The organism is Streptomyces aculeolatus (assembly GCF_020400605.1).
In the GTDB taxonomy this organism is placed as follows: domain Bacteria; phylum Actinomycetota; class Actinomycetes; order Streptomycetales; family Streptomycetaceae; genus Streptomyces; species Streptomyces aculeolatus.
On the sequence record NZ_JAINRD010000024.1, the window covers coordinates 1 to 163,130 of the forward strand.

The window sequence follows — 163,130 nt, forward strand, 5'->3', positions numbered from 1 at the left end:
ATCGAAGGACATCGCCGACGCCTTCGGCGTCCCTCAGGGCACAGCCCTCGTCGAACGCACCTACCGCACGCGCTACGCAGCGGAGCGAGCGCCGTTCGCGCTGGTCACCTCATACCTCGTCCGCGACATGGTCGCGGAGAACCCGGACCTCCTGGACGAGACGAAGGAGCCGTGGCCGGGCGGCACGATGAACCAGCTCCACACGGTCGGCATCGAGCTGGCCCGGATAGAAGAACGCTTCACCACCCGGCCGCCGACGCCGGAGGAGGCGGAAGAGCTGGAGTTGCCGCCGGGGATGCCCGTCCTCCTGGCGCGCAAGATCTCGTACGACACGAACGACCGGCCGGTGGAGATCTCGGACATCACGCTGCCGGGGGACCGCACCCACGTGCACGTCGTCACGCACCTGGACCGGTGGTGACCACGATGGCCCGCCGGATCTCGATCGTGACCGCCGTCCACGCACCATCCGCCGCGTACCTTCAGGATGCGTACAAGTCCCTGGAGATGCAGGAGCTTCCGGCCGGCTGGGAATGGCACTGGTCCATCCGAGAGGACGGCACGGGCGAGGAAGTGGCTCCCCACGTGCCGAACGACGTCCGCGTAACGTTCCGCCAGGGCCGCGGCGGCGGCCCTGGGGTGACACGGACGATGGCGCTGGCAGAGGCACACGGCGATTTCGTGAAGGTGCTCGACGCAGACGACCAGCTCACCCCTGGCGCACTGGCCCGGGACATCGCCGTCCTAGACGCCAACCCGGATGTCGGCTGGACGACTTCGCGCGTCCTCGACCTCCTACCGGACGGCTCAACGGTCGGCTTCGACCAGGACCCGGACGACGGTCCGGTGGAGCGCGGAGCAGTGCTGGAACACTGGGAGGCGAACAACTTCCGCGCCCAGGTCCACCCGGCAACCCTCTGCGTACGCCGTGACCTGCTACTCGCCCTCGGCGGCTGGATGGCCCTGCCGGCCTCGGAGGACACGGGACTACTCCTCGCCCTCAACGCGGTCAGCCGCGGCTGGTTCATCCGCGAGTCGGGCTTGCTCTACCGCAAGTGGCCAGGCCAGATGACCAGCCAGGCATCCCACAGCAACACGGCGGAGCTAGAGGCACGCATGTCCGTCATCGCGGCCAGGGCCCACACCCTGACGGAGTTCGACTGGACCACCCCGATCAACGGCTGACGTCGGGGAGACGGTTGTGCCCCTCGGAGCAGCCGGTACGAGCGATATCGAGAATATTTGCGCCCCTCCCGGTGATGCCTTGCCGCGTGGCGACTTTGATGATCAAGCGCTTCGCTCACCCCAGGGAACGCCAACCGTGGAGAAACATCCCATTCAATCAACTACTCTCCTATAGTCAGGGTAAGGGCGTGTGTGCCTGTCGGGGAGAGTCATGACCGAAGTCGTCTTTGTTTCCGATACCAAGGTTTACGGGCAGCTGGGGATACCACAAGTCGCGATCCAACGCGACATAGGGGGGTCCATTAACTTCCCTCCAAGTGCTCCGATAGTGCAGGCGTCTGTATCCCGTTCACGCAGCGATGCGTCAAGCGGTCGCGCCACGCTAGACGAGTTGGCGCAGGCGATCAAGAAGGTTGAGAAGCTCCATGACCCTGCCGAGATCACGGACTTCGCCCTGCAAACAAACCGTTGGGTGCGCTTTGACTTGCGGTTGGCCCAGCAGCCCGTCTTCGAAGATAGCGGGCGACCGCCGGCGGACGTAGTGATTTTCGCTGGCGATATTCCGGCTGGCGAAGCGGGGCAACCTAGGGACATGGGCGTCCTTCTGTGCGGTTCGATCCAGCACTTGCGCACTCGCAACCTTCCGCCAGGAAGGATGGGATCCGATACCACATGGCTGCATGAACTAGTAATCGAAATTGGTCGGCGAGAGGAGCGGGGGATCTACGCCATCCCCGAATACCTCACGGAAATAGTGCCGAGCCGAAGGCCGAATATTCTACGGGAAGACGCTGCTCTCGGAGTGCACGGCTGGGTGTCACGTGATAATCCAGTCGAGGGGCGGCCGCGCATGCGTGGGCATGCGATTGTCCTCATGGACATTGATCACACCCGCCAGAGTAAACGCCTAGTCGTAGCTTCCCCGTTGTATGTGGAAGTGCCACCGCAGCGGGACAGCCGCCGACGGCGGTTCACGCTTCTCCGTCGCCGTCAGATCTCAACCACTGAACCTACACCAGCGGCGCAGACAGATCCGCCCTCATCTGATCCCGCACCTCGTTGACCACGGAGATCAACTGGCCATGGGCCTCCCACATCTCCAGATCGAAGGGGGCGTGTTCGCCCTCGGCATCGACGGTTCGCTGCAACGCGTGCCTAGATTTCTGGACGAAGTCCACGTATGGGCCGAGGAATTTGCGCAGCAGTTCTCGGACCTCGCCACTCCAGTACATTTCCGAGGGGGCCAGCGCTGCCGGCGGGGCTACGGCTTCCCAGGGCGGCCGGTCCATGAGCGCCTTTGCCTTCCCCCTGGCGATCCCCTCATGTGGCGCTTGAGCACCCGAGCGAATTTCATCGAAGGTTCGCTCTAGCTCGTGGAGCCACCGGGCGAGACCTGTGTAGCCCTGCTTCAACTCTTCGCGGACTCGTTGACGGTGCTCCGTTTCACGGTCCATCTCGTGCCGATGCCTCGACATCGCCAGCTCATTTTCGAGACGTCGTTCGATCAGATGGACGTCTCGCGCCATCCCTCGGCTAGCAACTACGAAGCCAACTCGAGTCCCAATCGTCACCGCCAGCACCACCACTAGCAGATTGAGGAGTTGGATGATCGTCTCATCGGCCATCGATACAGGATGCTCTGCCTCGCCCAGCATCTCAAGTTAGCCAGCGTGGCGATCAAATCGAGGAAGCCTGCCCCAGGTACCAGACTCCAGATTGCTCCGTCACGGGCCCGTTGGGCCTGCAGGCCAGCTCCAAGCAGACACAGGCAAAGCGTGCCTCGGAAGCGCCTCGCCGGCTCCCGCCAGGGCACCCAGCCTCCACCGGCCTGCCCGCCCACCCCACAAGCGGAACCGCGTGGGGTGGGCGGGCCTTGACTTCCCATCGCAACTCCTTAAGATAACTTAAGGAGTTGCGATGGCTGCTCCTCCCCGGACATCCATGAGGGAGGAACCTCCTCATGCCCACCAGCCGAACCGCCCCCTGTACGCGCGCTCTGCGCCGCGGCAAGGCGTCGTCCCGCTTCACCGCTGTTGCCACACGAACCGATTGGAGGTGACCACACGCATGGCGACCCAATACTGGGACGTCGCTGAGCAGTTGAGAGCACTGATCAGTCGGGGGAGCTACCCGAACGGCACGCGGCTTCCTGCTGAGGACAAGCTTGCAGTTCAGTACGGCGTCAGCCGCCCTACTCTCAGGCTCGCGCTCGAACAACTGCAGAACGAAGGCTTGCTGGACAAGCGCCATGGCAGCGGCAATTTCGTGCGCTGGCCCGCAGACCGGCTGGTCTACCCCGGCACCGTACTCATGACGGACGGGCACGACCTCAACACCTACGTCAGCACCACGGAGACGATCGCAGACGCCTCTGTCGCTGCCCTCCTTGAGATACCGGAAGGCGACAAGGTGATCGCGTACACGTATCTCGCCCGCCGGGGCACCCGCCCCCGGAGCCTGACCCAGAGTTACGTACCAGCGCGGCTGGCTGCGCTGATCTCGCCGAACCGGTCCTTGCACCCCTGGGGGCACGACATCCGTCTGCAGTTGGCGGAGTCAGGCGTACGACTGGGATCCAGCACGGAGCGGCTTGTTGCGCGAATGCCGACGTCTTCCGAGGCTCGCACCCTGCAGATCAGCCCGAGGGGGACGGTGCTGGTGGTCGGTCGGACCTACAACGATGTCTCCGGCCGCGTGGTCGAAGCATCGGTGGTTGTCCTACCGGGCCAGTGCGCGGAGGCGATCTTTACCACTCACTTCCGACTCGGCAGCGAAGAGAGCGAATCCCCAGCGCGGACAGTCGCAGCACGAAGCGAACCAGCTCGTCCACGGTCCCAACCCGACAGGGAAACGCAAGGAGGTATCACGTGATTGACGACTGGAGGAACGACATCGCGGACGAGCACTGCGACGAATGCCTGAATCTGGACCAGCAGTTGCGTGCCGCGCGACGTAGGCACGACTGGAGCGGAGTCACGGACGCCCGCGTTCTGAGGAAGCGACACGTCGAGAGCGCTCACGCAGAGGCAGAGGTGCCGACGTGAGCCGGCAGGGACCCGAGCTGCGGCTCTTGCCCTGGGTTAACGACCAAGGGCGCCCCTGCTACGTACGAGAGGGCGGCTGGCTCTCGGAGTACGCCAACCTGCTGGAGAACCAGCAACTCGACACCGGCGAGGACGTCCTGCGTCTGTCCGAGGACTTACTCAACGACAAGCCGAACAAGACCGAACTGCGATTCGTGACGCAGCGGCTGAGCGAGGCACTGTGCGATGCCCTACGAGTCGCCAAGTCTCGGGGCACCCGGCTGGACGCCATTGGCGGTCACGAAGACGCGGCCAAGCGGCCTCTCACCGAGTGGTACCGGGCGTGGTGGCGCAAGGCCAGCAGAGCGCTCAAGGCTGGACGTCCGTAGCGGAGAAGCGCTACAGCAGGGCCGGCTCCCGAGACGTCAGCGTCGGGGACCGGCCCTCGCTCGTCAGCTCACGGCAGTTCGTCCGCGTCGACCCGCGAAAAAATCAGGTCGCTCTCGCCGTTGACCCGCCCTCGAAGTCGCGTCGGAACGGCCGCCGGTTGCCGAAGCGCTTGCGGATAGCTCGCCGGCGCGTAGTCGTTGGCCAGGCGGTAGGCATGAAAGCCGGCCCGCGCCATGGTCTCCATCAGCTCGTCGACGGAGTCGCCCAGTTGAGCCATCCGCTCCGGAGTCACTTCGATCGTGATCTCCGCGTCAGGGCGGAGCTGATCCAACAACGGAGTCAGCCCTCGGGCCACCTTCCCCTCCGCACCCTCGACGTCCACTTTGATGACGCGTGCCTGTGCGACCTCGGCCGTCTCCAACAGGTCCGGCAGCGGGCGTGCCTCAGCCTCGAAGGAAGACTCAACCGGCCCGTCATACGGGACGATGCTGTTCGCCCCCGTGTTGATCGAACTGGCCAGGATGAACGTCAGAGTCTCCCGGCAATCTGACACCGCGGCGTTGACCGCCCGTACATTGCCCACGCCATTGAGGTCGGCATGCTCCCGGAGCCTGCCGTAGAACTTCGGAGACGCCTCGATAGCCACCACGTGGCCGGCATCCCCCACCAGCCGAGATGCAAGCATGCTGAAGTACCCGACGTGGGCGCCGACGTCCACGAACGTGTCCCCGGGCCGAAGCCTTCCCTGCAGCCAGCCCGTCATGTTCGGCTCCCAGATGCCGAACAGGTACACGTACCGCAGGATGAGGTCCCGTGTGTCGACGGCGAACCGCGCCCCGAAGCGGGCCTCCGTGACCCGCTGCCTGGGGTGATCGCGAAGATGCGGGTTGAGGAAGCCCGTGGCAAGCGCCGCCTTCCCAACGGACACCGGGGCGTCGCGCACGTACCGCCGGCCAAGGGTGACCAGCGTCTCTGCGATCGTGCTCCGCATTGCGTATGCCTCTCCGCCGAAGTCACCCCGAACGATAACGCCGCTGCCGAGGAGCCCAAGGACGGGCTCAGAATGCCTGTTCCCCAGACACCGACCCGCTCCCTAGAATCCTCAAGACGTCTTGACGAGTCTGGCCGGGGAGGGCGGAACGACGTGGAGCTGGGTCAGCAACTCCTGACGATCTCGGCCGTGCTCGTCGGAGCAGCGATGACCTACGTGACCAACACCCTCTCCGAACGCCGACGCCTCCGACACGAGTTGCACACCCGGTGGGATGACAGGAAGCTAGATGCCTACGGGGACTACATCGATCAGGTCCGCGCCTGCGTCTTCCTCGCTTCCTCGCTCTACCAGCATCGGGAGGGCCTATATGAGGCCGAGCGGAGTGAACAGGACCTGACGACGGAGCTGGCCGAAGCCACCCGCTTACGCGGACGAGCCTTCGAGCGCATCATGCTCCTCGGCAGCGACCCAGTCGTAGAAGCCGGTCACGAGGTCAACTCCGTAGCCCAGGAGATCGACTGGCAAGCCACGGGCCGCACCACGGGCACACTCGCCGAGTGGCGTCAACGACACCGCACAGTGTTCCAGCGCATCAACGCCTTCCACGACTGCGCCCGCGAAGACCTAGGAGTCTTCGGCCGCGTCACCGGCCAACAACACCCCCCTCGTGACCTCCTACTTCCTCCGGCTCGACAGCAACAGAACAACGGCGGTACCACCTGAGTGGTGGACCCGAGCGGGCGGAGCTTCAACACTGCGGGAGTCACAGCCGTCACAGTGTCACAGGCCTGCGCCGCTGAGCCGCTCTAAGCAAAGGTGAGGGGGATGAGCTCTTCAGGCTACCTGTTGCTCCCATCTTTCCGAAGCCATTCAGATTCATCCAATCCCACTCGACTGATCAGGTGTCCCATCTTATGAGACACCCGAAGTGCATGCTCGGGACGAAGCTCACCTATCCACATAAATGTATCACCGGTGTCACTGGTGAAGCACGGGTAGCCGCCCCTCTTAAATGCCCTCACTACCCTCTCGCCGCCATTTGGACTGAAGCGAGGCATCCGCATGTCATATAGTTTCGCATTGCTAGCGAGGATACGACGCTCCTCATGATGGTCGAGAGCAAGGAAATGGAATTCTCTTCCTAAATCCACTTCAGACAGTGGAATCATGGGAAATGCACGAGGCTCATCCAGCCTTTCGGAATCACAGAGAGGCTGCAGGCAAAGCCAGAACTCGTGCTTGGAGTCCACGTGCTCCAAACCCTCGGTTACCGATTCCGCAGCAGACGTTTCATCCGCCCGAACCAGAATGGTCCCCAGTTGGAGGGTCGGCTCCGACTCCCGACTATAGCCACTGTGCAGGTCCCTAGCGAAACAGGAGAGCCTACCCAGTTCCTCTTCAGAGGAATTCGCATGCTCAGGAGTCGTGAAGAGCGACGCCACGGTCGCCGTGCTCTTCATTTTCAATTGACCCCCATCGGCATCGATAAGGGAAGAAATGTCTGGAGAATCTTGTGCCAGAAGTTCGAGAACACTTGCAGCATCTATGTCCTTATAGGCAGCCTTCTTTTGCACCTTCGGCACGAAAGATGAAGCAGAAAGCCGCATCTTCGCCCATGACTCAATCCGTTCACGTGAAATCATGTCGGAAGCGCCAGTCGACTCCAGCAGCGACTGAATCTCGCGAGCTATCAGTTGTATGGCAAATCGCTTACCCTCGCCGGCCAGCAGATCGTGACTGACGAAAGCAGGGTCAAGATCGCCGTGGAATCGTTGGAGTAGCGTGGGCGCGTTGTCACGCAGCAGGCTAAGACTCTTCAACGCAAAGCCAGGCAGGATTCCGTGAGAGGCTAGCGCGAACTCTCTCACGATCCTGTCGGGAAGTTCTGCCTCCGAAACCACTGCTGCCGCAGGGAGAGGGGCTCGACTCACCCCCGCTTTACCAAGGACAGAGACCCGAAAGTCTCGCGCAATAAGCCCCAGCCCTTCACTGTCCTCAGACTCATCGAGCTTGTGACCGACCTCCCGCAGGGATCGGCCGAGGGCGTCTCGAATTCCGTAAAGATCAGGATCGTTCGTGTAGATGCAAATCAACCGAAGTCGCCCGAGCTTTCCCTCCTCTGACTCAACAAGTCGTAAGACGAGCCGAGTTGTCGTCTGTCCGGTGTCACCATTCAACGACCAGTCGAGGACGAGAACGTCCGATCGAATAAACAGACGGTCGAACGTTCCTTGGATGAGCTCTTCCCGCTGATCGGATGTTGTGGGCCGAACGTACCCACAGACGAGGCCGTAGCGAGCGAAAGCCTCCGAAAGCGCAGCCCCATCCAACCCTGCCGGTTCCCCACTCTTAGGCTGCATAGGAATCGGTGTGGGCGCCGGATGGGCTGCCAACGCCGCATCTCCCTCGGCCGGTACGGAAAGTTCATCAACGTCGTTCAGGACCTCATCATCTGCAGGAGCATTCGCACTTTCGTGGGCGTCAATTGCTACTTGGTCGTCGACGACGACGACCGTCTGAAGGTAGTCCTTAGCAGCCTCGACTGACCAGTGTTCAAGCTGTGCTGTCACTCCACTTCCCCCAACCCGTTCTCAACCTCGGTCGGGGCGTTGATTGAAAAGCATGCGCCAACTCCCCGCCCCCCAGACCACGGCAGGGATGCCGCAGCCTCCGGCCATGGCAAACCGCCATCAGGTACAACCTTTAGTGACCACCCACTCCTTTGCAGCACATCCCTGCTGATTTTCAAACCCAATCCCCTACCGCCTGGCTTCCGTGAGAAACCGTGCTCAAAGATTGCCTCACAATCCCTGAGCGAGATGCCTGGACCATTGTCTTCCACCAGCAACGATCCGTTCCGCTGACTTAGCTGCACTATCCGAGGGGCAGGCCTATCTGATAGCCAGAAGATCGCATTATCCACCAAGTTCACAAAAACTGGATAGAAAGTCGACGGGTAGCCAACAAACGAGAACCTCTCGAATGATGGCGCCACACGCAGATCAACATCATGACGCCGGAACCTCTCCCCAAAAAGGTCCTGAACGAATCGCGCCACTTGGGCACCTGTGATGGTGGCAGGCTTTCTATACAATCTTCTCTGTAGAGGCGTGAACAGAGTCAGATAATTGTCCAGATGCTCGAAAGCAGTAGCAAGCTCACGTTCAATGTTGCCAAGCTTAGCGTTCTTTTGCCCCCAAGGCCGAAGGGCACGCAAATTCGACCTGACCGTTTTGATACTCGATGAGAATTCGTGATTAATTAACTCAACTGCCCTGCCCAGCTGGGTAAGTTCGAGATCCGTGTCAACCTGGGTTCTGAGGGCAATCACTTCCTCTTCCACGGCTTCAAGTTGATCCTCGAACCCAAGACCCCGAGAAACTCCGTCAAAGCTCCACAAGAATCGTCGGATAGGCTCCAGCGACTCCTTCTGATGTTGAAGTTCCAATTCTAGATCCTCCAGAAGTTTCCGCCGCATTTCGAAGAGATCTGCTTCCGAAGCGGCAGGGGAAACTTCTGTCATGCGACGGGCAAGCGTCCGAGCAAAATCTGATGCCTCTTGGATTGCAGCGTGAATTCGCCTCGAGACACCGGCGTGGATTTCTGCCGATTTCGTCCCTACTCCATGGACGCTTTGGACCCAGTTCTCAAGGTCCTTTTCCAAAGATTGCTCAAAGGCCTCCCGAATGCGAAGTTGCAGGTGGCTGGCTGGCGCCAACCTCCCAGCCTTCTGCGCTGTAATCTCACTGATTCGGACGCCAGCTTCCGGAACGACAGATGTTACCAATTCTTCTCGGAGCCGCTGGTACAACGACCAATCTCTATTAGTTTCTCGATCGAGGCCCACTCCTGCCGGCTTCGCCAGGGTGTATCGTTGAACGAGATCTTCAAGGTCACGACGAGCCGATTCCTCCGCGTCAAGAACGATTTCGAGAGCGTCGGGCGTAACGTCATCGATGTCGGTTAGCTCGCGTTCGACGCGCATTACTGTGTTCTGCACCAACGCAAGCGGGCGCGACTCGGTGAATTCACCAATCAGCCGTTGGAGGTGCCCCTGGAACTGGCTGCGTTCTACGTCCGCTTTTCGAGCTCGCACCCGACGAATCTTCTCTGTCCGTTCAAGCTCTTCCCGCCTTGCACGGTAATCTTGTCCTTGCGCATTATTGGCCCTAAAAAAGTCGGCCGCCAGCTGAATAATGAAGTTGGTGAGGATGCTCTTCATCTGCCGGTAGGCGATATTCTCTCGAAAGCCCTCTCGGCCAGCCTTCTCTTGCAGAGCGGGATTCAGGGACGAAGAAAGCTCGATGGCGCCGAACATTCTTCGGTAGGAAAAGAAGTAGTACCCCTGATTTTTGCTTCTCCGTTCCTCGATCTGAAGATAGTCCACGTCGCTTTGACCATACGGCAGGATCCTGATCCCGTCTTTATAGACGTAAAGCCCCGCTATCCTCTGCAGCTTTCGGCTAATTTCACCGTGCTCCTGCGGATCAAGGCTGGACTGTCTAAGATCACCTTGCACGTATCCGAAGCGAATCTTAAATGGCCCACACTGGGTAGGGGCGCCTCGTCCCGCTGTCCACGGAACGACGTGCTCTGCCGGTTCTGAGCGGTAGACTGACACCTGTCCGCGAAATGTGCCGAACTCATCAAACGTTCCCGAAAATTCGTGATCAACTTTTTGGAAGTCTTCATCGTCGAAGAACTCATCGCCGTCCAGAAGGTCTGTCGCCACCCCGTCAGCGGTGCGCACCACGAAAGATGTGTCCATCTCAGGCTCTCGCGGCCCACCGGACATGGGATTTGAAAAACCGGCAAGGAGCTTGACGAGTGGAGATGCCTGACCCTTGACAGCGCCATCGCCCTCGACCTCGGCTGGCAGCGAGTCATCTACAGGTGTGACGATGAAAGCAGTGCCGTGACCGCTGACGCCTGTGAGTCGCGGACCCGGAAGCCTATCGAGCATACGAGCGTCAACCTGCTCAAGTCTCGAAAGGTGATCGCGGATTGTAGATAGTGTCTGACTGTCCAGCCGATCTGAAAGCTGACGCAGGTTCGCATGCACTGGACTCGTCAGCGACTCGATCACGGACCGGTCGAAAGTTCCATCAACGGAAATAACGGGGATGTCGATATCTTCCAGTGTTACTCCAGGGGCGCTGAACAGCAGCCATGGTAGTAGTGCAGCGATCACCGGCGCGCGATTTTCGTCGAATGCGGCTCGGGGTCGTTGTCTCGTCAGAACTAGAGTCTGGGGGCCGAGAGCAGCAATAGCTAGCCGACCGATTCCCTTCTCGCCCATGACGGGGCGTTTCGCGAAACCATATGGAACTGGTGGGGGCTCCAGTCTCCCGCCGGTGGCTTTACTGTCGGTGCCGATCGTTAGCCACCGGTCCAAAAAATCCTTCCGGCTCATCCCCACACCGTCGTCTCGCAGGATCAATACGTTGCGATCCCTCAGCCAGTCGACAACTACGGATTGTGCGTACGCATCGTAGGCATTTTTGAAGAGCTCATTGATTGCCGTAGGGATGCCTGCGATCTGTTGCCGGCCCAGCATGTCAACGGTCCGGGCCGAGGTACGGAAATTGGCCACGGTAGCGAACTCCTGACGACGATCAAGGCCCGGGACATCCTCAGGCTCAATCATGCTAGCCGCGGACAAGCTGCACGTGGAGACATTTGGCACCAGTCGCGTCACGCTCAGCGTTGCGTCGTAGTGAAGCGCGTCCCTCTGGCTGCAACAGTCGAATGTGTGTCGATGTTACAAGTCCATGGATGTGCACCGGGCAACGCGGCAGGTCAGAACGCTGTTACGCTGCCAGCAGCGGGCGCCTCCAAGCGCTCCCTTCGCCCACGACATGCAGTCAGCTTCCTCGGCCTGGCCGCCGATCGGGTGACGTCCAGGCATGTAACAGGCGAGGCTCTCGGGCGGTTGATCGAGAGCTGACGTCTCAACCGGCCAGCCTGGGGAGCCTCGTTGGTCATCTATCTGCCGCACTCGAAGCTCCTGAGACCGCTGCGGGAGCGGTGTGGGAGTGGATCTTCGTATTCTCTGCCGGAGTAACCGCGTGAGACCAACCGATCCCGAGGCTGTGACCTGCGGCGCGGCCTTCCTGGTGCGGTAGCGGGTCACATGGGACCTGGTTGTGGTCCAGGTGGCCGCGGGTTCAAGTCCCGTCACTCACCCTCAGTGAAGCGCAGGTCAGGCCCGGTACTCCGACGCGGAGTACCGGGCCTGACTGCTGCCCGGGGGACCTGCGCTGCTGGGACGTCCTCGCCCGCGAGCTGTCAGGAGGGCATGTTGAGCAGGCCTTCGAGGGCGTCGTACTCGTCGCCGTCGAAACTCGTGTACAGAGAGTCCCAGGTGGCGGCGGAAGTGAGTTGGTACAGCTCAGCCTGGTCGTACGCCTTGGCCGTCTCCATGACGCGGAGGATCGCCAGCTCGTCGTCGTCGACGGTGAAACCACTCAGCAGGGCGTTCACCAGCTTCAGCTTGATCCCGAACGACGTGTGCGCGAGTGAGCCCTGTGAGTGGAGTTCACTGATGAGGGTTCTTGCCCGGTCGTCGTCCCCGCTGCCGAGCAGGTCGGGAAGCGTAATGGCTCCCGCCAGCGCGTCGGGAAGGTTCTGGATGGTCGTCTGGAGGTCGGCCAGTGTTGAGGCGACCGACCCGAGAGCAGCGGCGATCGCACCCACCGCCGTGGGTGCTGGAACCGTGGCGGGGAAGTTGTCGAGCGCCGCCTTGAGGGCGGTCGTGAACCGGTTGACGGTGGACTTCGCCTGATTGCTGCCCACGGAGTCGACACATCTCCTGGCCGCAGCGAACTCCAGAGACAGGCGGAGGCACGTGTCTCTGGCGGCGATGCGTTGCCGATTGCTCAGACCGGGGTCCACCATGTCTGTGATGACTCCGTACAGCGGCTGGTAGTTGAGCACAGCCAGTTCCGTGCAGATTCGTGTGGTGTAGTTCACCTCGAACATCAGCGAAACGAGTTCATTGGACCGGTGGGGCGCTACCGTAAGGTACTGGTTGATCACGGTCGGGTGAATTCTTGCCGCGTTCACCATGTTCGTGCGCTCGCGCATTGTTGCGCTGGTGACTGTCTTCAGCAGGCCTGCCTTTTCGGCGAGCAGTGCGTCGATCTCGGGCGCCTGGAACGTGGCGGGTAGCTGCAGAATCCGCGTGAAACAGTCGCCCAGAGTGGGGCTCGCCGCGTAGTCGAGCAGCGCGAAGTAGCGCCGGATCTTCTGATGGACGACATAGTCGCGCTGGTCGAGGACTTGGGCAAGGTTTCGGGAGATCTGATCCAGATGGCCTTCCGGGAGTTCGTCGTCCAAGCCTGACCAGCCGTCGATGGTCCCGAAGAAGCGGACGACCTCGTAGCTGTTCTCAGAGAGCGACATGATGTCGCGGATCTCGTCCTCTTCCGCGTCGTTTGTGGCTCCGCTTGCGAGATCGTAGACTCGTTTGGACTTTGCCTTCTTGATGTTCTGCCGAAGGCTCTTGCTCGGTGGGTCGTAGTCGACATTGGCGGAGGAAAAGAACCCCCGGAGAGTGCTGTTTCCACTGGCTGCTACGTGATTCCGAGTATTTTCCACGACGACGGTCTCCGAACTTCCGTACTCACTGCAGGGTGATCAGGATGGGGATCAGCCCGAGGCCACTGGCGAGAGGGGCCATCGCCTTACCGAGTACGGCGCCGAAGGCGCGCATCGGGTCGTTTGCTGCGATCGCATGGCCGGGCGTCGAGGAGCTGGTGAGGAGGCTGCCCACCGTGATCGGAGAATCCTGGGCGTCCACTTTGCAGTAGGTGGTGCCGACGAGCGCGATCGGTTGGCGGGGACGAGTCCTGTCGTGACGCCTCCCCATGACGATCCCGGACTTCAGCGGACCGGCGCCGGCGACGACGCCGACGACGCGCTTGTCGTAAGGAGTTTCGCACGGCTCCAGCTCACCGCTGTCGATGAGGGTCATCACCGTGCCGGGTTCCGCGCGTGACGTCTCCTTGACGATGAACTCCTCGGCACAGTCCGCACCCGGGAAGGAAACGTCACCGGTAACGATGACGTTTCCGCGGAAGAACCCCGCGGTCAGACCTGCGACGTGCTCGGCGTAGATACCCGCCCCCGCACTGGCGGGGTTCATCTGGACACCCGAGATCGCGTGACCGCTGCCCAGGCATTCAGCTGATACTCCCGCCGCGTTGCCGCTGGTGTTGACCTGCCTTCCCCAGACGGCGGCGCCGTTCCCCTGCGCTTCCGCGTAGACACCGGGCCCGTTGCCGTCGGGGTTGGTCTGGAGTCCGGCAACGGCGGCACCGCCACCCCGCGCTTCCCCGTAGACGCCGGCGCCACTACTGGTGTCAGTCGTGTCCAGCTGGAACCCCGCGACAGCAGCCACGGAGGAGGAAGTCGACTCGGCATGCAGGGCTTCGCCGCCGGAGGAGGCGAGGACGGCGGGATCGGTACCGGATGTTTTTGCGGTGATCGTGGGCATTGCCTGGACCCTTCATGAAGAAGACGTGTGGACGGCCGGGCGCAGAAGATGAAGGAACTGGGAAAGTCAGCCCTGCGTAAGCACGGGTTTGTCCTGGGGAGGTTCCGGAACCGGCCATTCACAGGTGGCCACACCGTCGAATTGGACGCGTGCCCAGATTGCCCGCTCCTCGTCGTTCGACGACTTCACGCAGAGCCAGAGGCTGACCAGTCCCTGGGGCGTGGGATCGTGCTCGTCCGGTTGCAGTGGAGAGAGGACGACGAAGTCGCCCACCTTGCCTTCACAAGGGAGTTCCTGCTGCCCGAAGGCCGGTCCGAGATTGAATTGATCGAAGCCAGCCACGGGTCACCTCTGCGCTCATCGAGTGAGGGATACGGGATGCGAGTCCGGGCGTTATTCAAGCAGCAGTTCTCTGTTTTCGTGCGCTGACGCGGGTTCGCGTGCTTCCGCACTCACTCATTGGGGTCAAGCGAAGTATTCGGCTTCGCGTCCGGGGAACCCCGCGGTCAGCCGGTGGCGGCGGCTCGGCGGGCGGCGTAGGTGCGGGCCTTGGCTCTGTTGCCGCAGCCCTGCATCGAGCACCAGCGTTTGCTGCGGTTCTTCGAGGTGTCCCAGAACGCCTCGTGGCAGGTGTGCTCCGCGCAGCGCTTCAGCCGGGCCGCGTCCCCGGTGATCGTCAGCGTGCTCCAGGCGAGGGCCAGCTCCGCGATTCCCCTCTCGGTGTCCGCCAGGCCGGGGGCGGGGGCGGGGGTGCCGTTCGCCGTGATGTGCACCGGGAAGCGGGTCAGGGCCTCGTCGGCTGCTGCTGCCGCTTCGGGGTCCGGGGGGTCGCCCACGTGGGTGCCGAGGTGTGCGCGGATGCCGGCTCGCAGGGCGACCGCGGCCTCGTGAAGGGCGGGGGACGGGGTGTCGGCTGTCGGCAGGTCGTGCGTTCTCAGCCAGGCCGCCAGCTCGTCCGGGGTGCTCAGCGTGTCCGTACCGGCGTGGATGTCGAGGGTGTTGGCGAAGTCGGCCACCAGCTCGGCGGCCCGGGGCGGTGCACGCATGCGGGCCACTTTACCGGCTATCGCGTTTGGTGGTAACTTCCTCTCACCGGTAAACGGCTTTGATGGTTAGAGGGGGCGCGTGATGGGTGCAGCCGGAGTGCTGGAGAGCGATCGGCTACGGCCCGGGCGGGACGCCGGGCGCCGCAACACCGCCGTCCTCGTCGCGTTCACCGCCGTGACGAACCTCGCCGACGGCGTCGTGAAGATGGCCCTGCCGCTGCTCGCCGTACGCGCCGGCGGCTCGCCCGCGCAGGTCACCGGGGTGGCGCTGGCCATCTCGCTGCCCTGGCTCCTCGTCGCTCTGCACGCGGGCGTGCTCGTCGACCGCGTCGACCGCCGCCGGCTGCTGTGGATCACCAACGTGCTGCGGCTGCTCGCGATGGTGCCGCTGCTCGCCGCCGCCGCGAGCGGCGATCTGTCCATCGCCCTGCTGGCCGCGGCCGGCGCCGCCATCGGCATCGCCGACGTCGTCGCCTCCACGGCCGCCACCGCCCTCGTTCCCGCCGCCGTGCCGCCCGCCGGGCGGGATAAGGCGAACGCGTGGATGGCCGGGGCGGAGACGGTGTTCAGCGAGTTCGCCGGGCCGTTCGTCGGCGGGCTGCTCATCGCGCTGGGCGCCGGGTACGCGCTGGGGGCGACCTGGGTCGCGTACGCCGCGGCGGCGCTCGTGCTGCTGCTGCTCGTGGGGCGGTTCCGGGCGGGTGCGTCGGGTGCGTCGGGCGCCGGCGGAGCTGACGGCGCCGGCGGAGCTGGCGGGGCTGGCGGGGCCGGCGGGGCCGGGGGCGCTGCCGCGTACGCGGGCGGCGGCCCGGCGGCTGCGCCCGCCACCACCGTCAACGGGCAGATCGCCGAAGGGCTGCGCTACCTCTGGCAGCACCGCCTGCTGCGCTCCCTCTCCCTCATCCTCACCGTGCTCTCCGGCACCTGGGGCGCCTGGCTCGCGCTCATCCCCCTCTACGCCACCCGCGACATGGGCCTGACCCCCGGCGAGTACGGCGTCCTGCTCAGTGCCCTCGGCATCGGCGGGCTCCTCGGCGCCGTCACCGTCACCCGGCTCAACCGTCTCCTGGGCCGCCGCCGCGTGATGCTCGCCGACCTCTTCGGCACCGCCGCGATGGCCGCCGTCCCGGCGCTGACGGCGGACGCGCGCGCCGTCGCCGTGGCGGCGTTCCTCGGCGGGCTCGGCGGCACGCTGTGGACGGTCAACAGCCGCACGGTCATCCAGCGGGCGGTCCCGGACGCGATGCTCGGCCGGTTCAGCTCCGCGAACCGGATGTTCGCCTGGGGCGCGATGCCGCTGGGCGCCGGGTTGGTGGGGCTGCTCGCCGAGCTGGCCGGGCCGCGGGCGGCGTTCGGCTTCTTCGCGGTGGCGTCGGCGCTGACGGTGCCGTTCTTCCTGCGGGCGGCGGCCCGGGGTGCGGACGCGCTGCGCTGAGGGCGTGGGGCGTACGGCAGCCCGCTCAGGAGTTTTTTCCCGCCGGATGTCGAGAACCGGCGCGCGGCTCCGTCCCAGGGATGAACGCGGCCCACAATGGGCCGTACCCCGGCAAGGAGAAGATCATGGCCAAGTACCTGCTGCTCAAGCACTACCGCGGCGCGCCGGCGGCGGTCAACGACGTACCGATGGACCAGTGGAAGCCCGAGGAGGTCACAGCCCACATCCAGTACATGCGCGACTTCGCCGCCCGGCTGGAGACCACCGGCGAGTACGTCGGCGAGCAGGCGCTCTCCCCGGAGGGCACCTTCGTCCGCTACGACGGCGAGGGCCGGCCCCCGGTCACCGACGGGCCGTTCGCGGAGACCAAGGACCTGATCGCCGGCTGGATGGTGATCGACGTCGAGACCTACGACCGCGCGCTGGAACTGGCCGCCGAGCTGTCCGCCGCGCCCGGCGCGGGCGGCAAGCCGATCCACGAGTGGCTGGAGATCCGCCCGGCGTACGGCGAGCAGGCCACGGCCACCGAGTGAACGAGTCACTGCTGCGGGAGCTGGTGCCCGAGGTCATCGGGGTTCTCGTCCGCCGCGGAGCCGACTTCGCGGCGGCCGAGGACGCCGTACAGGACGCCCTGGTCGAGGCCGTATGCGGCGGATCCGACGGCGACGCGCCGCGGGACCCCAAGGCGTGGCTGATCACGGTGGCGTGGCGCAAGTTCCTCGACGCAGTACGGGCCGACACCTCCCGGCGGCGGCGCGAGGAACAGGTCGACGCGGAGCCCGTACCGGAAGGCGGCGGGTCGGTCGACGACACGCTCCAGCTCTACTTCCTGTGCGCGCACCCGTCCCTGACGCCTGCCTCGGCCGTCGCGCTGACGCTGCGCGCGGTCGGCGGCCTGACGACGCGGCAGATCGCGCGGGCGTACCTGGTGCCCGAGGCGACCATGGCCCAGCGGATCAGCAGAGCCAAGCGGACGGTCTCCGGGGTGCGCTTCGACCAGCCCGGGGACCTCGCGACGGTGCTGCGAGTGCTTTACCTGGTCTTCAACGAGGGCTACTCCGGCGACGTCGACCTGTCCGGCGAGGCGATCCGGTTGACGCGGCAACTGGCGGCCGTGACGGGTGGGATGAGCGGGGCCGGGGCCTTGAGCGGTGGTGGCGGGGGCGGGGGTGCGGGCGGTGCCGAGGAGGTCGTGGGGCTGCTGGCGCTCATGCTGCTCCACCACGCGCGGCGGCCGGCGCGTACCGGCCCGGACGGCAGGCTGGTGCCGCTCGCCGAGCAGGACCGCGGGCTGTGGGACACCGGGCTGATCGCCGAGGGCATCGGGATGCTCCAGGCCGCGCTGGCGCGCGACCGCCTGGGCGAGTTCCAGGCGCAGGCGGCGATCGCCGCCCTCCACGCCGACGCCCCGACGGCGGGGGAGACGGACTGGGTACAGATCGTCGAGTGGTACGACGAGCTGGTACGCCTCACCGACAGCCCGGTGGCCCGGCTCAACCGGGCGGTCGCGGTGGGCGAGGCCGACGGCGCGCGGGCGGGGCTGGCGGCGCTGGCGCGGCTCGACCCCTCGCTGCCGCGGTACGCGGCGGTGTCGGCGTACCTGCACGAGCGGGACGGCGACGCCGCGACCGCGGCCCGGCTGTACGCCGAGGCGGCCCGCTCGGCACCGAACATCCCGGAACGCGACCACCTGACCCGCCAGGCGGCGCGGCTCAACGCGCTGCTGCGGGGGTGAAGGACGGCCGGGGCGGGCCGTGGCGCGCCGTTGTCGGTGGGGCGGCCTACCCTTGGGCGGGTGCGAGGGGGGCATGCCATGCGGGGCGGATGCGGCGGGTGGGTACCTGTCGGTCGGGCGTGTCCCGTGCCTACCTCTCCGCGTACGGTGCCAGCGGGTTGCGCAGCGTGCCCACCAACTGCAGTGCCGCCGACGGGTCCGTCAGGTCGACCATCTGCCTGTTGTCCCGCAGCTGCAGCCTGTTGAGGCACGACAGCGCGAACTCCGGCGCGAACAGGTCGTGCCGCTCGAACCGGTCCGCCAGGTCCGGCACCGACGCCCGGTAGTCCCGCGCGCACTCCGCGACCGTGCGCCAGAAGTCCTCCTCGCCCAGCACCCCCGCCTCGTCCAGCAGCGGTGCCAGGAAGCGGAAGAAGCAGTCGAAGACGTCCGTGAAGACCGACAGAAGCTGCATGTCGTCGGGGACCTCCGCGCGGATGCGCTCCGCCGCCGGCGGCAGCGGCAGGTCCGGATCCATGACCACGACCTCCTCCGCGATGTCCTTGAAGACCGCGCGCTGCACCGCCCCCGCCTCGTCGAGGACGAGGATGACGTTCTCGCCGTGCGGCATGAACGCCAGCCCGTACGCGTAGAAGGCGTGCAGCAGCGGCGTCAGGTACGCGTCCAGGTACCGCCGCAGCCACACCTCCGGCGCCAGCCCCGAGCCCTCGATCAGCGCCGCCGCCAGCGGCCGGCCGGCGCGGTCGGTGTGCAGCAGTGCCGCCATCGTCGCCAGCCGCTCGCCCTCGGCGAGCCGCGGCACCGGGCTCTCCCGCCACAGCGCGGCCAGCATCTTGCGGTACGGGGAGCCGGGGGCGGTGGCGGCCTCGTACGCCTCGTGGCGGTAGCCGACCGCGGCCAGTTCGCGCAGGATCACCAGGCCCGTGCCGCGCAGCACCTCGTCCTGGTCGACCAGCCCGGCCACCCAGTCGTTGATCGCCGGCGTGGCCTCCATGTACGCGGCGGAGAGGCCCCGCATGAAGCCCATGTTGAGTACGGACAGCGCGGTCTTGACGTAGTGCCGGCCGGGCGCGGAGGTGTTGAAGAAGGTGCGTATGGACTGCTGCGGCTGGTACGTGTCCGCGCTCTCGCCGAGGTGCACCAGCCGGCGCGAGGCGACCTCGCCCGCGAACGTGACCGACAGCTTGTGCTCCCACTGCCAGGGGTGCGCGGGCATCAGCAGGTAGTCGTCCGGGTCCAGGCCCAGGGCCCTCAGGCGGGCGTCGAAGCCGGTGAGCACGGCGGGGTCCAGCTCCGCGCGCAGCAGCGTGCCGTAGTCGAGGTCTGCGGCGCAGGTGAACGTCGCCCGGTCGCGGTGGGCGGCGAGCCAGACGAGGCGGGTTCGGGCGCCGGTCTCGGGGGCGTACGCGCGGTAGTCGGCGGCGCCCAGGCCCAGGCGGCCGTTGTTGGCGACGAAGCAGGGGTGGCCCTCCGTCATCCCCGCCTCGATCCGCTGGAAGTCCGCGGTCGCGAGGTCCGCGTCCTCGGGGCCGGCGAGCTTGTACGCGGTGCTCGCCAGCGTCGAGGTGATCTCCTCCAGGTACACCGGCAGCACCTCGGCGCTCAGCCCCAGCGGCTCGCGGAGTTCGGCGAAGAACCGCAGCGCGTCGGGCGCCGAGCCGGCGGGCGGGTCGCCGGGGGCGTGGCGGGTGACGGTGCGCGGGTCGACGCGCCAGTGGTCCAGCGCGTAGCGCCGGGCCTCGAAGCGGTACTCGGTGTCCCCGGCCCGTAGCGCGTACGAGCCGACCCCGCGCGGCTCGGGCGTCAGCAGCCGCTCGTGGGTGAACTCCCCGATGGCCTTGGCCAGCAGCCGGCGGGTCGCCTCCGCCCAGCGGTCGGGGGTGAGGTGCTCGGTGGCGGCGGAGGGCGCCGCGGCCCGCGCGGCCGCGAACTGCTCGCGGGTGCAGAAGCTCAGCAGGGCGTCCTTCTCCGGGGGCCCCGGCATCCGCACCCGGCGCGCCACCCGGAAGCCCACGGCCTCGTTCAGCGCGTGCACCGCCGTGTTGCGCGCGTCGGGTTCGACCACGACCCGGCGCACCGCCGGGTCGGCGAACAGCCACTCCATCACCGCCGTGATCACCGCCCGGGTGAAGCCGTGCACGGGGGTGTCGGCGGGGGCGGTGAGGAAGTGCATCCCGATGTCGCCGGCCTCGGCGCCGTAGACGCCGGTCAGCTCGCGGTGCGCCGGGTCGTAGCGCTCGGCGAGGAAGGCGGGGGTGCCGTCGGCGAGGCCGACGCAGGCTTCGTGGTGCGGGTCGGCGGCGATCCGCGCGTACTCCTTCTCGACCTCCTCCGGCGTGCAGTCCTGCATCAGCCAGAACGCGGCCTTCGGATGGGTGACCCAGGTGTGCAGCAGCGGCGCGTCCAGGACCGGGTCCAGGGGGCGCAGGGTGAGTTTCATCAGGCCGGCGCTCCGAACTCCTGGAAAGCGATGGACTTCTCGACCGGGTAGACCTCGCGGCCGGCCATCTCCCGGATGATGCACGAGTTGCGGTACGCGGCCATGCCGAGGTCGGGCGCGGCGAAGCCGTGGGTGTGCAGCTCGGCGTTCTGGACGAAGACCTCGCGGCCCCCGTGGTCGACGGAGTAGTTGCGGGCGACCGCGAAGCGCCCCTGCTCGTCGCGCGCGAGGCGGTCGGCGATGCCGGCCAGGAAGGGCGGTTCCGCGTAGCGGTAGCCGGTGGCGAGCACCAGGCCCTGGGTGGCCAGGTCGAAGTCCCGGCCCTGCTCCTCGTGGCGCAGCCCCAGGGTGTACGTGCCGTCCGCGTACCCGGCGGAGACCAGTGCGGTGTTGGTGAGCAGCCGCGTCGGCACCGGGCCGCGGCGGGACTTGACGTACAGCAGGTCGAAGATGGCGTCGATCAGCTCGGTGTTGATGCCCTTGTAGAGGCCCTTCTGCGCGGGGCCCAGCCGGTCGCGGACGGGGGCGGGCAGCGCGTGGAAGTAGTCGACGTACTCGGGCGAGGTCATCTCCAGCGTCAGCTTGGTGTACTCCAGCGGGAAGAACCTGGGCGAGCGGGTCACCCAGGTGAGCTGGTAGCCGTCGGGCGCCAGGTCCTGGAGCAGGTCGTAGTAGACCTCGGCGGCGCTCTGCCCGCTGCCGACGACCGTCACCGACTCCTTGGCGCGCAGCCGCTCGCGGTGCTCCAGGTACCGGCTGTTGTGGAGGACGTCGCCGCCGAGGCCCCGGCAGGGCTCGGGCACGTACGGCGGCGTGCCGGTGCCCAGCACGAGCCGGCGCCCGCGGTACGTGCCGCGCGGGGTGCGGACGGCGTACGTGCCGTCCACCGGGTCCCGTTCGACGGCCGTGACCTCCTCGCCGAAGCGGACGGACGGGAGTTGGGCGGCGGCCCAGCGGCAGTAGTCGTTGAACTCCTCGCGCAGCGGATAGAAGCTCTCGCGGATGTAGAAGGAGTACAGCCGCCCGGTCTCCTTCAGGTAGTTGAGGAAGGAGTACGGGGACGTGGGGTCGGCCAGCGTGACCAGGTCCGACATGAACGGCGTCTGGAGCGTGCTGCCTTCGATGAACATCCCGGAGTGCCAGTCGAAGTCGGGCTTGCGCTCCAGGAAGACCCCGTCGAGGCCGTCGACCGGCTCGGTCAGGCAGGCCAGGCCCAGGTTGAACGGGCCGAGGCCGACGGCGACGAAGTCGTGGACGCGGCCTTCAGCGGACCGGGACTGCCGGGGCTGCCGGGGCTGCCGGGGCTGGGGAGGATGCGGAGGCTGCGGGGACGTCGGGGACAAGGGATTCTCCGGTGTGGTCGGCGGCGTGCGCGGCTATGAGGTCGAGGACGGCGGCCAGGTCCTCGGTCGTGGTCTCGGGGTTGAGCAGCGTGAACTTCAGGTAGTGCCGGCCGTCGACCTTGGTGCCCGCGACCATCGCGGCGCCGGAGGCGGCCAGCCGTTCGCGGGCGTGCAGGTTGGCGGCGTCGACGAGGGCGGGGTCGACCGGGCCGGGGGCGGCGGTGCCGGCCGGGGCGGCGGGGACGTAGCGGAAGACCAGCGTCGAGAGCTGCGGCCGGACGACGACCTCGAAGCGGGGGTCCTCGTCCAGCAGCCGCCACCCGGCCCCGGCGAGGTCGCAGACCTCGTCGAAGAGCGAGCCGACGCCGTCGGCGCCCATGACGCGCAGCGTCAGCCACAGCTTGAGCGCGTCGAACCTGCGGGTGGTCTGGAGTGACTTGTCGACCTGGTTGGGGATCTGCTCGGCGGCCATGCGCTCGGGGTTGAGGTAGTCGGCGTGGTACGTCGCGTGCCGCAGGGTCGCCCGGTCCCGTACCAGCACGGCCGAGGAACTGACCGGCTGGAAGAAGGACTTGTGGAAGTCGACGGTCACCGAGTCGGCGCGCTCGATGCCGGCGAGCAGGTGCCGGCGGCGGCCCGAGACCAGCAGCCCGCAGCCGTACGCCGCGTCCACGTGCAGCCACACGCCGTACCCGGCGCACAGCCCGGCGACCTGCGCCAGCGGGTCGACGCTGCCGAAGTCGGTGGTGCCGGCGGTGGCGACGACGGCCATGGGGACGAGGCCGTCGCGCTGGAGCTCCGCGAGCGCCGCGGCCAGCGCCGCGGGGCGCATCCGGCGCTCCGCGTCGCACGGCACCTCGACGACGGCCTCCTCGCCGAGGCCGAGCAGCGAGGCGGCCTTCCGGACGCTGAAGTGGCCGTGCGCGGAGGCGAGGACGCGCAGCCGGGGCAGGATCTCGGCGGTGCGCAGATCCGCGCCGTGCTGCTTGCGCACGCCGTCGCACGCCTCCTCGCGGGCGAGCAGCAGGGCGTGCAGGTTGGACTGGGTGCCGCCGGAGGTGAACACCCCGTCCGCGGCCGGGCCGAGGCCGATGCGGGCGGCGGTCCAGTCGACGAGGCGGCGCTCGATGAGGGTGGCGCCGGCGGACTGGTCCCAGGTGTCCAGGGACGAGTTGATCGCGGAGAGCACCGCCTCGCCGAGCACCGCGGGGATGACGACGGGGCAGTTGAGGTGGGCGAGGTAGCGCGGGTGGTGGAAGTAGACGGCGTCGCGCAGGTAGAGCCGGTCCAGTTCGGCCAGGGCGGCATCGGCGTCGCCGAGGGGGAGGTCGAGGTCGACGGCGTCGACGACCGGGGCGAGGGCGGGGGGTGCGATGCCCGTGAACGGGCGGTCTGCATGGGCCAGTCGGGCCGCGATGTGCTCGACGCCTGCGGTGACCGTACGGCGGTAGCTGCCGGCGGTGCGGTCGTTGAGCAGGTGGGACCTCATGGATGCTGTCCTCACGACGGGGGCCAAAAACTTAGGGAAGCCTAACCTAAGTAATTGGTCCTGGGTTTCCCGCCCCCGTCGTTTCGGCCACGTGCCGCCGGCTCACCCCGCCGCGGCCGCGTCGTCGTCGGCCCCCGCCTCGGGCTCGTAGCGGAACTGGTCCTCGGAGGCGCCGCGGCGCCAGTAGCCGGTGAAGGCGACCGCCCGGCGGTCGAACTCCCGCTCCCGTACGAGCTGGCGGCGCAGCTCCCGCACCATCCCCGCCTCGCCCGCGAGCCAGGCGTACGGCGTCCCCGCGGGCAGCTCCGCGGCGCGCAGCGCGTCGACCACGCCGGCGGTGGGGCCGGTGAGCCAGGTGACCTCGGCGTCCGCGGCGGTGTGCAGCTTGATCGCGTCGTCGGCGTGCGGCACCCGGATCCACGCCTTCACCGGCAGCCCGGCGGGCAGCGACTCCAGGATCGCCGCGGCGGCCGGCAGCGCGGTCTCGTCGGCGGCCACGATGACGTGATCCGTGCCCTCGGGCAGCCGGAAGCGCACGGCGGTGTTGTCCGGCACGGCCGGGCCCAGCGCGATGATCCAGTCGCCGGGCTCTGCCCCGCTCGCCCACTGCGCGGCGGGGCCCGCCGGGTCGGTGTGCAGCACGAAGTCGATGTCGACCTCGCCGGGGCGCTGCGCGCGCACCGTGTACGACCGCAGCACGGCCCGTACGCCGGGGTCGAGCGCGCGGTACTCCTCGAACCAGTCCGGGCCCGTGGGCATCACCGGCTCCGCCTGGCCGGGGTGCGGCAGGAACAGCGACAGGCTCTGGTCGCGGCCGCCGGAGGCGAAGCCGTCGAGGCCCCCGGGGCCGCCGGCGCCGTCGTCGCCGAAGGTGATGCGCAGGAGGGTGGGGCTGAGCCGCTCGGTGCGGGCGACGTCGAGGCGGAAGAAGCGGAACGGCTCGGCGGCGGCCGGCTCCTCCGTCTGCGTGGTCGGTTCCGTGGTCACGTCTGCTCACCTTCCTGGCGGGTGCGGGGCCGCGGCCGCGTCCCTGCGTGCGGAAGGGCCGGCGATGCAGATTAGGCTAACCTAACCTAACTCCCGCGCGCAGCCGCCGGATCAGGCCATGCCCCCGTCCCGCCGGACAGCACGCGCCGGCGTCTCTGCCCGGTAAGTGACCATCGCGGCCGGGTGCGTTCCCCTAGCCTGGTGCTCCGTCAGCGTCGACGGGGACGAGGAGCTGCCGCATGGGCCAGGGGTGGGAGGGGCGCTCCCGGCGCGACCGGGTCGTCACGGAGTACGTGGGCACCGCGCTGCGGCGGCGCTTCCGGCCCGCGTTCCTGCGGCTGACGTACCCCGCGCCCGTCGACGAGCAGCAGCCGGTGACCCTCGTGCTCGGGCCGCGCGGCAGCGGCAAGAGCACCCTGCTGCGGCACTTACGGACCGCCTGGGACGACGTCCCCGCGTCCCTCCAGGACGTCGCCGTGCACCGGCAGCGCGGCGCCACCTGCTTCGACGTCCTCGCCGAGGTGGTCTTCGACCTGCACGCCCGCAAGCGCGGCTGGCCCCGGCTCACGTTCCCCTCCTTCGGCGTCCAGGCCGTCGCCGTACGCGCCGACGTGCCGCTGGACAGCCGCAAGGCCGCCGCCCGCGCCATGGTCCGGGCCCTCGCGCCGGCCCCGGCGGACGGCGGCGACGGCGCGTTCCTGGGCCGGCTCGTGGAGGCCGCCGGCATGCTGGGCGTACCGGCGCCGCTGCGGGCGCCCCTGCTGCTCGTGCCGGGCGGCCGGCGGGCCCTGGCGCTCGGCCTCGCGCGGCTGCGCCTCGGCCGGGCGCTGCGCGACTCGCGCCACCGCAGCTACCTGGACTACCTGGTCGACCTGAAGAAGCGGTTCCACGACCCCGCGACCCGGCGCAGCGCGGAACAGGACCTCGCCCGCGCGTTTTTGGACGACCTCTGCCGCGCGTACGGGCGCGGGCACGCCGCCCGCGTCCACGACACCCGCTGCCTCGTGCTCCTCGACAACGCGGAACACCAGCTCGGCGGCGACCTGCTGGAGCTGCTGCTCGACGCGCGCCAGGCCCGGGAGGAGGGCCCGGACGGGCAGCCGCCGCGGCCGGGCGAGCCCGCCGGGCGCACGGACCCGCTCGTCGTCCTCGCCGCCGCGGCCGCCTACCCCAAGGCGCTGAAGAAGCCCGCCCTCGGCTACAAGCCGGAACCCGGCCGGTATCCGGGGTGGTGGGACCCCGAGGACCCCGGCTTCCGGCCCAAGCGGCTCGCCCCCGGGCTCTGCGTCGGCCAGCTGCGCGACCTGCGGCGCGACGAGGTCGAGGCGCAGGCGCTCGAAGTGCTGCGGGCCGACGGTGCGGCCGCCGACAGCACGGCGGCGGACGGCACGGGCGCTGCCGGCGGGGCCGGCCGGCCCGGGGCCGACGACGCCAGCGAACTCCTGCCCGACGCGGGCGTGAAGTGGCTGGGCTGGGCCGCGTACGAGGTGACCCGCGGCCACCCCCTCGCCACCCGCCAGCTCTTCGACGAACTCCTCGCCACCGACGACCGCCAGTCGTGGGAGACCCGCATCCAGCGCGCGCTCGCCCCCGACTCGCCCCTCGTCACCGCCCTGCTGGAGCGCCTGCTGCCCCGCGACGCCCGCGAGACCGGCCTGTGGGACGCCCTGCCGCGCTGCGCCGCCGCCACCGACCTCGCCCGCGCCGTCGCCGCCGGACCGCTGTGGGAGGAGGGCGAGACCGCCCTGCGCAACGCGGTCGGCGCGTTCTCCGGCGACGTCCTGCAGACCATGCACGTACGCACCCGCGACAGCGCAGCCGACGGCCCGTTGCAGACCCTCCACCCGCTGCTGCGGCTGCTCCTCCTGCGCCGCCTGGAGGCCACCGGCGGCTGGCGGCACGCCCACGAGGCGCTGCGCCGCGACGCCGACGAGCGCGGGCTGCCGGAGATCGAGGCGTACCACCGGCTCGCGCTGGAGGACCTGCACGCCGCCGCCCGCTTCCTCAACGACCGCTTCGGCGGCGCGGACGCCACCCGCTGGTGCCGCCTCCTCGTCCGGCTGCGCCGCGCGCCCGTACGCGCCCGCAGCCGCGCGCACGCCCCGCAGGCCGACTCGCCGCAGCAGCGGTACGAGGGACTGCTCGGCTTCCTCAGCACCGACGAGGTCGAGAGCAGGGAGCGCACCGTGACCCGGCTGCTGGTGGCGAGCTGGATGGCCCCGGAGCCCGCCGAGTCGCCCGAGACCGATCACGTCGGCGACCCGTACCGCAACCCGCTCGAAGACCTCTACGGCCAGCTCTACGGCGAGATCAACGCCCGCTTCATGACGCTGGCGTACGGACCCTTCGGCGGCGGCACTCCCGCGCTGCTGGACCAGGCGCGGCAGTACGAGGAGAAGCCCGGTGAGTGAGCGGCGGCTGGGGCGCGGCGGTACGACGCCCTGGGGAGCGGTGGTGCTCGTGGCGCTGGTCGCGGCCGGCGCGCTGGCCTGGTTCCTGCCGCGGACGTTCGGCGGCGACGAGGCGTGCGCCGCCGGGGTCGTGCGGCTCGGCGGCGAGTGCGTGGGCGTCACCGACGGGGCGTACTCCTTCGACGGGGAACTGGACGAGGTCACCCGGCGGATCCGCGAGGAGAACGAGCGCGTCGAGCGCTCCGGCGCGGCGTCGGTGAGCATCGCGTACGTCGAGTCCATGACCCGGGGCGCGGACGGCGCGAGCGCCGGCGGCCGGGCCGACGACCGCGACCCGACCGTCGTCCGCCAGGCGCTGGAGGGCGCGTACCTCGCGCAGCGCGCGCACAACCGGCTCGATGCCGACGACCCGCGGGCGGACGAGGGCCCCTCGCCGAAGGTGCGGCTGCTGCTCGCCAACACCGGGGCGGGCGGGGCGCACTACGAGCGGGTCGTGCGCGACCTGGAGGGCAGGGCGCGCGGCGACGACCACCTGGTCGCCGTCACCGGCCTCGGCCAGAGCGTCGAGTCCACCGTCGCCACGGTGCGGCGGCTGCGCCGCGCCGGGATACCGATGGTCGGGGCGACGGTCGCCGCCGACGAACTGGCCCGCAAGGACCCCGACTTTTTCCGCGTCTCCCAGCCCACCGCCCAGCAGGCCGCCATCGCCGCCCGCGAGCTGGCCGGGCGGCAGCGCGAGGACCCCGGCTACCGCGTCGACCTCGTCAAGGACATCAAGGCGGGGGACACGTACAACAAGGCGCTGCGCGACGGCTTCGAGGCGGCGGCGGCCGAGCGCGGGGTGCGGCTCGCCACCGACGACGGCTACTCCTTCGAGTCCGGCAGCAGCTCGACGGCCAACGCGCTGACGTACATCGCCGACCAGGTCTGCCGCGCCCGCCAGGAGCTGGACGCCGTCTACTTCGCCGCCCGCGGGCGCGCCCTGCGGCAGTTCGTCCAGGCCCTCGCGGACCAGCCCGGGTGCGACCTGGCCGTGGTGTCGGGATCCAGCGCGCTCGGCCTGTACTTCGACTCGCCCGACCTGGAGCGCTGGGGCGCCCAGGGCCTGCGCATACGGTATACGGCCTACGCCCACCCGAGGGCCGGCGACCCCGCCGCCCTCGCGGACTTCGCCGAGCGCTACTGCGCCGACTTCCGCCCCGGGACCCGCCGCGACGCCTGCGCGGCGGGCGACGGGCCGCTGCAGAGCGGGCAGGCGATCATGGGGCACGACGCGATGCTGGCGCTGGTCAGGGCAGTGGAGTTCGCCACGGGGCCGGACGGCGACGACCCCGTGGACGCGGGCGCGGTGCGGCAGATGCTGCTCCAGCTCGGCACCACGAAGGAGGTCCGGGGCCTCAGCGGGCCTATCGGGTTCGACGCGTACGGGAACCCGAAGGACAAGCCGATGGCGTACGTCGAGCTGCAGTGGCGGTCGGGCTTCCGGTACGTCCACAAGGCGGAACTCTGGCCCTGAGCCCCGCCCTTGCCCGGGGCCGCCCGGCCGCCCGGCGCGGCCGGTCGTCCGGGCGGGCGGCTGCCCGTGCGGCTGCGCGGACGTCAGGCCGTGGGCGGCAGGCCCAGCTCGCGGGCGATCAGCATGCGCTGCACCTCGCTGGTCCCCTCGCCGATCTCCAGGATCTTCGAGTCCCGCCACATCCGCGCCACCGGGTACTCGTTCATGAACCCGTACCCGCCGTGGATCTGCGTCGCCTCCCGCGCGTTGTCCACCGCCACCGTCGAGGTGTGCAGCTTCGCCAGCGCCGCCTCCTTCTTGAACGGCTCGCCGTGCACCAGCCTGGATGCCGCGTCCCGCCACGAGAGGCGGGCGGTGTGGGCGCGCAGCTCCATGTCGGCCAGCTTGAACTGGATGGCCTGGTTGCTGCCGATGGGCCGGCCGAAGGCGTGGCGCTGCCCGGCGTACGCCAGCGACTCGTCGACGCAGCCCTGGGCCAGGCCGGTGGCGAGCGCGGCGATGGCGATGCGGCCCTCGTCCAGGATCCGCAGGAACTGGGCGTAGCCGCGGCCGCGTTCGCCCAGCAGGTTCGCGGCCGGGACGCGGACGTCGGAGAAGGACAGCTCGCGGGTGTCGGAGGCGTTCCAGCCGACCTTGGAGTAGGGGGCGGCGACCGTGAAGCCCGGGGTGCCGGACGGGACGATGATCGAGGAGATCTCCGGCTTGCCGGACTCGCTCCTGCCGGTGACGGCGGTGACGGTGACCAGGCCGGTGATGTCCGTGCCGGAGTTGGTGATGAAGCACTTCGTCCCGTTGATCACCCACTCGCCGGTCGCCTCGTCGAGACGCGCGGTGGTGCGCGTACCGCCCGCGTCGGAGCCGCACTCCGGCTCCGTCAGGCCGAACGCGCCCAGCATCTCGCCGGAGCACAGCTTCGGCAGCCAGGTGCGCTTCTGCTCCTCCGTACCGAAGTGGTGGATCGGCATCGCGCCCAGCGAGCAGGCCGCCTCCAGCGTGATCGCCACCGAGGAGTCGACGCGCGCCAGCTCCTCCAGCGCGATGCCGAGCGCCAGGTAGTCGCCGCCCATGCCGCCGTACTCCTCCGGGAACGGCAGCCCGAACAGGCCCATGCCGCCCATCTCGCGCACGATGTCGTACGGGAACTCGTGCCGCTCGTAGTAGTCGCCGATCTTCGGCGCCACCACGTCGTGCGCGAACTCCTCGACCGTGCGGCGGAGCTGCTCCAGCTCGGGGGACAGGCGGTGGTCGAGACTCGGCGTCATCGGGGTCACTCCTTGTGGGAGAGGGCGGTCACGGTGCGGGACGGGCTCGGGCGGCCGAGGCGGTCGGCCATCCAGACGCTGGCGGCGACGAGCGCGTCGAGGTCGACGCCGGTCTCGACGCCGAGGCCCTGCAGCATCCACACGAGGTCTTCGGTGGCGAGGTTGCCGGTCGCGCTCTTGGCGAACGGGCAGCCGCCGAGGCCGCCGGCGGCGGCGTCGACGGTGGTGACGCCGTGCTGCAGCGCGGCGAGGGTGTTGGCCAGGGCCTGGCCGTACGTGTCGTGGAAGTGGACACCGAGCCGGTCGACGCCGAGGCCGGCCGCGGCGAGGGCGTCCAGCAGGGCGCCGACGTGGCCGGGGGTGGCGACGCCGATGGTGTCGCCGAGGCTCAGCTCGTCGCAGCCCATGTCGGCGAGCGCACGGGCGGTGCGCACCACCTGGTCCAGGGGGACCGGGCCCTCCCAGGGGTCGCCGAAGCACATCGAGAGGTAGCCGCGGACGTGCAGCCCCTCCCGCTTGGCCCGCGCGACGACCGGGTCGAACATCGCGAGCGACTCGTCGACGGTCCGGTTGAGGTTGCGCCGGGCGAAGGTCTCGGTGGCGCTGGCGAGGACGGCGACGCGGTCGGCACCGTGGGCGGTGGCGCGCTCCAGGCCGCGGATGTTGGGTACGAGGACGGGGACGTGGACGCCGCCGGGCAGGTCGGTGAGGCGGAGCAGGACCTCCCCGGCGTCGGCGAGCTGGGGGACCCACTTGGGGTGCACGAAGCCGGTCGCCTCGACGGTGGTGAGCCCGGCGGCGGCGAGGCGGTGCACGAAGTCGGCCTTGACGTCGGTGGGGACGATGGCCTTCTCGTTCTGCAGTCCGTCGCGGGGCCCGACCTCGTGGATACGGACCCGGGCGGGCAGCCCGGCGGCGGGCACGCGCATGGGGAGGGAGGAGTGGGTCATCGCGGTTCTTCCTGTCGTTCGCCCTGCGGCTCGTCTTCTGCGCCGCCCTGTGCGTCGTCCGGTACGACGATGGCGAGCACCTGGTCCATGGCCACGGTCCCGCCGGCGACGGCGTCCAGCTCGGCGACGGTGCCGGCGTGCGGGGCGGCGATGACGTGCTCCATCTTCATCGCCTCGACGACGAGCAGGCTCTGCCCGGCGGCGACCCGGTCGCCCACCGCGGCCTTGACGACCGTCACGGTGCCGGGCATGGGCGCGGTCAGCGCGTCCGCCCCGGCGGCGAGGGCCCCGCCGCGCAGGGCGGCGTCGACGGGGTCGTGGGCGACGAGGTGCCAGACGTCGCCGTCGCGCCCGAGCCAGATGCCGTCGGGTGCGGCGGCGCAGGCGAAGCGGTGGGTGACGCCGCCGAGTTCGAGGGTGACGGAGCCGTCGCCGCCGGTGCGGAGGCCGGCCCGTACCGGCTCGCTGCCGTCCCCGGTCCGCACCTCGGCGGCCGGCGTCAGCCCCCGGACCCGTACCTCCACCGGATCCCGCCCGGCCGCGCGGAACCACCGCACCGTCCACGCCGGCGGCCCGCCCGGGCGCCAGCCCGAGGGCTCCGCGAACGGGTCCGTCCAGCCCGCCGGGCCCGCCGGCCGCCGGGCCGCCGACTCCAGCGCCGACTGCGCCAGCAGCGCCGCCGCCGCGTACGCCTCCGGCGGCACCGGGGCCGCCGCCAGGCCCGCCGCGTCGCGGTCCACCAGGCCGGTGTCCAGGTCGCCCGCGGCCACCGCCGGGTGCGCCAGCAGCCGGCGCAGGAAGCCCGTGTTCGTGTCCAGGCCCAGCACGACCGTGTCCGCCAGCGCCGCCCGCAGCCGCCGCAGCGCCGCGGGGCGGTCCGGGCCCCAGGCGACGACCTTCGCCAGCATCGGGTCGTACGCCGTGCCGACCTCGGTGCCCTCGGAGAGCCCCGAGTCGACCCGCACCCCCGGACCCGCCGGCTCGCGCAGCAGCCGCACCCGGCCGGCCGACGGCAGGAAGTCGACCCGCTCGCCGCCGTCGGCGACCCGCGCCGTCTCGGCGTAGATCCGGGCCTCCACGGCGTGCCCCTTCAGCGGCACCTCCCCGGAGGCGAACGGGAGTTGCCCGCCCGCGGCGACCCGGAGCTGCCACTCGACCAGGTCGAGCCCCGTGACCAGCTCCGTGACCGGGTGCTCCACCTGGAGCCGGGTGTTCATCTCCATGAAGTAGTACGCGACCGGGCCCTCGCCGCCGCCGGGCACGATGAACTCCACCGTCCCCGCGCCCTCGTACCCGCAGGAGCGCGCCGCCTCCACGGCCGCCGCGCCCATCGCCGCCCGCGTCGCCTCGTCCAGCAGCGGCGACGGCGCCTCCTCGACGATCTTCTGGTGCCGCCGCTGGAGCGAGCACTCCCGCTCCGCGAGGTGCACCACGTTCCCGTGGCCGTCCGCCAGCACCTGGATCTCGATGTGCCGCGGCCGGTCGATCCACCGCTCCACCAGCAGCGTGTCGTCGCCGAAGGAGCCCCGCGCCTCGCGTCTGGCCCCGGCGATTTCGTCCGCCAGCGCACCCTCGTCCCGGACCAGCCGCATGCCCTTGCCGCCGCCGCCCGCCGAGGGCTTCAGCAGCACCGGCATGCCGATCTCCCGTGCTGCCGCGGCCAGTTCCGCGTCCGTGAGCCCGCTGCCCGTCGAGCCCGGCACCACCGGCACACCCGCCGCCCGTACCGTCTCCTTCGCGCGGATCTTGTCGCCCATCAGCTCGATCGCCGCGGCGGGCGGGCCGACGAAGACCAGCCCGGCGTCCGTGCAGGCGCGCGCGAACTCCGCGTTCTCGGCGAGGAACCCGTACCCCGGGTGCACCGCCTCGGCGCCCGTCTCGCGCGCCGCGCGCAGCAGTTCGGCGACCGACAGGTAACTCTCGATCCGCACGGCGGTGTCGGCCTCGCGCACGTGCCGCGCGTCCGCGTCCGGGTCGGTGAACACCGCCGCGGAGCGGATGCCGAGCGCACGCAGCGTACGGATGACCCGTACGGCGATCTCACCCCTGTTGGCCAGCAGAACGGTCTCGAACATCGCCATCCTCCTCCCCCTCACATCCGGAAGACGCCGAAGCCCTGCGCCGCACTGTCCCTGGCGGGCAGCGGCGCGTGGGCGCAGGCGGTCAGCGCGAGCCCGAGCACCCGGCGGGTGTCCAGCGGGTCGATGACGCCGTCGTCCCACAGGCGGGCGGTCGCGTAGTAGGCGTTGCCCTGCGTCTCGTACTGCTCGCGGACGGGCGCCTTGAACTCCGCCTCCGCCTCGGCCGGCCACTCCTCGCCGCGCGCCTCCAGCTGGTCCCGCTTAACGGTCGCGAGGACCGACGCGGCCTGCTCGCCGCCCATGACGGAGATCTTCGCGTTGGGCCACATCCACAGGAAGCGGGGGGAGTAGGCCCGGCCGCACATCGAGTAGTTGCCGGCGCCGTACGAGCCGCCGATGACGACGGTGAGCTTCGGCACCCGGGTGCAGGCCACCGCGGTCACCATCTTCGCGCCGTGCTTGGCGATGCCGCCGGCCTCGTAGCTGCGGCCGACCATGAAGCCCGAGATGTTCTGGAGGAACAGCAGCGGGATGCCGCGCTGGTCGCACAGCTCGATGAAGTGGGCGCCCTTCTGCGCGGACTCGGAGAACAGGATGCCGTTGTTGGCGACGATGCCGACGGCGTGGCCGTGGATGCGGGCGAAGCCGGTGACGAGCGTCGTGCCGTACTCGGCCTTGAACTCCTGGAAGCGTGAGCCGTCGACGACCCGGGCGATGACCTCGCGCACGTCGTACGGCGTCCGCGAGTCGGCGGGCACGACGCCGTACAGGCCGGCGGGGTCGTGCTTCGGCTCCTGTGCGGCGCGTACGGACCAGGGTGGCGGGCCGGGTTCTGGGAGGGTGTCGACGATGCCGCGGACGATGCGCAGCGCGTGCGGGTCGTCCTCGGCGAGGTGGTCGGTGACGCCGGAGGTGCGGGAGTGGACCTCGCCGCCGCCCAGTTCCTCGGCGGTGACGACCTCGCCGGTGGCGGCCTTCACCAGGGGCGGGCCGCCGAGGAAGATCGTGCCCTGGTCGCGGACGATGACGGCCTCGTCGCTCATCGCCGGGACGTACGCGCCGCCGGCGGTGCAGGAGCCGAGGACGGCGGCGATCTGGGGGATGCCCGCGCCGGACATGCGGGCCTGGTTGTAGAAGATCCGGCCGAAGTGCTCGCGGTCGGGGAAGACCTCGTCCTGCATGGGCAGGAAGGCGCCGCCGGAGTCCACGAGGTAGACGCAGGGCAGCCGGTTCTCCAGGGCGATCTCCTGGGCGCGCAGGTGCTTCTTGACCGTCATCGGGTAGTACGTGCCGCCCTTGACGGTGGCGTCGTTGGCGATGACGACGCAGGCCCTGCCGCTGACCCGGCCGATGCCGGCGATGACGCCGGCGGCCGGCGCGTCGTCGCCGTCGCGGCCGTACATGCCGTCGGCGGCGAGCGGGGCCAGCTCCAGGAACGGCGAACCGGGGTCGAGCAGGCCGTCGACGCGGTCGCGGGGGAGGAGCTTGCCGCGGGCGGTGTGCCGGGCGCGGGCCTTCTCGCCGCCGCCGGCGCGGGCGGCGGCCAGCTTGTCGTACAGTTCGCCGGCGAGCGCGCGGTGGGCCGCCTCGTTCGTCCGCCAGGCGGCGCCGGCGGGGTCGGCGGCGGTCGTCAGCACGGGTGCGTGGTCCACGGGGGCGCGCCCTTCCTCGATGAGCCGTTCGGCCGTACCGGCCGACAAGCAGGTTAGCTGTCGTTAACGCCGTATGCCCAAGGTTAACGCTCACTAACCGGGCTGTCTACAATGGTCCGTATGAGCACCGAGGCCCCCGCGCCCACCAGACGCGAGCAGATCCTGAAGGAGGCCGCGCGCCTCTTCGCGGACCGCGGCTTCCACGGGGTCGGCGTGGACGAGATAGGCGCCGCGGTCGGCATCAGCGGCCCCGGCCTGTACCGGCACTTCGCCGGCAAGGACGCCATGCTCGCGGAGCTGCTGGTCGGCATCAGCGAGCGGCTGCTGGCGGCGGGCCGGGCGCGGGCGGCGGTCCGCGGGGCCGGCCCGGACGCCCCGCTGGACGCGCTGATCAGCGGCCACATCGACTTCGCGCTGGACGACCGGCCGCTGATCATCCTGCACGACCGGGAGCTGGACCGGCTGCGCGACCGGGACCGCAAGCGGGTGCGCCAGTTGCAGCGGCAGTACGCCGAGCTGTGGGTCGACGTCGTACGGGAGGTCTACCCGGCGCTGACGGAGGGCGCGGCCCGTACCGCCGTCCACGCGGTCTTCGGCCTCCTCAACTCCACCCCCCACCTCGGCGCCCGCGGCACCCTCCCCGACCGCGCCGCCACCGCCGCCCTCCTCCACCGGCTCGCCCGCGGCGCCTTCGCGGCGGCACCGCGGCCGAAGCTGTGACGTCCGCCGCGCGGACGCGGCCTGGACAGCCGTGGTGACCCGCAGGTAACTTCAGGGGCACGACGCTGAGCAAGCGCTTAGTCGGAGTTTGCCCCGGGAGGCGAGGACCATGCGGCGGACGGTGTTCAACGAGGACCACGAGGCGTTCCGCGAGACCATCCGGGACTTCATCGCCGCCGAGGTCGTGCCGTACTACCACGACTGGATGGAAGCCGGCGCCGTCCCCCGCGAGCTGTACAAGAAGCTCGGCGAGCTGGGCGTCTTCGGCATCGAGGTGCCCGAGGAGTACGGCGGCGCCGGCGAGCACAGCTTCAAGTTCAACGCCGTCATCAGCGAGGAGTGCGCCCGCGCCGGCGTCTCCTTCGGCGGCTCCTCCGTGCACACCGCCCTCTGCCTGCCCTACCTGCTCAAGTACGGCAGCGAGGAGCAGAAGCACCGCTGGCTGCCCGCCTTCGTCTCCGGCGACATGATGACCGCCATCGCCATGACCGAGCCCGGCACCGGCTCCGACCTCGCCGGCATGAAGACCACCGCGAAGCTCTCCGAGGACGGCACGCACTACGTCCTCAACGGCGCCAAGACCTTCATCACCGGCGGCGTCCAGGCCGACCGCGTCCTGGTCTGCGCCCGCACCGCCCCGCCGACCCCCGAGGACCGCCGCGGCGGCATCTCCATCCTCGTCGTCGACACCGCCTCCGAGGGCTACGCCGTCGGGCGCAAGCTCGACAAGCTGGGGCTGAAGTCCTCCGACACCGCGGAGCTGAGCTTCACCGACGTCAAGGTGCCCGTCGCCGACCTGCTCGGCGAGGAGGGCAAGGCGTTCACGTACCTCACCCACAACCTCCCGCAGGAGCGCCTCGGCATCGCCGTCGGCGCGTACGCCCAGGCCGCCGCCGCCGTGCGGTTCGCGCTGGAGTACGTCAGGGAGCGCACCGTCTTCGGCCGGACCGTGGCGGAGTTCCAGAACACCAAGTTCGTCCTCGCCGACTGCAAGGCCGAGGTCGACGCCATGGAGGCGTACGTCGACCGCGCCCTGGACGCGCACGACGCGGGTGAGCTGGGCGTCGCCGACGCCGCCGCCGTCAAGCTCTTCTGCACCGAGCGCGCCGCCGTCGTCATCGACAAGTGCCTCCAACTGCACGGCGGCTACGGCTACATGAACGAGTACCCCATCTCCCGCCTCTACGCCGACACCCGCGTCACCCGCATCTACGGCGGGACCAGCGAGGTCATGCGCTCCATCGTCGCCAAGTCGATGGGCCTGTAGGGCCGCCGGCTCTGCGAGACTCGCCCCATGGACGACGCCGCACTCACCGAACTGGTCGACCTGCTGGACCTGGAGCAGATCGAACAGGACATCTACCGCGGCCACTCCCGCACCGCCGTCGTCCCGCGGGTCTTCGGCGGGCAGGTCGCCGCGCAGGCGCTCGTCGCCGCCGGCCGCACCGTGCCCGCCGACCGGCCGCCGCACTCGCTGCACGCCTACTTCCTGCGCCCCGGCGACCCCGGCGCCCCCCTCGTCTACACCGTCGACCGCATCCGCGACGGCCGCTCCTTCACCACCCGCCGCGTCGTCGCCGTCCAGCACGGCCAGCCGGTCTTCAACCTCTCCGCCTCCTTCCAGGTCCACGAGGAGGGCCTGGAGCACCAGGTGCCCATGCCGCCGGCGCCGGACCCGGAGAAGCTGCCGACCGCAGAGGAGGCGATGCCGCGCTACGCCGTCAACTTCCTCGACCCCGCCCTCGCCCGCCGGATGCTGGAGGCGCGCGCCGCGGTCGACCTGCGCTACGCCGCGCCGCCGCCGTGGGGCGGCGAGGCAGGGGTGCCGCGGGAGCCGCGCTCGCAGGTGTGGTTCCGCACGAACGGCCGGCTCACCGGCGCCATCGACACCCCGCTGCTGCACGTCTGCCTCATGACGTACGTCTCGGACATGACCCTGCTCGACTCCGTGCTGCTCGCGCACGGCCGCGGCGGCTGGGCCGTCGGCGACGTCGTCGGCGCCAGCCTGGACCACGCGATGTGGTTCCACCGGCCGTTCCGGGCGGACGAGTGGCTGCTGTACGACCAGGAGTCGCCGACGTCGCAGGGCGGGCGGGGGCTGAGCACCGGCCGGATCTTCACCCGCGACGGGCGGCTGGCGGCGTCGGTGATCCAGGAGGGCGTGATCCGGGTCCCGCGCGCCTGACCGGCGTACGGCACCGGGCCCCGTCCGCTACGGCAGCTCCAGCCCCGCCGCGGCCAGCAGGTACGCCGTCATCAGGGGGTACGCCCCCGGGTCCGCCACGTGGTCGTCCAGCGGCACCGCCACCGCGAGCGTGCCCTCGGCCTCGCCGAGGAACAGCGCCGGGTCGTTGCAGTCCGCGTACCCCACGGCGTGCACGCCGCGCTGCGCCGCGCCGCCCGCCCAGCCGTGGTCGGCGACCACCAGGTCCGGCAGCGGCTCGCCGGCCCGCTCCAGCGCGTCGAGGATCAGCCGCACCGGCTGCGGCGCGTGGGTGTGCCACAGCGTCGCGCCCCGCTCCAGCACGGCCACGTCGCAGAACTGCTGCACGTTGCCGTACGAGCCGTCGTCGCCCTCGCCCGTCCGCAGGCCCGGCGGCACCGTGACGATGTCGCAGCCCGCCGCGCGCAGCGCCGCCGCCGTCCTGCTGTGCACCTCCAGCAGCCCGCCGGGGTGGCCGGTCGCCACCAGCACCCGGTGCCGGCCCTCGGCGGCCTTGCGCAGCTCGGCCGCCATCCGGTCCAGGCCGTCCACGGTCAGCTCCGGGTCGATGGTGTCCTGGCCGTGGGTGTGCGCGGGGTCGGCGACGACCCCGACGCGCTCGGCCATGACGGCCAGCACGTCGCGCTCGTCGGTCCAGCGGTCGCCGAGGTCGAGGCCGAGCCAGAAGCGCAGGTTGCCCTGGCTCAGCTCGCGGTAGTGGCGCAGGTTTCCCTCGCGGGGCGTGGCGACGTCGCCCGCGATCCGGGTGCGTACGAGGTGGTCGACGAGGGCGGGGCGGCTGGGTGCGTCAGGCAGGGACATGAGGGCCATGGTGTCATTGTCACCCGGACACATGTGCGGGGGCGCAGGTGTCCATTCTGTACAGCGCCCCCCGCGCTGCGCTGCGCTTATCGTCGAGGGCATGAGCAGCACCGGCACCCCTCGCGGCCCCGTCGACTCCTCCCGCGTCCCGCGCTACGCGGGCCCCGCCACGTTCGCCCGCCTGCCCCGCCTGGACGAGGTGGGGCGCACGGACGTCGCCGTCGTCGGCGTCCCCTTCGACAGCGGCGTCTCCTACCGCCCCGGCGCCCGCTTCGGCGGCAACGCGATCCGCGAGGCGTCCCGGCTCCTGCGCCCCTACAACCCGGCGCAGGACGCCGCGCCCTTCGCGCTGGCCCAGGTCGCGGACGCGGGCGACATCGCGGTCAACCCGTTCGACATCGGCGAGGCGGTGGCCACCGTCGAGGGCGCGGCCGACGAACTGCTGGCGACCGGCGCCCGGCTGATGACCCTCGGCGGCGACCACACCATCGCGCTGCCGCTGCTGCGCGCGGTCGCCCGGCGGCACGGGCCGGTCGCCCTGCTGCACTTCGACGCGCACCTGGACACCTGGGACACCTACTTCGGTGCCGCGTACACCCACGGCACGCCGTTCCGGCGCGCGGTGGAGGAGGGCGTGGTGGACACCTCGGCGCTCTCGCACGTCGGCATCCGCGGTCCGCTCTACGGGCGCAAGGACCTGGACGACGACGAGAAGATGGGCTTCGGCATCGTCACCTCGGCGGACGTGATGCGCCGCGGCGTCGACGAGGTCGCCGACCAGCTGCGGCAGCGGATCGGGGACCGGCCGCTGTACGTGTCCGTCGACATCGACGTCCTGGACCCGGCGCACGCCCCGGGCACCGGCACCCCGGAGGCCGGCGGGCTCACCTCGCGCGAGCTGCTGGAGATCCTGCGCGGGCTGGCGGGCTGCCGGCTGGTCTCGGCGGACCTGGTGGAGGTGGCGCCGGCGTACGACCACGCGGAGATCACGTCGGTGGCGGCGTCGCACACGGCGTACGAGCTGACGACGCTGATGGCGCGGCAGCTCGCCGACGAGGCACAGCTTGCTGACGGGGCAGCCAGCGGGAGCGCGCCGGAGTAGCCGCGGAGCGGGGGGACGGGGGAGGGGCACGACGGATCAGGCGCCGCCACGCCTGATCCTCTGATGCTGTGTGCGCCGGGGAGTCCGTCAGAACTCGTCGGCCAGCCGCTCCAGTATCCGCATGCTGCCCGCGTGGGTCTCGGCCGTGGCGCAGAGCCGGTCCATGACCAGCTTGTAGTTCTCCACCTCGTCCGGCTTGTCCAGGTAGAGCGCGCTGGTGAGCTGCTCCAGGTAGACGACGTCGGGCAGGTCGGGCTCGGTGAAGCGCATGATGTGTATCGGCCCGCCGGCCGCCGCGAGGCCGCCGATGTCGAAGGGGGCGATCTGGATCGTGATGTTCTTCCGGCTGCCCATCTCCAGCAGGTGCCTGACCTGGCCCCGCATCACGTCCGGCCCGCCGAGCGGGCGGCGCAGCGCGGCCTCGTCCACGACGACCCACAGCTTCGGCGCGTCCGGCCGGTCCAGCACCTGCTGGCGCCGCAGCCGCACGTCGACCTTGCGCTGGATCTCCTGCTCGGGCGCGCCCGCGTTGGCCAGCAGCGTGACGGCGCGGGCGTAGTCCGCGGTCTGCAGCAGGCCGGGGACGAACTGGACCTGGTAGTTACGGATCAGCCCCGCGGCCTCCTCGAGGCCGAGCAGCGTCTCGAACCAGCCCGGCAGCACGTCGCCGTACTTCTGCCACCAGCCCGGGGAGCTGGCGCGGCGGGCGAGGGCCAGGAACTCGGAGCGCTCCTGCTCGTCCGTGACGCCGTAGAGGGTGAGGAGGTCGGAGACGTCGCGCTCCTTGTACCCCACCCGGCCGAGCTCCAGGCGGCTGATCTTGGCGTGCGACGCCCGGATCGCATCACCGGCTGCCTCACGGGAGACGCCGGCGGCCTCCCGGAGCCGACGCAGGTGAGTGCCCAGCAGAATGCGAAGAACCGTGGGCCCTCCATGCTGCTGAGAGAGTGCCCTGCGTACCGATGACGTCTGCTCCGGTGACGCTGACATCTGGCCTGCCCCTGTCCCGCGGTGTGTGAATCGACCGCTCAGTCTCTCACTGTGGAGGGTTCGGTGTACAGCTACTACGGAGTTCAACCAGGGCCTCTAGCCGCGCCGTTGACGATCAGATCGTCGAACTGGCCGTCCTTCGCGCCGAGCAGGAAGGCGGTGATCTCCGCCTGCGTGTAGATGAGTGCCGGTCCGCCCGGATCGCGTGAGTTGCGCATGGCGATGTCCCCGCCGGGGAGTCCGGCGACCTCCACGCACTCGCCGTTCGGATTGCTGAAGCGGCTCTTCCGCCAGGTGATTCCGGCGAGTTGATCCGCCGGTACACCGTTCGTGACCTGCTGCATCCTGTCTCCTTCTGTGATCGCGACACCAATGTACGTGCACCTGTTCTTGCGAATGAAATTGCATCCGTACTTGCAGCGGCAAGTGCACATCGATCACTATGGCATCGCAACCTGTTTCATCAACGTGCACGTGAGACTGGGGAGTTGGAGATGACCGCACCGGCTGATGGGTGGGTGACTGCCTCCGAGTTCGCAGCGTGCACGCTCGAAGACGACCCCAGGTCCATAGCCATAGCCCGCAACGTCGCCCGGGCGACGCTGCGCGGGTGGCTGCTGGACGACCTCGTCGACGACGTCGCCGCCGTCGCCTCCGAGCTCGTGGCCAACGCGCTGCGGCACGGCGTCTGCGAACCGTCCTGGAGCCAGGCCCCCCACCCCGTCGTCCTCAGCCTGCTGCGCCGCGGCCCGGAGGTCGTGTGCGCGGTCTTCGACCCCGGGACCGGTGTCCCGCGGGTGTGCGTCGCCGACCCGTTCGCGGAGTCCGGCCGCGGGATGCGGATCGTGGAGTGCCTCAGCGACAGCTGGGGCTGGAGCGAGCCGGGCCCGTACGGCAAGGCCGTCTGGGCCCGCTTCTCCGAGGGCGGCAGAGCCGCGGCACCGGCGGAGGAACACGGCGTCGAACAGCCCCTCACCCGGTTACTGGTACTGATCGAGGTGCTCACCGGCAGCAGCCCGCCCCAGTTGCAGGCGGTCGCCTGACCTGCGCCCGCGCGCCCGCGGCCGGCCGCGGGCAACATTCCGTACGCACCCGAGAAACAAAACCCGGCCCCCGTAGGTTGTCGATCCTGGACCAGGACCATCGACACTGAGGCGGAGGCGGCCGGTGGCGGAACCATCGGGGAAGATCCCTGCGGCACGGACCCCAGCGGACGAGACCCCACCGGAGCGGACGCCTACGGGGAACGGACCCGACGGCTGGGCACGGCGGCTCGTCCGGCACTGTCTGCGCTACCGCCGCAACGTCCTGCTCTCCCTGGGCGCCTCGCTCGGCGGGATGGGCATCATGGCCCTCGTTCCGCTCATCCCCAAGCTGATCATCGACGACGTGATCGTCTCCGGCGACCGGCCGCTCGCGCCCTGGGCCGCCCTCATGGTCCTCGCCGCCCTCGCCGTCTACGGCCTCACCTACGTCCGGCGCTACTACGGCGGCCGGCTCGCCCTCGACGTGCAGCACGACCTGCGCACCGAGATGTACGACGCGATCGTCCGGCTCGACGGCCGCCGCCAGGACGAGCTGTCCACCGGCCAGGTCGTCGGCCGCGGCACCACCGACCTCCAGCTCGTCCAGGGCCTGCTCTTCATGATCCCGATGATGATCGGGAACGTGCTGCTCTTCGCGGTCTCCCTGGTCGTCATGCTCGTGCTGTCGCCCACGCTCACCCTCGTCGCCCTCGGCGTCGCCCCCGCCCTCTGGTTCATCGCGAACCGCAGCCGCACCCGCCTGTTCCCCGCCACCTGGTACGCCCAGCAGCAGGCCGGCACCGTCGCCTCCGTCGTGGACGGCGCCGTCGGCGGCGTCCGCGTCGTCAAGGGCTTCGGCCAGGAGGGGCAGGAGACCGGCAAGCTCCGCGCCATCAGCCGCAAGCTCTACGCGGCCCGGCTGCGCACCGTCCGGATGAACGCCCGCTACACCCCCGCCCTCCAGGCCGTCCCCTCGCTCGGCCAGGTCGGCATGCTCGCGCTCGGCGGCTGGATGGCCACCCGGGGGCAGATCACCCTGGGCACCTTCGTCGCCTTCTCCACCTACCTCGCGCAGCTCGTCGGCCCGGTCCGGATGCTCGCGATGATGCTCACCGTCGGCCAGCAGGCCCGCGCGGGCGTGGAGCGGGTCTACGAGCTGATCGACACGGAGCCGGAGCTGTCCGACCGGCCCGGCGCCCACGAGCTGCCCGCCGACGCCCCCGCCGACGTCGAGTTCGACGGCGTCACCTTCGGCTACGACCCCGACCACCCGGTGCTGGACCGGCTGACGCTGCGCGTCGAGCCCGGCGAGACGATGGCCGTCGTCGGCGCCTCCGGCAGCGGCAAGTCGACGCTGTCGATGCTGATACCGCGCTACTACGACGTCGCGCCCGGCGGCGGCGCCGTCCGCATCGGCGGCCACGACGTACGCGACCTGACCCTGCCCTCGCTGCGCGCGGCCATCGGGCTCGTACCCGAGAACAGCTTCCTGTTCTCCGAGTCCGTCCGGGACAACATCGCCTACGGCAACCCCGACGCCACCGACGAGGAGATCCGCGCCGCCGCCCGCGCCGCGCAGGCCGACGGCTTCATCACCGCGCTGGGCAACGGCACCGGCCCCGACGGCGGTGCCGGCGGCACGGGCGCGGGACTGCCCGAGGGCTACGACACCGTCGTCGGCGAGCAGGGCATGACCCTCTCCGGCGGCCAGCGCCAGCGCATCGCGCTGGCCCGCGCCATCCTCACCGACCCCCGGCTGCTGCTCCTGGACGACGCCACCTCCGCGGTCGACGCCCGCGTCGAGCACGAGATCCACGAGGCGCTCAAGAGCGTCATGGCCGGCCGCACCACGCTGCTCATCGCCCACCGCCAGTCCACGCTGGCGCTCGCCGACCGCATCGCCGTCCTCGACGGCGGCCGGCTCGTCGACGTCGGCACGCACGAGGAGCTGCAGGCCCGCTGCGCCCTCTACCGCCGGCTGCTGACCGACCCGGACGAGCTGGCGGACCGCGAGCGCGACCCGGCAGGACAGGTCGCCGCGGACACCCACGCGAGCGTCGACGGGATCACCCCCGGCCTGTGGGTGCGTACGGAAGCGGGCGAGAAGAGCGCCGAGGGCGGCGGCAACACCACGGCCTCCGCCGGCGACCCCTCCGGCTTCGCCGGCATGCTCGCCGGCTCGCCCGGCAGCCCCGAGCTGCTGGCCAAGGTCGCCGCGCTGCCGCCCGCCACCGACACCCCCGACGTGGACGAGGACCGCGCCGAGGCGCCGGAGGCGACGTACGGCCTGCGCCGCCTGCTGCGCGGCTTCGGCGCACCGCTCGCCGTGGCGCTGCTCTTCGTCGCCGGCGACGCGATCGCCGGGCTGCTGCTGCCCGTCCTCATCCGGCACGGCATCGACGACGGGGTGCAGCGGCTCTCCCTCGGCGCCGTGTGGACCGCCGCGGGCCTCGCGCTGGCCGTGGTGCTCGGCCAGTGGGCCGCCCAGGTCGGCGCCACCCGGCTCACCGGCCGCACCGGCGAGCGCGTGCTCTACGCGCTGCGCGTCAAGATCTTCGCCCAGCTCCAGCGGCTCGGCCTCGACTACTACGAGCGCCACCTCACCGGCAAGATCATGACCCGGATGACCACGGACGTGGACGCCCTGTCCACCTTCCTGCAGACCGGCCTGGTCACCGCCGTCGTCTCGCTGCTCACCTTCTTCGGCATCCTGGTCGCGCTGCTGGTCATCGACCTCCAGCTGGCCCTGATCGTCTTCGCCACCCTGCCGCCGCTGATCGCCGGCACGTTCTTCTTCCGCCGGCAGAGCGTCAAGGCGTACGAGCTGGCGCGCGAGCGCGTCAGCGTCGTCAACGGCGACCTCCAGGAGTCCGTCGCCGGCCTGCGCATCGTGCAGGCGTTCCGCCGCGAGGACGGCGGCGCCGCCCGGTTCGCCGAGCGCAGCGACGGCTACCGCAGGGCCCGGGTGCGCGGGCAGTGGCTCATCTCGGTGTACTTCCCGTTCGTGCAGCTCCTCGCCTCCTTCGCGACCGTCGGCGTGCTGTGGGTCGGCTCGGACCGGGTGGCCGCCGGCACGCTCACCGCCGGCGCGCTCGTGGCGTACCTGCTCTACATCGACCTGTTCTTCGCGCCCGTGCAGCAGCTCTCCCAGGTCTTCGACGGCTACCAGCAGGCGGCCGTCGCGCTCGGCCGCATCCGGGAGCTCCTGCACGAGAAGCCCTCCACCCCGCCGGCCGCCGAGCCGCGGCCGGTCGGGAAGCTGAGCGGCGAGATCGCCTTCGACGACGTGCACTTCGCGTACGACGGGCAGGCCGCCGGCGCCGCCGAGGCCGCGCTGACCGGGCTGGACCTGACGATCCCCGCCGGGCAGACCGTGGCGTTCGTCGGCGAGACCGGCGCCGGGAAGTCGACGCTGGTCAAGCTCGCCGCCCGGTTCTACGACCCGACCCGCGGCGCCGTCCGCGTCGACGGCACGGACCTGCGCGAGCTGGACCTCACCGGCTACCGCCACCGCCTCGGCGTCGTCCCCCAGGAGTCGTTCCTCTTCTCCGGCACCGTGCGCGACGCCATCGCCTACGGCCGCCCCGACGCCTCCGACGCCCGGGTCGAGGCCGCCGCGCGGGCCGTCGGCGCGCACGACATGATCGCGTCGCTGTCCGGCGGCTACCTCCACGAGGTCGCCGAGCGGGGCCGCAACCTCTCCGCCGGCCAGCGCCAGCTCATCGCCCTGGCCCGGGCCGAGCTGGTCGACCCCGACATCCTGCTCCTCGACGAGGCCACCGCCGCGCTGGACCTGGCCACCGAGGCCGCGGTCAACAGCGCCACGGACCGGCTCGCGGGCCGCCGGACGACCCTCGTCGTCGCCCACCGCCTGACGACGGCCGCCCGCGCCGACCGCGTCGTGGTCCTCGACCACGGCCGCGTCGCGGAGGACGGGACGCACGAGGAGCTGCTCGCCCGCGGCGGCCGGTACGCGGAGCTGTGGCGTACCTACGCGGGCTCGGTGGCACCCGCGGCGGCGTAGCGCGCGACCCGGCGGGCTCCCGCGACCCCGCGACTCCGTGACCGGGGCGCGGAGCGCGGGGCCGCGGGGGTCGCGCGGGCACCGGCGTTCGGGCGGGTCGTGCCGCCGCACCGTCGACGGTCTGGTCGTACGCGGTCGTGAGGCGTTAGGTTCCCCAGGTCATCGTGAACTTGGGGAGGGAAGATGCGCAGGACGCTCGGATGGCTGCTGAGTCTGGCGGTGCTCACCGGCACGGTGGGGCTGGGCAGTTCACCGGTCGGTGCCGCCACCGCGGACGAGGCCGACATCAAGGACCGGCTCCTCTCGATCAAGGGCATGAGCCTGATCGAGGAGAAGCCGGTCGACGGCTACCGCTACTTCGTACTGAACTACACCCAGCCGGTCGACCACCGGAAGCCGAACGGCCGGACCTTCCAGCAGCGGCTCACCGTGCTGCACAAGGACACCGACCGGCCCACGGTCTTCTCCACCGGCGGCTACAACGTCTCCACCACGCCGTCGCGCAGCGAGCCCACGTTGATCGTGGACGGCAACCAGGTGTCCATGGAGTACCGCTTCTTCACCCCCTCCCGGCCCGATCCCGCGGACTGGAAGAAGCTCGACATCTGGCAGGCCGCCAGCGACCAGCACCGCATCTTCCGGGCGCTCGACGACATCTACGACGAGAACTGGCTGGCCACCGGCGGCAGCAAGGGCGGCATGACCGCCACGTACTACGAGCGCTTCTACCCGCGCGACATGGACGGCGTCGTCGCCTACGTGGCGCCGAACGACGTCGTGAACAAGGAGGACGCGGCGTACGACCGGTTCTTCGAGCGGGTCGGGACGAAGGAGTGCCGCGACGCGCTCAACGCCGTGCAGCGCGAGGCGCTGGTGCGGCGGGAGGCGCTGTCGGAGAAGTACGCGGCGTGGGCCGCCGAGTCGGGCGCGACCTTCACCACGATCGGCAGCCTGGACAAGGCGTACGAGGCGACCGTGCTCGACCTCGTCTGGGGCTTCTGGCAGTACAGCTCGGCCGCCGACTGCGCCGACGTGCCGGACGCCGCCACCGTCTCCGACCAGGAGCTGTACGACTACGTCGACGCCATCGCCGGCTGGTCCTTCTACTCCGACCAGGGGCTCGAGCCGTACACGCCGTACTACTACCAGGCGGGCACCGAGCTGGGTGCGCCCACCATCCAGCTGCCGCACCTGAAGGACCTGAGCCGCTACGGCTACCAGCCGCCGCGGAACTTCGTGCCGCGCGACATCGACATGCGCTTCAAGCCCTCGGTGATGAACGACGTCGACAGGTGGGTGCGCAAGAACGCCGACGGGATGCTCTTCGTCTACGGCCAGAACGACCCGTGGGGCGCCGAGCCGTTCCGCCTCGGCAAGGGCGCGCGCGACTCGTACGTCTACACCGCGCCCGGCGCGAACCACGGTGCGCGGGTCAGCCAGCTGCCGGAGGCCGAGCGCGCCAACGCCACCGAGCGGATCCTCGACTGGGCCGGTGTCGGGGCCGAGGCCGGCTCGACGAAGGCCAGGCCGCTGGCGGCGTACGACAGCGGGCTGGACAAGGTGACGAAGCAGGAGCTGCGGGAGCAGTCGCTCCGGCCGTGAGCCGGAACCGCTGAGCCGCACGGGGCCGCGCCCGCGGGTGTCACCCCCCGCGGGCGCGGCCGTGCGTGCCTCCGGGGGCGTGGGCGTACGGGACGGGCGGCGTGCGGTTCAGCCGCCGACCCGCTCCTTCCACTCACGCTGCAGGAGCCGCACCGCCTCCCGGATCGCCGGCCGCCGCGCGGCGCCCGTACGCCACAGCGCGTACACCTGCCGCACCGGCACCGGCTCCAGCCGCACCGCGACCACCCCCGCCGGCAGCGGGCCGCGGCCCAGCCGCGGCACCAGCGCGATGCCCAGGCCGGCCGCGACCAGCGCGAGCTGCGAGGCGTACTCGGCGACCTGGTAGGCGAGATCCGGCTCGTGGCCCGTGGTGCGCAGGGTGCGCACGAGCCAGTCGTGACACGTCGAGCCCGGCGGCTGGCAGATCCAGCGCTCGCCCACGAGATCCGCGCGGACGATCTCGTTCCGCCGGGCGAAGGGGTGGTCGGCCGGGACGCAGATGTCGCACAGGTCGTCGCCGATGGGCGCCAGCTCCATGCCCTCCGGGGTGGGCAGCGGCGCGATGTCCCAGTCGTGGGCGACGGCGAGGTCGGCCACGCCTCGGGTGACCAGGCCGGCGGAGAGGTGCGGGTCGGACTCCAGCATGCGGGTGTCGAGCGCGGGGTGCTCCGCGGCGAGCGCGGCCAGCGCCGCGGGCAGCAGGCCCCGGGCCGCGGTCGCGAAGCAGGCCACCGTCAGCCGTCCCGTGGGCCGGCCGCGGCGCTCCTCCAGCGTGGTCTCGGCCTCCTCGACGAGGGCGAGCAACTGCTCCGCCGTGGCGGCGAGGTGCTGGGCGGCGTCGGTCAGCGCCACCCCCCGGCCGCGGCGCTCCAGCAGCGGCGTGCGGGTCTCGCGCTCCAGCTTGGCGATCTGCTGGGAGACGGCGGACGGGGTGTAGCCGAGGGCCGCCGCGGCGGAGCCGACCGAGCCGTGGACGGCGACGGCGTGCAGCGCGCGGAGCCGGGACAGATCGAGCATGGCCACTCCCTGGTTTCAGCGTTCCTACATCCAATCATGAAGCAATACGTGCTGGTGCTTCATGGTTGGCCGGGCGGATCCTGGGGGCATGCGCCCGCTGCACATCGCACTCGCCGTCCTCGTCGCCTTCCTCTGGGGCGCGAACTTCGTCGTCATCGACGTGGGCCTCGACCACTTCCCGCCGCTGCTGTTCACCGCGCTGCGCTTCCTGGTGGCGGCGCTGCCCGCGGTGTTCTTCGTCGGCCGGCCGCAGGTGGCGTTCACATGGATCCTGGCGGTCGGGCTCGCGCTGGGGGTGGCGAAGTTCGGGCTGCTCTTCATCGGCATGGAGCGGGGGATGCCGGCGGGGCTGTCGTCGCTGGTGTTGCAGATCCAGGCGGTGTTCACCGCGGGCATCGCCGCGGTGGTGCTGGGGGAGCGGCCGGGTCGGGTCCGGCTGGCCGGAATGGGGGTGGCGCTGGGCGGGGTGGCGCTGGCGGCCGTGGACGAGGGGGGCTCGGGGCCCCTGGGGGCGTTCGCGATCGTGCTCGCGGCCGCCTTCAGCTGGGGTGTCGCGAACGTCGCCATGCGCAAGGCCGCGCCGCCGGACGCGCTGCGCTTCATGGTGTGGGTCTCCTGCGTACCCGTGCTGCCGCTGCTCGCGCTGTCGCTGCTCTTCGAGGGGGCGGAGCGGGACCTGGACGCGCTGCGGTCCCTGGACTGGGCGGGCGTCGGCGCGGTCGTCTTCATCGCCTGGGTCGCCACGATCCTCGGCTTCGGGGTGTGGGGGTACCTGCTGCGCACGTACGACGCCTCGACGGTGGCGCCGTTCTCGCTGCTGGTGCCGGTCGCCGGGATGTCCTCGGCGGCGGTGTTCCTGGGCGAGGAGATATCGGGGCTGCGCTGGGTGGCGGCACTGCTGCTGGTCGGCGGGGTGGCCGTGACGTCGCTGGGCGGCGGGCGGCGCGGCGGCAGGTCCGCCGGTGGGCGGAAAGCCGGCCGGCGGGGCGGCACCGTTCCGAGGTCCCCCGCCGTACCGGCAGCACTGGGCGGAGCTAGCGCACCACCGTCTGGATCTCCTTGACGGTCACCGGGATCTCGGTGGTCGACTGGCCGTCGGGGAAGTCCTCGTGCACGGGCGTCCCGTCCGGGCTCTCGGTCGGGTTCCAGGCGACGCTCCAGGTGAGCGAGGCCTCCAGCTCGTACGTGTCCTCACCGGAGGACTTCCGGTACGTGATGTTGCACCCGGCGTCCTCGGTGTCCACGGCGAAGCCGCCGCCCTTGCGCACCAGGTCGTACTCGCAGACGTTCGGTTCCGCGAACTCCGTGCCGGCCTCCAGCCGCAGCCGCTGCGGGGTCGCGACGGTGGTGGCGGCGATCCGGCCCGTGCCGGGCGGGTCGATGTACGCGGTGACCCAGACCCGCTGCAACTGGGCCGGGTCGAGCACCGCGTGCGTCTCCAGGTTCACGACCTGCCGGTCGGGGTTGGGCTTCAGGTCCACCGGCGGGGCGGGCAGCTTCGTCTCGTTGTACGCGAGCGCGGCCAGGGTCTCCGGGTCGATCACGTCGGTGTTCGGCTCCGCGGGCTCCTCGGGGCCGACGAACATAAAGGACTTCGTCGCCGGGCAGGCCTCGGCCGTCACGCCGTCGTTCTGGTAGACCAGCTCCCACCAGAGCCCTTCCTTGTCCTTGCGGAGGTCGAAGGTGCTGTCGTCGGTGACGAGTTCGGAGATGGCGGAAGTCGCGTTGTGCTCGGCGTTGTAGGTCTCGTGGACGTAGTCGTCCATCTGGTCCGGCGTGTAGCGCGGCTCGTACCAGCACACCGGGGGCGACCAGCTGCCGCCGATCGGCGTCATGGGCGAGGTCTCGCCGGAGCCCGGGCTGCTGGCGCTGAACTCCACCCGGGAGCCGATCTGGTCGGAGCCGCCCTGGCCCGTCCCGTCGCCCGCCGCCGCCGGCCCCGCCGCCGCGAGGGCCAGGGCCGCGCCGGCTATGGACACCGCCGCCGTACGCCGTGTGCTCAGGAGGTTCGGCACTGCGCTGCTCCCTGTTCGTCGGACTCGTGCACCATCTGCCAGCGGCCGTCCGCCGTCTTGCGCATGGTCGAGACGTGCCGGATGAAGTCGTCGGGGCCCGGCTCGGTCTTCAACACCTTGCCGGAGTCGGCGATCTTCGCGTACGAGTTCGTCTGGTCCTCGCAGTACTCGACGGTCGCGACGCCGCCCTTCTGCGAGGTGACTTCGCGGTCGTAGTAGCGCACGGTGCCGGTCACCGTCCTGCCGTCCGCGACGAACTCCTCGATGCCCGCGCGCCAGCCCTGGAGGGCGTTGCCGCCGAGGTACTTCTCCAGGAGGTCCAGGCGCGGGTCCTGCTTCGCGTAGCCGAGGCGTATCGACTGCACGGCATAGCCGTGGTCGCGCAGGATCACGTCCTCGGTGCCGTCGCCCGTCGGCTCGCTCTCCACCTCGACCTCGACGTCCTCGGGGAAGTCGAACTTCGGCGCGTCGGCGTCGCCGTCCGCGGCCGGGGACGGCGAGGCGGACGGGGAGTCCTCCGACTCCGCGGTCGAGTCCTTCGCGCCCGTGATCCGGTCCGGCCCGTCGTCCGACGACCCGCACCCCGTCAGCAGCGTCACCGCCACGGTCAGTGCCACGGCGCTTGCCGGTGCGCAGAGCTTCATGGCGGATCGAACCCCCGTTTCCCCGTGTGCATGTGCAAGTCGCGCTTCAGCGTAGGCAGGAGCGCAAGGATTAGGCCAGTCGGCCCCTTGGATTCACAACCGACCTGTGACAGAAGGCGTTCGGCGCCGCGGCCCCGAAACCGTTGCGGAGGTGCGGAGTTGGGCGGTCACCCGCTGTCGCGGGTCGGCCCGCTACGCCGGCCGCGGGCAGCGGGGCACCGCGGGTTCAGGCCACGTCGGCCAGCAGCCGCAGCAGGTGCTCGCGGCCCGCGGCCAGCATCGGCGCCAACTCCCTGGCGTCGGGGAACCAGCGCTTCTCGTACTCCCAGCACAGCCAGCCGTCCCAGCCGGCCTCCGTCAGCACCGCCATGCACTCCGCCAGCGGCACGGTCCCCTCGCCCAGCGCCAGCGGCGCCAGGTCCTCCCGCGACGCCGCGTCCTTGACCTGTACGTAGCCCAGGTAGGGGGAGAGCGCCGCGAACGACTCCTGCGGCTCCTCGCCGCCGAGCCAGGTGAGCATCACGTCCCACAGCGCGCCGGTGCTCTTGTGCTCGACGCGGTCCAGGACGCGGGCTACGTCCGCGCCGGTGCGGTGCGAGTCGTGCGTCTCCAGCAGCACCCGCACGCCGAGGTCCGCGGCGTACGGCGCCACGGCGGCGAGCCGCCGGGCGGCGGTGGGGTCCGCCTCGACGGGCGGCTGGTCGCCGCCGCGCGGGAACACCCGGACGTGGGCGGCCCCCAGGTCCCGGGCGAGCGCCAGCAACTCGCGCATCTCGGTGACCACCGGCTCGTCGTCCCCGGCCGCGGCGACGCCCGCGTAGCTCGCCAGGGTGAGGATCTCCACCCCGGCCGCGGCGAACTCCTCGACCACGTCGGCCCGCTCCCCGATCCCGAGCCCGGTGTGCACGGGCTCCTCGGGGTGGCACCTCAGCTCCACGCCCTGGTACCCGCCGTCACGGGCGAGCCGGGCGACCTCGGCGACGGGGAGCTGGGGCAGGCCGAGGGTGGAGAAGGCGAAGCGCATGCCGTGAGTCGATCAGACCCCACCGCACCTGGCAACCCCGCGACCGCCCCACCCCGAAGCCCCCCGCGGTGCCCGGGCAGCACCCCGGCCGCCACACCGAGCCGCGCCCGGCCGCGCGCCGAGCCGCACCCGTCAGCAACCGGGCTGCGCAGCCCCGCTTCGGAGCGTTCGCCCACCCGGCGGAAGCCCCCGCACCACACCCCGACGAAGCCGGAGCCCTACCCGCCCCGACCACCGACCCGGCGGCCCCCGCCGCGCCGGCGTCAGCCGCGGCACCCGCCGCGGCCATCCGGCCGAATCAGTCAGAGCGTCAGCCTCCAGTCCTGGCCCACCAGATCCGCCCCGTAGCTGTGGTGCGGCTTCTCGGCGATCAGCTCGAACCCCGCCCGCTCATAGAGGCGGCGGGCGGACTCCAGCACCGAGTTCGTCCACAGCACCAGCTCGCGGTATCCCGCCTCGCGGGCGAAGCGCACGCACTCGTCGACCAGCCGCGCCCCCAGCCGGTGCCCCCGCACCTCCGGGTCCACCAGCAGCAGCCGCAGCCGTGCCGTCTCCGGGGCGTCGTCCCGTACGCACATGACCGTGCCGACCGGCCTGCCGCCCAGGTCCGCTATCCACGTGCGCTCGCACGCCGGGTCCCGCTGCGCGGCGTGGTCCGCGACGATCCGGGCCACCAGCGCCTCGAAGTCCGTGTTCCACCCGTACTCCTGCGCGTACAGCTCGCCGTGGCGCTTGACGATCCAGCCCAGCTCGCCGGGCCCGGGCTCGCGCAGCTCGGCCTCCCCGACCGGATTCGGCACGGCCGAGTCCGACAGCAGCTCCCGCACCGTGCTCATCGCGGCGGCCAGCCGCGCGCGCCGCTCCAGCGGCACCTGCGCCAGCAGCGTCCCCACCTGCTCCCGCGAGCGCTCCTCCAGCAGATGGGCCGCCTCCCGGCCGCGCGGGGTCAGCGCCACCCGCTGCCGCCGCGCGTCGGCGGCCGACGGACCGCGCGTGATCAGGCCGTCCTTCTCGAACTTGCCGAGCAGCCTGCTGAGATACCCCGCGTCCAGCGTCAGCGCACCGCGCAGGTCGGCGGCGTCGGCCTGCGGGGCGGAACTCAGCTCGTAGAGCACGCGGGCCTCGGTGAGCGTGTACGGCGTGTGGAGCTGGCGGCTGTAGTCGAGGGCGCCGATCAGATTCGTATAGAAGCGGTTGAACGAACGGATGTCCTCGATGGTCACGGAACCCCACCTCCTGGCACGCGTTTTTCTTTGACTGAGTCAAAGATACCCGGATGCGTCGACCCCGTGCAGAGTTATCCACAGACCGTCCCGTCCGGTCGGACTATCTCCCCGGACCCCCGGACCCCCGGACCCCCGGACCCCCGGACCCCCGACCCCGGCTACGCCCGCGGCGCCGCCGTCGACGCCCGCGTCACCAGCTCCGCCGGCACCATGTAGCGCCCGTCCGCCGGCGACTCCTCCCGCCCCAGCGCCAGCCGCGCCGCCCGCGCCGCCGCCTCCTGCAGCGGCAGCCGCACCGTCGTCAGCGCCGGGGTCGCGTCCGCGCTGAACGGCAGGTCGTCGAAGCCCGCCACGGACACCTCGCCGGGGACGTCGACGCCCTTCTCGCGCAACGCCGCGCAGATGCCCAGGGCCACCGCGTCGTTGGAACCGACGACGGCCGTCAGCCCCGGCTCGCGGTCCAGCAGTTCGAGCGCCCCGTCGTAGCCGGACTTCCGGGTGTACGGGCCGTGCACCGTCAGCCGGCCCAGCTCGCCGGCGTCGCCGCCGAGGCCGTGGGCGGCGAGCGCGGCGCGGTGGCCTTCGAGGCGGTGCCGGGTGGTGGTGCGGTCGGCGGGGCCCGCGACGTAGCCGATGCGGCGGTGGCCGAGGGAGATCAGGTGCTCGGTGAGCCGGCGCCCGCCCTCGCGGTTGCCGAACTCGACGGCGAAGACGGACCCCTCCGGGGCGGCGCTCGCCGGCCGGCCGAGGAGGACGACCTGCGTGCCGTTCGCCGCGAGCCGCCCCACCTTCGCCGCGCTGGCCGCCGCGTACTCGGGCGTCTCGACGGCGCTGCCGGTGATCACGACGGCGGCGGCGCGCTGGCGCAGCAGGAGCGTGAGGTAGGTCAGCTCGCGCTCCGGGGAGCCGCCCGTATTGCAGACGACCGCCAGCTTCTCGCTGCCCAGCTCGGACTGGACGGCGCTGGCCATGATGCCGAAGAAGGGGTCGGCGACGTCGTTGACGAGGACGCCGACGAGGTCGGAGGTGGCGGCGGCGAGCGCGCTCGCCGGGCCGTTGATGACGTAGTCCAGCTCGTCCACCGCGGCGAGCACGCGGGCGCGGGTCGCCTCGGCCACCGGGTAGTTGCCGCTGAGCACCCGGGAGACGGTCGCGGCGGAGACGCGGGCGCGTGCCGCGACGTCCGCGAGGGTGACTGCCATCGCTCTGCCTCCCGTTCGGGTACGACGTTCCGGCCCCCGTGGCCGGAATCCCCCGGGGCCGCGCGGGCCCCGCCCGGCGTGGTTCGCCGGTCAGAACTGTGAGCGGAAGTCTTGCACGTCGCGCCGCCCGCGTCGCGAGGGTGGCAGGAGTGTGCAGGCCTTTGTCAGTACCCGGTCGGGCTCTTGCGCTGCAGGCCGGGCGGGGATAGCTTTCTCCCGGGGCAGAAAGCGCTTACTATGGGAGACCAGATGCCACGTAGGACGCTGCGTATCGCCATGAACGGCGTCACCGGGCGGATGGGGTATCGACAGCACCTCGTCCGTTCGATTCTTGCCATTCGCGAGGAAGGCGGGCTGGATCTCGGCGGCGGCGACGTGCTGTGGCCCGAGCCGGTTCTGGTGGGCCGCAGGGAACACGCGCTCAGGGACATCGCCCGCCGGCACGACCTGCCGGAGTACACCACCGACCTCGACGCCGTGCTCGCGGACGACTCCGTCGAGCTGTACTTCGACGCCCAGGTCACCTCCGCCCGCGAGGAGGCGGTGAAGAAGGCCGTCGCCGCGGGCAAGCACATCTACGTGGAGAAGCCGACCGCCACCTCCGCCTCCGCTGCCCTCGAACTCGCCCGGATGGCGCAGGGCGCCGGCATCAAGCACGGCGTGGTGCAGGACAAGCTCTTCCTGCCGGGGCTGCTGAAACTCAAGCGCCTCATCGACGGCGGCTTCTTCGGCCGCATCCTCTCGGTCCGCGGCGAGTTCGGCTACTGGGTCTTCGAGGGCGACTGGCAGCCCGCCCAGCGGCCCTCCTGGAACTACCGCGCGCAGGACGGCGGCGGGATGGTGCTCGACATGTTCCCGCACTGGGAGTACATCCTGCACGAGCTGTTCGGCCCGGTGCGCAGCGTGCAGGCGCACGTCACCACGCACGTGCCGCGCCGCTGGGACGAGCACGGCGAGGAGTACGAGGCGACCGCGGACGACGCGGCGTACGGCATCTTCGAGCTGGCCGCCCCCGGCGGCCCCGTCGTGGCGCAGATCAACTCCTCATGGACGGTTCGCGTCCACCGCGACGAGCTGGTCGAGTTCCAGGTCGACGGCACCGACGGCTCCGCCGTCGCGGGCCTGCGCGGCTGCCGCGTACAGCACCGGGCGGCGACGCCGAAGCCCGTGTGGAACCCGGATCTGCCGGTCTCGGAGTCCTTCCGCGACCAGTGGCAGGACGTGCCCGACAACGCGGGTCCCGCCGGGTTCCCCAACGGCTTCCGGGCCCAGTGGGAGCTGTTCCTGCGGCACCTGCTGCTCGACGAGCCGTACCACTGGGACCTGCTCGCCGGCGCGCGCGGGGTGCAGCTCGCCGAGCTGGGCCTCAAGGCCGCCGCGGAGGGGCGGCGCGTCGAGGTGCCGGAGCTGGCCCGATGACCACGATCCGGCTGCCCAGGCCGGGGGGCGTGCTGCAGGCGTACGAACCGCGCACGGAGCCCGCACCGGCGCTCGCGGCCGGCGGTCCGCGCCCCTCCTGCCGCACGGTCTTCGCCGCCGCGCACGTCGTCGCCGACCCGTACGCCGACGCCGGCCCCGGCGACCCGGACAGCCCCGCCGCGGTCGACTGGGACGCCACCCTCGCCTTCCGCCGGCACCTGTGGTCCCACGGCCTCGCCGTCGCCGAGGCCATGGACACCGCGCAGCGCGGCGCGGGCCTGGACTGGCCCCGCGCCGCCGAGCTGATCCGCCGCTCCGCCGCCGAGGCCAGGGCCCACGGCGGCCGTGTCGCCTGCGGCGCCGGCACCGACCAGCTCGCGCCCGGGGGCGCCACCCTCGCCGGCGTGCGTGCCGCGTACGAGGAGCAGCTCGCCCTCGTCGAGGACGCCGGGGCGCAGGCGGTGCTCATGGCCTCCCGTGCGCTGGCGGCGTGCGCCCGCGGGCCCGAGGACTACGTGGAGACGTACGGCGCGCTGCTGCGCCAGGCGCGCGAGCCGGTGATCCTGCACTGGCTGGGCGACATGTTCGACCCGGCGCTCGCCGGCTACTGGGGCAGCGCCGACCTCGACGCCGCCACCGGCACCTTCCTCGACGTCATCGCCCAGCACCCGGACAAGGTCGACGGCGTCAAGGTCTCCCTCCTCGACGCGTCCCGCGAGGTGGACCTGCGCCGCCGGCTGCCCCGCGGGGTGCGCTGCTACACCGGAGACGACTTCCACTACCCCGAGCTGATCGAGGGCGACGAGCACGGTTTCAGCCATGCCCTCCTCGGCGTCTTCGACCCGCTCGCGCCGCTGGCCGCCGAGGCGGTACGGACCCTCGACACCGGCGACGCGGCCGGCTACCGCAAGGTCCTGGACCCGACCGTGCCGCTGGCCCGCCACCTCTTCCAGGCCCCGACGCGCTTCTACAAGACGGGCGTCGTCTTCCTGGCCTGGCTCGGCGGGCACCAGAGCCACTTCACGATGGTCGGCGGGCAGCAGTCGGCCCGCTCCCTGCCGCACCTCGCGCGCGCGTACGAACTGGCCGACGCGCTCGGCCTGTTCCCCGACCCGCAGCTCGCGGCGCGGCGCATGACCTCCTTCCTCGCCCTCCACGGAGTCGCCCTGTGAGCACCGGACAGCCGGCCGGCGGGCCGGCCCGCCTCAGCCTCAACCAGGAGACCATCAGGCAGTGGTCGCTCCCCGAACTCGCGGACGGCTGCACCGCGGCCGGGGTGCGCGGCGTGGGCCTGTGGCGCGCGCCCGTCCAGGAGTTCGGGGTGGACGCCGCCGCCAAGCTCTTCCGCGACGCCGGGCTGACGGTGACGAGCCTGTGCCGCGGCGGCTTCTTCACCACCGGCGACCCGGGGGAGCGCGCCGCCGCGCTGGACGACAACCGCCGCGCCATCGACGAGGCCGCCACCCTGGGCACCGACACCCTCGTCCTGGTCTCCGGCGGTCTGCCGGCGGGCAGTCGCGATCTGCACGGCGCACGGGAGCGCATCGCGGACGCGCTGGGCGTCCTCGCGCCGTACGCGGCGGAACGCGCCGTGCGGCTGGCGATCGAGCCGCTGCACCCGATGTACGCCGCCGACAGGTGCGTGGTCTCCACGCTGGCCCAGTCGCTGGACCTGGCCGAGCGCTTCCCGGCGGACCGGGTGGGCGTGGTGGTGGACACGTACCACCTGTGGTGGGACGACACCGTCGCGGCCCAGATCAGGCGCGCGGGGGAGTCCGGCAGGATCGCGGCCTTCCAGCTGGCGGACTGGGTGACTCCGCTGCCGGAGGGGGTGCTGCTCGGGCGGGGCCAACTGGGCGACGGGAGCGTCGACCTGCGCTGGTTCCGGGAGCGGGTGGACGAAGCGGGGTACACGGGCTTCGTCGAGGTCGAGATCTTCAACCCGGGGCTGTGGGCGCGCGACGGGGCGGAGGTGCTGGCGGAGATCGCCGAACGCTACGAGCGGCTGGTCGTGCGCTGAGCGACGGGCCGGCGTGCCCGGGGGGTCCGGGCGGCGGCGGGCGGCGGTGGTCCGTCGCGTACGGGCCGCGTCCCTGCCGCGCCTCAGGCGCGGTGGCGCCCGCCGCCGTAGGACTGCCCGGCGCCGAAGAGCCGCGCCAGTGCACCGAGTGCCCCGCCCGGCCTGCGGGTGGCCTGCTGCTCCTCCGTGAGCATCTCGGCGAGGCCGTCCGCCCGGATGTCGCGGTTCCGTGCCGCCCGGGAGACGGCGGCCATCGCGACGGGCGTGAGGATCTTCAGCGCCCGGGACACCTGCGCCATCGGGATGCCGGTGCGCTGCGAGACCGCGCGGGCCACGGGCATGCTCGTCCTGCCGACGATCGTCGCCAGCATCCCGCAGCCGAGCGCACCTCCGGCGAACGGTGCGGCGCCGACGAGGCCGGACGAGCCCTTCACCGGGCGCGCGCCCGCGGCGGCGCCCGCGGGCGCCGCCCCCTGCACCTCGTCGAGCGCTTGCTCGACCTCGTGCGCCCCGTGCGGGGAGGAGGCCTCCTCGGCGAGCGAGCCGGTGAGGGCGGCGACCGTCTCGCCGACGACCCGCTTCGCACCCCGGCTGCCGGTGCCCAGCGCGTCGGCGACCTGGTGCAACTGCTCCGGACCGAGGTCGTCCAGGACAGCTTTGTGTACCGGTTTGTCCCTCATGCCTGAAACGCTACGGCGGATCGGCCGTGTCGGCACGTCGGATTACAGATCGATAAAGTGCCGAAGCCGTGCAACCCTTCGCCGTCGATCGGGGTCGTATAGGGCATCAGGCTTCCCGGGGGGAGTACCAGGGGGGTAGGGGGAGCCTTTGGAGGGGAACGCGAGGGGGCCCGGCCCGCAACGGCCGGGCCCCCTCGCTGCGCCCGTACACGGCGGCGCGGGCCGTCCACAGGCGCGGGCCGTCCACAGGCCGCCCCGCGATGTCGGGGCCCGGCGATAGCGTCTTTCCCATGACGCAACTGGCGGTGGTGGACGGAGTCCTGGAACGGATCACGTACGCCAATGAGGACAACGGGTACACGGTCGCCCGCGTCGACACCGGCCGCGGCGGCGGCGACCTGCTCACCGTCGTCGGCGCCCTGCTCGGCGCGCAGCCGGGCGAGTCGCTGCGCATGGAGGGCCGCTGGGGCTCCCACCCGCAGTACGGCAAGCAGTTCACCGTGGAGAACTACACGACGGTCCTCCCCGCCACCGTCCAGGGCATCCGCCGCTATCTCGGCTCCGGCCTCATCAAGGGCATCGGCCCGCGCATCGCCGAGCGCATCGTCGACCACTTCGGCGTCGACACCCTCGACGTCATCGAGCAGGACCCCGCCCGGCTCGTCGAGGTTCCGGGCCTCGGCCCCAAGCGGACCAAGCTGATCGGCGCCGCCTGGGAGGAGCAGAAGGCGATCAAGGAGGTCATGCTCTTCCTCCAGGGCGTCGGCGTCTCCACGTCCATCGCCGTGCGGATCTACAAGTCGTACGGGGACGCCTCCATCTCGGTGGTGAAGAACGAGCCGTACCGGCTGGCGGCCGATGTCTGGGGCATCGGCTTCCTCACCGCCGACCGCATCGCCCGCTCCGTCGGCATCCCGCACGACAGCCCGGAGCGGGTCAAGGCCGGCCTGCAGTACGCCCTGTCGCAGTCCTCCGACCAGGGCAACTGCTTCCTGCCCGAGCAGCAGCTCATCACCGAGGCGGTCAAGCTGCTGCAGGTCGACACCGGCCTGGTCATCGAGTGCCTGGACGAGCTGGTGAAGGAGGAGGGCGTCGTCCGGGAGACGGTGCCCGGGCCCGGCGGCGAGGAGGACGTGCAGGGGGTCTACCTGGTGCCGTTCCACCGCGCGGAGGTCTCGCTGGCCGCCCAGCTGCTGCGCCTGCTGCGCACCGAGCGGGACCGGATGCCCGCCTTCCAGGACGTCGACTGGGGCCGGGCGCTGAGCTGGCTCGGCGAGCGCACGGGCGCCGAACTCGCGCCCGAGCAGGAGCAGGCGGTCCGGCTGGCGCTGACCGAGAAGGTGGCCGTGCTGACCGGCGGCCCGGGCTGCGGCAAGTCCTTCACCGTCCGCTCGATCGTGGAGCTGGCCCGGGCCAAGCGGGCGAAGGTGGTGATGGCGGCACCCACGGGCCGCGCCGCCAAGCGGCTGGCGGAGCTGACCGGGGCCGAGGCGTCCACGGTCCACCGGCTGCTGGAGCTGAAGCCGGGCGGCGACGCCGCGTACGACCGGGACCGGCCGCTCGACGCCGACCTGGTCGTCGTCGACGAAGCCTCGATGCTCGACCTGCTGCTGGCGAACAAGCTGGCCAAGGCCGTGCCGCCCGGGGCGCACCTGCTGCTCGTCGGCGACGTCGACCAACTGCCGTCGGTCGGCGCCGGGGAGGTGCTGCGCGACCTGCTGGCCGAGGGCGGCCCGGTGCCCGCGGTCCGGCTGACCCGGATCTTCCGCCAGGCCCGGCAGTCCGGCGTGGTGACGAACGCGCACCGCATCAACTCCGGGGTCCAGCCCCTCACCCAGGGCCTCGCCGACTTCTTCCTCTTCGCCGAGGACGACACGGAGGCCGCCGGCCGGCTCACGGTGGACGTGGCGGCCCGTCGCATTCCGGCCAAATTCGGCCTCGACGCGCGCCGCGACGTGCAGGTCCTCGCACCCATGCACCGCGGCCCCGCGGGCGCCGGCGCGCTCAACGGGCTGCTCCAGGAGGCCGTCACCCCCGGCCGTCCCGGGCTCGCCGAGAAGCGGTTCGGCGGCCGGACGTTCCGCGTCGGCGACAAGGTCACGCAGATACGGAACAACTACGAAAAGGGCCGCAACGGGGTCTTCAACGGCACGGTCGGGGTCGTCACCGCCCTCGACGTGGTCGAGCAGCGGCTGACGGTGCTCACGGACGAGGACGAGGAGGTGCCGTACGACTTCGACGAGCTGGACGAGCTGACGCACGCGTACGCCGTCACCATCCACCGTTCGCAGGGCAGCGAGTACCCGGCGGTGGTGATCCCCGTCACCACGGGCGCCTGGATGATGCTCCAGCGGAACCTCTTGTACACGGCCGTCACCCGGGCCAAGAAGCTGGTCGTGCTGGTCGGCTCACGCAAGGCCCTGGGTCAGGCGGTGCGCACGGTTTCCGCAGGCCGGCGCTGTACGGCCCTGGATCACCGGCTGCATGGCCGAGTGGGTCTCCCCTAACGCGCTCCGACAGGGCACGATGGTCCGTATGTGGCACCCAGTGCCGTATGTTGATCCGGCAGCCGACCCCGAGTGCACGGAAGAGCTCCGCATGGGGGAAGCTGGAGGGTAGTCAGGGCACCTCAAGCACACCTCAAAGAAGAGGCACGATACGTCGGGTGAGGACAGAGTGAGCGACAAATCTGCAGTACTTCGGTACGGCGACGGCGAGTACACCTTCCCGATCGTCGACAGCACCGTCGGTGACACCGGCGTCGACATCGGAAAGCTGCGCTCCCAGACCGGGCTGGTGACCCTGGACAGCGGCTACGGCAACACTGCGGCGTACAAGTCGGCCATCACCTATCTGGACGGCGAGCAGGGGATTCTGCGCTACCGCGGCTATCCCATCGAACAGCTCGCCGAGCGCAGCACGTTCCTGGAAGTCGCCTACCTGCTGATCAACGGTGAGCTGCCCAGCGTCGACGAGCTGTCGGTGTTCAAGGGCGAGGTCACCCGCCACACCCTCCTGCACGAGGACGTCAAGCGCTTCTACGACGGCTTCCCGCGGGACGCACACCCGATGGCGATGCTGTCCTCCGTGGTCAGCGCGCTGTCGACCTTCTATCAGGACAGCCACAACCCGTTCGACGAGCAGCAGCGGCACCTGTCGACGATCCGGCTGCTGGCCAAGCTGCCGACGATCGCGGCGTACGCGTACAAGAAGTCCGTCGGCCATCCGGTGGTCTACCCGCGCAACGACCTCGGGTACGTCGAGAACTTCCTGCGCATGACCTTCTCGGTGCCCGCCGCCGAGTACGACCTGGACCCGGTCGTGGTCAGCGCGCTCGACAAGCTGCTGATCCTGCACGCGGACCACGAGCAGAACTGTTCGACCTCCACCGTGCGGCTGGTCGGCTCCTCGCAGGCCAACCTGTTCGCCTCCATCTCGGCGGGCATCAGCGCGCTGTGGGGGCCCCTGCACGGCGGCGCCAACCAGAGCGTGCTGGAGATGCTGGAGGGCATCCAGGCCACTGGCGGCGACGTCGACACCTTCATCCGCAAGGTGAAGAACAAGGAAGACGGCGTGAAGCTCATGGGCTTCGGGCACCGCGTCTACAAGAACTTCGACCCCCGGGCGAAGATCATCAAGGCGGCGGCGCACGACGTCCTCTCCGCGCTGGGCAAGTCCGACGAGCTGCTGGACATCGCCCTGAAGCTGGAGGAGCACGCGCTCGCCGACGACTACTTCGTCGAGCGCAAGCTGTACCCGAACGTCGACTTCTACACCGGCCTGATCTACCGCGCGATGGGCTTCCCGACCGAGATGTTCACGGTGCTCTTCGCGCTCGGGCGGCTGCCGGGCTGGATCGCCCAGTGGCACGAGATGATCAAGGAGCCGGGCTCCCGCATCGGCCGTCCCCGGCAGATCTACACCGGTGAGGTGCTCCGGGACTTCGTCCCGGTCGAGGAGCGCTGAGCCTGCCGGCAACCCGCACGCCGGCAACCACGCGCAGGAACGCGAAGGCGCCCCGTCTGCGATCCCCCCACGGATCAGTCGACGGGGCGCTTCGCTCTCCCGGCCCCGGTAGGGGCCGGGCGCCTTCGTGCCGCCGGGACACCGCCGCGGGAGGGGCCGCTCAATGCTCCTCGCACGTGCCGTCCCGGCCTCGTGCACGCCGACTCCGCCGGGTGTCGACGTCACCCGAATAGACACGCGACCTATGCCGATGGTTACCCCCTGATCGGTGTGATCTGAGTCACTCGCGGCAGGGTGTGCAACCGGTGCGCCCGGCGGCGCCGCCCGCGCGCGGCGTGCGCGGGGGCGGCGTCCTTCGTGGGCGGTGCCCTTCGCGGGCCGTACGGGTCAGGCCGGGCCGACCAGTTCGTAGCCGGCCTCGTCGACCGCGGCGCGCACCTTCTCCTCGTCGAGCGGGGCGGCGGAGGTGACGGTCACCTCGCCGGTGGCGGCGACCGCCTTGGCCGAGGAGACGCCGTCGAGCCCGGAGATCTCGGCGCTCACGGCACCCTCGCAGTGGCCGCAGGTCATGCCGGAGACCTTGTAGACGGTGGTGACGGGGGTCTGAGCGCTCATGGGAGCCTCCCTTGTCGCGACGGTGGGCGCAGCCGTGTCCTGCTCCCTGCACTCCAGAGTATACCCCCTAGGGGTATTTTGCATCCGCGTCGCCCGTGCGGTCAGTCCGCCGGGGGTATGGCGTCGGTGCCGACGACCGGGGCGAGGTAGCCGAACAGGGCCCGCTTGATCTCCGTGCGGTATGCGTCCCGTTCGGTGTCCTTGGCGGTCATGAACAGCTCCAGGCCCGCCTTGAAGATGCTGAACGACATGGTCGTGGTGCGGGCGATCTCGGCGGGCGACAGTCCGGGGGCGCGGAGGGCGAGCATGCCCTCGACGGCGCCCACGATCGTCGTGTGCACCGCCTCGTGCTCCTCCGCGACCAGGCCGGGGGCGTCCGTGCTCTGCAGCAGCACCTCGAAGCCGGGGTTGGCGGCGCTGAAGTCGATCACCGGATCGAGGGCGGCGTCGAGCATCGCGCCGAGCGGGAGGGCGGCGTTGGCGGGGGTGAACGCCTCGCTGTTCGTCTCGTGGAGCGCGTGGTTGTAGCGGCGGCCCAACTCGACGGCCAGCGCCTCCTTGTTCGGGAAGAACTGGTACAGCGTGCCGGGGGAGACGCCGGCCTCGCGGGCGATGGCGTTCGTGGAGGCGGCGGCGTATCCGCTGCGGGCGAACACGACGGCCGCGGCGTCGAGCAGCTGCTGCGCGCGCCGCTCGCCGCGCGCCTGCCTGCGGCGGGGCGGCCGGTCGGCGGGGGGCTGCCCGCCGGTGGCCGGTGCTGGATTCGACACGGCTATCCATAGCCTCCGGGTAGGAGTTGACAAACGCGAGTGGTCGCTCGCATTCTGTGGGAACGCGAGCGCGGACTCGTATTTCGGCTCGTGTCTCATTCTATTGCGCTGTGCAACGAGAGGGCGGAACCGATGGCCGAGGGCACAAGCGGGGGGCCGGCCGGGGTGGGCCGCTGGACGCGGTTCGTCACAGCGCGGCCGAGGCTGTCGCTGCTGCTCGCGCTGGTCTTCACGGCTCTGGCCGTGGTGGCGGGGAGCGGCGCTGCGGACCGTATGAGCGGCGGAGGTTGGCAGGACCCGGCGTCCGAGTCGGTGTACGCGGCGGAGGCGCTGGACGAGCAGTTCCCCGGCGCCCGGCCGAACCTGCTGCTGCTCGTGGACAGCGGTCGGCCGGACGGGGTGGACGATCCCGCGGTCGCCGCCGAGGCCGAGCGGCTGTCCGAGCGGCTGGCGGCGGTGGACTCGGTCGAAGGGGTGACGTCCTACTGGGCGGCGGCCCAGGCGGCTCAGTCCGCGGGGCAGCAGGAACCCGGCCGGGCGGAGGGCGCGGACGGCGCGGGGGAGGCGCAGCGTGCGGCGGCCCAGGCCGCCGGGCTGCGGTCCGAGGACGGCAGCGAAGCACTCGTCGCCGCGCGGATCACCGGGGACGAGACGCACGCCAGGGAGGTCTTCGACGGCCTCGCCCCCGACCTGCGCGGCGAGCACGGCCCGGTCGAGGTGCGCCTCGGCGGCCAGGTCGCGGTCTACGACGACTTGCAGACCACCATCCAGGAGGACCTGCTGCGGGCCGAGATCATCGCCCTGCCGGTGACGCTGCTGCTGCTCATCGTGGTCTTCGGCAGCGCGGTGGCCGCGCTGCTGCCGCTGGCGGTGGGCATCGTCGCCATCCTGGGGACGAACGCGGTGCTCCGCGGCCTCACCGAGTTCGCTGAGGTGTCGGTCTTCGCGCAGAACCTGACCACGGCTCTCGGCCTCGGACTCGCCATCGACTACGCGCTGTTCATCGTCCGGCGCTACCGCGAAGAGCTGGCCGCCGGCGCGGATCCGCTGGGCGCGGTGGGCACCACGCTGCGTACCGCCGGCCGCACGGTGCTGTTCTCGGCGCTGACCGTCGCGGTGTCGCTCTCGGCGATGCTGATGTTCCCGCAGTACTTCCTGCGCTCGTTCGCGTACGCCGGGATAGCGGTGGTGCTGCTGGCCGCGGTGGCGGCGCTGACCGTGCTGCCCGCCGCGCTGGTGCTGCTCGGCCCGCGGGTCAACTCCTGGCGCATCCTGCCCAGGCGCGGCGGCGGGATGCCCGGCGGTGCCGAGAGCGGGCGCGGCTGGGCGCGGCTGGCGAAGCTCGTGATGCGCCGGGCGCCGGTCTTCGCGGTGCTCACCACCGCCGGGCTGGTGCTGCTCGGACTGCCGTTCCTGCGGGTGGAGTTCGGCGCGGCCGACGACCGGCAGCTTCCCGGGTCGGCCCAGTCGCACCAGGTGCAGGAGCTCCTCAGGGAGGACTTCCCGGGCACCCCCGGCGGGACGATCGAGGTCTACGTCGAGGGCGATCCGGCCGCCGGTGAGCTGGCCGGGTACCGGGAGCGGATCGCCGCGCTGGACGGCGTCGAGCAGGTCGACGGACCCGTGATGGAGGCCGGCACCGGATATCTGACGGTGGTCGGCGAGAGCGAGGCGGTGGACGCCGCCAGCCAGGACCTGGTGCGCGACATCCGCGGCCTCGGGCCGCCCTTCGAGGCGTCCGTCACGGGCGAGGCCGCCGACCTGGTGGACGCCAAGGACTCCATCGCGTCGGTCCTGCCCTGGGCCGCGCTGATGATCGTGCTGGCGACGCTGATCCTGCTGTTCCTGCTCACCGGAAGCGTGCTCATACCCTTCGTGGCCGTCGTCCTCAACGCCCTGAGCCTCACCGCGATGTTCGGCGCCATCGTCTGGATCTTCCAGGACGGCAACCTGTCCGGCGTCCTGAACTTCACCGCGACCGGCGCCATCGAGACGACGCTGCCGGTGCTGATGTTCTGCGTCGCCTTCGGCCTGTCCATGGACTACGGCGTCTTCCTGCTCTCCCGCATCAAGGAGGAGTACGACCGCACGGGGGACCAGGACCGGGCCGTCGTCTTCGGGTTGCGGCGGACCGGCGGTCTCATCACCGCGGCCGCGGTGATCCTCGCGGTGGTGATGTTCGCGATAGGCACCTCACGGGTCACCAACACCAAGATGCTGGGCATCGGCCTCGCGCTCGCGGTGCTGATGGACGCGATGGTGGTGCGCGGGCTGCTGGTGCCCGCGGTGCTCAAGCTGACCGGGGCCGCCACGTGGTGGGCGCCCGGTCCGCTGCGCCGCTTCCACGAGCGCGTGGAGCGCAGCGGATTCGGCGAAGGCGGCCCCGGGACACCCGGTCAGGAGCAGCCTCCCGCGGACAGGTCCGACGACCTCGCGACCGTCGGGGAGCGGTGACGCCGCAGCGGCGGGGGAGTGGCCGGCGCGGCCGCGGGGGCGACCGTCACCCGCGGCCGCGCCGGCCGCGGCTGCTGGGCCGCTGGGCGACCCAGGCGCGCACCGTGTCGGGGTACCAGTAGGGCTTGCCGTGCTCGACGACGTCGGGCGCCGGCAGCATCCCGTGCTTCCGGTACGACCGCACGGTCTCGGTCTGCACGCCGATGTGGGCCGCGATCTCCTTGTACGACCACAGGCTGTCCGTCATCTCTGTACCTCCCGGCGGGGCGCCGGGGCAGCGCCCCTGGTGATCAGTGACCCTGTGCCCGCCACAACCCCCCGCCGACCACCGCCGGGGGGTTGTGGAGCAGATGTGGTGGGGAACCGACGCAACCGTGACATTGGTGACGGGACACGCACGCGGCATGATCGACGCATGATTGACAGGGCTCGGCGGCGGCGGTTAGACCGAGACCGTTGCTGGACGAAGGGATTGCCCATGAAGACCATCGGCCACTGGATCGGCGGCAAGGCAGTCGAGGGCGCCTCGGGACGGTCGGGACCGGTCTACGACCCCGCCACCGGAGCGCAGGCCGCGGAGGTCGCGTTCGCCTCCGCCGCCGAGGTGGACGCCGCCGTCGCCGCCGCCCGCGAGGCGTTCGCGGAGTGGAGCGTGTCGTCGCTCGCGCGGCGAGCCGCCGTGCTGTTCCGCTTCCGCGAACTGCTGGCCGCCCGGCGCGAGGACGTCGCCCGGCTGATCACCGCCGAGCACGGCAAGGTGCACTCCGACGCCCTCGGGGAGGTGGCCCGCGGGCTGGAGATCGTCGAGGTCGCCTGCGGCATCCCGCAACTGCTCAAGGGCGAGCTGTCCACGCAGGTCTCCACCCGTATCGACGTCGCCTCGATCCGGCAGCCCGTCGGCGTGGTCGCGGGCATCACGCCGTTCAACTTCCCCGCCATGGTGCCGATGTGGATGTTCCCGCTGGCCATCGCCTGCGGCAACACCTTCGTGCTGAAGCCGAGCGAGAAGGACCCGTCGGCGGCCGGGCTGCTCGCGGAGCTGCTGGCCGAGGCGGGGCTGCCGGAGGGCGTGTTCAACGTCGTCCACGGCGACAAGGAGGCCGTCGGCCGGCTGCTGGAGCACCCCGACGTCGCCGCGCTCAGCTTCGTCGGCTCCACCCCGATCGCCCGGTACGTCTTCACCACCGGCACCTCCCACGGCAAGCGCGTCCAGGCGCTCGGCGGGGCGAAGAACCACATGCTGGTGCTGCCCGACGCCGATCTGGACGCGGCCGCGGACGCCGCGGTCTCGGCGGCGTACGGCTCGGCGGGGGAGCGCTGCATGGCGGTCTCCGCGGTGGTCGCCGTCGGCGGCACCGGCGACGAACTGGTGGCGAAGATCGCCGAGCGGGCGCGCAAGGTCCGGATCGGCCCCGGCGACGACCCCGACTCGGAGATGGGCCCGCTCATCACCCGTGAGCACCGCGACAAGGTCGCCGGCTACGTGCGGGGGGCGGCGGCGCAGGGCGCCGAGGTGGTCGTGGACGGCACGGGCTACACCGTCCCCGGCCGCGAGGACGGCCACTGGATCGGGGTGAGCCTGCTGGACCGGGTGCCGGTGGAGTCCGACGCGTACCGGGACGAGATCTTCGGGCCGGTGCTGTGCGTGGTGCGGGCGGAGACGTACGAGGAGGGCGTGCGGCTGGTCAACGGCTCGCCGTGGGGCAACGGCACCGCCATCTTCACCCGCGACGGCGGGGCAGCGCGGCGCTTCCAGCTGGAGGCCACGGCCGGCATGGTCGGCGTGAACGTGCCGATCCCCGTGCCCGTGGGCTACCACTCCTTCGGCGGCTGGAAGGACTCCCTCTTCGGCGACCACCACATCTACGGCGAGGACGGCGTCCGCTTCTACACCCGGGCGAAGGTCGTCACGACCCGCTGGCCCGACCCGGCGGACGGCGGCGTCGACCTCGGCTTCCCGACGTCCGACTGAGACCGGTCCCGCCGTTGGGGAGGCAGATCGTGCGGTCGGGGGGTACTTTGCGAGTAACGGTGCGACTTGTCTGCGGCACCGGGATCCGGACGGTTCCGGTGTTCCGCACCGCCTCCACCATCAACCGTCGTGTGTGCGAGGAGCTGATGCCGTGTCACTGATGCCGCGGGCCGGAATCCAGGAGTCGACGGAGTAACGGCACCGAATCGCCCCCTCCTTCGTCACAGTCCCGATGAGGACGGCACGAGGGAGGGGCGCGATGAGACGCGTGGTGCTCACAGGACTGGCAGGACTGGTGACGGTGCCGCTGCTGCTGACGGGCTGCAGCGGGGGCGGGAACGACAGGGGGAAGGAGCGGCTCTCCCAGGAGGGAGGCAGCGCGGGGGACGTGCCCGCGCCGGCCCAGGGGGCGCCCGCCCCGGCGGCCCCGGACAGCGCGTACGACGCCGCCCCGGAGGCCGCGGGCAAACAGCGGGCGGACTCGTTCGCACCCGAGCCCGACATGGTCTCCACCTTCGCGCTCGATGTGGACACCGCCTCGTACAGCTACGCCCGCCGCACCATCGACGCCGGCTCGCTGCCGCAGCCGGACACCGTGCGGCACGAGGAGTTCGTCAACAGCTTCCGCCAGGACTACCCCGCGCCCGAGGACGACGGCTTCTCCGTCACCGCCGACGGCGCCCGCGCAGCGGACGACGGCTGGTCGCTGATGCGCGTGGGGCTTGCGACCCGCCCCGAGAGCAACGAGTACGGCACGAAGGCACGCCGGCCGGCCGCGCTGACCTTCGTCGTGGACGTCTCCGGCTCGATGGCGGAGCCCGGCCGGCTGAGCCTCGTACGGGAGTCCCTGCACTCCGCGGTCGACGAGCTGCGCGACGACGACGCGCTGGCGCTCGTCGCGTTCAGCGACGAGGCCCGCACGGTGCTGCCCATGACGGCGGTCGGCGGGGCGCAGGACCGCATGCACGACGCGGTCGAGAAGCTGCAGCCCGCCGAGAGCACCAACGTCGAGGCCGGCATGGCCCGCGGCTACGACGAGGCGGTCGACGGCCACCGCAAGGGCGCCACGAACCGCGTCGTCCTGCTCTCCGACGCGCTCGCCAACACCGGCGCGACCGACGCCGACGCGATCCTCGACCGCATCGCCGCGGCCCGGGAGGACTACGGCATCACCCTGTTCGGCATCGGCGTCGGCAGCGAGTACGGCGACGCGCTGATGGAGCGGCTGACCAACCAGGGCGACGGCCACACCACCTACGTCTCCGAGACCGACCAGGCCCGCAAGGTCTTCGTCGAGGACCTGCCGCGCAACGTCGACCTGCGTGCCCGCGACGCCAAGGCGCAGGTCGTCTTCGACCCGGACGCCGTCTCCGACTACCGGCTGATCGGCTACGAGAACCGCCAGGTCGCCGACGAGGACTTCCGCAACGACGCCGTCGACGGCGGCGAGGTCGGGCCCGGCCACACCGTCACCGCGCTGTACGCCGTCCGGCTCGCGGAGGGCGCCTCCGGCAGCGTCGCGACGGCCACCGTGCGCTGGCTCGACCCCGACACCCGCGCCCCGCAGGAGGAGTCCAGCACCGTCGACGCGGGCACCCTGACCGGCGACCTGTGGGGTGCGGCCCCGCCGCGCCTGCAGCTCACCGCGCTGGCCGCCTACTTCGCCGACGCCCTGCGCGGCGGCTCCGGCGCCGGCGCCGCCGCCACCCCCGAGCCGTACACCGACGGCAAGGAGGACAGCGGCACCACCGGCGGTGCCGGGTACACGCCGCTGCCCGGGGCGCCCACGGTCGACGAACTCGCCGACCACGCCGAGGACCTGGCCGCCGAGACCGAGGACCCGGCGGTGAGCGACCTGGCCGAGACCGTCCGGCAGGCGGTCGAGCTGACGGGCTGACGGACCGGCACGGGGGCGGGGGCGGCGGGTGACCGCCGCCCCCGCCCTCGTACGGCCGCGCTTTTCCGCCCGATCCCCGTGCCGTACCCTGGGCGCCACATTTCCGGGACCCGGCAGCGACCGCGGTGTCCCGGTCTCCAGGATCCGGCAACCGGGAGCGGTGGTGGCGCAAACGCGCATAGCGGGGGGACCCCCCGACGTCCTCGACGGCTATGCGGAGCTGCTGGCCGACGTGTCCGCCACCGGCCGGCTGCTGCGCCGCCCCGAACTCGACGCGCTGCGCGAGCTGGGCGAGCAGGCCGCCGAGTCCGGCCGCAGCCTGCGCGAGCTGATCGCCGGCCACCTCTCCGAGACCCGCCGCAGCTGGGCCGCCCTGCCCGGCGTGGCCAGGTCCGCGAGCGCCGTCGAGCGCGCCCGCAGCAGCGACGCCGTGCTGGCCGCCGTCGAGGCGGCCGTCAGCGCGCTCGGCGAGGGCCATGAGCGCGCCCAGCGGCTCGCGGTCCGGCAGGAGGAGGCCGAGCGCCGCGAGTTCGTCGACGACCTCCTCTACGGCCGCAGCGACCTCGGCCGCCTCGCCGAGCGCGCGGAGCGCTTCGGGCTCCGCCTGGCCCGCGCCCACGCCGTCGCGGTCGCCGCAGGTGACGAGCCCTTCGCCGACGTGCACCCCCTGGTGCGGCGCATCGAGCGGGAACTGCTGGGCCGGTTCGGCGAGCGCGACGTGCTGCTGACCACCAAGGAGGGCCAGCTCGTCTGCGTCGCCGGCAGCAGCGAGCGCTCGCTGCTCGACGCCTTCGCGAAGGTCGCCCTGGAGCCGGGCAGCGGCTACGCCGGCGCCACCCGCGTCGCCATGGGCCGCGAGCACACGGGCCCCGGCGGGGTCGTACGCAGCTACGAGGAGGCGCTCGGCGCGCTCGACATGGCCGCCGCGCTCGGCCTCACGCAGCCGGTGCTGCATGCCGCCGAGCTGCTGGTCTTCCCGGTGCTGCTGCGCGACCGGGCGGCGATGGCCGACCTGGTACGCACCGTCCTCGGCCCGCTGACGCAGGCCCGCGGCGGCGCCGAGCCACTGCTCGCGACGCTGCAGACCTGCGCCGCCGCCGGGTACGTCAACGCCGAGGCGGCCCGTCGGCTGGGCGTGAGCGTGCGGACCCTGTCGTACCGGCTGGACCGGATACGTACCCTCACCGGCTACGACGTGGCGGACTCCCTGCACCGCTACACCCTGGAGACCGCCGCCATGGGCGCCCGCCTCCTGGGCTGGCCGGAGCGCCAGGTCTAGGGTCCGCCTCCTGGACGCGCCCGCCTTCCGGACGCGCCCCGCCCGCCCGGCCGCGCTCGGCGCGTGCCGCGTCCGGAACCGGACGCACCCGGCTTGCGTTCTCCCCCGTAGGTGGCCCACTCTTCTCCCTGCCGCCTGTCCCAGATGTCTGGAGTCCCGCACACATGAACACGCTCGCGCTCGGACCGGGATGGCTGGATCCCGACTTCCTGATCGACAAGTTCGGTGTGCTCGGCGTGCTCGTGATCGTCTTCGCCGAGTCCGGGCTCCTCATCGGGTTCTTCCTGCCGGGCGACTCGCTCCTGTTCACCACGGGCCTGCTGATCACCTCGGACGTGCTCGACTTCCCGCTGTGGCTGATGTGCGTGCTCATCGCCGTCGCGGCCATCGTCGGCGACCAGGTCGGCTACCTCTTCGGCCGCAAGGTCGGCCCGAGCCTCTTCAACCGCCCGGACTCCAAGCTGTTCAAACAGGAGAACGTGCAGAAGGCGCACGAGTTCTTCGAAAAGCACGGCCCGAAGTCGCTGGTGCTGGCCCGCTTCGTGCCCATCGTGCGCACCTTCACCCCGATCATCGCCGGCGTCAGCCGGATGAACTACCGCCAGTTCGTCGTCTTCAACGTCATCGGCGGCATCCTCTGGGGCGTCGGCGTCACCCTTCTGGGCGCCGCCCTGGGGCAGATCGACTTCGTGCACACGAACATCGAGGCGATCCTCATCGGCATCGTGCTGCTGTCGGTGCTGCCGATCGTCATCGAGTACCTGCGCGCCCGCAGCCGCGCCAAGAACGCGCCCCCGGCGGCCCCTTCGGCGGACCGGCCGGCCGGCCCCCCGGCCGACCCGGCGCCCCCCGCCGCCGACGGCGGCGACGGCGGTCCGCAGCGCGGCAGGCACGCCCGGCGTTAGGGTCGCGTCAAAACCTCGGCGTCGTCCTGGACAAAGCGCACTTCGCTGCCCAGAGCGGTATTTCGGATCACTTACGATCGCCCCGTGCCCAAGCTGACCGAACTGCCGAAGCGCATACTGATCGGCCGCGCGCTTCGCAGCGACCGGTTGGGTGAGACGCTGCTCCCCAAGCGCGTCGCGCTCCCGGTTTTCGCCTCCGACCCGCTGTCCTCGGTCGCGTACGCCCCGGGCGAGGTGCTGATCGTCCTGTCGATCGCCGGCGTCGGTGCGTACACGTACAGCCCGTGGATCACCGCGGCCATCGTCGTGCTGATGGTCGTCGTCGTCGCCTCGTACCGCAGGACGGTGCATGCCTACCCCAGCGGCGGCGGCGACTACGAGGTCGCCACCACGAACCTCGGCCGCCGCGCCGGCCAGGTGGTGGCCAGCGCGCTGCTCGTCGATTACGTGCTGACCGTCGCGGTGTCGGTCTCCGCGGGCGTGGAGAACCTGGGTTCCGCCTGGGGGTTCGTCGCGGAGCACAAGGTGCTGTGCGCGCTGATCGTCATCGGCCTGCTGACCACCATGAACCTGCGCGGCGTGAAGGAGTCGGGGACCCTCTTCGCCATCCCCACCTACGTCTTCGTCGGCAGCGTCCTGATCATGATCGCCTGGGGCGCCTTCCGCGGCCTCGTGCTCGGCGACACGATGCGCGCTCCCACCTCCGACCTGGAGATCCGGACCGAGCACGCGGGCGGCATCGCCGGCTTCGCCCTGGTCTTCCTGCTGCTACGGGCCTTCTCCTCCGGCTGCGCCGCACTGACCGGCGTCGAGGCGATCAGCAACGGCGTGCCCGCCTTCCGCAAGCCCAAGAGCCGCAACGCCGCGACGACGCTGTCGATGATGGGCCTGCTGGCGATCGTCATGTTCGTCGGCATCATCGTCCTCGCGATCCAGACCGACGTGCGGATGGCCGAGCGGCCCGCCGAGGAGCTGCTGCGGCAGGGGGAGGCGGTCGGCTCGGGCTTCGTCCAGAACCCGGTGATCGCACAGGTCGGCGCGGCCGTCTTCGGCGACGGCTCGCTGCCGTTCGTCATCCTGGCGGCGGCCACGGCGCTGGTGCTGTTCCTGGCCGCCAACACCGCGTACAACGGCTTCCCCGTGCTCGGCTCGATCCTCGCCCACGACCGCTTCCTGCCGCGCCAGTTGCACACCCGCGGCGACCGGCTGGCGTTCAGCAACGGCATCCTCTTCGTCGCCCTGCTCGCCGGCGGCCTCGTCTACGCCTTCGAGGCCGACTCCACCCGGCTGATCCAGCTCTACATCGTCGGCGTCTTCGTCTCCTTCACCTTCAGCCAGACCGGCATGGTCCGGCACTGGAACCGCATACTGGCCACCGAGCACCGGACCGACGAGCGCCGCCGCGTGCTGCGGTCGCGCGCGATGAACGGGTTCGGCGCGGTGTTCTGCGCGCTGGTGCTGGTGGTCGTGCTGGTCACCAAGTTCAGCCACGGCGCGTGGATCGCGCTGGCCGGCATGCTGTTCTTCTACGTGGTGATGGCGGCCATCCGCCGCCACTACGACCGCGTCGCGCAGGAGGTCGCCGTCGCCGAGGGCGAGGCCGACGACGCGATGCCGCGCCCCGGGCACGTGCACTCGATCGTGCTCGTCTCCCAGCTGCACCGCCCCACGATGCGCGCGCTGGCGTACGCGAAGCTCGTACGCTCCGACAAGCTGGAGGCGCTCACCATCGGGGTCGACGCCGAGGAGACCCGGAGGCTGCAGCAGCAGTGGGTGGACAGCGAGCTGGACGTGCCGCTGACCGTCATCGAGTCGCCTTACCGCGAGATCACCAGGCCACTGATCGAGTACGTCAAGCGGCTGCGCCAGGAGAAGCCGGACACGGTGATCAGCGTCTACATCCCCGAGTACGTCGTCGGGCACTGGTACGAGCACCTGCTGCACAACCAGAGCGCGCTGCGGCTGAAGGCGCGGCTGCTGTTCACGCCGGGCGTGATGGTGACGTCGGTGCCGTACCAGCTGGGCTCCAGCGAGCGCGCCAAGCGGCGGGCGCGGCGCAGCGCCGAGTGGCAGGCGCCGGGTGCGGTGCGGGGCCCGGCCCCGGTGGGCGCGCGGAAGCGGCGGGAGACGACGGGGAAGTAGCGGGGCCCGGCCGCCGCCGTCAGGGCACGGCTCGGCCGGCCTGCCGCCCGCTTCGGGTACGGGCCGCGCCGCCGTGCTCAGAAGCCCCCGAAGCCGCCGTCCCCGAAGCCCCCGCCGCCGCCGAAGTCGCCCCCGCCGAAGCCCCCGTCGAAGTCGCCGGGGTCGAAGTCGGCGCCGGTGTGGTCCCCGCCCTCGTAGCCGCCCTCGCCTGTGCCGTCCGCCGCCGCCCAGCCGCCCGGGGCGTACATCACCTGTCCCAGCATCGTGCCCACGAGCAGGCCCGGGAGGAGGCCGCCGCCGAAGTAGCCGCCGGCCCACGGGGCGTACGCGGGTCCGGCGTTCCAGTACGGCTGCGGACCGCGGGCGGTGTCGACGGTGCGGGTCATCGGCTCCTCGCCGGCGGCCAGCAGGTTCGCGTCCGCCGTGCACGCCGGCACCGTGCGCGGCGCGGCGCCCGGCGGGGTCCACTCGACGTCGGCGGTCGACGGGCCGTGGCGGGGGTCGAAGAAGCACGGCGGGCGGCGCTCCGGCAGCGCCGCGCCGGTGCGGCGCGCCTCCAGCGTCGTCAGCGCGAACCGCCCCTCCTCCAGCGCCTCCGTCACCCCGCGCACGTCGCCGGGGGCACCGGCCGCGTCCATCCGGGACTTGGCCTTCTCGTACGCGTCGAGCGCCTTCTGGTAGTCCTCGCGCATCGCGTCGTCCGCGGCCGGGCCGGCGGGGTCGAAGGCGATACGGGTCATCTCCTCGCCGTACGCGGTGATGTCCTCGTCGACGACGGTACGCAGCCGCGCCAGCTCCAGCCCGGCCCGCTCCGCGTCCCGCAGCCTGCGGCGCTGCCGGATGAACAGGACGGCGCCGACGATCAGCAGGAGTACGACGCCGACCGTGACGGCACCGAAACCGCCGATGCCGGTGCTGTCGCGCCAGCCGGAGGGCGCGCTGCCGTCGGCTTGCTCTGCGGCGTCGTCGGCGAAGGTGACGAGCTGGTCGGTGGCGTCGCCGGGGTGGGCGCCGATGGCGGCGCGGCGGAGGTTGTCGACGGCCCGGCCGGACAGCACGCGGGAGTCGGCGGCGGCGCCGAAGCCGTCGCCGAGGCGTACGGCGTAGACGCCGGCGATGCCGGTACGGGAGCGGAGGTTCGGCAGTACGTCGCGGGCGGCGGTGCCGGGGCCCGAGGGGAGCACGGCGACGAAGACGGGGCGGCCCTCGTCCTTGATCCGGGCGGCGAGCGCGTTGGCCCGGCTGACGGACATCTGGCCCCGGACGTCGGGGTGGACGTAGACGGGGCGCTCACGCAGCGCCTCGGCGGCGTCGCCGACGGGGTCCTGGGCGTGCGCGGGGGGCGCCGTTGCCGTGAGGAGCGCGGCGAGGAGGGCGAGAAGCGGGGCCAGGAACCGGTGCATACCTGACATTCTTCTCGCGGGGTGGACGGGCGCCACCCGGGCGCCACCCGGGCGCCACCGGGTTCCGGCCGTTGCCGCGGGGGTAGTCCGATACGGGCGGACCGGCGGGTGCGGGGCGGTGCGGCGGCGCGGCGGGCGGTGGCGTTGGGGCGGCGGTGGTGTCAGAGGGGGTGCCTACCCTTGGGCGGGTGCGAGGGGGGTGTGGGGTGTTGCTCGCCGGCGGCTGCGCCCTTCCCGTTACGCGCCGACCGTGACCGCGCCGTCCAGGTCGCACGCCTGCAGCCGGCCGCACATGCCGAACCGCGACTCCGCCCCGGTCCGCTGCACCGACGCCGCCCGCAGGTGGGCGCCGTCCGTGCGCAGTGCGTCCAGGTGTGCGTCTGTCGCCGCCGCGGCGGCGGCCGGGCCCCGTTCCCACCGTCCGCGCCAGTCGTCCAGGTGCGGCCGGACCAGCTCCACCGCCCTGGTGTGGAACGCCGTCAGCGGTCCTGTGTCGCCCGCCCGTGCAGCGCGGGCCAGTTCGGCGAAGCCGGCCAGCGCCAGGTCGCGGCGGGCCTGCGCGGACTTCTCCGGCTCCGCCGGGTCGAGGCGGGCGGCGCGGGCGTAGGCGGCGTCGTCGTGCAGGACGTCGGGCGGGAAGGGGAAGGCGGCGTCGCCGGCCTCGGGCAGTCCGGCGTTCTGCATGAGGACGAGGATGTCGAGTCGGCCGTCGGCGTTGACGAGCCGGTGGATGGTGCCGGGTGTGAACCAGACGACGGCGTCCTCGACCAGCTCGGTCTCGGCGTACCCGGAGGCGGTCAGGGTCTGCACGGCGCCGTGGCCGCCGAGGACGACGTACGCCTCGGTGCAGGCGAGGTGCAGGTGCGGGGTGCCGCCGCGGAGGCCGTCGGGGGCCTGCCAGTCGTAGACGCGGAGCCGGGAGACGCTGACGCCGCCGGGGAGGGGCGGGAGTGCGGGATCGGCCATGGACACCAGCATGACGCAAGCGCTTTCTACGGACCACCCCCCGAACCACCCGATCTCCGCCCCGGCCGGCGGTGCGAGGGGGATGCAGGGTGCGTCTGAGGGGCGGGGTGCTTCTGAGGGGCCCGCGGGCGGCCGGCCGGCGCCCGTCCGCGTACGTCGGCGGGATCGTCTGTCGGCGGGGCGGCCTACCCTTGGGCGGGTGTGCGGGGGAGGTGTGCCGGGGAGGTGTGCGGGGCCGGGGGCAGGGCTAGGCCGGCTGGGTCAGGGTGTAGCCCTCGTCCAGTAGTCGCGGCAGGTAGTACTCCAGCGCCCGCACCGTCGCCCACCTGTCGCCCCCGCCGTCGTGTGCCAGCACGATCGCGCCCGGGTGCGCCCCCCGGACCACCGCCGCCTCGATGAACCGCTGGTCGCGGTTGTCCCAGTCGAGGGTGTCGATGTCCCACTGGAAGGGCTCCATCTGCAACTGCGCGCAGATCTCCAGGCTCGGCCCGTGCCACATCCCGTACGGCGCCCGCGCCAGCCGCGGCGGCGCGCCCAGCTCCTTCGCCACCAGCTCGCAGGTCCGCTCCAGTTCCTCGCGCACCCGCGGGGTGCTGATCAGATCGAGCTGCGGGTGGGTGTAGGAGTGGTTGCCGACGACGTGGCCCTCGGCGGCGATCCGGCGCAGCACGTCGCGGTTCCACGGGATGTTCTCGCCGATGACGAAGAAGGTCGCGCGTGCCCCGTGCCGCCGCAGGATCCGCAGGATCTCCGGCGTCTGCGTCGCGTGCGGGCCGTCGTCGAAGGTGAGCGCGATCTTCTTGCCGGTCTCGCGGAGCGTGCGGTGCGGTGCAGCGCGCAGCGCGACCGGCCGGGTCGGTCCGGCGATACGGGCCATGCCGCCGGACGTCGTCATCGGCGCCGCGCCGGTGCGGCCCGCGGCCGGACGCAGCCCGTTCGGCGCGGGGCCGAGGGGCTTGCCGTCCGCCGCCCCCGTCGCCCGCGCGGCCGTCCCCGACCTGGGGGCGTGCGCGGAGGGCGCGATGGCGAGCTGGTACGCGCCGAGCAGGCCCAGGCCGAGCACGCCGCGCCGGGGCAGCCCCCGTGCGGGGCATTTGTCATATTTCATGACCAACTCGTCTCACGGGGCAGAGCCCGGGCGGGTCAGCGACACGGGAGGCCGGGGCGAAGCACCGGATCGGGCCCCGGAGAGTGGCGGGCCGGGCGGGAACGGGTTAGTCGCGGGGGCGTTTTGGGCTATCCGTCCGCCCGGGGGAGCACGGTACGGGGGCACCGTTCGCCGGGGCGGGCCGGTGCGCGCGCCCGGGCCCTGGTCGGGCGGCCGGCGCCCGGCCGCCCGACGAAGGCCCGGCCGCCGGCTACGCCGAATGGCCCAGGCGGCGCCCCTCCGGCAGCGTGCCCGACCCCGGACCGGGCTTCACTGGAAGCGTCGAGGGCGGAGCAGGTGGAGAAGGCGGAGCCGGAGTGCCTGAAGCGCGGCCGGGCCGCGGTCCGCCGGTCCGTACCGGGCCGGATGCGAGCGGAGGTGTGACGCTGTGCGGGCGACGTTCACGCTGGGGCGCATCGCCGGGGTCCGGGTCGGGGTCCACTGGAGCGTGGTCCTGATCTTCGCCGTCATCGCCATCGGCCTCGCGCAGGGCCGGCTCCCGGACGCCGATCCGGGCCGCGCCCGGGTGCTGTACTGGGTGGCGGGGCTGGCCGCCGCCGTGGTCTTCTTCGTCTCCCTCCTCGCCCACGAGCTGGCGCACGCCGTGGTGGCGCGGCGCAACGGCGTTTCCGTCGACGACATCGTGCTGTGGTTGCTGGGCGGCGTGGCCCGGCTGAAGTCGGAGGCGTCGAACCCGGGGGCCGAACTGCGGATCGCGGGTGTCGGCCCCCTGGTCAGCCTGGTGCTGGGCGGAATCTTCGCGCTGGGCGCCTGGCTGCTCCACGGGGCCGCGGCGCCCGAGCTGCTCGTCCAGGTCATGGGGTGGCTGGCGGGTATCAACCTGCTGCTCGCCGTCTTCAACGCCCTGCCGGCCGCACCGCTGGACGGCGGCAGGCTGCTGCGCGCGCTGCTGTGGTGGCGTACGGGCGACAGGCTGCGCGCGACCGCCGGGGCCACCGCGGCCGGGCGGGCCCTGGGCTGGCTGCTCATCGCGCTCGGGTTCGTGCTGTTCGTGCGCGGCGGCGGGTTCGGCGGGCTCTGGCTCGCCCTGATCGGCTGGTTCCTCATCGGTGCCGCCACCGCGGAGGGGCGGCAGGCGCAGGTGCGCGGGGTGCTCGCAGGCGTCCCCGTACGGAACGCCATGACGCGGGATCCGGTCGTGGTGCCCGAGACGCTGGACGTCGCGCAGCTGCTGGACAACCCGCTGTACCGGCACTCGGCGTTCCCCGTGACCGGCGGGAGCGGCGAGCCGCTGGGCCTGGTGACGGTGCGCGGCGCCAGGCACGCGCGGCCGGAGGAGGACGGGGGGACGGTGACCGCGGGCGAGGCGATGGTGCCGGTGTCCCAGCTCGTCGTCGTCGGCCCGGACGACTCGCTGGCCGACCTGCTGCCCCGCATGGAGCCCGGCCCCGAGCACCGCGTGCTGGTGACGGAGGAGGGCAGGCTCGTCGGGATCCTGTCGCTGTCGGACGTCAGCCGGACCGTGACGTACCTGGCGGAGACCACCCCCCGCGCGCGACGCCGCCCCTGAGCGCGTGAAACCCCGCCGGGCCGGGGGCTTTCCGGGGCGGTGGCGTCGCTCACAGTTCGGCGTCCGCGGGGCAGGTGGGGTGCGGCGGCGCGGTTACCCTGACGTCGCTCCCGTACCCCTGACCGCAGGCGAGGCCGCACGTGTTCCGGACGATGCTCAAGTCCAAGATCCACCGCGCCACCGTGACGCAGGCCGACCTGCACTACGTCGGGTCCGTCACCATCGACGAGGCGCTCATGGAGGCCGCGGACCTGCTGGCCGGCGAGCAGGTCGACGTCGTCGACATCGACAACGGCGCCCGGCTCACCACCTACGTCATCCCCGGCCCGCGGGGCAGCGGCGTGATCGGCATCAACGGCGCGGCGGCCCGCCTGGTCAGCCCCGGCGATCTGGTGATCGTCATCAGCTACGCGACGGTGGCCGACGCGGATGCGAAGGCGCTGCTGCCGCGGATCGTCTTCGTGGACGGCGACAACCGCCCCGTGCGGCACGGCTCGGACCCGGCCGAGGCGCTGCCCGGCACGGGAACGGTGCGGGGCGACGCCCTCGCCGGTGACTGAGCGGACGTCACCGGCGGGGGTCGCCCCGCACCGTGTTCTGCGCGGCGGGCGGCCCGGTGGCCGCCCGCCGTCGTGCGCGAGGCTTCAGGAACGGCCCGCCTCGATGTCCAGCGTGATCTTGATCTTGTCGCTGACCGCGGCGCCGGCCGCGCCACCGGTCACGCCGTAGTCGGTGCGGCTGATCTCGGTGCTCGCGGAGAACCCGACGACCGTGGTGCCCTCCTGCGGGCCCGGCGCGAAGCCGCCGATCTCGGTCTCCAGGGTCACGGGGCGGGTGACGCCGCGCAGCGACAGGTCGCCGTCGATCAGGTAGACGCCGTCCTTCTCGCGGATGCCGGTGGACTTGAACGTCATCTCGGGGTACGACTCGACGTCCAGGAAGTCCGCGGTGCGTACGTGGTTGTCGCGGGCGTCGTTGCGCGTGTTCACCGAAGTGGTCTTGATCACCGCGTTGACCTCGGACTGCAGCGGGTCCTCGTGGGTCACGATGGTGCCCTCGACGTGGTCGAAGGTCCCGCGGACCTTGGTGACGCCCAGGTGCCGGACGACGAAGGAGACGTCCGAGTGCACCGGGTCGATCGTCCAGGTGCCGGTCTGGTACGCGGGGATCTGTTCGGCGTGAGTAGTCATGGGGAATATGCCTCTTCCGTAGCGGTGCCACCACAGGGCAAGTGGTTGAACTTTCATTCAAACCGTAACACGCTCTGGTTGAGGACTCAACTATAGGTATGCTGGACACATGACCGACGTGCGCTGGCTCAGCGATGACGAACAGCGGATATGGCGTCTCTTCATGGATGCCGTCCGCGACTTCAACGCGCATCTGGACCGGCAGTTGCGGCGCGACTCCGGGATGCCCGTGGCGTACTACGAGATCCTCGTGCACCTCTCCGAGGCCCCCGGGCGCAGCCTGCGCATGAGCCAGCTCGCCGAGCTGGCCCGCTCCTCGCGCAGCCGGCTGTCGCACGCGGTGGCGGCACTGGAGAAGGCGGGGTACGTCTCCCGCTGCGCCACCGACGCCGACCGCCGGGGGTCCGTGGCGCAGCTCACGGACGCCGGGTTCGGCGTGCTGGAGGCGGCGGCGCCGGGGCATGTGACGGAGGTGCGCAAGCACCTCTTCGACGTGCTCACGCCCGAGCAGCAGCAGAAGCTCGGCGAGATCAGCGGTGCGGTGCAGGAAGGGCTGCGGCCGATCTGCGCGCAGGCGCGGGCCGAGGACGCGGAGGACGCGGGGGACGCCGGAGCCGCCGGGGGTGCGGAAGATGCGGGGGACGCCGCGGGGGACGCCGGGGGCAGGGCGGGGAAGGCCGCGGGCGGCGCCGCCGCCCGGGAAGCCGTCACGGACGCCTGACGCCGGCCACGACGGCCCGGCCCTGCGGACCCCGTACCGCGCCGACGCCGTCGCGCGGGTGCCCGCCCCGCCGCCGGGGAGCGTGTCCGCCGGAGCGGAGCGGGCAGGGTGCGTACGGGCTACTCCGACAGCGTCCACACCGCGTGCGCGAGCGCGTCGCTGTTGCGGTCGAGCGCGGTGTCGTTCACGTTCGACGTGGTGTCGCACGAGCTGTGGTAGCACCGGTCGAAGGGCAGGCCGGCCGTGCCGCCCCACTTCGCCGCCTGCGCCGACGACTTCGTCCGGCTCGCGCCGGTGAACAGCCCGCCGACGGGCACGCCTGCGCTCTTGAACGCCGCGTGGTCCGACCGGCCGTCGCCCTCGGTCTCGATCTCGGTGGCCACGCCGAGGCCGGCGTAGAAGTCCTTGAAGACCTTCTCGATCTGCGGGTCGTCGTCGTAGACGAAGTACCCGGGGTTGGGCGAGCCGATCATGTCGAAGTTCAGGTAGCCGGTGAGCTTGGCGCGCTCCGCGGACGGCAGGTTGGAGACGTAGTACCGCGAGCCGACCAGGCCCAGTTCCTCGGCGCCCCACCAGGAGAAGCGCAGGTGTTCGCGCGGCTGGTAGCCGGACCGGGCGACGGCGAGCGCGGTCTCCAGGACGGCGGCGGAGCCGGTGCCGTTGTCGTTGATGCCCGGCCCCGAGGAGACGGAGTCGAGGTGCGCGCCGGCCATGAGGACCTGGTTCGGGTCGCCGCCCGGCCAGTCGGCGATGAGGTTGTAGCCGGTGCCGCCGCTCGCGCTGAACTGCTGGATGCTGGTGGTGAATCCGGCCGCGTCCAGCTTGCCCTTCACGTAGTCGAGCGAGGCCCGGTAGCCGGGGCGGCCGTGGGCGCGGTTGCCGCCGTTGGCGGCGGCGATGGACTGGAACTGCGACAGGTGCGCCTTGACGTTCGCGACGGGTATGTCCGGCGCCTGTTCGGGTGCGACGCGCGCCTCGGGCGCGGCGGCCGGCGCCGCGGGTTCCGCGGCGACCGCGACCGGCACGTGCAGCGCGGTCAGCAGCCCGCCGGCGAGGAGTGCGGCGGCCGGCCGCGACCTGAGGCGTGTACGACGGAGGGGCATGGGTGCTCCCAACGGTGGGGGATTGTCGTGCACATGAGGCTGGCGGAGCAGATGAGGCCGCGTCAAGAACCTATCCGGTCGCGGGAAACCGGTTATCGGACAGGTGATGTACGCGCTCCCGGACGGCCGAACGCGGCCCCGGGCCGTGCGACCCCGCCGGTACCCGTCCTGACCGGCCACGGGCCCTCGCCGCCGTATCGTCTGTGGCTATGGACATCATGGGAGTCGACATCGGCGGCTCGGGCATCAAAGGGGCCCCGGCCGACCTGGACACGGGCACTCTCGCCGAAGAGCGGCACAAGGTGCTCACCCCGCACCCCTCGGCCCCCGACGCCGTCGCCGAGGGCGTCGCCGCGGTCGTCGAGCACTTCGCCGGGCACGACGGGCCGGTCGGCGTCACCTTCCCCGGAGTCGTCACCGACGGCGTCGTACGCACCGCCGCCAACGTCGACAAGAGCTGGGTCGACGTCGACGCCGCCGCCCTCCTCCGCGACCGCCTGGGCCGTCCCGTCCACGTCGTCAACGACGCCGACGCCGCCGGCATCGCCGAATTGACCTTCGGCGCCGCCCGCGGCCGCACCGGCACCGTCATCGTGCTGACCTTCGGCACCGGCATCGGCAGCGCCGTCTTCACCGGCGGCCGGCTCGTCCCCAACACCGAGCTGGGCCACCTGGAGCTGCACGGCCACGAGGCGGAGAAGCGCGCCTCCGCCAAGGAGCGCGAGGACAAGGACCTCAGCTGGAAGCACTGGGCCCACCGGGTGCAGCGCTACCTCGCCCACCTGGAGATGCTCTTCACGCCCGAGCTGTTCGTCATCGGCGGCGGCGTCAGCCGCAAGGCGGACAAGTTCCTCGACGACATCACCGGCATCCGCGCCGCCGTCGTCCCCGCCGAGCTGCAGAACAACGCGGGCATCGTCGGTGCCGCGATGGCCGCCGCCGCAGCCGCGCGCTGACACCGGCGGTCCCCGGCGCTCCCGTCCCTCTCGCCTATGGTGAGTGGGTTCTGCACACGGAGCGTAGGGAGAAGGTGACCGCACGTGCTCGACGAACGGGTGGAGACGCCCGCGGAAGGCGGCGGTGCCCCGGGGCACGAGCCGCGTACCGACGCGGTGGTCTTCGGCGTCGCCGCCGCGCTGACGCTGGCGTTCGTGATCTGGGGCGCGGTGGCGACGGACTCCCTGAAGGACGTCTCCACGTCCCTGCTCAACGACACGATGCACTACGGCGGCTGGGCCTTCGTGCTCGCCGCCTCCGGCTTCGTCATCTTCGCGCTCTGGCTGGCCTTCAGCCGCTACGGCCGCATCACCCTCGGCAAGGAGGGCGAGCCGCCGGAGTTCCGGACCGTGTCGTGGGTGGCGATGATGTTCAGCGCCGGCATGGGCATCGGCCTGATGTTCTACGGCGTGAACGAGCCCCTCGCGCACTTCACCAACCCGCCGCCGGACACCGTCTCCGCCAGCGCCGGTGCCGCCTCGCGGATGGAGGTGGCGATGGCGACCACCCTCTTCCACTGGACGCTCCACCCCTGGGCCATCTACGCCTCCGTCGGCCTCGCCATGGCGTACAGCGTCTTCCGCCGCAACCGCCGGCAGACCATCAGCGCCGTCTTCACCCCGCTCATCGGCCCCCGGCACGCCAACGGCGGCGTCGGCAAGGTCATCGACATCCTCGCCATCTTCGCCACCCTCTTCGGCTCCGCCGCCTCGCTCGGGCTCGGCGCGCTGCAGATCGGCAGCGGCATCAAGGAGGTCGGCTGGACGTCGCAGGAGGTCGGCGAGGGGCTGCTGATCCTCGTCATCGGCGTGCTCACCGCCGCGTTCGTCGCCTCCGCGGTCTCCGGCATCGAGCGGGGCATCCAGTGGTTGTCGAACATCAACATGGTGCTCGCCGCCGCGCTCGCCGTGTTCGTCTTCGTCGCGGGACCGACGGTCCTGATCCTCGACCTGGTGCCGACCTCGGTCGGCTCGTTCTTCGCCGACCTGCCGCAGATGATGGCGCGTACGGAGGCCAGCGGCGGCTCGGACGTCGCCGGCTGGCTGTCGGGCTGGACGGTCTTCTACTGGGCGTGGTGGATCTCGTGGACGCCGTTCGTCGGCATGTTCATCGCGCGCATCAGCCGGGGGCGCACCATCCGGCAGTTCGTCGGCGGCGTGATCCTCGTGCCCAGCGTCGTCAGCCTCCTGTGGTTCTGCATCCTCGGCGGCACGGCGATGCACCAGCAGGCCCAGGGGGCGGCCATCACGGAGGAGTCGACGCAGGAGGGGCAGCTGTTCGCGGTGCTGAACGCCTACCCGATTGCCGGCGTCACGACCCTGCTGGTGATGGTCCTGGTCGGCATCTTCTTCGTCTCCGGCGCGGACGCCGCGTCGATCGTGATGGGTGCGCTGTCGCAGAAGGGGACGCTGGAGCCGACGCGCATGGTGGTCGTGGTCTGGGGTGTGCTGACGGGCGCGGTCGCCGCCGTCATGCTGCTGGTCGGCGGCGGCGGGGACGCGGCGCTGACGGGCCTGAAGAACCTGACGATCCTCGTCGCGGTGCCGTTCACGCTGGTGATGATCGGCCTGTGCGTGGCGCTGATGCGCGACCTGCGGCACGACGAGCTGATCCTCATCGGCGAGCAGGGCGAGCAGGCGGTCGAGACGGCGGTACGGGCCGGACACCAGCACTACGACGGGGAGTTCGAGCTGCAGATCCGGGGTCTCGCCCAGCGGCTGCGGGGCGGCCGGGGCGCGGGCCGCGACCGCACCGAGGGCAAGGGCCCCGGTCCTCAGGAGCCCGGCCCGCCCGCGGACTGAGGCACCCCGGGCCGGGCCCGCGGCCCGGGGCGTACGGGCCGGAAGGCCGTGCCGTACGCATCGGAGGGCCGGCCGGGTCCACCGACCGGTGGACCCCCGGTTCCACCGGTCGCCGCTGTCGGGGACAGGGCCGCGCTCGCGAGCATTTCGGGCATGAGAAACCTCCCCGTACGCACGGCCCGCTGGAGCGCCCGGCACCCGTGGCGCGCCATCGCCGGCTGGTTCGTCTTCGTGGCCCTCTGCCTCGGCACCGGCATATCCGTCGGCGGCAACCCCGCCACCACCGAGGACTTCTGGGTCGGCGAGGCCGGTCGCGCCGAGCAACTCGCCACCGAGGGCGGCCTGGAGCGCAAGCCCACGGAACACGTCCTCATCCGCGCCGAGCCCGGCCGCCCCCTCGACGACGCCGCCGCCCGCGCGGCCGCCCGGGACGTCGCCGAGCGGATGGAGCGGCTGCCCGAAGTGGCGTCCGTCGCCGCGCCCGTACGCTCCGCGGACGGCGACGCGCTGCGGGTGCCGGTGGTGCTGAAGGGCGCAGAACTGGACGGAAAGAAGAACGTCGGGCCGCTGCTTGAGCAGACCGCGCAGGCAGCCGCGGCCCACCCCGGAGTCGTGGTCGAGGAGACCGGCTCGCCCGCGATCAGCAAGGGCGTCAACGACCAGCGCGGCGAGGACCTGGCGCTCTCCGAGCGCATCTCGCTGCCCGTCACGCTCGTCACGCTGCTCGTCGTCTTCGGGTCGGTCGTCATGGCCGGCGTGCCGCTGCTGCTGGCACTGACGTCGATCGCCGCGGCGCTCGGCCTGTCGATGCTCGCCTCGCACCTGCTGCCCGACCCCGGCGTGGGCACCAACCTGATCCTGCTCATCGGCCTCGCGGTCGGCGTCGACTACACGCTCTTCTACCTCAAGCGCGAACGCGAGGAGCGCGCCCGCGCCGCGGGCACACTCTCGTCCGCGGCCCTCGTCGAACTGGCGGCGGCCACGGCGGGGCGGGCCATCGTCGTCTCCGGACTCGCCGTCATCGTCTCCACCGCCACCCTCTACCTCGCCACCGACGTCATCTTCTCCTCCCTCGCCACGGGCACGATCCTCGTCGTGGCCGTCGCCGTCGCCAGCTCCCTGACGGTGCTGCCCGCGCTGCTCGTGGCCCTGGGCCGCCGCACCGAGCGGCGCTCAGCCCGCCGGGCCGCCCGCCGCGAGGCGCGCGGGACCGCCCGGCGCGAGCGCCGGCAACGCCCCGAGCACGGGCGGGTCTTCGCCGCCCTGCTGCGGCCCGCGCAGCGCCGCCCCGCCGCCACCCTCGTCGTCTCCGTGCTGGCCATGCTCGCGCTCGCCGCGCCCGCGCTCGGCATGAAGCTCGTGGACCCCGGCAAGGACACCTTCTCCCGCGACATCCCCGCCATGCAGACGTACGACCGGCTGACCGCCGCCTTCCCCGAGCTGAAGGTGCAGCACGAGGTCGTCGCGCGGGCCGCCGCGGAGCGCGCCCCCGAGGTGCGCCGCGCGCTGGCCGAGCTGGGCCGGCGGGCTTCGGGCGATCCGCTGTTCGTCCGCGATGCCGAGCCCGCTGTCCGTACCTCGCCGGACGGCCGGACCAGCGTCCTCGTGCTCTCCGTACCGCACTTCGCCAACTCCGGGCCCGCGCAGGACTCCCTGCGGCACCTGCGCGACGACCACCTGCCCGCGACCGTCGGGCGGCTGGCCGGCGTCGAGACCGCCGTCAGCGGGGACGTCGCCCGCGGCGCCGACTACGTCGAGGACGAGCGCGGCAAGCTGCCGCTGGTCGTCGGCGCCCTGCTGCTGCTCACCTTCGTGATGACGGTGTTCGCGTTCCGCTCGGTGGTCATCGGGCTCCTCGGCGTCGCGCTGAACCTGCTCTCCGCCGCCGCCGCGCTCGGCGCGCTCGTCGTCGTCTTCCAGGGCTCGTGGGCCGAGGGCCTGCTCGACTTCGACTCGATGGGCGCGATCGCCTCCCGGGTGCCGCTGTTCCTCTTCGTGATCCTCTTCGGCCTCTCCATGGACTACCAGGTGTTCGTGGTCAGCCGGATCAAGGAGGCCAGGGACGCCGGGATGCCGGCGCGGGAGGCGGTGACCGCGGGCATCGCCGCGTCGGCGAAGGTCGTGACGAGCGCGGCCGTCGTGATGGTCACCGTGTTCGCCGGGTTCGTGGCGCTGCATCTGACCGAGATGAAGCAGATGGGCTTCTGCCTCGCGCTCGCCGTGCTGCTCGACGCGGTGGTGATCCGGCTGATGGTGCTGCCCGCGGCCCTGCTGCTCCTCGGCGAACGGGCCTGGTGGCGGGCGCCCCGCGGGTCCGCCGCGGCCGAGCCGGTGGCTCGTGCGTTCGAGAACGTACGCTGACCGGCATGCTCCCACGGCCACGGCGCGGCGACCCCTTCTGGATCTGGATGCTCCACGGCTGGGACGTCTTCTCCTGGGCGATCATCGGTCTGCTGACGCTGATCACCATCCTCGGGGACGTCCCCGCCGGGGACCGCTACGGGTCGCTCGCGCTGGTGGCCGTGCTCGGCCTCGGCTACGGAGTCGTGCGCAGCCGCCCCGGGAACCCGGTGCGGCTCGCGTACGGCTACCTGGTCCTGCTGATCCTCGCGCTGGGCGTGCTGTCATGGCTCCGCGACGGATTCGGTGTCCTGTACACCGTGATGCTGGCGCAGTTCGTGATCTTCGTGGACAGCCCGCGGGGCGCCGTCGTCTGCAGCGGCCTCGGCGCCGTCGCTATCACCCTGGGCGGGTCCCTGCGGGAGGGCTGGAGCGTCGAGAACGTCTACGGCAACGCCGTGTCGTCCGTCGCCGTCTTCGCGGTCAGCGTCATCCTCGCGCTGCTGACCCCCCGGGCGCTGGCCGTACGCGACGAGCGCGCCCGGCTGCGCAGCCGGCTGGCCGACGCCGAACAGCGGCTCGTGGAGGCGCAGAAGCGGCAGGGCGCCGCCGAGGAGCGCGAGCGGATCGCGCGGGAGATCCACGACACCCTCGCGCAGGGCTTCGCGTCGATCGTCGTACTCGCCGAGGCGGCGCGCGCCGGGCTGGCCGCCGAGCCCGCGAAGAGCGCGCAGCAGCTCCAGTCCATCGAGCGCACCGCCCGCGAGAACCTCGCCGAGGCCCGCGTCCTCGTCGGTGCCGCCCCGCGCAGCGGCGTCGCCGCCGGCTCCGTCGCCGCCACGCTGCGCCGCACCCTGGACCGCTTCGCCGAGGACACCGGGCTCGTGGTCGAGGCCGAACTCCCGGACGCCGACTGCGACCAGCCGACGCGGATCGCGCTGCTGCGCTGTACGCAGGAGTCGCTGGCCAACGTGCGCAAGCACGCGGAGGCGACGACCGTCGGGGTGGTGCTGGCGGCGGGCCCGGAGGGCATCGAGCTGGAGATCACCGACGACGGGAAGGGGTTCGTGCCCGGCGCGGTGGTGCCGGGCACGACCGGCACCGACGGCGGCGGGCGGGACGGCGCCGTGCCCGCCGGGGGCTTCGGGCTGGACGGGATGCGCAGGCGGCTCGCCGAGTTCGGCGGCGAGCTGACCGTGACCAGCTCGCCCGGCGACGGCACCCGCATACTCGTCACCGTCCCCGCGGCCGGGCCCCACGCGGACGGCATCCCCGGGCACGCGGCCCCCGGACCCGGGGCGCCCGCCGGGACCGCCGCCGGCACGGCGCCGCCCGCGACCGGAACCGCCACCGACGGACGGACCTGAGATGACGACGACACCCCCGCCCGCCACCCCGCTCCGCGTCGTCCTCGCCGACGACCACACCGTGATGCGCGCCGGCCTCGTCGCGCTGCTCGCCGCCGAGCCCAGCATCGAGGTCGTCGGCGAGGCGGACGACGGCCGCGAGGCCGTCGCGCTCGTCGCCCGCCTCGACCCGGACCTCGCCCTGCTCGACCTGCGGATGCCGCGGCTCGACGGCGTCGGCGCCACCGCCGCGATCGTCGCGATGGCGGCGCGCACCCGGGTGCTGATCCTCACCACGTACGACACGGACACCGAGATCGAACGGGCCGTCGAGGCCGGCGCCACCGGCTATCTGCTCAAGGACGCCACCCGCGCCCAGCTGGTCGACGCCATCCACGCCGCCTCCCGCGGGGAGACGGTCCTCGCGCCCCGGGTAGCGCAGCGCCTGGTCGCGAAGATGCGCAGCCCGGCCCCGGTGACGCTCACGCCGCGCGAGGCCGAGGTGCTCGCCGGGGTGGCCGAGGGCCTGTCGAACGCGGAGATCGGCAGGCGCCTGTTCATCGGCGAGGCCACCGTGAAGACGCACCTGCTGCGCATCTTCGCCAAGCTCGACGTCGGCGACCGTACACGCGCCGTCGTCGTCGCCCTGGAGACCGGCCTGCTGCCGGGCCGTTGAACCGCTTCCCGGCACGACCCCTTCCTGGTTCCGCGTCCCGCGAGCACAATGCGGGCGAGACCGCCGCCGCCCGGAAGGCAGGGACCGTGAGCCGACGCCGTACCGCTCCGCCGTTACGCACCTTCGCCACCGCCACCGCCACCGCCGCCGCGCTCGCGCTGCTCGGCGCGCTGCTGACCGTGCTCGCCCCGCCCGCCTCGGCGCAGGCCGCCGCCGCGGGCGAGCTGCGCGGCGGCGACGCGCTGTACAACTCCGGCGGGTACTCGTGCACGCTGGGCTTCAACGCCGTGGGGAGCGGCGCCACGTACGGCATCATCCCCGGCCACTGCGCCGACGTCGGCAGTTCGTGGTCCGCCGATGTGGGAGGCAGCCGGGTGAACGTCGGCACGACCTCCGGGGCGAGCTTCCCCGGCAACGACTACGGCGTCGTCCGGTACACCAACACCTCCGTGTCGTACCCCGGCGAGGTCAAGGGCAGCGGCGGCGCGCCGGTGGACATCACCGGCGCCGTCGACCCGTCGCCCGGCATGGCCCTGTGCCACTACGGCCGCGTCAGTGGCTACCACTGCGGCACGGTGCAGGCGGTCAACGTGACCGTGAACTTCCCCGAGGGGGTCGTCTCCGGCCTGTTCCGCTCGAACATCTGCTCCGAGCCCGGCGACAACGGCGGACCGGCGTTCTCCGGCGGCAAGGCGGTCGGCATCATCATCGGCAGCACAGGCAACTGCTCCACCGGCGGCGTGACGTACTACCAGCCGATCAAGGAGATCCTGGCGGTCTACGGGCTCACGCTGTCGTAGCCGCGGGCGTACGGGCGAGGAGGCCGCGCAGCGCCGCGGCCACCTCGTCCGGGGCCTCCTCGGCCATGAAGTGCCCGCAGGACACGGTGGCGTGCCGCAGGTCGGGGGCCCAGGCGCGCCACCGCGCGGCGGCGTCGAAGCCGAGCGCGGCGCCCCAGTCCTGCTGCAGGACGGCCACCGGCATACGGAGCAGGTTGCCGGCCTCGCGGTCCGCGCCGTCGTGCTCGACGTCGACGCCCGCGGACGCCCGGTAGTCCGCCACGATCGACGGCACCGCGGCCCGCGACGCCGCCAGATACGCGGCGCGTACGTCGGCGGGGAAGGTGTCCGGGCCGCCGGACCAGATGTCGAGGAAGTGGCCGAAGAACGCGTCCGGGGCGGCGGCGATCATCTCCTCGGGCAGGCCCGGCGGCTGCGCCATCAGGTACAGGTGGAAGCCGACGGCCGCCGACACCCCGTGCATCACGTCCCACATGTCGAGGGTCGGCAGCACGTCCAGGCACGCGAGGTGGGTGACCGCGCCGGGGTGGTCGAGCCCGGCGCGGAACGCCACCAGCGCGCCCCTGTCGTGCCCCGCCAGCGCGAAGCGCTCGTACCCCAGCTCGCGGGCGAGCGCCACGACGTCGGCGGCCATCGTGCGCTTGGCGTACGCGCTGCCGCCGGGCCCGCCGGGCCCGCCGGAACTGCCGGGTCCGCCGGCTGTCTCGGCCGGCTTGTCGCTGGCGCCGTAGCCGCGTAGGTCGGGGCAGATGACGGTGTGGTCGGCGGCGAGCCGGGCGGCGACGTGCCGCCACATGAGGTGGGTCTGCGGGAAGCCGTGCAGCAGCACGACCGGGCTGCCGTCCGGGTTGCCGCCGACGGCGGTGCTGAGCGCCACGCCGTCGGCGACGGTGACGCGGCGGTAGTCGAAGCCGGGGATGCGGGGGGACATCGGGGTGTTTCCCTTTGTAGCCGATCGTTGTCCCCAGCGTGCGCGGCGCGGATGAGCAGCGGATGAGCGCGCTGTACGGTGGCGCCCGGCGGGCCCCGGGCGGGGGCGGGCGGCGGGAGAGGTGATCGGCGGGTGCGGGTCCTCTTCGGCGTGCTGGGGCCGGTGGCGGCCTGGGACGGGGACGTGGACGGGGCCGGCGACGGCGCGGACCGCGAGGGCGGCGGGGCCGGGGGTCCCGGCGCGGGCGGCGGCGCGATCGCGTTGAAGGGGCCGCGGCACCGGGCCGTGCTCGCCCGCCTGATCGTCGCGCGCCGCCGCGTCGTCCCGGTCGGCCTGCTGGTCGACGACCTGTGGACCGATCCGCCCGCGGACGCCGTCGGCGCGGTACGGACCTTCGTCGCCGCGCTGCGCCGCGCCCTGGAACCCGAGCGTCCGCCGCGGGCACCCGCGCGCCTGCTGGTCACGCAGGGCCCGGGGTACGCGCTCCGCGCGGAACCGGACGCCGTCGACGCCTGGCGCTTCGAGACGGCGGTGGCCGACGCCAGGACCCTGCCGCCGCAGGCAGCGGCGGCGCGGCTGGACGAGGCGCTGGGGTGGTGGCGCGGCCCCGCGTACGCGGAGTTCGCGGATCTGCCGTGGGCCCGTACCGAGCGCTCCCGGCTCGCGGAACTGCGCCTGCACGCGGTCGAGTTGCACGCCGGGGCCCGGCTGTCCCTGGGCCTCGCCGCGGAGGCGGCGGCGGACCTGGACGCCCACGTGGCCGGGCACCCCTGGCGCGAGGGCGCCTGGCGTCTGCTGGCGCTGGCCCTGTACCGGGCCGGCCGCCAGGCCGACGCCCTGGCGGTGCTGCGCCGGGCGCGCACGATGCTGGGCGAGCAGTTGGGCGTGGACCCGGGCCCGGCGCTGCGCCGGCTGGAGACGGACATCCTGGCGCAGGCGGACCACCTTCAGACGCCGGACCCGCGGCAGGACGGGGACGCGGACAGTGACGGCGGCGGTGACGGGGCGCGGCGGGTGTGGGCCGAGGCGGCGGCCGCGTACGACCGGGCCGTCGGCGGCGGTGCGCGCGCCCGGCTGGAGTCCACCGTCGGACTGCTCCGCAGCCTGGCCGTCACCGGCGGCGGCGGGCTCCAGGCCGCGCGGCGGCACCGGGTGGCGGCCGTCGAGGCGGCCGAGGAGTCGGGCGACGCGGAGCTGACCGCGCGGGTCATCGGCGCGTACGACGTGCCCGCCGTCTGGACCCGCGTCGACGACCCGGAGCAGGCCGCCCGTGTCGTGGCCGCGGCCGAACGCGCCCTCGCCGCGCTGCCGCCCGCCGAGCACGCCGCCGTACGGGCCCGGCTGCTGGCCACCGTCGCCGTCGAGTCCCGCGGCACCCGCTCGGCGCGCGGGCCGGAGGCCGCCCGGGAGGCGGAGCGGCTGGCCCGCGGCCTGGACGATCCGGCACTGCTGGCGTTCGCGCTCAACGGCGTGTTCATGCAGACCTTCGAGCGCACCGGCCTGGCGGCGGAACGGGACGGGACCGGCGCAGAACTGGTCGCGCTCGCGGCGCGGCACGGGCTCGTGACGTACGAGGTGCTGGGCCACCTCATCCGGCTGCAGGCCCGCGCGGCACTGGCGGACTTCCCCGGCGCCGACGCGCACGCCGCGGCGGCGGACCGGCTCGCCGAGCGCCACGAACTGCCGCTGGTCGCGGTGTTCACCCGCTGGTACGCGGCCCTCCGCCTCGCCGAGACCGGCACCGGACCGCCCGGCACGGCGCACGCCCCCGACACCCCCGACGACCCCGAGGCCGCCTGCCGCGGTGCCGCCGCGCTCCTCGACGGGGCCGGGATGCCCGGGCTGGAGCGCGGGTTGCTGCCGCTGGCGCTGCTCTGCCTGCGGCTGCGGCGCGGACTCGGCGCCTCCGTCGCCGCCACCGGCGCCGACTGGGGTCCGTACGAGCCGTGGGTGCGGCCCCACCTGCTGCTCGCCCAGGGGCGCCGCGCCGAGGCCGGGAAGGCCCTGCGCGCCGTGCCCGAGCCACCGCGGGACCTGATGCAGGAGGCCGCGTGGTGCCTGGTCGCGCGGGCGGCCGTCGAACTCGGCGACCGCGGGACCATGGTGCGCGCCCGCGACCGGCTCGCCCCCGCGGCGGCCGAGATCGCCGGGGCCGGCACCGGGCTGCTGACGCTGGGGCCCGTCGCCGGGCACCTCGACGCGCTCACCGCCGCGCTAGGCCCTGTCTGACAAATCCCGCCTGTGTCTGGGGGCACCGCCCACGCGCGCGCAGCGCGCTGTGGGGGAGCCTGGCACGCGCGCTCGCTGCGTTGTCGGGCTCGACCGAATAGGCCCACTATGCGGTCGACCCTCCGCCTTGCGATCGCACGCACCAGACGCCTGGGGGTACCGCCCACGCGCGCCTGCGCGCTGTGGGGGAACCCGCCCTGCGGGCGGACGGCGCCATTTGTCAGACAGGGCCTAGGCGCCCCGCCGTCCCCGTAGCCGGTGCTCAGAGGCTGATCTCGCGGCGGGTGTCGATGCCCGTGCCGTACGCGGGGTCGCGGCCCGGGACGTGCACCTCGTAGCGCGTGGCCCGGGCCCGGAACAGGTGCAGCTCCGCGTCGCCGCGCACGTCCGCCGGCCGGAAGCGGATCGCCGCGGGGTCCATCGCGCCGCCGAACGCCTCGTCGCACGCCGCCGCCAGCTCCGCCTCCGGGACCTCCTCCGCCGTCGCCCCGACGTAGACCGCGCGGCCGGCGCCGATCGCCGCCGTCGTGTCGTATACGACGAACTCGACGCCGGGCCGGGCGGCGATGTTGACCGAGTGCCGCGCGTGGGGCGAGGAGACCCAGTAGAAGGTGCGGTAGCCGGCGTGGGTGAAGAACACCGGGGAGACCCGGGGCCGTCCGTCGGGTTCCGCGGTCCCCAGGGTGAGATAGCGGTTCGCGTCGAGCACGTCGCGCGCCAGCCCGGCCAGGTCCTCGGGAAGTGCCATCGCTTGTCCCCCTCCGCGTACGCGGCCGCCGCCGACCGCCGGCTGAGGCTACCGGACGCGACTGACAGTACCCGTCTCCAGCAGCGACGTGAGGGCGGTGATGTCCGGCGCGCCGTCCAGGCCGTCGACGGCCGCCTTGACGGCGCGGGCCCGTTCCCCGTCCAGCACGTCCGCCGTCAGGGCCGTGAACTTGCGCTCCAGGTCCGCCTCCGGCAGCGGGTTCTCGGCCGCGCCCAGCGGGTGTTCGACGTCGCGCACGTACGTCTCGCCCGTGCGCGCCGTGACCTCGGTGACCGACGCCACCGACTGCCGCAGCGCGCCCGCACGTTCGTCCAGGGCGGCGTCGCCCGCGACCGTGATGCGGTCGCTGAGCCCGGCGATCGCCGGGTCGGTGAGGCGCAGGTCGGTCATGATGTCGGCGAAGCCGACGCGGCCGCGGTGGGCGGCGACCGCCAGGACGTACTGCATGCAGTGGGAGCGCAGCGGGTTGGCGTCCACCACGTGGTACGACGAGCGGGGGGCGCGGACGGCGACGCGCTCGATGTCCTCCGGGCGCAGGTCGTGCGTGCGCATGACGTCCAGCAGCCCGTCGAGGGCGGCCGGGATGAACACGCAGCACGAGTTGCGCTTGAAGAACAGCTCCCCGACCGCGTACCGCTCACCGATCCCGGCGAGCAGCGCCTCCTGGTCCCACTGCCCCGTGAACGCCTGCCCGAAGGGGTACTTGCCGCCGAAGACGTCCGCCGGGCCGCGCATGCCGAGCGCCGCGAGGGTGGCGGCCTGCACGCCGGCCTGGGCGGCGAGGCCGATGTTGAGGGGCCGGGACTGCTCCGTCGGGTCGTCGACCCACGACAGCAGCCCGGACGCGCTCGTGCCCGCCAGCCCCAGCGCCTCCGCGAACCGCTCCCCGTCGAGGCCCAGCAGCAGCCCGGCGGCCACCGTGCTGCCGAACGCGCCCGCGACCGTCGTCGGGTGGAACCCCCGCGCGTACTGGACGGCGGGGCCGAGGGCGTAGCTGACGCGGGCGGCGACGTCGATGCCGGCGACGGTGGCGGCCAGCACGTCGGCGCCGGAGGAGCGCTGCCGCTCCGCGACGGCGAGGGCGGCGGGGGCGACGACGGCGATGGCGTGGACGTTCGCGGAGGGGTGGTGGCTCTCGATGTCGCAGTAGTAGGCGAGGGTGCCGTTGGCGAGGGCGGCGGTCGCGGCGTTGGTGCGCAGCGGGGAGCCGAAGAGGCGGGAGGTGCCGGGGCCGGCCTCGGCGGCGGTCTTCTCCAGCAGCTCCATCACGGGGTAGCGGCGGGAGGTGGCGGCCATGAGGGCGCCGAGGCAGTCGTAGAGCGCGTTCTTCGCCTGGCGCACGACGGGGGCGGGCAGCCGGTCGTACGCGAAGGCGTCGAGGCTCCCGACGAGCTGCTGGGTGCGGGTACGGGGAGGGGTGCGGGTGCCGGTTGCGGGCATGGCGGACTCCTTCGCGGTGCGGTGGGCGGTCAGCGGGCGAGGGCGCGCAGCGCCGCGGTCATCCGGCTCAGAGCGGCCTCCCACACCGCCTCGTCGCGGGCGTAGCAGACGCGGAAGGAGCCGATGCCGCGCGGGCCGAACTGGTAGCCGGGGCTGACCAGGACACCGGCCTCGCGCACCAGGCGGTCGGCGAGGACGTGGTCGGGCACGCCGAGCGCGGAGGCGTCCACGAAGAGGTACGCGGTGCCCGGCGGCCGGGGCCCGCCGCGGGCCCGCAGCCCCAGGTCGGCGACGTCCGCCAGCCACGCCGCGGTCTGTTCGCGCAGGCCGCGCAGGTCGGCCAGCCGGTCCCGGACGAAGTCCTCGTCGTCGCGCAGCCACCGGGTCAGCAGGTGCTGCGCGTACGCGGGTGCCCGCAGGGACATCGCGGCGAGCACGTCCTCCGCGCCGTCGGCGACGTCTCCGGGCGCGACGACGACGCCGACGCGGTAGCCCGACAGGGACTCGGTCTTGGACGGTCCCGTGACGGTGGCGCAGCGTCCGCGCATGCCGGGCTCGGCGATCAGGCGGGGGAAGGGGGTGCCGTAGACGAGCCGGGCGTACAGCTCGTCGACGACGGCGAAGGCGTCGTGCTCGCGCACGAGCGCGGCGATGCCGGCGACGACGTCGGGCGGGTAGACGGCGCCGGTGGGGTTGTTGGGGTGCGAGAACAGGACGACGGAGGCGCCCGCGCGGAGCGCCGCGGCCAGCTCGTCCAGGTCGGGTACGAGTCCCGGGCTGCTGTCCGCGTCGCCCTCGGGGCCGTCGCCGGCCGGGCGGGAGGTCAGCGGGACGTGGTGCACGTGCGCGCCCAGGAGCCGCAGGATGCGCTCGCTGAACAGGTAGTCGGGGTCGAGGAGCGCGACCGTGTCGCCGGGGGAGACCAGCGCGGCGAGGGTGGCGAAGAGCCCGGTCTGCGAGCCGGGGGTGAGGAGCAGTTCGCGCTCCGGGTCGACGGGGGTGCCCAGCCGGCGGCCCAGTTCGTGTGCCACCGGCCGCCGGACGGCCGCCGCACCGCGGTACGGGGTGTAGGCGTGGGCGCCGTCGGCCGCGGCGACGGCGAAGGCTTCGGCGGCCCAGGGCGGGGGCGGGAAGCGGACGGTGTCGAAGTGGGTGGTGTCCAGCACGTCGTCGGTCACGCCGGCGGCCACGAACCGGTCGGCCTCGCGGACGGACAGGCCCAGCCGCCCGGCGCGTTCGGGCAGGTGGAGGCGGCGGACTGCGGTGGCGCGGCCGTAGGCGGGCCTCCGGCGCGTACGCGGGGCTGCGGACTCTTCGAACCCTTCGGTCTCCTCGGACTCCTCGGGCTCCCGGCTCACCGCGCCGGCTCCTTCGGCGCCCGGTCCAGGCCCAGCAGCCCGGGCAGCCCGCGCAGGTCGGGCAGTTGGGCCGTGGGCGCGGGGGTGGTGGGGCGCAGCTCCTGGCCCTGCCGGTTGATCCAGACGGTGGGGATGCCCATCGGCACGGACCGCGGCAGGTCGACGTACTGCGACTGCGCCACGTGCACCGCCTCGTGCGGCTCCACCCCCGCCCGGCCGAGGACCAGCTCGAAGAGCGCGCGGTGCGGCTTGTACGCGCCGACCGCCTCGCCCGTGAAGACGTGCCGGAACGGGTCGCCCAGCTTGCGCACGCTGACGTCGATGATGTCGCGCTGGCTGTTGGAGATCGTGGCCAGCGGCACGTGCGCGCCCAGCAGGCGCAGGGTCCCGACGCTGTCGTCGAAGGGGTCGGCTTCGGCCATCACGTCGCCGAGCGCGGCGAGTTCCGCGGGGGCCGCGGTGATGCCGGCCTCCGCCTCCAGGGCCTCGGCCATGGTGGTGGCGAGCAGCTCGCGGTAGGGCAGGAAGCGGCCGTGGACGGCGGGCAGGGCGTAGCCGTAGTACCAGCGGCGGTAGAAGGCGCCGATGTCCGCGTCCTCGTCCCGGTCGGCGAACAGCGTGCGCAGGTGGGCGCGCAGGGCGCCGTCCCAGTCGATGAGGGTGCCGTAGGTGTCGAAGGTGATGAGCCGGGGGCGGGCGGGCAGCGGAGTGGGCATGGCTCGACCGTAGGACCGCTCGTTGACATTGGTCAAGAGCCAATAACTCATGTACGAGCCGAAGGTGCCGCCGCGCGGCCGCCGTCAGCCGGTGCGCTGCGTGCGCTTGCGCTCCCGGTAGGCGGTGACGTGCGCGCGGTTGCCGCAGCTCCTGGTGTCGCAGTAGCGGCGCAGGCCCGGGCGGGAGGCGTCGACGAAGACGTTCGCGCAGTCCGCGCCCTCGCAGATCCGCAGCCGGCCCGCGCCGCCGTCGGCGATCGCGGTCAGCAGCGCGACCACGCAGGACGTCGCCACCCGCTCGCCCAGCGGCGCCCGCGGGCGGGCGTAGTGCCAGTGCCAGGCGCCGTCGTGGTCGGTGAGGTGGGGCTGTGCGCGCAGGTCGCGCAGGAGCGCGTTGAGGTCGGCGACGGACTTGTGCACCGGGGTGCCGCCGAAGACGAACCGCAGCCGCGGACGCAGCTGCCGCAGCCGCTCCAGGTCGGCGGCGGACACGGCGCGGCCGACGTCCCAGCCGTGCCGGGTGAGGATCCCGGCGGCGTCCTCGGGGGTGCGCAGCCGGTCCGTACCGATGATGACGTCCAGGCTGTTGACCAGGTCGACGGCCGTGAGCGCCGCCTGCCCCGTGTAATCACTTACGGCCATGGTGACTTCCGCTCGTACCCATTACTTAAGGTAAAGATACCAATGGCGGCAGAGCCGTCCCGTCACGCGGTGCCCAGCGCCGCCCGCCCGGCGAGGACCACGGCGGTGTGCCGCGCGACCCGGCCGCCGAGGTGCTCGGCGGTCGCGATGTCGGCCTTGTGCACGAAGTCGGTGCCGAGGTCGCCCATGGTGACGGCGGCGGCGCCGTTGAAGTAGCCGAGGCGGTTGAGGTCGTTCTCGCTCTCGTGGCTGACGTGCCAGCCCGGGGCGAGGCCGAGGTTGACCCAGTGCATCTGGTGCTGGGCGGCGAGCGTCGCGAAGTAGCCGAGGGTGCTGTGCTTGTCGCCGGCCTTGCACGACGAGTGCGTGAACCCGGCCCCGATCTTGTCCTTCCAGGACTCCGTACGCCAGCGGGCGCTGGTCGACTCGGCGAACCCGTGGAACGCGCTGGAGGCCGACCCCATGAGCGTCGGCGCCCCGAACACGATCGCGTCCGCGGCGTCCAGCGTCTCCCAGTCGCTCTCCTGCATCTCCTCGACGAGCACCATCGTCACCGCGGCGCCGTCGGCCTCGGCGCCGGTCCTGACGGCCTGCGCCAGCACGTGGGTGTGGCCGCGGCGGGAGTGGTAGGCGATCGCGATTCCGGGTGGCGTGTCCATCGAGTCGTCTCCTGAGGCGGACCGCCCCCGGCATCGCCCGTACGACGCCCCGTTGCCGGTCCATGGCCGATGCTGCGGGGAGCCAGGATGGGCCCGGGAGGTTGGCTGAGACTATCCGGCGACTTGTCGCTCACTTGGCGCTGCCGGCCGCCGCTCGCGGGACCCCTGTGTGCACCGTTTACTAGAACGGTTTAGTTATACCCTTTATTGCTACGTCGAGATCCCTTGAAAGGCACTGAACCAACTAAACTTGACCGGTTTATGGACAGTGCCGCGGCGGGGCGCTAGCTTGCGCCAGGACCCCCACACGAAGGAGACAGCGATGCCCATCGTCCGACCCCGCCGCAGACTCGGCGCGGTGTTCGCCGCGAGCGCCGCAGCCCTCGCCGCGGCAGCGGCGCTCCTCGCCGTCCCGGGTGAGGAGGCCGAGGCGTTTCCGCCCGGCTCCCGGCAGCAGGTGCTCGACTACCTGCGGTCCCTCACCGGCACCTCGGTCGTCTCCGGCCAGCACAACAAGGAACCCGCCGCCCAGCCCGGCCAGTACACCAGGCAGGTGTACGACGTCACCGGCCAGTGGCCCGGGCTGTGGGGCGGTGACCTGATGTTCCGCGCCGAGGACATCGCCGACCGCCAGCGCGTCGTCGACCAGGCCAGGACCGAGTGGAACAACGGCTCGCTCGTCACCCTCACCTGGCACGCCTGCCCGCCCACCGGGCCCGAATCCTGCCAGTTCGAGGGCGGCGTCAAGTCGAACATCCCGGACGCGCAGTTCCGGGAGCTGGTCACCGACGGCACCGCGCTCAACTCCGTCTGGAAGCGCCGGCTCGACTCCGTCGTCCCCTATCTGCGTCAGTTGCGGGACGCCGGGGTGCCGGTGCTCTTCCGCCCCTTCCACGAGATGAACGAGTCCTGGAACTGGTGGGGCAACCGGCCCGGGGCCGACGGCAGCTCCCGGCTGTTCCGCCTCACCCGTGACCACCTCACCGGCACCCACGGCCTGGACAACCTGATCTGGGTCTGGAACGTGCAGGACAACCCGGCCGGCAACTGGAGCGGCTACTACCCGGGCGACGACTACGCCGACGTCGTGTCCCTCGACGTCTGGTACAAGAACCATCCCAGCACCTCGGACTACCAGCAGATGCAGAACATCGCCGGCGGCAAGCCGATGGCCATCGGCGAGATGGGGAAGGTCCCCGACGCCTCGCTGCTGGACAGCCAGCGGCGCTGGAGCTACTTCATGATCTGGTCGGAGCAGTTGCGCGGCAACAACTCCAACGCCGAGATCCAGGCCGCGTACTTCCACCCGCGCACGCTCAACCAGGGAGAGGTCCGGCTTCCCTGACCGCCTGCGCGCGAGGGCGCGCCGGCCGGCCCGGTGTCCGCACCACGGAACCCGCGCCGGCCGGCCGCCGCCCACAGGGCTGCCCCGGAACCCGCGGCATGCTCACGACGCACAGCCCTCAGGCGTGCCCCGACTCGTAGTGGGCGCGGAGGAGGTCCAGGCCCCAGTCGTGGCGCACGTGGCGCCATACGGAGTGCGCGTGGTTGCCGTCGTCCTGGGTGTTGTCGTACTCGATGAGGAAGTCCGGCGCGCGTACGCAGTAGTAGTGGCGCTCGCCCGGAGCCAGCCCTCCGGCCCACGCGAAGGAGAGCCCCTCCAGGCCCTGCGCCACCGTCTCCGCCCAGCACTCCCGCGCGTACGCCTCCGGGGCCCGGGCCAGGTAGCGGCGTACCAGGCCCTCCAGCCGGCCGCGCTGGGCCGGCGTCATGTCCCCGTACGGCAGGCCCGCCGGCAGCAGGTCCGGGTCGGCGAAGGGGTCGGCGCGGGTGAGGATGTCGTCCGGGGGTTCCGCGGCGAAGACCGCCGTGCGGCGCGCGGCGGTGTCCAGATCCGCGACCAGGTCGCGGGCCATGTCCTCCTCGGGGCCCAGCAGCCGGCCGGCCCGCGGTCCCGACGCGACGACCGCGGGCTCCGAGCCGATGAAGTGCGGGGTGACCCGCAGGCCCGCGGGCGTGATCAGTACGTGTACGGCCAGGTGGTGGCCGTTCATCCGCCAGCCCCACGCTCCCCCCGCCTCCGGGTCGCCGAGCAGCCGCAGCCAGTAGCGGTCCGGCCCCGGGCGGCCGACCAGCTCGCGGCGGTGGCGCTCCACCTCGATCGCACCGGCCGCCAGCCGCCCGCCGTGCTCGCTGTGCGCCGCGGCGAGCACCGCGTCGACGGCCGCGCGCTGGTCGCCGTCCAGTTCCTCGGTGGGCAGGCCGGGACGGGGCCCCGGCACGTACTTCCACTCGCGCCACTCGGGCGCGTCCAGCCGGGCGGGCCCGGCGCGCAACTCCCGTACCTGCTCCGGCTCCAGCACGGCCAGCAGCGCCCGCACCGCCTCCCGCATCCGCGCCGCGGCCTTCGCCGCGGACCCGTCGGATCCCCCCACCCGTTCCTCCCGTACGTCGCCGGATCGCCGGGGGCGTCGCCCCCGGCGATCCATAGTGCAGTACGCGCGCTGTGCGCGGGCGGGGGCTCACGCCGTGTTGAGCGTCCACTTCTGGTTCGCGCCGCCCGTGCAGGACCAGATCTGCGTCTTCGCCCCGTCCGCCGAGGTGTTGCCCGTGACGTCGAGGCACTTGCCCGAGCCCGCGCCGACGACGTCGTGGGTCACGGGGTCGTACGTCCACTGCTGCGCGGCGGTGCCGTTGCAGGCGTAGAGCTGGACGGCGGTGCCGTTCGCCGTGCCGGCGCCCGCGACGTCCAGGCACTTGCCGAGCGCCCTGATGGTGCCGTCCGCGCCCACGGTCCAGCGCTGCGCGGTGCTGCCGTTGCAGCCGTGGATCTGTACGGGCGTGCCGTCCGCGGTGGCGCCGCCGGCGACGTCGAGGCACTTGCCCGCGATGCCCGTCAGCGTGCCCGTACCGGTGCCGGGCACGCTGCCCGAGGGGGTGCCGGCCCAGGTGAAGGTGGCGGTGGTGCGGGCGGGCAGGGAGTAGGTGAAGGACTGGCCGCCCCAGTCGACGCGTACGGAGCGCGCGGACGTGCCGCCGTTGTGGGCGATGAGGGCCTTGGAGCCGTCCGGGTTGCGCCAGGCCACGTTGGGCACCGTGGTGCTCGCCGTGGAGGCGATGCGCCGGGCGCCGGGCTTGACGAACTTGGTGAGGTGGCCGGTGGTGTAGTACTCGATGGTGTTGTCGACCTGACCCGCCCGCGGGCCGCCCTCCTGCACGGTGATCAGGCCCGTGCAGGTGCCGCAGCCGCCGTTGTGCGGGCCCATGTTCTGGTTCAGCGCGAGGCTCCACTTGACCACGCTGCCGCTCCAGTTGCGGGTGTAGTTGACGATGTCGGCCATGTCCTCGTTGTGCTGGTTGCCGATCCAGGTGCCGCCGGAGTGCTCGGTGCTGAACTGCGGGACGGCCGGGTACTGCTGGTGCACCTGGCTGCCGACGGCGGGGTCGCCGGCGTAGCCGTGCCAGGCGATGCCGCCGAAGAGGGGGTCGTCGCGTACGCCGGGGTCGGCGAGGATGGCCTGGCCGATCTGGCCGTAGTCGCCGTAGTTCCAGTCGTGGACCATGACCTTCGTCGTGATGCCGGCCGCGCGGAAGGCCGGGTAGACGTGGTTCTTGGTGAACTCGATCAGCCCGGAGGAGTTCCAGCTCATCCCGGGGTAGTTCATGGCGGTGGGGTTGCCGGCCTGGCAGCAGTTGGGCTCGTTCTGCACGGAGACGTAGTCGACCTTGATGCCCGCGGCCTGGTAGCTCTGCACGTACTTGACCAGGTACTGGGCGTACATGGGGTAGTACTCCCACTTCAGCCAGCCCATCTGGTCCATCCGGCCGTTGTCCTTCATCCACCCCGGCGCGCTCCACGGCACGCCCTTGACGCGCAGCGCGGGGTTGAGCTGCTCGGCCTGCGCGGTGAGCAGCCGGACGTTCGTGTCGTAGCCGTTGGCGCCGAAGTCGTCCAGGGTGCAGCAGGTGTCGTCGAGTGAGACGTGCCCGGGGCGGGACAGGTCGGAGGCGCCGATCGGGTTGCGTACGAAGGACAGCCCGATGCCGTCGGTCGGCGAGAACAGCCGCCGCATGACCGCGTCGCGGGTCTCGGCGCTGACCGGGCCGCCGCGCAGCAGGTACGCGGTGGTGTCGGTGATCGACGCGCCGCCGCCCTCGAACTGCTGGTACGTCGTGCCCTCGTCGACCCGGATCGTCGTCTCGGCGCCGCCGCCGGCCGGGCCGAAGGCGAGCGGGGACTGCTGCTGGAGCCCGCGGGTGACGTTGCGGCCGCCGGAGTCCGAGGTGGTGGTGAGCCACGCGTCGACGCGCTCGCCGGCGGCGGCTGCCCGGGGGGTGAGCCCCGGGGCGGCGACCAGGGCGGCGGCCAGCAGCAGGACGGCGGCGAGCAGCGCCGGGAGCCGGTGGTTCGGGGAGGTGTGTCCGAGCAGGTGGAGCCTGGGTGACGGGATCATGGTGTGCCTCTCGTGGAGGGGTGCCCGTGCCTTCGGAAGGTGAAGGGGTTTGCGGCTCTCCGTACTTATTTCACGGCGTGATTGAACTGGTATGCCATGCTCGCGTCAAGAGGTCGGAATGCGTCCGTCCAGAAGTCGACGGCGATACGCGCCGCGCCCCCGGCCGCTACGGGGCCGGGCTCACCGCGCCGCCGCCCACCCGGCGGCGGCCACGACCTCCCCGGCGATCTCCGCCACGCCACGCCCCGTCCGTCCGTCACCACCCGCACGGTGCCCGCCGCCGCCTGCTCCGCCAGCCGCCGGGCCATGGACGCGCTGCGCCGCACCTGCTGCTCGAACTCCGAGCCCCGCTCGCGCCCGGCCAGCCGGGCGCGAGCGGTGGCGTCGACGGTGGACTTCCCCGCTCCGGACCGGCCGCCGATGAGCAGCACCTCGGTGATCGTCACCCGCGGAGCCTGCCACCGGCCGCGCCCGGGCGGCACCCGGTTTTGCGGCCGGGCCGCGTTGTCAGTGGCAGGTTCTAGGGTGGCCGGACCGCCGCCGACACGGTCGCGCGACCGCCAGACACCCCGGAGAGACGAGCATGGCCACCAGCAATGACCCGCCGGCGCCCGCGCGGCACGCCGCCGACAGCCACGACCTGATCCGTGTGCACGGCGCGCGCGAGAACAATCTGCGGAACGTCGACGTGGAGCTCCCCAAGCGCCGGCTGACCGTATTCACCGGCGTCTCCGGCTCGGGCAAGAGCTCGCTCGTCTTCGACACCATCGCCGCCGAGTCGCAGCGGATGATCAACGAGACGTACAGCACCTTCGTGCAGGGCTTCATGCCCAGCCTCGCCCGGCCCGACGTCGACGTCCTCGAAGGGCTGACCACCGCGATCATCGTCGACCAGGAGCGGATGGGCGCCAACGCCCGCTCCACCGTCGGCACCGCCACCGACGCCAACGCCCTGCTGCGCATCCTCTTCAGCCGCCTGGGCACCCCGCACGTCGGCCCGCCCAACGCCTTCTCGTTCAACGTCGCCTCCGCGCAGGGCAGCGGCGCGGTCACCGTCGACCGCGGCGCCGGCGAGACCGTCGAGGTGGCCTTCAGCAGCACCGGCGGCATGTGCCCGGGCTGCGAGGGCATGGGCAGCGTCTCGGACATCGACCTCCACGAGCTGTACGACGAGACCAAGTCGCTGGCCGAGGGCGCGATCACCATCCCCGGCTACAAGCCGGGCGGCTGGATGGTGCGGATGTTCACGGACTCCGGCCTCCTCGACCCGGACAAGCCCATCGGCAAGTACAGCGAGAAGGAGCAGCACGACTTCCTGCACCACGAGCCGGTCAAGCTCAAGATCAGCGGCATGAACGTGACCTACGAGGGCCTGGTCCCGCGGGTGCAGAAGTCCTTCCTCTCCAAGGACCGCGAGGCGATGCAGCCGCACATCCGGGCCTTCGTGGACCGGGTCGCGACCTTCACCGCCTGCCCCGCCTGCGGGGGCACGCGGCTCAGCGAGGCCGCCCGGTCCTCGAAGGTCGCGGGCATCAGCATCGCCGACGCCTGCGCCATGCAGATCAACGACCTGGCCGAGTGGGCGCGCGCCCTGGCCGAGCCCTCGGTCGCGCCGCTGCTGAAGACGCTCCGGGAAACCCTCGACTCGTTCGTGGAGATCGGCCTCGGCTACCTGTCGCTCGACCGCCCCTCGGGCACCCTGTCCGGCGGCGAGGCGCAGCGCACCAAGATGATCCGCCACCTCGGCTCCTCGCTCACCGACACGACCTACGTCTTCGACGAGCCCACCACCGGCCTGCACCCGCACGACATCCGGCGGATGAACGACCTGCTGCTGCGGCTGCGCGACAAGGGCAACACGGTGCTGGTCGTGGAGCACAAGTCGGAGACGATCTCGATCGCCGACCACGTCGTGGACCTCGGCCCCGGCGCCGGCACCGCCGGCGGCACCGTCTGCTTCGAGGGCACCGTGGACGGGCTGCGCGCCGCCGGCACCGTCACCGGCCGGCACCTCGACGACCGCGCCGCCCTCAAGGACACCGTGCGCAAGGCCACCGGCGCGCTGGAGATCCGCGGCGCGGGCGCGCACAACCTCCAGGACGTCGACGTCGACATCCCGCTCGGCGTCCTCTGCGTGGTCACCGGTGTGGCCGGCTCCGGCAAGAGCTCCCTGGTGCACTCCTCGCTCCCCGCCGGCTCGGGCGTGGTCTCCGTCGACCAGGGCGCCATCCGCGGCTCCCGGCGCAGCAACCCGGCGACGTACACCGGGCTGCTCGACCCCATCCGCAAGGCGTTCGCGAACGCCAACGGCGTGAAGCCGGCGCTCTTCAGCGCCAACTCCGAGGGCGCCTGCCCCGCCTGCAAGGGCGCCGGCGTCATCTACACCGACCTCGGCATCATGGCCGGCGTCTCCACCACCTGCGAGGAGTGCGACGGCAAGAGGTTCCAGGCGGCCGTCCTCGACTACCGCTTCGGCGGGCGGGACATCAGCGAGGTGCTGGCCATGCCGGTGGCGGAGGCCGAGGAGTTCTTCGCCGCGGGCGAGGCCCGTACGCCCGCCGCGCACAAGATCCTGCGGCGCCTCGCCGACGTCGGCCTCGGCTACGTGAGCATCGGGCAGCCGCTGACCACCCTGTCCGGCGGCGAGCGGCAGCGGCTCAAGCTGGCCACGCACATGGGCGACAAGGGCGGGATCTACGTCCTGGACGAGCCGACGACCGGCCTGCACCTGGCCGACGTGGAGCAGCTGCTCGCGCTGCTCGACCGGCTGGTCGACGCCGGGAAGTCGGTCATCGTCATCGAGCACCACCAGGCCGTCATGGCGCACGCTGACTGGATAGTCGACCTCGGCCCCGGCGCCGGCCACGACGGCGGCCGGGTCGTCTTCGAGGGCACGCCGGCCGAGCTGGTCGCCGACCGGTCGACGCTCACCGGCGAGCACCTCGCGGAGTACGTCGGGGCGTAGCGGGAGGCGGGCGAAGCCGCTGGTGCGGGGGCTGTGGCATGGTGGTGAGGTGAGGCTGGAGGATCTTGCCCGGCTGCGCCGGGCCCGGGACGCGATGGACCGCGACTACGCGCTGCCGCTGGACGTGGCGGAGCTGGCGCGGGTCGCGCTCATGTCGCCGGGGCACTTCTCCCGCAGCTTCCGCGCCGCCTACGGGGAGACGCCGTACAGCTACCTGATGACGCGCCGCATCGAGCGGGCCAAGGCGCTGCTGCGGCGCGGCGACCTGACGGTGACCGAGGTGTGCTTCGCGGTCGGCTGCTCGTCGCTGGGCTCGTTCAGCTCGCGCTTCACCGAGCTGGTCGGCGAGAGCCCGAGCGCCTACCGGGCCCGTACGCACGACGACGGTGCCGCCATCCCGGCGTGCATCGCCAAGATCCGCACGCGGCCGGTGCGGCGGCGCGGCGTCGAGGACCCCCTCCTCCGGTAGCGTGATCCGCATGGGAATCGTGCTCTCGCAGTGCTTCATCGCCGTCGATGACCATGACAAGGCCCTCGCCTTCTACCGCGACGTCCTCGGTCTGGAAGTCCGCAACGACGTCGAGTTCGAGGGCATGCGCTGGGTGACCGTCGGGGCGCCCGAGCAGCCCGGCGTGCACATCGTCCTCGAACCGCCGCTGGCCGACCCGTACGCCCCGGCCGCGGACCGCGAGGCCATGGAGCGGCTGCTCGCGAAGGGGCTGCTGCGCGGCGTCATCTTCGCCACGGACGACTGCGACGCGACGTTCGAGCGCATCCGCGGTTCGGGCGCGGAGGTGGTGCAGGAGCCGGCCGACCAGCCCTACGGGGTACGGGACTGCGCGTTCCGCGACCCGTCGGGCAACCTGCTCCGCTTCAGCCAGCCGAGCAGTTCCTGACAGCCGCTCCCGGCCCGGCGGCTCCTACCTGGCCCCCTCCAGCCGGGCCGAGCGGGCCGCGGCGGCCTCGGCGACCCGGCGGCTCTCCCGCGCGGTGCGCTCGGCGTCCGCCACCCGCCCGCGGGCCTTCTCCACCTGCCAGTGCGCCGCGTCCCGCGCCGCCCCGGCCGCCTCCATCTCCCGCTCCAGGACGCCGATGTACTCCTGCGCCTGGCGCAGCCCGGCCTCGGCCCTGGCCTGCTGCTGCTCGGCCTGCCGCACCTCCCCGTCCAGCCGCACGGCCTGCCACTGCGCCTCCTCGGCCTCCTGCCGGGCGCTGAGCATCTCCAGGAAGCCGGCGAGGTTCCGCACCGCGCCGGCCATCTGCTGCAGCAGGAATGCGGCCGAGGCGACGTCGTGCACCTCGAAGTTGTTCGCGCTGTCGGCCTCGTCGGACACCCGCAGGAACGGCCGTCCCGGGCGCCCGTCGGTCAGCGAGTACGCGCACAGATCCACATCGAACCCCACTGTCTGGCGGGGGTCGCCCCGCCCCTGAAACATCGCCCCGGCATTCCAGCCCAGATGCAGCACCCGGGACAGGTCGTCACCGAGAGCCCCGAAATGGTCTTCCGGTGAGTCGGCCATGTTGCACCACGGCGGACAGACGAATTGGAGGCACTCATCCATGACGGTCACCCTTTTCGTATCGTCACGAGGCGCCCCGGACTGGAGTGTTGATCACCCGGAGGGGGTACGAGGGGCGGGAGTGGGGTGACGGAGGGTGGCGAACTCGCCGCGTACGCACCGGTGATGGCGCGGCCCGAAGTCCCGGACGCACCTGCATGCGCATGCGTACGCGGCGGCAAGTCCCCTGGTCCGAGGCGGAGTTAGGGGCCGGCGAGCGCCCGGTCCACCAGTGCGCCCGCCGCGCCCGTGTACGAGGCGGGGTCCAGGAGCGCCGCCAGGGCCGGTTCGTCGAAGTGTTCGGCGATCGCGGGCACTGCCGCGAGGATCGCCGGCAGGCCCCGTCCCGTACGCTCCGACTCCGCCGCGGCGTCGGTGAGCAACTGCTTCGCCCGCGCCTTGCCGAGCAGCGGGGCGAGCACCGCCGCGACGCGCTCGGAGGTGACCAGGTGCTCCGTCAGCCGCATGTTCGCGCGCATGCGGTCGGGCCTGACCTGGAGCCCCTCGGCGAGTTCGGCGGCGGTGTGCGCCGCGCCGCCCGCCAGGCGCAGGCACTCGCGCAGCAGATGCCACTCGGCGTGCCACGCGCCCGCGGAGCGCTCGTCCTCGGTGACCAGGCACTGGGTCACCGCCGCGGCCAGCGCCGGGACCTGGAGGGAGGCGCTGCGCACGAGGGTGGCGAGGACCGGGTTCCGCTTGTGCGGCATCGCGGAGGAGCCGCCGCGGCCGGCCACCGCGGGCTCTGCCACCTCGCCGACCTCGGTCCTGCCGAGGGACTGCACGTCGACGGCGATCTTCCCGAGCGCCCCGGCGACGAAGGCCGTCGCGGCGGCGACGTCCGCGACCGGGGCGCGCAGGACGTGCCAGGGCAGGACGGCGGGCGCGAGCCCCGTCTCGTCGGCGAACGCGCCGGTCAGCCGCTCGGCGTAGGCACCGGAGTCCGCCGTTCCGGCGCCGTCGAGCGCCGCGTACTCCAGATACCCCGCCAGCGTCCCCGCCGCCCCGCCGAGCGACACGGGCAGCCCGCCGTCCAGCACCCGCCCCACCCGCTCGGCGGCGTCCAGCGCCAGCGCCCGCCAGCCGGCGGCCTTGAGCCCGAACGTCGTCGGCACCGCGTGCAGCGTCAGCGTCCGCCCGGCCATCAGCGTGTCGCGGTGCTCCGCCGCCAGCCCCTCCAGGGCGCGCGCGGTGCGCAGCAGGTCGGCGCGGACGAGCCGCAGCGCCCGGTCGCACACCAGCATCGCGCCGGTGTCGAAGACGTCCTGGCTGGTCGAGCCCCGGTGCACGTACTCCGCGGCCGCGGGGTCGCGTTCTGCCACGACCCCGCTGAGGGCCTTGACCAGGCCGACGACCGGGTTGGCCGTCTCCCGCGCGGCGCACGCGAGCGCGCGCAGGTTGAGCAGGTCGGCGCGGGCCGCGGCGGTGATCGCGGCGGCGGCGGACGCGGGCATGGTGCCCGTACGGGCCTGGGCGCGGGCCAGCGCCGCCTCGGCGTCCAGCATCGCCTGCAGCCACGCCCGGTCCGACACGGCGGCCTCGACGGGGGTGCCGGCCCGCACGGGGGAGAGGAGGCCCGCGTCGGGGTCGGCGGCGGGGGCGGCGTCCGGGGGCGGGGGCGGGGACGGGGTCACGAAAGCTCCTCGGTGGTGTGGGGGCGCGGCCCGCCCGCGGGGGTGAGGGCGAGGACGGCGCGGGCGATGGCGTCGGAGTCGCCGAGGGTCACGGAGTTCACCCCGGGTCGTATGCCCGCGGCGGTCACCCAGTGCACGGCCTCGGTCGGGACGCCGTAGGCGAAGCGGCGGGGGTGGGCCTCGCCGGCGGCGTCGATCAGGGGGTACGGGCGCTCGCCGACGTCCAGTCCGCCGGTCACCACGTCGGCGCCGGAGTCGCTGGAGATGCGGTACGCGCGGCACTGGCCGGTGGCGAGGAGGTGGGTGAGCAGGGGGTCGGCGGTGCGCCGGATGTCGGGCTCCGGCAGCCGCGCCTCGATCAGCGCCGCGGCCCGCACCGGCGGGCCCTGCACCCGGCTCGACTCGGCGACGAACGCCGGTTCCTCGCCCGTACGGTCGATGCGCACGCGCAGCTCCGGACCCATGAACTGCAGGACACCCGCGTTGGCCAGCGCGATGGTCTCCTCGATCCGGGAGGGGGGCGGGCCGATGGACAGGTAGGCGTTCAGCGGCGTGTACCAGTTCTGCAGGTCGTCGCGGTAGGAGATGCCCTCGAGACCGCCGTGGTCGACGACGAGGCGGATCTCGTTGCGCAGGTCGCGCAGCACGTCGAGCGCCGCCTTCAGCGGTCCGCTGACGTTGCCCTCGCGGGCCTCGCGCACGTCGTCCGCGAGGTGGCCCAGCAGCCAGTCGCGGAACTCCGCGCGGCTGTGGAACTCGCGGGTCGCGTACGGGCGGTCGATACGCGCCCAGTCCCACCGGTCCGCGGCGGGTATCCGGTGCTCGTCGAGCAGCGCGGCCTCCACCTCGGCGGTGGGCGCGGCGAGGTACCGCGCGACGAACGCCTCCCGTTCCGCACCCCGGCCCCGCGCCGCGAGGAGGGCGCCGTAGTAGACGCTCGCGACCTCCTTGGCGATCAGCGGCCACAGGTCGACGGCGAAGTACACCCGCCCGCCCGCGGTGCCGCGCTCCCGCAGCCGGTCGACGACCTCGGGGGTGAGCAGCCGCGGCTCGTAACGGCCGTGCGCGCCCTTCTCATTGTGCCCGCGGGCGTGGTACGGGACACCGCGCCGGGAGCCGGCGAAGAGCAGGGGCTCGCGGCCGGACGGCCGGTAGACCAGCCGGTCGCCGCTGCGCTCGAACCGGCCGCCGCGGCCGGTGGTGAGCAGGGCGAGGTGGTCGAAGAAGTTCAGTCCGAGCCCGCGCAGCACCACGTTCTGACCGGGCCGGATCGCGGAGAGATCGGCGTCTGCCGGATTGACGGGCGTGACGAGCACGAGCCCGCACTCGTCCGCCTCCCGCGCGAGTTCCTTCTCGCCCGCGGTGGCCCGCGCCGGCAGGTGCCCCTGGGCGAGGACGACGGCGTCGAGGTGGCGTAAGCGGGTGCCGTCGGCGAGGGAGAGGCACTGCCCCGCGGCGCCGTCCTCCTCCTCGTCGAGGGCGACCGCGGTGGACCGGTGCACCCGCACGCTGACGTGCGCCGGGGCGCCCGCCACCACCCGGCGGAAGGAGTCCCCCAGGTAGTGCCCGTAGAACGCCCGCGTCGGGTAGTCGTCAGGACCCAGCTGCCGCGCCTCGGCCAGCGCCCCGCCCGGCAGCGGCGGCCCGGCCTCCTCGCCGCGTACGACGGACCGCGCCCACTCGTAGAGGCTGGGCCCGGCCTCGATCGGCCCCTCCATCTCCACGCTGGCGTCGGTGTAGACGGTGACCTGCGAGGCGACGGTGTTCATCAGCAGCAAGTCCGGCTGGTCGGTCCGCCAGACCCGCCCCGCCCCCGGCGGGTGCGGGTCGACGACGTGGATGCGCAGTTCCTCGTGGGCGGGGGACTTGCGCTCGTTGGCGCAGATCCGCTCCAGGACCGACAGGCCTCGCGGCCCGGCGCCGACGACGCAGACGTTCAACTGCCCGTTGGACATGGACACCTACTCCTCGGAGGCGACGTACAGGACCCTTACCGGACGAGAGTTCCACAATGCCCGACCTCACAGCGATGACAAGTTCCTGTGAGGTGAACGCCGACGGCACCGCGGGACGGGCGCTGACGTGCGGATTGCCCCGCGCCCGGACGCCGGGATGCGGTAGGAAGGTCGGGCGGCCCAACTCCAGGAGGTGGCGCGGGTGGAGAACGTCCTGCCGGGTGTGGTGGGGGCGCTCATCGGACTCGCGGGTGTGCTGCTCGGCGCGTACGCGACCGGGCGCAGCGAGGACCGGCGGTGGCTGCGGGAGCAGAAGCTGCGGAGCGCGGCCGACATGATCACGGCCGGACTGCACCTGTACGAGGCGCAGCTGGAGCGCAGCGACCAGCGCCGGCTGACCACGGCGGACCGGGTCGCCTGGCAGGACCGGATGCAGACGGGCAGGTCGCACATCCACCTGCTGTGCGGCGCGGAGGCGCGCGCGGCGGCGGACGCCTTCTCGGGGCTGGTGTGGCGGTACGAGGGCAGCCGGCACGTGTCGGACGAGGCGGAGGTGCGGCGGGCGCTCGGCGCGTTGACCCGGGAGCTGCGGCGTGAGATCCGGTCGGACGGGCCGGAGCGCCGACCGCGGGGGGTCCCTCGGCGCTGACGCCGGGCGCTCCCGGGGTCACGGCCGGCACCCCGCCACGTCAGGCCCGGGGCCGCGACCGTCACGCGGTAGCGTCGGCCGGGTGCTCTACGTGACTGCCGCCGCGGGGTGCCGGCCGTGACCCCGGGCAGTGCGGGCGCCCGCAGCCGGTGGTGGACGCGCGTGCGCCGGCTGTGGTGGGTGCCCGCGGCGCTGCTCGTCACGGCGGGGCTGCTGATCGCGGTCTCGCGCCGCGGCGAACTGCGCCGGGCGCTCGAACTGCTCACCCACGTCAGCCCGGCCAAGGCGCTGGTCGCGCTGGCGTGCCAGGCGGCTGCCCTGGTGTGCCTGGCCGGGCTGCAGCAGTGGCTGCTCGCGGTCGGCGGGGTGCGGGTCGCGCCGGTCGCCATGAACCGGCTGGTGCTGGCGGCGAACGCGATGGCCGGTGCGCTCCCGGGCGGTACGGCCTTCGCCGCGGCCTGGCTCTTCCGCGAGTTCAGACGCCGGGGCGCCGACCGGGCGCTGACGGCCGGGGTGCTGGCGGCCTCGGGCGTGCTGTCCGGGCTGGGCCTCGCGGTGGTGATGCTGCTGGGCGTGCTCCTGGCCGGGACCCGCGGTCCCGGCACGGCGCTGCTGTGGCTCTTCGCGCTGCTGGGGCTGCTGGCCGCGGCCGGCCTGGCCGCGCTGCGCTCGCCGGCCGTACGGGACGCGATCGGGCGCCGCTGGCGGCGGACGGCGGCCCGGCACGAGCGCCTCGACGCGGCCGGCCGGGCGACCCGGCAACTTGTCGTCCACGCCCGGAGCGTCCGGCCGGGTGTACGCCCCTGGCTGACGCCGGCCGCGCTGGCCCTGCTCAACTGGCTCCTCGACGCGGCCTGTCTGCTGGCCAGCCTGTGGGCGCTGGGCGTCCCGGTGCCCTGGAGCGGCCTGCTGCTCGCCTTCGCGCTGGTGCAGATCCCGGTCAGCGCGCGCATCACACCGGGCGGGCTGGGCATCGCGGAGGCCGGCCTGACGGGGCTGCTGGTCGCGTACGGGCTGGAGCCGGGCCAGGCGTTCGCCGCCACCCTGCTGTACCGGATCTTCAGTTACTGGCTGCCCCTGCCGGTCGGCGGGGGGTGCTGGGTCGCGACGGCGCTGGAGCGCAGGCGGTGAGCGGCCGCCGGAGCCGGCGGCCCGCGCCCCCGGACGCCGCGGGCGCCGGGTGAAGCGGCGGTGTCGCTGACCTGCCGTCCGGGAGCGGTGCCCCACGCTTGCCGGGTGACGGGAACGAACGGACGCGCGGACGGCAGCAGTAAAGCCGGTCCTCCGGGGCCGGCCGCCGTGCTGCCGAGCCTGAGCGAGGAGCAGGCCCGGGCGCTGCGGCGGGTCGGCAGGGCCTGGGGACGGGTGTCGGCCGCCCCCGAGGTGTGGCGGCGGGCGCTGCCGGTGGAGCCGGACGTGGGGTCGTTCCCGGCGTCGGCGGAGGCGAGTCCGGCGTGGTTCGGGCGGCTGGTGCCGCTCTCCCCGCTGCGGGCGCGGGCCGCGGAGGGCCGGCCGGGTCCGGAGGCCGCCGTCCGGCCGGAGGCGGGCTCGCGGGTCCGCGGGGTGCTGATCGGGGCGCCCCTGGCGAGTTCACCGGCGTGGTGCCCACCGGCCAGGAGACGGTGCTCTCCCAGCTCGCCCATCTCTCCTTCGGCAACGGGTGGTTCTACATCTACGTCCAGGCGGCCACCGCCGCCGTGCTCCTGCTTGCCGCCAACACCGCCTTCAACGACTTCCCCCGGGTCCTGTCGCTGCTGGCCCGGGACGAGTACGCGCCCAAGCTGTTCCTGCGGCTCGGCGACCGGCTCGCGTACAGCGGCGGCATCGTGCTGCTGTCCCTGGCCGCGGCCCTGGTGTACGTCGCCTTCGAGGGCCGGACGAACTCCCTCATCCCGCTCTACGCGGTCGGGGTGTTCCTCGCCTTCACGCTCTCCCAGACCGGCATGGTCGTCCACTGGTGGCGGCTGCGCGAGCCGCACTGGCGCAAGAGCCTCGTCTTCAACGCCACCGGCGCCGTGCTGTCCGGGCTCGTCCTGCTGACCGCCGGCGTCAGCAAGTTCACCGCGGGCGCCTGGGCCGCGCTCGTCATCATCGTCCTCTTCCTGCTGGTCACCACCCGCGTCAAGCGCCACTACACGACCACGCGCGAGACCCTGCGCCTGCGGCCCCACGCCGTCGAACTCCCCGCGCGCTCCGAGGCGGGCCCGCTGGCCCCGGCCGCCGGCGCCGCGGGGGCCTCGCCCGCCGACCGGGAGACCGAGGAGATCCCCGAGGAGATCCACCACCTGTCGGTGATCCCCATCGCCACCCTGGACCTCGCCGGCATGCGCACCCTCGCGTACGCCGCCTCCCTCGGACAGCCCGCGCTGGCCGTCCACATCAGCACCACCGAGGAGGAGGAGCGGCGCTTTCGCGCGTACTGGAGCCTGTGGGGCGACCACCTCCCCCTGCAGACCGTCCTGTCGCCCTACCGCGCCCTCGTGGCCCCCCTGGTGCACTACATCGAAACCCTCCACCGGCTCAATCCCGACCTCACCCTCACGGTGATCCTGCCGGAGGTCGTCACCCGGCACCGCCGGCACCAACTGCTGCACAGCCGCATGGCGAGCCGGCTGCGGCGCGCCCTGCGCCATCTGCCGAAGATCGTCGTCACGACGGTGCCGTTCCACCTGCCGTACTGAGAAACGGCGGGCGCGCGCACGCATGGCGGCCGGGCGCGGCGGGGAGGAGGGGGTGGAGCGACGGGAGGCCCGCGGGCAGGACGGGACGAGCGGCGGTCGGCGGCGGGGTCCGCAGGTTGGGCCCTCCCTGGGGGAGGAGGGCAGCCCTGCGCCCCCGGCAGGACTCGAACCTGCGACCAAGCGCTTAGAAGGCGCCAGCTCCATCCGCTTGGATACCATATCTGACCTGTGTAAACACGGCTCCCTATCGCCTGTCCTGCAGGTCTGGGGGACGCGTAGGGGACTTAGCGTTTCCGTGGGTTGTGGATCGCTGGCGTATTCGTCTGGCCAAGATTGCTGACGTGCTTAGCCCTGGAGGGCTCGCAACATCCGGCCGCCCGGGTGGCGCATGGGATCGTGCGAATGCCGGTACGGGTGTTCGTCGCTCTCAGGATCGGGTGGCGCTCTGCGTGGCCCGCTCCTTGCCCTGGAGGGGGATGGCCGTGGTGGCGAGCGGGCAGCCGTCGCGGCCATATGGTCTGCTCTCGCCTCCAATGTGGTCGACGCTCAGTGATGGCGGCTAGCTCGCTGCTTGTAGAGGTCGAAGGCGTGGTTGAGGATTGAGACTGCCGCCTCGGCTGCCCACTGCATGATCTTGGCTGAGCCGGTCATCCGGGTGATGGCGGTCGTGCCTTCGGTACGGACGATCTCCAGATCGCTCATCGAGAGGGTGCCACGGAAGTCACCGTGGGCCATCGAGCTGCAGCCCTTCCAGGCGGCTTCCGCCGGATCGCTCTTGACGACCGTGAGGGCGCCTGCCTCGCGGACCATCTCGCTGTACCCAGGTCGGGCCTTCAGAAATGCCGCCGCTTCCTCGGGGGTGGCCCCGACCGCGGTGAGCATGGCGGTGAGTTGTGCCTTGCGGGTATCGAGGCTGGGGGTGAGTCTTCCTCCAAGGAGCGCGACGGTCTTGGCCGACTGCTGCACTTCGTTCCATTCGAGAACGATCCGGCGCTGCACACGCTCGGGGCGGGCGGGTGGTGCGAGCATCCATACGGCGCGGGCGGCGTTCTCTAGGAGGCCACGGAGGAGTGTGTACTGTGCGTGGGTGTGCAGGGTCACGGTGAGGTGTTGCGGAAAGTCTTCCTCGATGTCCAGGCCGATGAGGCTGCGGTAGAGGCACCTCATGTGGTCGCAGGCGACGCTGAGGGCACTCCACGCGGCCCCCGAGAGTTCGTACGGGTGCGTGCGATTGTCGTCGCCGGCGAAGGCGCTTCCATCCTGGATCGCCCAGCCGCCGTCAGTGCGGACGATCTTGTCGTATCTCATAGCCCCGGCGAGGAGTTCCAGCAAGGCGCGTTGGTGCTGTTGTTCATCATTCTCGGTTGCCATCGCTTCATCGTCCGCCGCGAGTTCCGGGCGAACCATGGGCCGTGCGGCCCTCGGCGCCGCTCGGCAGGCGGTGAGGGCTATGGCGTAGAGGGCTCAACGAAGGCGACGGCGAGGGGCCTGAAGGTAGTCGTCTCTGCTCAGCAAGCGCGGGCCACCGGGATCGGTTCGCCGATACCGTCGACAGCCAGGTTCCGTACCGCCGGTCGTCCTCGGTTTCTTGCACGCCGATGGTAAGAGCGCGATGTTACCAGCCCGGCGAGACCGGCGGGACGGGGTCGTCCACGGTCATCCACACAGGGCCGGACACGGGACGCGCAGGCAGCCCGCGGTGGGAGGCCGCACGCGGAGTTGCGGACTCATAATCCGTCGGCCGTGGGTTCGAGTCCCACCCGCCCCACCCAGAGACCTCCGAGAGGGATCGTTTCGACCAGGGGTTTCCTGCTCGGTCCTCGTCTGCGGAGGCCGCCCGGGCGACGACGAAGATCGTTTGCTGGGCCGCTGCTGGCCCGAACGCCAAAGGATCATGGTCCTGGCCCGCCGGGTATGTGAGGTACGGGACCTCGACGGGTCGGCACCCTCGCCGGAGATGAGGTGTACCCGGGCGGCCGGTGTCATGTACGAGTCGGCGCTCGCTCGGCTTCGCGACGTCGTGCGCTTCGGCCTCGGGTCCGACTGGCACGGGCGAAGCATCTCGTGATCAGTTTCATGAGCCTTGATAGCGTCAGTGTCGGCCCCGCCCTCCTCGCCGCGCCGGGGGTCGCCCTTTCGGGGAGGGCCGCTCCTGTTGCGAGCCCTCCAGGGCTGATGACGATACGGTCTGCAAGCGGGTGCGCATCCGCTCGCGCCGAGCTTGCGAGCCCTCCGGGGCTGATGACGACCAGCCTGAACCAGTCGGCCAGGCGGGTGTCCTCATCAGCCCTGGAGGGCTCGCAACCGCATTCACACCCTTTACACAGATCAGAGCCGTACCAAGGGTCTGCTGCCTGTCCGGTAAACGGACCCATATCGGCGTGTCTGCCAGTGGGGGTGGGTGGTGATGGCGATCGACAACTCCCGCAGCCGGACGAGATCTTACCCTCGCCAGTTCATCACCCCAGAGTTCCAGAGACGTGTGCTGGAGTAGGTGGATCCCTGAAGGCCGCGGTGATCGATCCACGATTGTGGCTGGCTCCCTATGCTGGCACGGGCGTATCTGTTGGTCGGAAGCTGTTGGCTGCCGCGATGGTGGTGGGACTTGTTCTGGGATTCCGCGTCGACGTGCTCGCCGAAAGGAGCGGGTGCTTAGAAGGCCGTCCGTACTGCTCGATCCGGTGGCGCAGGTAGCCGGCGGGGATCTGGGTGAGGCGGGCCCAGTCCTCCAGGCCCATGCTCGATCCGAAGGCGTGGTGAGGCACGCCGGTGCCCAAAGTGGAGCGTGGGCCTGTTGTTCGGCGATCGCCTCTGTGGGTCCCATCCCTGGGACAGGTGCCGGTGGATCGTGGTGTACGGACAGGCCGCCCGGGATCGATCGCCCAGTGGCTCAGGGGCTTTGTGTCCCCGAACGCGGTGACAGCAAGAGCGAAGTGGGCCGTCACCGCCCTTCTCCAGGGCCTCGGTGAACGTCATGCGGGACTTGGTGAACTGGTTGTGGAGCCAATGATCACCGTGGGGTGCTGACCTGCAATAACGTGCCGATCTGACCGGTGACCAGCCAGAATCACCTTCTGTGGTTGAGGCTGATCACCGGCACTTTCGGCCTGCGTGTGCCGTGGTTGTGCCCTCGGAAGGACAACGCGGGTTCTACCTTTTGTCGGGCAGTGGCCCCTTGGCCGCGGACTGGCGAGGCTTGCCGCCGTCCCGCCGGCGGCGGGAGGGGGTGTAGTAGTGGTTGGCGACGCGTTCGGCCCGCTGGGAGTTGAGCAGGTGGAGGACGAGCGCGCCCAGCGCGATCGCGCCGAGGACGGTGAGGATGCTGACGAGGGTCTCCATGACGGTCACCCCTGCTTTGCGGAGGCCCACAGTGGGACCGGCGTATGTGCCGTAGGCGGGGGCGCGGTACGTCCGCCTTCGGAGTCCCAGACCGCCTGCTGCGCCGCGACGCCCTCGGTTGACTGCCGGCGGTGTGCGGCTTCCTGCATGAGCCTGCTCGCGGTTTGCACGCGCGCGGGGTCGACGGCGGTGGCCATCAGCCAGGCGGCAGTCTCCGGCGCGGTCTGGGGCGGGATGACCAGGAGGTCCCAGCGGTCGGCGCCGTAGGAGCGCAGGAGCAGGCTGTGAGGGTCCAACTGGGCGGTGAACCAACCCACCTTGACCACGTGTCCACCGACCGGGATCTTGCGGGGCAGCACCGGCCAGTGCGTGGAGTTCACCGCGAGGCGGATGATCCGCCCCCGCAGGGGGTCCAGGACGGCGATCAGGGCGGGAAGCTCGGCGGTCAGGTCGCGGGAACGGGGCCACCAGGCGCCGTCCAGTGGCGTCGGTACGGTGCCGGCGGGGGTGAGCGACAGCCGCGGAGGTAGCGGAGCGAGCTGGTCTTCGGGTGCCGATGGGAAGAGAGTGGTGGTCATGACGCCGACCTCGCTCCGGGCCGGCTTTACGCCGACCCGGGCTCGTATGCGCCGAAAACGGCACAGGCACGGAAGCCCGCACACGAATTGCTTTCGGTGTTGTCAGACTACTCCTCGCCCGCATGTCACCACGGGCAGCGAAGGCGATGTGACCGCACCCGGGGCCGAACCGGGGCGGCTACGTCATCCCAGGGCAAGGCCGACGGCCGGGCGGCAGCCCCACACGTCCTGCGGTGGGGCCTCGGGGCGGGACTGGAGGTGCCCGAGTCTCGTCCAGGCCCAGGAGCGGTACGCCGCCCGAGCACGGCCGTTGGCCGGGTCGATGAGGGCCACCGCCAGGGCTGCACGGCAGCGCGTCAGAAGATGCTCCTGGAGTCGCGTGGCGATGTGCCGGCGCTGATGCGCGGGGAGCACCATTAACTCGGCCAGGAGGAAGACCTCGCCCGAGGCCGTGAAGCGTTCGATCTCCTCCGGCACCGCGCCCGCGTACCCCTGCCACCACTCGCCAGACCGATCAGCCCGGAAGCCGTAGGCGCAGCCGAGGGGCTGGCCCCCGCCGGCGACCGCCATCTCGAACCCGGGGCGCTGGACGTGCCCGGCGAACTCCGCCGAGAACTCCCGGCGGCTGCCGGACTCAGCGCCATGGAGCGCGTCGTACGCCAGGACGTGCACGTCGGCGACGGCCTCCCGCTGTGTATCTGCCTGCCAGCGAGTCAGCCCACGCAGGAATGTCTCAGCCATCCTTTGCCCCTTGCCCGGTGCCGTCGGCACCCCCTGGCTTGGCGGATGTGCGTCCTACAGCTCGTCCGAGTGCGGGTGTTCGGTGACGCGGCGCGGCCGGGGTGGGCCGGGTGGGTCGGGTGCGAGAGTGATGTCCACGGTCAAGTGGAGCCTGGTGCCGCCGTCTGCTTCCGCGGTGGGGTAGCTGCGCTGCGCGGTGGCGGCGAAGCGGTGGCGGAGTACCTCGGCGATCTCCTGTGCTGTCTCGGGGGATCCGGCGATGATGCGGATGTCCGCCATGCCGGGACCCGGCTGTGAAGTGATCTGGTGTGTGTGCGCGCCGGAATCGTTGCCGTTCATGTGGTGCCCTTTCGTACGGACCGCCGGACCGTCACCGGCGGGGCGGTGTCCGGCCTCACGCACCAGCGCCTCGATCCCCGCGGCCCCCCACGGCTTTGCGCGCACCCGTAACCGCTCTCCGGCACGATTCCCGGTAGCGGTTTACCGAAAATGACAAAAGGTACATTGTTCGCGCTTTCAGTGTACGCCGGAAAGAAGATCAGAGTTCGTCGGCGTGCGGGTGGCCGGTGACGAGGAGACGGGACGGCCCGACCGCCTCGGGGGCGTGCACGGTGTCGATCGTGAGGTGGAGCCGGGTGCCTTGGCCGTCTTCTCCCGCGGGGTAGCTGCGCTGTTCGTCGGCCGCGAAGCGGAGGCGGAGCACCTCGGCGATCCGGCGGGCCGCTTCGGGACCGGCCGCAACGATGCGGACATCCGCGAAGCCCGGTGGGGGGAGCGACCGCGGCCGTGCGGCCGGCGCGGACGCCACACGGCCGTCTCCGGTCTCGGTGGTCATCCCGTGCCCGCCCCGTGGCGCCGGGCGCATCTGCGTGCCCGGCTGCTCGGGCGCTGTCGGCCGCGACCGCCGTCCCGGTGGTCGCGCCGTACCGGGTGGTAGACGTGGTCGCCGAGTTCGGGGCGGGGGCCCGGACCCGCCACCGCGGCCCGGCCCGGACGCCGCGCCGGCTCGCGGCGGACTCCCGGCCCTCGGGCAGCGACGGCGCCGACCGGTGCCATCGCGCCCTCTCTCGTCGGCTGGAGGCGCGTAAGCGCTCGTGGGATGGGGCCGGCAGCCCATGCAGGGCCGGGGACAACGGACAAAGCCGTCATGGCGGGACCGATCTCGGGCGGCGGTCACGCCCGCCCGGTGTATCCGTGCGCCGGGAACGGCGCCGACCATGAAGTCGGCACGCGAAATGCCCTCGGCGTTCGCCACCCTACTCCGCCCTGCCCCGGCGGTTCGGCCACGACGGCACGTCAGGACGCCCGGGCGGTGCCGCGTAGCGGGGCGCCGGCCTCGTGGAGGCTGCGCAGAGCCTGCTTGTACGAAGCGAACAGCCCCGTCTCCGTGTAGGACACACCCAGCTCCTCGCAGTGGCGCCGGACGATGGCCTGCGCCTTCCCGAGATGCGGGCTGGGCATGCTCGGGAAGAGGTGGTGCTCGATCTGGTAGTTCAGCCCGCCCAGCGCCAGGTCGAGGAACCGGCCGCCGCGCACGTTGCGCGAGGTGAGCACCTGACGGCGCAGGAAGTCCGGGAGGTCGCGGCCGAACAGGGTCGGCATGCCCTTGTGGTTGGGGGCGAAGGCGGAGCCGAGGTAGAGGCCGAACAGGCCCTGGTGCACGGCGAGGAAGGCGAACGCCATGCCGGGCGGCAGGACCAGGAACAGCACCGCCAGATATCCCGCGATGTGCCCGAACAGCAGAGCGCCCTCCAGCAGTCGGTGCTTGACCTGGCGGCCCGCCAGCGCACGGACTCCGGCGACATGCAGGTTGATGCCCTCGAGAGTGAGCAGCGGGAAGAACAGCGCGGCCTGCCAGCGGCCGAGCAGGCGGGGCAGCCCCCGCGCGGCGCGGGCCTGCTCGGGCGTCCAGACCAGGATGTCGGGGGCGATGTCGGGGTCGCGCTCTTCGTGGTTGGGGTTGGCATGGTGGCGGGTGTGCTTGTCCTGCCACCATTCGTAGCTCATACCGATGGCGGCGCCGGCGACCCGGCCGGACGCCGTGCTGGCCCGGCGCAGCCGGAACACCTGGCGGTGCGCCACGTCGTGGGCGACCAGGGCGACCTGGCCGAAGACCACGGCAAGTACGGCGGCGACCGCCAGCGTCCACCAACTGGCACCCACGAACCCGAAGACGGTCCAGGCAGCGGCGTAACACGCGGCCACGGCCGTGATCCGCACCGTGTAGTAGCCGGGGCGGCGGGCCATCAGCCCGGCGTCGGAGATCTTCTTCGCCAGTCTGGCGAAGTCACTGCCGGACTCGTCCGGCGGCCGGACACGGGCTGAGGGGGCTGCGGATGCGGTCATGGTGATGCGTCCTTTCTTCGGGGGTGCGTACGTCGTCTTCCGCTGCTCGTCCCGGAGGGGCGGCGGCGAGGCAGGACCGGAGCGCATCGGGGGACCTCCTCCCGGCGGCTGTCGCGCCCGCGTTCACAGGGCGATGTGCTCGCGTTCCTGCCCCGTACCATCGGTCTGCGGTTCCCGATGGCCAGGGGAAGCGTGGGCAGGCGGCAGGCCACGTCGGCGGAGGTGAGCGGCGGTCCGAGGCGCGGGGAGACCTTGCCGCTGTCTTCCTCGTGCCACGCCCCGTCGTGGACTTCCCGGACCCGGGTGACGAGTCCGTCGACGACGTAGACGACGGCGCGGACTAACGCCCACTTGTCGCGAGCGACGGTGAAGCCAATGCGGGCGGCGTCCAGTTGGGCCCGGCTTTCCGCGCCGTCGCCCGTCTCGGCGTACCGCCCCTCGGGCGTGGACTTCGTGGTGGTGGACGCCGGTAGACGACCAGGACCACGTCTGCGGTGCGTTCTCGCGCCCGAACGGTCTTGGGATCCGTGCCCAGCATGGTTGCCGCCTGACTGACTCCGCCGGCTTTCGCAACGGCCGCGCGGATCACCATCGCGTACTCGGTGTGAAGCCCCGCTGCCGGGATTCGATGGTGCGCAGCCGATCGAGTAGATCGCGCATGCCAGTCCCTCGTGGTAGGCCGGAGGCCCTTACGTCCCATTGGACGTTTTCTCCGCGCCGATGTCAAAGAGCGAGAGGTCGCCGAACGCCGAAGTCGGGCCGCAACCTGCCCCAGGGCTCCATCGAGGAGCAGTCCCGGATCACCGGAGGTCTGGTTGCTACGGCCTGGCGGAACCAGGGACGTGTGTCACCCGTGCTACGCTGGGCCTCCCATGTACTTTGTGTGTGCCTGCTGGCTTTGACCTTCAGGCGCATTTCTGGTTTTCGGTGCTTTCCGGACCTGGTAGTCATCGCGGCGACGCGGGATCGCACACCATGCAGATCTCCGGCACAGCCACCAAAATGAGAGAAAACAAGATGGCCACCGGCACCGTAAAGTGGTTCAACAGCGAAAAGGGCTTCGGCTTCATCGCCTAGGACGACGGCGGCGCCGATGTCTTCGTCCATCGCTCCAACATCAACGCTCAGGGCTCCTGACGCAGGATGGTGCGGCACCAGCCGCCTGCAGTTGGAGCGGGTTACCCCGTGGATGCGGGGTCGTGTTCGAAGCGGTGGTGTGCCCCTCGTGCGGCGAGACGCCGGGCGGTCGTGGCAGGGTCTGCGGTGAACAGTACGGCGAGGGTTGAGCCTAGGTGCCGGTCGCACAGGACGGTGTCGCCGGCGTCGAGGTGGGGCCGTATCTCGGTCCTGATGTGGTGGTAGCGGTCGGCGGCGACGAGGCAGGCCATGGCGTACGCGTGAATGTGATCGGCCTGGGTCCGGGTGAACCGGCCGAGAGGGCTGGCGGAGGGCTCGGTCGTGGTGTGTATCCGGTGGCTGCGTGCGTGAACGTCTTCACGGCGGAGCGGATGACGCGGATGTCGGGGTTCGCGGAGACCTGGCGCCGCAGAGTCTGCAGTCCTACGGGCAGCCGGTGGTTGTGTCCCAGTGTGCCCGGAAGTGTGGGGCGCGAAGTGCAGTGGGCGGCGACCCGGCGTCTGGGTTGGTTCTCGCGATGGAGTGGATGGAGTGGATCTCCGCGTGCGTGCTGGGGCGGGTGCAACTGTCGTGGGTGCCGGTGAACCGGCCATCCATGCTGGCCCGGTACGGCCAGCGCACCGAGGGTGCTGGGGAGCGTCGGGTCAGTTGAGTAGGAGTGCCTGGTCAGTGCGCTGGCGGTGACCGTTCCGGATTCGGCGGTGATCGCTCTGCGGTCTTGAAAGGGGCCAGATCAGATCGGATGTGGTGTATGGATGAGTGCACCGTGGTCGAGGAGTTCCTCGACGGCGCGTCGATTTGTCGTACCCGCATTTTGATCACCAGCGGGCGGGCTGATCCTCCTCAGAGAGCAGGCAGCGTGAACGACGGCTACGAACTCCAGCGAACTGACGCCAAAGGGGAAGGCGTGTTCGCCACCCGGTCCTTCCAACTCGGCGAGACAGTGATGGTCGGTGTCATCGACCGCGAGCTGGACGAGAACCACTCCCACGCCTCACAGATCGACGAGAAGCGCTTCGTGCTGCACGGCGGGCTTGTCCCCAAAGTGAACCATTCCTGCGAGCCGAACTGCGGAATCCATCTCAATGCCAGCGGCGCCCATGACCTTATCGCCCGTTGGTCCATCACAGCAGGCCAGGAGATAACCTTCGACTACGCCATGCGGAATTACTCCGTCAGCCACTTCGCCGCCCACTGCCGGTGCGGGACACCGTGCTGCCGCGATCGCATCACCGGCTGGAAGGGTCTACCAGCCGAGCGTAAGGCGGACTACCGCGGCTTCGTCGCCCCCTACCTCATCGAGATCGACCACCAGCTCGCCGGAACATCAACGGATCTGACCGGCAAGGGATCTGAACTGCCGTAATGCGACTGATTGCCTGACCGGTCGTGCGGGGTCCGGGGTGTTCCTCCCCGGCTCCCGCACGACCCGACGCTGTGTCTCAGTACTGTTCGGTCTCGGCGAAGCCGGCGTCGGCGTTGTCGTCGGCGCCGAAGGTGTCGGCGGCCGAGGTGGGGTCGAATCCGGGCGGGCTGTCCTTGAAGTTCAGGCCCATGCCGGCCAGCTTCGCCTTGACCTCGTCGATCGACTTGGCGCCGAAGTTGCGGATGTCGAGGAGGTCCGCCTCGGAGCGGGCCACCAGCTCGCCCACCGAGTGGATGCCCTCGCGCTTGAGGCAGTTGTACGAGCGGACCGTGAGCTCCAGCTCCTCGATCGGCAGCGCCAGATCTTCGGTCAGGGCGGCGTCCGTCGGGGACGGGCCCATGTCGATGCCCTCGGCGTCGATGTTCAGCTCGCGGGCCAGGCCGAAGAGCTCGACCAGGGTCTTGCCGGCCGAGGCCACCGCGTCGCGCGGGCGCATGCACGGCTTGGACTCGATGTCGACGATCAGCTTGTCGAAGTCCGTGCGCTGCTCGACACGGGTCGCCTCGACCTTGTAGCTGACCTTGAGTACCGGCGAGTAGATCGAGTCGACCGGAATCCGGCCGATCTCCTGCCCGGCCAGCTTGTTCTGCACGGCGGAGACGTAGCCGCGGCCGCGCTCGACGGTCAGCTCCATCTCCAGCTTGCCCTTGCCGTTGAGCGTGGCCAGGACCAGGTCCGGGTTGTGCACCTCCACGCCGGCCGGCGGGGCGATGTCGGCGGCGGTCACCACGCCCGGGCCCTGCTTGCGCAGGTACATCACGACGGGCTCGTCGTGCTCGGAGGAGATGACGAGCTGCTTGATGTTCAGGATGACGTCGGTCACGTCCTCCTTGACACCCGGCACGGTGCTGAACTCGTGCAGAACACCGTCGATCCGGACGTTGGTGACCGCGGCACCCGGAATCGAGGACAGCAGCGTACGACGCAGAGAGTTGCCGATGGTATAGCCGAAGCCGGGCTCCAGCGGCTCGATGACGAACCGGGAGCGGAACTCCTCGACGACCTCTTCGGTGAGAGACGGGCGCTGAGCGATCAGCATCAGGTGGTGCCTCCAGCTATGCGGCGCCCGCTATCTGACGCCGTAGACACCGCACAGTACGGCAATATGGCCGGCAGGAGGCCACACCGCCCGCTCGGCGCACGTGTCGACGCCGAAGTCGCCCACGGCAGGGCACGAAGGAACCCTGGCCTGTGGCCGGCGGCGCTATCTTCCGCCCATGTTTTCGACAGTCCAGACGAGTTGAAGGCCGTTCACGCAGAAGCGCTGGCGCCGCTCCCGTCATGGGATCCCGCCCCGAGTGGTGCGCGGCCGGGATGGACGCAGATGCCGTCGTAGCCCCGTGGGTGGTGCTTCCAGATGGTGGAGTGGGCGTCGATGTTCGGACTTTGTCAGTGCGCCGGGCCCAGCATGCGGGCCCGCTCGGCGACAAGGTCGTGTGGGCGTAGACGGCCGCGCTCAGGCAGGTGCCCAGCCCGTGTGCGAATTGCCGCGCGGGCCTCTCTCGCTGGTGATATGAATCCTGCACGGGCATCTGGCCTGCGTGCTGGCGGTACCTGTAGACAGGGCGGGGCAGCAGGATCCCGTCGGCAAGGCAGGTCCCCGCGAGGGTGCAGGAGTCCTCGCCTTGGACGGGGCCGCCCATGGGCGCGGCGCGTACGAGGTCGGTGCGGGCGAGGATCGTGGTCGGGCCGAGGGGGATCGTGTCGGCCGGGTCGGGCCAGCGTTCGAGGATGGAGTAGTGCTCCGGGCCGGTGTTGGCGGGGTTGAGCCGGCTGGTCCAGTGGCCGGGGAGCCGGTCGGCCACGGTCGGGGCGAAGGCGGACAGGTCGGCGTGGTGCGGGGGTATGGGTACCTGCGTAGGAGGTCAGGGACGGCGCGGAGAGGCGGCGGAGGGTGCGGCCGGGGGTGGCATCGCGAGACGGCACGTTACTGTTCGGCAGCCGCTGGTGCTGTGGGGTGGCGGTGGTGGTTGCGTGCTGGTGGGTGTGGATCAGGTCCTTGAGGTGCTCGATGGCGTCGGCGCGGCGTGTGGCCAGGAGGTCGAGGATCGGGGCACTGTTCTGCAGGATGCGGAGCGAGTTGATCTGCACGCGTCCCGCTGCGACGCGGTTGAGATCGTCGGGCCGGCCGCTGGGCCAGGCTGGTGAACTGCTTGTGTAAGTCGTCCAGGCGGCGGGATGTCGTCACCACGAGCTGGGCGAGGATGTCATCGGTACTGCGTGGGGTATGCAGGTGACGCAACTGCGCAGTAGTCATGGCCAGGGTGTCGATGCGCCCGAGCCGTTCGACACCTCGCGGGGGGTGGCCTGCCGGAAGCCGAGACCGACACGGGGCTCGTTTATCCCCATTCGACGGCGGCGCACGCAAGTGCATCGGCGACGAGTTCGGCGTGGTGGAGGTGACGTTTGCGCGCGCCGCGATCACGGCGGACTGGCGGCTCCAGCCTCTTCCCGGCGTCCGGGTCCGGCCGCGTGCCGTCGCGAGCCTGCCGGCGGTAAGACCTGAGATGAAGCTCAGCCTGCGCCACTGACGCGGCACCGGGGCTCAGGCGAGGAGCTGGTCCTCGTAGACGTGGTGGTCGCGGCTGCTGACGCGGTGGTGCAACAGGTCGGCCGCGCGGGTGTGTTCCCCGATGTCGGTCAGGGCACGGGCCAGGGTGTCCTGGACGATCTCCCGTTCCACCCGTACGCCGCCGAGTCGTGCCACCTCTTCACCCAGGCCGGTCAGCAACTCTACCGACGCTTGCGGACGGCCCGCGGTGATGTGCGCGAGCGCTTCGGCGACCGGGGCGAGGACCTCGCGGTAGTCGTGGCGGGGGTCGGCGGCGGCCCGCCGGGCGAGGGCGTACAGGTCGTCCGTGGCGGCTTCCACGGCCAGGGCCAACGCGAGGTTGAAGGTGTGGAAAACCTCCGCCATCCCGCCCGGCGCGGCCCAGCAACTCCCGTACGTGGTCCGGTTCGCAGCGTCGGGCCGGGGTCTGCCGGATGAGCAGTAGACGCCAGTTGGTCGCGGCCCGCATCCCCACGTCGGAGCGGGCCAGTACCTCGTCGGCCCGCCGACGGGCGTCCTCGAAGTCGCCGCAGGCGAGGGACTGGAGTGCGGCGTGCCAGTTGAGATGGCGGAAGTGCATCGCTTCCGGGTCGGCCGCCAGCCACCGGTCGAGGAAGGCGGTCGCGGCCGGGCCCGCGCTCTCCTCCTGCTGCGCGTGCGCGCGGGCGTGCACCGCCACCCCCGCCCGGGGGTGGCGGGCCAGGGCCCGGTCGGCCAGTTCGTGGGCCTCCTGGGTACGGCCCTGCTCGACGCGTACATAGGCCAGCCAGCTCGTCCAGGCCCAGCTCTCCGGCCCGGCGGCGGCGTACTGCTGCTCGACCAGGGCGTCGCCGCGCTCCCGGTACGCGGCGTCGCCGCAGGCGTGGAAGGCGTCCAGCATCAGGCCGGCAGTCTCGTCCCCGGGCCACTCGGAGAAATGCGTCACCAGGTGGTCGGCGGCCAGCCGGTACTGCCGGTGCGTATACAGGAAGACGGCGTACACCAGACTTGCCTGTCGCGCGCCCGCGGCACGCGCGTCCCGGTGTGCGACTACCAACTCGTCCTTCAGCACGGCGTCGCCGAGGCCGCCGCTCTCCGTCAGCACCACCAGCGCCCGGGCCACACCGCAGCGCGGCTGCTCGCCCACCCACTCTCGCAGCAGGTGCAGTCCCCGCCCGCTCAGGGCCAGCAGTTCCCGTACGGCGGCGCCATCCAATGACACCTCTGAGGACATCCCACACCTCTTCCCCGGCGCTCGTTTGGAGGTCCAGGCGCTACACGCTTGGCCTGAACACTGCGGTGCAGACGAAGCCGCTGTTTCCGCAATGATTACGGGGCAGGTCCAGCGGCAGGGCGACGATGTTGCCGCCCGCCGCCAAGGAAGGCGGACAGGGGAAGGAGGGCTTGCGGCCCGACTGCAGGGAGGGTGGCGGGGTGTCGAGCCGGCCCCGGGAGGAACCGCGAGGGCGAGCGCACCGGGTGCAGAGGGACGATGAGGCTGTTTCGGGCCGGAAATGGCAGGCCCGGCCGGTGTCGACTGTCCAGGTGATTCCTGGGGTGTGCCCCGCGCCGACGCCCGTATGGCGATGAGAGTTCCGAAAATACTGGCATCCTGCTCGTTCTTCAGGACACAGGAGTGGTGCCATGCGACGGATCGGTACGGCACTCGGCGCGCTGACGCTCGCCGCGATGATGGGCGGGACCCTGACGGGCTTGGCCTGGGCCGCCAACGGCACACTCAGGGTCGGCTTCGACACCTACCAGAACCCCAGCGGCTGCTACGACAGCAAGTTGCTCCCGATGCTCGTCGGCAACCAGACAGACAGGACCGCCGTCGTCTACAACGGCAAGGGCTGCCGCGGGTTCATCGTCGGTCAAGTGGCTCCGGGCAGCAATGGCTCCTTCGAGTTCGGCCAGAGCGTCTACATCCCCTGACCCGGCCCGTCCGTAAGCCCACGCACGTCAGTCGTCGCCAGGTCGACGCGCCATCTGCCACCAACAGCACGCGAAGCACGGCAGTGAGACGGCAGACCGCCTCAGGTGAGGTCGACGCCGAGGTGGTCGATGTCGGTGACCGTCAGGCTCCGGGCCCACCGTGTGGCGGCCGCGGGCCTGGAGACAGAAGTGCCCCGGGCCGGCGCCAACAAAGCTGCGCAGTTCCGCCTCGCCGGCGTCGGCAGCGTGCCGGGCGAGCAACAGGGCGGTGACGTCGACGATCACCCCAGCACCAGGTTCGGATTGGGTGCGGCCATGAACAGCGCCTTGTAATCGATCTGCGAGGTCACAGGTCCGCAAACCAGCCCTTTCCCCCCGCCCCTGCCGCCCCTGCGGTCAATCTGGACCGGCCACCGTGAGCTCTCGTGCTGTGGTCCGCCAACCGGCGCCGTCATGCGCGCTGCCGCGGCTCAGCGTCTGACCGCATGTTCCCCGGACCATACCTCGCACGTTCACCTCATTGCCGCGTCAAAAGCGGGATAGATGTACTAAATGTCTTATTTATGGTAGATCCTTATAGAGTATCTAGTTGATCGAACGAGAGGCGGCTTCCCGATGTCTCAGGAGACGCAAAAACCACAGTCTGCGTCTGCGGGCCGTACGGCCGGTACGGGCGGAAGCGGCGGCGGTAGGCAGGTCGCACAGGGCGATCGCGGCCGGACGACCATCGCCGACGGGGTGGTGGAGAAGATCGCGGGGCTGGCCGCGAGGGACGTGCCGGGCGTACACGCGATGGGCGGCGGTATCACGCGTACGCTCGGCACCGTCCGCGACCGGGTCCCCGGGGGTACGAGCAGCAGGTCGTCCGTCACCCGTGGCGTGAAGGCCGAGGTCGGCGAGGTGCAGTGCGCTCTCGATCTCGATCTCGTGGTCGATTACGGCTTCGCCATCGCGGACCTGGCCTCTGAGGTCAGGGAGAGTGTCATCGCCGCTGTGGAGCGGATGACGGGCCTGGAGGTCGTCGAGGTCAACATCGCGGTCGGCGACGTCAAACTGCCCGACGACGAGGACGAAGAAGACGGTGGCAGAACGATCAAGTAGTCCTGTTGCGCTGGCCAGTGCTGAATAGGAGCACATGATGAGCATGACCGCGATCGGCATGGCAGCTGGGATGGCGGCGGGCTTCGCCGGATACTTCGGCGGTTTCGGAGCCTTCGTCGTCGTGGTGGTTCTGGGCTTGATCGGGTTCGTTCTCGGGCGGATTGCCGACGGGGACCTGGAGATGGCCGACCTCTTCCGCGCCGGAAGAGGCGAAAGCGGCGACCGTTTCGACCGGCGCAGGTGAGGCCCGGTGACAACACCAGCGGCTCCACAAGTGAGGTCCGAAGCCCGTGGCGCGACGCGAGTGGCGGACCGGGTGGTGGCCAAGATCGCGATGCAAGGGGCGCGTGAGGCGCTGCGCGCAAGCAGCCCTGCTCATCCACGGGGCCCGGCGGCGGGCTCCGCGACGCCGGCTGTACGGGCCGAGGTCTCGGTACGCCGCCAGGGCGACGACGGCTTCGGTCAGGCCCAGGTACGGGTCAGCGTCGATCTGGACTACCCCACGCAGATCGGCATGCAGTGTGCCGAAGTCCGCCGGAGGGTGATCGAACGCGTCGAAAGCCTGGCGGGCATGACCATTCTCCAGGTCGCCGTGCGCGTCGGACGACTGCGTGGCCCGCAGTCGTCCGGCAAGGAGCGGGCGCGGTGACCGAGGAGAGCCTTCCCGACGGCGATCCCGCCCGCTCGAAAACCGGCAGCGGCTCCGGTAGCGGTGCTGGGCTGGACGCAGGCCCGGCCCGGCGGTTCTGGTCGGCCCGCAGGGTCCCCGCGGCTCTCGTCGCGCTGATCGTACTGGTCGCTTCCGGGTTCCTGCTCTACGACGTGGTGTCGGTCCGCGCCGGGCGCCAGGGTATGCACTGGCGCCGCTGGCTCGCCCACAAGCTGTCCACCGTCCACCTGGACAACACCTGGGTCCTGGCCAGCATGGCAGCCATTGCCGCGATCGGGTTGTGGCTCCTGGTCACGGCGCTGACCCCCGGACTGCGTCATCTGCTCCCGATGCAGCGCCCGTGCGGCGACATCCGCGCCGGCCTCGACCGCTCAGCGGCCGCGTTGATCCTGCGCGACCGCGCCATGGAAATCTCCGGCGTCCAGTCGGCAAAGCTGTCCGTCGGCCGGCGACGCGTCAAAGCGCACGCCGTCTCCCACTTCCGCGACCTGGATGACGTACGCGAAGAGCTCCACACCACCCTGGACGAGGAGCTGCGCCAGCTGGCACTGGCCCACCGGCCGAAACTCTCCGTCCATGCAAAACGCGCGAAGAGGTGGTGAGGCGACATGCGCCAGGCACGCCTGATCGTCAACCGGCTGCTGCTCGGAGCCTGCGGCCTGGTCCTCCTCGGCTTCGGTGGAACCGCGCTGCTCGGCGGACTGGACCTCCTGCGCCGATGGCACTTCCCCAGTGCCTGGCCCTGGGACCGGCCTCAACAGGTACTGCTCAGCGACGCCGACCGAACCCGATGGCGTGACCATGGATGGTGGTGGCCCGTCGTCATCGCCGCGCTGTCCGTCATCCTCCTGCTCGCCCTGTGGTGGCTGCTGGCACAGGTGCGCCGCCGCCGACTGAACGAGGTACTGGTCGACACCCACGACGGCGAAACGGCCCAGGTGAACGGCCGCGCCCTGGAGGACGCCCTGTCTGCGGAAGCCGGGTCGCTCCCCGGCGTCGACCGGGCCGCCACCCGCCTCCTCGGCCGCAGCACCCACCCCCGTACCTGGCTGTCCCTGCAGCTGGCCCCGCACGCCGACCCCGCGCACACCGTCGCCCTCATCGCCGACGAAGCAGTTCCCCATGCCCGCGATGCCGTGGGCACAGACCACCTACCGACCGAGATCCGGCTACGCGCGACTTCACACCGCGCAGACCGCGTCCTTTGAAGAGATTCCCGCAGCCGCGCCACAGCCAACAGCTGACCGATGACATCGTCGCGGTAGCCGTCGCCGTCTTCCCTGGTCGGCAGCGAGTGCGTTTGCGAGGGCCTGAGGGGCGTCGACGTGGTCGGCACCTGGCGCCCCAAGACGCGGTACTTGGTCTGAGATGCCGTCGGACGTGAGGAGTCGGCATCTCCGACACTCGCCCCCAAGGTGGCCGCGCCCGCTACAAGCAGATCAACGCGGACAATTCCGGTGTGGTCCATCGAGGACGGTCTCGACGAGGACGACACCGACGGCTGGCAGCGGCTCACCGCCACCCTGGGGACACGCGTCCAACTCGACGGCGACGACAACTTCGTCACCAATCCCGCCGTCATCGCCGGGCGGTCACCGACTCGCATCGCCAACGCCGGGTCAGGTTCAGCTCCCGCGAGGCCCGCATCAGGTACGAGCGGCGGTCGGCGTAGTCGGCGACGAAGATCGCGAACGCGGCCGTCGTCAACGCCACCAGCCCCACGCGTACGGCCAGCGGGGCGCGGACTCCATCACGAGGGCAAGGTGGATCAGATCGGGCTCGTTGACGGTCTTGTCGACGTCCAGCACCAGTCTTCGCACCGGCACCGCCACCACCTCCGTACTCAGCCCCGAATCTCATAGTGCGCACAACGCGGGCAAGGCCGCACCTGAGCGGCAGCGGCAGCTCACGCACGCGATCCAGGGCGTACAGGTGAGTAGCGAGCAGGACCTCGGTGCGGGTGCGGGTTCGGGCGGCGAGCAGGGCCGCGGCCTGCCCCGCTCCCCACACCGCCGGCCGTGCGTCGCGCGGCGCAGGCGCGGGCAGCTCAAGGGCAGGGCCGAGAATGGCAGAAACCCGGTATCGGAGGAAGGCCATGAAGCGGGAGACGTCAGTGCCGGAACGGGCCTTCGCACCGGAGACGGCGGCGCAGCGGCTGCATCTGCTCGCCGAGGTGAGCCGTGCACTGGCCTCGGGCCTGGACGCCGAGGACTCCCTGTGCCGGCTGGCCCGCCTCGTGGTCGCGCACTTTGCCGACGCCTGCGTCGTCGACGTGGCCACAGGGGACGGGCTGCGCCGCCTGACGGTCGCAGAGCGCGACCGCGGGCGGGGATCGCGCGAGCGGCCAGGTGGGCTCCTGCCGGGAGCGGCTACCTCGGCGACCGCTCTGGCGAAGGTCCTGCGAGGCGGAGGTCCCGCGCTGGACACCGGCATCACCGCTCACGATCCGGGGGACCCGCTGGGCGCCGCCCAGCGGGCCCTGTACCAGGCGGTGGGCGCCGAGACCGCGCTGATCGTGCCCATGCGCGTGCGACGCAACACCCTGGGCGCGCTGACCTTCATCCGCTACGCCCGCGACCTCCCCTTCGACGAGCAGGAACAGACGCTCGCCACCGACCTGGGCCAGCGAGCCGGACTCGCGCTGGACAACGCGCGCCTGTACGCACTTCAGCTGCACACCGCCGAACAGCTCCAGCGCTCCCTCCTGCCTGATCTCAAAGGGCTCGCTCACCTGGAGCTTGCCGCCAGCTACGTCGCCGCCCGCGAGCGCGCCGAGGTCGGCGGGGACTGGTACGATGCCTTCCCGCTGCCCGACGGCTCGGTCGTCCTGGCCATCGGCGACGTGGTCGGCCATGACTTGGCGGCCGCGGTCCGTATGGGGCAGCTGCGCAACATGCTGCGCGCGCTCGCCTACGACAGCCAAGACGAACCGGCCGGCATCATGAGCCGCCTCGACAGGGTGATGCAGGGCCTGACCAGCATCGAACTCGTCACGGCCGTCATCGCCCGCATCCACACCCCCGCCCACGGGCCGTGGCGATTCCACTGGACCAACGCCGGCCACCTGCCGCCCCTGCTGGCCCAGCGCGACGGCCGCACCCTCCTGCTGGAAGGCGGCCACGCCCCCATCCTGGGCGTGGATCCCGCGCTCAAGCGGCAGACCGCGTCCGTCGAACTGCCGCCCGGCGCCACCCTGCTCCTGTACACCGACGGCCTCATCGAGCGCCCCGGCGAGGACATCGGCCACGGCCTGACACGGCTGCGCCAGCACGCCGCGGGACTCGCCCGCGCACCGCTGACCGCCTTCCGCGACGAACTCCTCACGAGACTGGGCAGAGACCGGCACGACGACATCGCCGTCCTGGCCCTGCGCGCCCCCTGAAGCCGGGGCGGCCGGACCGCTCGGCGGTGCTCCGTCACGCCTGAACGGTGTAAGGGCCCGTGTCGATCAGCGGGGCGCGGGATCGTCCCTCTTCGTCGCACGGCCTGAGGCGAGAATCCGAGCAAGCGGGCAGCCCCAGGCCCTACCTGGCGCAGCGGGCTCGATCGGTGCGAGCCCGACGGAGTGGAAGAATGCCTCGCGGTCGGCCGCACCGCCGCCGTCCTGGGGGACCAGAGCCAGGAAGGTGCGGCCGGTGTTCTGGGCTCGGCGGGCGACCTCGGTGACGAGGGCGCGGCCGACCCCGCGATCGTGGTGGGCGAAGGCGACAGCCATCGTCAGAATCCACGCCTGTTTACCGGGATGGGCTGGCCGGCCGTCGTCGCGGCCGAAGTCGCAGGCGAGCTGGAACTCGGCGACCCCGACAACTGCTCCGCCGAGTTCGGCCACGATTACGTCTAAGTCCTCGGGATCGTAAGGTCCGCCGGGTGTCAGGCTGTTCGCATCCAAGAGCTCCTCGACCACCGGATAGTCGGCCCGGACGATGTCGCGGATCAGCAGCATGAGCCGAGTATGACAACGCCCTGACATGGACGGCATGTTCACGCCGATCGACGTCCTCCACAGCGCTGCCGCCGCGGGCGAACTCGTAGCGCACGTTGACCCGCTCCGCGAGCATCTTCGGACGCATCCCCGCGGCGGACGCCGGGCAAAGGAACGGGTGCAGCTCTTGTACTCGTCGGCTGCGGCTACGTTGTGCTGACTCTGCCCGGATGTCGGAACTACTGACTGTGCGGCAAGGACAACTACGAGGCGGGCCGCGTTGTCGGTGATCAGGTCCGCGTGGTCGCGAAGCGTCGAATTGGTCGTGAAGCGAGAGTGGTGCGCCAAAGACCTTTTTTAATCCGTTGGTTGTGGGTTCGAGTCCCGCGTGGCCTACTGCTGAAGCCCAGTCAGAGCGTTTCTGTCCTGGGCTCTGGTGCTTATTTGGCGGGCTGGAACTCGGTTGCTGACCCGCTGCTGGCCCGAAGGGCACGTGATCCCGCGTGGTCGTGGTGCCGACCTGGTGATCCGACGGGGTGCGGGGGGCCAGCTCCAGCCAGCTCGCGGCTACGGCGGTACTGCCGATGTCGTCGCCTACGCGCAACGCCACGGTGTGCCCGTGCTCTGGCCGGAAGGCACGACCCGGGACTGACCACTGGGGCGGACGGACCTTACGATCGAACGCGTGCGCGAATCCGTGGAGATGCGGCCGTGGCTGCGGGTCCGTGTGGCTGGCGCCTGGCGCCTTGCCTTCGTGTTGGCGCGCCACGATTGGCCGGATGGGCGGGGCGGTGTGCAGGTGTCGATCCGCCTGCCGGCCTCCGACCTCGGCGGCTACGTCGAGAGCTTCTGCCGCACCTACCTCTGGGACTCCGGCGCGATGCAGGTCCCCGAGCAGGAGTGACGAAGGGCCCGGCTGTTCCGGGCGGTGCGCTGTTGGCACGGCTTCAGGACTTCGATCGCCGCGACATCGTCCGCGCGGTGCGGCGGGTGGGCAGCGACGGCGGCGAGGGCCGCTGGAGGGCCGGGGCTCGGAGCGGCGGGCCGGGAAGCCGAGCCCGAGCGGAACCAGGGTGGGCCGTTCGGCCCATTGCCACCGCGAGGGAGCACCTTCACCCTGGCCTCGTGCCGGTCCGCGGCGGTCCTCTCCCAGTGGGTCGGCTCAGATGGCCCCGCTCGGCAGCTCAGGCAGGCTGGCCAGGGACCTCCCAAGGGGCTCCTAGGGAGTGACCGTGAGCGGTGGGGTCCCCACCACGCGCCGTCCGCGGTGGGGACAACCTCCGAACTCCGCAACGCCGTTGCCCTCAACCTGGCGACAGCACAAGAACTTGGTGAAGAAGGGGTCCAGGTTCGGCCTGGAGCCGCATGTGCCGCACTCGCGCAAGCAGGCTGACGCCGCCGGTCTTCCCCTGGAGACGTCATACAGGCCGGCAGGCATCAGCGCTGCGCGCAGAGGCGAACGGTCAATCGCAGGGGTTGCTGTTGTAGCTGGCCGCCTTCGTTCCGATGGCGCCGGCCGAGAAGAGGTACTTACCCTCGCCGTCGCGCACCATGGTGGTGCTGCTGCGCCATCCCTTGAAGCTGAAGGTGACGGTGGAGCCGGGGGTGGTGGACCCGCCGGTCTTGACCAGTTTGTCTTCCGCCTTGCTGAAGGTGTTGGGTCCGACCCGGCCGTCGGCCTTGGAGGGGGAGTCGACTAGGCCGTACTTCCACTGGAGCCACTTGGTGGCGTGTGTGGTGTTCGGGCCGAAGTGCCCGTCGATGTCGGCGTTGCTGAACAGGATGCCGTTCGTCTTGGGTGCGCCTTCGGCCACGAGGATGCGCTGCCACATGCAGGTGGCTCCGGAACTGCTGTACTCGGTGGCGGAGATGATTCCTTCGTCGGACCAGTCGCCCTGCCACATGTCGTAGCCGCGGATGTAGCCGTCGGAGGTCTTCGCCGAGGCCGGCGACGCGCTCAGAGCCACTGCCGCGGTGACACAGGCTGCGATGATCACCCCGGCTGACTGCATGCGATTCGTGCGGATATTCACGTGCTTCCCCCTCGATCATTGGCGGTGCTCGGCTGCCCGGCGGGAGCGCGCGTACCGGCCTGCACGACGGCGCACGCGGGGTGCTCCCCCAGGCGCCCGTCACGGTTCCACTTGATCGGAAGCGGTCACAACGCCCTTTCGCCACAGCGGAAAAGCGCAGCTCAGGCTGGCGCGGCAACTGCCCAGTTCCGCACCCGGCTCACGCAATGCGCATCGATCAGTCGCGGTCCTCCGCCCCGGTCACGCCGCCCGACCGTCAGTCCCATCGTCCATCATTCACCCGTTCGGGCGGTCCGGGGCCGTGGACGACGGGGTGCTGCCCCCGGGGCCGAGGAAGTTCCGATCAAGCGGTCATGTCGTAATGCTTGTACAGAGCGGGCGAGCCCGCGTTGAAAGGCTCCGCCTACACGGCGGAGCCTTCAGTTTGGCTGACGGAGGGGTCGTTTGCTCCGCCTTCGCGTCAGTCATTGCATTCCGTTGACGTTCTACACGTGCGGACCTTAAGACGCTCTACCGCACCCCGAGAACGTGAGTTTCCCATTGTTGTTGTTGTAGCTCTGACACACCACAGTCTTGTTGGTGACCACTTCGGTCCGTTCGTACATCCAGAACCCGCGGGCCGCGGCACGGTAGTAGTGCCTTTTGAGCTGCGCGATACGCAGCGTGTACGGTCCACCGTTGTTCTGGTAGATACTGCAGTTCCACGAGGTGATCGTCCCCTCCGGAGTGCCGTTGACCACGGTGCGGTCGGCTGTTCGGCAGGTGACGTCTGTGGCCGCGGATGCGGTCCCAGCCGAGATGCCGAGAAAGCTGATTCCGGTGAGGAGCGCTGTTGTTGCGCTGGCGAGCACACGACGGTTGAGTGCCAAGGCTTTTCCCTACTGCTGCGTTGCCGGTGGAAGCTCTGTCGGGTAACAGATATCGCCAGAAGGGTCGGCGGCATATCAACGCGTCGCAGTGCCGCTCGAAGTTCCATCGATCGGCCCTGGACAAATAGTCGGCAACCGGCGGTGACCATCCGGTCCTGCACCGCAGGGCTGGGTGCACCCGCGTCAACACCTCGGGCGTCACCACAGCTACGACTCGGTGAGGACGTGCATCCACGGCCGGTCGACGGCGTGGCTTTCGTCCCGGCCGACAGCGCCCTCGGGAACCTCCGCCCAGGCGTGCGCGCTGTCGGGAGGGAAGCAGGCGCCGAGCACCCAGTGGGCCTGGCGGCCGGTGAGCTGCGATTGGCCCCCGGGGCGGAAATAATCCTCCCCTCTTCGGTGTTGGCCTTCTCCAAGTCGAGGAGGGGATGGTGTCGGGTCTGAAGTTGTTCCTCACAAACACGACGAATGGCGGCGTGGCTGAGGTCGCGCCGCGTCTTGCTGAGGTCGAGGCTGATGTGCAGGGCCTCGTCGAGGCGCACATGGAGACGCTGCTGGGGGTGCGGTTCCTGGCGAGTGAGTACGGCACCGGGCCGGTACACGGGGGCCGGATCGACTCCCTCGGGCTGGACGAGAACGGATCGCCAGTCGTCATCGAGTACAAGCGGGGCATCGACGCCGGCGTCATCAACCAGGGCCTTTTCTACTTGGCCTGGCTGATGGACCACCGGGCCGAGTTCGAGCACCTTGTCCGCGACCGGCTGGGGGTGACGGCCGCGTCCCAGGTCTTGTGGAGCGGGCCGCGTCTGATCTGTATCGCCGGTGACTTCACCCGCTACGACGTCCACGCAGTGCGCGAGCACCGGTGGTCTATCGACCTGGTCCGCTACCGGCTCTTCGGCAGCGACCTGCTCGGCCTGGAGACCGTGGCCTCCGTGCGCGGCGGCATGCAGGTGGCCCGCCGGGCACGGCGCCAGCGGGTTACCCGGTCAGCGGGCGATGCCCGGAGCGCGGCGATGATGGAGTTGGCGGGCGCTGTCGACGAGGTCCTGCTCGGGCTCGGGGACGGCGTGACCCGTGTGGAGCGCAAGCAGTACCGGGCGTATCAGCGGCTGCGGAACTTCGCCTGCCTCATCCCGCCTCGCCAGACCAAGGTGGTGGCCTATCTGAAGGCCGACCCGAACGACGTCGACCTTGTTCCGGGCTTCACCCGGGACGTGTCCGGGCTCGGTCACCACGGGACGGGTGATCTGGAGGTGCAGCTCCGTACACCGAGCGACGTGGAGCGGGCACAGGATCTGTTCCGCGCGAGTTACGCAGCAGTGTGATCGGGTGCCGTCGCCCGCCTCGCGGCCGGCGGCGTTCGTGTCGTGTCTGGCGGCGTGGCGGGGCCTTTTCGACAGGCGGACGTGGGGTCGTCGTCGACTATCTATGGTGTGCGGTATCGCCCAGCCGATGATTCCGCGCTGGGTTGCCCGCTCGTGTGGGTCGATGCTCAGCGTGCATGGCCGGTCGGCAGCCCCGGTGCAGTCAGCCGACGGGCGAGGACTCGACCGTGCCCGGCCCTGCCGGTCCGCCCGGCCCCGACTGCCCGGACGGACGCACCTTCCAGGTACTTGCGTGGGATTCGGACGCGCTGGTGTGCCGACGCGCTGACGTGTCGGCACCCGATGACGACTCCGCCCTACCCGCTGCGCTGTCCATGGGCCTCGACCCGCGCCGCCGCCAGTCTCTGTGCTCGACGACGCCCGGCCGCCTTCGGGCGGCCGGTGCCTGTTCGCGTGCTGCACCGGCGTGGGGTGAACGGCTCTTCCGAAAGGGTGATGCCCGGCGCGGCGCGGCGGGCGGGGGCGGGACCGGCGCTATCCAGTGCTCATGAAACCGATCACGAGATGGTTTGCCCGCGGGGTAGTCGGCGCACTCGCCGCTGTACTCGTGCTGCTGCTTCTGCCTGCCGGCTCCGCTGCGGCAGCACAGGGCGAGGTGGTGAAAGCTCCGCTGTCGGAGTTGATCGCCGCCCTGCCCGTCGAGGACGAAGGTCCCCGCGCCGGCTACAGCCGCCGGCAGTTCAACCACTGGGTCGACCGGGATCGCGACGGCTGCGACACCAGGGCCGAAGTTCTGCTCAGGGACGCTGTCACAGCGCCCCAGATCACGGGTCGCTGCACCATCACGAGGGACACTGGCACCTGGTATTCCTGGTACGACGAAAGCACCCAGACCAGCAAGGTCGACGTTGATATCGATCATATGGTCCCGCTCGGCGAAGCCTGGGACAGCGGCGCGGCGACATGGACTGCTGCCGAGCGGGAGGGATACGCCAACGATCTTGACGACCAGCGCGCTCTCCTCGCGGTCTACGACAAGCAAAACCAGTCGAAGGCCGACAGGGATCCATCGGAGTGGATGCCCCCTGCAGCATCGGCGACCTGCCGCTACATCACCGACTGGGTGGTGGTGAAGGTCCGCTGGGGCTTGACCGTCAACCAGGCCGAGCACACAGCAATCCAGCGCAATGCCTCCGGCTGTGACGACGAGGAGATCACCGTCATCCGCGCACGATCGGCACCTGCCGCACTGTCTGCCGCGGTGCCGAAGACCCGTTCCGATGTCCAGCCGTCTTGGTTCGAGCCTGCGGCGTAGCCGCTTCCGATGACCCCCACCCCCGTCGTCCGGCCATCGGGCCGGGCGGCGGTCTCGTCTTCTGCGCCAGTGGCCGGGCCTTCGGCCCGGCCAGGCGCTGTGCGCGGCGGCTATCGGGCGGCTCGTGTGGAGCGGGCGGTGTGCGCCGGCGTGGTCGTTGGCGGGCCGGCGCGGGTAGGAGGCGCCGGTCGCTGCCGCTGTGGCAGGGCGCCTTGGGTGGCGTGTTGCCAGCGGGTGCGGACGGCGGCGATGTCGGCGAGGGCGCGGCGGGCGCCGACGACAAGCTGGACCGGCGTGTTCGCCGGGTCGCCGGTGTACGCCTTGATACGTCGGCCGGTGTCCTCGGCGGTGGTAAGGAGGGAGCGTTGCAGGACTCGCTCGGCCCAGTGCTCGACGGAACCGGCGGGCTCGGCCAGCAGATGGAGGACTTCGCCCCCTTCGATGCCGTCGTCCAGCAGGCCGTGCTGCTGTGCCTCCCACAGGACGGTGACGGGGTCGATGGATTCGTAGCGTCGGGCCAGGGCGGTGATGCACTGCCACAGGCCGGTGTGCAGCCGCAGGGTGAGGTCGTGGGGGAGCAACCACCGGACGGCTTCGATACCGGCGGGGTGGGCCGTGGCGGTGGCGAGCAGTATTTGCTCCTCCTCGACGGCCCCCGTGTGGGCGGGCGTGGTAGGCGGCGGCGGTGGCGTGGTGCGCGGCGGCAGTACGGCTGCGCGGGGCGGGAAGCGGTTCGCGATGTCGTCGACGACCGCGGTGAGCGCGTCGGCCTCGGCGAGTACGGTCTGGACGGGGTGGGGGAGGGAGACGTCGTGGACGGTGTGGATGAGGCGTTCGGCGGCGGTGTGAAGGCGGCGGCGGGCGTGCTCGGCCTCGATGATCCGGGCGTAGGCGGGGGCGTGGCGGGGGCGGGGACAGACCTGGATGAGGGTGTGCAGGTAGGAGGCGGTCAGCCCGCGCGCCTGCTCCCGGCCGGTGGCGAGCACGCGGTTGAGCCACGTGGTGTTCTTCGCGTGCTCGGCGGGGTCGGGCCGCGGCAGGGTGGTGATCGCGGCGTAGAGGGCGGTGTGCGCGGCGGTGGAGAACGAGTCGGCGGCGATGCCGCTCACGTCGTCCAGACGGTGCGGGTCGAACAGGAGGGCTCCCAGGAGGGCCTGCTCGGCGTGGAACACCGGCGGGGGCGGTGCGATGGGGGCGAGGTCGTCTTCGTCGGGTTCGGGGGCGTGGGCCATCAGGCGGCGAGGGTGAAGTCGTCGGGGGCGAGGGTGACCCCGAGGTGCGGGGCGAGGAGGTGGCCGGCGAGCAACGGCGGGACGGCGTTGCCGATCTGCGCGAACTGCTGGCCCTTCCTGCCGGCCCAGGGGTAATCGGCGGGGAAGGTCTGCAGCACACCGGCCTCCTGGGCGGTGATCCGGATCGGCTCCGGCGTGGCGGTATTTCCGGCATCAGCGGGGGCGGCGACCCAGGTGCATTCGTTCGCGCGATGGCCGAAGAACAGTGTGCCTGCGGGCTTGTCGAGAGGCCGGGTGGTGGCGTGGGCCTGGTTGTTGCTGCGCAGGGACCACGACCAGCGACGTGCCCGCCCAGGCGACGCGCCGGTCGGGGCGGGGACGGCACGGTTCTCGCCGGCTTCGTGTCGTTCCGCCGGTTCCGCACCGTGGCGGCCGGAAGAGGGGGTTCCCTCGTGGGCAGGGTGTGTCCAGGTGCCGCGGTCGCGTGCGTCGGTGAGGGTTTTGCGGGAGCCGGAAGGGAACGGTTCAGGGCCGCCGCCGGGTCCGCCGCCGGCGCAGACGGTGGGAACGGGCCTGTCAGTCGCGCCCCAGCCGAGGGCCTGGGCCCTGCTGACCCAGCAGGCGCGGCCCGGGCCGAACAGCGAATCCGGCTCGGCGACGTGCGCATGCGTCGGCGCGGGCGGATGCGCCGTACGCACTCGGGAGGCCAGCAGGATGGCCCGCCTTCTCGTCTGCGGAACGCCGTAGTCGGCTGCGTTGAGGATGCCCGTCCACACCGAGAAGCCCCAGCCGCGCAGGAGCGCCGCGTACTGCCGCCACAGCGGAAGGACGTGCGGGACTTCCTCCATCGCGATCCACTCGGGCTCCCCGGCGGCGTTGAGCGCGTGCAGGTAGCGCATCGGCTCGGCGGCCAGCAGGGACCGCTCGTCGCGGCAGGCGGACACCAGCCGGGCGCGGGTGTCACGTCCAGCGGCGAGGTCCTCGACCGCTTGGTGCACCAGCGGCTGGTCGACCAGGCCGAGCCGCTTGCCGGCCATACTCCAAGCCTGGCACGGAGGCGAGGCGATCACCCCGCGTATCCTGCCGGGGAACGGCCACGTGGGATACGCCGCTACGTCGGTGCGGACGGTCAGGTGCCCGGCCGCGGCACGGGTCCGGCAGGCGAATGCGTCCCATTCCAGCCCGACGTCCCGTACGCCCAGGACGCGCAGTGCCTGGCTCCAGCCTCCCGGCCCCGCGAAGAGGTCGAGGATCACGCGGCCAGATCGAAGTCGTCGTGCGCGGCGTCGCCGCGGCACGCCCAGGGTGAGCAGCCGTCCACCACACCGTTCTCCAGCTCCTCTGCCTCCTCGGCGCTGATGTGCTGGGCGGCTCGTTCGGCTGCGGTGACGTGGTCGATCGGGGCCTGGTTGAGCGGCATCCGGGAGCGGTGCAGGAACGCCTGGCCGAGCAGATGGTTTCCGGTGGCGTTGGCGCGGGCGTTGCCGTTCCGGATGGCCGCATCGAATTCGACGACGTCCGCCCACTCATCCGGGGATGTATCCCTGATGTGCCTCCACTGCGCGTTGCCGTGGAAGGGGCACCCCAGGCAACTCGACTTCGGTGTCCCGGCCAGGCCGAGTGAGGTCAGGTATCGCACGCAGTGGGCCCTGCTCCAGGATATGTCCAGAAGGGGGTGCCGGTTGCGCATGTACTGGACATCGGCGTCTTTGGCCCGGTGGAACTCGTCGGTGGAGATTCCCACCCACTGTTCGACGAACACCCCCTTGGGGATGCGTGCAGGGTGGGGGTAGCCGAGAATTTCACGGACCTTCTGCTTGATCGGTTTTATCTTGTATTCGCCGGTGCACTGCCGTCGGGTCATGCCGGGTCGCCCGTCCTTGTTGAGGATGTGGAGGGGCATGGACGCGAATCGGTGTTCCGGGTCGAGGGCATCTTCGCGGATGTTCCCGGAAGAAACGCGCAGTACCGGTATCCCGGCGGGATTGGCGATGTCTCGTTCCAGCCGGTCGAGATGGGCGTAGACTGCTTTCGGTTCCCACCCGGTGTCGGCGAATATGGCGTAATCGACCTTCGGGAGGACCCCCTCGGCGGAAAGAGCGAGGAGGGTGCTGGACTGAACTCCCGCGCCGAGGGAAAGGACGCGGAAGCGGGGCTGATCTGAAATGGTCTGTCCTGAAGACGGGGAAACGGGGGGCGCGTTGCTGGTGCGGCAGGCAGGGGAGCGGGAGCGTCGTACCCGGCGGAGACCCGGTTTGTGGGGGCGTCTGCGTGGGATCAACGGGTTCGGCGTGGACGCGGAGTTGCCGGCGGTGCGGCGGTGTCGGCGGCCGACTGGCCGTGGGGTGCGGCCGGGATGTCGGCCAGTGTGGGGATGCCGAGGCTGATGCGGACATCCAGTCCGTGGGCGTGGGCGTGCCCGTCGGCCAGGGTGACGGCGCTGATCAGAGCGCGTTGCTCAGCTTGTCCGGCGGGCGGTAGGACGAGCCGTCTGGCATCGGGATGAAGTGGTGCTGTTCCAGAATGGAGCGGGCTGTGGCGCTTTTGGCTGTCGCCGAGACGGTGTTGTCGCTGAACCGGAAGTGGAGGTCCGGATCTCTTACGGGACGATCGGGGCTCCAGGGCGTCGTCCAGGAGAAGTCGATCAGGTCGTGGGTGTGGGCCAGGAGCCCGTACATGGTGGCTCCGGCGCGTTCGTGCGATTCCTGGGCCGTGGCGGGCGGCAGGACATAGAGGGTGCGGCCGTGGTGCTCGCGTGCCTGGAACCCGGCCTCGGTCAGCATCCGGTCGGCGTCGGGGATGCGGCGGTTGATGATCACGAAGGTGTGCGCGTCGTCGGTGGATCCGATGAACACGTCGGGGACATACAGAGAAGACACCTTGCTCCAGTGGCAATTTCAGGCTGGGGATGTGGCGCCGTTTCGGCGGGCGCGTGACCCGACGGGGGTGGTGCCGAACCGTGGGCGCTGCGGGGCGGAGTATCCGGAACCGAGGCGGACGGTCCGCTACGGCTGGCGTGTGCGGTTCAGCCCGGGGACGGGTTGGAGGCACGCTTCTCGGCTGGGATGTGCGGTGTGGGTGTCGCGGTCGGGGCCTGCGCCTGGGCGAGATGCGATTTCACGGTGCCCGCCACGACCATGCACAGGATTCCGGTGAGGTCCAGTTGGTGTGCGGCGTCGGTCATATGGTCGGACATCTCCTTCACCGCGGTGGAACGGAGGTGTGCGCGTATCGAGTCCGTCGGTTCCGGAACTCCCGGGGATTCCTGGCCGCTGAAGTCGTTGGCGGCCAGGCGCTGGTCAGTTCCTGGACGGCGACGGCGGCGGAGGAGACGACCATGGCCATGCCGTGCAGACCGTCGAGGCTGCCGGTGACCTTGGTGATGGGCCCGGCGTCGAGGGCGTTCAGGTGGTGGAGGACGGCGGCGGCGGTGAGCTGGTGGCCCTCGAACACCAGCGGGCTGATGGCGCGCAGCGCCTCGGGGCCGGGAGCACATTCGACCGCTCGGACTTGCGTGCCGAGTTCCGCGAAGTCCCGGGACATGGTGTAGAGCTTGGCCACGTGGTCGGCGGGGTCTTGCGTGGTCACGGAAGTGGTGTTCCTTCCGGGTCAGTGACTTCGGGCGCGTGGTGGGTGCGCGGGCGTGGGCCGGCGAGTCGTCGCGGGCGGCGTCTCCCGTGGTGGCGGGGGTAGTGCGAGGACGGAGGCCAGGGCGGTGATGCCTGCGAGGCTGAGGCGGATGCGGTCCTGGCCCGGGCCGCCGATGTAGGTGGCGGGCGCGGAGGAGGGATCGCGCCCGGTGAGGTGGCATTTTTCGAGAACTCGCAGGGTGCTCAGCCGGACGCGGTTGTGCCGGCGGGACTGGGCGCGCTCGCGGTCGAAGAGGTTGCTGACCGTGACGTATCCGCGGGCAATCTCCGCCAGCGCGGTGCGCCGCTCGGCGCTCAGCCGGTCATCCGGCGCGGTCGCCATCGCCCCGCGGCGGCGCATCTCTGCGGCCAGCGACGCCGCGCAGCCCACGCAGGCGTCGGCCGCCAGGGCGGTCAGGTCACGTGCCGTGCGGACGTCGTGGCCGGCCGATGCGGTGCTGAGGAAGGCGAGCTGGGTCAACCGCGCCAGGATCTCGGTCATCTCCGTGCTCGCATAGAGCCGCTCCGCCCGGATCGCGGTGATCGCGGTACGGGTGTCGTACGCGAGTTGCCGCGCGGAACCGGTGTGCGCGTCGTCGCCTGGCTCGGCGCCCGCGGCCAGCTCGGCCAAGTGGAGGTCGAGCATGTCGTTGTGCCGGGTGTACTGGCCGGCGAGGCGAAGCAGCCGCTCGACCGGCGTCGGCACATCGAACAGCAGGCCGTCGGCGGCGGTCACGAACGGCCGCGCGTACCTGGCGCGGGCCCTCCACCGGCGACGGGTGCCGGGGGTACGGCGGGAGCCGGCGTCGGGTCGGTGGTGCCGCTGGGGCTGGGGTGCGGGGTGTCGGTTGCTGGTTGTGGCGGCAGGTGCCGGGGCAGCGGGGTGCGGTGCGGCGGCAGCATGGCGTTCGCGTTCGTCATCTCGGTTCCGACCGTGTCGAGTTCGTCGCCGAGTGCGTAGAGGCGGGTGCTGAGCTGTTCGAGGCGGGTGGCCAGGTGAGCGCCCTGGCGGGTCTGCATCGCCGTCGCGTACTCGGCGGCTGTGTCCAGCAGGGTCCGCAGCCCGGGCAGTACAGCGTCGTCCGCTTCGGTGACCGCGAGAAGCGCCATCCCCACGTCGACGCTGCTGTGGGCCTCGATGACCTCGCGGGTCAGATCGGGAAGAGCGGTCTTGATCGGTGGGACCGTGCAGGTGCTGGAGACCTCGGGGCGCAGGACGCCTGGCGGTACCGTCGGCGGGAAGGACCAGGTGGCGTTGTCTGCGCCGTCGAACTCGCCGATGATCTCCAGCCCGGGGCTGTCGAGGTCGCCGGCGAGCACCAGGAGTGGCTCGCGTGGGTCGAGGCGGACCAGGGAGATCAGCCGGCCGTCCGCGTCCCATCCGGTGCCGAAGACATTTAGCCGGCCGTGGCGACGTTCGTCGCGCACCTGCTGGGTGAGCCGTTCCTGTTCGGCCTTCGGCAGTGCCGGGGCGGGTGCTTGGGGCCGGAGTTGATTGATGAGGCAGCCGCTTACGAGGTAGCCGTGCTCGGCCCAGGTGGTCACATACGGCCACAGGGCCGCGTCCTGCGCGCGGCGGGCCGCCTCGTCGCCGGCGGCGGGCTCGATGTCCAGGATGCGGCGGCATTCGGTGGCCGCGTAGTCCAGGTCGTCGAGCAGCAGCCGCCAGTGCGGCAGATGCCGGGCCACAGGCATCCGGTCGAGAGCGGTGCGGGCCTGGTCGATGAACGCGGCCGTGTGCGGGAGCACCAGCACGAACTCCTCGGCGGCTGCGCGGTTGCGCGAGGCGATGGCGTCCTGCTGGGCGACCGGGTCGATGGTGACGCCGAACTCGTTGCGCGCCTTGTGGAGCGCGACTTCGCAGGCTCGGCGGAGGTTGTAGTGGAGCTGCCGGAACCGGGCAAGGCTGTCCGTGTTGGCAGGGGAGTGAGGAATCAGTGCCTCCGGAAAGAGGGTGAGTCAGGGCTCGCCAACCTGGTCAGGCGCCGGTTGGCTGTGCCTCCTGGCGTGGCCGGCTTCGGTGTTGAAGTGAGGCCAACCGAAGGCTTTCGCGCAAGCAGCTCGGTGTACGGGGCGGGAAGTAGCCCTCGTGTCGCGCAGGGTGGTGGCCGGACCAGGGTGGTGCCGTCGCGAAGAGGGCGCCGCGTGCTGGCTGAGGTCAGCGGCGGTGTCCGGGCGGGGCCGCGGGCGGGGCCGTGGTGTGGCTCGGTTGCGGGCGAGGCGGCACCTGCGCGGCGGGCGGGCTGGTGAAGGCGGGTGCTGCGTGGTCGAGGATCTCGGCTATCCGTTGGGCTTGGCTGCGGGCCTCGCTGAGTTGCGTGGCGACGTCGTCGGGGAGCCGGTCGGCTTGGGCTTGGTACTGGTAGCGCTGGATGATCTCGGCAGCGTTGCCCAGTTGGTCGGCGAGTCGGCGCAGCACCGCGCTTTTCTGCTCGGGGGTGGTCGCGGTGTGCGTGGCCTGCAGGAGTTCGTCCAGGGCGGTGGGCAGCGGGTCGTTGTCGACGGGGAGGCCGTAGAGGGCGGCGTGCAGTGCCTGGGCGAAGACCGTCACGGGGCCGCCGCGGGAGCGGTGCTGGTACTCGGCTGCTGCTTGCCGGCGGACGCCGAAGCTGACTGTCACGTCACGGGGAGCAGCGCCGGGACGGATCTGATCGGCGAGGGCGCGTGCCACATCATGGGCGGTCGGGGTATCGGAGGACGTAAGGGGCCTCCCTTCGGGCGTCGGTTGTCAGGGTGCTGGTGAGGGGTTTCACCGTCGCGGGGTTGCGGTCGGTGCGCAGCGGGAGGGTGCGGCGGCCGGCGCGGCGGTTGTTGAGGTGTGCACGCGGTGCTGGGCCAGGGACTGGAACGTGGCGATGGTGATGCGGGTGCGGTAGGGAGTGAGGGCGAAGGTCGAACCGCGGCCCTTGGTCTGCGTCGTCGCTTCGCCTCTGGCCAGGGCCTGCCCGCCTGTCGCTTCGCCGACGCCGCCCGCCTTGCGGAGTAGTGCGCTCCCTGACTGCAGATGCGGCTACTCTCTGCCCCGTTCGCCCGCGCGGTCCGGCTCTGGCCGAAGCAGGTCGGCACCTGCGGCTGGCCGGGGCGGGACGGCCGGGACCGGCGCGCGTGGGGGATGCGGGTCACCCGGTCCCGGCCGATCACTCAACTGTAAGTCTTTGCTTGTCAGTTACACGGGTTTGTCACTCGTGCGAGTGTCCTTCGTCTGCTCTTTCCCCTGGCTGCTCCCTGGGAGATGCCTGCCTGCCTCCATTCGCACGGCCCGCTCTCAGCGCGAAGGGCGGCGGACGCGGCTTGGCCGCTGTCAGGTTGTCAGCCGAAGTCAACGATGGCCCGGTTCACCAACTGTCGAGGGTGACCAGGCCGACCCGCGGCTGGGAGGGGCGGATGGAAAGGGGGGCAGTGGGTGCACCCGCCGGGCTGCGGGCGGTCGTGCCGAAGCGGCGGCGGGTGCACAGAGGCGGGAGGAGAGAGGGGAAGTGGATCAGCGGGTCGGCGCGCGTGCGGTTCTGGTGGCCGGTCTGGCGGCTGGGCGGGTGGTGGTGGGTTTCAGGGCCTGTTGGCGGCCGAAGGTGGCCGTCAGGCCGCGGCGCCCGTCGGGGGTGAGGTGGATGCGCTCGTCGTGCAGCAGCAGCGGGCAGGGGGCGCGGGTTACCAGGCCGCTGGATTCCGGGGAGCGGATGGTGCTGATGGACAGGCGGATGCCGTCGCGGTGGAGGTGCGGCTTGCCGTTGGCGATGGTCACCTCGCCCTGTGCGACGGCGCGCAGCGCAGCGTGCTGGGTGGGCGATAGCGACGGCGGCTGATGCGGTGGGGGTACGCCCCAGCGGCGCCGGTCGGTGACGTACAACTCGGCGGTGGCCACCGCGTCGCCGCCGCCGAGTGCGGTCAGGTCCCGTACGAGGTCGACGCGGCGGCCGGCCTCACCGAGGGCTTCCTTGTGGCTCAGGGGGACCCCGGTGGGGCCGGGGATTGCGGCGCGGGCGTCGTCGATGATGTTCACGGCGTCCAGCAGGTGGTCTGTGGAGTCGCTGACCAGGTAGGCGAGCTGCCACACGCGCGCGTACACGGTGCGGATCGCGGGGCTGAGGTACATCGGCTGCGCCTTGAGGACTTCCACGATGTCCAGCGCCGCGTTGGCCAGGCGCTGGGTGAAGGCGGCGTGGTCGGTCAGGGCGGTGGCGGGGCTGGAGCCGGACAACCCGTGCCGGGCCAGGGTCACCCGGAGGCGGGCCAGGTCATCGTTGTGCCGGGTGAACTGGATGGCCAGGTCGAGAAGGTGCTCGGCAGGCGCGGTCGGGTTCATCGAGGGCCGGGGGGTTCCGTTCTGCTCTGGGTCACCAGCGGCTTGGCGCGGACATGCGGTTTCAGGGGGCTTGCCACAGGAAGCGGGCGACGTGGTCGATGCCGTGACTGGACCGGGGGCGGGAGGCGGTGTGCCATCCGGCCCGGGGCGGACGGCTGGCGATCAGGTGCCAGCCCGCGCCCCGAAGAGAGGCGCCGCTCTCGCCCGCTTGCGTGTATGTGATCAGCCGCCGGTATCCGAGGGCCTTGGCCGCACGCCAGGCGGCACCGTAGAGCAGGGAGTTGGCGTTGGGTGCGCCGTCGCTGGCGGTCCGGGTGACTTCGAGGGTTGCGCCGTCGTCCAGGTGCCGTGCCACGGGGCGGCCCACCACCGCTACGGCGCGCAGGACGCCGGCCTCGTCGGCGGCTCCGACGGAGAAGATCTGCCCGGCGGGCGGCCGGTGATGGCGGTGCCAGAGCCGGACGAACTCCTTGGCGTCGCGGGAGCGGACGGGCACCAAGTGCAGCGGCAGGTCTTCGTTCACGCTGCGGGTCCGAAGTCGGCTTGGACGGGGGCGTGCTTGGCGATGGCTCGGGTGGTGATCGCCTTCGACGCGCGGTCGGAGGCGGCCGACAGGTCCGCGGCGCCGGGTTCGAGGTACCAGGGGCGCAGGGTGAGCATGGCGGCCCGCATGCCGGTGGCGAAGCAGATGGCCGTGCCCTTGGGCAGGGCGCGGATGGCGTCCGCGGGCAGGATCCGCTCCTGCCGCATCGAGACGGACGTCGACGTGCCCGAGTCCGAGCGTGACGTGGAGGTGGTCTCGACGTCGTGGTCGCCGATCAGCCGTGACAGCTTGTCCGCGAAGTCCGGGTCGTCGATCCCGCTGCCGATGATCTTGATGGTGGCGGCGCTCCACAGGGCGTCCATGCCCGCGTCGCCCCAGACCTTCTGGCCCTGGCGGTAGGACTGCAGGATCGTGATCGGGATGATCCCGCGGGAGCCCAGGTGGCTGTACAGGTCGGGCAGGTCGCTGATCTTGCAGACGTTGGCGGCTTCGTCGAGGATCGCCAGCAGCGGGGGGTCGAGGCGTCCGCCGGCGCGTTCGGCCTGGGTGGTCGCGGCGCGCATCACGCTGTCCGCGCACGCGGCGATCAGTGCCGAGGCTCCGCCGCCGCCGTCCTTCGACAGCAGATACAGAGAGTCCCGCGAGGTCACGAAGGCGGCGGGGTTGAACTCGGGGACGTCTTTCTGGGGGGTGACCCAGGCGGCGATGTTGTGGTCGAGGAGGGCGGCGGCGTACTGGCGGGCGGTCTCGTAGATCCCGTCGCGGGTTTCGGGCGGGCCTTCGACGGTGCCCTTGAGCTGGGCGGCGACCGGGGTGTGGCCGTGGTCGCGCAGGATGTCCAGCGGGGTGCGGTCGGCGGGGAACGCGAGCCACTGCATGACGTCGGTGATGGGGCGTTCGTTGAGGGCGGCGGCGAGGAAGAGCTGGGCGAGGATGTTGGATCCGGCCTTGGACCAGAAGTCGCCCTGCGCGCTGGCATCGACGCTCGCGGCGAGGAAGTGGCCTGCGAGGCGGCCGGCGCCTTCGAGGGTGGTGGCGTCGGCCAGCGGGTTCCACCACATGGCGCGTTCGGCGTGGGCGATCTGCTGCGGGTCCATCGACCAGGCCCGGCCGACAGCCGCACGTGCGGAGAAGGTGGCGGTGTAGGCGTCGCCGGCGGCCTTGTTGCTGGTGAGCATGACCGGGCCGGGCGCGGCGAGGATGGCGGGGACGGCCAGTGCGGTGGTTTTCCCGGAGCGGGGCGCCATGATCGCGACGGCCACGTCCTCGTAGCCCATGCGGATCTCGTGGCGGCTGCCTTGAAGGTTGCCGAGCAGGACGCCGGTGTCGTGGGCGTTGATGTGCTTGCTGGTCTTCAGGCTCGGACGTAGCGCGCGGGCCTTGGCGGTGGTGGCCTTGGCCATCAGCGGTTCGATATCCCGTGCACCGGCCAGCCTCGGTGTCGTCTTCCCGGCGCCGCTGCGGTTGCGGTGGCGGATCCACAGGACGATCCCCGCGGTCACGAGGGCGAGGAAGACGGCGGCGGGAGCGATGCGGGCGCCGATCAGCAGGGACATATCTCCCGCGTCGGGCCAGAGTTGCTCGGGGCGTAGGAGGGCCGCGGTCGGCTGGTAGGGAGCCTGATCGGTCCCGGTGAGGTGGGCGGTGATGTTGCCGGACAGCCAGGCGAGATGGGACAGCGGGACGACGACGGCGACGACGCCGAGGATCAGACGCAGGATGAGGTCGTAGCCGTCGGTGGAACGGTTCGGGGAGGAGGAAGGGGGCAAAGGACTGGGTGCTTCCGGGCGGGGATGCGCTGGGTCAGCGGCTGCGGCCGTGCTCCTTCGGCGGCGCGGGGGGCTTCGGTGTGGCCGGTGGGAGGGTGTGCCGGGCAGCGAGGGTGTCGATGCGGTCTTCCAGTGCCCCGGCGATGAGCACGGCGCGCACGTCGGTGCGCCGGATGGTGATGAGGTCCGGGTCGAGGGTCGGCAGTCGGTGCGCGCCGTCGGTGCGCGCTATGGGGGTCGGGTCGGCGAGCGCGGCGGTGAACGCGGTGATCAGGTGGGCGGGAGCGTGCTCGCTGAAGCGGGCCTGCCACACCTGCTGGTGCCCGCCGAGCTTGACGGTGAGGCACCAAGCTCCCCGATCATCCGGCGGGCCCGAGCGCTCGACGGCCGCCGTCCCGTCGGGAGATACGAAGCCGCCGTCGTACGGGGACCAGCCGGTCTGCCGGAGTGGTTCGTACGGGTCGGACGGCGCGCTCGCTGCCCCTGCGGGGTTGGTGAGCATGTCGGTGACGGGGGCGATGAGTTCGACCGGGGTGCGGGCCCCGAAGCTGGTGCACCAGGCGGGCCGCCGGTCCGGCTCGGCGGCATGGTGCAGGGTCCACCACTGCCCGTCGGGGTCCGGCTCCAGACGCAGGACAGCCCGTTGGTCGGGGCTGGACAGGATGACGCGGGCCATGAGGGGGTCGGTGCCGTGGCTCCAGCCGCAGGCGCGGTGCAGGGGGACGGTGATCCAGCCGGGGTCGCCGCCGCCGGCCAGGTGGCGTGGCGTGATGAAGTCGACCTCGACGGTCTCGACGGGGCTGCTCACTTTCGTGCCGGACTCCGTCGGCCGGCCGCGGGAGCCATGGGCGGGGATGGGCTTGGCCGCGCGGAGGCGTGGCGGGAGGCGGTGTCGATCTCGCGTAGCGCGTCGCCGTGGGTGGACCAGGTGTCGAGGTGGCTCCACGCCTCGGCGTGGTATTCGGCCTGGGCGTCGTCGTATGCCGCGGTGCCGGGGGAGGCGTTGGCGGGCAGGCGGTCTCGGGTCTGACACCACTGTTCGTGCAGGTCGTCGAGCCGGTCGAGTGCGAAATGCAGCACGTCCATCTGGTAGCGCCAGCGGCCTTGCACAGTGTCCGCGGGCAGCCGGGCGAGTTGCGTGTCCGCGGCGGCCAGCAACTGCCTGGCGCCGGCGCGGAGCGGCTCGAATGCCTCGTGGGCGTCGGCGTCGCGCTGGCCGGCGCGGATGCCGTAGGCGTGTTCGTCGTGGGGTTGGCCGTCGAGGTCGGTGTGCTCGTCGGAGTAGACGTCCCAGTCGGCGAGGATCTTCTGGCTGTCGCGAAGGTAGGCGTCGAGGTGACGCAGGAGAGCGCGGTGTCGGTGATCGGTGGAGATGGAGGAGTCCTGTCGGTTCAGCGGCGGGCGGCGGTACGGGCGGTGCCGGTCTTCACCAGGCCGGCCGCGGGGTTTTTCTTCTGCCGTCGAGCAGTACGCGCGGCGTGGTGCAGGGACGTGATGCGGGTGGCGTGCGCGGCGACGACCTGTTCCGGGGTGAGCGCACTGGGCGTGGATGCGGCGCCGTAGTGGACGGTGCTGTCGAACATGGCGCGCTGCAGCGGGGTGGGGTCTGCGAGCGCGGTGACGAAGGCGGCCACGAGGTACTCGGGCATGTAGTCGCTGAACCAGGCGTTCCAGATCCGCGGCCCGTCGTAGTGGCCGCTGCGCGGCTCGCGGGTCTCCACGTGCCAGTGCGGCGTGTCGTGGTACTCCTGGTCGCGCAGTTCCACCCGGCACATGTCGTCGGGTGACGCGGCGGTGGCCGGGTCGCTCACGTGCCAGCCCGCGGATTCAAGGGTCGAGATGATGCCGGGCGGATCCGCGATGGTGGGGTTGACGAGCGTGTCGGTGAGGGAGGCGATGACCTCGGCGGGGGCGAGGCCGCTGAGGTTGGCGTGCCAGCCGGGGGCGGTGTCGGTGGTGTCGGCTTGCAGGTACCACCACCTGGAGGTGCGCTGTGCCGCCGGGGTGTGCTGGAGGCGGTAGCGGTAGTCGGGGCTGCGTAGGACGATGTCGGCGCCCAGCCGGTCGGAGACGGTGCGCCAGCCGGCGGCGGCCAGGCCGTGGGTGACGTGGCGGGGATCTCCCGGGCCGGCGAGGTGGCGTGGGCTGGTGTCGTAGGGGATCTGCCAGGCGTGCGTGTCGGCGAACGCGGCGGTAAGGCGTTCGGTCAGCGGCACCAGGCGCACCCCGGCCCGTCGGCGGCGCCGTCGTCGTAGAGGTCGCGGAGGTCGTCGAGGAGGTAGTGCAGGGCGTGGTGGTCGTCCTGCGCTGAGGCGGCAGCGCGCAGCTGCGCGATCAGGAGGCCGGCTTCGGTGGTGCGGGGGGTGTCCGGGTGGTCGTGCAGGGCACGGGCCAGGGCGCGCAGGGTGTCGGCGAACTGGAGGGGTAGGCCGGTGAGTTCGTCGAGGAGGGGCTCGACGAGGGGGAGGGCTTCGTCGGGGTCGGGGCCGGAGCGCAGGTAGTCGGTCAGGCGGGACAGCGTCTCGGTGACGGCGCGCAGGTCTTCGGCGGTGGGATCGGGCATCGGGCTCCTCGGGCAGGTTGCGGGTTCAGCGGCGGGTTCGCGCGCCGCCGGCGGGTGCGTAGGGGCGGGCTGGGGTGGTGCGCGGCCGGACGCGCTGGGCGCTGCTGGGTGTCCAGGCGGCGGCGCGGGCAGCGGTGATCCTGGTCTGCTGCCAGGCGCGGAGCTGGGAGGGCAGGACGGACACTGACCAGGTGCGGATCTGCGCGCTGAAGGGAACGCGCCCGCGTGGACGCATCACCGGTTCGGGGCTGGCGAGTTCCGTCGTGAAGGCTTGCACCAGGTGCATCGGCGTGGTGATCGAGAACTGGCCACTCCACCCGTTGCCCTGCGCATCCTTCGCCCCGGTCCACCACATCGCCTCCCCGTCGGACTTGTGGTGGTACTGCATCCAGGCGCTGCCGTCGGGACTCGTCGCGCTGTAGTGCCGGCCCTCGGCCCGCGCGTTCCAGCCCTGCTCCTTCAGGGGCGCCCAGACGTCGGGGGCGTGCGCATCGCGGGGGCGGGTGAGGGCGTCGGTCAGCCCGGCGACGATCTCCACCGGTGTCTGCCGGCCGAGGTGCGCCCACCAGGCGTCGTCCTGGCCGTTCGCGTCCGCGTAGATCGCCCAACCTCCGGGCAGCACGTGCGGGTTGTAGGCGATGCGGACGGTGCGGTCGGGGCTCTCCATGACCAGAGGGCCGCCCGCGACGGACTTGTCCTGCCAACCCGAGGCGTGCAGGAAGTGGGAGACGTGGCGGATGTCGCCGCCGCCGGCCAGCGCGCGGGGCTGGACGAGGTAGTGCTGCTCGGCCTGCTCACCCCCACCCCAGCCCGGCACCGGCCCCCGCGCCTTCCACTGCTTCTTCTTCACCGGCGCCGCCGGGAGTCAGGCAGCGGGGGAGTCGGCGGCTTGGCTTCCGCCGGGGTGGACGGGGTGCCGAAGTGGCGCAGGGTGTCGAGGTGCTCGTCCAGGTCGAGCGCGATGTCGTCGAGGGTGTTTGCGGCTCGGCCCAGGGCCAGCCACACCTCCGGCGGGAGAGCGCCGCACGTGGTCTGGTCCTTGGCGAACCTGGTGCTGACGACCAGGAGGTGGGTGACGCTGCCGAGGAGACCTGTCTCCGGCTCGGGATCCACGACCTGCGTGATGGCTCGTGCACCCTGGGCGGGAGGGAGTTGCGAGAGGTGTTCGGCGAGCAGTGCGATGCGGTGGGTGATGTCGTCGGTCAGCCGCTCGGCGTACGGGGTGGGGTGGGGCATGCGGCTCCAGGGCGGGAGACGGTCAGTGGTGGTGGCGGTGCCCGATCCACCGGAGTTCGGTGGGTTCGGGGCGGGTGCCGGCCAGCAGGCGGTCGCGGGCGCCGGCGGCGGGAGTGCAGGCGCGCAGGTAGCTGCGGACAAGGGCGGTCGCGAGGCGGGGCTTGAGGCGGTGGGTGATCGGCGGGGGAGTGCGGGGCGTAACGGGTGTCTCCGAGAAGTCGGGTGGCGAAGAGCGTGGTTCGTGATTCAGCGGCGGCGCCTGGGCGGGGTGTCCGGGGACTGAGGGGGCTGAGCCGCGGTCGGGGCGGGGGCCGGCTGCTCCGGGCTGTGCGCAGTTTGATCGCGGGCATGGCGGAGGATCCCCATGAGGACTGACAGCGCGGTCGCGGCCTCTGCGAGCTGCGCGCAGGGACCGCCTTCGGTACCGGTGGCGGCGGACCGGTAGGAGGCGGGGTTGTTCCAGGCCGTGAGGACCACTTCGCGGGTCAGCGGCAGGCCCTGGGCGCCGTCGGCGATCTCGGTGAGGACCTCGGCGATCTGTGTGCCGGTCTTCGCGTGCAGGGCTTGCTCGGCGAGTTGTCCGAGATGGCGCACTGTTGCTTCGCGGTCGCCGTCCGGCGTGGCCAGGGTGTTCAAGGTGGGGTCGAGGTAGACGTTGTAGCCGGCGGTGAGGAGGGTGTACGAGGCGGCGGTGGCCTTTAGGCGCTGCTGCTCGGGGGCGCAGCGGGGCAGCCGGTGGTGGTCGCCGCGCGGGCCGGAAGCGGGCAGGAAGTCGTGTTGTTGGAGGATGTCCGCCGCCCGTTCGGTTCCGCCGACGGCGACGACCAACTCGGTGTGGGGGTCCTTGGTGAGGGTGACGTAGCCCAGGACCATGAACTCCGGATCCGTGCTCATCGAGTTCTGCTTGTCGGCGTCGGACGGGCCGCGAGGGACGGGGAGGTGGACGGGGCTGTGCTGGGCGCGGCCCGGGTGGTGGCGTGCTGCAGCGCAGTGCTGATGCCGAGGGCGTCGAGCTGCGGGCCGATCGCCCGCAACGCGCGCGCCTGGGCCCGGGTGTCGTGCGCGGCGAGGCGGTAGATGCCGGTGTGTGGGTCCTGGACGAATCCGGCCGCAGTCAGGATGGGCCCGGCGGTCTCGCCGGCGGGGGCGGTGGCGATGCTCCCGTCCGGCTGCCAGGTCAGCACGAGCCGGTCGGGCTGGGAGGGCTGGGTGCCGCCCAGGGCGTTGTGCCGGACTTCGGCGAGCGCGGCGTCGTAGCGGACGAGGAGATCACCGGCGACAGCCTCGGCGTCCAGGAAGGGATCCCCGGCCAGGGCGATGGCGTTGGGTTCGCGTACGGCGCGGTACGCATCGTCGGGCAGAGCGCGGGGAGCGACGGCGGCGATGAGGAACCCGTCGTCTGCGTCGTGCCGGTCGAGGAGGGCGAGTTGGGCTCCGTCCGGGCGGCTGAGGACGGCGGCCCGCTGCAGGGGCTGCTCTGCGAGGGATGCGGCGGCCAGGTCCAGGTCCCAGATGCGCTCGGCCAGTTCTTCGAGACCGGCGAGGTGGGACGGGTCGCCCTTGTCCCGGGTCGGCAGGGGGGTGGTGGTCCAGGTGCCGGGAAGCTGGTCGGCGAGGACGTCGGCGTACGAGGCCAGACGTCCGGTGGTGTCGTGATCGTGCATGGTGTCCTTGACGGAATGGGAGTGAGGTCAGCAGCGCAGGACCGCGGCGACCTCCGGCGGCGCCGGCGGCACGGTGCTCGGTGGCGGGCAGGCGCGCACACCGCGGAGCGCTCCGGCTCGCCGGCGGGGACCTGTTCGGTGCAGGTGCTGCGGCCGGGTTGGGCGGCGTTGCGGTCGGCGAGCGCGTTGCGGGTGTGGCGCAGGGCGGTTCGTAGGACGCGCAGATGGCTCTCGGCGAGGTAGCGCAGGCGTTGCGCAAGTTGGGGGTCGGCTACGGAGTCGAGGCCGTCGTGGACCTCGGCGGCGGCGAGGAGGACGTCTTCCAGCGCGGCAAGGATGCCGTCGTGGGGGGCGGTCACCTCGGTGAGCAGGCGGGCCGCGTCAGCGGTGGTAGTGGCCTCGCGCAGGAGGTCGGCGAGGTCGGCGACGGCGGCGCCCAGCGGGAGTTAACTGGCCGGGCGCGCGCCGGTGTCGAAGGCTTCGTCGCAGTCGACGCGGTAGCCGGCCGCGCGGAGCCGGGCGACGGTTTCGGTGCCCAGGCGGTCTTCGTCGTCCTCGGTGAGGCCGGTGGGGGCGCAGTGGTAGGTCTCGTGGAGGCGGACGACGGCGACGAATCCGGTGCGTTGCAGGACGCTGTGCGCGGCCGGGTCGCGGGCCATGACCGGGAGGTGTTCGACGGTGGGCGGAGGAGCCGTTTCTCTTACCGCGCTCGGTGCGCGGTTGGCCGGGCAGCAGTCGGCGTGATGGCCGGTGAGGGCTGGGTCATGTGGTGTGCGGTGGTGTCCAGGTCTTGCTGGAGGGCGTGGATGCGCAGGGCGATCAGTTCCAGGCGGTGTGCCGTGCCGGCGCCGGCGGGGGTGGGCTGGCGGGTGATCCGCTGGGCGGTGTGTTCCACGAGGCCGCGTACCGCGGCCAGCGGACCCGTGTGCTCGTCGGCGAGCTGGGTGAGGACGGCAGCGAGCTGTGTCTGCGCCGTGGGCAGAGTGCGGTTGCCGGTCTGGACCCGCGGGGTGTCGTAGACGGGGACGAGCCGGAGGTCCGCCTCGATGCGCCGCGCCTCGTCGGAGACGCGCCGGTCGACGTCGGCGGGCGGGTTGTACCACGCTCCACCGAGTCGAATGAGGTTGGCGATCAGGTCCAGTCGCTTCGGCTGAGCCTGGACTGCGATCCAGTGACAGCGCTGCGCCGGCACGCTGCCGGGGATCTCGATGCCGACGGCACGCGCGAGGCGGTGGGCGACTTCGGCCCACTCAGCGAAGGCGAGGTCTCGGTCCTCTCGGTCAAGCCGTACGTCGAGGTGGAAGACGGCATGACGATCGCCGTACCGGCTGGCGGCGAACGGGCGCTCCAGGTAGGGGTCTTCGAGGTGCTCGGCCCACTGCGCGAACGTCCACGTTTGCTGCTCGTCGCCCTGCATGTAGTCATCGAGGCCCGGCCAGTAGGCGACGGGTGTGAACCCGTCCTGCGGTGCTACCGGCTGGCCCAGGGCTTCGGTGAGGGGGTCGGCCGCGGTGTGGGCACGCGGGTGGATGCGGGGGATCACCAGCGGCTCCGCTTGTCCGCGATGTGGATCAGGTAGTTGAGGGCGTTGATCGTGTACCAGCCGCAGTCGACGATGTCGCCGCTGCCGGCGAACTTGGGCAGGAAGCGGTCTTCCATGGCGCGCAGGTGGATCAGGCAGTCCGGGCAGCGGCGCGAGAGGTGCACGAGGTAGCGGGGGTGGGCGGTGATGTAGGACTGCGCGCCGCCTGTCGCGTTGCGCAGCCGCCAGCCGTTCTCCTCGGTCGGGGTGTGCCACGACGGGGCGACCACCCGCATCGCATCGCCCCACAACTCGCCCCCGGCGACGCCCTTCAAGACGACAACGGTTTCCCCGGCCCGGAAGTGCTGGGCTGTGATGTCCCGCTTGGGCGTGAGCGGGTCCGGCGTCGGGGCGAGTACCGGGGTGGGCGAGGGGGGCAGTGACATGCGGTTCCTTCCACGTTGGTCAGGCAGGGCGGGAGGAACAATGGTCCGGAGATTCTCCGGTTTGCCTAACCGGCGATCACCGGCTATGTTCCGCCGCGCTCAGCGGAACGGGTTCTCCGTGCCGCGGTCGCCTTCGCCCGCAGCGTCGAGGAGTTCGGGCAGATCACAGCCGTCAGCGTCCCGCTGGTCGATCCACCACCCGGCACGGGTGATCGAACGCGACTTGTCCTCCACCTCCGCCCAGGCGGCCTCGTCCCAGGCCCCTTCGACGACCAGCGCGGTATACGCCGCGGCCATCAACTGGTGACGGGTGCGCTCACCCCACGCCAGAGCCTTCTCGGCGCCTTCCAACGGCGGCATGTCGAACCGCTGCGCCCAGTCGGCGGCAGCCTGCTGCTCGTCGGCGCGGCCGCGAGCCACTCCTGCCGGGAGCCGGAGTCGGCGTCACGGGCTGCCTTCCAGCAGTCGGGGCAGTCCCGCTCGGCGAGCCAGCGGGCGAACCCGGCGCGCCGGTCGGCCGGGCGGTCGGACAGGTCGTGGACGGTCTCGTGGGTGCAGGAGTGCTCGACGGTCCAGTGCGTACGGATTGCCATGTGGTTGTTCCTTCGTTCTGTCTTCTGCGTTGTCTCAGCGCGTCCTGCGGATGGCGTCTGTGGCCGCCGTGGCGATGGCGGCGGGAGCGCTGGAGGGCTGGGGCAGGTGCAGCAAGGTGGTCCCCGGCAAGTGGTGGGACTTGGCGGTGAGGGTGAGTTGGAGTACGGCGCAGCCGGCGGTCGTGAGCTGCTTGACTCGGGTGACGGCTTGAGCAGTTTCGTCGCTGCCGTAGCGGGCGTCGGTGACGATCACGAGGAGGCGACCGGTGCCGGGGCGGCTGAGTTCGAGGCCGTGGTCGAGTGCGTCGATGGCGTCGCCGAGGTTGTGGTTGCCGCCGTTGGCATTGAACGTTGTCACGCGCTGTGGTGCTCGGTGGGTGGGCCGGGTGAGTGCGGTCAGGTCCCTGTCGTAGGCGACGGTGGCGGTGCGGGAGTCGGGGTCGGTCAGGGCCGCTGCGCGGGCCACGATCCAGGCAGCGGACGCGACGGGTGCGCAGGCGGCACTCATGGAGCCGGAGACATCGACGGCGATGCCCACGCGCAGTGGTGGGGTGGGGGAGTTGCGGCGGTGGGTGCGGGTGAACGGCTCTGCGGTGGGTATCGATCCGGCGGCGCGCTGGGCGTCGCGGGCGAGGGCACGGCCCATGTTGAGACGGCCGGGCGGGGTGGGGCTGGTGGTCCGCTCCTCGGTGCGTTCGCGGTAGGCGGCGGCGCGCAGGGCGCGGCTCAGGCGCGCGGCGGCACTCTGCTCGGCGGCGGTGGGCTTGCGGGTGCCGGTGACCGGGTTGCTGGAGGGCCTCGGTGTGCCGTCGGGGCTGACGGTGGTGCCGCGTGGGTTGAAGACCGACTTGGCGGTGGCGGCTGCCTTGCGTCGTTGGCCGGCCTGCTGGGCGCGGTCCTGTGCCTGTGCCTTGGACTGCGCGGCCACGGCGTTGGTCGCTGCGGCCTGTGCCGCGAGGTCGGCGGCGTCGTTGGCGTCCATGCTGTCCAGGACGACCGCGGCGGCGGCGGACAGCAGATCGCTGAGGTTCTCTGGCACGGGCAGGGCAGGAGAGGCGGTGTCCAGGGCGTCGCACCAGTCCTGGGCGTGCGCGAGCATGGTCGTGGTGTCGTGGTCGGCGCACCGGTGGGCTGCGGTCCAGATGCCGGTGAGGGTGGCCAGCAGGTCGGCGCTCAGGACTTGTTCGCACAGGTCGGCGACGGCTTTGGTCTCGCCGGCGTCCAGGATGCCGGCGTCGCGGCGGCCGAGCATCAGGGCCGCCACGCTGGCGGCCTGCTCGACGCCCTGGATGCTGGGGTTGGCGATGTCGGGCATGACCAGGGTCCGGGCACTGGTGCGCAGGTACTTGCGGTCGGTGGGCCGCCTGATCAGGTGGGCGCCTTCTGCGCGGCTCTCCTCCAAAAGGAGCGCGGCCTCGACTACGCGGGGGTCCGCGCCGTTCGGCTCCACCCATACGGAGTGGGCCGCGTGGGCGGCCTCGTGGACTAGCACTCCCCAGGCGGCGGGATAGCGTTCCTCGTCGCCCACGATCCGCGGATGGATCTCGTGGGGTTGGAGGGGAGCGAACAGGCTGGCGTCGAACTCGATCTCCGCCAGGCCGGGGAAGTAGGCGGCTGGTGCGCTGCTGCGGGTGCCGGGGCGGCAGGTGACGAGGAGGTCCTGGCGGCCGGAGAGGGCGACCAGCCGGTCGCCGAGTTCGGCTCCCACGCGCAGCCACGCGGCCGGGGAGGTACGGGGTTGCGCGGGCGGGGCGCCGTCGTCGTCCCATCGCGCGAGGTCGGCGTCGTCGTCCGGCGTGGTGGCGGGGGACTGGACGTGGTGGTGGGCGCTCATCGCGAGCGGCCCCGGTGCGCGGCGCCGGTGCTGCCCGGGGGCTGCCGGGCGGCTGAGGCGGGAAGCTGCTTGCCGAGGGTGAGAGGAGCGACCTCCTTGACGCCGGCAATCTTGCTGACGGCGGCGGCGACGGCGTCGCGGTCCTCGACGGGCGCGATACCGACCAGATTGCCGAGCGCGGCTTGGGTGCCGAGGACGGCCTCGGTCTTCTGGTAGCTGAGCAGCTCCCGCAGTTGGGGGGCCCAGCCCAGCTCGCCGAGTTCGACCTGGGCGGCGAGGTGTCGGGCGACCCGGACCACCCGGGCATCGATCCTCAGCGCCAGGGCGAGGTCATAGTCCGTGCCGATCTGGATCTGCACGCTGAACCGGCTCGCGAGCGCCTCCGTCAACACCGCCCCGTGGACGCCGGGATTGTGGCCCGCCACCACGTAGAAGCCCGGCTCAGCCTTGATGGTCTCGCCCTTGTGGGCCTTGACCTGGATCTGCCTGCGCCCGTCCATCGCGGGATACAGCGCCGCCAGGACCTTCGGTGAGATCAAGGTGGCATCGTCGATCAGCAGCGCGCGGCCCTCGGTCATCGCGGTGACCAGCGGACCGTACTGGAAGACGTAGGCTCCCGCGTCGTCCTGCGTGTACTCGCCGATCAAGTCGCCGACCGTGGTGTCCCCGTCACCGGCGACGGTGAGCAGATCCGGGAACGCCGCCTCCACCAGCGATGTCTTGCCGGTGCCCGGAGGGCCGTAGAGCAGCACCGGCACGTCGGCGTCGCGCAGCCGATTCAACGCCTCGACGTCGGGCAGATCGGCCAGCTCCCGGGGATGGTAGACCTGGCCCCCCGCGCGGCGGATCGGGCCGGTCCGCCTGGGCCTGGCTGCTGCGGTCGTGCGGGCCGTGGCCGCCCGGGCGCGGGAAGAGTGGGTGCCCGGCGGGCTGATCACAGCGGTCCGCGCGGCTGCGGCGGTCTTCCCGTTCGCGCGGAACTCCGGTTGTCCGGTTCCGCCTTGGTCGGCCTCGCCGCGTCGCACCAGGGTCAGGGCGGCGTTGCGGACGGCGCCGTGGGAGTGGCCCAGCTGCCTGGCCATGTCCCCGATGGTGAGCGTGTCCGCCGGCCGGTCGGCCAGCAGTCGGGCCACCTTGGCCCGTAGTTCGCCGCCCTTGGTGCGCGCTGGACGGGCAGGCGTTCCGGGTGTGGTCAAAACGAGGCCCCTTCAACAGGTGCGGGTGCGGGCGGGGTCGGCGATGCGCTGGAGGGGCTGGCCGCTCTCGGAGCGGATCACGGACTGTACCGACATCGGTGACCGGGCCAACCGGGGCGTACCGTCGGCGCTCACCGGCCGACCGAGGGCTCGGTCCAGGTGCAGGGGATGGCCGGCGACGAGCAGCTCGCTGGCTGCCGAGCAGGCCCGTGCGTCCGCTGGGTACCGGGTTCCGTCGCTCGACAGGCGCATCCTGGCGTCGCTTCGAAGCCGGCCTGGAGCAGGATCCGCCGGGCGGCGGCGTTGTAGCCGGTGGTGGTGATCTCGCCGGTGATGGTGTGCCGGATCGTCATGAACGGCTCTGCTGGTGCTTCGGGCAAGGCGGATCTCCTATCGGTGGTGGCGGGAAAGCGGTGGGGGGTTGGGCGAAGACGAGGCGGGCCCGGAGCTTCCAGCACATCAACGGTGCGCGGCTGGACCACGAACGATGGGCAATGAC

At 71.7% G+C, this 163,130-nt stretch carries 149 protein-coding genes and 3 pseudogenes; 63 read left to right on the forward strand and 89 right to left on the reverse strand.

Features of this window, described 5'->3' with window-relative positions; all coding sequences use genetic code 11:
* From LG396_RS30805 to LG396_RS39975, 3 genes are all read left to right on the forward strand, one after another.
* Positions 1-421, forward strand: a 421-nt coding sequence (locus LG396_RS30805; RefSeq protein WP_225797259.1) for a UTRA domain-containing protein, incomplete at its 5' end; no start/stop codon positions are given.
* Between the two features lie 5 nt (positions 422-426).
* On the forward strand, positions 427-1,185 hold the full coding sequence (locus tag LG396_RS30810; RefSeq protein WP_225797370.1) for a glycosyltransferase family 2 protein: 759 nt from the start codon (positions 427-429) through the stop codon (positions 1,183-1,185).
* A 211-nt stretch (positions 1,186-1,396) separates the two neighbouring features.
* Positions 1,397-2,248, forward strand: a complete 852-nt coding sequence (locus LG396_RS39975) for an SAVMC3_10250 family protein (protein ID WP_372483591.1) — start codon at positions 1,397-1,399, stop codon at positions 2,246-2,248.
* On the opposite strand, the gene LG396_RS30815 is transcribed toward LG396_RS39975, so the two are convergent.
* Positions 2,196-2,810 carry a hypothetical protein gene (locus LG396_RS30815; RefSeq protein WP_225797260.1) on the reverse strand — a complete coding sequence of 205 codons (615 nt, stop codon included), beginning with the start codon at positions 2,808-2,810 and terminating at the stop codon, positions 2,196-2,198. The genes LG396_RS39975 and LG396_RS30815 overlap by 53 nt on opposite strands.
* A 442-nt stretch (positions 2,811-3,252) precedes the next feature.
* Between LG396_RS30815 and LG396_RS30820 the strand changes: the two genes are divergently transcribed.
* Genes LG396_RS30820 through LG396_RS30830 form a run of 3 tightly spaced genes read left to right on the forward strand, consistent with a single transcriptional unit; the run spans position 3,253 to position 4,597 of the window.
* Complete coding sequence (locus tag LG396_RS30820) at positions 3,253-4,056, forward strand: GntR family transcriptional regulator (RefSeq protein WP_225797261.1); 804 nt, start codon at positions 3,253-3,255, stop codon at positions 4,054-4,056.
* Positions 4,053-4,229, forward strand: coding sequence for a hypothetical protein (locus LG396_RS30825; RefSeq protein ID WP_225797262.1), 177 nt, complete (start codon positions 4,053-4,055; stop codon positions 4,227-4,229). Before LG396_RS30820 ends, LG396_RS30825 begins: the two co-directional genes overlap by 4 nt.
* Positions 4,226-4,597, forward strand: coding sequence for a hypothetical protein (locus LG396_RS30830; RefSeq protein ID WP_225797263.1), 372 nt, complete (start codon positions 4,226-4,228; stop codon positions 4,595-4,597). The genes LG396_RS30825 and LG396_RS30830 overlap by 4 nt, the downstream gene beginning before the upstream one ends.
* Before the next feature lie 68 nt (positions 4,598-4,665).
* Here LG396_RS30830 and LG396_RS30835 read toward each other — a convergent pair whose 3' ends face one another.
* Positions 4,666-5,589: an FkbM family methyltransferase gene (locus tag LG396_RS30835; RefSeq protein ID WP_225797264.1), complete on the reverse strand. Its 924-nt coding sequence runs from the start codon at positions 5,587-5,589 to the stop codon at positions 4,666-4,668.
* Between the two features lie 153 nt (positions 5,590-5,742).
* Between LG396_RS30835 and LG396_RS30840 the strand changes: the two genes are divergently transcribed.
* On the forward strand, positions 5,743-6,315 hold the full coding sequence (locus LG396_RS30840; RefSeq protein ID WP_225797265.1) for a hypothetical protein: 573 nt from the start codon (positions 5,743-5,745) through the stop codon (positions 6,313-6,315).
* Positions 6,316-6,431: 116 nt separating this feature from the next.
* On the opposite strand, the gene LG396_RS30845 is transcribed toward LG396_RS30840, so the two are convergent.
* From LG396_RS30845 to LG396_RS30870, 6 genes are all read right to left on the reverse strand, one after another.
* A complete protein-coding gene (locus LG396_RS30845) occupies positions 6,432-8,162 on the reverse strand; it encodes a response regulator receiver domain (RefSeq protein WP_225797266.1) in 1,731 nt (576 codons plus the stop codon).
* Positions 8,159-11,185: an ATP-binding protein gene (locus tag LG396_RS30850; RefSeq protein WP_225797267.1), complete on the reverse strand. Its 3,027-nt coding sequence runs from the start codon at positions 11,183-11,185 to the stop codon at positions 8,159-8,161. Before LG396_RS30850 ends, LG396_RS30845 begins: the two co-directional genes overlap by 4 nt.
* A 695-nt stretch (positions 11,186-11,880) precedes the next feature.
* Positions 11,881-13,191 carry a hypothetical protein gene (locus tag LG396_RS30855; protein WP_225797268.1) on the reverse strand — a complete coding sequence of 437 codons (1,311 nt, stop codon included), beginning with the start codon at positions 13,189-13,191 and terminating at the stop codon, positions 11,881-11,883.
* A 25-nt stretch (positions 13,192-13,216) separates the two neighbouring features.
* Entirely contained in the window at positions 13,217-14,089 is an 873-nt protein-coding gene (locus LG396_RS30860; protein ID WP_225797269.1) for a hypothetical protein, read from the reverse strand.
* A gap of 66 nt (positions 14,090-14,155) precedes the next feature.
* Positions 14,156-14,431, reverse strand: a complete 276-nt coding sequence (locus LG396_RS30865; RefSeq protein ID WP_199788001.1) for a hypothetical protein — start codon at positions 14,429-14,431, stop codon at positions 14,156-14,158.
* 164 nt (positions 14,432-14,595) lie between these two features.
* On the reverse strand, positions 14,596-15,144 hold the full coding sequence (locus tag LG396_RS30870) for a CGNR zinc finger domain-containing protein (protein ID WP_225797270.1): 549 nt from the start codon (positions 15,142-15,144) through the stop codon (positions 14,596-14,598).
* A 73-nt stretch (positions 15,145-15,217) separates the two neighbouring features.
* On the opposite strand from LG396_RS30870, the gene LG396_RS30875 reads away from it, so the two are divergent.
* The 3 genes from LG396_RS30875 (at position 15,218) to LG396_RS30885 (ending at position 18,305) form a co-directional block, all read left to right on the forward strand.
* Positions 15,218-16,570 (forward strand): MFS transporter, encoded by a 1,353-nt coding sequence (locus LG396_RS30875; protein WP_225797271.1) that lies wholly within the window; start codon positions 15,218-15,220, stop codon positions 16,568-16,570.
* A 125-nt stretch (positions 16,571-16,695) separates the two neighbouring features.
* A complete protein-coding gene (locus LG396_RS30880) occupies positions 16,696-17,103 on the forward strand; it encodes a YciI family protein (RefSeq protein ID WP_026276006.1) in 408 nt (135 codons plus the stop codon).
* Positions 17,100-18,305 carry an RNA polymerase sigma factor gene (locus LG396_RS30885; RefSeq protein ID WP_225797272.1) on the forward strand — a complete coding sequence of 402 codons (1,206 nt, stop codon included), beginning with the start codon at positions 17,100-17,102 and terminating at the stop codon, positions 18,303-18,305. Before LG396_RS30880 ends, LG396_RS30885 begins: the two co-directional genes overlap by 4 nt.
* Before the next feature lie 130 nt (positions 18,306-18,435).
* Here the strand turns inward: LG396_RS30885 and LG396_RS30890 are convergent, their stop codons facing one another.
* From LG396_RS30890 to LG396_RS30910, 4 genes are all read right to left on the reverse strand, one after another.
* The gene (locus tag LG396_RS30890; protein WP_308190142.1) at positions 18,436-20,745 is read right to left on the reverse strand and encodes a GNAT family N-acetyltransferase; all 2,310 of its coding nucleotides are present in this window, start codon (positions 20,743-20,745) and stop codon (positions 18,436-18,438) included.
* A complete protein-coding gene (locus LG396_RS30900; RefSeq protein ID WP_225797273.1) occupies positions 20,745-22,088 on the reverse strand; it encodes a lysine N(6)-hydroxylase/L-ornithine N(5)-oxygenase family protein in 1,344 nt (447 codons plus the stop codon). Before LG396_RS30900 ends, LG396_RS30890 begins: the two co-directional genes overlap by 1 nt.
* Positions 22,009-23,577, reverse strand: a complete 1,569-nt coding sequence (locus LG396_RS30905) for a pyridoxal phosphate-dependent decarboxylase family protein (protein WP_225797274.1) — start codon at positions 23,575-23,577, stop codon at positions 22,009-22,011. Before LG396_RS30905 ends, LG396_RS30900 begins: the two co-directional genes overlap by 80 nt.
* A 102-nt stretch (positions 23,578-23,679) precedes the next feature.
* Positions 23,680-24,564, reverse strand: coding sequence for a siderophore-interacting protein (locus tag LG396_RS30910; RefSeq protein ID WP_225797275.1), 885 nt, complete (start codon positions 24,562-24,564; stop codon positions 23,680-23,682).
* A 239-nt stretch (positions 24,565-24,803) separates the two neighbouring features.
* Here LG396_RS30910 and LG396_RS30915 point away from each other — a divergent pair, with 239 nt between their 5' ends.
* Positions 24,804-26,975 carry a P-loop NTPase family protein gene (locus tag LG396_RS30915; protein ID WP_225797276.1) on the forward strand — a complete coding sequence of 724 codons (2,172 nt, stop codon included), beginning with the start codon at positions 24,804-24,806 and terminating at the stop codon, positions 26,973-26,975.
* Positions 26,968-28,491 (forward strand): type 1 periplasmic-binding domain-containing protein, encoded by a 1,524-nt coding sequence (locus LG396_RS30920; RefSeq protein ID WP_225797277.1) that lies wholly within the window; start codon positions 26,968-26,970, stop codon positions 28,489-28,491. Before LG396_RS30915 ends, LG396_RS30920 begins: the two co-directional genes overlap by 8 nt.
* An 83-nt stretch (positions 28,492-28,574) precedes the next feature.
* On the opposite strand, the gene LG396_RS30925 is transcribed toward LG396_RS30920, so the two are convergent.
* The 4 genes from LG396_RS30925 to LG396_RS30940 are packed head-to-tail and all read right to left on the reverse strand — an operon-like array spanning position 28,575 to position 34,436.
* Positions 28,575-29,753, reverse strand: a complete 1,179-nt coding sequence (locus LG396_RS30925) for an acyl-CoA dehydrogenase family protein (protein WP_225797278.1) — start codon at positions 29,751-29,753, stop codon at positions 28,575-28,577.
* Positions 29,754-29,758: 5 nt separating this feature from the next.
* Positions 29,759-30,703 (reverse strand): hydroxymethylglutaryl-CoA lyase, encoded by a 945-nt coding sequence (locus LG396_RS30930; RefSeq protein WP_018834127.1) that lies wholly within the window; start codon positions 30,701-30,703, stop codon positions 29,759-29,761.
* Positions 30,700-32,778, reverse strand: a complete 2,079-nt coding sequence (locus tag LG396_RS30935) for an acetyl/propionyl/methylcrotonyl-CoA carboxylase subunit alpha (protein WP_225797279.1) — start codon at positions 32,776-32,778, stop codon at positions 30,700-30,702. The genes LG396_RS30930 and LG396_RS30935 overlap by 4 nt, the downstream gene beginning before the upstream one ends.
* Before the next feature lie 17 nt (positions 32,779-32,795).
* The gene (locus LG396_RS30940; protein WP_037753197.1) at positions 32,796-34,436 is read right to left on the reverse strand and encodes a carboxyl transferase domain-containing protein; all 1,641 of its coding nucleotides are present in this window, start codon (positions 34,434-34,436) and stop codon (positions 32,796-32,798) included.
* Positions 34,437-34,556: 120 nt separating this feature from the next.
* Between LG396_RS30940 and LG396_RS30945 the strand changes: the two genes are divergently transcribed.
* From LG396_RS30945 to LG396_RS30955, 3 genes are all read left to right on the forward strand, one after another.
* Positions 34,557-35,156 carry an SACE_7040 family transcriptional regulator gene (locus tag LG396_RS30945; protein WP_026278204.1) on the forward strand — a complete coding sequence of 200 codons (600 nt, stop codon included), beginning with the start codon at positions 34,557-34,559 and terminating at the stop codon, positions 35,154-35,156.
* A gap of 109 nt (positions 35,157-35,265) precedes the next feature.
* Positions 35,266-36,423 carry an acyl-CoA dehydrogenase family protein gene (locus LG396_RS30950; protein ID WP_130456058.1) on the forward strand — a complete coding sequence of 386 codons (1,158 nt, stop codon included), beginning with the start codon at positions 35,266-35,268 and terminating at the stop codon, positions 36,421-36,423.
* Positions 36,424-36,450: 27 nt separating this feature from the next.
* A complete protein-coding gene (locus LG396_RS30955) occupies positions 36,451-37,341 on the forward strand; it encodes an acyl-CoA thioesterase (protein WP_225797280.1) in 891 nt (296 codons plus the stop codon).
* A gap of 27 nt (positions 37,342-37,368) precedes the next feature.
* Here the strand turns inward: LG396_RS30955 and LG396_RS30960 are convergent, their stop codons facing one another.
* Positions 37,369-38,190, reverse strand: a complete 822-nt coding sequence (locus tag LG396_RS30960) for a phosphatase (protein WP_018834133.1) — start codon at positions 38,188-38,190, stop codon at positions 37,369-37,371.
* 91 nt (positions 38,191-38,281) lie between these two features.
* Here LG396_RS30960 and speB point away from each other — a divergent pair, with 91 nt between their 5' ends.
* A complete protein-coding gene (gene speB, locus LG396_RS30965; protein ID WP_225797281.1) occupies positions 38,282-39,283 on the forward strand; it encodes an agmatinase in 1,002 nt (333 codons plus the stop codon).
* Positions 39,284-39,370: 87 nt separating this feature from the next.
* Here speB and LG396_RS30970 read toward each other — a convergent pair whose 3' ends face one another.
* Together LG396_RS30970 and LG396_RS30975 are read right to left on the reverse strand one after the other, a co-directional pair.
* Positions 39,371-40,273: a Sco1979 family transcriptional regulator gene (locus tag LG396_RS30970; protein ID WP_026276008.1), complete on the reverse strand. Its 903-nt coding sequence runs from the start codon at positions 40,271-40,273 to the stop codon at positions 39,371-39,373.
* Positions 40,274-40,356: 83 nt separating this feature from the next.
* Positions 40,357-40,617: a DUF397 domain-containing protein gene (locus LG396_RS30975; RefSeq protein WP_018834136.1), complete on the reverse strand. Its 261-nt coding sequence runs from the start codon at positions 40,615-40,617 to the stop codon at positions 40,357-40,359.
* Between the two features lie 174 nt (positions 40,618-40,791).
* Here LG396_RS30975 and LG396_RS30980 point away from each other — a divergent pair, with 174 nt between their 5' ends.
* From LG396_RS30980 to LG396_RS30990, 3 genes are all read left to right on the forward strand, one after another.
* Entirely contained in the window at positions 40,792-41,316 is a 525-nt protein-coding gene (locus LG396_RS30980; protein ID WP_037752824.1) for an ATP-binding protein, read from the forward strand.
* A gap of 145 nt (positions 41,317-41,461) precedes the next feature.
* On the forward strand, positions 41,462-45,322 hold the full coding sequence (locus tag LG396_RS30985; RefSeq protein ID WP_443729184.1) for an ABC transporter ATP-binding protein: 3,861 nt from the start codon (positions 41,462-41,464) through the stop codon (positions 45,320-45,322).
* A gap of 183 nt (positions 45,323-45,505) precedes the next feature.
* Complete coding sequence (locus LG396_RS30990) at positions 45,506-46,924, forward strand: S28 family serine protease (protein ID WP_225797282.1); 1,419 nt, start codon at positions 45,506-45,508, stop codon at positions 46,922-46,924.
* Positions 46,925-47,032: 108 nt separating this feature from the next.
* Here LG396_RS30990 and LG396_RS30995 read toward each other — a convergent pair whose 3' ends face one another.
* Positions 47,033-47,941: a LysR family transcriptional regulator gene (locus tag LG396_RS30995; protein WP_018834140.1), complete on the reverse strand. Its 909-nt coding sequence runs from the start codon at positions 47,939-47,941 to the stop codon at positions 47,033-47,035.
* An 88-nt stretch (positions 47,942-48,029) separates the two neighbouring features.
* Between LG396_RS30995 and LG396_RS31000 the strand changes: the two genes are divergently transcribed.
* Positions 48,030-49,004, forward strand: a complete 975-nt coding sequence (locus LG396_RS31000; protein WP_225797283.1) for an EamA family transporter — start codon at positions 48,030-48,032, stop codon at positions 49,002-49,004.
* On the opposite strand, the gene LG396_RS31005 is transcribed toward LG396_RS31000, so the two are convergent.
* From LG396_RS31005 to LG396_RS31025, 5 genes are all read right to left on the reverse strand, one after another.
* The gene (locus tag LG396_RS31005) at positions 48,976-49,956 is read right to left on the reverse strand and encodes a hypothetical protein (protein ID WP_037752812.1); all 981 of its coding nucleotides are present in this window, start codon (positions 49,954-49,956) and stop codon (positions 48,976-48,978) included. The two genes, LG396_RS31000 and LG396_RS31005, sit on opposite strands and share 29 nt — an antisense overlap.
* Positions 49,941-50,573: a hypothetical protein gene (locus tag LG396_RS31010; RefSeq protein ID WP_225797284.1), complete on the reverse strand. Its 633-nt coding sequence runs from the start codon at positions 50,571-50,573 to the stop codon at positions 49,941-49,943. Before LG396_RS31010 ends, LG396_RS31005 begins: the two co-directional genes overlap by 16 nt.
* Positions 50,574-50,826: 253 nt before the next feature.
* Positions 50,827-51,624 (reverse strand): sugar phosphate isomerase/epimerase family protein, encoded by a 798-nt coding sequence (locus LG396_RS31015; protein WP_225797285.1) that lies wholly within the window; start codon positions 51,622-51,624, stop codon positions 50,827-50,829.
* 302 nt (positions 51,625-51,926) lie between these two features.
* Positions 51,927-52,847, reverse strand: a complete 921-nt coding sequence (locus tag LG396_RS31020; RefSeq protein ID WP_018851269.1) for a bifunctional helix-turn-helix transcriptional regulator/GNAT family N-acetyltransferase — start codon at positions 52,845-52,847, stop codon at positions 51,927-51,929.
* A gap of 161 nt (positions 52,848-53,008) precedes the next feature.
* Positions 53,009-54,052, reverse strand: a complete 1,044-nt coding sequence (locus LG396_RS31025) for a LacI family DNA-binding transcriptional regulator (RefSeq protein WP_225797286.1) — start codon at positions 54,050-54,052, stop codon at positions 53,009-53,011.
* A gap of 249 nt (positions 54,053-54,301) precedes the next feature.
* Between LG396_RS31025 and LG396_RS31030 the strand changes: the two genes are divergently transcribed.
* Genes LG396_RS31030 through LG396_RS31040 form a run of 3 tightly spaced genes read left to right on the forward strand, consistent with a single transcriptional unit; the run spans position 54,302 to position 57,491 of the window.
* Positions 54,302-55,471 (forward strand): Gfo/Idh/MocA family protein, encoded by a 1,170-nt coding sequence (locus tag LG396_RS31030; RefSeq protein WP_026276805.1) that lies wholly within the window; start codon positions 54,302-54,304, stop codon positions 55,469-55,471.
* A complete protein-coding gene (locus LG396_RS31035) occupies positions 55,468-56,643 on the forward strand; it encodes a dihydrodipicolinate synthase family protein (RefSeq protein WP_225797287.1) in 1,176 nt (391 codons plus the stop codon). The genes LG396_RS31030 and LG396_RS31035 overlap by 4 nt, the downstream gene beginning before the upstream one ends.
* A complete protein-coding gene (locus tag LG396_RS31040; protein WP_018834149.1) occupies positions 56,640-57,491 on the forward strand; it encodes a sugar phosphate isomerase/epimerase family protein in 852 nt (283 codons plus the stop codon). Before LG396_RS31035 ends, LG396_RS31040 begins: the two co-directional genes overlap by 4 nt.
* A gap of 83 nt (positions 57,492-57,574) precedes the next feature.
* On the opposite strand, the gene LG396_RS31045 is transcribed toward LG396_RS31040, so the two are convergent.
* Entirely contained in the window at positions 57,575-58,171 is a 597-nt protein-coding gene (locus LG396_RS31045) for a DUF937 domain-containing protein (protein ID WP_225797288.1), read from the reverse strand.
* A gap of 290 nt (positions 58,172-58,461) precedes the next feature.
* Here LG396_RS31045 and recD2 point away from each other — a divergent pair, with 290 nt between their 5' ends.
* Together recD2 and LG396_RS31055 are read left to right on the forward strand one after the other, a co-directional pair.
* Positions 58,462-60,678 carry an SF1B family DNA helicase RecD2 gene (recD2, locus tag LG396_RS31050; RefSeq protein WP_037752802.1) on the forward strand — a complete coding sequence of 739 codons (2,217 nt, stop codon included), beginning with the start codon at positions 58,462-58,464 and terminating at the stop codon, positions 60,676-60,678.
* 169 nt (positions 60,679-60,847) lie between these two features.
* Positions 60,848-62,137, forward strand: coding sequence for a citrate synthase (locus tag LG396_RS31055; protein WP_018834152.1), 1,290 nt, complete (start codon positions 60,848-60,850; stop codon positions 62,135-62,137).
* A gap of 387 nt (positions 62,138-62,524) precedes the next feature.
* On the opposite strand, the gene LG396_RS31060 is transcribed toward LG396_RS31055, so the two are convergent.
* Together LG396_RS31060 and LG396_RS31065 are read right to left on the reverse strand one after the other, a co-directional pair.
* The gene (locus tag LG396_RS31060) at positions 62,525-62,752 is read right to left on the reverse strand and encodes a heavy-metal-associated domain-containing protein (RefSeq protein ID WP_018834153.1); all 228 of its coding nucleotides are present in this window, start codon (positions 62,750-62,752) and stop codon (positions 62,525-62,527) included.
* Between the two features lie 101 nt (positions 62,753-62,853).
* A complete protein-coding gene (locus LG396_RS31065) occupies positions 62,854-63,522 on the reverse strand; it encodes a TetR/AcrR family transcriptional regulator (RefSeq protein ID WP_225797289.1) in 669 nt (222 codons plus the stop codon).
* Between the two features lie 132 nt (positions 63,523-63,654).
* On the opposite strand from LG396_RS31065, the gene LG396_RS31070 reads away from it, so the two are divergent.
* Positions 63,655-65,976, forward strand: coding sequence for an MMPL family transporter (locus tag LG396_RS31070; RefSeq protein WP_225797290.1), 2,322 nt, complete (start codon positions 63,655-63,657; stop codon positions 65,974-65,976).
* A gap of 46 nt (positions 65,977-66,022) precedes the next feature.
* On the opposite strand, the gene LG396_RS31075 is transcribed toward LG396_RS31070, so the two are convergent.
* Positions 66,023-66,223 (reverse strand): helix-turn-helix transcriptional regulator, encoded by a 201-nt coding sequence (locus tag LG396_RS31075; RefSeq protein WP_018834156.1) that lies wholly within the window; start codon positions 66,221-66,223, stop codon positions 66,023-66,025.
* Positions 66,224-66,454: 231 nt separating this feature from the next.
* Here LG396_RS31075 and LG396_RS31080 point away from each other — a divergent pair, with 231 nt between their 5' ends.
* The 5 genes from LG396_RS31080 to LG396_RS31100 all read left to right on the forward strand — a co-directional run bounded on the left by LG396_RS31080 (position 66,455) and on the right by LG396_RS31100 (position 74,171).
* Complete coding sequence (locus LG396_RS31080; protein ID WP_225797291.1) at positions 66,455-67,948, forward strand: CoA-acylating methylmalonate-semialdehyde dehydrogenase; 1,494 nt, start codon at positions 66,455-66,457, stop codon at positions 67,946-67,948.
* A gap of 259 nt (positions 67,949-68,207) precedes the next feature.
* Positions 68,208-69,845 (forward strand): vWA domain-containing protein, encoded by a 1,638-nt coding sequence (locus tag LG396_RS31085; protein WP_225797292.1) that lies wholly within the window; start codon positions 68,208-68,210, stop codon positions 69,843-69,845.
* A 160-nt stretch (positions 69,846-70,005) separates the two neighbouring features.
* On the forward strand, positions 70,006-71,124 hold the full coding sequence (locus LG396_RS31090) for a PucR family transcriptional regulator (protein ID WP_225797293.1): 1,119 nt from the start codon (positions 70,006-70,008) through the stop codon (positions 71,122-71,124).
* Between the two features lie 164 nt (positions 71,125-71,288).
* The gene (locus LG396_RS31095; RefSeq protein ID WP_100302960.1) at positions 71,289-72,029 is read left to right on the forward strand and encodes a DedA family protein; all 741 of its coding nucleotides are present in this window, start codon (positions 71,289-71,291) and stop codon (positions 72,027-72,029) included.
* 84 nt (positions 72,030-72,113) lie between these two features.
* A complete protein-coding gene (locus LG396_RS31100; protein ID WP_018841527.1) occupies positions 72,114-74,171 on the forward strand; it encodes an APC family permease in 2,058 nt (685 codons plus the stop codon).
* A gap of 77 nt (positions 74,172-74,248) precedes the next feature.
* On the opposite strand, the gene LG396_RS31105 is transcribed toward LG396_RS31100, so the two are convergent.
* The 3 genes from LG396_RS31105 to LG396_RS31115 form a co-directional block, all read right to left on the reverse strand.
* Positions 74,249-75,574 carry a hypothetical protein gene (locus LG396_RS31105; protein WP_225797294.1) on the reverse strand — a complete coding sequence of 442 codons (1,326 nt, stop codon included), beginning with the start codon at positions 75,572-75,574 and terminating at the stop codon, positions 74,249-74,251.
* Between the two features lie 237 nt (positions 75,575-75,811).
* Positions 75,812-76,552, reverse strand: coding sequence for a cupin domain-containing protein (locus LG396_RS31110; RefSeq protein WP_225797295.1), 741 nt, complete (start codon positions 76,550-76,552; stop codon positions 75,812-75,814).
* 235 nt (positions 76,553-76,787) lie between these two features.
* Entirely contained in the window at positions 76,788-77,648 is an 861-nt protein-coding gene (locus tag LG396_RS31115; protein WP_225797296.1) for a polysaccharide deacetylase family protein, read from the reverse strand.
* Between the two features lie 427 nt (positions 77,649-78,075).
* Between LG396_RS31115 and LG396_RS31120 the strand changes: the two genes are divergently transcribed.
* Both LG396_RS31120 and panD read left to right on the forward strand, forming a co-directional pair.
* Entirely contained in the window at positions 78,076-79,218 is a 1,143-nt protein-coding gene (locus LG396_RS31120; protein WP_225797297.1) for a site-2 protease family protein, read from the forward strand.
* Between the two features lie 140 nt (positions 79,219-79,358).
* Entirely contained in the window at positions 79,359-79,778 is a 420-nt protein-coding gene (gene panD, locus LG396_RS31125; protein ID WP_225797298.1) for an aspartate 1-decarboxylase, read from the forward strand.
* A gap of 84 nt (positions 79,779-79,862) precedes the next feature.
* Here panD and LG396_RS31130 read toward each other — a convergent pair whose 3' ends face one another.
* The gene (locus LG396_RS31130; protein WP_018834167.1) at positions 79,863-80,408 is read right to left on the reverse strand and encodes a YceI family protein; all 546 of its coding nucleotides are present in this window, start codon (positions 80,406-80,408) and stop codon (positions 79,863-79,865) included.
* Between the two features lie 109 nt (positions 80,409-80,517).
* On the opposite strand from LG396_RS31130, the gene LG396_RS31135 reads away from it, so the two are divergent.
* The gene (locus LG396_RS31135; protein ID WP_225797299.1) at positions 80,518-81,129 is read left to right on the forward strand and encodes a MarR family winged helix-turn-helix transcriptional regulator; all 612 of its coding nucleotides are present in this window, start codon (positions 80,518-80,520) and stop codon (positions 81,127-81,129) included.
* A 119-nt stretch (positions 81,130-81,248) separates the two neighbouring features.
* Here LG396_RS31135 and LG396_RS31140 read toward each other — a convergent pair whose 3' ends face one another.
* Positions 81,249-82,232 carry a M28 family metallopeptidase gene (locus LG396_RS31140; protein WP_225797300.1) on the reverse strand — a complete coding sequence of 328 codons (984 nt, stop codon included), beginning with the start codon at positions 82,230-82,232 and terminating at the stop codon, positions 81,249-81,251.
* 209 nt (positions 82,233-82,441) lie between these two features.
* On the opposite strand from LG396_RS31140, the gene ppgK reads away from it, so the two are divergent.
* The 6 genes from ppgK to LG396_RS31170 all read left to right on the forward strand — a co-directional run bounded on the left by ppgK (position 82,442) and on the right by LG396_RS31170 (position 90,192).
* Positions 82,442-83,188 (forward strand): polyphosphate--glucose phosphotransferase, encoded by a 747-nt coding sequence (gene ppgK, locus LG396_RS31145; RefSeq protein WP_225797301.1) that lies wholly within the window; start codon positions 82,442-82,444, stop codon positions 83,186-83,188.
* 84 nt (positions 83,189-83,272) lie between these two features.
* Positions 83,273-85,030, forward strand: coding sequence for a BCCT family transporter (locus LG396_RS31150; protein ID WP_225797302.1), 1,758 nt, complete (start codon positions 83,273-83,275; stop codon positions 85,028-85,030).
* Positions 85,031-85,183: 153 nt separating this feature from the next.
* Positions 85,184-87,391, forward strand: coding sequence for an MMPL family transporter (locus tag LG396_RS31155; RefSeq protein WP_225797303.1), 2,208 nt, complete (start codon positions 85,184-85,186; stop codon positions 87,389-87,391).
* A complete protein-coding gene (locus LG396_RS31160) occupies positions 87,325-88,737 on the forward strand; it encodes a sensor histidine kinase (RefSeq protein WP_225797304.1) in 1,413 nt (470 codons plus the stop codon). Before LG396_RS31155 ends, LG396_RS31160 begins: the two co-directional genes overlap by 67 nt.
* A gap of 1 nt (position 88,738) precedes the next feature.
* Positions 88,739-89,392: a response regulator gene (locus LG396_RS31165; RefSeq protein WP_225797305.1), complete on the forward strand. Its 654-nt coding sequence runs from the start codon at positions 88,739-88,741 to the stop codon at positions 89,390-89,392.
* Positions 89,393-89,478: 86 nt separating this feature from the next.
* Positions 89,479-90,192, forward strand: a complete 714-nt coding sequence (locus tag LG396_RS31170) for a S1 family peptidase (RefSeq protein WP_225797306.1) — start codon at positions 89,479-89,481, stop codon at positions 90,190-90,192.
* On the opposite strand, the gene LG396_RS31175 is transcribed toward LG396_RS31170, so the two are convergent.
* Positions 90,179-91,123: an alpha/beta fold hydrolase gene (locus tag LG396_RS31175; protein WP_225797307.1), complete on the reverse strand. Its 945-nt coding sequence runs from the start codon at positions 91,121-91,123 to the stop codon at positions 90,179-90,181. The two genes, LG396_RS31170 and LG396_RS31175, sit on opposite strands and share 14 nt — an antisense overlap.
* 132 nt (positions 91,124-91,255) lie before the next feature.
* On the opposite strand from LG396_RS31175, the gene LG396_RS31180 reads away from it, so the two are divergent.
* Positions 91,256-93,352: an AfsR/SARP family transcriptional regulator gene (locus LG396_RS31180; protein WP_225797308.1), complete on the forward strand. Its 2,097-nt coding sequence runs from the start codon at positions 91,256-91,258 to the stop codon at positions 93,350-93,352.
* 262 nt (positions 93,353-93,614) lie between these two features.
* On the opposite strand, the gene LG396_RS31185 is transcribed toward LG396_RS31180, so the two are convergent.
* From LG396_RS31185 to LG396_RS31210, 6 genes are all read right to left on the reverse strand, one after another.
* Positions 93,615-94,100 carry a pyridoxamine 5'-phosphate oxidase family protein gene (locus LG396_RS31185; protein ID WP_037752768.1) on the reverse strand — a complete coding sequence of 162 codons (486 nt, stop codon included), beginning with the start codon at positions 94,098-94,100 and terminating at the stop codon, positions 93,615-93,617.
* Positions 94,101-94,148: 48 nt separating this feature from the next.
* Positions 94,149-95,561, reverse strand: a complete 1,413-nt coding sequence (locus LG396_RS31190; protein WP_225797309.1) for an MmgE/PrpD family protein — start codon at positions 95,559-95,561, stop codon at positions 94,149-94,151.
* A 29-nt stretch (positions 95,562-95,590) separates the two neighbouring features.
* Positions 95,591-96,919 carry a pyridoxal phosphate-dependent aminotransferase gene (locus tag LG396_RS31195; protein WP_225797310.1) on the reverse strand — a complete coding sequence of 443 codons (1,329 nt, stop codon included), beginning with the start codon at positions 96,917-96,919 and terminating at the stop codon, positions 95,591-95,593.
* Complete coding sequence (locus LG396_RS31200; RefSeq protein ID WP_225797311.1) at positions 96,916-97,635, reverse strand: HAD-IA family hydrolase; 720 nt, start codon at positions 97,633-97,635, stop codon at positions 96,916-96,918. The genes LG396_RS31195 and LG396_RS31200 overlap by 4 nt, the downstream gene beginning before the upstream one ends.
* Positions 97,636-97,719: 84 nt before the next feature.
* Positions 97,720-98,277: a CGNR zinc finger domain-containing protein gene (locus LG396_RS31205; RefSeq protein WP_018841542.1), complete on the reverse strand. Its 558-nt coding sequence runs from the start codon at positions 98,275-98,277 to the stop codon at positions 97,720-97,722.
* Positions 98,278-98,339: 62 nt separating this feature from the next.
* Positions 98,340-98,936: a flavodoxin family protein gene (locus tag LG396_RS31210; RefSeq protein ID WP_037752761.1), complete on the reverse strand. Its 597-nt coding sequence runs from the start codon at positions 98,934-98,936 to the stop codon at positions 98,340-98,342.
* A 322-nt stretch (positions 98,937-99,258) separates the two neighbouring features.
* Here LG396_RS31210 and LG396_RS31215 point away from each other — a divergent pair, with 322 nt between their 5' ends.
* Positions 99,259-100,281, forward strand: a complete 1,023-nt coding sequence (locus tag LG396_RS31215) for a glycosyl hydrolase (RefSeq protein WP_100302939.1) — start codon at positions 99,259-99,261, stop codon at positions 100,279-100,281.
* A 118-nt stretch (positions 100,282-100,399) separates the two neighbouring features.
* Here the strand turns inward: LG396_RS31215 and LG396_RS31220 are convergent, their stop codons facing one another.
* The 3 genes from LG396_RS31220 to LG396_RS31230 form a co-directional block, all read right to left on the reverse strand.
* The gene (locus LG396_RS31220; RefSeq protein ID WP_225797312.1) at positions 100,400-101,371 is read right to left on the reverse strand and encodes a DUF3500 domain-containing protein; all 972 of its coding nucleotides are present in this window, start codon (positions 101,369-101,371) and stop codon (positions 100,400-100,402) included.
* An 87-nt stretch (positions 101,372-101,458) separates the two neighbouring features.
* Entirely contained in the window at positions 101,459-103,390 is a 1,932-nt protein-coding gene (locus LG396_RS31225; protein ID WP_225797313.1) for a ricin-type beta-trefoil lectin domain protein, read from the reverse strand.
* A 65-nt stretch (positions 103,391-103,455) separates the two neighbouring features.
* Positions 103,456-103,836, reverse strand: coding sequence for a hypothetical protein (locus LG396_RS31230; protein WP_225797314.1), 381 nt, complete (start codon positions 103,834-103,836; stop codon positions 103,456-103,458).
* Between the two features lie 137 nt (positions 103,837-103,973).
* Between LG396_RS31230 and LG396_RS31235 the strand changes: the two genes are divergently transcribed.
* The 3 genes from LG396_RS31235 to LG396_RS31245 all read left to right on the forward strand — a co-directional run bounded on the left by LG396_RS31235 (position 103,974) and on the right by LG396_RS31245 (position 107,251).
* Positions 103,974-106,355 (forward strand): ATP-binding cassette domain-containing protein, encoded by a 2,382-nt coding sequence (locus LG396_RS31235; RefSeq protein WP_225797315.1) that lies wholly within the window; start codon positions 103,974-103,976, stop codon positions 106,353-106,355.
* Positions 106,356-106,449: 94 nt separating this feature from the next.
* Positions 106,450-106,824: a helix-turn-helix transcriptional regulator gene (locus LG396_RS31240; RefSeq protein WP_018834189.1), complete on the forward strand. Its 375-nt coding sequence runs from the start codon at positions 106,450-106,452 to the stop codon at positions 106,822-106,824.
* A gap of 10 nt (positions 106,825-106,834) precedes the next feature.
* Positions 106,835-107,251 (forward strand): VOC family protein, encoded by a 417-nt coding sequence (locus LG396_RS31245; protein WP_225797316.1) that lies wholly within the window; start codon positions 106,835-106,837, stop codon positions 107,249-107,251.
* 24 nt (positions 107,252-107,275) lie between these two features.
* Here the strand turns inward: LG396_RS31245 and LG396_RS31250 are convergent, their stop codons facing one another.
* The 3 genes from LG396_RS31250 to LG396_RS31260 all read right to left on the reverse strand — a co-directional run bounded on the left by LG396_RS31250 (position 107,276) and on the right by LG396_RS31260 (position 111,500).
* Positions 107,276-107,875, reverse strand: coding sequence for a hypothetical protein (locus tag LG396_RS31250; protein ID WP_225797317.1), 600 nt, complete (start codon positions 107,873-107,875; stop codon positions 107,276-107,278).
* A gap of 242 nt (positions 107,876-108,117) precedes the next feature.
* The gene (locus tag LG396_RS31255) at positions 108,118-109,545 is read right to left on the reverse strand and encodes a nitrosuccinate lyase (RefSeq protein ID WP_372483592.1); all 1,428 of its coding nucleotides are present in this window, start codon (positions 109,543-109,545) and stop codon (positions 108,118-108,120) included.
* Positions 109,542-111,500, reverse strand: coding sequence for an FAD/NAD(P)-binding protein (locus LG396_RS31260; RefSeq protein ID WP_225797318.1), 1,959 nt, complete (start codon positions 111,498-111,500; stop codon positions 109,542-109,544). Before LG396_RS31260 ends, LG396_RS31255 begins: the two co-directional genes overlap by 4 nt.
* A 202-nt stretch (positions 111,501-111,702) precedes the next feature.
* Between LG396_RS31260 and LG396_RS31265 the strand changes: the two genes are divergently transcribed.
* The 3 genes and pseudogenes from LG396_RS31265 to LG396_RS31275 form a co-directional block, all read left to right on the forward strand.
* Positions 111,703-112,149, forward strand: a complete 447-nt coding sequence (locus tag LG396_RS31265) for a hypothetical protein (RefSeq protein ID WP_225797319.1) — start codon at positions 111,703-111,705, stop codon at positions 112,147-112,149.
* 117 nt (positions 112,150-112,266) lie between these two features.
* The gene (locus LG396_RS31270) at positions 112,267-113,280 is read left to right on the forward strand and encodes a lysylphosphatidylglycerol synthase transmembrane domain-containing protein (RefSeq protein WP_225797320.1); all 1,014 of its coding nucleotides are present in this window, start codon (positions 112,267-112,269) and stop codon (positions 113,278-113,280) included.
* A gap of 461 nt (positions 113,281-113,741) precedes the next feature.
* Positions 113,742-114,830 (forward strand): annotated as a pseudogene (locus LG396_RS31275) (amino acid permease); the annotation flags it as partial.
* Between the two features lie 546 nt (positions 114,831-115,376).
* On the opposite strand, the gene LG396_RS31280 reads toward LG396_RS31275, so the two are convergent.
* The 7 genes from LG396_RS31280 to LG396_RS31310 form a co-directional block, all read right to left on the reverse strand.
* Positions 115,377-116,201, reverse strand: a complete 825-nt coding sequence (locus tag LG396_RS31280) for a hypothetical protein (protein WP_225797321.1) — start codon at positions 116,199-116,201, stop codon at positions 115,377-115,379.
* Positions 116,202-117,980: 1,779 nt separating this feature from the next.
* A complete protein-coding gene (locus LG396_RS31285) occupies positions 117,981-118,169 on the reverse strand; it encodes a hypothetical protein (RefSeq protein ID WP_225797322.1) in 189 nt (62 codons plus the stop codon).
* Between the two features lie 5 nt (positions 118,170-118,174).
* The gene (locus tag LG396_RS31290; RefSeq protein ID WP_225797323.1) at positions 118,175-118,747 is read right to left on the reverse strand and encodes a DUF5994 family protein; all 573 of its coding nucleotides are present in this window, start codon (positions 118,745-118,747) and stop codon (positions 118,175-118,177) included.
* A gap of 183 nt (positions 118,748-118,930) precedes the next feature.
* Positions 118,931-119,488, reverse strand: a complete 558-nt coding sequence (locus LG396_RS31295; protein ID WP_225797324.1) for a GNAT family N-acetyltransferase — start codon at positions 119,486-119,488, stop codon at positions 118,931-118,933.
* 54 nt (positions 119,489-119,542) lie between these two features.
* Complete coding sequence (locus LG396_RS31300) at positions 119,543-119,827, reverse strand: hypothetical protein (protein ID WP_225797325.1); 285 nt, start codon at positions 119,825-119,827, stop codon at positions 119,543-119,545.
* A 199-nt stretch (positions 119,828-120,026) separates the two neighbouring features.
* Positions 120,027-120,323 (reverse strand): hypothetical protein, encoded by a 297-nt coding sequence (locus LG396_RS31305; protein WP_225797326.1) that lies wholly within the window; start codon positions 120,321-120,323, stop codon positions 120,027-120,029.
* A 461-nt stretch (positions 120,324-120,784) separates the two neighbouring features.
* Positions 120,785-121,834 carry a fatty acid desaturase family protein gene (locus LG396_RS31310; protein WP_225797327.1) on the reverse strand — a complete coding sequence of 350 codons (1,050 nt, stop codon included), beginning with the start codon at positions 121,832-121,834 and terminating at the stop codon, positions 120,785-120,787.
* Positions 121,835-122,719: 885 nt separating this feature from the next.
* Between LG396_RS31310 and LG396_RS39980 the strand changes: the two genes are divergently transcribed.
* Positions 122,720-122,911, forward strand: coding sequence for a cold-shock protein (locus LG396_RS39980; RefSeq protein WP_372483594.1), 192 nt, complete (start codon positions 122,720-122,722; stop codon positions 122,909-122,911).
* Positions 122,912-123,012: 101 nt separating this feature from the next.
* On the opposite strand, the gene LG396_RS31320 is transcribed toward LG396_RS39980, so the two are convergent.
* Positions 123,013-123,564, reverse strand: a complete 552-nt coding sequence (locus LG396_RS31320) for a dTMP kinase (protein ID WP_225797328.1) — start codon at positions 123,562-123,564, stop codon at positions 123,013-123,015.
* Positions 123,565-123,737: 173 nt separating this feature from the next.
* On the opposite strand from LG396_RS31320, the gene LG396_RS31325 reads away from it, so the two are divergent.
* A complete protein-coding gene (locus LG396_RS31325) occupies positions 123,738-124,337 on the forward strand; it encodes an SET domain-containing protein-lysine N-methyltransferase (RefSeq protein WP_225797329.1) in 600 nt (199 codons plus the stop codon).
* Between the two features lie 76 nt (positions 124,338-124,413).
* On the opposite strand, the gene LG396_RS31330 is transcribed toward LG396_RS31325, so the two are convergent.
* Positions 124,414-125,436 (reverse strand): DNA-directed RNA polymerase subunit alpha, encoded by a 1,023-nt coding sequence (locus tag LG396_RS31330; protein ID WP_225797330.1) that lies wholly within the window; start codon positions 125,434-125,436, stop codon positions 124,414-124,416.
* Positions 125,437-126,942: 1,506 nt separating this feature from the next.
* Positions 126,943-127,314: a hypothetical protein gene (locus tag LG396_RS31340; RefSeq protein WP_225797331.1), complete on the reverse strand. Its 372-nt coding sequence runs from the start codon at positions 127,312-127,314 to the stop codon at positions 126,943-126,945.
* A 208-nt stretch (positions 127,315-127,522) separates the two neighbouring features.
* On the opposite strand from LG396_RS31340, the gene LG396_RS31345 reads away from it, so the two are divergent.
* The 9 genes and pseudogenes from LG396_RS31345 to LG396_RS31385 form a co-directional block, all read left to right on the forward strand.
* Entirely contained in the window at positions 127,523-128,146 is a 624-nt protein-coding gene (locus LG396_RS31345) for a hypothetical protein (RefSeq protein ID WP_225797332.1), read from the forward strand.
* A gap of 425 nt (positions 128,147-128,571) precedes the next feature.
* Positions 128,572-128,862 carry a hypothetical protein gene (locus LG396_RS31350; RefSeq protein WP_225797333.1) on the forward strand — a complete coding sequence of 97 codons (291 nt, stop codon included), beginning with the start codon at positions 128,572-128,574 and terminating at the stop codon, positions 128,860-128,862.
* Positions 128,863-128,991: 129 nt separating this feature from the next.
* Positions 128,992-129,195: a hypothetical protein gene (locus tag LG396_RS31355; protein WP_225797334.1), complete on the forward strand. Its 204-nt coding sequence runs from the start codon at positions 128,992-128,994 to the stop codon at positions 129,193-129,195.
* 282 nt (positions 129,196-129,477) lie between these two features.
* On the forward strand, positions 129,478-129,963 hold the full coding sequence (locus LG396_RS31360; RefSeq protein ID WP_225797335.1) for an Asp23/Gls24 family envelope stress response protein: 486 nt from the start codon (positions 129,478-129,480) through the stop codon (positions 129,961-129,963).
* Between the two features lie 37 nt (positions 129,964-130,000).
* On the forward strand, positions 130,001-130,207 hold the full coding sequence (locus LG396_RS31365) for a hypothetical protein (protein WP_225797336.1): 207 nt from the start codon (positions 130,001-130,003) through the stop codon (positions 130,205-130,207).
* Positions 130,208-130,282: 75 nt separating this feature from the next.
* Positions 130,283-130,612 (forward strand): Asp23/Gls24 family envelope stress response protein, encoded by a 330-nt coding sequence (locus LG396_RS31370; RefSeq protein ID WP_372483593.1) that lies wholly within the window; start codon positions 130,283-130,285, stop codon positions 130,610-130,612.
* The gene (locus LG396_RS31375; protein WP_225797338.1) at positions 130,609-131,235 is read left to right on the forward strand and encodes a DUF6286 domain-containing protein; all 627 of its coding nucleotides are present in this window, start codon (positions 130,609-130,611) and stop codon (positions 131,233-131,235) included. The genes LG396_RS31370 and LG396_RS31375 overlap by 4 nt, the downstream gene beginning before the upstream one ends.
* Before the next feature lie 6 nt (positions 131,236-131,241).
* Complete coding sequence (gene amaP / locus LG396_RS31380; RefSeq protein WP_225797339.1) at positions 131,242-131,841, forward strand: alkaline shock response membrane anchor protein AmaP; 600 nt, start codon at positions 131,242-131,244, stop codon at positions 131,839-131,841.
* Positions 131,842-132,090: 249 nt separating this feature from the next.
* Positions 132,091-132,189 (forward strand): annotated as a pseudogene (locus LG396_RS31385) (hypothetical protein); the annotation flags it as partial.
* 22 nt (positions 132,190-132,211) lie between these two features.
* On the opposite strand, the gene LG396_RS39475 reads toward LG396_RS31385, so the two are convergent.
* Both LG396_RS39475 and LG396_RS39480 read right to left on the reverse strand, forming a co-directional pair.
* Positions 132,212-132,346: a hypothetical protein gene (locus LG396_RS39475; RefSeq protein WP_263979821.1), complete on the reverse strand. Its 135-nt coding sequence runs from the start codon at positions 132,344-132,346 to the stop codon at positions 132,212-132,214.
* Entirely contained in the window at positions 132,337-132,459 is a 123-nt protein-coding gene (locus LG396_RS39480) for a hypothetical protein (RefSeq protein ID WP_263979822.1), read from the reverse strand. The genes LG396_RS39475 and LG396_RS39480 overlap by 10 nt, the downstream gene beginning before the upstream one ends.
* 269 nt (positions 132,460-132,728) lie before the next feature.
* Here LG396_RS39480 and LG396_RS31390 point away from each other — a divergent pair, with 269 nt between their 5' ends.
* On the forward strand, positions 132,729-134,015 hold the full coding sequence (locus tag LG396_RS31390; protein WP_225797340.1) for a PP2C family protein-serine/threonine phosphatase: 1,287 nt from the start codon (positions 132,729-132,731) through the stop codon (positions 134,013-134,015).
* 66 nt (positions 134,016-134,081) lie between these two features.
* Here the strand turns inward: LG396_RS31390 and LG396_RS31395 are convergent, their stop codons facing one another.
* The gene (locus LG396_RS31395) at positions 134,082-134,576 is read right to left on the reverse strand and encodes a GNAT family N-acetyltransferase (RefSeq protein ID WP_225797341.1); all 495 of its coding nucleotides are present in this window, start codon (positions 134,574-134,576) and stop codon (positions 134,082-134,084) included.
* Positions 134,577-135,240: 664 nt separating this feature from the next.
* Between LG396_RS31395 and LG396_RS31400 the strand changes: the two genes are divergently transcribed.
* On the forward strand, positions 135,241-135,459 hold the full coding sequence (locus tag LG396_RS31400) for a hypothetical protein (RefSeq protein WP_225797342.1): 219 nt from the start codon (positions 135,241-135,243) through the stop codon (positions 135,457-135,459).
* Between the two features lie 559 nt (positions 135,460-136,018).
* On the opposite strand, the gene LG396_RS31405 is transcribed toward LG396_RS31400, so the two are convergent.
* On the reverse strand, positions 136,019-136,588 hold the full coding sequence (locus LG396_RS31405; protein ID WP_225797343.1) for a peptidoglycan-binding domain-containing protein: 570 nt from the start codon (positions 136,586-136,588) through the stop codon (positions 136,019-136,021).
* Positions 136,589-137,088: 500 nt separating this feature from the next.
* Positions 137,089-137,457 (reverse strand): hypothetical protein, encoded by a 369-nt coding sequence (locus LG396_RS31410; protein WP_225797344.1) that lies wholly within the window; start codon positions 137,455-137,457, stop codon positions 137,089-137,091.
* 431 nt (positions 137,458-137,888) lie between these two features.
* On the opposite strand from LG396_RS31410, the gene LG396_RS31415 reads away from it, so the two are divergent.
* Both LG396_RS31415 and LG396_RS31420 read left to right on the forward strand, forming a co-directional pair.
* Entirely contained in the window at positions 137,889-138,785 is an 897-nt protein-coding gene (locus tag LG396_RS31415; RefSeq protein WP_225797345.1) for a DUF5655 domain-containing protein, read from the forward strand.
* 547 nt (positions 138,786-139,332) lie between these two features.
* The gene (locus LG396_RS31420; protein WP_225797346.1) at positions 139,333-140,100 is read left to right on the forward strand and encodes an HNH endonuclease family protein; all 768 of its coding nucleotides are present in this window, start codon (positions 139,333-139,335) and stop codon (positions 140,098-140,100) included.
* A gap of 110 nt (positions 140,101-140,210) precedes the next feature.
* Here LG396_RS31420 and LG396_RS31425 read toward each other — a convergent pair whose 3' ends face one another.
* From LG396_RS31425 to LG396_RS31555, 27 genes and pseudogenes are all read right to left on the reverse strand, one after another.
* Complete coding sequence (locus LG396_RS31425) at positions 140,211-141,332, reverse strand: DnaB-like helicase N-terminal domain-containing protein (protein ID WP_225797347.1); 1,122 nt, start codon at positions 141,330-141,332, stop codon at positions 140,211-140,213.
* Positions 141,332-142,588 carry a DNA cytosine methyltransferase gene (locus tag LG396_RS31430; protein WP_225797348.1) on the reverse strand — a complete coding sequence of 419 codons (1,257 nt, stop codon included), beginning with the start codon at positions 142,586-142,588 and terminating at the stop codon, positions 141,332-141,334. The genes LG396_RS31425 and LG396_RS31430 overlap by 1 nt, the downstream gene beginning before the upstream one ends.
* Positions 142,585-143,499, reverse strand: a complete 915-nt coding sequence (locus LG396_RS31435) for an adenine nucleotide alpha hydrolase family protein (RefSeq protein ID WP_225797373.1) — start codon at positions 143,497-143,499, stop codon at positions 142,585-142,587. Before LG396_RS31435 ends, LG396_RS31430 begins: the two co-directional genes overlap by 4 nt.
* Positions 143,500-143,776: 277 nt before the next feature.
* Positions 143,777-144,211, reverse strand: a complete 435-nt coding sequence (locus LG396_RS31440) for a hypothetical protein (protein ID WP_225797349.1) — start codon at positions 144,209-144,211, stop codon at positions 143,777-143,779.
* A 146-nt stretch (positions 144,212-144,357) separates the two neighbouring features.
* Positions 144,358-144,516, reverse strand: coding sequence for a hypothetical protein (locus LG396_RS31445; RefSeq protein ID WP_225797350.1), 159 nt, complete (start codon positions 144,514-144,516; stop codon positions 144,358-144,360).
* Between the two features lie 17 nt (positions 144,517-144,533).
* Entirely contained in the window at positions 144,534-144,920 is a 387-nt protein-coding gene (locus LG396_RS31450) for a hypothetical protein (protein ID WP_225797351.1), read from the reverse strand.
* Between the two features lie 21 nt (positions 144,921-144,941).
* Positions 144,942-145,697 (reverse strand): hypothetical protein, encoded by a 756-nt coding sequence (locus LG396_RS31455; protein WP_225797352.1) that lies wholly within the window; start codon positions 145,695-145,697, stop codon positions 144,942-144,944.
* Complete coding sequence (locus tag LG396_RS31460) at positions 145,694-146,710, reverse strand: hypothetical protein (protein WP_225797353.1); 1,017 nt, start codon at positions 146,708-146,710, stop codon at positions 145,694-145,696. Before LG396_RS31460 ends, LG396_RS31455 begins: the two co-directional genes overlap by 4 nt.
* Positions 146,711-147,119: 409 nt before the next feature.
* Positions 147,120-147,581 carry a hypothetical protein gene (locus LG396_RS31465; protein ID WP_225797354.1) on the reverse strand — a complete coding sequence of 154 codons (462 nt, stop codon included), beginning with the start codon at positions 147,579-147,581 and terminating at the stop codon, positions 147,120-147,122.
* 861 nt (positions 147,582-148,442) lie between these two features.
* Positions 148,443-149,264 (reverse strand): hypothetical protein, encoded by an 822-nt coding sequence (locus tag LG396_RS31470; RefSeq protein WP_225797355.1) that lies wholly within the window; start codon positions 149,262-149,264, stop codon positions 148,443-148,445.
* Positions 149,265-149,325: 61 nt separating this feature from the next.
* On the reverse strand, positions 149,326-149,787 hold the full coding sequence (locus LG396_RS31475; protein WP_225797356.1) for an XF1762 family protein: 462 nt from the start codon (positions 149,785-149,787) through the stop codon (positions 149,326-149,328).
* Positions 149,784-151,577 (reverse strand): type IV secretory system conjugative DNA transfer family protein, encoded by a 1,794-nt coding sequence (locus LG396_RS31480; RefSeq protein ID WP_225797357.1) that lies wholly within the window; start codon positions 151,575-151,577, stop codon positions 149,784-149,786. Before LG396_RS31480 ends, LG396_RS31475 begins: the two co-directional genes overlap by 4 nt.
* A gap of 34 nt (positions 151,578-151,611) precedes the next feature.
* Positions 151,612-152,385, reverse strand: coding sequence for an SPDY domain-containing protein (locus LG396_RS31485; RefSeq protein ID WP_225797358.1), 774 nt, complete (start codon positions 152,383-152,385; stop codon positions 151,612-151,614).
* Positions 152,382-152,657, reverse strand: coding sequence for a hypothetical protein (locus tag LG396_RS31490; protein ID WP_225797359.1), 276 nt, complete (start codon positions 152,655-152,657; stop codon positions 152,382-152,384). Before LG396_RS31490 ends, LG396_RS31485 begins: the two co-directional genes overlap by 4 nt.
* A 311-nt stretch (positions 152,658-152,968) precedes the next feature.
* Positions 152,969-153,793: an SPDY domain-containing protein gene (locus tag LG396_RS31495; protein WP_225797360.1), complete on the reverse strand. Its 825-nt coding sequence runs from the start codon at positions 153,791-153,793 to the stop codon at positions 152,969-152,971.
* Positions 153,784-154,140 (reverse strand): hypothetical protein, encoded by a 357-nt coding sequence (locus LG396_RS31500; protein WP_225797361.1) that lies wholly within the window; start codon positions 154,138-154,140, stop codon positions 153,784-153,786. The genes LG396_RS31495 and LG396_RS31500 overlap by 10 nt, the downstream gene beginning before the upstream one ends.
* A 25-nt stretch (positions 154,141-154,165) precedes the next feature.
* Positions 154,166-154,990 carry an SPDY domain-containing protein gene (locus LG396_RS31505; protein WP_225797362.1) on the reverse strand — a complete coding sequence of 275 codons (825 nt, stop codon included), beginning with the start codon at positions 154,988-154,990 and terminating at the stop codon, positions 154,166-154,168.
* A complete protein-coding gene (locus LG396_RS31510; RefSeq protein WP_225797363.1) occupies positions 154,987-155,376 on the reverse strand; it encodes a hypothetical protein in 390 nt (129 codons plus the stop codon). Before LG396_RS31510 ends, LG396_RS31505 begins: the two co-directional genes overlap by 4 nt.
* A gap of 246 nt (positions 155,377-155,622) precedes the next feature.
* Positions 155,623-156,270 (reverse strand): hypothetical protein, encoded by a 648-nt coding sequence (locus tag LG396_RS31515; RefSeq protein WP_225797364.1) that lies wholly within the window; start codon positions 156,268-156,270, stop codon positions 155,623-155,625.
* Positions 156,267-157,040 (reverse strand): hypothetical protein, encoded by a 774-nt coding sequence (locus tag LG396_RS31520; protein ID WP_225797365.1) that lies wholly within the window; start codon positions 157,038-157,040, stop codon positions 156,267-156,269. Before LG396_RS31520 ends, LG396_RS31515 begins: the two co-directional genes overlap by 4 nt.
* Positions 157,041-157,486: 446 nt before the next feature.
* On the reverse strand, positions 157,487-157,699 hold the full coding sequence (locus LG396_RS31525) for a hypothetical protein (RefSeq protein WP_225797366.1): 213 nt from the start codon (positions 157,697-157,699) through the stop codon (positions 157,487-157,489).
* A 41-nt stretch (positions 157,700-157,740) separates the two neighbouring features.
* The gene (locus LG396_RS31530; RefSeq protein WP_225797367.1) at positions 157,741-158,583 is read right to left on the reverse strand and encodes a relaxase/mobilization nuclease; all 843 of its coding nucleotides are present in this window, start codon (positions 158,581-158,583) and stop codon (positions 157,741-157,743) included.
* Positions 158,580-159,008, reverse strand: a complete 429-nt coding sequence (locus LG396_RS31535) for a hypothetical protein (protein WP_225797368.1) — start codon at positions 159,006-159,008, stop codon at positions 158,580-158,582. Before LG396_RS31535 ends, LG396_RS31530 begins: the two co-directional genes overlap by 4 nt.
* A 99-nt stretch (positions 159,009-159,107) precedes the next feature.
* Positions 159,108-159,601, reverse strand: a pseudogene (locus LG396_RS31540) (hypothetical protein).
* 34 nt (positions 159,602-159,635) lie between these two features.
* Positions 159,636-161,435 carry a vWA domain-containing protein gene (locus tag LG396_RS31545; protein ID WP_225797369.1) on the reverse strand — a complete coding sequence of 600 codons (1,800 nt, stop codon included), beginning with the start codon at positions 161,433-161,435 and terminating at the stop codon, positions 159,636-159,638.
* On the reverse strand, positions 161,432-162,568 hold the full coding sequence (locus LG396_RS31550; protein WP_225797374.1) for an AAA family ATPase: 1,137 nt from the start codon (positions 162,566-162,568) through the stop codon (positions 161,432-161,434). The genes LG396_RS31545 and LG396_RS31550 overlap by 4 nt, the downstream gene beginning before the upstream one ends.
* Positions 162,569-162,762: 194 nt before the next feature.
* Positions 162,763-162,984 carry a hypothetical protein gene (locus LG396_RS31555; RefSeq protein ID WP_225797375.1) on the reverse strand — a complete coding sequence of 74 codons (222 nt, stop codon included), beginning with the start codon at positions 162,982-162,984 and terminating at the stop codon, positions 162,763-162,765.
* Between the last annotated feature and the right edge of the window lie 146 nt (positions 162,985-163,130).

Bases quoted from the DNA above. Each gene is read 5' to 3' on its own strand.
- LG396_RS30810 (WP_225797370.1), top strand. From the start codon at position 427: ATGGCCCGCCGGATCTCGATCGTGACCGCCGTCCACGCACCATCCGCC.
- LG396_RS39975 (WP_372483591.1), top strand. From the start codon at position 1,397: ATGACCGAAGTCGTCTTTGTTTCCGATACCAAGGTTTACGGGCAGCTG.
- LG396_RS30815 (WP_225797260.1), bottom strand. From the start codon at position 2,810: ATGGCCGATGAGACGATCATCCAACTCCTCAATCTGCTAGTGGTGGTG.
- LG396_RS30820 (WP_225797261.1), top strand. From the start codon at position 3,253: ATGGCGACCCAATACTGGGACGTCGCTGAGCAGTTGAGAGCACTGATC.
- LG396_RS30835 (WP_225797264.1), bottom strand. From the start codon at position 5,589: ATGCGGAGCACGATCGCAGAGACGCTGGTCACCCTTGGCCGGCGGTAC.
- LG396_RS30860 (WP_225797269.1), bottom strand. From the start codon at position 14,089: ATGCCCACGATCACCGCAAAAACATCCGGTACCGATCCCGCCGTCCTC.
- LG396_RS30875 (WP_225797271.1), top strand. From the start codon at position 15,218: ATGGGTGCAGCCGGAGTGCTGGAGAGCGATCGGCTACGGCCCGGGCGG.
- LG396_RS30880 (WP_026276006.1), top strand. From the start codon at position 16,696: ATGGCCAAGTACCTGCTGCTCAAGCACTACCGCGGCGCGCCGGCGGCG.
- LG396_RS30890 (WP_308190142.1), bottom strand. From the start codon at position 20,745: ATGAAACTCACCCTGCGCCCCCTGGACCCGGTCCTGGACGCGCCGCTG.
- LG396_RS30905 (WP_225797274.1), bottom strand. From the start codon at position 23,577: ATGAGGTCCCACCTGCTCAACGACCGCACCGCCGGCAGCTACCGCCGT.
- LG396_RS30915 (WP_225797276.1), top strand. From the start codon at position 24,804: ATGGGCCAGGGGTGGGAGGGGCGCTCCCGGCGCGACCGGGTCGTCACG.
- LG396_RS30925 (WP_225797278.1), bottom strand. From the start codon at position 29,753: ATGACGCCGAGTCTCGACCACCGCCTGTCCCCCGAGCTGGAGCAGCTC.
- LG396_RS30930 (WP_018834127.1), bottom strand. From the start codon at position 30,703: ATGACCCACTCCTCCCTCCCCATGCGCGTGCCCGCCGCCGGGCTGCCC.
- LG396_RS30935 (WP_225797279.1), bottom strand. From the start codon at position 32,778: ATGTTCGAGACCGTTCTGCTGGCCAACAGGGGTGAGATCGCCGTACGG.
- LG396_RS30945 (WP_026278204.1), top strand. From the start codon at position 34,557: ATGAGCACCGAGGCCCCCGCGCCCACCAGACGCGAGCAGATCCTGAAG.
- LG396_RS30950 (WP_130456058.1), top strand. From the start codon at position 35,266: ATGCGGCGGACGGTGTTCAACGAGGACCACGAGGCGTTCCGCGAGACC.
- LG396_RS30955 (WP_225797280.1), top strand. From the start codon at position 36,451: ATGGACGACGCCGCACTCACCGAACTGGTCGACCTGCTGGACCTGGAG.
- LG396_RS30960 (WP_018834133.1), bottom strand. From the start codon at position 38,190: ATGGCCCTCATGTCCCTGCCTGACGCACCCAGCCGCCCCGCCCTCGTC.
- speB (WP_225797281.1), top strand. From the start codon at position 38,282: ATGAGCAGCACCGGCACCCCTCGCGGCCCCGTCGACTCCTCCCGCGTC.
- LG396_RS30970 (WP_026276008.1), bottom strand. From the start codon at position 40,273: ATGTCAGCGTCACCGGAGCAGACGTCATCGGTACGCAGGGCACTCTCT.
- LG396_RS30975 (WP_018834136.1), bottom strand. From the start codon at position 40,617: ATGCAGCAGGTCACGAACGGTGTACCGGCGGATCAACTCGCCGGAATC.
- LG396_RS30990 (WP_225797282.1), top strand. From the start codon at position 45,506: ATGCGCAGGACGCTCGGATGGCTGCTGAGTCTGGCGGTGCTCACCGGC.
- LG396_RS30995 (WP_018834140.1), bottom strand. From the start codon at position 47,941: ATGCTCGATCTGTCCCGGCTCCGCGCGCTGCACGCCGTCGCCGTCCAC.
- LG396_RS31000 (WP_225797283.1), top strand. From the start codon at position 48,030: ATGCGCCCGCTGCACATCGCACTCGCCGTCCTCGTCGCCTTCCTCTGG.
- LG396_RS31015 (WP_225797285.1), bottom strand. From the start codon at position 51,624: ATGCGCTTCGCCTTCTCCACCCTCGGCCTGCCCCAGCTCCCCGTCGCC.
- LG396_RS31025 (WP_225797286.1), bottom strand. From the start codon at position 54,052: ATGGCAGTCACCCTCGCGGACGTCGCGGCACGCGCCCGCGTCTCCGCC.
- LG396_RS31030 (WP_026276805.1), top strand. From the start codon at position 54,302: ATGCCACGTAGGACGCTGCGTATCGCCATGAACGGCGTCACCGGGCGG.
- LG396_RS31035 (WP_225797287.1), top strand. From the start codon at position 55,468: ATGACCACGATCCGGCTGCCCAGGCCGGGGGGCGTGCTGCAGGCGTAC.
- LG396_RS31045 (WP_225797288.1), bottom strand. From the start codon at position 58,171: ATGAGGGACAAACCGGTACACAAAGCTGTCCTGGACGACCTCGGTCCG.
- recD2 (WP_037752802.1), top strand. From the start codon at position 58,462: ATGACGCAACTGGCGGTGGTGGACGGAGTCCTGGAACGGATCACGTAC.
- LG396_RS31060 (WP_018834153.1), bottom strand. From the start codon at position 62,752: ATGAGCGCTCAGACCCCCGTCACCACCGTCTACAAGGTCTCCGGCATG.
- LG396_RS31070 (WP_225797290.1), top strand. From the start codon at position 63,655: ATGGCCGAGGGCACAAGCGGGGGGCCGGCCGGGGTGGGCCGCTGGACG.
- LG396_RS31075 (WP_018834156.1), bottom strand. From the start codon at position 66,223: ATGACGGACAGCCTGTGGTCGTACAAGGAGATCGCGGCCCACATCGGC.
- LG396_RS31080 (WP_225797291.1), top strand. From the start codon at position 66,455: ATGAAGACCATCGGCCACTGGATCGGCGGCAAGGCAGTCGAGGGCGCC.
- LG396_RS31085 (WP_225797292.1), top strand. From the start codon at position 68,208: ATGAGACGCGTGGTGCTCACAGGACTGGCAGGACTGGTGACGGTGCCG.
- LG396_RS31095 (WP_100302960.1), top strand. From the start codon at position 71,289: ATGAACACGCTCGCGCTCGGACCGGGATGGCTGGATCCCGACTTCCTG.
- LG396_RS31105 (WP_225797294.1), bottom strand. From the start codon at position 75,574: ATGCACCGGTTCCTGGCCCCGCTTCTCGCCCTCCTCGCCGCGCTCCTC.
- LG396_RS31110 (WP_225797295.1), bottom strand. From the start codon at position 76,552: ATGCTGGTGTCCATGGCCGATCCCGCACTCCCGCCCCTCCCCGGCGGC.
- LG396_RS31115 (WP_225797296.1), bottom strand. From the start codon at position 77,648: ATGAAATATGACAAATGCCCCGCACGGGGGCTGCCCCGGCGCGGCGTG.
- LG396_RS31130 (WP_018834167.1), bottom strand. From the start codon at position 80,408: ATGACTACTCACGCCGAACAGATCCCCGCGTACCAGACCGGCACCTGG.
- LG396_RS31135 (WP_225797299.1), top strand. From the start codon at position 80,518: ATGACCGACGTGCGCTGGCTCAGCGATGACGAACAGCGGATATGGCGT.
- LG396_RS31140 (WP_225797300.1), bottom strand. From the start codon at position 82,232: ATGCCCCTCCGTCGTACACGCCTCAGGTCGCGGCCGGCCGCCGCACTC.
- ppgK (WP_225797301.1), top strand. From the start codon at position 82,442: ATGGACATCATGGGAGTCGACATCGGCGGCTCGGGCATCAAAGGGGCC.
- LG396_RS31155 (WP_225797303.1), top strand. From the start codon at position 85,184: ATGAGAAACCTCCCCGTACGCACGGCCCGCTGGAGCGCCCGGCACCCG.
- LG396_RS31165 (WP_225797305.1), top strand. From the start codon at position 88,739: ATGACGACGACACCCCCGCCCGCCACCCCGCTCCGCGTCGTCCTCGCC.
- LG396_RS31175 (WP_225797307.1), bottom strand. From the start codon at position 91,123: ATGTCCCCCCGCATCCCCGGCTTCGACTACCGCCGCGTCACCGTCGCC.
- LG396_RS31185 (WP_037752768.1), bottom strand. From the start codon at position 94,100: ATGGCACTTCCCGAGGACCTGGCCGGGCTGGCGCGCGACGTGCTCGAC.
- LG396_RS31190 (WP_225797309.1), bottom strand. From the start codon at position 95,561: ATGCCCGCAACCGGCACCCGCACCCCTCCCCGTACCCGCACCCAGCAG.
- LG396_RS31200 (WP_225797311.1), bottom strand. From the start codon at position 97,635: ATGCCCACTCCGCTGCCCGCCCGCCCCCGGCTCATCACCTTCGACACC.
- LG396_RS31205 (WP_018841542.1), bottom strand. From the start codon at position 98,277: ATGGCCGTAAGTGATTACACGGGGCAGGCGGCGCTCACGGCCGTCGAC.
- LG396_RS31210 (WP_037752761.1), bottom strand. From the start codon at position 98,936: ATGGACACGCCACCCGGAATCGCGATCGCCTACCACTCCCGCCGCGGC.
- LG396_RS31215 (WP_100302939.1), top strand. From the start codon at position 99,259: ATGCCCATCGTCCGACCCCGCCGCAGACTCGGCGCGGTGTTCGCCGCG.
- LG396_RS31225 (WP_225797313.1), bottom strand. From the start codon at position 103,390: ATGATCCCGTCACCCAGGCTCCACCTGCTCGGACACACCTCCCCGAAC.
- LG396_RS31235 (WP_225797315.1), top strand. From the start codon at position 103,974: ATGGCCACCAGCAATGACCCGCCGGCGCCCGCGCGGCACGCCGCCGAC.
- LG396_RS31240 (WP_018834189.1), top strand. From the start codon at position 106,450: ATGGACCGCGACTACGCGCTGCCGCTGGACGTGGCGGAGCTGGCGCGG.
- LG396_RS31245 (WP_225797316.1), top strand. From the start codon at position 106,835: ATGGGAATCGTGCTCTCGCAGTGCTTCATCGCCGTCGATGACCATGAC.
- LG396_RS31250 (WP_225797317.1), bottom strand. From the start codon at position 107,875: ATGGCCGACTCACCGGAAGACCATTTCGGGGCTCTCGGTGACGACCTG.
- LG396_RS31260 (WP_225797318.1), bottom strand. From the start codon at position 111,500: ATGTCCAACGGGCAGTTGAACGTCTGCGTCGTCGGCGCCGGGCCGCGA.
- LG396_RS31280 (WP_225797321.1), bottom strand. From the start codon at position 116,201: ATGGCAACCGAGAATGATGAACAACAGCACCAACGCGCCTTGCTGGAA.
- LG396_RS31285 (WP_225797322.1), bottom strand. From the start codon at position 118,169: ATGGAGACCCTCGTCAGCATCCTCACCGTCCTCGGCGCGATCGCGCTG.
- LG396_RS31290 (WP_225797323.1), bottom strand. From the start codon at position 118,747: ATGACCACCACTCTCTTCCCATCGGCACCCGAAGACCAGCTCGCTCCG.
- LG396_RS31295 (WP_225797324.1), bottom strand. From the start codon at position 119,488: ATGGCTGAGACATTCCTGCGTGGGCTGACTCGCTGGCAGGCAGATACA.
- LG396_RS31300 (WP_225797325.1), bottom strand. From the start codon at position 119,827: ATGAACGGCAACGATTCCGGCGCGCACACACACCAGATCACTTCACAG.
- LG396_RS31305 (WP_225797326.1), bottom strand. From the start codon at position 120,323: ATGACCACCGAGACCGGAGACGGCCGTGTGGCGTCCGCGCCGGCCGCA.
- LG396_RS31310 (WP_225797327.1), bottom strand. From the start codon at position 121,834: ATGACCGCATCCGCAGCCCCCTCAGCCCGTGTCCGGCCGCCGGACGAG.
- LG396_RS31320 (WP_225797328.1), bottom strand. From the start codon at position 123,564: ATGGCCGGTTCACCGGCACCCACGACAGTTGCACCCGCCCCAGCACGC.
- LG396_RS31330 (WP_225797330.1), bottom strand. From the start codon at position 125,436: ATGCTGATCGCTCAGCGCCCGTCTCTCACCGAAGAGGTCGTCGAGGAG.
- LG396_RS31340 (WP_225797331.1), bottom strand. From the start codon at position 127,314: ATGGCGGAGGTTTTCCACACCTTCAACCTCGCGTTGGCCCTGGCCGTG.
- LG396_RS31350 (WP_225797333.1), top strand. From the start codon at position 128,572: ATGCGACGGATCGGTACGGCACTCGGCGCGCTGACGCTCGCCGCGATG.
- LG396_RS31355 (WP_225797334.1), top strand. From the start codon at position 128,992: ATGTCGGTGACCGTCAGGCTCCGGGCCCACCGTGTGGCGGCCGCGGGC.
- LG396_RS31360 (WP_225797335.1), top strand. From the start codon at position 129,478: ATGTCTCAGGAGACGCAAAAACCACAGTCTGCGTCTGCGGGCCGTACG.
- LG396_RS31365 (WP_225797336.1), top strand. From the start codon at position 130,001: ATGAGCATGACCGCGATCGGCATGGCAGCTGGGATGGCGGCGGGCTTC.
- amaP (WP_225797339.1), top strand. From the start codon at position 131,242: ATGCGCCAGGCACGCCTGATCGTCAACCGGCTGCTGCTCGGAGCCTGC.
- LG396_RS31390 (WP_225797340.1), top strand. From the start codon at position 132,729: ATGAAGCGGGAGACGTCAGTGCCGGAACGGGCCTTCGCACCGGAGACG.
- LG396_RS31395 (WP_225797341.1), bottom strand. From the start codon at position 134,576: ATGCTGCTGATCCGCGACATCGTCCGGGCCGACTATCCGGTGGTCGAG.
- LG396_RS31420 (WP_225797346.1), top strand. From the start codon at position 139,333: ATGAAACCGATCACGAGATGGTTTGCCCGCGGGGTAGTCGGCGCACTC.
- LG396_RS31425 (WP_225797347.1), bottom strand. From the start codon at position 141,332: ATGGCCCACGCCCCCGAACCCGACGAAGACGACCTCGCCCCCATCGCA.
- LG396_RS31445 (WP_225797350.1), bottom strand. From the start codon at position 144,516: ATGACCGACGCCGCACACCAACTGGACCTCACCGGAATCCTGTGCATG.
- LG396_RS31470 (WP_225797355.1), bottom strand. From the start codon at position 149,264: ATGAACCCGACCGCGCCTGCCGAGCACCTTCTCGACCTGGCCATCCAG.
- LG396_RS31500 (WP_225797361.1), bottom strand. From the start codon at position 154,140: ATGCCCGATCCCACCGCCGAAGACCTGCGCGCCGTCACCGAGACGCTG.
- LG396_RS31510 (WP_225797363.1), bottom strand. From the start codon at position 155,376: ATGCCCCACCCCACCCCGTACGCCGAGCGGCTGACCGACGACATCACC.
- LG396_RS31515 (WP_225797364.1), bottom strand. From the start codon at position 156,270: ATGAGCACGGATCCGGAGTTCATGGTCCTGGGCTACGTCACCCTCACC.
- LG396_RS31520 (WP_225797365.1), bottom strand. From the start codon at position 157,040: ATGCACGATCACGACACCACCGGACGTCTGGCCTCGTACGCCGACGTC.
- LG396_RS31525 (WP_225797366.1), bottom strand. From the start codon at position 157,699: ATGGCCCGCGACCCGGCCGCGCACAGCGTCCTGCAACGCACCGGATTC.
- LG396_RS31535 (WP_225797368.1), bottom strand. From the start codon at position 159,008: ATGTCACTGCCCCCCTCGCCCACCCCGGTACTCGCCCCGACGCCGGAC.
- LG396_RS31545 (WP_225797369.1), bottom strand. From the start codon at position 161,435: ATGAGCGCCCACCACCACGTCCAGTCCCCCGCCACCACGCCGGACGAC.
- LG396_RS31555 (WP_225797375.1), bottom strand. From the start codon at position 162,984: ATGACGATCCGGCACACCATCACCGGCGAGATCACCACCACCGGCTAC.